The organism is Streptomyces sp. NPDC002018, assembly GCF_042890865.1.
Classification (GTDB): Bacteria; Actinomycetota; Actinomycetes; order Streptomycetales; family Streptomycetaceae; genus Streptomyces.
This window is the reverse complement of the sequence record NZ_JBIASO010000001.1, coordinates 460970-687695: the sequence shown is the minus strand read 5'-3', so window position 1 is coordinate 687695 and position 226726 is coordinate 460970. Positions and strand designations below refer to the sequence as shown.

Here is a 226726-nt window from a genome sequence, read left to right as displayed (position 1 = left end):
CACGCATCGTTGAACCTCCAGCGGAAGACGCCCCAAAGCGGTGCTCCGGGAGATTCGACGAGTACGCCTTCCATGACGAACCATCACCGCGCGACCCCACCGTCGCACTTCGGCACTGGTCCACCCCGGTGAGCCGACACGCCGCGTGAGGGCCGCCCGCCCCGACGGAGACGCAGGTCACCGCCCGTCAGAAGTTTTTATATGCCGATTACTCGGATGGGTCAGCGCGGAGGACGCCGCCACCCGTTCGCCCGTCTCTGATCGCGGGTCCGGCGGACCGCGCTTACCGTGCCAGCAGACGTCCACGAAGGGAGAACTATGGGCAGGAACCATGACGCCCCGGAGTCGAGAATGCGCTCGCCCTGGGGAGTTCTGGCTCTCGTCATGCTCACCGGCATCGCCCTGATACGGAATGGGGTGGACGTATCGCTGGGCCCGCCGCAGCCCGCGTCGGCGGCGGCGCTGGGCCGGCCGGACCCGGCGGCGGCGGCCACGCACACGATCCCGATCGTGAAGCCGATGCCGTACGCCCCGATGTCACGGGTGCGGATCCCGGCCATCAAGGTCGACACCCCGGTCGTGGACGTCGGCCTCGACGCGGAGGGCTGGATCGAGGCACCGCCGCCACGGGACCCCAATCTGGCCGGCTGGTACCAGAACGGTGTGGCGCCGGGCCAGCGGGGCACCTCGGTGGTGGTCGGGCATGTGGACAACCAGGCCGGGCCCGCCGTCTTCTTCGCGCTGGGCTCGCTGGAGAAGGGCCAGCACATCGAGGTGAGCCGGTTCGACGACCGGACCGCGGTGTTCGAGATCTACGGTGTCGAGGTCTTCGCCAAGAACGACTTCCCCGGGGCCCGGGTCTACGGGGACACCGGCCATGCCGAGTTGCGGGTCATCACCTGTGGCGGCGGCTACTCGAAGGCCGGCGGGTACGACGGCAACGTCGTCGTCTTCGCCCGTCTGATCGAGGCCCGCTGACGGGCCTCGGACCCGCGGTGCGACCGCGCCGGACCCGCGGAGGGAAGCAGCCCCGGGACGCATACCGCTCCCGGGGCCGCACGCGGTGCGCGGCGGCCCGTACGGGGTGCCGGTGCCGTGCGGGCCGGGGCTGGGCGGCCGGTACGGGGCGGCCGGTGCTGGAGGCGGCGGCCCGGGGCAGGGCTCACGGGGACGGGAAAGACTGAGGCCGGCCGGCTCACCCGGGCCGGCCGGCCCCTTTCGGTGCGGACATCATCGGTGCGGTCTTCTCATCGGTGCGGTCTTCTCATCGGTCGGGCCGGCTCATCGGTGCGGCACCGCGATGCGGTAGCCGTCCTTCAGCAGCCGGGGCAGATAGAGGCGCAGCGCCGCCACACTCTGCGAGCGGTTGCCGCCCGCGTCGTGCGACAGGACCACGACCCCCGGCCCCGCGCCGTCCACCACCGCGTCGACGATCTTGCTGGTGCCGGGCACGTTCCAGTCGAGGGTGTCGATGGTCCAGGCGAGCGGCTCCATGCCCAGCTCGGCACCGATCTCGAAGGAGTGCTTGTTCCAGGCGCCGTAGGGCGCCCGGTACCAGAGCGGCGGGGTGCCGACGACCTCCTCGATCAGCTCACTGGTCCGCCCCATCTCCTTGCGGATGCTGGACGGACGGAGGGTCGGCACCAGCGGATGGCTCCAGGTGTGGTTGCACACCACATGTCCGTCGTCCGCGATCTCCCGCAGCAGATCGGGGTACTCCTCGACCATCCCGCCGCAGACGAAGAACATCGCCCGTACGTCATAGGTCCGGAGCGTACGCAGGATGCCCGGCGTATAGCGGGGGTCGGGCCCGTCGTCGAAGGTGAGCACCATGCTCCGGCCCAGCTCGGGCAGGGCCAGGAGGGGTTTCTTGCGCACCGGGGGCAAGGCCCTGCGGCCCAGCGGAGCGCTCTCGATCATGGGCTCCAGCCGGTACGCGGAGGGCTTGAGGGGGGCGCTCGCCCTCGCTCCCGCTGCCTCCACCGCGTCCTTGGAGCCCGCCGGTGGGGCCGGGACCACGGGGGGACCGGGCGTCTGGGCCTGTCCCGCGGTGATCATCCGGGCGGCGAGAGCCGCACCGAGGCACGCGGCGACCCGCAGGACGGCACGACGCCCCGGAATCATCTGATCCTTTTTCATGACCAATGGCTCGCACGGCGGATGCTTCCCGTTGCTCAGCAACACCCCTAAGCCGGGGGAAAGCACCCGATGGGATGAGCACCGCTCCGGTCCCGGGCCCCGCGCGCCGACGGGAGCGGAAGTCTCTCACGGATGGCCGGGCGGACGGCAATCGCCGTCAACCGGCCGCCCAGGCCCTCTCCTCATGATCAGCCCTTCCGGGGACACCGCTCGTGGACCGTCCACCGGGAACGGATAGCCTGCGTGCCGTGACCCAGCAGCCAACCAGATTCGAACGCGGTACCGACGGGCCGAAGGTGATCGTCGTCGGCGTGGACGGATCGCAGTCCTCGTTCCGCGCGACCGCGTACGCCGGCGGCCTCGCCAGGCGGCAGAACGCGCTGCTCGCCATCGTCTATGTGCAGCCGGTCCTCGCGGCGGGCGCCGCCCTCGGCGCCCCGGTCGCGGACACGACCGGGGAGATCGCCGAGGGGCTGGTGGAGGAGATCCGCGAGGCGATGGACCGGGTCAAGGATGTCTGGGAGCTCCGCTGGGAGTTCCACACGTTCCACGGGGACCCGTACAACGGCCTGGTCACCGCGGCCGACGAGCTCAAGGCCGACGCCGTGGTGGTGGGCGCCTCCGAGTCGGCGGGACACCGGTTCATCGGCTCGGTGGCGGTACGGCTGGTCAAGGCGGGCCGCTGGCCGGTGACAGTCGTCCCGTGACCGGCGGGCGCCATGGCGCCGTACCCCCCGCGTGAGCGCCGTGGGTGGGCGCCGTACGCCCGCGGACCGCCCGCTCCGCGCACTCCGGCGCACCGCCGCCCCCGCGTGCCCCCACGCCGTCGCGCCGGGCTTCTCAGCGGTCTCCAGGGAGCCTCAGCGGGCCATCGTGAGCCCGTCCGCCGCCGCGCCGCGGCTGAGGACCGCCTCGCTGATGTCCGACTGGATCTCGCGGTAGTCGTCCCGTTCCGGATCCCGTCGTACGGCCTCCGGCAGATTGACCACGCGCAGCGTGTCCAGATCCATCATCTGCGGGATGAACTCGGCCTTCTTGACCTGCCAGCGCCCGCCCTTCGCGGCGGGCGGCGCGAAGGTGAAGCGTCCGATCGAGCCGTGGTTGCCCCGTCCGTCGACCTCGCCGTCGTCGTTGGTCATCGTGCCGGCGATCTGGTCGCCCATCCCGTAGATGATCCAGGTGCCGTTGACCTTCTGGTAGGGCTGCGGCACATGGGCGTGGGTGCCGAGGATCAGATCGATGTCCGGACGGCCGCCGTTGCGGGACGCGGTGAGCTTCTTGCCCAGATCGAGCTGTTCCTCGTCGGGCTCCGTCTGCCACTCGGTGCCCCAGTGCAGGCTGACCACGACGACGTCCGCTCCGGCGCTCCGCGCGGCCCGCGCGTCGGCGATGATCTGGTCCTCGTCGATGAGACCGACCGCCCACGGCTGGTCCTCGGGGAACGGGTAGTCGTTGGTGCCGAAGGTGTACGCGAGCTGGGCGATCTTCGCGCCGCCCGCGTTCAGCAGGGTGGGGCGGATGGCCTCCGCGGCCGAGCGGGCCGAGCCCGCGTGCTTGACGCCCGCCTTGTCGAGGGCGTCGAGCGTACGCCGTACCCCGTCGGCGCCGTCGTCCAGGCTGTGGTTCGAGGCGGTGGAGCAGGAGTCGTAGCCGGTGTCCTTCAGCCCCCGGGCGATCTCCGGCGGGGAGACGAAGGCCGGGTAGCCGCTGTAGAAGCCGCCCTCCTCGCCGTACACGGTCTCCATATGACAGATCGCCACATCCGCGCCGGAGACGACCGGTTTCACGGCGGCCAGCATCGGCGCGAAGTCGTAGCCGTCGTCCTCCGCGTCGGCCTCCCCCTGGGCGATGACGGAGTCGTGCGGAAGGACATCGCCCGTGGCGACCAGGGTGAAGCCGCCCTTCCGGGCGGCGCCGTCCGCCGCGGGCCCGTGGTGCGGCGGACGGTCGTGGGTGGCGGGCCGCTCGGGTCCCGCGCAGGCCGCCGCGGTTCCGAGGAGCACCGCGGCGGCGGCCATCGCTCCCTGTCGCATGCGCTTGGTCATGGCCGTACTCCGTTATTCGGGGATATCGACGCAATGAATCCATATAGTCACATAATTGGATGTCAAGTAACCGTGCCGACAAGGAGGGAGAAAGGGACCGAACGCCCCCGCCGGACCGTTCACCGCACCACTCGTCGCAGTGAGCGACCGCTCGTCGCAGACCTCTGCGTTCCGTCTGTCCCTCGGCGCCGCCATGCGCTCGTATACGGCAGGCGGCAGCACCACCGCAGGACAGCGAACCCGACGGGAAAGGGCGTTCACGATGACCACCGCCACGGCCACGGAGACGACCGACGAGCGGGCGCTGAAGGAGCTTCAGCGCGCACACGGCCCGGCCCTGATGAACTTCCTGCTGGGACTGACCTACGGCGACCGGCAGCGCGCCGAGGACCTGGCCCAGGAGACGCTGGTGCGGGCCTGGCAGCACCCGGAGGCCTTCGAGGGGCCGTTCGAGTCCATGCGGCCCTGGCTGTTCACGGTCGGCCGCAGGCTGGCGATCGACGCCCGCAGGTCACGGATGGCCCGGCCCTGCGAGGTCAGTGACGGGATACTCGCCGCCACGCCCGACCCGGAGGATCTGACGGAGAGCGCGGTCGCGGTGCTCGACGTACGGGAGGCCGTGAAGGCGCTGAGCCAGGACCACCGCGCGGTCCTGGTGCAGATCTACTTCCGGGGGCTGAGCGTCGGCGAGGCCGCACGGGTACTGGGGATTCCCGAGGGCACGGTCAAGTCCCGCTCGTACTACGCGCTACGGGCGCTCAGCCGCTCCCTGCCCGGCTACAGCAGGTCGTCCTCGTCGCAGAGCGCGAGCAGCGACGGCATGCCGGCCACCTCCAGATAGGCCGCCCGGCACAGCTCGCAGCCGGCGAGATGGTCCACGACCCGCCGGTCCTCCCCGGGCGGGAGGGCCCCGAGCACATGGGCGCCGAGCAGCGTGCGCACGTGCGGGTCCCGGGGACCGGGGCGTGGCTCGGGGCACGGCCCGGAGTCCCGGGCGGACGGCGCGCCGGAACCGGCCGTTCCGTCACCGGAGTCCTCCGTTCCGCCGCCGTCCGCGTCACCGCCGGCCACACCCGTCACAATCCGCTCCCGTCCGCCGTCCGATCCTGCCCTTCTGGCCACGCGAGGCGTCCGCCGCCGGTTCAATGCTCCCTGAAGCAGGCTTCGGGGGAAGGAAGGAAGGCGGAAAAGCGATGCGTCCGGAAAGTACCGAAGGGGTAGGCGGTGGCGGTCTGCTGGTGCCGATGGCTTGGATGTACTCCGAGTACATCGCCGACGAGCTGCTGCGCACCGGTGATCTGATGCCGCCCACGACGCTGGAGTACCGGGCCGGCCGGGACGCGCTGGCCCTGACCATTTTTCTCTCCGACGGCCCGGTGGGCGGCCGGCGGTCCCCAGGGGTCGGGGCCCGGATGGACGAGTGGCGCTCGCTGACGGCGTACGGCACGAGCTGGCGCGAGTGGGTCTGCGCACGGCTCGACCGGCTGGAGGCGGCGGCCTTCGAGGCCGGCACCCGCGGCCATGACCCGGATCTGGAGCTGGCGGGCGCCGCCTGGCGCTGGCTGGAGGAGACGGAGCTGCTGGCGGCCGATCTCGACGCCGTGGGTCCGCCGTGCGGGGACCCGTTCACCGCCGCAGGGACCGGGGCGGCCGGGGCGGCGGAGTGCGAGAGGAACGGAGAGGAGGAGGGGCCGCAGGTATGGACACCGGCCTGGCAGCTCGGACTGCCGCTGGGACATCTCGCGATGCATCTGTTCTGACCGGGACGGCCGCGTGCCCGCACGCGCGGGGTGCGCCGGGGCACCGGGCACACCGGCCCGTCGGACACCGCGCCGCCTCCCGCGTCCCACGGGCCCCGGGCGCCTCAGGTGCCCAGGCTGCCTCAGGTGCCCAGGCTGCCTCAGGTGCGTCAGGTGCGTCAGGTGCGTCAGGTGCGTCAGGTGCGTCAGGTGCCGTGTACACCCGCCCGGTACTTGGGTATCCGTACGGTGATCTTCGTTCCGGCGTCCACCCCGGTCTCGATGACCAGCCCGTACTCGTCCCCGTAGACCTGGCGCAGCCGCTCGTCCACATTGAGCAGTCCGATCCCGGTGGACGCGCCGCCCTCGCCGCGCAGGATCCGGCGCAGCCGCTCCGGCTCCATACCGACACCGTCGTCCTCGATCACCACCTCGGCCTCCGCTCCGGCGTCGAGCGCGCTGATGGTGATACGGCTCGTGGTGACGGCTCCTTCGAGACCGTGCTTGACCGCGTTCTCGACGAGCGGCTGAAGACAGAGGAACGGCATCGCGACGGGCAGCACCTCGGGGGCGACCTGGAGGGTGACCGAGAGCCGTTCGCCGAAGCGGGCCCGTACCAGCGCCAGATACTGGTCGATCGAGTGCAGTTCGTCGGCGAGGGTGGTGAAGTCGCCGTGCCTGCGGAACGAGTAGCGGGTGAAGTCGGCGAACTCCAGCAGGAGTTCCCTGGCCCGCTCCGGGTCGGTTCGGACGAACGAGGCGATGGCGGCGAGGGAGTTGAAGATGAAGTGCGGCGAGATCTGGGCGCGCAGCGCCTTGATCTCGGCCTCGATCAGCCGGGTGCGTGAGCGGTCCAGCTCGGCCAGTTCGAGCTGGACGGAGACCCAGCGGGCGACCTCCCCCGCCGCCCTGGCCAGGACGGCCGACTCACGCGGCGCGTAGGCGACCAGGGTGCCGAGCACCCGGTGGTCGACGGTGAGCGGGGCCGCCACCCCCCAGCGCAGCGGGCAGTCGAGGTCGCCGCAGCCGCCGGCGAAGGCCGTGTCACGGCCGCTGTCCAGCAGTCCCCGCACATGGTCCATCACATGCTTGCCGTGGTGCTCGCCCACCCCGTCCCAGGCGAGGACCCGCTCCCGGTCGGTGAGACAGAGCGCGTCGGTGCCGAGCAGGGAGCGGAGTCTGCGGGCCGCCTTGCGCGCGCTCTCCTCGGTGAGCCCGGCCCTGAGCGGCGGGGTGGCGAGCGAGGCGGTGTGCAGGGTCTCGAAGGTGGCGTGCTCCACGGGGGTGCCGACATCGCTGGTCCGCTCGGGGCGCGCGGTGCGCCGGCCGAGGACGAAGCCGCCCGCGAGCAGCAGCGGGCCGAGGACGATCAGTACGGCGAGGGCGGCGCCGCTCATCGGGCCCCTCCCCCAGCGCTCGTACCGCCGGCACCACCGGCATGACCGGCACCGCTCGTACCACCGGCACCGCTCGTACCACCGACACCGCTTGCACCGCCGACACCGCTTGCACCACCGGCACCGTCCGCGCCGTGGACACCGGCCGGACCGCCGCCCACGCTCCCCGGACCGCTCCCCGGACCGCCGCGCGCGCCCGGCATCAGCGCCTCCGGCAGATGGAACCGGGTCATCGCGGCATTGGTCCCGGGCGGTATCCGGCCGCGTGTGGCCAGGGACACCAGGATCATCGCGAGAAAGCCGACCGGCACCGACCAGACCGCGGGCCAGGCGAACAGCGCGTGCGGCCAGCCGGACCGCACCACCCCGCTCACCGTGATCACCGTGGCGGCGAACGCCAGACCGCCGCCGAGCAGCAGCCCGGCGATCACCCCGGGCGGGGTGAGCCGGCGCCACCAGATGCCCAGCACCAGCAGGGGACAGAACGAGGACGCGGAGACCGCGAAGGCCATCCCCACGGAGTCGGCCACGGGCATCCCGCTGACCAGCAGCGAGCCGCCGAGCGGCACGGCCATGGCGAGCGGGGTGGCCAGCCTGAAATGCCGTACGCCACGCGAGGGAAGCACATCCTGGGTGAGGACCCCGGCGACGGCCATGGTCAGCCCGGAGGCGGTGGAGAGGAACGCGGCGAAGGCCCCGCCCGCGACGAGCGCGCCCAGCAGCGCCCCGCCCAGCCCGCCGATCGCGCGCTCCGGCAGCAGCAGCACGGCGGCGTCGGCGTTCACCCCGAGGGGCAGTTCGGGTACGTACAGCCTGCCCAGCGCGCCGTACACGGGCGGCAGCAGATAGAACGCGCCGATCAGCGCCAGCACGAAGACGGTGGTGCGGCGCGCGGCCCGGCCGTTGGGGCTGGTGTAGAAGCGCACCACGACATGGGGCAGCCCCATCGTGCCGAGGAAGGTCGCCACGATCAGTCCGTAGGTCGCGTAGAGCGGATGGTCGGCGCGGCCCGCGACGGCGCTCGTCAGTGCGAGATCGACCCGGGGACGGCCGTCGCCCTGCCAGGCCAGCAGCAGGAAGAGCGCCGGCACGAGCAGCGCGGTCAGCTTGAGCCAGTACTGGAACGCCTGGACGAAGGTGATGCTGCGCATCCCGCCCGCCGCGACCGCGACCACCACGACCAGGGCGACGAGCACCCCGCCGAACCAGTCGGGCGCTCCGGTGAGAATCCTCAGCGTCAGCCCCGCGCCCTGGAGCTGGGGCACCAGATAGAGCCAGCCCGCGCCGACCACGAACACGCTCACCAGCCGGCGCACCGCGCGCGATTCGAGCCGTCCCTCGGCGAAGTCGGGGAGCGTGTACGCCCCGGAGCGGCGCAGCGGCGCGGCGACGAAGACCAGCAGCACCAGATAGCCGGCGGTGTAGCCGACCGGATACCAGAGCATGTCGGGGCCGTGCAGCAGCACCAGGCCCGCGACTCCGAGGAAGGAGGCGGCGGAGAGGTACTCGCCGCTGATCGCGGCGGCGTTGAGCCCGGGACCGACGGTGCGCGAGGCGACATAGAAGTCGGAGGTGGTACGGGAGATCCGCAGCCCGAAGCCGCCGACGAGGACGGTCGCGAGGACCACGACGGCGACGGCCGTCACCGTATAGCTCTGGGTCACGGAAGGGGCCGGCCCTTCACCAGCCGGGCGAAGTCCCGCTCGTTGCGCTCCGCCCGCCGTACGTACCACCAGGCGAGCAGCGTGAGCAGCGGATAGGCGGCGAAGCCGAGCACCACCCAGACCGCCGTCGCGTCCCGCAGCGCGGCGAAGGCCAGCGGCAGGGTGCCGACGACCAGCGCGAGCACGCCGAACGCGGAGAGCCCGGCCCGGAGCTGACTGCGCATCAGGGAGCGGACATAGGCGTCGCCGAGCGCGGTCTGCTCCTCGATCTCCGCCTGGGCGCGGTAGCGGGGCAGCGGCCGCACCCGGCGGGGCTCGCCGGTGACGACCTCGCGCCGGGGCGCGGGCTGCCGGGACTCCCCCGTCATACGCGCTCCTCCCCGTCCGGCCGCGCCGGAGCCGCCCTGTGGCCGCGCCGGAACCGCCCTGTACCCGGGCCCGGAGTGTACGCAGCCGGGCGATCCCGGGGGAAGGGCCTGGTCAGCGCCCGCCCTGTCGCATCAGCAGATCGCGCAGGGCGCGCGCGTGGCGCCGGCTGACGGCCAGCTCCGCGTCACCGACGCGCACGCTCATCGCGCCCGCGTCCAGCCGCAGTTCGTCGATCCGGCCCAGCGCGACCAGATGGCGGCGGTGTATCCGGACGAAGCCACGCGCCCGCCAGCGCTCCTCCAGGGTGGTGAGGGGGATCCGTACGAGATGGCTGCCGCTGTCGGTGTGCAGCCGGGCGTAGTCGCCCTGGGCCTCGGCGTAGGCGATGTCGTCCACGGCGACGAAGCGGATCACCCCGCCGAGTTCCACCGGGATCTGATCGGCGGCGGGAGCCTGCGCGGGGCCGCGCTCGCCCACCAGCTCGGCGACCCGGCGCACGGCCTCGGCGAGCCGCTCCCTGCGCACCGGTTTGAGGACATAGTCGACGGCCTTCAGATCGAAGGCCTGGACGGCGAAGCCCTCGTGGGCGGTGACGAAGACGATCAGCGGCGGTTCGGCGAAGCCCGCCAGCAGCTTGGCGACATCGAGCCCGGTCAGCCCGGCCATATGGATGTCGAGGAAGACGACGTCGACGGCGGCCGGGCCGTCGGGCCCCGCGTCGAGCGCGGCACCGATCCGGCGCAGCGCCTCGGTGGCACTCGTGGCACCCTCGGCGCTGCGGACCCGGGGGTCGGCCCTGAGCAGATAGAGCAGTTCCTCGAGAGCCGGTTCCTCGTCGTCCACGGCCAGTACGCGCAGCATGACGCCGGAGTGTAGGTCCTCGGACACACAATGGCTTCCCCGGCTTGAATGATTCCGCGCTCCGCTGCGTACCAGACGGCATGCGGACCTTGGACCTCCATCGTGATGTCGGCGCCTACACGCTGGGCGTGCTCGACGCCGCGGACGCCTTCCGCTTCGAGGACCACCTCATGGAGTGCCCCCGGTGCACCCTGCTGCTGGCGGACCTCGGCGGTGTGAAGGCGCAGCTCGACGAGTACGCGCGGCGGACCCCCGCCGAGGTGGCGCCGTTCGCCGCCGCGAGCCCGGAGCTGCTGGCCGGGCTGCTGGCGCGCACGGCCGCCGCCCGACGGCGCGGGCGGGGGCGGCGGCTGGTGCTGGTGGCCGCGGCGGCGGTGCTCGTGGTGGGCGGGCCGCTCGCCGTCCTGCGCGCGGCCCCGGGGCCGGATCCGGGCGCGGGAGCGGCCGTACGGTGGACCGCGTCGGACGGGGCGACGGGGACGGCGGCCGTGGTCACCGCCGCGGAGACGGGCTGGGGCACGGATGTGGGCCTGGAGCTGGTGCGGCCGGGCGCCTCCGGCGTCTGCGCCCTGGTCGCGGTGGGGCTGGACGGTTCGCGGGAGACCGTGACGACCTGGGCCGCGCGCCCCGAGGACGGGGCGGCGCTGGTCACCCGGGGCGGGGCGGCGCTGCGCCCCGGCCAGATCGACCACTTCGAGGTGCTGACCGCGGACGGCCGACGGCTGGTGACGATCGGCGGACGGCCGGACCGTACGGAGCGTCCCGCTACTTGAGCAGCCGGGACATCCTGCGGTCGGCGAGCGGTGTGCCGCCGGTCTGGCAGGTGGGGCAGTACTGGAGCGAGGAGTCGCTGAAGGAGACCTCCCGGACGGTGTCCCCGCAGACCGGGCAGGCCTCGCCGGTACGGCCGTGCACCCGCAGTCCGCTCTTCTTCTCCGCCTTGAGCCGCCCGGCGGCCACCCCGCGCGAACGCTCGACGGCCTCGCGCAGGGTGGACCGCAGTGCTTCGTAGAGGAGGGTGATCTCGTCCTCGGAGAGATTCCTGACGGGCTTGAACGGGGACATCTTGGCGGCATGCAGGATCTCGTCGCTGTAGGCGTTGCCGATCCCGGCGATCAGGCGCTGGTCCCGCAGCGCGCCCTTGATCTGCCGCCGTTCACCGGCGAGCAGCCGGGCGAACGCGGCGCGGTCGAAGGAGTCGTCGAGCGGGTCGGGCCCGAGCCGTTCGATGCCCGGCACCTGGGCCGGGTCACGGACGAGATGGACGGCGAGCCGTTTGGTGGTGCCCGCCTCGGTCAGGTCGAATCCGTCTCCCCCGGTGAGCTCGACCCGCAGCGCGAGCGGTCCCTTCCCCGGCCGGGGCGGCTGCGGCGGGAACGAGTCCTTCCAGCGGAGCCAGCCCGCCCGTGCGAGATGGACGGCGAGATGGAGCCCCGTGCCGCCGTCGGCGTCGCCCGCGACGATGTCGAGATACTTGCCGTGACGGGCGACGGCGGTGACGGTGGCGCCCTCCAGGGCGGAGAGCGGTGGATCATAGGTCTTGAGCGCGTTGACCGTCAGGGGCAGGACACGGGCGATCTCCCTGCCCACGAGCTGGTCGTCGAGGAACTCACGCAGCGCTTCGACCTCGGGTACTTCCGGCATGCGTCCAGCGTGCCGCAGTCCCCGTGCGTATGCCCGGTGAGCCGTAGGTCACCGGCGGGCGGGCAGGCCGCGGCCCGTCCGGCTCCGTATCACTCGTCACAGGGGCGCCCCGTGTGGGCCCCACCCGTCGGCAGAAAGGCCCCCACGTGTCCGTGAGCGATCGCCGAGCAGCCGTTCAGTCGGCCCTGGTCCTGGACAGGACCTCGCCGCGGCCCCGCGCCGCCGTCCTGGTGCTGCACGGCGGACGCTCGGAGGGCGAGCGGCCGCCGGGCCGGGTGAACGCGCCGGGGGTACGGATGTGGCCCTTCACCCGGGCGGTACTGCGGGCCACGGACGGATACGACGTGGTGGTCGGCCGGGTGCGCTACCGGTACCAGGGGTGGAACGGCGGGCGCGCCGACGCGGCCCGTGACGCGCGCCGGGCGCTCGACGAGCTGGAGCAGCTCGCGGGGCCGGTCCCGGTGGTGCTCGTCGGACACTCCATGGGGGGCCGGGCCGCCCTGGCCGTGGCGGGACACGACCGGGTGAGCGGGGTGGTGGGGCTCGCCCCCTGGTGCCCGCCGGGCGAACCGGTGGAGCAGCTCGCGGGCCGCCGGGCGGTCCTGCTGCACGGCGGGCGCGACCGGGTGACGGATCCGCGCGAGAGCGTCGCCCTGGCGGCCCGCGCCCGGCGGGCGGGCGCGGAGGCCTGCGCTGTCCTGCTGCCGGGCGGCGATCACGCGATGCTGCGCCGGGCGGGCACCTGGCACCGGCTGGCCACCGGCTCGGTCACCGCGCTGCTGGGCATGGACCCGTATCCCGAGGCGGTACGGCGGGCGCTGGACGGGGACTGACGGGCCCACCCTCCGCGCCGCCGGCCCCGGCGTCCCGCACCGCCCGACCTCCGGCCCCGGCGTCCCTCACCCGCCCGACCACCGGCCCCGGCGCCCCGCACGGCCCGCCTCACAGTCCGTAGACGCGCCGCGCGGTGGCCGCGAACACCTCGTCCCGCTCGTCCTGGCTCAGTCCGTCGGTCACCACCCGGGCCGCGTCGAGCACCTCGCCGTAGGTGCCGGCCAGCCGGCACACGGGCCAGTCGGAGCCGAACATCAGCCGGCCGGGCCCGAAGGCGTCGAGCACGGTGTCCGCGTACGGGCGCAGTCCGTTGGCCGTCCAGGAGTCCCAGTCGGCTTCGGTGATCATGCCGGAGAGTTTGCAGACGGTGTTGGGACGGTCGGCCAGCGCTCTGATGTGTCCGGCCCAGGGTTCGAGCGCGCCCTCCGCGATCGGCGGTTTGCCGAGATGGTCGAGGACGAAGGTGAGATGCGGCAGCAGCTCGGCCGCCTCCGCCGCGGCGGGCAACTGGTGCGGCAGGACGACCAGGTCGTACGCGAGCCCCTCCTCGGCGACGGCCGCCAGACCGCGCTGTACGTCGGGACGCAGCAGCCACCGCGGATCGGGTTCGCCCTGCACCTGGTGGCGTATCCCCACCAGCCGGTCGCCGCCGGGCAGTTCACGCAGTGCGGCGAGGGTGTCGGCGACCCCCGGCGCGGTGAGATCGGTCCAGCCGACGACGCCCGCGACCAGGTCGCTGCCGTGGGCGGCGGCGAGGAACTCGGGGGTCTCCTCGGGGACGCAGACGGTCTGGACGAGCACGGTGGCCGTGACGCCCGCGGCGTGTGCCTCCGGGGCCAGGTCGTCGAGGGTGAAGTTCCGGCGGATCGGGGCCAGCGCGGGGCCGGTGATCCAGTCCTGGTCGCGTACGGACAGATCCCAGATGTGATGGTGGGCGTCGACGGCGTTCAGCGGGGGCATCGGGGGTCACAGCTCCCAGACGACGGGCAGTCCGGCATCGGCGCCGGCCGCGGAGTAGTCGTGCCGGACATCGAGCAGCCCGGCCATTCTGGCCTGCCAGGCGACATTGACGGGGAGCTGGTCCAGCTCGGCGAGCAGACGCGGATAGTCCGCGCACTCCAGCAGGTGGAAGAGATCGGTGCCGCTGCGCCAGATCGTCCAGGAGGTGGCGCCCGCGGCGCGGATCGCGGCGGTGAGTTCGGCGGGCACCTCGCGGTGCGCGGCCTCGTACTCCTCGACACGGTCGGCGCGGACCGTGGTGTGCAGGGCGACCCTCATGACAGCGCTCCGTCCTCGGCCGGCCGTCCCGCGGCCGGCGGCTCCTCGCTCAGCAGTCCCTCGGCGCGCAGTTCGGCCCAGAGGTCGTCGGGGACGGTACGGGCGGCCAGTTCGGCCGCGTCCCGTACCTCCGCCTCTGACCGGGTACCCACCAGCACGCTGGCCACCGCCGGATGGCGCAGGGGGTAGTGCAGCGCCGCGGCGCGCAGCGGGACTCCGTACCGCCGGGTCACGGCGTCCATCCGCAGGGCACGGTCGAGCAGGGCGGGCGGCGCCGCGGTGTAGTCGTAGGTCGCGCCGGGGCGCGGATCGGCGAGCAGCCCGGAGTTGAAGACCCCGCCGACGACGACGCTCCTGCCGCGGGCGGCTGCCTCGGGCAGCAGGTCGGCGAGGGCCGACTGGTCGAGCAGGGTGAAGCGGCCCGCGCACAGGACGACATCGGCGTCGGTGTCGCGGAGGAAGCGGGTGAGCATGGCGGTCTGGTTCATCCCGGCGCCGATGGCACCGACGACGCCTTCGGCGCGCAGCCGTTCCAGCGCCGGATACGCCTGGTGGAAGGCTTCCTCGGCGTGGTCGTCGGGGTCGTGCAGATAGACGATGTCGATCCGGTCGAGACCGAGGCGCGTGAGACTGGCGTCGAGGGAGCGCCGTACGCCGTCGGCGCTGAAGTCCCAGACCCGGCGGTGCGTGGCCGGTACGGCGAAGCCATGGGCCAGATCGTCACCGGCGGGACCGGTCCCCGGGACCGGTTCGAGCAGCCGGCCGGCCTTGGTGGAGAGGGTGTACGCGTCGCGCGGCCGGTCGCGCAGCGCCTCGCCGAGCCGCCGCTCGGAGAGCCCGAGTCCGTAGTGCGGCGCCGTGTCGAAGTACCGGATGCCCGCGTCCCAGGCCGCGTCGACCGCCGCCGTGGCCCGCGCGGGTTCGACCGGGGTGTAGAGATTGCCGATCCCGGCCGCCCCGAAGGACAGTTCCGTCACTCGGACCGCACCGCGTCCGAGCGTGGTGTGCCGCATACCGCCGCCGCCTCCCCATGTGCCGACGCCCACCGTTCTGTCGTCGATCACGACGAATATTCATCGGATGACTGAGTGCCGTCAACACCTCTGGAGCAGCTTTCTGGGGTTCCGCGTGAATGAGCTGTCCGACCTATCGGGCCCCGACCCTATCTGCTCTCGACCCGGAGAAGCTCCTCCAGTTCATCGGTCATCCCGCGCGCCAGCAGATCCAGGTCCGGTACGGCCTTGCCGTCGGCGACCAGTCCCACATGCACCCGCCCGCCGTAGGTCGTCAGCGCCACCGCCAGGGACTGCCCGCGCGCCAGCGGAGCCATCGGATACACCTCGCGCAGCGGGCAGCCGCCCAGCGAGAGCGTGGAGCGCGGCAGCGGCACGCTGGTCACCAGGATGTCGAAGAGCATTCTGGCCGCGCTGCCCGCCAGCGGCGCCCCGAGCCGGTGCGCCAGCGGCGGAAGCTGGTCCGCGAGCACGGCGACCGCGCCCGCGCCGCGCGAGGGCCCGTCGGACTTGTTGCGGAGCATCCCCCGGCGGACGAGGGCCAGCCGGACCCGGGGATCGGCCTCGGCGACCGGCAGCGCGAGCAGATACGCGGAGAGTTTGTTGCCGGCCCCCGGCGGGCTGCCGGGACGGCGCCGGGAGACCGGTACGAGGGCACGCGGGGGCGCGGCGGGCAGCCGCTCGTCCCGTGCGAGCATCCAGCGCCGCAGCGCCCCGGTCACGGTCGCCAGCAGGATGTCGTTGGGGGTGCCGCCCGCCACCCTGCGGATCCGCTGGATGTCCTCCAGATCGAGCACGGCGGTGGCGAGCCTGCGGGTGCCGCTGGATCCCGCCGTCAGCGCGGGCATACCGCGCGGGTCGAGCCTGCTGGCCCGTACGACGGAGGCACCGATGCCGACCGCGCGGCCCAGCTCCTCGATCCGGCCCCTGGCCAGCCCCGCCACCTGCCAGGGACCCGGCAGCCAGGACCGCGGCGGCACCGGTCTGACCCGGCGGGCCCCCGCCGCCCGCTCGTCGGCGATCTGGTCGAAGATGCCCGCGCCGATGGCCACGGCGCGCATGCCGTCGGCGAGGGCGTGGTGCAGTTTCACCAGGACGGCGAAGGGCATGTCACCCGCTCCCGCACTCCGTGCCGTCCGCACCGCCCCGGCCGCCGCCCGCTGCGTCAGCAGATACATCTCCCAGGGCGGCATACCGCGCTCCAGCGGACGTTCCATCAGCACCCCCGCCAGCCGGGCGGCCTGCGCCGCGAACTCCCCCTCGGGCAGCGGCAGCCGCCGTACGTGCCGCCGTACGTCGAAGTCCTTGTCGGCCGCCCAGGCGGCGCCGCCGACCGGGAGCCAGACGTCCCGTACCCGCATCCGCAGCCGGGGAATGGCGGCGGCGCGGGCGGCGAGCAGTTCCAGCAGTCCCGCGCCGCCCGCCGTCCCGGGCGCGGCGGTGAAGACGGCGAGCGCGCCGAGGTGCATGGGGTGGTCGGCGGATTCGAGATGCCAGAAAGCCAGATCGAGAGGTGCCAGCAGCTCGGTGGTCAAGGGGGCCCCAGATCCTAGAAGGCGGGTCACGGCGAGAGAGGCATGGGACATACCTGTCGCTCATGGTCGATTACAGTCAAGTATGATCGCTTCACCCACAGTGAACGAGGCAGGTCCTTCGCTGTGACGGCCGTTCAGGGGGACGGCAGGTCCGGGACGACGAACTCGCACCAGACACATTTGCCGCTGCCGCGCGACTCCACCCCCCAGGCGTCGGAGAGCTGGTCCACCAGCAGCAGCCCGCGGCCCGAGACACCCGACTCGCCCGCGTCGCGGCGGTGCGGCAGGACGCTGGAGCAGTCCTCGGCCTCGATCCGCAGCCGCCGTTCCGCGCCCGACAGCACGCGTACGGTCATGACCGCCCCGTTGTCCGTGTGCAGCAGCGCGTTGGTGATCAGCTCGTCCGCGACCAGCTCGATCTCGTCCGCGCGTTCCCCGGCGCCCCAGGCGGCCGCCGCCGCCCGGATCATGTGCCGCGCGGTGCGCAGCCCCTCCGGATCGTCCCGCTGGACCACCTGCTGGAGGCGGCCGCCGGCCTTCGGCGCACGGGCGCCGCCGCGCCGCAGCAGCAGTACGGCGACATCGTCGGCGCCGCCGCGTTCGTCCACGACCGCGCACAGCCGGTCGGCCAGTATCTGGAGGTCGTGCGGTCCGTCCCTGACCAGCGCGGTCAGCAGCCGCATTCCCTCGTCCAGATCCGCGCCGGGCAGTTCGACCAGACCGTCGGTGTACAGCAGCAGGGTCTGCCCCGGGTCCAGTTCGACGGTCTCGACCGGATAGTCGAGCCGTCCGAAGAACGCCGAGAGCCCCAGGGGCATCCCGCCCGGCACCGGCAGTCTGCGGCAGTGGCCGTCGGCCCGCCTGATCAGCGGATCGACATGACCGGCCCGTACGAGCTGGACCATGCCCGTGGACAGGTCGGCCTCCGCGTAGGTGCAGGTCGCGAACCGGTCGGTGTCCAGTTCATGGAGGAAGACCGAGGCGCGCGCCATCACGGTGGCCGGCGGGTGCCCCTCGGCCGCGTACGCGCGCAGCACGATACGGAGCTGGCCCATCACGGCGGCGGCATGGGTGTCATGGCCCTGGACATCGCCGATGACCGCCCCGACCCGGCCGCCGGGCAGCGGGATGACGTCGTACCAGTCGCCCCCGATGTCCCTGCCCAGCCGCGCCGAGCGGTAGCGGACCGCGATCTCGGCGCCGGGCACGGCGGGGATCCGGCGCGGCAGCATCGCCTGCTGGAGCCCCTCCGCGAGATCGTGCTCCTGCTCGAAGAGGACGGCGCGCTGGAGGCCCTGGGCGATGCTGCTGCTGAGGGCGACGAGCAGATTGCGGTCCTCCGCGGTGAATCCCGCCTTGTCGCGGTAGAGCAGCCCGAGCGCCCCGATGGGCCGCGCCTGCGCGATCAGCGGCAGATAGGCCGCGGCGTTGATGCCGAGCCCGCTGATATGGGGCCAGAGCACCGGATAGGAGTCGGCGAACTCCTTGGCCGACTCGATGAAGCGGGGGGCCAGCGTCCGCAGCACCTCGCTCATCGGGTAGTCCTCGTCGATCCTCGTCATCCGCGTCCCCGGCACATAGGAACCCTCGGGCCCCTCGGCGACCAGACGGATGCGCCCCGACTCCAGCAGGCCCATGACCAGACCGGTGGCGCCGAGGTGTGCGAGGCCGCCGGACTCCTTCAGCACGTCGATGACGTCCTGGACGGTCCTGGCGTGGGCGAGCGCGGCGGCGGTGCCCTCGATGACACTCGTCCGCACCCGGCGCACCGCGGCCAGTTCGACCCGCGCGGCGGAGTCGGCGAGTTCCTGGACGGCGTCGCGGACGATACCGATGACGCGTGTCGCCCGGCCGTCGGTGTCCCGGAGGATGCTGCCCCGGATGTGGGTCCAGCGTGTGGATCCGTCCCGCAGCCGGACCCGGAAGTACGCGCCGTACCCGGTGCTGCCGTCGCTGAGCGCCCGTGACACCACCGCGTCCAGCCGGGCGCTCTCCTCGCGCGGGATCCGGGTCGCGAGGGTGCGGGGCCGGCCGTCGTACTCGTCGGGCCGGAGGCCGAACACCTTCAGGGCGGTCGCGTCCAGGTGCATCAGTCCGCTGTCGAGGTCCCAGTCGAAGGTGCCCATCCCGTTCAGGAAGAGGCTGAGGTCCGGCCGGGCGGGCCAGTCGTCGGCGAGCCGCAGCGGACCCGCTGCCCGTTCAGCCATGTGGACACTCTGTCATCATTTGTCGGATTCTTCGAGTGGTCCCGTCCGTCGTGGACCCGCCCCTCACCTCAGCCCTGAAACGAGATGGGACCGAACAGCAGGCCCTGCATCTGCTGCTCGTCGGAGTTCGTGAACGGCCCGCCGTCGGGGTCCGGGGCGTCGTCCTCGGGCTCGGGAGCGGGCCGCACATCGGGCCGGCTCCGGGGCGGGAGCGGGTGGTTGCCCTGCCCGGACGGCGCGTCGGGGGCCCGGGGCGGAACCGGAGCCTGCCGCGGGCCCCCGGGGATGCCCGACGCGGGCTGCTCCGGAGACTTCACGACATTCGGATCGGTGATGTCGGCGTCGGGCCCGTACGCGGGGATGACCCCGGGCCGCCCGTCGGCCTCGCCCCGGGTGCCGGTCAGCCGTTCGATCCATTCGTTCTTCACCGTGTCCACCAGGATCAGACTGCTGAGGGGCTGGATCGCGCGGTCGATGACGACGACACGCTCGGGCCGGTACCCGCTCCACGGTCCGCCCCGATGGGTCATGGAGCCCTGGGCGACGATCGGCGGCCGCAGCGGGCTGCCGGCGGAGCAGCGCACCCTCGGCAGTCCGCGGTTGTCCACCAGAACGGCGGTGCCCGCCTGGAGCACCGACTGGAACGCGGTGGCGGCTCCGCCCCGGAAGCCGTGGTTCGTCATCCGGATGTCGGCGCGCAGGGAGACGGGGGTGAGACCGCGCAGGAACTCCGCCACGGACTCCTGGCTGACGCGCGCCCCCTCGGCGAAGGCGGCGGTCCTCGGCGCCTCCTCGGTGAGCAACTGGACCTGGCGCTCCACATCGCAACTGGAGGCGGCCTGGATTCCACCGTAGAGACCGGGGGTCGAGCCGGGCAGCGCGCGGGCCGTCCGTCCGCTGCCGTTCTCGTCGTACGAACCGTCCTCCTCCGAGGAGGAGTCGGCCGCGGCGTCACTCCCGGGCGGGAGTACGGCGGTCGACGGGGTGAACGGGTCCGGGCCCTGGTCCGCGACCCGCTGGAAGTACAGCTCGTTGACCTGGGGACCCGACGCGTTCTCGCCGCCGTCGTCCCCGCCGCAGCCTGCCGTGATCAGAATGCCCGCGGTCAGCGCGGCAAGCGTGGCATGCCGACGACGGTTGGGTGAGCGCACCGTGATCTCCCGCCTCTTCCTCCATGGATGTCCTTTTTATGTCTGCCGGATGGTCCGCGCCCCCGCAAGCGGGAACGAGCCGGACGGGCCGGGGACTTGAACACGTTCAAGCGAGGACACGCGGAGACCGGGAGACGTGAACACCTTCACGTCCAGAGGGTGATGGAGGATGTCCGCGCTGGTCAGCCGATCACGGCGGGTGCCGCACCGTCCGCCGCCGCGCGCCGGCCACGCCCCGAAGGGGCAGCAGCACCGCGCCGGATCGCCGCGGGGCCCGAGGAGGCCGAAAGGGTGACTCGGGGGGCGGGACGCACCCCCATGTGACACGTCCCGTACCCCCGGTTCAGGGGGTACGGGACGGACGGTCTCTGTCAGTCGATGCCGGGCAGGATGTGTGGCTCAGCGAGGTCGTCCTCGTACCCGGCCAGCCGGATGGGGGCCGATCTGGCCCACACTTCGAGGTTGCCGATCTTCTGGGGGCCTGGCTTGGGCTTGGCGGCCTTGGCCGGTCTGTCTTCCTGCTTGCTCGGCTTTCGTGTCACCGCGCACTCCTCTGCGTCGTGTAACTCTGGGACAGGGGCAGTTCCGTCGCGGTGGCGCCGTTTGGGGGGACGGGACCGCGGCCTTGGTAGTGGGCCTGTCCCAGCGACGGCCGTGGAGATGGTGTTTCCCGTGCGTGGCCGTCCGTACCTACCAGAGTAACCAGATGAGCGGTTCTCCGCTCTCCCGGGTTCATCTTCCGGTGGTGTTCCGGTCGAACGGCCGACTACCAGTTGGCGGGCGCGTAGTCCTTGAGGAAGCAGCCGTAGAGGTCCTCGCCGGCCTCACCGCGCACGATCGGGTCGTACACCCGGGCCGCGCCGTCGATCAGGTCGAGCGGGGCGTGGAAGCCCTCGTCGGCGAGGCGCATCTTGTCCGGGTGCGGGCGCTCGTCGGTGATCCAGCCGGTGTCGACGGCGGTCATCAGAATGCCGTCGGACTCGAACATCTCCTGCGCGCTGGTGCGGGTGAGCATGTTCAGCGCGGCCTTGGCCATATTGGTGTGCGGATGGCCCGCCCCCTTGTAGCCGCGGCTGAAGACCCCCTCCATGGCGGAGACGTTCACCACATAGGTGCGCCCGGCCCCGGCCGCGGCCATCGCCGGGCGGAGCCTGCTGATGAGGATGAACGGCGCGGTGGAGTTGCAGAGCTGGACTTCGAGCAGCTCGACCGGGTCGACCTCGGAGACCGTCTGCACCCAGCTGTTGGTGTCGTGCAGGTCGGGTACGAGGCCGCCCGCGTCGATCGCCGTACCGGCCTCGATCCTGGCGAGCGTGGCGGAGCCGCCGACCAGGGCCAGTGAGGTGATGTCGGAGGCGGTCAGGGCCTCGGTGCCCGCGGCGGGCAGGACGGCCTGGGCGCCGCTGCCGAACGCGCCGATCACCTGGGAGGCAGGGAGTTCCCCGGCGGGCAGGGGCGCGGACTCGGCGGCGAGGAGTTCGCTGTACGCCTGCGGGGAGCGGCGCACCGTCTGCGCGGCGTTGTTGATCAGGATGTCGAGCGGGCCCTCCGCGGCGACGGAGTCGGCGAGGGCGACGACCTGCGCGGGGTCCCGCAGATCGATACCGACGATCTTGAGCCGGTGGATCCAGTCACCGCTGTCCGGCATCGCCTTGAAGCGGCGGACGGCGTCTCCGGGGAAGCGGGTGGTGATGGTGGTGTGGGCGCCGTCACGCAGCAGCCGCAGCGCGATATACATCCCGATCTTGGCCCGGCCGCCGGTGAGCAGCGCGCGCCGGCCCGTGAGATCCGTACGGGCGTCGCGGCGGGCGCGGTTCTCGGCGGCGCAGCTCTGGCAGAGCTGGTGGTAGAAGGCGTCGACCTCGGTGTAGCGGGCCTTGCAGATGTAGCAGGAGCGGGGGCGCCGGAGTACGCCCGCGATCTCCCCGCTGACCGAGGAGGAGGGCAGCAGCCCCTGCGTCTCGTCGTCGATGCGCTCGGCGGAGCCGGTGGCGGTGGCCTCGGTGACGGCCTTGTCGTGGGCGGTCTTGGCGGCCCTGCGCTCCTGGCGGCGGCGCTGCTTCACGGTCCGGTAGACGCCCGCGGTGGCACGCCGGACCGCGATCGCGTCGGGGTGGTCCACATCCAGCCGGTCGAGCTCGTCGAGCACGCTCAGACAGACGGCCATGCGCTCGGGGTCGATGCCGGGGCCGTACTCCGGGTCTCCGCCCGGCGCGGGAGATCCGCCCTGCGCCGGGATCCCGCCATGGGCGGGGCTCTCGCCGTACGCGGGGCCGTTCTCTGTCACCGTCATCGCCGCTGCCGTTCCTCGATCACTCGTACGCCGGAGTCCCACCGGGGGCGTTCACTGGGGCATTCGCCGGGGGTGTTCCCTGACTTTGCGGGCGTCCCCGCAGGTCAGGAGCATACCGATGGGGTGGGTGTCAACAAAATCCCACCATCTTGTCCGGTGCCGGTGCGCTGACCTGGTCTGCTTGTCCGAGCGCGCCATCCGAGCGCGTCATCCGTTCACGTCAACCGAGCGCGCCATCCGAGCGCGTCATCCGTGCGCGGCGGCCTGGGACTCCGTCTCCGGGACGCGCACGGCGAGGAAGGCCGTCTTCCTGCGGAGCCGGAAACCCAGGGCCTCGTAGAGCCTGATGGCGTTCGTGTTGACGGCCGCCGCGTGCAGGAACGGTGTCTCACCACGGGCGCGGATGTCATGCGCGACGGCCAGGACGAGCCGGGCCGCGAGGCCCTGGCCGCGGAACCGCGGATCGGTGCAGACCGCGCTGATCTCGGACCAGCCCACCGGACGCAGCCGCTCACCGGCCATCGCCACGAGCGCGCCCTCACGGCGGATGCCCAGATAGGTGCCCATCTCGACGGTCCGGGTGAGGAAGGGGCCCGGCTGGGTGCGTTCGACCAGGTCGAGCATCTCGGGCACATCGGCGGGGCCGAGCCGTACGGCCTCCTCGTCCGGGGCCGCGGCCACCCCGGCGTCGACGAGCTGGACCCCGTCGGCGCGGAAGGTGACCTCCCAGCCGGCGGGGGCGGGGCCGGTGTATCCCACGAGCCCGAGGGGTCCGACCGGTCCTGCCAGGGCGGCGGCGTCGGCCCAGTCCTGTTCGCCGGGGTCGTCGGGCAGGGCCAGCCAGAACGCCACCTCGGACGGATAGCGCAGCACCCGGCCGCGGGCTTCGGCGAAGTGCGCGTGCGGTCCGCCGAGCGCGGAGCGTACGGGCTCGTCCAGCGGATGCCGGTGCCGCGATCGCCGCTCGGACGGCGGCGGCGGTTCCTGCCGCGATTCCTGCCGCGGTTCCTGCCGTGATTCCTGGCGCCGCTGGGAATCCGACCGCGCGGGCGGCCGTGGACCGGTGGTCGGCGGGCCCGCCGACCGGGAGGCGGTGGACCGGACGTCCGGGGTCCGGTGCTCCGCGGGGCACGGCACGGAAGGACGGCCGCTCATGCGCCGACCTCGATCACGATCTTGCCCCGCGCATGTCCTTCCTCGACCGCCCGCAGCGCCTCGTCCGCGCGCGCCAGCGGGAAGGTCCGCGTCACGTGCGGCCGCAGCGTCCCGTCCACCGCGAGCTTGGCGACCTCGTCCAGGACGGCGGCGGTACGGGCCCGTACGACGGCCGCGCCGCCCAGCTCGGGCACCGTGCCCTTGTCCGCCGCGCTGAGCAGCTTCGTGCGGTCGCTGAGCAGTTCGGCCGCCTCGCGCAGGGCCGGGCCGCCGACGAGGTCCAGGACCGCGTCGACACCGTCGGGCGCCACGGCCTTCACCCGCTCGGCCAGACCGGGGCCCGGCTCCACATGCACGGCGCCCAGGGACTCGACGAACTCCTTCTTGCCCGCGCTCGACGTACCGAGGACCCGGATGCCGAGACCGCGCGCAATCTGCACGGCGGCCACGCCGACTCCCCCGCCCGCTCCGGTGATCAGCAGGGTGGCGCCGGGCGCCAGATCCGCCTGGCGCAGGGCGTCGTACGCGGTCGCCGCCGCGACCGGGAGGGCGGCCGCGTCCGTGAACGAGAGCGCGTCGGGCTTGTGCGCGGTGACCGCGACGGGGAGCAGGGTGTACTCCGCGTACCCGCCCGTGAGGGTGGAGCCGAAGACCGCGTCGCCCACGGCGAAGCCCTCCACACCCGGGCCGATCTCCTCGACCACGCCCGCGGCCTCGCTGCCGAGGACGGCGGGCAGTTCGGCGGGGGCGGAGCCGGGGCGGCGGTAGCCGTTGCGCAGCTTCCAGTCCACGGGGTTGACGCCCGCCGCGTGGACGGCCACGAGAAGCTGTCCGGGGCCGGGGCTGGGCACCGGCAGCTCGGCGAAGGCCTCCGTCTCCGGACCGCCGTGCCGGGTGAAGACATACGCCGTGGAGGTGGTCTGGGACATGGACTGGACTCCTCGTTCTGACCGATGGCACCGGATGGCCGCCCGGGACAACAGTCTGTCCAAGGCGGATCACCGGACCACTATTCCCGGCCGGGCCCGTCCGGCCCCGGCCGGGGCGGGGCGGGTCATGAGCCGCGCGGACCACCACGGGCCACGCGTACGGAGGTGCGGTCCCGACCGCCGGACACCGCCGGCCGCCGACTGACACCGCCGGCCCCGGCCCGCCCGAGGTGCGGGCGGACCGGGGCCGTCGGTGGGAGGGCGGCGGTGGGGGGACGGCGGTCAGGGGGTGGCGCACTCCATCGACGCCGGGTCGGAGGCGTCGCGGATCAGTGCCTCATGGGCCGCCCTGAGCCGCTCCGCGTCGGGCTTGAGCACCGTGCGGTCATAGGTGAGCAGTCCGTTCAACTCGCCCTCCACATCGGAGATCTGGGTGTAGACCGCGCCGTTGCCGCCCCGGCAGGCGAGCGCCCGGACGTTGTCGAGCTGCGCCAGGTACGCGTCGGTGTAGGCGGCCTGGTCGACCCCGACATAGGTGTGCTGCACCGGCCAGGCGTGGCCGGGCACCGCGAGTCCCAGTCCGCCGTACTCGCCGCTGACCAGTGCGCGTCTGCCGTCGGGCGCGGGCAGTTGCGGGCTCGGATAGCCGTGGGCGTCGGCGATGTCGCCGTTGCCGCCGTCGACCGCGCCGCAGCAGTTGAGGCCGCTCATGTTGTTGACCAGCCGGGTCGGGTCCCAGGCCTTGGCCTGGTCGGCGACGCGTGCCTGGTCGTACTGGCCCCAGCCCTCGTTGAAGGTCACCCACATGATCACCGAGGGGCTGCCGCTGTGCTGGTCGATCATCTCCTTCATCTCGTGTTCGTACTGGGCGCGGGAGGCGGCGTCCGGGGTGATGGTGTTCATCGCCGGCATGTCCTGCCAGACCAGCAGTCCGAGCCGGTCCGCCCAGTAGAACCAGCGGTCGGGTTCGACCTTGATGTGCTTGCGCACGGAGTTGAAGCCGAGCCGCTTGTGTGTTTTCAGGTCGTACGCCAGCGCCTCGTCGGTCGGCGCGGTGTGCAGTCCGTCGGGCCAGAAGCCCTGGTCGAGCGTGGCCATCAGGAAGACCGGCGCACCGTTGAGGACCGTACGCGGTGCCCCGTCGACCGTCTCGACGCCGATCGAGCGCATACCGAAGTAGCTGCCGACCCGGTCCCTGCCCGCCGTCACCTCCAGCCGGTACAGATACGGATCGTCGGGCGACCAGAGCCGCGGATCGCGGACGGGCACCTGGAGGGGTGTGCCGGCGCGGCCCGTGACCGTGCCCACCCGGCGCCCGCCCTCGTACGCGGTGGCCGTGACCGGCACACCGTCCCGTACCCCGCGCACCTCGACGGCGAGCCGCTCCCCCGCCACGTCCGGGGTGAGCCCGAGGGAGTCGACATGGTCGGCCGCGACCGGCTCCATCCACACGGTCTGCCAGATCCCGGAGGACGCGGTGTACCAGATGCCGCTGGGGTCCAGCCGCTGCTTGCCGACGGGCGGGTTCTCGCCGTCCCTGGCGTCGGTCGGGTCGTAGACACCGACGATCAGCTCCTGGGTACGGCCGGGCCTGAGCGCGTCGGTGACATCGGCGCTGAACCGGTCGTAACCGCCCTTGTGCTCGGTGACCTTGGTGCCGTTGACATACACCTCGGCCTTCCAGTCGACGGCGTCGAAGTTGAGTTTCAGCCGCTTGCCGCCGCCGATCTGCCAGTTCGACGGCACGGTGAAGGTCCGGCGGTACCACATCCGGTCCTCGTGCCGTTCGACCCCGGAGAGCTGGGACTCGACGGGGTACGGGACCAGGATCCGTTCGGGCAGTGTCCGGCCGACCGGCGGGAGCTCGCCCGCTTGCGCGGCGGCGAACTGCCACTGTCCGTTGAGGTTCTGCCAGGCGTCCCGGGTCAACTGGGGCCGGGGGTACTCCGGATGGGCGTTCCCGGGACCCACGTCCTCGGCCCAGGGGGTGCTCAGCTGGTGGGTGGAGGTGTTGGGGCCGCTGCTCCAGAAGGCGGCGACGGCCTTGCCCTGCCGCGCCGCGAGTCCGCCGGTCCCGTCGTAGCGGAGATCCGCGGTGCCGCCCCTGCCGACGACCGGTTCCCGCAGGCTCACCAGCAGCCTTCTGTCGTCGGCGGGGTCGCTCCTGACCGTGCCCAGGGGCCAGGCGGCGCCGCCGATGACCGCGCCGAGATGGGCGGCGAGTCCCGCGGGCGGCGGGGCGAGCCGCTGGGCGAAGTCCAGCCGCAGGGTGCGGCCGTCGGGCAGGACGGTGGCGGCGAGGGCGCCGTCGTAGGCGAAGCCGTCGGGCAGCCGGAAGGCGGACCGGGGCACGGGCCGCTTCGTACCGCCGGGCTCGGTCCACGCGAGGTGCAGATTCGAGCCGCCGTAGTGCTCGAAGTACTCCACCTTGATGTCGTGGGACTGACCCGCCGTCAGCTCGACCGCCGGGCCGGTCTGTTCGTTCTCCCAGTCGTCGACCCAGTGGTCGATGGTGAGCCGGCCGTCGACCCAGAGCCGGAAACCGTTGTCGCCGATCATCGAGAAGGTGTGGGCGCCGGTGGTCCGCGGCACGATCTTCCCGGTCCAGCGGACGGTGACATCGTCCGCGCGTCCCGTGGTGGCGCTGAGCCGGGGGTCCAGATCGGCGAAGTCGATGGCCGGGTCGAAGACGGTGGCCTTGAGTTCATGGAAGTCGAAGGCCCCGGGGGCGGACTGGGTGTAGTACTCGCCCTTGAGACCGTGGACCGGGACCGGGTCGTCCACGGCCGAGGCGGCCGGGACCGCGGTGAGTCCCGCGACACCGAGTACGGCGGCGAGCAAGAGGGCCAGTTTTCTCCTGATGCGCACAAGTCCTCCTTGAAGCTGAGGGTGGCGGCTCGTTGCGACGGTCTGTACAACGTTGGAAGGAACGGCAGTTGGCATGACAGCACGCCGTTCCTCCGCTGTCCAGGGTCCTGACCGGGCGGAGATCGGCACCGTATATAACGTTGTACACATTGGGCGGGGGCGATCCCGAGGGACCACCCCGGAGGGGAAGTGCCGATGAACGTCAGCCTCAAGGACGTCGCGGAGCGCGCGGGCGTCTCCATCAAGACCGTGTCGAACGTGGTCAACAACTACCGCCATGTCACCCCGGCGATGCGGGCCCGGGTCCAGCGGGCGATCGACGAGCTGGGCTACCGGCCGAATCTGACGGCACGTCATCTCCGCAAGGGGCGTACGGGCATTCTCGCGCTGGCCGTGCCCGAGCTGGGCAACCCGTACTTCGCCGAACTGGCCGGCGCGGTGATCGATGTGGCCGCCGAGCACGAGTACACCGTGCTGCTCGACCACACCGGGGGCCGCCGCGAGCAGGAGATCCTGGTCAGCCAGGGCTTCCGGGCCCGGGTCATCGACGGGCTGATCCTGAGCCCCATCGAGCTGGAGCCGGAGGATCTGCTCGGCCGTGACCACGACGCGCCGCTGGTGCTGCTCGGTGAGCGGGAGTACGACCTGCCGTACGACCACATCGCGATCGACAATGTCGCGGCGGCCAGGACCGCCGTGCGGCATCTGCTCGGTCTCGGCCGCACCAGGATCGCCTTCCTGGGGGCCCGTACAGACCGGGTCAACGAGCCCTCGCAGCTCCGGCTGCGCGGCTGGCGTACGGAGCTGTCGGCGGCCGGGGTACCGGCGCCGGACTCCCTGGTCGCGCCGACGGGCGGCTGGGACCACGCGGACGGAGCTGCGGCGATGGCGCGGCTGCTGGACTCCGGCGAGCTGCCGGACGCGGTCTTCGCGTACAACGACCTGATCGCCATCGGCGCGATGCGGGTGCTCTCGGAGCGCGGGCTGCGGGTCCCGGAGGACGTCGCGGTGGCCGGTTTCGACGACATCACCGAGGGCCGCTACGGCACGGTCACCCTGACCACGATCTCGCCGGACAAGCAGACCATCGCCCGGCTCGCCGTGCAGTCGGTGGTGGAGCGGCTGCGGGGCGGGGCCGACAGCCGGGAAGCCGGGCCGGCGCGTGCGCTCCGGGCGGATTTCACGCTGGTGGAACGGGAGAGCACCCGCGGCCGGCGGTGACCGGGCCCGGCCTCGCTGGTGCGGCAGGAGGGGTTTACAGCTCTCGTACAACGATGTAAAAACCTTCCGAACGATCTCAACGCACCAACTGACCGTACGAGTTGACCTCCCGTGGGCGCTCAGCGCGCCGGGGCCGCGCCGAGATGGGGTTCCGCCATGAAGTCTTCCGCCGTCCGCCGCACCACGACCACGACCGTTCTCGCCACCGCCCTGACCGCCGCCCTCGCCCTCGGCGGATGCGCGAAGTCCGAGGACGACGCGGCCGGTGACCCGTCCTCGTCCGCCGGGGGCGACTCGGGTCAGGTGGTCGCCACTCCCGCCACCGGGACGGGCGAGAGCTGCACCGTCGAGCAGTTCGGCGGCACGAGGACGGATCTCGCCACCGCGACCGTCGGCTTCTCGCAGTCCGAGAAGGAGGCCAACCCCTTCCGGATCGCCGAGACCGCCTCGATCAGGGCGGAGGCGGAGAGGCGGGGCGTCAAGCTCCTCACCGCCAACGCGCAGACCCAGTTCTCCAAGCAGATCAGCGATGTCCAGGATCTGATCTCCAAGGGCGCGGACCTGCTGGTGATCGCCCCGCTCAACTCCGACGGCTGGGGTCCCGTGCTGCGTGCGGCGGCGGCCAGGAAGATCCCGATCGTGACCGTCGACCGGAAGATCAACGCGACCCCGTGCAAGGACTATGTGAGCTTCATCGGCTCGGACTTCGTCGAACAGGGCGAGCGGGCCGCGGACAGCATGATCGAGGCCACCGGCGGCCGGGGCGAGGTCGCCATCCTGCTCGGCGCCGCGGGGAACAATGTCACCACCGAGCGCACCAAGGGGTTCAAGGACCGGATCGCGGCCGAGGCTCCCGGACTCCGCGTCGTGTTCGAGCAGACCGGTGAGTTCGCCCGGGAGAAGGGCCAGCAGGTCACCGAGCAGCTCATCCAGTCCAACCCGGACATCACCGGGATCTACGCCGAGAACGACGAGATGGGCCTCGGGGCCGTCAACGCCCTGAAGGGCGCGGGCAAGAAGCCGGGTGCCGTCAAGATCGTCACCGTGGACGGTACGCGCAACGCGGTGCGGGGCATCGTGGACGGCTGGATCTCCGGGGTCATCGAGTCCAATCCGCGCTTCGGACCGCTCGCCTTCGAGACCCTCGACGCCTTCACCAAGGGCGAGAAGGTCGCCCAGGAGATCGTCATCCAGGACAGCGCGTACACCGAGGAGAACGCGGCATCCGGTCTGGGCAAGGCCTACTGACATGCTGTCGGTGACCGGGCTGACCAAGACCTTTCCCGGTGCGCGGGCCCTGGACGGGGTGGACCTCGCCGTCCGTCCCGCCGAGGCGCACGCGCTGATCGGGGAGAACGGCGCCGGCAAGTCCACGCTGATCAAGGTGCTCACCGGGGTGTACCGGCCCGACGCGGGCGAGATCGTCCTCCAGGGCCGGCCGGTACGGTTCGCCACCCCGCTGGAGGCACAGCACGCGGGGATCTCCACCATCTACCAGGAGGTCAATCTCGTCCCCCTGATGAGCGTGGCCCGCAATCTCTTCCTCGGCCGCGAGCCCCGCGGCCGGCTGGGGCTGATCGACTTCGGCCGGATGCACCGGGAGGCGGACGAGGCGCTGCGCGCGCTCGGGCTGCGGGTCGACGTGCGCCGGCCGCTGCGCTCGCTCGGGGTCGGTGCCCAGCAGATGGTGGCGCTGGCACGGGCCGTGGCGGCCGACGCGCGGGTGGTCGTCATGGACGAGCCCACCTCCTCGCTCGAACCACGTGAGGTGCGTACCCTGTTCGAGGTGATCAGGACGCTCAAGGAGCGCGGGATCGCGGTCATCTATGTCAGCCACCGGCTGGACGAGCTGTACGAGATCTGTGACACCGTCACCGTGCTGCGCGACGGCAGGCGGGTGCACACGGGACCGCTCGCGGCGCTGGGCCGGCTCGAACTGGTGTCGCTGATGCTGGGCCGGGAGATGGGCGAGGTGCGCGGCAAGGGACGCACCACCTTCACCGGAGGTCATGAGACGGGCGGGGAACCGGTCCTCGAGGCAACGGATCTGACGGTACGTCACTCCCTGCGGGGCGTGTCCGTACAGGTGCGTCCCGGAGAGGTGGTGGGGCTCGGCGGGCTGCTCGGCTCCGGCCGCAGCGAGACCGCCAGGGCCGTCGCCGGGGCGCTGCCGCCCGACTCGGGCCGGGTGCTGGTCGCGGGTGTCCCCGTACGGACCGGATCCACGCCCGCCGCGATCCGGGCGGGCATCAGTCTGCTGCCCGAGGACCGCAAGGCCGAGGGCATCGTGCCCGGACTCTCCGTACGGGAGAACATCGCCCTGGCCGCGCTGCCCGGACTCTCCCGCTTCGGACTGGTGGACGACGCCCGGATCGACCGGGTGGTGGACACCTTTGTGAAACGGCTGCGGATCAAGGCGTCCGGGCCGCACCAGAAGGTGGGTGAGCTGTCCGGGGGCAACCAGCAGAAGGTGCTGCTCGCCCGCTGGCTCGCGATGCGGCCCAGGGTGCTGCTGCTGGACGAGCCCACCCGGGGCATCGATGTCGGCGCCAAGGCCGAGGTGCAGCGGCTGATCGAGGAACTCGCGGCCGAGGGGCTCGGGGTGCTGCTGATCTCGTCCGACATGGAGGAGCTGATCGAGGGCTCCGACCGGGTGGTGGTGCTCAGGGACGGCGCGGTGGTGGCGGAGCTGACCGGGGCCGAGGTGACGGAGGAGCGGCTGCTGCGCGCGATCGCCTCGCGGACGGGAGAGGGCGATGACTGAGCTGACGGCGCCCCGGCGCGCTCCCCTGGACCGGGCACGGACGCTGGCGCTCCTCCAGGAGTACGGCGTCTACGCCGGTGTGGCCGTACTGCTGCTGGCGAACGTCCTGTTCACCCCGCACTTCCTGTCGACGGAGAACTTCCGTACGCAGGCCGTGCAGGTGGCGCCCGTCCTGATCGTGGCGCTGGGCATGGCGCTGGCCATCGGCAGCGAGGGGGTCGATCTCTCGGTCGGCTCGGTGATGGCGCTGTCCACCTCGCTGCTCTCGCTCTATCTCGGCTACGGGCCCTGGATCGCGCTGATCGTCGCGGTCGTCGGCGGGGCCGCCGTCGGTCTCGCCAACGGTTCACTGATCGCGTTCGTCGGGGTGCAGCCCATTGTGGCGACCCTGGCGCTGATGGTCGCGGGGCGCGGACTGGCGCTGGTGCTGCTGCCGCAGCTCAAGGACGTACGGGACCCGGGGATGGCCGCGCTCGGCTCGGGCGATCTCCTCGGTGTCCCCTATCTGGTGCTGATCGCGGCGGCCCTGGCGCTGGCCGTCGGCTTCACCGTACGGCGCACCACGTTCGGCCGGCAGCTCCTCGCGATCGGCGACAGCCGGCCGGCGGCGAAGCTCGCCGGGCTCCCGGTGCGCCGGGTGCTGATCCTGGTCTATGTCTGCGCGGGCGTGCTCGCCGCGATCGCGGGGGTGCTGGCCACGGCCCGGCTCCAGGCGAGCGATCCGACCTCGCTCGGGACGCTGATGGAGCTGTCCGCGATCACCGCCGTGGTGGTCGGCGGCACCCCGCTGAGCGGCGGGCGGATCAGGATCGGCGGCACGGTGGCGGGCGCCGTACTGATCCAGTTGCTGACCGCCACGCTCATCAAGCACGATCTGCCGCCGTCGTGGACGCAGATCGCCCAGGCCGTGGTGATCGTGCTCGCGGTCTACGCGGCACGGGAACGGGGGAAGCGGTGACCACGGTGGAGACCGGCGGCACGGGAAACACAGGAAACACAGGAAACACGGGCAGCACGGGAAACACGGCGAGCACGGGGAGCACGGGGAGCACCGGCACGAGCGGGAAAGGGAGCGCGGGGCCCGCAGGGCCGGGCGGGACCGGCGCGGGCGTGGAGACGGCGGAGCAGCTCGGTGCGAGCCGGGCCGAGCGGCTGAGCGCGCTGGCGCAGCAGCACGGCGCTCTCGTGACACTGGTCCTGGTGGCGCTCGCCGCCTCGATCGGCTTCGACACCTTCGCGACCGGCGACAATCTCGCCAACATGGCGGTCTCCTCGGCGTTCCTCGCCGTGGTCGCCCTCGGGATGACCTTTGTCATCATCACCGGCGGTATCGATCTCTCGGTGGGGTCGCTGTTCGCGCTCGGCGGGGTGCTCGCCGCCTGGGGTTCCCGGTACGGCACGGCTGTGGCGCTGCTGCTGCCGCTCGCGGTCTGCGCGCTGATCGGTCTGGTCAACGGGGTGCTGATCGCACGGGCCCGGCTGGCGCCGTTCATCGTGACCCTGGCCGCGATGCTGCTGGCGCGCGGGGTGCTGCTGTCGGTCACCGACGAGGGCTCCACCACCTATCTGGTGGACGAGACGTCCTTCTTCGCCCGGCTCGGCCAGGACTCCCTGCTGGGGATCGGTGTGCCGGTGTGGATCACGGCGGCGCTCTTCGTGGCGGGCGCGGTCGTGCTGCGCCGCAGCCGGTTCGGCCAGTATGTGTACGCGGTCGGGGGCAACGAGGACGCGGCGGCCCTGATGGGCGCCCCGGTGGCCCGTACCAAAATCGCCGTCTACACCCTGTCCGGGCTCTGCGCGGGACTCGCGGGGGCGCTCAACGCGGCCTGGCTGGTCTCCGGGGTGACGATCCTCGGCGCCGGCCTGGAGCTGGAGGCGATCTCCGCCGTGGTCATCGGCGGCACCCTGCTGACCGGCGGCTTCGGATTCATCAGCGGTTCCCTCGTGGGCGTCCTGCTGCTGAAGGTCATCCAGAACGTCATCAACCAGATCGGCTCGCTCGACTCGGCGTACCAGCAGGTCGTCAGCGGGGCGTTCCTCGCGGTCGTGGTGATCGCCCAGACCTGGCTGGGCCGTCGGCGCCGGATGCTCTGACCGGGGCGGCCCGTCCCGGCGGGGCAGGCCCGTCCCCGCCGGGACGGACCGCGCCCGCCGGGGGGACGGGCCGCGCCCGTCAGGCGACCCGTTGTCCCTTGCCCAGGGCGATGACGCCGTTCTTGGAGACGGTGTACAGCTCCTGGTCACGGCCGGGGTTGACCCCGATCGTCGCGCCGGGCGGGACATCCACGTTCTTGTCGAGGATCGAGCCGCGCACCACCGCCCCGCGGCCGATCCGTACGTTGTCGTGCAGCACGGAACCCTGCACCACCGCGCCCTCGGCCACCACCACCCCCGGTGAGAGCACGGAGCGGGTGACCTGGCCGCGGATGACACAGCCGGGGCCGACGATGGAGTCGCTCGCGATCCCGCCCGCCATGAAGCGCGCGGGCGGCAACTGGCCCGGGTGGGTGTAGATGGGCCAGCGGCGGTTGTCGAGATTGAACGCCGGCTGGTGCGAGATCAGATCCATGTGCGCGTCGTAGTACGAGTCGAGGGTGCCCACATCGCGCCAGTAGCCGTGCTCACGGGGCGTCTCGCCCGGCACATGGTTGTCCTGGAAGTCGTAGACCTGGGCCATCCCCCGCTCGGTGAGCATGGGCAGGATGGAACCGCCCATGTCGTGCACCGAGTTCTCGTCCTCGGCGTCCCGGTACAGCGCGTCGACGAGGACCTTGGTGGTGAAGAGGTAGTTGCCCATCGAGGCGAAGACATGCCCGGGATCGCCCGGCAGCCCCGGCGGATCGGCCGGTTTCTCCAGGAACCGTTCCACCTGGACGCCGTCCGAGGCGGGGGTGATGACCCCGAAGGACGAGGCGTCGGCGCGCGGCACCCTGATCCCGGCGACCGTGACACCCGCGCCGTTCTCGATGTGCTGTCTCAGCATCTGGCGCGGGTCCATCCGGTACACATGATCCGCCCCGAACACCGCGATGTAGTCGGGCTGTTCGTCATGGACGAGATTGAGGGACTGGAGAATGGCGTCCGCGCTGCCCAGATACCAGCGCGGTCCCAGCCGCTGCTGGGCCGGGACGGGGGTCACGTAGTTGCCGAGGAGGCTGGACATCCGCCAGGTGGTGCTGACATGGCGGTCCAGCGAGTGCGACTTGTACTGCGTCAGCACACACATCCGCAGGATGTCGCCGTTCACCAGATTCGACAGGACGAAGTCGACGAGGCGGTACGTACCGCCGAAGGTCACCGCTGGTTTGGCCCGGTCCGCGGTGAGCGGCATCAGGCGCTTGCCCTCACCACCCGCCAGTACGATCCCGAGCACCGAAGGTCCACCACGCATCGCCGCTCCCTCTATTCGGACTTGAGAAGCTCCTGGTACACCTCGTACGTACGGCGGGCGACCTGGTCCCAGCCGAACGCGCCGGTCGCACGCTCCCGGCCCGCCGCACCCATCCGCGCCGCCGCCTCGGGATCGTCGAGCACCCGGTTGAGCGCCTCGGTGAGTCCCGACTCGAAGGCCTCCGGGTGGCGCGCGTCGTACGGTACGAGCAGTCCCGTGGTCCCGTCGTCCACGACCTCGGGAATGCCCCCGACCGCCGAGGCGACCACGGCCGTTCCGCAGGCCATGGCCTCCAGATTGACGATACCGAGCGGCTCGTACACCGACGGGCACACGAACACCGTGGCGTGGGTGAGGAGCTGGACCACCTCGGGGCGCGGCAGCATCTCGGGGATCCAGTGGACACCGTCCCTGGTCCGTCCCAGCTCCTCGACCAGCTCCCGGAACTCCCGGCCGAGTTCCGGGGTGTCCGGGGCGCCCGCGCACAGCACGAGCTGGGCGTCGGGGTCGAGCGCGCGGGCGGCGCGCAGCAGATGCGGAACACCCTTCTGACGGGTGATCCGGCCGACGAAGAGCACGAAGGGCCGCCCGGGGTCGAGACCGATCCGGTCCAGTACGGCGGTGCCGTGGTCGGGGCGGTAGAGGCCGGTGTCGATGCCGTTGTACACGACATGCACCCGGCCGGGGTCCAGCGCGGGATAGCAGGCGAGGATGTCGTCGCGCATACCGCGCGAGACGGCGATCACGGCGTCCGCGCTCTCGAACGCCGTGCGCTCCGCCCAGCTCGACAGGGCATAGCCGCCGCCGAGCTGTTCGGCCTTCCAGGGCCGCAGCGGCTCCAGGGAGTGCGCGGTCACCACATGGGGGATGCCGTGGAGCAGTTTGGCGACATGGCCGGCGAGATTGGCGTACCAGGTGTGGGAGTGCACCAGCTCGCGCCCGTCGAGCGCCGCCGCCATCGACAGATCCACCGAGAAGGTGCGCAGGGCGTCATTGGCGCCGTCGAGTCCGGGGGCCGCCCGGTGGCGGACCACTCCCCCGTCCCGCGCCGGGGCGGTCCGCCCGGCGTCGTCGCCCGCGTCCCAGCAGTGCACGGTGAGATCGGTCAGGGAGCGCAGCTCCCTGGCCAGGAATTCCACATGGACGCCCGCGCCGCCGTAGACGTCCGGCGGATACTCGCGCGTGAGCAGGCCGACTTTCACGCCATCCCCCTACCCTCGCCCGGCGATCGCAGCCCTGTCATGGTCACCCGGATTCGGCCCGGGCGGAAGAGCGCGGCGGCGGCCGGTCGAAGACACAGTCCCCGCAGAGGCCGCCCGCCGGGCAGCGGTAGTAGAGACAGCAACTGCGCCGTCTGAAGGATCCGGCCACGGTGGCACCGGTGGTACGCAGGTCGGGATGGCCGAAAAGCTCCGCCGCCAGAACAGCGGCCCGCTCCGCCGCCTCCGGTCTGCCGTTCCGCTTCGCCCAGCCGCTCAGCTCCCGTACGGCTCCGGCGAGGGCCGAGCCGGCGTTGCCCCACAGCAGCCGGGGTGAGATGCGCCCGTCGCGGCGCAGGGCCTCGGCGAGCGGGACGAGATGGCCGTACTGCACCACCTCACGGACGGCCGCCGCGGTGGCGGGCAGCGCCGGCACCCCGGGCGCGGGCGCGGACGCGGCTCCCGGCGCGGGCACGGACGCGGCCCCGGCCCCGGCCCCGGCCCCGTCCAAGGCCCCGGTCAGAACGAGATCGACCCGGGTCAGAACGAGATCGTCGGGCGAGGTGAGAGAGGGGTCCCAGTACAGCCCGCGCGGGTCCAGCCGCGGGACGGCGTCCGCCAGCACGGCGCCGCCGAGCGCGATCGACCAGAGCCGGGCGGCGAGTCCGAGCTGTGCGACCGAGGCGGCGACCCGGCGCTCGGGAGCCCGCAGCCGGGCCGCGACCCGGTCGACCCGGGCCGTCAGCGGCGCGTGGTCGCGCTCGTACACCTGGGCGAGCGGGACATGCCCGACTCCGGGCGCACCGGTCCGCAGGGCGAAGAATCCGCCCACGGAGCCGATCTCCGCCAACGCCGGGCCACCGAGGCGCCCCGGCCCGGCCGCATGCTCCGGTCCGGAGCCGGCCCCACGGTCCTGACCGGGCGGGCCGGCGCGGTCCTTACGGTCCCCACCGGTCCCGGCGGCACGGTGTTCCTGGTCCACACTGCGTCCTCTCACTCACTCTCCGTGAGTATTCCTCCCCGGTCGCGACGCGCCGCGACCGGGTCCGCCGTGCCCAGGACGCCCCGGCGACGGCCATCCACCCGCCGCTGACCTGGGCGACCCTCCGTGGGAGGACTTCCGGCTCCACCCCGTACTACGACAGCAGTACACAGGATTGACCTCTCCAGGACGACGCCCCGGACACACGGAAGAGAGATCGTGGAAGGCATGAGTGCACTCGCGCTGTCCGTGCTCCTGTCCCTGGTGTCCGCGGTCGCGTACGCGACCGGCGCGATCCTCCAGGAGCGCGTCGCGGCGAACACCCCCGACCGCCCCTACGCGCCCCTGCACCACAGGGCGTGGTGGGCCGCCGTGGTGCTGAACGGTCTGGGCGCGGCCCTCCATGTCGCGGCGCTGGCGTACGGTCCGCTCAGCCTGGTCCAGCCGCTCGGCGCGCTCACCATCGTCTTCGCGCTGCCCATGGCGGCGCTCTTCGTGGGCCGCAGGGCCGGACGCACCGCGTGGCGTGGCGCGATCATGGCGAGTGTGGGTCTGGCGGGGCTGCTCGCGCTGACCTCGGGCACCGACACCCACGCGCTGGGCGGCGAGGAGCGGCTGATCCTGGCGTCGGCCACGCTGGGCGGGCTGGGTGTGCTCTTCCTCGCCGCGCAGACCGTGGGGCGGCCGGCCGTACGGAGCGTGCTGCTGGCCGCGGCGGCGGGTGTCGCGTTCGGTATCGCCTCGGTCTTCACCAAGACCGTCACGGTGGACTGGACCTCGGACACGCCGGCCGTGCAGGTGCCGAGCCTGCTGATCATCGGCGTCTTCGCGCTCGGCGGGCTGCTGCTCTCCCAGGCGTCCTACCGGGGCGCCGGGCTGGCCGCCCCGCTGGCCACGGTGACGGTCGTCAATCCGGTGGTGGCCGCGACCGTGGGCCTGACGCTCTTCGGTGAGGATTTCCGGTACGGCGTCCTCGGTACGGTGCTGGCGCTGGGTTCCGGGGTCGTCGCCGCGGGCGGGCTGATCCTGCTCACCACGGAACGGCTCGGGGCCTCGCGGCCGGGCGGCCCGGGGGCGACGGTGGCCTCCGCGGATCCCTCCGCGCACGCGGGTCACCCGGGCGCCCCCGGGCCTGCCGGGCCGGGGGGCAGCACCGTGGCTCCTGCCCCGGGTCCGTCAGAGCCGGATGCCCGCGGCCCGCAGATAGGCGAGCGGGTCGATGTCGGACCCGTAGTCCGGCCCCGTACGCATCTCGAAGTGGAGATGCGGTCCCGTACTGTTACCGGTCGATCCTGAGCGGGCGATGCGCTGGCCGCCGCCGACCTCCTGGCCCTCCCGCACATTGAGCGCGGACAGATGCGCGTACTGGCTGTACTTGCCGTCGGCGTGCCGGATGACGATCTGATAGCCGTACGAGCCCGCCCAGCCGGCCGAGACCACGCGTCCGGCGGCCACGGCCTTCACCGAGGTGCCGGTGGGGACCGGGAAGTCCACGCCCGTGTGGTACCCGCTGGCCCAGGAGCCCGACTGGCGGTACTGGGTGCCGGTGGAGGCGGAGACGGGGGCGCTGACCGCGCCCGTCCTCGGCTTCTCCGGGCGGGCGGGCGCCTTGGCCTGCTGCTTCTTCTCCGTCTGCGCCGGCTTCTCGGCCCTGGGCTTGTCCGCCTTGGGCTTCTCGGCCTCCTTCGGCTTCGCCGCCGCCTGCTGGGGGCGGGGCTTCGCCGGCTGCTTCTGCTGGACCTCCTGCTTCGGCTTCGCCGCCGGTACGGGCTTCGCCGTCTCCCCGGGCCGCGCGGTGGCGCCGTTCTTCGGGGGCGCCAGCACGTGCAGGACCAGCTTCTGGCCAGGGAAGATCAGATCGGGGTCGGTCCCGATGAGCTGACGGTTCTCCTCGTAAAGCCGCTGCCAGCCGCCCTTGACGGACTCCTCCACGGCGATCCGGGAGAGCGAGTCCCCGCGCGCCACGGTGTAGCCCTCGCGCTGCGTCGGGACGGTGGTGGGCGACACGGGCTTCTTCGGCCCGGCCTTCGGCGGCCCGGTCTTCTCCTGGAGCGGCCCGCTCGTCCTCTCCGCGGCGGCCTTCGGGGCGTTGCCCGAGTCGCGCGTCCGCTCCGGGCTGATGTCCGGCGCGTCACCGCCCCGGGTCAGTCCGGCCTGGACCGAGCAGGCGGGCCAGGCTCCGGGGCCCTGCCCCTTGAGCACCTTCTCCGCGACGGCGATCTGCTCGTCCTTCGTGGCGAGATCGGCACGCGGCGCGTAGTCCCCGCCGCCGTACGCCTCCCAGGTGGACTGGCTGAACTGGAGTCCGCCGAAGTAGCCGTTGCCGGTGTTGATCTGCCAGTTGTTGGTCGACTCGCAGGCGGCGACCTTCTCCCAGACATCCACCGACGCCCCGTGCGCCGACCCCGCGGCGATGAGCGGCAGTGCCATTCCCGCACCGCTCGCCGTAACGGTCAGCGATGCGCGGTTGATACGGCTCGGCTGGTATCTGCGGTGCCGACCGGTTGCGGCCATGACTGGGCTCCCCCACTGGCTGTAGGACACGTCGCAAGCGGACAACTTACGGGCTGGGTACACACCGTGACAAGGCCTCAACTGGCGGCGACAGCGCCCCTGTTCGACCGCGCGGCATCCTGCCCGGTCAGCGCCGTGGCGCCGCCCCGGCCGGCCGTCCCCGTCCGGCCGCCGTGCCCCGTCCGGGCCGCCATTGACAGCGCGGAGACAGTCCGGCGAGGCTGGGACACAGCCATCGGGAGAGCGCTCTCCCAGCCGGGGCGGAGGGGGCGGATATGACCGAGGAAGAGATCGGACATCTGCTGGAGAAGCTCGATCTCCGGCAGAAGGTGCGTCTGCTGACCGGCGCGAGCACCTGGCGCACGCACGCGGAACCGGCCGTCGGACTGCGCGCCCTCACCTTCTCCGACGGTCCCGCCGGGGTGCGCGGCGAGGCCTGGGACGAACGGGACACCTCGCTCGTACTGCCCTCCCCGAGCGCGCTCGGGGCGTCCTGGGACGAGGAACTGGTCCGTGAACTGGGCGGGCTGCTCGCGCGGGAGGCCCGGCGCAAGGGGGTCGACGTCCTGCTCGCCCCGACCCTCAATCTGCACCGGTCGCCGCTGGGCGGGCGCCACTTCGAGTGCTTCTCCGAGGATCCGCTGCTGACCGGCCGTACGGGCGCCGCCCTCGTCCGGGGCGTCCAGGACGGCGGAGTGGCGGCCACAGCCAAGCACTTCGTCGCCAATGACGCGGAGACCGACCGGCTCAGCGTCGATGTGCGGGTCGGCGAACGGACCCTGCGCGAGGTGTACCTCGCGCCTTTCGAGGCCGCCGTCGAAGCGGGCGCCTGGGCGGTGATGTCCGCGTACAACCGGGTCAACGGGGTCACGATGGCCGCGGGACCGCTGCTGGCGGAGCCGCTCAAGAGCGAATGGGGTTTCACGGGACCGGTGATCTCCGACTGGGGCGCGGTCCGCTCGCTGCTCGACACCGCGCGCGCCGCGCAGGACCTGGCGATGCCGGGGCCGGACAGCCCCTGGGCCGACGGGCTGCTCGACGCCGTGGAGAAGGGGCTGGTCCCCGTGGCGGCGATCGACGACAAGGTCCGCAGACTGCTGCGGCTGGCCGACCGGGTGGGCGCGCTGGGCGAACGGCCCGTGGCACGGCGGCCGGTGGCCCCGGAGGCCGGCCCGCGCGGACTGCTGCGCCGTGCCGTCGCGGCGGGGACCGTCCTGCTGCGCAACGAAGGGGAGCTGCTGCCGCTCGACCCGGCGCGGCTGCGCTCCGTCGCGGTCGTCGGGCCCCATGCAACGGCGGTCCGTATCCAGGGCGGGGGCAGCGCGGAGGTGTTCCCCGCCTCCGTGGTCTCGCCGCTGGCCGGTATCACGGCCGCTCTGGAGGGGACGGCCGAGGTGACCTATGCCCCGGGGCTGCCCCCGGGCGCTCTGCCCGCGCCGCTGGAGCGCGGCTGGACCCGTGATCCGCGCGACGGTGAACCGGGCGTGCTCGTACGGCAGTTGGACGCCGGTGGCAAGGAACTGCACGCGGAGCACCGGCTGTCGGGGCGGATCGTGGAGCCCGCCCGGGTGCCGGGGGCGCGGACCGTGGAGATCCGGGCGCTGATCCGGCCGGACCGGGACGGCGAGTGGACGCTGGCGGTCGGCGGCTGGGGACCGCTCTCCCTCTCCGTCGCCGGACGTACGGTACTGACCGGCACCTTCCCGCCGGACTCCGACGATCCGACCCGGGTCCATGTCGCCCCGCCCTACCGGACCGTACGGGTCGGGCTGAGCGCCGGGGCCGAGGTGGAGGTGGTCGCCCGGCGGGGGCTCGACCCCGGCACGGGGGTGGCCACGATCCTGGCGGCCGCCCCGCCGCCGGGCGACCCGGCGGCCGAACTCGCCGCCGCCGTCGCGGCGGCCCGGGACGCCGACACCGCCGTGGTGGTCGTCGGCACCACCGAGGAGAGCGAGTCGGAGGGCCGTGACCGGGACTCGCTCGCCCTGCCGGACGGTCAGGACGCGCTGGTACGGGCCGTGGCGCGGGCCAATCCCCGGACGGTGGTGATCGTCAACGCGGGCGGTCCCGTCACCCTTCCCTGGCGTGCCGAGGTGCCCGCGCTGCTGCTCGCCTGGTTCCCCGGGCAGGAGGCCGGGGACGGTCTGGCCGATGTGCTCCTGGGCCACGCCGAGCCGGGCGGCCGGCTGCCGACGACCTGGGCGGCGGCGCACGAGGACGTCCCCGTACTCCGTACCCGCCCCCAGGAGGGCCGGCTGCGCTACGCCGAGGGACCGTACATCGGCTATCGCGCCTGGCTGAGATCGGACACCCCGCCCGCGTACTGGTTCGGCCATGGCCTGGGCTACACGACCTGGTCGTACCGCGCGCTGGAGGCACCGGCCCGGGTGCGCGCCGGTGAGCCGTTCGAGGTGCGGATACGGCTGCGCAACACGGGCGGGCGGCGCGGACGCGAGGTCGTACAGCTCTATCTGTCCGGCCCCGAGGCTCCCGGCCCCGGTGCTTACGGCCCCGAGGCTCCTGGCCCCGGTGCTCCCCCGGCCGGGGCTCCCGGCGCGGGGCCGGTGGAGGCGTCGCCCCGGGAGCCGTCGGGCGGGCCGCCGTCGCCCCGGGTGCCGTCGCCCGCCGGCCCGGCCGCGCGCAGGCTGGTCGGATACACGGCGGTCGTCGCGGACCCCGGCGAGGAGGTCGTCGCGGTGGTACGGGTGGACGGCCGCGCCCCGGCGCACTGGTCGGAGGTGCGGCACGACTGGGTGTACGCCCCCGGCGACCACACCCTGCACGGCGGGCGTTCCGTCGGGGATCTGCCGCTCGAAGCGACGGTCGGGCTGTCCCAGGCACCGCCCTCGTGACCCCTCGAACGACCACGGAGAGCGCTCTCCACTGATGCTATAAAGGGGGTCATGACGGAAGATCCGCGACCTGCCGGCGCGCCCACCCTGGAGGATGTGGCGCGAGCGGCCGGTGTCTCGCGCGCCACGGTCTCGCGGGTCGTCAACGGGGTGCGCAATGTCGACCCGGTGATACAGGAGTCGGTACGGCAGGCGGTGGCCGCGACCGGTTACACGCCCAACCGCGCGGCACGGTCACTGGTCACCCGGCGCGCCGACTCGATCGCCCTGGTGGTCTCGGGAGCCGGGGACGACACGGACGCGGAACCGGCGGCCGGCCCGGCGCCGGGCTCGAACGGTTCGGCCAACGGCTCGGGCGGCGGCTCCGCCGCCCGGCCGGGCCCGGGGGGCGGGAAGGCCCCGGAGCGGAAGAGGGCCCCGGGAGCAGGGAAGGCCCCGGGAGCAGGGAAGGCCCCGGAGGGCGAGGAGCCGTCCGTCGTGCCCGGGTCCGCACCGGCGGAGGGGGACGGCGAAGGCGGCCCGGAGGGCGCCGGCAGCTCGTTCACCGCACGGGTCTTCGCGGACCCGTTCTTCGGCCGGGTGGTGACGGGAGTCGTCAACTACCTCCGGCCCCGGGGGATGTACCCGGTGCTGATGTTCGCGGAGACCTCCCGCGCCCGCGACGAGGTCGTCTCGTATCTGCGCCAGGGCAGCGCGGACGGCGCGCTCGTCGTGTCGACCCACGCCGAGGATCCGCTGCCCGCGCTGATCACGGAGGCGGGGCTGCCCGCCGTGCTGTACGCGCGACCCGCCCGGCCCGCCCGTATCAGCTATGTGGATCTCGCCCACCAGGACGGCGCCCGGCTGGCCGCCGAGCATCTGCTCGCCCGCGGCTGCCGGCGGATCGCCACGATCACCGGCCCGCTGGACGTGCCCGCGGGCCAGGACCGGCTGGCGGGCTTCCGGGACACGATGGCGCGGCGGGGCCATCCGTACATCCCCATCGCCGAGGGGAGGTTCACCCAGGAGAGCGGGGAGACGGCGATGGAGCGGCTGCTCACCGAGCACCCCGATCTGGACGGGGTGTTCGCGGCGAACGACCTGATGGCGGTGGGTGCCTGCCATGTGCTGCGTGAGCGCGGCAGACGGGTGCCGGAGGATGTCGCCGTGGTCGGCTTCGACGACAGCAGCGCGGCGCTCTCCTGCCGGCCGCCGCTGACCACCATCAGACAGCCGGTGGAGGAGATGGCCGCGGAGATGGCCCGTCTGCTGCTGGACCGGCTCGCCGGATCGGACCGCGCGGTGACTTCGGTGATCTTCGAACCGTCGCTGGTGGTACGCGGTTCGGCCTGACCGGCCACGACCGCGACCACCATCACGACCGCGACCGCAACCGCGGCCACAACCACCTGAACAAAAAGGGCATATCACCCAAAATCAAGAATCACACGGCACTTCGCCGGCCCTCGGGCCGGCGGGCGGATCAGACCGTCGTCTCCCCCGCCGCCGGCGTGGGGGCGGCAACGGGACCGGCGGCGGGGGCGGCGGGGGCGCGGCGCCAGCGCCGGGACGCGGAGACGACCCCCGGATCCGGTTCCGCGGCCGGCCCCGGGACCCGTGGACGGCTGCCGCCGCGCGCCAGGAACGCGGCGAGGGGCAGCGTCGCCGCCCCCACCGTCACCGCGTCCGGGCCGAGATGGCCCAGCTCGATGGTGGTGCGCTCCGCCGCGTGGGTGAGCGCGTACGCCTCCGCGTGGCGCCGGATCGCGGGCAGCAGATGCGGCCCGATCAGCAGCCCCGCCCAGCCGCCGAGCAGGATGCGCTCGGGCAGGAAGAGATTGATCAGATCGGCGACGGCCGCCCCCAGACGCTCGGCGGTGTCGTCGAGGAGGGAGACGGCCAACGGATCGGCCGCGAGGCCTTCCGCGTCGGGGAAGGCCGCTTCGAGCAGCGCCGCCAGGGCGGTCTCGTCGTCCGCGTCGTCCGGGAGCGGTCCGCCCGCCTCGTACCATCGTTCGCGCATCGCCTCCGCCCCGGCGTACGCCTCCAGACAGCCGATGGAGCCGCAGCGGCAGCGGCGTCCGCCCATCTGCACCGTGGTGTGGCCCCATTCGAGCGCGCTGCCGCGGCCGCTCTCCTCGACCAGCGCGCCGCCGTGGATGACGCTCGCGCCGACGCCGGAGCCGATCAGCGCGATCGCGGCCGTACCGGCGCCCCGGCCGCCGCCGAACCACATCTCGGCCTGTCCGAGCGTCTTGGCCCCGTTGTCGATGAACAGCGGCACCTCGGCCGGTACGTCGAGGACCGCGCGCAGCAGCTTCTCGAAGGGCACCGCGGTCCAGCCGATGGTCTGGCCGTGCACCACGGCCCCGCCCTCGCCGCCGCGTTCGATGATCCCGGGGACCCCGATCCCGATGCCGAGGAGCTGCCCCGCGTCGGCCCCGGCGTCGCGCAGCACATCGGTGACGCCGGTGCACACATGGGAGACGATGCGTTCGACGTCGTAGCCGTGCTGGGCCAGCAGTCGGTCGGTCCGGGCCAGTTCGGTGAGGGAGAGATCGAACAGCTCGACGCGGACCCGGGTCTCACCGATGTCGATACCGATGAGCAGTCCGCCGCCGGGGGCGACACGCAGCAGCGTACGGGGGCGCCCGCCGTCCGAGTCGACCACTCCGGCCTCCTCCAGCAGACCCTCGGCGGCGAGTTCGGCAACGACGTTGCTGATGGAACCCGAACTCAGCCCCGTGGCGGAACCCAGCTCCTGGCGGCTCAGCGGACCGTCGAAATACAACCGTTGTACAACCCTGGCACGGTTGTCCCTTCGCAGGTCACGCACTGTCCGTCTGCCGCGCTCTCCCATGGTGCTCCTTCCGTGGACGCAACATACCCCGGTCACAGACCTTGACGCGACCTTCTCTCACCTCTTAAATCACGTCATAAATTAAGTCATGGAGGCCGTTCGACTCTCGAACGCTGCCACCCCCCGGAAAGGGGCCATCCCACATGCGCACCATCAGAGCCGCAGCAGCAGTAGCCATCGTCAGCGCCCTCACCGCCGTCGCCGGCTGCGGTGGCGGTTCCTCCAGCGATGGCGGAAGTAACGAATCACCCAAAACCCTGACGTACTGGGCGTCCAACCAGGGCCCCAACATCGAGGCGGACAAGAAGATACTCACCCCCGAACTCAAGAAGTTCGAGGAGCAGACCGGGATCAAGGTCAAGCTCGAGGTCATCCCGTGGTCCGATCTGCTCAACCGGATCCTCGCCGCCACCACGTCGGGTCAGGGCCCCGACGTGCTGAACATCGGCAACACCTGGTCGGCCTCGCTCCAGGCCACGGGCGCGCTGCTGCCGTGGGACGAGAAGAACTTCGACGCGATCGGCGGCCGGGACCGGTTCGTCGACTCGGCGGTCGCCTCGGCCGGCGCGGAGGGTCAGGACCCCGCCGCCGTGCCGCTGTACTCGCTGGCCTACGCGCTCTACTACAACAAGCAGATGTTCGCGGACGCCGGTATCACGGAGCCCCCGGCCACCTGGGACCAGCTTGTCGCCGACGGCAAGAAGATCTCCAAGGACGGCAAGTGGGGGCTGGGTGCCGAGGGCGGCAACCTGTCCAACAACATCCACCAGGTCTTCGCGCTCGGCAAGCAGCACGGTGTCGACTTCTTCGACAAGGCGGGCAAGCCCACCTTCACCTCCGACGGCGCCGTCGCCGCGGTGAAGCAGTACGTCGACTTCATGGCCAAGGACAAGATCATCGCTCCGGGCAACGCGGAGTACGCCCAGAACCAGTCCCTCCAGGACTTCGCCAAGGGCAAGACGGCCATGGTCCTGTGGCAGGCCGCGGCCTCGACCTTCGCCTCCCAGGGCATGAAGCCCGAGGACTGGGGCGTCGCTCCCGTTCCGGTCCAGTCCGGTACCCCGGGCACCGGCAAGAACCTCAACTCCATGGTCGCCGGCATCAACATCGCGGTGTTCAACAACACCAAGAACGTCGACGGCGCCAAGAAGTTCGTCAAGTTCATGACGAGCGACGAGGAGCAGAAGCTGCTCAACAAGACCTTCGGCGCCATCCCGCCGGTGAAGGCCGCCCAGGAGGACCCGGCGTTCGCCGCGCCCGACCTGAAGGTCCTGCGTGACACGCTGGCCACCAGCGCCGCCCCGCTCCCCCAGGTCGCCAACGAGTCGCAGTTCGAGACGACCGTCGGTACGGCCGTCAAGGACCTGTGGGCCGACGCCGCGGCCGGCAAGCCGGTGACGACCGAATCCGTCAAGGCGGCCCTGACCAAGGCCCAGCAGCAGATGGCACAGTGAGGCTTTCTCCATGACCGCCACCGTGACACCCACCACTGGGCACAAGGCGGGCAAAAAGGAGAAGACGGATAACGGGGGTGCGCGCGGACCACGTCTGCCGCGCATCCCCGACCGGATCCGTCAGGGCGGTCTGCCCTATCTCCTGCTGCTGCCCGCGGTCGTGCTCGAACTGCTCATCCACATCATCCCGATGGTGATCGGGATCTGGGTGAGCTTCCGGCAGCTCACCCAGTTCTTCATCCGGAACTGGGGCAACTCGCCCTCCGCCGGTCTCGACAACTACCGGATCGCCATCGACTTCGATGCGCCGATCGGCCAGGCGCTCCTCCACTCGTTCCTGGTGACCTGCGCCTTCACCGTGCTCTCCGTCGGGCTGTCCTGGCTGTTCGGTGTGGCGGCGGCGATCATGCTCCAGGAGAACTTCCGCGGCCGGAGCGTGCTGCGGACGATCTTCCTCGTCCCGTACGCCCTGCCCGTCTACGCGGCGGTCATCACCTGGGCGTTCATGTTCCAGCACGACAACGGCATCATCAATCACGTCCTGCACGACCAGCTCGGCCTCACCGACCAGCCGTCGTTCTGGCTGATCGGCAACAACAGCTTCATCGCGCTGGTCGTCGTCTCGCTCTGGAAGTCCTGGCCCTTCGCGTTCCTGATGCTGATGGCTGCCCTCCAGAACATCCCGCGTGATCTCTACGAGGCCGCCTCCATCGACGGGGCGGGCATCTGGCAGCAGATCCGCAAGATCACACTGCCCTCGCTGCGCCCGGTCAACCAGGTGCTGGTGCTCGTGCTGTTCCTGTGGACGTTCAACGACTTCAACACGCCCTATGTGCTGTTCGGCAAGTCGGCGCCGGAAGCGGCGGATCTGATCTCGATCCATATCTACCAATCGTCTTTCGTCACCTGGAACTTCGGCTCGGGATCCGCGATGTCCGTCCTGCTGCTGCTCTTCCTGCTGCTCGTCACGGCGGTCTATCTGTTCTTCACCTCACGGGGAAGGAAGGGCTCGGATGCCTAGGCCCAGGTCTCCCATCGCACCGCCGCAGTCGTTCATCTGGACGCGCCGTGTCGTACTGACGCTCCTGGCGGCCTTCGCGCTGCTGCCGGTCTATGTGATGGTCAGCAGCTCGCTCAAGCCGCTCCAGGACGTGTCGGGCAAGTTCCAGTGGTTCCCGACGAACCTCACGGTCCGTCCGTACTTCGACATCTGGAAGACCGTCCCGCTCGCCAAGTACTTCGTGAACTCGCTGATCGTGGCCGGTTCGGCGACCGTGCTCTCCGTGGCGATCGCGGTGTTCGCCGCGTACGCGGTGAGCCGCTACCGCTTCCGCGGCAAGCGCGTCTTCACCGTCACGGTGCTGTCCACCCAGATGTTCCCCGGCATCCTCTTCCTGCTCCCGCTGTTCCTGATCTTCGTGAACATCGGGAACAGCACGGGCGTCGAGCTGTACGGCTCGCGCGGCGGTCTGATCCTCACGTATCTGACGTTCTCGCTGCCGTTCTCCATCTGGATGCTGATCGGGTACTTCGACTCGATCCCCAGGGAGCTGGACGAGGCCGCCATGGTGGACGGCGCGGGACCCATCCGCGCGCTGTTCCAGGTGGTGGTGCCCGCCGCGGTCCCCGGCATCGTCGCCGTCGCCGTCTACGCCTTCATGACGGCCTGGGGCGAGGTCCTCTTCGCCTCCGTCATGACCAACGACACCACCAGGACCCTGGCGGTCGGTCTCCAGGGTTACGCCACCCAGAACGACGTCTACTGGAACCAGATCATGGCCGCCTCGCTGGTCGTCAGCGTGCCCGTGGTCGTCGGGTTCCTTCTTCTCCAGCGCTACCTCGTCGCCGGCCTGACCGCGGGCGCCGTGAAGTGACCCATTCAGAAAGGCAGTCCGTGAACGACCTCAACGCCCTTCCCCACGATTTCACCTGGGGCGTCGCCACCGCCGCGTACCAGATCGAGGGAGCCGTGGCCGAGGACGGCCGTACCCCCTCCATCTGGGACACGTTCTCCCACACCCCGGGCAAGATCGACAACAATGACACCGGCGATGTGGCCTGCGACCACTACCACCGGGTGCCCGAGGACATCGGGCTGATGAAGCAGCTCGGTGTGGACGCGTACCGGTTCTCGATCGCCTGGCCCCGGATCGTGCCCGGCGGCGACGGACCGGTGAACGAGCGCGGGCTCGCGTTCTACGACCGGCTGGTGGACGGTCTGCTGGAGGCCGGCATCACCCCGTTCGCCACGCTCTACCACTGGGACCTGCCGCAGATCCTCCAGGACCGCGGCGGCTGGCCCGCCCGGGACACCGCCGAGCACTTCGCGGCCTACGCCTCCGCCGTGGCCGAGCGGCTCGGCGACCGGGTGAAGGACTGGGCGACCCTCAACGAGCCGCTGTGCTCCTCGTGGATCGGCCACCTCGACGGCACGATGGCGCCCGGACTGACCGATCTCACGGCCGCCGTGCGCACCTCGTTCCATCTCCACCTCGGGCACGGTCTCGCGGTGCAGGCGATCCGCGCGGCCTCCTCCGACGCCCGGGTCGGCATCGTCAACAATCTCAGCCCGATCGAGCCGGCGAGCGACAGCGACGCGGACCGCGCCGCCGCCGTCCGTGCCGACGGTCACACCAACCGCTGGTGGCTGGACCCGATCCACGGCCGCGGCTACCCGCAGGACATGGTCGATCTGTACGGGGTGGACCTGCCCGTGCGCGCCGGCGACCTGGAGACCATCGCGACGCCGCTCGACTGGCTGGGGCTCAACTACTACTTCCGCCAGATCGTCCAGGACGACCCGTCGGGCCCGGCCCCGTTCGCCCGCCAGGTCGAGGTGCCGAACGCCCGCCACACCCACATGGGCTGGGAGGTCCACGCCGACGGTCTGGAGCAGCTCCTGCTCCGCCTGAAGGACGAGTACGGCGCGCAGCGGATCTTCGTCACCGAGAACGGCTCCGCCTTCCCGGACACCGTACGGGCGGACGGCAGCGTCGACGACCCCGAGCGTGCCCGTTATCTGGACGAGCACCTCGCCGCCTGCGCGCGGGCCGTGGCGAAGGGCGCCCCGCTCGCCGGGTACTTCGCCTGGTCGCTGATGGACAACTTCGAGTGGGCGTACGGCTACGACAAGCGCTTCGGTCTGGTCCATGTGGACTACGAGACGCAGCGCCGCACCATCAAGGGCAGCGGCCACCGCTATGCGGAGATCATCCGCGCGATGTCCGACAGGAACCGCGAGGCGGCCTGAGTCCCGGCACGGGCGTGTGACGCCCGGCCCCCGGAACGGAACGACCGGAGCCACCGCCCTGGGGAGGGGGACGGTGGCTCCGGCCGTGCGGGCGGTGGTCCATGGCCGGAGGGAGCCGGTCACGGACCACCGGGGTCCTGTGGGATCAGGTACGGGTCGGCATCGACGGTTCCGTACCGGTCTGGGCGCATACCGAGGCGGCCACCTGGGAGGCGAAGCCCAGCATGCGTGTCACCTGGTCGTGCGAGAGCGCGGCGGCGCCGCCGTCGCGGTGCGCACCGGTGGTGGTCAGCCAGTTGAGGACACCGGACATGAAGGCGTCGCCCGCGCCGATGGTGTTGACCACCTCGACGGGCACCGCGGGCACGGACACCGGCTCCGAGGAGCCGGCATAGCCCGTACTGCCCCGGGCGCCGCGGGTGAGCACCACGAGCCTGCCCTCCGCCGCCAGCCGCCGGCAGGTCTCGTCGGGGTCGGTGCCGGGCCAGAGCCGCACCAGATCCTCGTCGCTCGCCTTGACGACCTGAGCCAGCGCGCACAGCTCGCGCAGCAGCCGGCCGCCCGTCCCGGGGTCGATCGTCCGGTCCTCGCGCACATTGGGGTCCACCACCAGCAGGGTGCGCCCGGCGGCGGCGCGCGCGGTGGCCGCGACGGCCCCGGCGGCCGGTTCGACGACCGCCGCGACACCGCCGGCGTACACCGCCGCGAACCGCTCCACCCGGGCGGAGTGGTCCGGCAGCCGGAAGGTCGCCGTGTCCTGGAGATGGAAGTGGTAGCTGGTGCCGTCCGGGCCGGGGTCGGCGACCGCGAGCGTGGTCGGCAGCTCCGAGCGGGCGCAGAGGCCGAGATCGGTCCCGGCCGAGACCAGCCGCTGTTCGATCATCCGCGCGAAGCCGTCGCCGCCCAGGGCGCCCGCGAACCAGCTCTCCGTGCCGAGCCTGGCGAGTCCCGCCGCGACATTGGCGGGGGCGCCGCCCGGCTCGGCGCGATAGGTCCCCGGCTCCTCCGGCGACGGTACGAGGTCGATGAGCGCCTCCCCCATCACCAGGACGGCGCCAGGACCGGCTGGAAGACCCTCGCTCACGGCTCCACCACGATCTTGCGGCCCTGGCCCGCCTTGAACCGGTCGATCGCCTGCGGGTACTGCTCCAGCGGCAGCCGGTCGCTGATGAAGACCGCGGGGTCGAGCACCCCGGTGGCGAAGAGCGCCGCGGCCCGCTCGTAGCTGTGCAGTACCGCCATGGAGCCGGTGATGGTGATCTCCTGGTTGTAGATGCGGTACGGCTCGATGACCGCGGTGGTCGCGTAGTCGGAGACCCCGAACTGGAGGAACGTGCCGCCCTTGGCGACCCGGCCGATACCGTCCTGGATGGCGGCCGCGTTGCCGGTGGCGTCGATCACGAAGTCCCAGCCGCGCGGCCGGTCGAACTCCTCCGCGGAGGCGGCGGTGGCCGAGCAGCCGAGCTTGCTCGCGGTGGCCAGCCGTTCCGGGTTGATGTCCAGGACGTCGACGGAGGCGGCGCCGGTGCGCTTGGCCAGTTCGAGCATCATGAGTCCCATGGTGCCCGAGCCGTAGATCAGCACCTCGGCGCCGAGCGTGGAGCTGAGCACGTCATAGCCGCGGACCGCGCAGGAGAGCGGCTCGATCAGCGCCGCGTCCCGTACGTCGATGTGGTCGGGCAGCTTGACGCAGTTGGCCACGGGCGCCACGGCGTACTCGGCGGCGCCGCCGGGCTTGCTGACGCCGATCGCGTTCCACCGGTCGCACAGGTTTCCCCGTCCGGCCCGGCAGTAGCGGCACTCGTGGCAGTACAGCGAGGGGTCGACGGCCACCTTGTCGCCCACGGCCAGTTCAGTGACGTCGGAGCCGATTTCCACGATCTCACCGGCGAACTCGTGACCGGGCACGATCGGCAGGGTGGGCGCGAACTCCCCCTGGAGAATGTGCAGATCGGTGCCGCAGAGGCCGCACGCCGCGACGGACACGACCACGTCCCGGGGGCCCGGGGTGGGGTCGGGCACCGTGGTGACGGAGACCTTGCCGACGGCTTCGACGATCGCTGCCCTCATTACTTAACAGCTCCAAGAGAAAGGCCCTGGACCAGCTTGTCCTGGGCGGCGAAACCGGCGGCGAGCACCGGCAGGGAGACGACGACGGACGCCGCGCAGAGCTGGGCGAGGAAGAGGCCCTGGCTGGTGACGAAGCCCGTCAGGAAAACAGGTGCGGTCTGGGCCGTCACCCCGGTGAGCACCCGGGCGAAGAGCAGCTCGTTCCAGCTGAAGATGAAGCAGATCAGCGCCGTGGCCGCGATCCCCGGCGCGGCGACCGGCGCCACCACCCGGGTCAGTACGGTCGGCAGCCGGGCCCCGTCCACCTGCGCGGCCTCGATGATGGAGACCGGGACGTCCGCGAGGAAGGACTGCATCATCCAGACCGCGATCGGCAGATTCATCGAGGTGTAGAGGATGACGAGCAGCCAGATGTTGTCCAGCATGCCGACGTTCTTCGCGAAGAGGTACACGGGCAGCAGACCGGCGACGACCGGCAGCATCTTCGTGGAGAGGAAGAAGAACATCACGTCCGTCCACTTCTCCACCCGCTTGATGGAGAGCGCGTACGCCGCCGGGAGCGCCAGGACGAGCACGAACAGCGTGGAGAACAGGGACGCGGTCAGGGAGTTGATCAGCGGCGGCCAGGGACTGGCGCCGCCGCCCGCCCCGAAGAAGACCCGGTAGCTGTCGAGGGTGAGCCCCGCGCCGAAGGAGGGCGGGTTGGTCGCCGCGTCCGCCTCCGAGTGGAAGGAGGTCAGCAGCATCCAGAGCGCCGGCAGACAGAAGACGACACCGACGATCCAGGCCAGCAGCCCGAGCCCGGCGGAGCGCCGCCTGGCCCGCCGGGCGGCGGGCGCGTACGGGTCGGTCCTGGGCCGTGCGACCGGTGCCGTCTGCGGGGCCGAGAGGGTACTCATGCGCGGTTCGCCTCCTCACTGAAGAGGGACGAGACCACACGCAGGGCGAAGGTCGCGATCACGATCGTGCCGATCACGACGACGACTCCGGCGGCGGAGGCCAGTCCGTACTCGTGAGCCTGGTAGAAGGTCTGGTAGATGGTGTAAGGGAGGTTCGCGGTGCCGAGGCCGCCCGAGGTGAGGGTGAAGACCGCGTCGAAGTTCTGCACGATGTAGATCGAACCGAGCAGGATGCCCAGTTCCAGATAGCGGCGCAGATGCGGCAGCGTCAGATAGCGGAAGGTCTGCCAGGTGGTCGCGCCGTCCAGCTTGGCGGCCTCGATGATCTCGGCGGGCCGGCTCTGGAGCCCGGCCAGCAGGATGAGCATCATGAACGGCGTCCACTGCCAGACGAGGGCCGCCTCGACCGCGATCAGCGGCATGTCGGAGATCCAGTCCGGCTGGGCCGGGCTGCTCACCCCGAAGAGTCCGGTGAACCATGCCCAGGCCCCGTTGAACAGCCCGTACTCCGGGTTGTAGAGCGCGTGCTTCCACAGCAGCGCCGCCGAGACGGGGACCAGCAGGAACGGGGTGATCAGCAGCGTGCGGACGAAGCCCCGGCCGAAGAACTTGCGGTCGAGCAGCAGGGCGAGCAGCAGTCCGAGGACCACGCTGACGATCACCACGCTCGCCGTGAGCAGGACGGTGGTGAACACCGAGTCCCGCAGGCCCGCGTCGGAGAACACGGACCCGTAGTTGGAGAGTCCGGCGAAGCCGCGCTCGTCGGGGGCGAGCGAGTTCCAGTCGAAGAGCGAGATCACCAGCGTCGCCACGAAGGGCAGCTGGGTGACCGCGACCAGGAAGACCAGCGCGGGCAGCAGCGGGGCCCTGGTGGCCCAGGCGCGGGCCCGGCCGGAGGCCCTCCGGCCGGCGCGCCGTGGCGTGCTGGGGCGCGACGCGCCGGCCGGGGAGAGCGGAGGTGTACTGACGGAGGTGCTCACTGCTGCTCCTTGCCGACCTTCTCGGCGAGCGCCTGCGAGGTCTTCAGCGCCTCGGCCACCGACTTCTTGCCCGCGATGGCGGCGCTGATCTCCTGCGAGACCTTGGTGCCCAGGTCGGTGAACTCGGGGATGTCGACGAACTGGATGCCGACGGTCGGCCGGGGCTGGGTGCCCGGGTCACGCGGGTTGGCGCTGGCGATGGCCTGCTTGGTGACCTCGGCGAACGCGGCGGCGTCCTTCAGATAGTCGGGGTTGGCGTAGGTCGAGGCGCGCTTGCCCGCGGGCACATTGGCCCAGCCGATCTTCTCGCCGACGAGGTTCTCGTACTCCTTGCTGGACGCCCAGGAGATGAACTTCCACGCGCTCTCGGTCTTGGTGGAGGCCTTCTGCATGCCCCAGGCCCAGGTGTAGAGCCAGCCCGAGCTCTCCGTCTTGTCCACGGGAGCCGGCACATAGCCGATCTTGCCCTTGACCGGGGATCCCTTCGCCTCCAGCGATCCGGCGCCCGCGGTGGCGTCGTACCACATGGCCGAGTTGCCCTGGGTCATGTTGTTGAGGCACTCGGCGTAGCCGGACTGCGGAGCGCCCGCCTGGCCGTGGTTGCGCACCAGGTCGACATAGAACTGGGTGGCCTTGGTGAACTCGGGCGAGGTGAGCTGCGCCTCCCAGTCCTTGGTGAACCAGGTCCCGCCCATGGTGTTGACGACCGTGGTCAGTGGGGCGATGACCTCGCCCCAGCCGGGCAGTCCGCGCAGACAGATGCCCTTCATGTTCTCCTGCGCGCCGTCCACCTTGGCGGCCAGATCGGCGACCTGCGCCCAGGTGGGCTTGGCGGGCATCGTGAGCTTCTTCGCCGCGAAGACGTCCTTGCGGTACATCAGGAAGGACGACTCGCCGTAGAAGGGCTCGCCGTAGAGCTTGCCGTCCTCGGCGGTCAGCGACTCCTGGAGCGGCTTGAGTATGTCGGCCTGGTCGAAGGCCTTGTCCTTGCCTGCGTACTCGTCGAGGGAGTGCAGCCAGCCGTTCTTCGCGTAGAAGGGCACCTCGAAGTTGCTGATGGTGGCGACGTCGTACTGGCCGGCCTGGTTGGAGAAGTCCTGGGTGATCTTGTCGCGGACGTCGTTCTCGGGCAGGACCGTGAAGTTGACCTTGATTCCGGTCTCCTTCGTGAAGTTGTCCGCGGTGAGCTTCTGCAACTCGACCATCTGCGGGTTGTTCACCATGAGCACATTGAGCGTGTCGTCACCCGCGGAGGAGGTGCCGCCCGCGCCACTGCACCCGGCGAGCAGGGCCACCAGGGCGGCGCTCGCACCCACACGGACACGGATTCCGCCGCGTCCACCGATACGTCGTCGCTGGAGGGGCTGGAGTGGCTGGAGTGGCATGACGTTCTCTCCTGATCGTTCGTTGCGGGAAGATGTGGGGGTGCCGGAGGAACAGGCACCGGGCTGAAGGGGACGGAGGTGTGAGGGGTGTACGGAACGGCTCATGGGTATGGAGTGGCTTGCGGGTGCCCGGAGAAGACGGGTACATGACGGGACGGAACATGATGGAACGGGACGGGTCAGACGCGGATGACCTGCGGTCCCAGGAGCGAGTAGCGCTGGGCCTCGGCCGAGGGCAGTCCCGCGTCCGTGACGATCGATTCGAAGTCACCGACCTCGGCGAAGCGGCAGAAGCTGACCGCGCCGAACTTGGTGTGGATCCCGGCGAAGACCCGGCGGCGCGCGCTCCGCATGGCCTGGGCCTTGACCTCGCTGACCGCGGGGTCGGGGGTGGTGAGGCCGTATTCGCGGGATATGCCGTTCGCTCCGACGTACGCCAGGTCGATGACGAACTCGGAGAGCATCCTGGTGGTCCAGTGGTCGACCGTGGCCATCGTGGAGCCACGGACCCGGCCGCCGAGCAGCAGTACGGCGAACTTCTCCGCGTCGGCGAGCGCGGTCGCCACGGCCAGGGAGGCGGTGACCACCGTCAGCGGCCGGTCCCGGGGCAGCGCCTCGGCGACGAGCTGCGGGGTGAAGCCCTCGTCGACGAAGACCGTTTCCGCGTCACCGAGAAGATCGGCCGCGGCGGCCGCGATCCGCGACTTCTGCGGGACGAGCCGGGTGGTCCGCACCGCGAGGGTGGTCTCGAATCCGGCGCTCTCCACCGGGTAGGCGCCACCGTGGGTACGGCGCACCAGCCCGTGTTCCTCCAGGGCGTGCAGATCGCGCCGGATGGTCTCCTTGGCGACCTGGAGTCTTCCCGCCAGGGCGGTGACCTCCACCGACCCGTCTCGTCGGGCGATCTCCAGGATTTCTCGTCGGCGCTCGTCGGTGTCCACGACCACACACTTCCCTGCTTTGCTGCGGCTCAGCACCCGTTCGGGCTCATGCGTCGTTTGTACAAGCAAGAGACCGGCTGCGACCAGCTTCTTCACAGCATCGACTGTGCCCGTTCATGCCCGTTTCGGGAAGGGGGTTTGCGCTGATCACCCCCGCGACCGGGGTGGCTGTTGCACGGATCACTGCCCGACTGGGGCCCGATCCGTGCCCGTTCGCTGCCCGGTGCGGTACATGCTTTTCCCGCAATCGGAGCCCGCTTGCGCAAGCGGGCTCCGAGTCGGTGCGGCGTTCACGGCCGCGGCCGGGTCAGCTGTAGACGCCGAACTCGTGGAGCGAGTACCCCCAGGCGGTTCCGCGCACGGTGGCGTTGATCCGGACATAGCGCGCGTTTCCGGCTATGTCATGGTCGTCGATTCCTCCGTTGCCGTCCGTCACGGTCCTCACCGTGGCCCAGTTCTGTCCGTCGTCGGAGGTCTGGACGGTGTAGCCCCTGGCGTACGCGGTCTCCCAGGCGAGCTGGACATGCCGGAACGCCGTCTTGCGGCCGAGGTCGACCTGGATCCACTGCGGATCGCTCCAGTCGCTCGCCCACCGGGTCTCGAACGAGCCGTCGACCGCGCTGCCCGCCGGGCACGGGCAGCCGGTGCCGCCCGCCTGCGCCGAGGACGCCGTGGCCGGCCTGCCCTGGGCGAGATTGGTCCCGCCGACCGGCGGCGGCACCACCTTGAACGACTTGGTCTCGATGCCCACATTGCCCTTGCCGTCGGCCGCCTTGACATAGACCTTCCAGACGCCGAGCCGGTCGGGCGCGGTGAGCCGGAAGGTGCCGTTGCCGAGGGCGGTGAAGGGCGTATCGGTCAACTGGCCCGAGTTGTCGATGTACTTGCCGCCGAGGAGGAGCTGGTACGAGAGCGGATCGCCCTCCGGGTCCGTGACCGAGGCGCGGACGGTGAACTCCCGGCCCGCCGGGACCGAGGCGGCCCCGTCGACGGACATCGAGGAGATCACGGGCGGGGTGTTGTCGCGGGAGGTGTCGCCTCCGTACGCCCTCTTCACCGCGTAGTACGAGAGCCGCTTCTGGCCCGCGGGAAGCAGATTGAACCAGACACCGCCGAAGTCGTACTCGGTGCCGTAGTGGAAGAGCGTCGCCCCGAGCGCCACACCCCGGTGGCCGGTGATACAGCCCCACGCCTTGGTGTAGCCGGCCGCCTTCGCCGGGTCGGCGGGCTCGTCGGGCACCCCGTTGGCGTCGTTCGGCACCTCCCACTCACCGGCCGGGCCGCCCTCGGTGACGATGTACGGCTTGGTGTACCCGCCGGCCTGCCAGGTCTGCTGGATGTTGCAGACGTCACCGTAGGAGTTCACCGCGTACAGATCGAGGTCGGGCGCGTTGCGCTGGTAGTAGGGCCAGGCGCCCGTCCACGCGTCGGTCGAGGTCACCGGGTGGTTGGGGTCGACGGCGTGGATCCTCTTCGCGATGTCGTTGACGAAGGCCGTGTACGCGTTGCGCTGCTGCTCCAGCGCGTCACCGCTGTAGCAGTTCTGGAGACCGAGGACGGACTCGTTGCCGACGTTCCACATCAGGACGCCGGGGTGGTCCCTGTAGGTCTCCACCCAGCGGGGGAACTCCGCGAGCATGTCGTTCTTGTACGTGGTGTCCGTCAGATAGTTGACACAGCCACCGCTCCCGGGGCCGCCGCCCGGCTGGAGCCAGAAGCCCGCGATGACCTTGACGCCGTTGGCCGCCGCCGCGTCGAGGAGCGGTCGGCTGCCGGCGTCGGTGCCCCAGGTCCGTACGGTATTGGCGCCCATCGACTTCACGTCGGGCATGTACCGCGCCGCGTCGGCCATGGCGGGACCCCAGGTCAGGCCCTTGACCTGGTACGGGGCGCCGTCGACGGTGAGCTGCCAGGCTCCCTGTGTTCCGGTGACCTTGACGACGCTGCCCGCGGCGTGGGCCGCGGGGGCCGGGAGGGCCACCGCGCAGGCGCCGAGCAGGGCGGCGACGGCGACCGGGACCGCGCGCCGGGCCCTGACCGCTCGTCGCGGGCGGGCGGACGGGGACATGCCCGGCGGGGAGAGGTCAGGCGCCGGCGTGGCCGGCCGGCGCAGGAGCCGGCGCAGAAGGGGTCGGTGCATGGGGGGGTCTCCTCGGGGTGGCGGTGGGGGTGGGAGAGCGCTCTCCCGTAAGGGTGCGGTCCACCCGTACGGGAGAGCGCGGGAGGGGATCAGGGCAGTTCGTAGTTGGCGTTGAGCGCGGCGCCCGCCTCGGGGCGCGTCTGGTCGTACCCACGGGCGTCGCACTGGAGCCCGCCGATGACACAGTGCCGCACCAGGGTGTCGAGCGTGCGGTCGTCCCAGGCGTTGAAGAAGTCGTAGTGGAACGTGTGTCCCACTCCGCTCGCCAGCCTGACCTGCGACATGTCACCGTTGACCGGCCAGGCCATCTTGAACTCGATCATCGGCAGCGCCACCGGGTGCGAGGGAGGGCAGACGTCCTGGTTGGCGCCCTGCGCTCGCGGATAGGCCATGTGGCTCTGGTGATCCGGTGTGTCCAGATACCGTCCGTCCCAGCAACTCGGCGCCTGGAAACGGAGGTTGAGCTGGACATCCGGCCGGGCCGGGCAGGACGCGGGGATCTCCGTGTTCTTGTAGCTGTCCCCGCACTCCCAGCCCTCCACCCAGCCCCGGTGGTTGCGGAACTGGTCGGCGGTCTGGGTCGGACTGCCCACGACGAAGCGCAGGCCCTTGGGGAACGGGCGCACCGAGCGGTAGTCGGTGACGCCCGACTTGTAGTAGATGGTCTGGGGGCCCACCGGCGAGACCGGGGTGTTGCCCTTGAAGAGGGTCGGCATCCAGTACGCGGACCGGTCACCGGGCGCCCTGCACGCGGTGCCGCCGGCGCTCAGCGAAGCCGTGGTGCTGTTCGCGTCGGTCGTGTTGTTGCCCATGAACGTGTGGTCGTGCGACCTGCCCGGCTGCCCCGGGTACACGATCGGGTCGTCCGGCCGGGTGTGGGTGACCGAGCAGTTCGCCTGGAACTCGTGGAAGTAACGCGTCGGGGGGATCTCGGTGGACGGCACGACACCGGTCACGGGGGGATTCGCCGGAATGTATCCGTCCCCGTCGGGGTCGTCGCCGGACGGTACGGGGACGGCCGGGGCCATCCGGTGTCCGGCGTGGGCCGCCTGGGCCCCCGCGGCGGGCGGATCGGCCGCGCGGGGAGTGGCGGTGGCGGTGTCCGGGATCGTGGTCAGCCCGAAAGCCACCAGAGCCAGGGCGGTGGCGACGAGTAACGCGGACACCAGGGCGGTACTGCGGAATCTATCGGCCATGCGGACCTCCATGCCGCTCTTCAGCCGCACCCGTCAGGGGGTGCGGTGGGGGGAAGTGGAGCCGGAAGGTGCACCGCGGAGAGCCGGCCCCGCAGCCGGTGAAAGAGCCGTGATCACTGCGGGAGAGCGCTCTCCAAAGCGCTGTCAGTGTTACGCCGCCGCTGAGAGAGTGTCAATACTTCGTGAACGAACCCCGGTCGACGCACGGTGGACGCGTCTCGCGCTCACGGGGAGAACACGGCACGATGCGACAGGCCCGGAATGCGCGAGACCCGGGCCCGCTTGACGATTGGTGAACGGCCGTGTTCATCCGCACGTACCGCTTCCCGGCGGGACACACCGGTAGCGCACGGCGCATCCGACGGATACCCAGGAGCACACGACATGAGTGGAACTGCCCAGATCGGCGTCACGGGGCTCGCGGTGATGGGCCGCAACCTCGCCCGGAACTTCGCCCGGAACGGCCTCACGGTCGCCGTGCACAACCGCACCGCGTCGAAGACCCGTGCCCTGGTGGAGGAGTTCGGCGACGAGGGCGCCTTCGTCCCCGCGGAGTCGGCGGAGGACTTCGTCGCGGCGCTGGAGCGCCCCCGTCGGCTGATCATCATGGTGAAGGCCGGCGCTCCCACGGACGCGGTGATCGAGGAGTTCGCACCGCTGCTGGAGGAGGGCGACGTCATCATCGACGGCGGCAACGCCCACTTCGCCGACACCCGGCGCCGGGAGAAGGAGCTGCGCGAGCGCGGTATCCACTTCGTCGGTGTCGGCATCTCCGGCGGTGAGGAGGGCGCGCTGCACGGACCGAGCATCATGCCAGGCGGCTCCACCGAGTCGTACGCCTCGCTCGGCCCGCTGCTGGAGCGGATCGCCGCCAAGGCGCCCGACGGCGCGCCCACGGTGGCGCACATCGGCCCCGACGGCGCGGGCCACTTCGTGAAGATGGTGCACAACGGTATCGAGTACGCCGACATGCAGCTCATCGCGGAGGCGTACCACCTGCTGCGGTCCGTCGCGGGCTACTCCCCCGAGAAGATCGCCGAGACCTTCCGGACCTGGAACACCGGCCGGCTCGACTCGTATCTGATCGAGATCACGGCCGAGGTGCTCGCGCATAAGGACGCGGCGACCGGGGAGCCGTTCGTGGACATCGTGACGGACCAGGCCGAGCAGAAGGGCACCGGCCGCTGGACCGTACAGATCGCCCTCGACCTGGGCGTGCCGGTCTCCGGTATCGCCGAGGCGGTCTTCGCCCGCTCGCTCTCCGGCCACGCCGGGCTGCGCGAGGCCTCCCGCTCACTGCCCGGCCCGACGGCGGCACCGCTCGGCGAGGCGGACGCGGCGCGCTTCGCCGACCAGGTCGAGCAGGCGCTGTACGCGTCGAAGATCGTCTCGTACACCCAGGGCTTCCACCAGATCCAGGCGGGCAGCGACGAGTACGACTGGAACATCGACCTCGGTTCGGTCGCCTCGATCTGGCGGGCGGGATGCATCATCCGCGCCGCGTTCCTCGACCGGATCCGTGAGGCCTACGACACGCAGCGCGAGCTGCCGAGCCTCCTGTCCGACAAGCAGTTCGCGGAGGAGATCGGCGCGGCGCAGGAGGACTGGCGCGCGGTGGTCGCCACGGCCGTGCACCAGGGGGTGCCGACGCCGGGCTTCGCCGCGGCGCTCTCGTACTACGACGCGCTGCGCGCCGAGCGGCTGCCCGCCGCGCTCACCCAGGGGCAGCGGGACTTCTTCGGCGCGCACACCTACCGGCGCACGGACCGCGAGGGCTCGTTCCACACCCTCTGGGGCGGCGACCGCTCCGAGGTCCCGGCCGGTCAGTGACCAGGAGGCGGTAGGACCGGCCGGGCCCGGCGCCCGTCGAGGGGCCGCCGGGGTCCCGGCGCGGGTCCGGGTGGGGTCGTGTCAGCCGAGCGGCCCGGGGGCGGGCTCCGGTTCCGGTCCCGGCACGGGGCCGGGACCCGGCGGCGGGCTCGGGATCGGCTCCGGCGTGGGCACGGGCGTGGGGCTCGGCGGAGGCGTCGGGTGCGGCGGCGGGGTGGGCATCGGCGGCGGACCCGGCGGCACGGGATCGGGGCCGGGTCCCGGCGGGGTGGGGTTGGGCGGAACCGGATCGGGGTGAACGGGGTCCGGGTTCGGGCTGGTCATGACCTGGCCTCCAGGGTGCGGGCGTCGTCCGTTCTCACTCTCTCCCGGTGCGCGTGCCCACGCTCGCCGGACCCACGCATGATCCGAGTGGTGCGCGCCGGGCGCGTACGGGCCTCCCGCACGCGAGGTCCCGGGGCGAGACCGTCCCGCGGGCCCCGGCCTCGGAGAACGCCCAGGACGCTCGGACGGGCCCTCACCCCGGCTTCAGGGCGCCGGGCGGGCCGGGTGACGCCCCCGGGGTGGAGATGCCGGGGGTGAGATGCCGGGGGTGAGGTGCCGGGGGTGAGGTGCCGGGGGTGAGGTGCCGGGCAGTCAGATGGCGGCCGCCGCGGCGGCCGCGGCGTTCAGTCCCGGGCGCGGGCTGGAGAAGACCGGAAGACCGCAGGTCGTACGGTCGGCCGCGTCGGCCATCGAGGCCTGCGCCAGGACGACCACATCCGCGCCGGTGATGCCGTCCACCACCGCGGCCACCGCGCTCAGATAGCCGTCCCGGTCGCCCGCCTCGAAGAGTTCCCAGGCGCCCTCGACCAGCACCATGCGCAGATCGACCGGACGCCCCGCCGCCTCCTGGCGGATCAGCGCGGCCGTCGGCTCCAGGGTGCTCTCCAGGGCGGCGACCACGACGACCCGGCCGGCCGCGGCGGCGGCCGCCGCCATCGGCCGGTCGACCCGCAGTACGGGCACACCGAGGGTCGCGCTGGTCTTCTCCGCGACCTCGCCGATGGTCGAGCAGGTGCAGAGCACGGCGGCCGTGCCCTCGGCGACGGCCGCGGCGAGCGCCGACTCGACATCGGCCGCCACGGATTCCGGGCCCTCGGCCCGTGCCCTGGCGAGCAGGGACTCGTCGACGACATGGCGCAGCACGAGTCCGGGGTGGTCCATGTCCCGCAGGGCGTCGAAGACCGGGACGTGGACCGGGGAGGTATGGAGCAGAGTCAGCATGACGCGATGCTAATGCCGTCTCGGGCAATGTTCGCCCGACAGGGCAAAGAGTGACGAAAGGGACAGCCGGAAGGGCGCGAGCGCCGTCAGGCATCCGCCCGCTCGTCGTCCCCCTCGCCGCCCTGACGGGAGTCGAGCGCGGCCTTCAGCCGCTCCGTCGCGGCCCTGGCCACATCGGCCGGGGCCGCCGGTGCCTCGCCGGGATGGCGCTGGGCCCACTGGGCCGCGTACGGGCAGATCGGCACGACGGGCACGCCCTCACGCCCGGCCGTCGCGTACAGCTCCCGTACGAGCGCGCCCGCGATGCCCTTGCCCTCGTGGCCCTCCTCCACCCCGGTGTGCACCGCGACGAGCGCGGCGGGCGACGCTTCCGCGGCCTCCATGGCGAAATAGACGACGGCGCCCACGACCCGGCCGTTCTCGTACGCCTCCAGTCGGCCCCTGGACCGGTTGTCACGGATGACGAGATCTGACATGACGGTGCTCTCTCCCTGGTCGGTGCGGCCGGTTCAGCCCGCGACGGCGTGCGGTGCGCGTACGGTACGGCCGCCCGGCACGGGAGCGGACGCGTCACTGCCCAGCGCGATCACGCGGTTGTCCGTGTCGACATGGACAACCCTCGGGGTGAAGCCGTGTGCCTCGGCGTCGTCCATCTGGGCATAGCTGATGAGGATCACCAGATCCCCGGGGTGCACGAGATGCGCGGCCGCGCCGTTGATCCCGATGACTCCGGAGCCCCGCTCCCCCTCGATGACATACGTCTCCAGCCGGGCGCCGTTGTCGATGTCCACGATGTGCACCAGCTCCCCGGGGAGCAGATCGGCGGCTTCCATCAGCTCGGCGTCCACCGTGACGGAGCCCACGTAGTGGAGATCCGCCTGGGTCACCGTGGCCCGATGAATCTTCGACTTGAAGAGGGTACGCAGCATCGGATTGCTCCTGGATCTAGGCTCCCTGCCTGCGTTTATGCAGGTCAAGTGCGTTCTCCCCACCCTACATCGCGTCGCGTCCCCGGTCAGCTCCCCCCAGGTTCCCGAGGACCGGCGCCGACCCGTCCCGACTTCTCCGAGGCGTCGTCGGACAGGTCCCGTGCCAGGCGGGTCCCGAGAGGCCGCCCCAGCCCGCTCGTTCCCCGGCGGACGCCGGCCGATGCACCCGCTTCCTGCCGGGCCGTCAGCACGCCGGCGGGATTCCTCGCCCGTCCGGCCGGGGAGTCCGACCCGCCGGTGCCTACCCACAGCAGGGTCAGGCTGTGCGTTCCGTGCCGGTCCATACTCGGACCCATGACCAGCAAATCGCAGCTCGGGGACTTCCTTCAGGCGCGGCGCTCCCAGCTCCGTCCCGAAGATGTCGGCGTGCCCACCTACGGGGAGCGCCGGCGTGTGCCGGGGCTTCGGCGCGAGGAGTTGGCGCTGCTGGCGGGGGTGAGCGTCTCCTACTACACCCGGCTGGAGCAGGGGCAGTCACCGAGCGCGTCGCGCGAGGTGCTGGACGCGATCGCCGGGGCTCTGCGGCTGGACGGTTCCGAGCGGCGGTATCTGCACGACCTGGCCCGGGTGGACACCCCTCGCACACGGGGCCGGCGGCCGGCGCCGGAGCGTGTGACGGAGGCGACGGGTCAGTTGCTGGACGTGCTCGGGGACGTTCCCGCGATCGTGCTCGGCCGGCGCGGTGATGTGCTGGCGTGGAACCGCACGGGGCACGCGCTGTTCGCGGGGCACCTGGACCCCGGTTCCCCGGACCTGCCGGCGCGACGTCCCAACATGGCCAGGCTCGTGTTCCTCGACTGTCACACCCGTGACCTGTACGCGGACTGGCCGAGCAAGGCCAGGGCGGTGGTGGGGAATCTGCGCCTGGTGGCGGGCCGGCATCCGCGGGACGCGGCGCTGCACGCGCTGCTGGGTGAACTGAGCGCCAGGAGCACCGAGTTCGCCTCGATGTGGGCCGACCACCGGGTCAGGGCGTGCACCGTCGCCTCCTACGAGATGCGGCACCCGCTGGTCGGCCCGCTCACCGTCGTTCAGCAGACCCTCAGTCACGGGCCGGGCCCGCACGTCGTGGTCGCCACCACGGAGACGGGGTCGCCCTCGCGGGCCGCGCTGGCCCTGCTCGCCCAGGCCATCACCCAGGACACCGCACCGGGGACACCGTCCCGGCCGGCCCTGCGCGGATGAGGTACCGGGCCGGAGCCGGCACCGGCTGACCCCGCGCCACGCCACCGGAGGCTCGGCCGGCACCCGCGCGCACCTGTCCCACCCCGGTACGGCCGACGACCGGCCGCCACCGGAGCCGCTCCGGGGCCGCCCGGCCCCGGAGCACAACCCACCTGTTTCCCCCCCCATGCGTCGGCGTGTCGCTGCCGCGTGCCCGAAAACCAGTGAAGGAACCACGTTCATGAAGCGCTCCACCTCCGCCGTATCGGCGGCCCTCCTCGTCGCGGCCGCTGTCGCGGCTCTCGGTCCGGCTCCGGCGTCGGCCGTCTCCGCCCCGCTGAGCGGCGCGCGGGTCGCCGTGCACTTCGACCTGGCCAAGGGACAGACACCGGAGAACATCGCCCTGGCACCCAACGGCGCCGCGTATGTCACCTTCGCCCAGGGCCGCCAGATCGCCGAGGTCTCCCCCAGGGGCACCACCAGGATCCTGGCCACTCTGCCCAAGCCGGCCGACGGCGGTATCCACACCCCGGCCCTGGGCTTCCCGCTGACCGTCGGCATCGTCCGTGACCACGACGGCACGCTGTACTTCCTGTACGCCACCGGCACCCCCGACCTCACCGGCGTGTGGCGTCTGCGCCCCGGCGGCGAACCGCGGCGGATCGCCGCGCTGCCCGCCGACGGCCTGCCCAACGGTCTGGCGCTGGAGCCGCGTAGCCGCACCCTCTATGTCACCGACTCCGTGCTCGGCACCATCTGGAGCGTGCCCGCCACCGGTGGCACCCCCACCGCCTGGTCCACCGCCCCCGAACTGGCCTCCACCGGATTTCTCGGCGGCAACGGCCTGAAGATCCACAACGGGGCGGTCTGGGCCGGCAACCTCGACAGGGGCACGGTCCTGCGTATCCCCATCCTCCCGGACGGGCGCGCCGGTTCGGTCCGGACCGAGGCCACCGGCCTGCCGGGGATCGACGACTTCGCCTTCACCGGCCGCGGTGACCAGTTGCTGGCCACTCTCAACGGCTCCGGCGAGGTCGCGCTCGTCCAGTCCGACGGCAGCCACTCCACCGTGCTGACCCCGGCCGACGGCCTCCGGAACCCCACGTCCATCGCACTGCGCGGCACCACCGTGTACGTGCTGAGCGCCGCGTATCTCACCGCCGAGGACCCCAATCTGATCCTCGCCCGCCTGAACCGCTGACCAGCACGGACCACACCGCGCCGCCGGGTGCGGATCGTCATGGACCGCGCGGCGCCCCGGACCGGCGACTGTCACGGTCCGTGGACGCACTCCGGCGGCACGGTGACGCCGCACGGCGAGTGCGTGTCAGGCGGACGCCTCTGTCAGCTCCCGCAGCTCCGCCTCCGTGAGCCGGAGGTCCTGGAGGGCGAGGAGCGCGGGCAGTTGGCCGACCGTGCGTGCGGAGGCGATGGGCGCGACCACCGTCGGCTGCCGCGCGAGCCAGGCGAGCGCGACGGTCGCCGGCTCCACACCGTGGGCGGCCGCGGTCTTGCCGAGGGCGGCGATCACCTTGGCGCCGCGCTCGGTCTCCGCGTACCCGCCGGCCAGGCCCGGCCGCGCGCGTGGGCTGTCCACGGCGACGCCGGGGGCGTACTTGCCGGTCAGGAAGCCGGAGGCGAGGGCGAAGTACGGCACGCAGGCGAGTCCGTTGCGCTCCACGACGTCCTGGCGCCCGCCCTCGTACGTGTCACGCGAGACCAGGTTGTAGTGCGGCTGGAGCGCGACATAGCGGGCCAGCCCCTCGCGGTCGGAGAAGGCCAGTGACGCGGAGAGCCGTTCGGGGCTGATGTTGGAGGCCGCGATCGCGCGCACTTTGCCCGCCTTCACCAGACCGTCGAGCGCGGTGATGATGTCTTCGACCGGGACGGATTCGTCGTCGAAGTGGGTGTAGTACAGGTCGATATGATCGGTGCCGAGCCGCCGCAGGGACTCCTCTGCGGCGCCCCTGATGGTTTCGGGCGCGAGACCCCTGAACCGTGGGTGCCGGCCGGCCTTGGTGGCGATGACCATGTCGTCGCGGTTGCCACGGGCCCGGAGCCATGCGCCGATGATGGTCTCGGACTCGCCGCCCTGGTTGCCGGGCGCCGACGCGGTGTACGAGTCGGCGGTGTCGACGAAATTGCCGCCCCCGGCCGCGTAGGCGTCGAGTACGGCGAAGGAGTGCTCCTCGTCGGCGGTCCAGCCGAACACGTTGCCACCGAGACACAGGGGGGAAACGGCGAGGTCGGAGGAGCCGAGGCTGCGAAGACGCGTCATGGGATCTTTCCTTCGGGAGGAGGTGGCCCGCCGACACCGAGGTTATCGCTCCGCGGGCGGCGGAGCGGGGGAGGAACGGAGGAAGGAACGGGGGAGGGCGATGCCGGCCCGACGGCGAGGTGTCCCGGCGCCGCGCGCGGACCGGTGGCCGCACGCGGACCGGTGGCCGCACGCGGACCGGTGGGTGGGGTTCAGGCCAGGCCGGCGCATCTGAGCCAGACGAACTCGCAGGTCGCGGAGGCGCGTTCCAGTTCCTCGCGGGAGATACGGGAGGCCTGGTAGAACGAGCGCTCGATCATCCAGCACAGCGCCGTGGCCATCGCCGCGGACTGGTCCGGCAGGTCGCCGGCGCGCACACCGGCCCGTTCCAGGACGGCGGTGATGGCCTCGATGAAGAGGGCGGCCGTACGGTCCCACAGGGCGCCGACCTCGGGCACGGCGAGCGAGAGGTCGATGGCGGTGCGCATGACGAGTCCGTGCTCGTGCCAGAGGTCCACCGTGCGCGCCATGGCCGTGCCGATGGCGTGACGCGGATCCTCGGCGGTCTGAGCGACCCGGGACTTCTCCCACAGCCGCTCGACCGTGCGGGCCACCAGGGCAGTGACCACTTCCTGTTTGGAGCCGAAGTAGAAGTACAGGGCGCCGCGCGTGAGGCCGGCGCCCGCGGCGATGTCCGCCACCGTCATGGCCTCGTACCCCGTGGAGGTGAGCAGGCGCTCCGCCGCGTCGAGCACGGCCTGTTCTCGCAGATCCCCCTTGCGCGGCGCGGCGGCGCGGCGTCTGGAGGGCCGCGGAGCAGAGGCGTCGTCGGTCGTCATAGGTGCTGTTCCCCGCTGCCCGTCAGGTGGAGGGGATCTGGGCCCCGTCCGGAAAGTCCGTGGTCCTGGACAGTTTCTCCCAGGCGCGGATGTCGTCGTCAACGGCCCGTCGGCCCGCGCCGATCAGCCTCAGCGCATCCGAGCCCAGGACCAGATGGGCGGGCGGCGAGTCCAGAGCGGCGATGTGCACCACGGCTTCGGCCGCCCTGGCCGGATCGCCCAGTTGATGGCCGTCGGCCTTCCGCCGCGCCTCCCGGACCGGTCCGAAGACCTCGTCGTAGTCGGCGATGGAACGCTCCGCACGGATCATCGACCGGCCGGCCCAGTCGGTGCGGAAGGAGCCGGGTTCGATCGCGGTCACATGGATCCCGAAGCCCGACACCTCCTTGCCGAGGGACTCCAGCATCCCTTCCAGGGCGAACTTGCTCGCGCAGTACGCCGACATGCCCGGTACGGCCATCAGCCCGCCCATGGACGTCACCGCCATCAGGTGGCCGCGGCGCCGCTCGCGCAGGAAGGGCAGGGCCGCCTGGAGCGTCGCGGCGGCGCCGAAGACGTTCGTCGCGAACTGGGACCTGACCTCGGACAGCGGGGTCTCCTCGAAGGCCCCCTCCAGGCCGTAGCCGGCGTTCGCGATCACCACATCGAGGGGGCCGACGGTGCTCTCGACGTCCTTGACGACCGAGAACACGGCGTCGTCGTCCGTGACGTCCAGCACCCGGCCATGGGCGCGTCCGGGCCACAGCGCCTCGAAAGAGGCCAGGTCGTCGGGGTTGCGTACGGTGCCCACCACCGTATGGCCGGCCTCCAGGGCTCCCCGGGCGAACGCCCGGCCCAGGCCGCTGCTGACTCCAGTGATCAGCCAGGTCCTCATGGGAATCTCCTCGCTCCGCACGTTGCCCCCGCATCACTAATCTACACCGCGTCGATTTTTATCGTCGTGGCGTCAAGTAAGGAGGGGCGCGGCGCGTGCCGGCTATCGCCGCGCCTTCCAGCTCGCCCAGGCGAGACAGGCGAGGAGCGCGGCGACGGCGAGGTCCTCGGTGGAGGCGCCGTGCTCGTTCGCCGAGGCGAAGAGACCGACGGCGAGCGCGGCGAGGAGCAGGGCGAGGACGGTCCAGAACCTGTGCACGGCGACCCCCGGATACGGTGGCTGCCACCGTATCCGCCCGCCCGACGCCCGGGACCGCGCACGGTCGCGTACGTGCCGTCCGGGCCCCGGCCGCGGGCCCGGTCAGAGGTCCGGCCGCGGGCCCGGGTCCGCTCAGGGGACCGGTCGGGCCGGGGCGTCGAGCGGCGCGCGGAGCGCGGTCCGCCCGTCGCGCCAGGCGGACAGGACATGCCGGCCGAGGCGGTCCTCCAGCAGTTCGGTGGCCCGGATGCCGAAGACGACATCCGGCGCGAGCTCCGGTTCGTCGTCGAGCAGGCCGCCGATGACATCACGGCGGACCACCTGTTCGTGGACGGCGTCGGCCTCGACGTGCTCGTCGTAGAACCGCTCGGCCGCCGGCCCCGCGTCCGTACGGCGCATGGCTTCGGCCAGCCGCCGGGAGCCGGGGGACGAGGTGACCTCGACGGCGGCGAAGTGGCCGACCAGGGCCCCGCGCAGGCTCCGGTGCAGCCCGAGCAGGGACATCAGGTTCACCGTGGCCAGGGCTTCCGCCGGGCCCGTGTCCAGATAGCGGCCGTACGCGGTCCCGAGCCCCAGATCCGCCATCAGGTCCGCGAAGAGCTGGGCGTGGACGTCCTCCGCGCGGCCGGCGCCGAACTCGTCGTACTCGATGGCCACCATGGCGGCCTTGGCCCGGCCGCGCAGCCGGGGGATGACCCAGGCGTGCGGGTCGGCCTCCTTGAGGTGGTAGAGGGAACGCAGGGCCGCGTACTCCCGCAGATGCCGCAGCTCCCCCTCGCGCCGCAGATAGTGGCTCACGCTGTTCCCGTCGTCACCCACCGGTTCGACGAGCAGCGCGGCCAGGGCCTCGTCCACACCGCCCGTCGAGGGCGCGTCCGCGCGCAGCGCCGTGAGGAAACGCTCCTCGGCGGCCCCCCGCAGGCGCAGCAGCTCCGGATCCCACTCGTGGTGGCCGCCGACCCCCGCGAAACCCCGGTAGTGGAGTTCGTACAGCACGTAGAGCGTGAGCTGAAGGTCTTCCCCGTAGGGGTCGGCACGGCCGGTGTCCCGGGCCCCGGGCAGGGGTGTGCCGAGACCGCGGAGTACGTCGATGGCACGGGCGGAGAGTTCACCACGGGGCTCGGGCAGGGCGGGGCCGGCGTACCGGGCGGCGTGCCGGTCGGTAGAAGGTGTGATCACGACGCGGTTCCCTTCCCGTCCGGTCGTCCCGGGCCACCGTGGCCCGGGTGCTCCCGCCCGGCGCGGTCCCGGCCGACGGCCGCGTCGTCCGGGGGGTTCGTACGCCGTCGGTGACTGGTGTCGCACCACGGATAGGCACGGCTGCGGCGGCACGCGCAGATCGCGACGACGAAGCGATCGGAGGAGACGACACTGCCGTCGTCCATGACGACCTCCACCGGCCCCTCCACCAGCACGGGACCGTTCCGGTCGACGGTGACGCGCCGTGGGCGCTCAGAACTTTTCGGCACGGATGGTCACCAGCTCTTCCTTGTCGTCCTCGGGGTCCACCAGTCCGCGTTCCCGCAGCCAGCCCAGCCGCTCCCGCATGACGGGACCGAACGGGACGCGCACGCGGTCGCTGACGACGGCGTGCAGCCCGGCCCGGGACAGGCGTGACAGCGTCTCGGCGGGGTCGCAGAGGCCGGAGTGGACCATGAGCAGAACGCCGCGCGGACGCAGGACCGATGGCACGGCGTCACAGACGCGGTCCACGAACGCCCGGCCGTCATGGCCCGCCTCCCACGCTCGTGCCGCTCCCCGGCGCGGCAGTTCGGCGGTGGGGGCCGGTACATAGGGCGGGTTGCATATCACGGCGTCGAAGGACCGGCCCGGCAGCGCCGCCATCAGATCACCACGGCGCGCCGTCACACGCTGGCGGGCGACCAGGGCGTTAAGACGCGTGGTGAGCACGGCCCGGCGGGAGATGTCGACGGCCGCCACCCGGGCGCCCAGCCGCGCCGCGTACACCGCGAGGGCGCCGCTGCCCGTACAGACGTCCAGCACCTCCGCCCCGGGGCGCAGCCCCTCCCGCCGGAGAGCCTCCGCCAGCAGAAGACTGTCGGACTGCGGTGCGTAGACACCGGGCATCGTGAGAACCCTGCCGAATGCCGGGCCGGGCGGGGACGCGGTGGTGGTCACAGGGCACCTCCTGGCCGGAGCGGCGAGCGCCCGGATCTCCCGGGCGGAGCCGTCCTGCCCTCAGGCTGCCCCCGGCGGAGCCGACGCACCACTTCATCGGTGACAGCGGGTACCGGCCGGTGACGCACCGTACGAGCCGCGCGGACGGGTGCCGGGGCAGGGGGCATGAAAGCTCCTCGGGGTCGGGGCTCACGGCGTACGGGTCATCAGGGCGGCCGGCCGGGAACGCGCCGGCGTCGGGTGACGTCCCACGGTCGGGTTCCTGGTCGGGTTCCTGGGCCGCACCGGCCTCGTCGGGGCCGTCGCGCGCCGTGATCCGACGTGGCGTGTATCCGGTGGGGCGGGAGAGAAACCCGTCGGCGGTCGCGGGATACATCCGTGGGTGAGGCCGTGGGCCGGTCGCCATCGCGACGGGAGCGCCCCTGGCCGGGCGGCCCGGCGGCGGCCCGCCCTCCCGTCCGGCTCCCTATATCGACTGGACGATCACCGCGTAGGCGAGGAAGAACCCCGCGACGAACAGGGAGACGATCAGGATGGCCGCCAGCGGCCCCTTCGACCAGCCCGTGGTCGGGTTGTGCGTCTCCTGGGGCCCGGCTCCCGAGAGGCCTCCCTCGCCCGGCGGGGTCTCTCCGGGAGGCACCTTCCTCTCCGGCGCGGGAGCGGTGGTCACCCGCGGCCCACCACGTGGACCGGGGGCTTTCGGCTCGGGCTCGTTCTGGTGGTCGGTCATGACGACGAGGCCTCCCTTCACGGGACACACGTCGGCCGAGGGCGCCTCCGTCGGAACCGGAGGGCGCGACCGAAGCCCGTTCACTCGGACAACCAGTGCCTTATATCACCCTAAAGTAGGATTCTCTGCTCCACAGAAGGGCCGGGCGGGACCCGGTCGTCCCCGGAGGACTCCCGGGCCCCGGCGGCCCCGTCCGGTGTCGGCCGACCCCGGCCGTCGTCGGCCGCACACCCGTGTTCCGGCCCCGGTGTTCCTGAGGCTCAGGCCTGTGTCCTGCGTACACACTCGGCGACCAGGTCACGCAGGCTCCCCGTACGCGCCATCAGATCGCGTTGTACGCGTGCCCCGCTGCCGCCCTCCAGCACCCGGGCGATCCCCTCCTCGACGAGCGCCAGGTCACCGGCGTCCGCCAGGGCGTCCCGCACCTGCGCGAGCAGCGACCGTACGACCGCTTCGGCCGGCGCGGGCGTCATGGTGAGGGGATGGATCAGCCCGTCCTCCAGCCCCGAGCGGCCGGCCCGCCAGGAGGCGAGCCGCAGCAGGTCGACCCGGTGCGACGCGGGCGCCCGCTCCTCCCGCCACTCGCGCGCGGCCGTCTCGACCAGACCGCGCACCAGGGCGGCGAGCAGGACCGTGGTGGACGCGTCGAGGCATACGTCGGCCACCCTCACCTCGACGGTGGGATAGCGGACCGCGAGCCGGGCCTCGAAATAGGCCATCCCCGGATCGCGCAGCACTCCGGTGGCGACCATGGCCGCCACATGCTCGTGGTATCCGCCCGCGGAGCCGAACATCTCCACCGGACCGGCCGAGGGCCAGCGCCCCCAGACCCGGCTGCGGTAGCTGCTGTAGCCGCTGTCCTGGCCCTGCCAGTACGGGGAGTTGGCGGTCAGCGCGAGCAGTACCGACAGCCATGGCCTGATCCGGTCGAGGACGGCGACGCCCTCCTCGTCCGACTCCACGGACACATGGACATGGCAGCCGCAGGTGAGCTGCTCCTGCGCGGTCAGCCCGAACTCGCGCTCCATCCAGCGGTAGCGCTCGTCATGGGTGAAGGCGGGACCGGCCGGCAGCGGCGAGGTCGCCAGGGCCGCCACGGCCGCCCCCACCCGTCCCGCGTGATCGGCGGCCTGCGCCCGCCAGTCCCGGATCTCCGCCGCCAGCTCCGTCATGTCCGTCTGCGGGTTGGTGGCGAACTCCAGTTGCTGCCGGTGGAGTTCCTTCTGGAACCCGTGTTCCCCTCCCCCGGCGCGGTCGGCCGTCGCCAGTACGGCGGCCGACACGGCGCGCGGCTCCCAGGTGGCCTCGTCCACCAGCAGCAGTTCTTCCTCGACGCCGACGCTGCGCACCGCGGTCTCCTCTCGGGGCATCGCCCCGGACCGATGCGGGGCGAGCGGACTCCGCCCGCTCTCGTGATACGACGTCAGCGCTGTCGGCACAGGTGCCCGGGTGTGGTCCATACACCCCCGGTTGCCCACCCCCATCCACCGGAAACTGGCGCCCGGTCGCGGTGGTGACGGCCACCGGATCCGGGCGCGCGCCCCCCTCTCACCGCTCATGTTCCAGATGCCGTTTGAGCACCACCGGCAGGACCAGCCAGCAGCACGCGAACCACCCCAGCACCACCGCCGCGATGGCCCAGGCGTAACCGCTCTCCAGCGCGACCCGGAGCAGGAGGAGCACCGCGCAGACGATGGCGGCCGCGAGCAGGGCGATACCGGTGGCGATCAGCCGTGCCGCCGTCCGGACGAGCTCGGGTTTGCGCCGATGACCCGCCAGTGTGCGATGGACGGAGACGGGGGCGATCAGCGCCCCGGTCGCCAGTGCCCCGAGCACCACGGTGATCACATAGAGGTCCTTGTCGAACCAGCCCAGCCGCGCGAACCGCGGGGTGAAGGCGACACTGAGGAGGAAGCCGAACAGGATCTGGGCCCCCGTCTGCGCCACCCGCACCTCCTGGAGCATCTCCGCCCACTGGCGGTCCGCGCGTGCCTCCGGGCTCTCGTGGCGCGAGAAGCCGTGGGACCGGTCGTTCTCCTCGGTCCCGTCGCGCCGCGGGTCTCCGTCATCGTCCGCCATGGCCCTCCCCGGGCACCCCCTCGCCGAGATCGACGCGGTCGGACGGCAGGACTTCCGCGTTCATGTTGCGTTCCATCATGCGGAAGGCGGCCCGCGCGAGACCGGGGTGGATATGGGCGACGGCGTCGCTCGCCACGGTCACCGCGATGTGCCGGATATGGGCGTCGAGCGCCGAGTACAGCACACACTGCTCGGTGACCTGCCCGCACAGCACGATCCGGTCCACCCCCTGCTGGGCCAGCAGATACTCCAGGGGCGTCTGGTAGAAGATCGAGTGGCGGGCCTTGACGACGAACAGCGACCTGCCGTCGGGCCGGACGGGCTCGACGAGATCGGCGTGCGGTCCCCGCAGCGCGGAGTCGAGGAGTTCGTCGTGGTGGGAGCGCCAGCGGCCGAAGTTGTCATTGACGTAGATGACATCCAGCCCCTGTTCCCGGGCCCGGCCGAGCAGCCCCCGCATCGCGGGCAGCGCCTCGCGGACCGAGGGGACCAGCACGTCGGCGTCCTCGTGCTCATAGGTGTTGATCATGTCGATCACGACCAGAGCTCTCTTCGGCATGGTGCGACCAGTTCCGTCTCCGACGCGGCGAACAGGGGCGGGCTCGTCCTTCTCCAGCATGAAAGCGGGTGCCCGGCCCGCGTACCACCGGGCGGACGGCAAGTGGCCGCAGCGCGCCCGGCCCCCGCTCACGAGGACGACAGGAAGCCGTCTCCGGGGAGATCGGATCAATGCGCGCACAGGGCGGCGGAATAGTTCTGCGCGGCTACTTGACGGCCTGAAACCTCCGATGTTCACTGCATGTTGCGAACATGTCACCTTGCTGCTTCCTGGATCACCGTGCCGACCAGGTGTTCCACGCCCTCACGCACCCGCACGTCCCCTCTGCCTTCCGGCGCCCCCTCGCCACTCGTGGGAGTGACACTCGATGAGACCCAACCGAATAGTCGTATTCGTCCTCGCTGTCGTCTGTCTGCTGAGCGGTCTCGCCGGTGGCCCGGCGTCCGCGTCCACCACCGACGCCGCGTTCAACAACGCGACCGGCGCGTTGAACGTGGACTACGCGAGCTATCTCTCCAAGCACGACATCGTCTACAACCGGCCCAACACCAACCCCGATCACGGGCTGACCGTCGGCAACGGCCGTATCGGCGCCATGGCGTGGCAGAACAACGGTCTGTCCATGCAGGTGTCCGGGGTCGACACCTCCCAGCAGACCGCGTTCGGCGCGGGGCTGCTCAATCTCGCCACCACCCCGGCGATGGACAGCGGCTACTCCACGTACCAGCAGCGCCTCTCGCTGTACGACGGGACGCTCACCACCAAGTACGACAACAACCGGACCGTCACCGTGATGGGTTCACCGAACTCCGAGGTGATGGGCGTCCATGTCGACGACACACGCACCGGGGTGTCCAGCATCTCGCTGGAGCTGAGCCTGTGGGACGTGAGCCAGCTCGGGAACAGCGGCGACGTGCCCAACCTCGACACCTGGAAGACGGTCTCCACCTACGCGGACTCCACCGGAGCCGGACTGAGCCGCGGCCAGGCCGATCCGCAGAACTTCGGCTACACGCTGGCCGCCACCGTGGAAGGCGCGGCGTACTCCGCGCAGGTCATCGACGGCCGCAAGGTACGGCTGACCATCACACCGTCCAGCAGCTACACGATCTGGTTCACCGCCAGCAGCCGGGTCAACGCCCCCGGCCACAACTCGGTCACCCAGGCCAAGAACGCGCTGAACTCGGTGAAGGGCACGGGATACACGACCACCCTGAACAACTACCGCAACTGGTGGCACGCGTTCTGGGAGAAGTCGTTCGTGCAGTACTCCAACGGGTCCCGTGAAGCGGACTACATGGAGAACATCTACTACCTCAGCACCTATATGATCGCCGCCGGCGGATACGGGAACTACCCCTTCCACTTCATCAACGGCACCTTCCGGGCCACCGGGGACGCCACGAAGTGGAGCAACTCCTACTGGTACTGGAACCAACGGGACGTCTACAACTCGTTCCTGGCCTCCAACCACCCCGATCTGTTCACCGGGTTCAACAAGCTGTACAGCCGCAACTTCGACGCCCTCAAGGCGTACACCCGGACCCGGTACAACGTCGACGGGATCTGGGTGCCGGAGACCATGGGCTGGGACGGCAACGCCCGGGGCACGGTCAACAGCGACTACACCAAGAACATCTGGTCGACCGGCGCCGAAGCCGCGTACAACATGTACCTCCAGGCCAAGTACACCAACGACAACACCTATCTGCGGAACACGGCCTATCCGTTCATGCGTGAGGTCGCCAAGTTCTACGCGGCGAAACTCTCGTACGACAGCGGCACCGGCAAGTACTACGTGGCCACGTCCAACTCGCACGAGACCTACTGGAACGTGCCCAACGCCATCACCGATCTGGCCGCCGTCCGCACCCTGTTCCCGCTGGCCATCCAGACCGGCGCCGACCTGGGGCTGGACGCCGATCTCCGGCCGCAGTGGCAGCGGATCCTGGACAATCTGATCGCGTACCCGTCGGACGCGAACGTGTATCTGCCGCACACTCCCCCGATCGCGCAGACCCGCAACAACGAGAACGTCGCGGCCGAGATCATCTGGCCGTACGACCTCACCGGGATCGGCTATCCCGACCAGCAGAAGGCCATCAACACCTGGAACGCCCGGCCGTTCCCGTACGGCAACGTCTGGGCGAACGACGCGGTCCAGGCGGCCAGGCTCGGCCTCGGGGACCAGACGTTCCAGGGCATGAAGACCATGCTGCGCCAGTACCAGAACCATCCGAACGGCCTCACGGCCAACACCAACGGTGTCTTCGAGTATCTCGGTGTGCATCTGACGGCGACGAACGAGTCGCTGCTCCAGTCGTACAACGACAAGATCCGGGTCTTCCCCGCCGTGCCCTCGGACTCCTCCTTCGTCGGCAAGTTCACCCTGCTGGCCAAGGGCGGGTTCCTCGTCAGCTCGGAGCGCGAGGCGGGCGAGATCAAGTACGTGGGGCTCAAGAGCCAGTACGGCAACAGCACCCGGATCGTGAACCCGTGGGGAACACAGCAGGTCCGGGTCCGCCGGGTCTCCGACAACGCGACGGTACTGACCACCAGCGCCGCCGAGTTCGCGCTCACCACCTCGGCGAACACCGTGTACGTCGTCGAGCGCACCGCCAAGCCGCTCAGCTCGTACACCTCCACCCGGCTGACGGGGACGGCCAACCAGGACGCGAAGTCCCTGGCGGGCACCAACTCCACGCTCGGCCTCGGGTCGACGCCGAACCCGATGGTGAACAACACCGCGGTGACCTACGACAGCAACTGGCACCTCACGACCGGCCGGGGCTACGGCGACTACAACGACGACACCCATCACAGCACCACGGTGGGGGCGACGGCGCAGTACACCTTCACCGGCACCGGGATCCAGTACCTCTCCGAACGCAACGGTGACATGGGGACGGTCGACGTCTATCTGGACAATGTCCTCCAGGCGACGGTGGATCTGCGGATCTCCGGTCCCCGGCAGGCCCAGCAGACCGTCTGGCAGAGATCGGGGCTGTCCCGGGGCTCGCACACCATCAGGATCGTCAACAGAAGCACCTCGGTGGGCATGATCGACGCCTTCCGCATCACCCCGTAGCGGCCCGTTGTGCGCGCCCGTCACTCTCCGGCGGGCGCGCCTTCGCCGTTCCCCCGGGCCACCGCCGCCATGGCCCTGGCCCGCTTGCCGATGACCAGCGCCGCCCCGGCGGCGCTGGCCGCGAAGGCGACGGGGACCATCCACCACTGGTCGAGCCGGTGGCGGGTGACATGGTCCAGCGAGTAACGGCCCGCCCCCATGAGACCGATGGAGGCCGCGGTCCAGCCGAGAACGCCCGGGTACTCGAAGCCGCCCGACTGGGTGAAGAACCCGCTGGGCGCGTGGACGGCCGCCGCCCCCGCCATACCTCCGGCCGCCGCCGCACCGGCCGCCGGGGTGGCCAGCCCCAGGGCCAGCAGCACACCGCCCCCGGTCTCGGCGAGTCCGGAGGCGATCGCGCTCGGCCGGCCGGGCGTGTAGCCCATGGCCTCCATCCCCTGGGCGGTCCCGTCGATCCCGCCGCCGTCGAACCAGCCGAAGAGTTTCTGGGTGCCGTGTGCGGCGAGGACGGCTCCGATGCCGAGCCGCAGGGTGAGCAGTCCGAGGTCGCGTCGGTTCACACAGGTCATGGCGGGCTCCGGAGTACGGGGGCGGATGTGGGGCGTCGGCGTGCGGGGGAACGAGGACGTACGACTCCACTCTCGGCGGTGGGGCACGCGGGAGGTCAGCGTTGCTGGGCCGTACGGGTCGGCCGGACGCGAGAGGCCTTTGTCACGTCACCTTGACGACAAGCGGTGGACCCCGAGGTCGTCGCCGTGCCGCGATCACGCCGGAGGGCGGGGCCCCGCCCTCCGGCGTACCACGGGTGTTACCGGTCGCAGCGCAGGCTCCGCAGGTCGATGGCGTCGGCCATGACCTTCATACCCGCGTCGTTCGGGTGCAGATGGTCCCCGCTGTCGTACGCGGGCAGGATCTTGGCCGGGGCGGCGGGGTCCTTGACGGCCGCGTCGAAGTCGACGACCGCGTCGAACGCGCCGCTGCCGCGGATGAAGGCGTTGACCTCCCGGCGGATCGCCTCGCCGCCCGCGTTCCACTCCCCCCAGCCCTCGTACGGCATGACGGTCGCACCGGCCACACAGACCCCGGCGGCATGGCTCCGGTCGATGATCTGCCGGTATCCGGCGATCAGCTGGGCGGCCGTGGGCGCGGGGGTGGCCTTGATGTCGTTGACGCCTTCGAGCAGGATCACCGTACGCAGGCCGCGCTGTGACAGGACGTCACGGTCCAGCCGTTTCAGGGCGCTCACCCCGGCGCCGTCGGAGAGGACCTTGTTGCCGGAGATCCCCTCGTTGGCGACGCCCTTGAGCACGCTCCCGGGGTCGTTCCGCAGCCGTCCCGCGAGGAAGTCGGGCCAGCGGCGGTTGGTGTCCGCGGTGGAGATGGCGCCGTCGGTGATCGAGTCACCGAGCGCCACGACGGCTCCCGTACCGGGCGGGGCGTCGACCACGACCGCGTCGAGATAGAAGCGGAAACCCGTCTGGCGGGTGTAGGCGGTGGCGGACTCCTCCGCCGCGTGATCACCGGCGGGCGCGATGTAGGAGGTCTGGAGGCCCATCCGGTGGCCGGTGGCCGTGCCGGCCGCGTTCCGCACATACACGCTGATGGCGAGATCGGACTGCGGGCGTACGGTGCCGGGCAGCGGATCGCTGTAGACGGAGCCGCCGGCGGGGACGGTGACGGAGGCGGCGCCCCCGAAGGACAGCGCGCGGTTGGTGCCGGGGGCCACGGCGGCGCCGGAGGCCCGTACCCCGGCGTACGCGCGGCCGAAGGTCACCGGCTGCTCCCCGAAGGCGTTGGAGAGCCGGACCCGCAGACCGCTGCCGCCGGCGCTGGTGCGCACGACGACGCGATGGGTCTGGTCGGCGACGGCGGCGTCCAGCCGGTCGGCGCTGGCGCCCCAGGTGACCACGGGGGTGGTGGCGGCGGGACGGGCCGGGGATCCCGCGGAGGCGGAGGCCGCGGAGGAGGCGTAGGAGGCGGTGGGAACCGCGAGGACAGCGGCGAGAGCGAGGGCGATGACGGCGGTCGCGCGGGGGGCGCGAAGGGGTAACACCGTTCTTTTCATTGCGGGTTGAACCCTCTCGTAGAAATGGTCGTGCCCATGTCATAAAAGGACACGGACAGAAAGCGCTTCCGGTTCGGCGCGCGACGGGTGCGACCGCTCCGGGACCGCGCCACAATGGACGGAGAGAGCACCCATACGGCCAGGTCAACCGGACGGAGGAGGCGCGTCGTGCCGGGAACCAGCGATCGCGAGACCGTGAGGAAACTGCTCGCCACCCACGGCCGTACCTACGCCGGCCAGGCCGGTATCCATCTGCGGAACACCCCCCAGCCGCTCTATCAACTGCTGGTACTGGCAGGGCTGTTGAGCGCCCGTATCCGCAGCGACATCGCGGTGGCGAGTTCCCGCGCGCTCTCGGAAGCGGGCTTCCGCGACGCGCGCCGGATGGCGGACGCCACCTGGCAGGAGCGCGTGGGCGCGCTGGGCCGGGGCGGCTACCGCCGCTACGACGAGCGCACCGCGACCCAGCTCGGCGAGGGCGCCGAGCTGCTGCTCGACAAGTACCACGGCGATCTGCGACGGCTGCGTGACGCGGCGGACGGAGACACCGGCACACTGCGGTCACTGCTGCGGGAGGTGCCCGGACTGGGCCCCGTGGGAGTGGACATCTTCCTCCGCGAGGTCCAGGGGATCTGGCCGGAGGTCGCCCCGTACCTGGACAAGAAGGCGCTCCAGGGCGCGCGCGAGCGCGGACTTCCCGATGAGCCCAAGGCGCTGGCGCGACTGGCCGATCACACCGATCCGGCCGTCTTCGCGGCGGCGATGGTACGCGCCGCGCTCGAAAGGACCGCCCCGAAGGGCGGGACGGACGGCGGCACGAAGGACGCGGCGAAGGACGCGGCGAAGGGCTCACGGGCCGGGACGAAGGCCGGGGGCTGACACCGGAGCACCGGGAGCCGCGTCACGGATGACGTCACGAATGAGGCGCTCCTCCGCCCAAGTCCTCCTGCGGAAAAGCGCCTTCACGCCGGCGGCCCGTGTCGGGTGGCCGCCCGTCAGGTGCCCGGCGGCCGGTTGTCGCGGGGCGGCTCATGCGTACCGAGCTGCTCGTTGATCTTCCGCTGGGCGGTGTCGACCTGCCCCCGGTACTTGTTCCCCGTTTTCCTGTCGAACGCGTCGCCCGCCTTCTCCACCCCCTGGCGGACCGTGCTCTCGTGCCCCTTGATGAGGCCCTTCAGCTTGTCGAGCATCGACATGTCCGTCTCCTCGTTCGGAACGTGTTCCTGTCCACCTTCACCGCTGTCCGGCGATCCCGCATCCGCAGCCGTACGGACCCCGGCAGCGGTACGGACATCGGCCGCCGTTCATCAGCGGGAGTACGCGTACGAGCGCTGCCGGGTGCAGGGGTCCCTCACCGTACCCGTGCCGTCCTCGTCGGGGAGCCCGGCGACGGCCTGGAGCGCGGCGCTGACCAGAGTGACCAGGAGATCGATGTCCGCGCCGGTGTCGAGCCGTACGGTGACCCAGCCGCAGCCGGCCCGCAGCCGAAGGGCGGTGGACCTCTTGAGTGCCGGACGAAGCTTGGCGATCATGGCGTTGGTGAGATGAACATCCGCTTCGTTCTCACCGTGGAAGTGCACTATTTCCTGTGTACCCGTGCGTACGCACGGATCTGTGCCGCAATAGGCCCGGCCACCGCTGAGACCTGGCCATGTCATCAGCCGTTCGCCGGCATGTCTGGCAGCGTTCATGCTCTCAGCGTGCCGTACACCGACCTCCGCGCACAGGGGAAATCAGGAACGAATATGCCTGACTTCCCCTGCCCTTCCTCGCCGGTAGGCCCGCCTCGGACGGGCCTCGGTCCGACGGCTTCTGTTCGTCATGTGTTCAGCGCTCCGTCCGGCGGCCCGTTCACCCCTTCATGATCTCCTCGGCAGGGCGACGGCAGACGTTCCAGGACGAGAAAGGGCCGCCATGGCTGCGAACTCGGTCGATGAGCTGATGGATCTCCTCCACGCGTGCCGGGGCGTCCGGGACACGCGTGAGCGCGGCGGCGACCCCGTCGATCTCCATGACCACGCCCTTCGGACGGCCGCCCTGCTGCGCCGCAGGCACCCCGCGGACAAAGAACTCCAGATCGCCGGTCTGGTCCACGATCTGGGCCATCTGCTGCTGCCCGGTGACGACGCCGGCCACGCGGACCGGGCCGCCGACGCCGTGCGCCCGCTGCTCGGAGTCCGGGTGGCCCGGCTCGTACAGCTCCATGTGCCCGCCAAGCGCTATCTGGCCGCGGTGGAACCGTGGCACACGCTCTCGGAGCGGAGCGCGCGGACCCTGCGGCTCCAGGGCGGGGCGATGAACCGGGCGGAGGTGGAGGCGTTCGTCCTCGACCCGCTGGCCGAGGACGCGCTGCTGCTGCGCCGCGCCGACGACGAGAGCGGGACCGTCGGACCGGACGCGGGGATCATGGAGGACTGGCGGCCGGTCCTCGAATCGGTCGCGGCCGGCCGCCATCACGCCGGCGCGCGTCCCCGGTACCGGTAACGGGGGAACGGGGGGAACGGGGGAACGGGGGAACGGGGCTCCCGCCGAAGACCGCGAACGGTGCGGTGCCCCGGGCCCCACCGGGTGAGGCCCCACCGGGAAGGGCCCCGGAAGGAGCCCCACCGGGGCGTCAGGAAGCCAGAAAACCTAGCCCAGGGTCGCGCTGCCCGAGTCCTTCGCCGTGCCGGGCCGCAGCTCCCGGCGCGCGGTGGAGCCGGTCGGCGGGGTGACCGTCCAGTCGGGGTGGCCGGGCATCCTCGGGGTCTTCGTGCCGTACAGCCACTCGGTGAGGAAGCCGGTCAGATCCTGCCCCGCCGCCTCGGAGGCCACGGCGATGTACTGCTCGGTGGAGGCGCTGGAGTTGCGGTACCGGTCGAGGAAGGTGTGCTCGATACGGCGGAAGACGTCCTCGCCGACCAGCGACCACAGCGCGTACAGGACCAGCACACCACCCGTGTAGCGCTGGCTGTGGAAGAGGGTCGCCGCCGTCGGCGCGGCGACGGGACCCGCGTCCTGGCGCCACTGGTCGCCCCGGGAGTAGACGTCCTTCATCCGGGCTTCCATGGTGGTCAGGCCGAGCGAGTCGGGCCAGCCCCGCTCGTACCGGTACAGCAGCCCGTAGTAGTCCGCGTGACCCTCGTTCATCCACAGATCGGCCCAGGTGGCGGGCGAGACAAGGTTGCCGAACCAGGTGTGGACCAGCTCGTGCATCATGTGCGAGCCGATCAGATTCTCCGTCTGGAGAAGGTAGTTCGGCTTGTAGATGGTGAGGGTCTGGGTCTCCAGACCGGTGAAGTCGAAGGCGTTGGGATCGTCGGTGTTGGCGGGCAGGATGCCGTACGCCTCGAACGGGAACGCGCCCAGCCGCCGCTCCAGCCAGGTGAGCTGACCGGGCGTCAGGGACAGTGCCGGTTCGAGTGCCGCCGCGCGGGCGGTCGGTACGACATCGCGCAGCCGCAGCCCGCTCGGGCCCTGCCGCTCGACCACCTGGTAGTCGCCCACGGTGACCTGGATCAGCTCGGTGGCGAGCGGGTCGCGCGAGCGGTAGGTGACGGTGGTGGTGCCGTTCGCCTTCCTGGTGGAGACCAGCGAGCCGGTCGCGACCGCCGTCAGCCCCTCGGGCGCGGTGACGCGGAAGGTGAAGTCCGCCTTGTCACTGGGGTGGTCGTTGCACGGGAAGATCGTGCGCGCCAGATCCGGCTGCGCGGCCACCGCGAAGCCGTCGGGGGTGGGCACCCAGCCGTTGTAGGGGGCCGCGATCTTGCGCGGGTCCGCGGTGTAGTCGACCCGTACGGTGAACTCCCTCCGGTCCGCCACGGGGGACGGCGGGGTGACGACCAGCTTCTCGGCCTGCTGCTCGAAGACCGCCGTGCGCCCGCCCACCCAGACCGCCCGGACGACGAAGCCGACCGCGTCGAGGGAGAAGCGGGAGAGGTCCTGGGTGGCGCGCGCGGTGACCGTGACACTCGCGTCGACCAGCTTGGTGTCGGCGTGGTAGGTGAAGTCCAGCAGATAGGCGGAGACGCGGTATCCGGTGTTGCCGATCACCGGATAGACGGGGTCGCCGAGGCTGTCCCCGCCCGGGGTCCCACTGCCTCTGTGGTCCCGTCTGTCACGGCCGTCGGCGCTCTGTGCCAGCGCGGCCGGGGAGAGGGTGAGAGCTGCTGCTGTGCCGAGGAGTGCGGCGGCCGGCGCCGTCACTCGGGTGCGGTATCGCATGTGTCTCTTTCGGTTCGTTGCCTGACAGGGTGCGGACCGTAAATGATCACGTCAACTCCCTGGACGTCCACGTGTCATGGCCGGTTCCCGGCATCCCGGCACCGAGCCGCTGGAGCCGGCCCGTCGGCCTGGCGGAGGGCGTCCGGTGCCGCCGTGTCCGTACCGCTCCGCGACGTCATAACGGTCCCCCAGCGGATGCCCGCCTCATTCCGGCGAGATGAATATCGGCATTTTATGTGCCTTACCAGGAGAATCCGCTCTCAGGACTTCATCCGGCGCGCCATGCCCCTTCACGCGCTTCCCCGTACGTCCACGCTCCCTCCACACAGCCCCTCGTGACCGTCCGTCACCTTCCGCGCGCCTCAACCGGTCTTTCGCCGTACACCCTTGACGAGGACACGTCGGCCGGTATGGTCTAGGCCAAGTGGTCGAGACCTTTCCGGATGCAACGCCTTCGACGGTGCGCCCGGAAAGGAATCCGCCACCGCCCTTCGCGCCTCTTGGCCCCCACACTCGAGAGGCCGACCTGCCGTATTCGGATCCCCCACGGTGCGAATACCGCGCAGGAAGACCTGATGTGAAGGAGAACGCATGCACGCGAAAAGGAAAATGGCCGCCGTGCTCGGCGCCGTCGTCGCTCCGGTTCTCGCCGTGAGCCTCCCCGCGAGTTCCGCGAGCGCCCACGGATATATCTCCTCGCCTCCCAGCAGGCAGGCCCAGTGCGCCGCCGGAACCATCAGCTGCGGTGATATCACCTACGAACCGCAGAGCGTGGAGGGGCCCAAGGGACTCACCAGTTGCAGCGGTGGGAACTCACGGTTCTCGGACCTCGACGACGACTCCAAGGGCTGGGCCGTGACGCCCGTCGGCAGCACCACCACCTTCCAGTGGAGGCTGACCGCACGTCACTCCACCAGCACCTGGCAGTACTTCGCCGGCGGACGGCAGATCGCCGAGTTCAACGACAACGGGGCCCAGCCCGGCGCCACGGTCAGCCACCAGGTGAACTTCGGTGGCCTGACGGGGAAGCAGAAGGTCCTGGCGGTGTGGAACGTCGCGGACACCACCAACGCGTTCTACGCCTGCGTCGACGTCAACGTCGGCGGCTGAGGGAAGGGATCCGATGCGTACCCGCCTGCTCGGACTGCTCACCGCGACCGCCTCGGCCGCCGCTCTCTCCCTGTTCGCCCTGGCACCCTCGTCGGTCGCCGGATCGGCGCCGGCCGCCGACTTCGTCGTCAGCGAGAGCCAGTTCAACCAGATGTTCCCGAACCGGAATCCGTTCTACACGTACGGCGGACTGACCGCTGCGCTGAGCGCCTACCCGGGCTTCACGGGCACGGGAAGCGACACCGTGCGCAAGCAGGAGGCCGCGGCCTTCCTGGCGAACGTCAGCCACGAGACCGGCGGTCTGGTCCATGTGGTGGAACAGAACACGGCGAATTACCCGCACTACTGCGACGCGTCACAGCCGTACGGCTGTCCCGCCGGTCAGGCCAAATACTACGGCCGCGGCCCGATCCAGCTGAGCTGGAATTTCAACTACAAGGCCGCGGGTGACGCACTGGGGATCGATCTGCTGAACAATCCCGATCTCGTGCAGAACGATTCCGCCGTGGCCTGGAAGACCGGGCTCTGGTACTGGAACACCCAGAGCGGACCGGGAACCATGACTCCGCACAATGCCATGGTGAACGGCGCGGGATTCGGCGAGACCATTCGCAGTATCAACGGAAGTATCGAATGCAACGGCGGGAACCCCGCCCAGGTGCAGAGCCGGATCGACCGCTACACGAGTTTCAGCCAGATCCTCGGGGTGGGAACGGGCGGCAATCTCGGTTGCTGAGGCGTAGACCGTGACGCACAGCGAGGGCGGTGCCACCGACCGGTGGCACCGCCCTTTCACCTGTGTCCGGCGCGGCGGCCCGGCGGCCCGTCCGGCACGGTCCCGCTGAGCGGCCCGCGCACCCGGTGTGATCTCCGACGGACCCTCCTCCCCCGCGGATGGCACGGCCTCCGGGGGGCATGCCCCTGGGCAGGAACGTCTCCGCGGCGGGGCGCCCGCCCCGCGCGCCGACGGCCCGGGAAAATGGGACGGCGAACCGATCGCAGCAACCGACCTGGAGGAGTGGGCAGATGCCGCACGAACGAGCGGGACAGCCGGCCCGGCCGGAGGATCTCATCGATGTCGCCCGGCTGGTGACCGCGTACTACGCGCTGCGCCCCGACCCGGGCGAGCCGGGTCAGCGCGTCGCGTTCGGGACCTCAGGACACCGCGGCTCGTCCCTCGCCACCGCGTTCAACGAGGATCACATCGCCGCGACCAGCCAGGCGATCTGCGAATACCGGACCGGGCAGGGCACCACCGGGCCGCTCTTCCTCGGCGCCGACACCCACGCGCTGTCCGAACCGGCCCGGGTGACGGCGATCGAGGTCTTCGCCGCCAATGACGTGACCGTGCTGGTCGACAGCGACGACGGCTACACCCCCACCCCGGCGGTGTCGCACGCCATCCTCACGCACAACCGCGGGCGCGCCTCGGGGCTCGCGGACGGTGTGGTGGTCACACCGTCCCACAACCCGCCCGCCGACGGCGGGTTCAAGTACAACCCGCCGAACGGCGGTCCCGCCGGTTCCGAGGCGACCGGCTGGATCCAGGACCGCGCCAACGAGATCATCGCGGGCGGGCTCAAGGACGTACGGCGGATCCCCTACGCCCGTGCCCTGGCCGCGCCGGCCACCGGCCGGTACGACTTCCTCGGCACCTATGTGACGGACCTGCCCGCCGTACTGGACCTGGACGCGGTGCGCGCTGCCGGGGTACGGATCGGGGCGGATCCGCTGGGCGGCGCCTCGGTCGCCTACTGGGGACGGATCGCCGAGCAGCACCGGCTCGATCTGACGGTGGTCAATCCGCTGACCGACCCCACCTGGCGGTTCATGACGCTGGACTGGGACGGCAAGATCCGGATGGACTGCTCGTCGCCGTACGCCATGGCCTCGCTGATCGACCGGCGCGACGAATACCAGATCGCCACGGGCAACGACGCCGACTCCGACCGCCACGGCATCGTCACCCCGGACGCCGGGCTGATGAACCCCAACCACTATCTCGCCACCGCCATCGGCTATCTCTACGCCCACCGGGAGCGGTGGCCCGCCACGGCGGGCATCGGCAAGACCCTGGTGTCGTCCGGGATGATCGACCGGGTCGCCGCGGATCTCGGCCGGAGGCTGGTCGAAGTGCCCGTCGGCTTCAAGTGGTTCGTGACCGGGCTGGCGGACGGGTCGCTGGGCTTCGGCGGGGAGGAGTCGGCCGGGGCGTCCTTCCTGCGGCGCGACGGGTCGGTGTGGACCACCGACAAGGACGGCATCATCCTGGCCCTGCTCGCCTCCGAGATCCTCGCGGTCACCGGCAGGACGCCCTCCGAGCACTACGCCACGCTCACCGGCCGCTTCGGGGCGCCCGCCTACGCCCGTATCGACGCGCCCGCCACCCCCGCGGAGAAGTCCGTCCTGGCCCGGCTCTCGCCCGAGCAGGTGACGGCGGACACCCTCGCGGGCGAACCGGTCACCACGGTGCTCACCGAGGCACCCGGCAACGGCGCGCCCATCGGCGGCATCAAGGTGATCACCGAGAACGCCTGGTTCGCGGCCCGCCCCTCGGGCACCGAGGACGTCTACAAGATCTACGCCGAGTCCTTCCTCGGCACCGACCATCTGGGCCGGGTCCAGGAGGAGGCCAAGGGCGTCGTCTCGGCGGCCCTGGACGGCTGAACCGGAGGACCGTCGTACGATCCCGCCTTCCGGCCGCCGCCCCGTCGCCCCTCCCGCCGCTGTGCGGGGAAGCGGCGCGGCGGCGCGCCGGGCGGCACCAAAAGCGATCCCACCGAAACACGGCCGATAAGGGCCATTCGCGTGATAAATGAGGTGTTTGTGTGAACACCCGGCGTGTCGAGGGAAAGCATGACCATCGGACACCGACACGCGTGCCCGTTCATCGACCGGTCTGACACGACCTGTGTGCTCTCCAGGCCGGGCGAAGGGAGCAACGCAGATGAATGCTGTGCGACGCATCGCCGTTGCCGTGACACTGGCAGCGCTGGCCGGCATATCGGCGCCTTCCGCGTTCGCGGCGGCCGCGGCCCCCGATGACGCGCCTTTCCTGAAGGCGATCCACCAGGGCAACCTGGCGGAGATCCAAGCAGGTGAGGACGCGGGCAAGAACGCCAAGGCCACATGCGTGAAGACGGTCGGCGCCACACTGGTGCGCGACCACAGGAAACTGGACACCGACGTCAAGGCACTGGCGAGGAAACTGGGCGTCTCCCTGCCGAGCGGGCCCTCCCAGGAACAGAAGGAGGCGCTGGCCGCCGTCCAGTCGAAGGCGGGCACGAGCGGTTACGACGGCGCCTGGCTCACCACCGAGGACAAGGGGCACGTGGAGACGATCAAGCTGATCGACCACGAGATCGACTCGGGGAGCAACTCCCAGGTCAAGGCGGCGGCCCGCGCGGCTCGCCCCATCGTGGAGGACCACCTCGACATGATCCGCGACTGCAAGGCCGAGCTGAACCCGAGCTGACCTCGCGGCGCCGTCCGCCCTCGGGCTGAGACCGGCCGCTGTCGCGGCCCCCACGACCGCGACAGCGGCCGGACCACGCCCCCGGCCTGCCGGCGGCGGGACTCCGGCCGGCCCACCATGGCGGGATTCGGGCGGGCCGCCCCGGCGGTCACGCTCCCACCCGGACCACGGCTCGTGCGTACGGGCCGGCCGCCTCTCGGGGAGCGGCCGGCCGCGGGTGGGATGTCACCCCGACGACAAACGCCTCGCGACGCCGGACGTCCTCCGGACGCCGGATGTCCTCCGTCAGGTGCCGGGGGTCCCGTCGGAGCGTCCGCCACGGCCGGACCGTCCACCGCCCGACGGCCGCCGCGCCTCGTCGCCGTGTCCGCCGAGGCCGCCGTGTCCGCCGAGCTGATGTGGTGTCAGCCGCTCCCCGTCGGCCGGGAAGGAGTCCGCGGGCGTCACCTCGCCCTCGGCGTGGGTGGGCCGGGCCGGCCGGGCCGGCTGTTCGGAGGGGAGGGGCGGGGCGGCCCGCCGCTCGCGCAGACGCCCGCCCCACCAGAAGGCGCCGAGGAGGAGGGCCACCACGGCCAGCCCCGCCACCAGTGCCATACCGAAGAGTCCGGCGCCGCTCACCGCGAGATCGGCTGTGCTCCCGTATGTGATCGATGGGTTCATGCACCTCCGCGTACCCACAGGCCGGGACATCACGCGGTCGTCACTGCGGGGGAAGCAGGGGGCCCAGCGGGCCCAGATCCAGATTCAGGTCCTCCATCGTGAGGTCGTAGCGATCGCAGAGTTCGGTCATACGCTCGTGGAGCAGCATCAGGGTCATCCCGATCCGCTCCTCCTGATCCTCCGTCAGATCGCCCTGGTCGACCCGGTGGACGGCTTGGCGCTCCATCAGCTGGCGCAGCAGTTCCACGATGGTCAGCACCAGTCTGACCAGGTCCCGTTCGACGGTGTCCTGGTCGGTGTGCAGCCGCCGGGAGAGGCGCGCGCCCCGGCCCTCCGGGGCCGGGGGATCCTCCGGCCCCGCGAGATCGTCCGGGCCCGTCGGGAGCAGGCGCGCGACGTCGGACACCGCCTCGGTGAGCCCGTCCAGGTCACGGACGACCGGCTGACGGCCGCCGGCCGGCCCGTGGTCGGCCGGCTCGCGGCTGGGCGGCCCGTGGTCGGCCGGCTCACCATCGGCCGGCTCGCGGCCCTGGCTCCGGGGTTCGCGGTTCATGTCGTACTCCCGGTCACCGGTCCGTAGCCGCGGGCCGGGGGTTCCGGGCGGTCCACACGGTCGGCCCGGGTCTCCGGGGTCTCCGGGGTCCGCTGTTCCGCTTCCAGCCGCGCCTGTCGTGTGTGTTCCGCGCGGACGGACACGATCAGAGCCCGCAGGGAGATCCGTACCAGATCGACGTCCGCGATGGAGAGGGTCAGCTCACCGGTCAGCACCACGCCTCCGGTCAGCAGCCGGTCGAGGAGATCGATCAGCGCGATCTGGCGGCCGGCGAGCGGCCGTGTGTCGTACCCGTCGCCCTCGGACCAGGACCGCAGGTCGGCGGAGTGCGTCGGGGGGTGCATACCGTCGGTCACTGGGTGCCCGCCTCCCGTTCCGCCATGCCGTCGTCGTCGCTGACGGCGCCGGTGCCGGTGGCGCCCTCGGTATCGGCGGCGTCCCCCGGGTCGTCCGAGGCGGTGAACGAGTACGGCGCCCATGGTCCGGTGATCTCCACACGGATGCCGTCGAGACCCTCGACAGCGTCTCGGACCCGCTCCTGGAACGCGTGCGCCCTCTCCCTGGGCACGAGATAGGCGTCATTGGCCACGTTGTGGCCCGGTCCGGTGGCCAGCTCTCCCTCCTGGAGGCGGTGCTGGACCCGGTCGACGGCGAGGCCACGGGCGGCGGCGTCCACGCGCAGCACGGCATCGCGTGCGGCCCGCCAGGCGTCCTCGCTCGATGTGCGCTGCTGCCGGCGGCCGCGCAGATAGTCACGGCCGGTGGTGGCCGTGGCGGCGGGTGCCGGCGACCGAGGCGCGGGCCTGGGCGCCGGAGGAGGCACGGCGTACACCTTGACGCCCCACTCCACGCCGTCGGCGAGCCGGTCGAGGAGTCCCGCGAACTCCTCCGAACGCCGGTCCAGCATGTCGCGTACCCGGTCGTCGTCGAGATGGAGAGTGGCCAGCCGCAGGGGGAGCACCGTCGTACGGGCGAAGATCGCCTCCACGACGGAGTGATGCGCGCGGGCCACCGACTCCAGCCAGTCCAGATCCTCCAGCCGCGCCTTCAGCGCGCTCTCCCCGAAGTCCCGCTCGGGGACAGGGCTCACCGCCACGGCCAGCCCCCGCGCGCGCACCAGGCGCACCGGCGCACCGGCCACCCCGCGCAGCCGGCCCAGTTCTTCCTCCAGTCCGGCGTCCGCGCGGGTCACGGCGTAGCTGTAACTCATCTGCGGCGCGCTCATCGCTCACCGCCCCTCCTCCGCCGCCCGGCGCTCCCCTCGCGCGGAACGGCCCGGCGGCCCTCCTCGGCCGGCGGCTCCTCGTCGGGGAACTCCTCGTCCAGGACCGCCGCTTCCTCATCCTCCCGCGAGGCCTCCCGCGAGGCCGCGTCCTCCAGGGCGACGGCCGGACCGTCGACGGCGGCGGGCGACCGCCGGCGCAGGTTCTCCACCTCGGCCCGCAGCCGCCGGTTCTCCTCCGCCAGGGAGGGCCTGCCGCTGTCCTCCCTGGCCCGGGACGAGAGGGACGGATCGTGTTCCCACCAGTCGATGCCCATCTCCTTGGCCTTGTCGACGGAGGCCACGAGCAACCGGAGTTTGATGGTCAGGAGTTCGATGTCGAGCAGGTTGATCTGGATGTCGCCCGCGATGACGATGCCTTTGTCCAGGACCCGTTCGAGGATGTCGGCGAGGTTCGCGGACGATCCCTGTCCGGACCCCTGGCCGTACGGCGACATACTCGGCGCCGGCCTCGGAGCGGGCTGTCGGGCGGAAGTCGGATCCGTCACGGTGCACCAGGCCTCGATCCTGTCAGCTCAGCCGGTTCGGCGTCGTACACTCGTTACTGCGGACCCGGCGGGGGTACGGCACCGGCGCGCGCACGCCGGAGGTCCTCCAGCCGGTCCAGCAACTCGTCCTCACGGCGGTCGAATTCACCTTCGTCGATATGCCCGGCCAGCAACTCCCTCTCCAGCTCGGCGAGCTGGCGCTCGACGGGGGTGGTGTCGTAGGCCTCCTCCTCCGCGGCCTCCAGCAACCGGTTCACCACCCAGCCGGCGCCGCGCACGGGCGCCAGGGGCAGGGTCAGGATCTGGGTCAGCAGGCCCATCGCGGACTCCTCACCTCGTGCGTCCCTCAGGAGAAGCTGTACGGCGGCAGCGGCCCCCGGATACGCACCTCGATCTCCGGGCCGTACCGCTCGGCGAGTTTCTTCCCCGCCTCGACGAACTCCCGTTCACGGTCCCGGTCCACGAGGAACGACACGGCGAGGAAGTGGTCCGCCGTGGCACCGCTCTCCGTCTCGGCACTCGTGTAGGGCCGCAGCGCTTCGACCAGGTCGGCCGTCACGCCGTCCTGCAGCGCCTGGACATCACGGGCGACCAGTTCTCCGAGCGTCATCCGCTCCTCGTACGTGCCGGCACCGCCCCGGGTGGCCTCGTTGAGCCGGCGGATCTCCTCCGACTCCGCCAGCACCCGGCCCAGCAGGATGTCCTCGTCCGCCGCCGCCTTGAGATTGAACTCCGCCCGGCCCTCCAGTTCGGAGAGACGGCGCGTGTACCGCTCGACGTTCTCGTCCAGAGCCGCGCGCACCGCGTCGTCGTCCTCGGCGATCAGACCGAACCGCATGGGCAGGACCGCGCGTTCGGACAGCAGCCTTTCCTGGACGCTGTGATGGGCGCCGAGATCCCTGCGTTTGGCCCGCAGCGTCTCCGGGGCGTCACTGACGACGGCCTTGAGCGGACCTTCGGTGAGGGTCCGCAGCGGAGGTGCCGCTTCTCCCACACCGTGCAGATCGTCCAGCCGCGGCCGGCTCTCGGACGACGTGATGGCGTAGACGTAGACGGACATCGGCTACTCCTCCTCGCGGTGTCTCGCCGGACGCTTCCGCGCGCTCCGGCGCCTCGGTTCCAGCTCCGCCTCCTCGTCGTCCTCCTCGCCCGCGCGCCCTCCCTGGAGGGAGTCCGTGATGGCTTCCACCGCCCCGGTCAGCGCGCCCTTGCTCTTGCCGCGCGCACCGCTCTCGGTGACTTCGCCGACCAGACCCGTCAGCGTGTCGGGGGCTTTGCGCCCGGCTTCCAGATCAAGGCGGTTGCAGGCCTCCGCGAAGCGGAGATACGTGTCGACGCTCGCCACGACGATACGTGCGTCGATCTTGAGAAGCTCGATGCCGACGAGGGATACGCGGACGAACGCGTCGATGACCAGGCCGCGGTCAAGGATCAGCTCCACGACGTCATAGAGGTTTCCGCCGCCGCCTCCTCCGACGGCGGCCTGGCCACTCTGCTGCGGCGCTACAGTCACGACGACTCCCTTCCGTGGTCACGCGGTTACCAGCGATCACCGCGACCGGTCGACCTGGCCGCGTGCGTACCGGTGGCGGCGCTCGTACTCCATGAGCTGACCGTCTTCGTCCAGACGCACCCGGTAGCTGGCCATCACGCTGGTCGTGTCGGGCACCCGGGAGATCTCCAGTACTTCGACGTCGGCCTCCCACCCCTCCTCGGTGCGCTTGACCGCCGACACCGATTCGGGCTGTTTGCCGAGAAGTCCGGCCAGTTGCTCCTTGGCCTCCCGCATCGCCCGGCCCATCGGCAAAGGGCGCGAGGGTTCTCGCTCCTCCTGCTCGTCCCGGACGTGGGCGGCCCGGTCGTGGGACGCCGTTCTCGCGCGCCCCCTGCCGTTCACATCCCGCCGCTCGGCCATATTGTTCCCGCTTCGCGTCCGTGGTGATGGGACCGTGATGGGACCGATGTGCCGGATTTCCAGCACTTATTCCCTTATCAATGAAACACCCGGGATGTGGGACGGGCAACGAGAGCGGTCGGCGGGACCGGGCCGGCCGGCTCCCACGCGCCCCGCCCGTAGCCGCCGTATCCTCGTCCTTACGACCTCAGGAGACCGATATGACCGCTGTACCCGCCGTCGTGCGGAGGGCTCTGGACGCGGCCAACGCCGGGGACACCGAAGCGTTCCTGGACTGCTTCGCGCCCAACGGCGCGGTCGACGACTGGGGCCGGCTCTTCCGTGGACATGACGCGGTGCGGGGGTGGAGCGACAAGGAGTTCATCGGCGTCCGCGTCAGCCTCGACGTGACCGGGGTACGCAGCTCGGCCACCGACAGTGTCACGGTCAGCGCCACCGTGGGCGGCGACGGCTTCAACGGACCGTCCGACTTCACCTTCGTCGTGGTCGACGAACGGCTGTCGCTGATGCGCATCACCGGCTGAGCGGCGCGCAGGTCCCGGGGCCCGAAGGCCGGGCGCGGCGCATCACAGCCGCCTGTCTCATGTCCGCACACGGTGCCGGCGTGAGCGTCCGCACACAGCATCAGGGCCCTTCCTCACGCGAGGAAGGGCCCTGGTGTATTGAGCGCCCGGCAGGCCTTGCACCTGCATTTCCCGCCGGCTGGCGGACGTCTTTCCTTGGACCACAGACGCGTGACCCCGTGTGGTGAACCGGAGTTACATCATGATCATACAGGCTCCGCGGGGGCGGTCCGGTCCCCCCGCGTACTCGCGCCCTGGCGCTGCTGCACCTTGTGATGACCTGACGATCAGAACGACAAGAGCCGTGAAACGGAAGACTGTCACGCGCGGCGCACGGTTCCGTGAGAACCGGGAAGTGAGATCCCTCCCGGCTGCGCGGGAGCAGGGTCGGGGGATGCTCGGGCGGGTCCGGCTCGCGCCCCGGGTCGGAGCACGCGCCGCCTGGGTGTTCGGGTTGGATGTGCCACGTTTACGCCGTGCTCAGCCCCGGCGAGTGCGCTGCGCCAATCGGGCTAATTCCAAGGCCAACTGTGGCCTGGCCGCCGGTCAGTCACTTCAATCGGTGCTACCGACGGTGGGGTGCCCATCCCCTGGCGGGGACCATGAACGGCTTCCGCTGTGATGCGGTTTGCCGTGGTTTTCAGGGCACCCCGGCAGGTGAGCAACCCGGATATTTTCATTTCTCCGGAGTGCGTCAGCCCCCACCTCCTTCACGGAGCCTTGAAAGGGGCGCCATCATGGCACTCGCTCTCGTCCTCACCCCCGCAACCACCACGGCAGGCCAGACCTTCACGGCCACGGCCACGGCCACCCCGGCCGTACTCGGCGAACCGATCACCTTCCAGTACGACGCACAGCCCAATCAGACCGTCAACGCGAACGCGGGCGGTGTGGCGGTCGCCACCTTCACGGCGACCACGACGGGACCGGTGGTGGCCGTCGGCGCCACCAGCGGAACTGCCGTGGCCACGCAGACCGTGACCGCCGCGACGGGCTGTGCGATCACGGTGACGTCGACGCCCGCCAACCCGGCCGCGGGCCAGCCGGTGACCCTCACCACCCACGTCACCTGTAACGGCGTCGAGGTCGACGGTGCGGTGGTGGCGCTCACCACCCCCAACGGCCCCTTCTTCAGCATCACCGCCGGCGGCCTCGGCGCCAGCGTGAACATCGGAGCACTGCCCCTGGGTATCAACCCCATCACGGCCACGGTGGTCGCCTTCACGGGACTCCCCCCCACCTGCCTCTGCATCGGCACCACCGTGACGACGAGCGTCACCGTCGGTTCGACGGCGGCCTGCACGGTCGCGGTGACGTCGTCGCCCGCCACCCCGACCCTGGGCCAGCCGGTGACCCTCACCGCCACCGTCACCTGCGGCGGCGCCCCCGTCGTGGGCGCTGCGGTAGTCATCACCGGCCCCGGCGGCCTCTCCTTCACCGGCACCACCAATGCCTCCGGCCAGGCCACGACGACCACGTCCTCGTTGCCCGCCGGAGCCAACACCATCACGGCCACGGTGAACGCCGTGGGCGGCACCTGCACCTGCGTCAACGTCGTCGCCACCGGGACCGTGACCGTCGGCGCGGCACAGGGCTTCACGGCACGGCCGGCCTGCTACACGCTGAACTTCCCCCCGCTGCCCTGGTCCTTCGCACACACCACGCTCACCGTGACCGGTGCGACTCCGGGAGCGGTGGTCACCTTCCACTCCGACGGAGCCGGGGGCCCCGTGCTGTGCACCGCTGTGGCCGACGTGAACGGCAACGCCAGTTGCCCGGTCAACCTCACCGTCTTCCAGCTGGCGTCCGGTTTCACCGCGACCACCCCCGTGCCCGGAGGGTTCCTCACCTCCTCCAGCACCCTGTCCCCCTGCATCTAAGGCTCCACCGGCTCGCGGCCCGCACACCCGGAAGCGTGCGGTTGCCCGTCTGAAGCGCCGGAGCCTGTCCAGGAAACGACGAGCGACCCGTAGAAGAGCCGTCCCCCGTAACGCAACTACGGGGGACGGCTCGGCTCACCAGGATAGGCCCAGAGGCACCGCGGTGCGCCGAGGCCAGGCCCCCTGGACCCCACGAGGGGACCGGAGCGGACGTCTGTGCCCCGGCCCTTCCAGGTCGCCGCGGGCAACACATCGGTGCCGTGCGGTCCGTCGGCACCGCCGTCAACAGAGCGACAAGAGGAGTACGACATGGGCTGCAATTGCGGCGGAGGCGCCCAACAGACCGTCAACGCCTTCCAGCTGATCCTGCCCGACGGCAGCGTTCGCGTGTACTACACCTGGCAAGAGGCGCATGCCGCCAACCTGCGGGCGGGCGGGGTCGGCACCATCGTCCCCGTGAGTCAGTAACCGACCTCCGCCGACGCGAGAGTGGTTCCGCGGCCCGGGGCGTGGTCCGAACAGCGACTTCGCCGACGCCCTGGGCCCCCGCTCCGCTCGACCGGTCAGCCGGGGCCGCCGCTTCCCGACCGGGAAGGAAGAACGGCCGGCCCCGGCCCCGTTCTGCCGATCTTCTCGGCACACTCACGGTTACGGGACGGACCTCATGACGCTCGTAGAGTTTCTTCTCTCCCTCGGCGCCACGTGCCGCGTCACCAGATTCATCACGAAGGACACGCTCGCGGCGGGCTTTCGCACCTGGATCGCCGATCGCTTCGGCGATGACTCCAAACCCTCTTATCTGGTCAGCTGTAGCTGGTGCACCAGCATCTGGGTGGCTGTCGCCATGACCGCCCTCACGCAAGGGGCCGGCGGAACCTTCGCTCTTCAGCTCACCACCACCGCCTTGACTCTTTCCTATCTCACCGGGCTCGCTTCCCGATGGCTCGACTGAACCTGCTTCCCTCTCCGAGGACGGTCGAGGCAGTGAGCGGCCTGCGGCGGGCGGCGCAGGCCCGAGACCGACAGATCCCGTTCCCGGCGCACCCCCTGTGAGAGGGCCTAGGGTCTTTCGTTTGGATCTGGCTGGATGAGGGAGCGGGGTCTGGTGCCGTGGATCGCGAGGCGAAGGAGGGAGCCCACGCGGAGCGTCGGCTCCGTCCTCCGCCGTCAACGCGGCGAGGCGCGGTGCCGGGGCACGCGAGCCCAGCAAGATCCAAACGAGAGGCCCTAGCTAAGGTGCTTGGCGATCTCCCAGCTTGCCGCCAGCTCGACATCGCCGTTGATCCGTACGTCGACCAGGACCGGGCCGTCCTCGACGGCCAGCGCTCTGTCGATCTCCCCGAGGTCGTCGGGCCCGCGTACGGTGAAGCCCCTGGCGCCGAAGCCGGCCGCCAGTTCCGCGAAGTCCGGTTCCGGCATGTCGGCGTAGCACGGGTTCAGCTTCTTGTGGACCAGATCGTGCTTCTCCTGGCCCACCGCGTTGTCGTTGAAGACCACCACCGTGAGCGGCAGCTTGTGGCGCACGGCCGTCTGGAAGTCGGCGACGTTCATCATGAACGAGGCATCCCCGGTCGCATGGGTGACGCGCTGTCCGGGGCGCGCGAAACAGGCGCCGATCGCCAGGGCCAGACCCTGGCCGATGGCGCCGAAGTCCCAGCCGATCGCCCAGTTCTCCGCGCGCGGCACGGTGAGGATCTTCGCGCAGACCATGGCCGCGTGCCCACCGTCGAGCACCAGGACGCGGTCGTCCTTCGGAAGCGCGTCCTCCAGGTGCCGTACCGCCCGGCGTGGATCCGTCGCGTCCCCGTCGTTGTAGTGCACGGCCGCCGGCTTCCGGTCGTCCTGGAGCCGCTGTACGAGTCCGGCATCGGGCCGGCGCGCGTCCGCCGTCCCGGCGAGCCGGTCCGCCAGAGCCGCGACGGCCGTGCTGGCATCAGCCGTCATCCCGACGGCCACGCGGGCGAACCAGCCGAAGGCGTCCGGCCGGTCGTCGATCTGGATGATCTTCTTCCCGTTCGCCAGGAGTTTGCCGAAGTCGGTCGTCCATTCGTTCAGGCTGGCGCCGACGACCACCATCACATCGCTCTCGGCGAGCGTTTCCACCGTCAGATCCGACCCCAGGCCGCCGCTGACCCCCAGATACAGCGGATAGTCCGCGCAGAGTCCGGCGGCCATGATCGACACTCCCACCGGGGCGCCAAGATGTTCGGCCAGCCTGCGCACCTCCGGCTCGGCTCCGGAGTTCTTCGCACCGAGTCCGCAGAGAATCGACGGACGCCGGGCCGACACGAGCAGTTTGACCGCTTCCTCGACATCCTGGGTACGCGGCGGCTGGAGGGCATTCGGCACATACATCGGCCGGTAGGTCCACCCGGGGTCCGGAATCTCCGACTGCTGGATGTCCTGGGGCAGATTCAGGATGAACGGCCCTTTCCGCACCTTGATCTGACGGAACGCCTCCCCGAGGCAGTAGTCCACGTTGTGCACCGATTCCAGTCGGGCGGTGGCCTCGGTGGTGAGCCGGGCGAGTGCCTGCTGGTCCACCATTCCCTGTGGGTTGTACGGGTCGCGGAGGGAGGCGTGTCCGGCGAGCACCATCAGCGGTGTGCGGTGGAGCCGCGCGGCGACCAGCGAGGTCGTGGCATTGGTGCAGCCGGGTCCTTGGGTGACCGACGCCAGACCGGGCTTGCCGCTGAACCGGGCGTAACCGTCGGCCATACCGACGGCGCCGGCTTCGTGGTGGGCGTGGACGAAGGTCGTGCCGTGCCGTTCGCCCAGATCCACGATCAGATCCTGGTTCGCGTCCCCCATCACGGCGAACAAATGGTCGAGCCCTTCGGCGGCGATCGCGTCGGTGACAGCTTGGAATGCCTTCATCGGAAATTCCCTTCGGGTGCGGCCGGTCATGAACCAACAGGCGCCGATGCTTTCGGCGGAATGGGACGGTGTCGTTCCCCGCGGGCGCTTCACGGTGCGGCCGAACGGGTTTCCCGGCCGTCACAGGAGAGGCAGAGCGTAATCCACCCTCACGCCGCGAATCCTGACGACAGGGCGCGGTGAGTACCGCGATCCCGAGGCGCTACCGATTCGGCGTAACTCCCGCCGGAACAGGTCCCGTATGGCGTACGACTTCTGTTGGTGCGCGCTTTTGTCGCAGCGAAGCCGCAGCGCTCCCGCGCCCGAGACCGCTCCCGCACCGCACCGCGTCGCGTCGCGCCGCGCCGCGCCGAACTGCACCGCACCGCAGCGCAGCGGCACCGTCCGGCTGTCCGGCTGTCCGGCTGTCCGGCCGGATCCGCGGGTCTCCGGGTTTGGCCCTTCCGCGCCGGGACAAAAGAATCCCGGTCGCTGAAACCCCCGGATCAGCCGGTCGCGGCGCTGTCGGCGCCGCCGCCGGTCCGCCGGGCGTGTGCGCAGTCGGCCGCCTCGGCGGGCGCCGGACGCGCGGGGCAGCTTTCTTCGACCGGCCAGGGGGAGCCCGTGACACACACACGCAGCGAGTCGGATCCGCAGGAAACGACCGGAAGGACCGCGGAAGCCGTGGAGACCAGAAGTACCAGAAGTACCAGAAGGCCCGGAGAGGGCACGGAGACCGGAGGGACCAGCGGGCCGCCGCTGCCCCTGGCAGAGCACAAGCAGCGGATGCGCCGCCGTCTGGAGCGGCTGATCGGTATCGCCGCCACGGAAGGCAATTCCCTTCTGCCGCTGCGCAACGGGGACGAGATCTTCCCGGCGATGCTGCGGAGCATCCGAGAGGCCCGGCACACCGTGGACATGATGACCTTCGTGTACTGGCGGGGCGAGATAGCCCGTCAGTTCGCGGAGGCACTGGCCGACCGGGCCCGCAACGGTGTGCGCGTACGGCTGCTGCTCGACGGATTCGGCAGCCGGCTCATCGAGCAGGACCTGCTGGATCTGATGGACCGGGCCGGCGCCGAGGTGAGCTGGTTCCGCAAGCCCCTGCACCTCTCCCCGGCCAAGCAGAACCACCGCTGTCATCGCAAGGTGCTGGTGGTGGACGAATCCGTGGCCTACACCGGCGGGGTGGGCATCGCCGAGGAGTGGTGCGGAGACGCCCGTGACAAGAACGAGTGGCGCGACACCCATGTGCGGGTACAGGGTCCGGCGGTGGATGGCATCGCCGCCGCCTTCGCCCAGAACTGGGCCGAGTGCCACGACGTTCTCTTCGACGGGCACGACCGCTTCACCGGCCATGAGCCGCAGGGCGACGCGGTGGTGCAGGTCGTGCGCGGTTCGGCCAGTTTCGGCTGGCAGGACATGCAGACCCTCATGCGGGTCATGATCGAATCCGCCCAGGACCGCTTCCGTCTGGCCACCGCCTACTTCGCCCCCGACGCCTACTTCGTCGACCTGCTGTGCGCGGCGGCCCGGCGCGGCGTCGAGGTGGAGATCCTGCTCCCCGGTCCCCATACCGACAAGCGGGTCTGCAAACTGGCCGGCCAGCACTACTACGAGGACCTTCTCGCCTGCGGTGTGCGGATCTTCCAGTACCAGCCGACGATGATGCACGCCAAGGTCATCACCGTCGACCAGGTCGCCGCCCTGATCGGATCCACCAACTTCAACCGCCGCTCCCTCGACCACGACGAAGAGGTCATGCTCGCCGTCCTGGACGAGGAGTTCACCGCGACTCTCGACCGGCACTTCGACGAGGACCTGCGGGCCAGCGAGCGGATCGAGAAGGCCCGCTGGAAGCGGCGCTCCGTCACACAGCGGCTGCGGGAGGCGGCCGTCGCCCCCATCCGCCGCTTCCTGTAGCCCGGTTCCCGCCGCCCGTTCCCGTGGCCCGGCTCCTGTCACCCGTTCCTGTGGCCCGTTTCCTGTCGCCTGTCTCCGGTGGCCCCCTCCCGTAGCTCCTCGAACGCCCTGGCGCGGTGCCCGGTGTGACCCCGCGTCACGGCTGCCACCGCCCACCGGACCGTGCCACCGCGGACCACATACCGGCGGCCGGACGGGGCAGACGCCTCATATCCGATCAATCCGAGGGAGTCCGTTCATGGTGGTTGTCGCGATCGTCGCCGTATGTGTCGTCCTGGCCGTACTGGCCTTCTTCGTTCCCCGTCTGTCCCGCCATCCCGAACGCGGCACGCACCGTTCGCTCGGCGCCGGCGCGCGCGTCGGCGGCAAGGCGCCCGGTGTCCTGGGCAGGCTCTTCAGCAAGCCCTTCCACACCAGCTCCCGTGCCGTGGGCCGCAGCGGCTCGGCCGGCCGCCGGGCCCGGGGACGTATGCCCTTCTGATCCTGACCGCGCCGGGACCGGGCCGACAGGCCCGCTCCTCAGGGAAGCCGAGGCCTGCGCGGCCTCGGCGGTCGGCGCAGGCTCCGGTCCTCGACCGTCGAGGCCACGCGCACCACGTACGGGGTACACAGAGCGATGCGGAAGGTGCGGGCGATGCACAACGACGAGGCGGACAGACTGCTGGCCGGGCTGACCGTGGACACCAGCCGACGGGAGCAACCGATCGTGCTGGACGGGACCGGGCGTCCGCTCAGGACCTGGCGGGAGAACCATCCCTACGACCGCAAGGTCGGCCGCAAGGAGTACGAGCGGATCAAACGCGTCCTCCAGATCGAGATGCTCAAGCTCCAGCGCTGGGCCAAGGACACCGGCGCGCGGGTGATCGTCGTCTGTGAGGGGCGCGACGCGGCCGGCAAGGGAGGCACGATCCAGCGCCTCACCGAGCGGCTCAACCCCCGCGGTGCCCGGGTGGTCGCCCTGGACAAGCCCACCGAGCGGGAGACGGGCCAGTGGTACTTCCAGCGGTACATCGCGCATCTGCCGACGGCGGGAGAGATCGTCTTCTTCGACCGCTCCTGGTACAACCGGGCCGGCGTGGAGCGGGTGATGGGCTACTGCTCGAAGGACGAGTACGAGTTGTTCCTCAGCCAGTGTCCGGTCTTCGAGCGGATGCTGGTCGACGACGGCATCGTCCTGGTGAAGTTCTGGTTCTCCGTGTCCCGCTCCGAGCAGCGCACCCGCTTCGCCATCCGGCAGGTCGACCCGGTGCGCCAGTGGAAACTCTCCTCCACCGACCTCGCGTCCCTGGACCACTGGGACGACTACACCGAGGCGAAGGTCGACATGTTCCGCGCCACCGACACCGGCCACGCCCCCTGGACCGTGGTCAAGAGCAACGACAAGCGTCGCGCCCGGCTGGAAACGATGCGCAGTCTCCTCTCGCGCATCGACTACACCAGCAAGGATCCCGAGGCGGTCGGCACCCCGGACCCCCTCGTCGTCGGCGCCGCCGACACCCTTCTCGAACCCGGCGAGGAAGACACCGCGCTCTCCCCCACTCCCCTCTCCCCCGGCGTCCACGGGCCCGGCAACCACCCGGAACCGCCCGATACCGCCTGAGGAAACCTCGTCACCGCCGGCAGGGGCGGGGTTCAGGAGACGGCAGAGCCCCGTCCGGTGACCGGATTCCCGGCCGCGCGGATGAACACCTCGGCGGAGGGGACGGCCGCTCCCCCCGGCCAGGCGAGGAGCAGGTCCGTGTCGGGAAGGTCGGCCACGGGAACGGCGACGACGGTACTGCCCGTACGGTCCGCCGCGCTCTCCCCGACGACCGCGATGAGCTGGCCGACGGCGACGAGATCCACCAGTTCGTCCAGCGCCACGACAGGACAGTCGGCGTCGAAGGTCTCCTCGTCCCGCAGATCCGCGACGGTCACCGTCGCGCGCCCGGCCAGGCGGTGCCCGGCCGGCAGCAGGACGACGGGGGCCTCGACGGCGACTTCCATGGTGTCCAGTCCTGTCAGGTCGTCACTGGCACACAGCAGAGCGACATCGGCTTCCCCGGCGCGAAGCGCCCCGGCCTGGTCCCGGGTGAAGACCATCTCCACCGGTGCGCCGAAGGGCAGCCGGGAGTAGCCGGTGACGAGATCACGCAGGACCCCGGAGCCGGTACCCGGATTGGTCGCGATCCTCAGAGGCGTGGAGCCGTGGGCCCGTTGTGCCGTCGCCACCGCGTGGTCGATGGCGTCGAGCGCCTTCAGCGACTCGGCGAGAAACACCTCGCCGGCCGTGGTGAGGTGCACGCGCCTGCTGGTGCGCTCGAACAGCGGCACCCCCATACGCCGCTCAAGACGGCTGATCGCCCGCGACAGAGGCGGCTGTGAGATGCCCAGCCGCTGCGCCGCCCGGCTGAAGTGCAGCTCCTGCGCGACGGCGACGAAGTAGCTCAGCTCCCGTGTCTCCAGACGATCCATACCCTCAGGGTACTGCTCCATACCCAAGTGATCATGGCTCCCCGGGCATGGCGGTGGTGGAGTGGAACCCGTACAGCCGGTCCGTCGCCGGCGGGTCCGATCCAGGAGAGAGCAGTTCCAGATGAGCGATGAACGGGACGTACAGCAGGTGCTCGCCCGCTATGTGAGAGCGGCCGATCACCGGGACGGACAGGCGCTCGCCGCACTGTTCGAGGCGGAGGGCACGGTCGAGATCTACTACAACAACGCGGGCATCCCCGAGAAGATCGCCGAACTGATCGGCGCGGAGGCGATCGGCGGGGCCGTCGTGGGCATGATGGCGCCGCACCCGCCGCGTGGCTGGAGCCATCACACCACCCATGACCACCTCATCGAGATCGACGGGGACCACGCCACACTGGACGCGCAGTTCGTCGTCTTCAACACCGTCGGCAAGGAGCGGCCCGACGGCGGCTGGCCCGACGGCGCCTCCGGCGCCCAGGGCACGATCACACCCATCGAGAGCGGCTACTACCGCCCCAGGCTGCGCCGTACCGACGGGGAGTGGAAGATCTACCTCCACCGGATCGTCCTCGACCAGCCCATGGCCTTCCCGGGAGCCTGATTCCCGGCTGGGACATCGCGGGTGCGGTCGAACGGGCCGGCCTCGGCGCGCGCGAGTTCGCGCCGGGTGACGAGGTCCTCGGCTGTCTGCGCGGCGAGGTGCGGCGCCGCCGCTGGTGGGTCTGTCCGGCCATCCCGGGATCATCCCGGTCTTCGCCCGGCTCGAGACGGCGGACTTCTCCGCCCTGGGGGGCGCCGACATTCCTCGGCCTCAAGCCTTCGGCTGGGTGAACCGGATGTGGTTGCCGAAGGGGTCGCGGAGGCCGCAGTCGATTCCGTACGGGCGGTCGGTGGGCTCCTCGGTGAACTCGACGCCCAGACCCAGCAGCGTCTCGTACGTCTTGCGGCAGTCGTCCGTGCTGAAGATGAGGTGCCCGCCCATCGCGCCCTTGGTCACCAGCTCGCGGACCTGCCGCGCCGTCTCCTCGGACATCGCGGGCGCGCCCGGCTTCTCCAGCAGGATCTGGCGCTCCGGGTGACTTGGGACACAGACGGTGAGCCAGCGCATGAAGCCCATGTCGATGTCGGCGCCGACCTCCAGACCGAGCTTGCCGACATAGAAGTCGAGGGCCTCGTCCTGGTCGAGGACGTATATCTGCGAGTGCGTGATGGCGTTGAACATGTGTCTCACGCTACGGGGCGGGCCGGACGGAAACTTATCCGAAACTGCTCAGTCGGCGGACGGTACGGGCCGGGCGGGCACAGGCCGGGCGGGCGCAGGCCGGGCGGGCGCAGGCCGGGCGGGCGCAGGCCGGGCGGGCGCAGGCCGGGCGGCAGCGGTAACGGCCGTACGGGCAAGGACAGGCCCTACGGGTACGGGCAGGGGAAGGTCGGCCCGGGGCAGACCGGCCGGGGCAGTGTGGCCAGGGCAGTGCGGACGGTCAGGCGCTCGGCCGCGTCCACGCCATCGTGAAGCACGTCGGTACGCCCGTGGCCACCGCTCCCTTCCGGTAGGTCCTCGGTGACCGGCCGACGATGTCGCGGAAGGTGCGGCTGAACGTTCCCGGGCTGCCGAAGCCGACGTCGAAGCAGATGTCCGTCACACTGCGGTCGGTCTCCCGCAGCAGGAACATCGCACGCTCGACACGGCGGCGCTGGAGATAGCGGTGCGGCGTCTCGCCGAACGTGGCCCGGAAGGTGCGGGAGAAGTGCGCCTGCGACACATGCGCGATCCGGGCCAGGGCCGCGACGTCCAGCGGCTGCGCGTAGGCGCGGTCCATCGCGTCCCGGGCCCGAAGCATGCGGCGGTTGGTCTCCTCTGCGGCGCGGCTCACGGCGCCATCACACCACGGTTCGCCTCCGTCCGTCCTCCGCGCTCAGGCCGGAGGTACCCATGCCCAGGCCGGAGGGCCTACGCCAGGCCGGAGGTGCCTGTGCCCAGGCCGGAGGTGCCCGCACCGGGGCCGGGGGCCGGGCCCGGGGCAGGGAACAGCCGCGCCGGGTCATGCCGCCGCCCGGGAGCGGGTCTCACCCTCCTCCCTCCCGCTCACGTCATGGTGAATGAGCGTCCCCGACCCGGTCAGCGGAACTCCCGTCCCGCCCCGGCGCGCCGCGACGATCTCCGCCGCGATGGACAGGGCGGTCTCCTCGGGGGTGCGGGCGCCGAGGTCGAGGCCGATCGGGGAGCGCAGACGGGCCAGTTCGTCGTCGGTGACACCGACTTCGCGCAGGCGCCGGTCGCGGTCCTCGTGGGTGCGGCGCGAGCCCATCGCGCCGACGAACGCGACCGGCAGCCGCAGGGCCGTCTCCAGCAGGGGAACATCGAACTTGGCGTCATGGGTGAGCACGCACAGGACGGTCCGTCCGTCGGTCGCGGTGCGCCGGAGATAGCGGTGCGGCCAGTCGACCACGAGATCGTCGGCCTCGGGGAAACGGGCGCGGGTGGCGAAGACCGGCCGGGCGTCGCACACGGTCACGTGATACCCGAGGAACTTGCCCACCCGGGCGAGCGCCGTCGCGAAGTCCACGGCGCCGAAGACGATCATCCGGGGCGGCGGCACCCTCGACTCCACGAACAGTGTCACGCCGCCCGTGCAGCGCGAGCCGTCCTCCGCGATCTCGACGGTGCCGGTGCGGCCGGTGTCCAGCAGCGCGCGGGCCTCCGCCGCCGCCGTCCGGTCCAGTTCCGGATGTCCGTCGAGGCTGCCCTCGTACGATCCGTCGGGGCGGACGAGCAGCGCACCGCCGAGCAGTCCGCGCGGGCCCCGGGCCACCCGGGCGAGTGCCGCCGCCTCCCCCCGGTCCGCGGCCGACACCCCCGCCCGGAACACCGGCGCGTCCGCGCGCACCGGTGTGACCAGGACCTCGATGACGCCGCCGCAGGTGAGTCCCACCGCGAAGGCGTCCTCGTCGCTGTATCCGAACCGTTCGCGCACCGTCCGGCCGTCCTGGAGCGCCTGCACGCACAGGTCGTACACCGCCCCTTCCACACACCCGCCGGAGACGGAACCGATGGCCGTGCCGCGACGGTCGACGGCCAGGGCGGCGCCGGGGCCGCGCGGCGCGCTGCCCCCGACGGCCACGACCGTGGCGACGGCGAAGTCCCGGCCCTCCTCGAACCAGCGGTTCAGCTCCTCGGCGATGTCAAGCACTCCCGGCTCCCCCGCCCGCCCGGCGCCGGGCCTCGTCCGCCGCCCGCAGGACGCGGTCCGGACGGATCGGCAGGTCCCGGTGGCGTACGCCGGTCGCGTGCCACACCGCGTTGGCGATCGCGGCGGCGACGCCCACGACGCCGATCTCACCGATGCCCTTGATCCCGACCGGGTCGTCCGGGACGGGATCGTCCACCCAGTCCGCCTCAATGAGCGGCACATCGGCGTGCGCGGCGAAGTGATAGCCCGCCAGGTCGGCGCCGACATGGCCGCCGGAGGCCAGGTCCCTGATCGCCTCCTCATGGAGGGCCATGGACAGCCCCCAGGTCATTCCGCCGATGAACTGGCTGCGGGCGGTGAGCGGATTGACGATGGTGCCCGCGGCGAAGACGCCGAGCAGCCGTCGCACCCGCACCTCACCGGTGGTCACGTCCACGGCGGCCTCGGCGAACTGCGCGCCGAAGGCGTGCCGTTCCTTCTTCGCGAGGGCGCCGACCGCCTCGGTGGTGTTCGACCGGACGGTGATCCCCTCCGGCGGAACGCCGTCTCCCAGGGCCAGTCGCTCCCGCAGTTCGCCCGCCGCGACCATCACCGCCCACGCCCAGGAGCGTGTGCCCATCGAGCCGCCGGCGAACATCGCCGGGCCGAGGTCGCTGTCCGCGATGCGCACCCGGATACGGTCCGTATCCACCTCCAGCGCGTCCGCCGCGACCGAGGTCATCGCGGTCCGTGCCCCGGTCCCTATGTCCGCCGCGTTGATCCGCACGGTGAAGGTTCCGTCCGGCTCCGCGGTCACGGCCGCCGTGGACGGGCCGACTCCCGACGGATACGTGGCCGCCGCCGTTCCGGTCCCGAGCAGCCAGCGCCCCTCACGGCGCCGGCCGGGACGCGGGTCCCGGTCCGCCCAGCCGAACCTGCGGGCGCCCTCCTCGAAGCAGGCGAGCACATTGCGGCTGCTGAACGGCAGCCCGGACACGGGACCCGTCTCGGGTTCGTTGCGTGCGCGCAGCGCGATCGGGTCCACGCCGCACTTCTCGGCCAGTTCGTCGAGGGCGGATTCGAGAGCGAAGGATCCCGGTGCCTCGCCCGGTGCGCGCATCCAGGCCGGGGTCGGCACATCGAGCCGTACGAGCCGGTGCAGGGTGTGGTGTGCGTCGGCGTCGTACATCACGCGCCCCAGCACGGCGCTCGACTCGACGAATTCATGCACGGTCGACGTCAGACTCTGCGCCTGGTGGTCGAACGCCCGCAGCCGGCCGTCGGCGTCGGCGCCGAGCCTGATCCGCTGCGCCGTGGGGCTGCGGAAACCGACGAGGGAGAACATCTGACGGCGGGTCAGCACCACGCGGACCGGGCGGTGCAGGAAGGTCGTGGCCATCACGGCGGCCACTTGGTGCGGGCTCAGCCCCTTCGATCCGAAGCCGCCGCCGACGTGTTCGGACCGCACCCGTACGGAGGCGGGGTCGAGGGAGAAGAGCTGCGCGAGTTCGCCGGCCACCCAGGTGCTGCCCTGGTTGGAGTCCACGACATCGAGCCGGCCGCCGTCCCAGCGGGCCGTCGCCGCGTGCGGCTCCAGCGCGTTGTGGTGCTCCTCCGGTGTGGTGTACTCCTCGTCCACGACGACGGCGGAGTCGCCGAGTCGGGCCTCGACATCGCCTTTCTCCGTCTCGGCCCGGACCAGCGGGTTGTTCTCCGGCGTGTACGCGCCGGGATGTCCGGCGAAGAACGCGACGTCGTGCGGCTCCTGGTCGTAGCGGACCACCAGTGTCTCGGCGGCCTCCCTGGCCTGCTCGGACGTCTCCGCCACGACCAGCGCCACCGGCCAGCCCACGAAGGGCACCCGGTCGTGCTGGAAGAGCCCGAGGACCGGGTTCGGCCGCCCGACCATGCCTATGTAGTCGGTGTCGACGCGCGGCGCGTTCCCGTGGTGCAGCACGGTGAGGACACCGGGCATGGCCAGGACGGGAGCGTCCTCCACGGCGCGGATACGGCCACGGGCCACGGTCGACAGCACCAGCCAGCCGTGGGCGAGCCCGGCGAAGGGTATCTCTCCGGCGTAGCGGGCCGCCCCGGTGACCTTGTCGCGGCCCTCCACCCGGGTACGGGCGGAGCCGACGGCTCCCGTCACGGCGGCGATGCCGGTCGTCGTGGTCGGCGTCGTCATCGGGTCGCCTCCTCGGCGAGTTCGGTCAGCACGGCCACGACGAGGTTGCGCGTCAGGGTCACCTTGTATCCGTTCTCGGGGAGCGGCTCGGCGGCCGCCAGTTCGGCGTCCGCCGCGGCGGCGAACGCCTCCGCGCTCGCCGGGCCGCCGGTCAGCACCCGCTCGGCGGTACGGGCCCGCCACGGCCGGGACGCGACCGCCCCGAACGCGAGGCGCACCTCGCGTACGACACCGTCCTGGACGTCGAGCGCGGCGGCGACCGAGCCGATCGCGAACGCGTACGAGGCGCGCTCGCGCACCTTCCGGTACCGCGCGTGCGCGGCGACCGGGGCCGGCGGCAGTGTGACACCGGTGATCAGCGCGCCGGGCGGGAGGGCGGTCTCGATGTGCGGGGTGTCGCCGACGGGCGGATAGAACTGGGCGATCGGCGACTCGCCCGGCCCGTCCGCCGTTTCGTAGGAGATGACGGCGTCGAAGGCGGCGAGCGCGACCGCCATGTCCGAGGGATGGGTGGCGACACAGTGCGCGGAGGCGCCGAGGATCGCGTGGTTGTGGTGTTCGCCCGTGAGCGCGGGACAACCGCTGCCGGGGGCCCGCTTGTTGCACGGTTTGCTGAGGTCGGTGAAGTAGCCGCAGCGGGTCCGCTGGAGCAGGTTCCCGCCGACCGTGGCCATATTGCGCAGTTGTCCTGAGGCGCCGGCCAGGACGGCCTGGGCCAGCCCCGGATAGTGCCGTCGTACGTCGGGGTGGGCCGCGAGATCGCTGTTGGTGACGGTCGCGCCGATGCGCAGTCCGGCGTCATGACTGAACTCGATCCCGTCGAGGGGAAGTTCACGTACGTCGATGAGCAGCGCGGGCCTTTCCACACCGGCCTTCATCAGATCGACGAGGTTGGTTCCGCCGCCGAGTAAACGGGCGTCGGGTTCCGTGCTGAGCAGGGCGACCGCTCCGGAGATGTCGAGGGCGCGTGCGTAGCCGAATTCCCTCATGCCGCCACCTCCTTGACCTCGGACTCCGCCGCTTCCGCCGTCGTCCCCGCCGCCTCGGCCGCCCGCGCGACCGCCTGCACGATCGACACATAGGCGCCGCAGCGGCACAGGTTGCCGCTCATCCGCTCGCGGATCTCTTCGGGGGTCAGCGCGGGCACTCCCGCTTCGGGCCGGACGTCCTCGGTCACGGCGCTCGGCCAGCCCGCCGCGTGTTCCTCGATCACCGCGAGGGCCGAACAGATCTGCCCCGGTGTGCAGTAACCGCACTGATAGCCGTCCAGGTCGATGAAGGCCTGCTGCACCGGATGGAGCCGCTCACCGTCGGCCACGCCTTCGATGGTGGTGATGGCACGGCCCTCGGCCGCGACCGCGAGCTGAAGGCAGGAAACGGCCCGGCGCCCATCGAGCAGCACCGTACAGGCACCGCATTGGCCCTGGTCACAGCCCTTTTTGGTACCGGTCAGATCGAGATGCTCGCGCAGGGCGTCGAGCAGGGTGGTGCGATGGTCGACGGGCAGCGTGTACTTCTCGCCATTGATGTACAGAGTGATGGCGCTGGATGTCGACAGGGCCATGATCAGCCTTCTTTCGCATTGCGGATGCGCGTCGGACGAGACGATCCCGGCAGATGGTCCGGGACGAGATCCGGGAGGTGGGGGGATGTGGGTGAAGGAACCAGCGACAATGGGCACCGGTCGGCCGCACTGGCCGGTTCCGCCGCTACGGTGGACCTAAGCGGACAACTGTCCATTAGCCGTCGAACTTACTGGACAGCTGTCCGGTTAGCAAGGCCGGGCCTGGCCGTGATTCCGGAAGGAGGACGAGTGCCGGAGGAGAAGAGCGCGACTCTGCGCTCGGACGCGCAACGGAATCGCGAGCGCATCCTGGACGTCGCGCTGGACGAGCTGACGCGGGCCGCGGACGCTCCACTGAGCGTGATCGCGAAGAAGGCGGGCGTCGGGCAGGGCACGTTCTACCGCAACTTCCCCAACCGGGAGGCCCTCGTCCTGGAGGTCTACCGCTACGAGATGCAGCAGGTCAACGACACCGCTGCCCAGTTGCTCCGGACCCGCGCGCCCGACCGGGCCCTGAGGGAGTGGATGGACCGCCTGGCCCAGTACGCCATGGCCAAGGCCGGTCTGGCCGACGCGCTGCGCAAGACCACCAGCGAGCTCGGCGGACTGGCCCAGCTCGGCCACGGCCCGGTGCTCCAGGCGGTCGCGCTCCTGCTGAACGCGAACCAGGAGGCCGGCACCATCCGTCCGGGACTGACCCCCGACGATTTCGTGCTCGCCATCGCCGGACTCTGGCAGCTCGACCCGCGCGGCGACTGGCAGCCGCGCGCGACGCGGCTGCTGGACCTCGTGATGGACGGACTGAGGGCGGGGGCGCCCGGAGCGGACGGTCCCCCGGCGGACGGGCCGGGGGACGGACGGACCTGAGCCGGGCGGCCCCGGGACGGACGGACCCGGTGGGAACGGCCTCGGGACGGACGGCTCCGGTGGGGAAGGGTGTCCGGCTAGATCAGTTCGCGCTCCCGTGTCTCCGGGAGCGCCCGTACGCACAGCAGCGAGACCACGGCCATCGCGCTGACGTACCAGCCCACCGACGCCGAGCCGAAGGCGGACTGGAGACGCGGCACGACCAGGGGCGAGACCGCGCCGCCCAGGACGCCGCCCAGGTTGTACGCGAGCGAGGCGCCGGAGTAGCGGACGCGGGCGGGGAACAGCTCCGGCAGATACGCGCCCATCGGGCCGGACGTCACGCCCACACAGAACAGCGCGCCGCCCATGGCCACCGCCATCACCACCGGGTGCCGGGTGTCGAGCAGCGGGAAGAACACCAGGGCCCAGACCGCGGCCAGTCCGCAGCCTGTCAGCACCAGTGTGCGCCGGCCGGCCGTGTCGGAGCGGGTGGCCGCGAGCCAGATGGCGATCGCGAGGAAGAAGCAGGCGACCAGGGACAGCGCCAGCATCGTATTGCGCGGCACACCCAGGGATGTCGTGGTGTACGACAGGCCGTAGGTCATCGACGCGTAGAAGAGGGTGTAGACGACGGCCATGGCGCCGGCGCCGAGCAGCAGTTCGCGTGGATGGCACCGGAGGAGTTCCGCCACGGGCGCCCTGCTCGCCGTCCGTTCCGCCACTGACCGCGCGAAGACCGGGGTCTCGCTGATCTTCAGCCGTACGACCAGTCCGACGGCGACCAGCAGGAAGGACAGCAGGAACGGGACGCGCCATCCCCAGCTCGCGAAGGCCGCCTCGTCGAGCGACGCGGACATCAGCCAGAAGACGCCGGTGGCGGCGGAGAAGCCGACGGGCGGGCCGAGTTGGGGGAACGCCGCGTACAGCCCGCGCCGCCCTTGGGGTGCGTGCTCCACCGCGAGGAGCACCGCGCCGCCCCATTCGCCGCCGATCCCGATTCCCTGGAGGAAGCGGAGCAGGACGAGCAGCAGAGGTGCCCAGGCCCCCAGGGTGGCGTAGCCGGGCAGCAGTCCCACCAGCGCCGTGGACAGACCCATCAGCAGCAGTGAGGCGACCAGGACGGACTTGCGGCCGACGCGGTCGCCGAAATGGCCGAAGACGATTGACCCGATCGGGCGAGCCAGAAACGCCACCGCGTACGTGGAGAACGACGCGAGCATGGCGTTGAGGGGGGACAGGTTGGGGAAGAAGACGTCGTCGAGGACCAGCGCCGCCGCCATGCCGTAGATGAAGAAGTCGTAGAGCTCGATGGTGTTGCCGATGAAGCTCGCCACGGCCACCCGGAGCGGACTCTCCTGGGTTCGGGTACCGGCCGCGGCGGGCTCTGTGGACGTGGAGGACAGAGTGTCGTCGATCACACAGAAACTGTCACGGTCGGTGACCGGGGCGGTCAACGGCGCACGTTGAGCACGCTCCGAAATCGCCGCGCTACCGACTGTTATCAGCCGTGCGGTCAGCTGTGTGGGTCACGGGTACGCGTGTGCGCGGTCACGGGCACGCGGTCACCGGTACTCGGCCTCAGCCGCCGCGCAGGAACTGGAGAAGCTCGGCGTTGACCTTGTCCTGAAGTGTGGCGGTGAGGCCATGAGGTGCGCCAGGGTAGTAGACCTCTTTTGCCCCACGAACGAGCTGAGCCGTTTTGACGGCGGAATCCTGCACGGGAACGATCTGATCGTCTTCGCCGTGGAGCACCAGCGTAGGGACATCGAATTTCTTGAGATCCTCCGTGAAATCCGTCTCCGAGAACGCCTTGATGCTTTCGTAGGAGTTCTTGAGGCCGGACTGCATGCTCCAGAGCCAGAACTGGTCGAGTATGCCCTGCGAAACCTGGGCACCGTCCCTGTTCGCCCCGTAGAACTGAACCGCCAGGTCCTTGTAGAACTGTGACCGGTCCTGGCTGACACCCGCGCGCAGGTCATCGAAGACCTTGATCGGAAGACCTTCGGGGTTGGCCTCCGACTGGAGCATGACCGGAGGAACTGCCGCGATCAGGACGGCCCTTGCCACCCGGCTCGTACCGTAGGTGCCGATGTAACGCGCCACTTCCCCGCCACCGGTCGAGTGTCCGACGAGGGTCGCGTCCCTCAGGTCGAGCGCCTCGATGACGTCCGCCAGATCGCCGGCGTAACCGTCCATGTCGTTGCCGCTCGAAGTCTGACCCGACCGGCCGTGCCCGCGGCGATCGTGCGCGACCGTGCGGAAACCGTTTTGCGCGAGAAAGAGCATCTGCCCGTCCCACGCGTCCGAACTCAGCGGCCACCCGTGCGAGAAGGTGACGACCGGGCCCTCGCCCCAATCCTTGTAGTAGAGTTCGGTCCCGTCTTTCGCTGTGATGATGCCCATTTTCTCGACTCCTCCAATGGACTTTCGAGGTTCGAGGGCGAAGCAAACGATCCCCCAATAACCAATCCCCCCAAACCATCGTATGTCCGTCCCAGTCGCTCGCCACTCAGCCTCTGCCACCACCGCACAGCGACGGCGGACACCGCGTGATCAGCCGGCGGTCGCCCTGCGGGCGGTCACCAGCGCGAAGCTGAGGAATCGGCCGCCGTCCGCCGTGAGCATGTCGATCACAGGCTGGTTCGACGCCCGACCGTCCGGCTTGTGCTCGGCGCACGCCCGGCTCCACAGCAGCCAGTCCCGCCAGGCATCGGGCTGAAGCCGTGCGGAGGTCACCGTCACCAGTTCGGTGATCTCCCACTGGAAGCGCCACCACTGCGCCGTGTGCCAGGCGATCGCCTCCCAGCCGACCACCTTCTTGATGTGGGCGGGAATCGCCCCCAGCTCACGGACTTCGCGGGTCATCGCGGGTGTGGCCACGCCCAGTTGCCCACCCGGGCGCAGAAACCGCACCAGGTACGGCAGATAGCTGTCCGCCGTGCCGAAGTACTCGAACGCGTCGACACTGACGACGGCGTCGAAACTCTCCTGCTCGAACGGCAGGGCGTGGGCCTCCGCCCGCACGGCCTCCACCCGGTCGCCGACACCGGCTTCGGCGAAGACGGCGGCTGCCTCGTCCGCGTTGATCCACCAGTCGGCCGCGACGACCTCGACGCCGAACTCGCGGGCGAGGAACACCGAGGTCGCACCCCTGCCGGAACCGAGGTCGAGCACCCGCATCCCGGGGCGCAGATCGAGGTCCCGGGCAAGGTCCTCCAGCAGCCACAAAGGGTTCGGTCCCATATCCAGCCCGAGCAGCCAGGCCGGGTCGTAGCGGGACGAGCGCGGGTAGCGGTCCGGACGCACCAGGTCATCCAAAGCAGTCACGACCCCCGAGCCAATCGCATCGCGGCCGCCCGTACAACCGATTTCGGGGGTCACCGAAGCTTCGCGGGACGCGTCATTCCCTGCCCGGTGGAAGGGCCGCAATCGGGTACACGGGCGGCATGGCATCGAAGAAGAGCGTCTCCCTCACCCCGCGGGCCGTACGCCAGCTGCGCCGCACCCGCTGCTTCTACGCGGTGGGCGCGGCCCTGTGGGCGGTGGGAGCCGCGGGTGGGGCGGCCGAGGATCCGGGGGGCCGGCAGATGTGGGTGTCCCTGGTGTTCCTGGCGGTCTTCGCCGGCCTGCTGGTCCTGGCATCCGTGTGGCTGTGGCGGCACCACACCGATGTGCAGGGCAGGACCGCACACCACAGCCGACAGGCCAGGCCGGCTCCCACCGCCCGCCGCGGGAGCCACACCGAGGCCCCCGCCGGCTGACACTCGCCGACGCACGCACCGAAGGAGCCGTTGTGACCACCTATGTCATCACCGTGCCGGGCACGTTCGTGCACGGCATCACCGACACCCAGCGGTCCGATGTGAAGCACACGCTGCGCCCGAAGGATCCGAAGAACACGAACCTGGGTGAGAGTGAGGAGCTGGAGCTCCTGACGATCGAGGACGACGGCGCCGCCTTCTCCGTCCGCCTGGAGGTGGAAGCCACCGATCGGGCGGATGCCGAGGCAGAGGCCGTACGCCTTGTCGCGGCCGCGCTGCGGGACAGCGGCCTCACGCGGGCGGACGCGCCGTTGGGGCCGGCCGTGGTCACCGGCATCGACCGGGAGTTCTGAACCCGGGGCAGGTCCGGGCCTCCGCCCGCTCTCCAGCCGGCCTCGCGACATCGCGCGGACTCCATCTGCCTGCCGGCGCGAAAGCGGGGCACACGTGCTTCATCGGATTGAAAGGATTTCCACCATGCTCGGTATTGTCGCAGCGGTCTTGTTCTTCATCGCGTTTCTCATCAACGCCACCGAGATCAGCACCAACCAGGTTTTCTCCTCGGGGAATATCATGCTGCTCGGCCTGACGGCGCTGGCTCTGCACATAGCGGGAATCGGAGCGGGCTGGGCCCGTCGACGCTGACCGGCTTCGGCAAAGAGGGGCCGGTGGCGCGTGGGATGCCGCTGGCCAGACAGGCTCTTCGCATGACGTCGGCTCTCAGGACCTGGTTGTGGTCCTGAGAGCCGACATCGTTGTCGTCGTACTCCCGGTACTCCCGTCCCACACGGGACCACCTTCACAAGGCACAAGGGGCTCAGGGGAAACGACTCCCCGCCTCGCCGGCTCGGAGGAGCCTCAGTCGAGACAGAACTCGTTGCCCTCGATGTCCTGCATCACGATGCACGAGTCATGGCCGTCATACAGCAGTCGCACGCGTACCGCGCCGAGCGCGGTCAGGCGTGTGCACTCGGCTTCGAGTCTGGCGAGGCGCTCTTCACCCACGAGCCCGGTGCCGACCCGCACGTCGAGGTGCACCCGATTCTTGACGACCTTGCCTTCGGGAACGCGTTGGAAGAACAGTCGCGGGCCCACACCCGAGGGATCACCGCAGGCGAACCATGAACCCTGATCCTCAGGAAACCGGGAGCGGTTGAATTCGCCCCACGTGGCGAACCCCTTCGGTGGCGGCGATACGACGTACCCCAACACCTCGCACCAGAAGCGAGCGACACGCTCAGGTTCCGCGCAGTCGAAGGTGACTTGGAACTGCTTGATCGATGACACAGGCGCACCATACAGGGGGGCTCTCCCACCTGGCACCGGTGTGAGCGAGCGGGCTTTGCGTCGTGGGAGATCCGGTCGGCGAGCGCCGCGTCGCCCTGGGGATGGTGGTGCTACGGGCGCGGGAGATCGTCATCCAGCAGCACGCGCTGGATCTCGTCCGGCCGCGAACTCATGGACCAGGCGGTGCAAGCGGTAGTGGCCGGGGGCGGGCTCCTGGAGGAGATTGGCGTCGGCGAGGCTCTCCAGGAGCGTCTCGGCCTCGCGGGGTGTGATGCCGGCGAGGAGTGCGGCGGCCTGACCGTCGATGTCACATCCTTGGCGCCGCCCGAGGAGGCCCAGCATCCGTTGCTGGGGGGCGGACAGGCGTACGTACGAGAGCTGGAGGGACCGGGCGACGCCATAGGCGCCGAGGGGATCGCCCGAGGCCAGGCTCTCCGCCAGATGGCTCAAGTCCCAGCCCGGACGGGCGCGCAGCCGGGCGCCGGCGAGTGTGAGAGCCAGCGGCAGTCCGCCGCAGTGCCGGACGACCGACTCGACCAGCTGGACCGGCTCGGCTTCGACGCGGCGCGGACCGACGACGGCCCTGAACAGCTGGGTGGCCTCGTCCCGCGCCAGGACGTCCAGCGTCAGCAGTCGCGCGTGGTCCAGACGGGCCAGTCGGCGACGGCTGGTGACGATGACCCGGCTGCCGGGCGCGTCCGGCAGCAGCGGCCGGACCTGTTCCTCGTCGGCGGCGTCGTCCAGCACCAGCAGGATCCGCCGGTCCCGCGTCAGGCCCCGGAACAGCGCCGCGCGAGCGCCCTCGGTCGACGGCAGTCCAGGGCCGGAAACGCCGAGCGACCGCAGGACGAGCTCCAGCGCGGTCGCCGGCTCCACCGGGGGTTCGGGCTGGGCGAATCCCCGGAGGTCGACAAAGAGCTGCCCGTCCGGGAAGCGGGGAGCGAGCTGATGGGCGAGACGCACCGCGAAGGCGGTCTTGCCCACGCCCGCCATCCCGTCCACGACACAGACCCGCGCGCCGGCCATCGCGTGGGTCGCCTGGCGGGTCTCGGTGGCGGGCAGGTCACGCAGTTGGCTCAGCTGCTTCTGACGGCCGACGAAGTGGCAGGTTTCCAGGGGAAGTTCGGCGGGGACGAGGCTGGTCGCCGCCGTGATCGTGGAGCGCGGGGGCAGGTCCAGCGCCGGGTCGCTGGTGAGGATCTGCCGGTGCAGGGACCGGAGTTCCGGCCCGACGGCGATACCCAGTTCGTTCCGCAGCCGTTCGCCGACCTGCTGGAACGCGTCGAGTGCTTCGGCCTGCCGCCCCTGCCGGTAGAGCGCCAGCATCAGTTGCGCCCAGAAGCGCTCCCGCCACGGGCACGCCCGTACCACGTCCTGGAGTTCGGCGATCACCTCACGGTGCGCCCCGCGTGCCAGATCGAGGTGGATGCGCTGCTCCAGCGCGCTGTGGCGGCGCTCGGTGAGACCCGGGACGAAGTCGCGGTGCAGGGAGTCGGAGGGCACGTTCGACAGGGCGGGCCCGCTCCACAGGCCCAGCGCCTCGCGCAGCAGCGCGCTCTCCCGTCCCTGGTCGCCTTCGGCGGCCATGCGCTGGGCCGTCGCCAGCGTGCTGTGGAAACGCAGCAGGTCCAGCTGGGATTCGTCGACGGTCACCAGATAGCCGCCCGAAAGGGTCCGGATCGGCTCCGACCGCTCGTCGGGAGACTGGCGCAGGACCCGGCGCAATCGCATGACGTACGAGCGCAGCGTGGTGTGAGCGCCCGTGGGAGGGTTCTCACCCCACAGGTGTGCGACCAATTCGTCCGCCGAAACCATCTGATTGGCCTGGAGGAGCAGCGAGGCCAGCAAGATCCGTAACTTCGCGGCCGGTACGGGAACGTCCCTTCCGCCGTGCAGTACACGCAGCGGCCCGAGTAATCGGTACTTCGGGCTTTCCGCCTGTTTTGCCACCTCGCGCCCCCATCTCGCGTCCCGTCGAAGCATCGCTGTGGTCACCGCGTACAGCGCGGAGCGGGCATCCCGCAATGGGCGTTCCGGCGGCTTCCATGGTGCCAGGCACACGCGCCACCGTCCAGCCACGCAGGCGCCACAACCACCTGAGAGTCTTCCTGGGTTCAGTGATCGCCGTTCGGTGCAAGTCCGTTTGCGGCCATACCCGGACCGCAATGGCGACTTGGCCGGGAGTCGTTGCAAGTACTTCTGAAAACATGGCGCACGAATCGAAGGGGGGAACGCGTGTACGACTCATTCGCGCTGGTCGAGGAGATATCCGGCTGGCTCTCGAAACCGGCCGACGAAGTGGACCGGGAATTCACGGGAAAGGAACGCGACAGAATACTGGCGGCGGTCAATGAGCTGAACGACGAAGCGCTGTCCGGAGATCCGGAGAGCTTCTATCACCAGCAGCTCCTGCTGTCCCGCCTCCATCATCTGATCCTGCGGATTCCGGATGCCCCGACGGCGGAGGGCTCGCTCGCGGTCCACGAGGTGACCGGGCTGCTGGAGCGGGCGACGCTGCGCGGCGAGGAACGTCAGATGGACGCCGCCCTGCTGGCGGACCTGCCGTCCGACCCCGGTCAGTTCCTGTCCTGGCTCAAGGAACAGGCCCGGCAGCACCGTGTCTTCAAGCATCCGTACTACATGGACTTCATCCGCAACCACGCCACCGAGGCGGATGTGCGCACCTACATGATCCAGGAGTCCGTGGTCGACGGCCGGTTCGACGACCTGCTGGCGTTGATGCAGGTGGGGACGAGCGGCCCGGCGAAGATGGAGATCGCGGCCAACTTCTGGGACGAGATGGGGAACGGAAAGCCCGCGGAGGTCCACACCCATCTCTTCAACCAGATCTTCGACGTGTTCAAGGTTTCCGAGAAGGAACTGGAGGAGTCACTGACCGGCACCGCCCTCCTGAGCGGAAATCTCGCGGTGCTGCTCAGCCGGTATCGGTACCGGTACCCGGAGGCCGTCGGTTTCCTGGGCATGACCGAATGGCTGGTACCGGACCGTTTCGTACAGGTGGTGAGCGCGTGGGAGCGCCTTGGTCTGCCGGACGTGGGAATCGTCTATCACCGGCTGCACATCACCGTCGACTCCCAGCACGCGGCGGGCTGGTTCCACAACATCGTGAAGCCGTCGGCGCCCTCGGAATTCATGCGGCTGGGTATCGCCCGCGGGGCACTGTGGCGGCTCAACAGCTCGGCGCGCTATCTCGACGAGCGGCTGGCCGAGGTGTCGGAACGCTTTTCCGGTGAGAAGGCGGAGCACCGCGCCGTCGCGCGTTGAGGTGCCGACCGGACCAGACCGAAATCCTTCGGTAGTTCCACCGGAACTCCGGAAGTCCTGGATGTCACGCACTCCCGGAATCCCCGGAATCCTCGGAATCGCCGGAATCCTCTGGAAAGCCCCTCGGAACAAGCCTCATGGAAGGAAGAGTGGTCCTTATGCCACTGACTGCCCAGCGTTTTTCGGTCATCGAGATCCCGGCGGTCCAGCAGAGCGTGCTGGACAGCTACGACAACTGCCCGGTCGACGAGTACATGGGCAACGGCACCCGGTACAAGCGGTTCTCGCAGTACCGCATGAGCCACACGGAGGACGCCGGCTGGACCTTCGCGCTCCTGCCGCACCGGGATTACACCACATACAAGAAGTTCAACAATGTCGCCGGTGGTATTCGCCGGGGCTACCTGCCGATCGAGGTGGACTTCACACCGCTCATCCGGGCCGGCGCCGAGGGCTTTCCCCTGGACACCCAGGACGACTGGCAGATCAATGTGCACCAGAACCGCACCCGGGCGACCGGCGAGAAGTCCGGTCCGCTGACCCCGGAGGGCGTGCACCACGACGGGCACGAGTTCGTCATGATCGCTGTCCTGCGGCGCAACAACGTCGGCGGCGGCCTGACCCGGCTGTGGGAGCCCGGCGCGGAGGAGCCGTTCTGGAACGGGACCCTGGAGGCCGGGCAGGCCGTGCTGCTGGACGACCGGGCCATCGCCCACGACGTCACCGATGTGCTCTCGGCCGACGGTGGTCCCGGGCACCGCGACATCGTCATCGTCGCCTTCTCCCGCTGGAGTGAGAAGTGGTACGGCGACGACCACGACGAGGCTGCCCTGACCGACGCGCCCGAGCCGTCGGCGATGTAGGCGGAGCACGGGTCCGGACCGCTCGGCGCGGTACTCCTCAGGGTCGTACCGCGCCCGGGTCCGGACCGCCCGGACCGGACCCCTTGGACCGGACCGCCCGAGGCCGCACCGCCCCGGGGCCGCACCGCCCGGACCGGACCGCCCGGGGCCGCACCGCCCGGGGCCTCACACCGCACGACCGCCACACGTCGGTGTACGGCCCGCACGGTCGGGCGACAGCCGGCCGGACACCGTCACGACTCCCGGAAGCAGGTGGCACGTGCACGACTTCGTGAAGTACCAGGCCCTGGGCAACGACTACCTGGTCGTCGATCCCCTGCGGATCGACCTGCTCGGCCTGCCGTCCACACCCCGGGCCGCGCGGCTGCTGTGCGACCGGCACTTCGGCGTGGGCGCCGACGGGGTGCTGCTGGGACCGGTCGGCCCCGTGCGGGCCGGTGAGCCGGTCGTGCTGCGCATCTTCAACTCCGACGGCACCGTCTGCGGCAAGAGCGCCAACGGACTGCGCATCTTCGCGCTCCACCTGTCCCAGTACCACCAGGGGGGACAGGAGTTCGTCATCCGTACCCTCGCCGGTGACACCTCGGTGCGGATCGAGGACCTCGACGCGGGCATCGTACGGGCGGACCTGGGGCGGCCCAGCTTCGAGGCCGCCGACGTTCCCGCTCCGGAGCTGACGGGACAGGTCCTCGACCGGCCGCTGGAGGTGGCCGGTCGACAGTTCAGGGTGAGCTGTCTGAACAACGGCAACCCGCACACCGTCGTCCCGCTGCCCGAGGTGTCCGCCGCGTTCGCACGGGAGTGGGGCCCCCTGATCGCGGGCCATCCGGCCTTCCCCGAACGCACGAACGTGCAGTTCATGCGGGTTCTCGACCGCGAGACGGTGGAGATCGAGATCTGGGAGCGCGGCGCCGGCTACACCCTGGCCTCCGGAAGCAGCGCCTGCGCCTCGGTCAGCGTGGCCCATGCTCTGGGCCTGGTCGACCGCACGGTACGGGTGCTCATGCCCGGTGGAGCCGTGGAGACGGCCATCGACGCCGAGGGCGGGGTCACCCTGTCCGGCCCCGTCGAGCAGGTGGCGGCGGGGACCCTCGCACCACGGTTCCGCGCCGGTCTCGGCGTGCCCGCCGTGCCGGACGGGGAGCCCGGCAGGACGGCCGCGGGTGTCGCGGCGGGCCACGGGAGCGCGGCATGACGCCCGCCGGCACCGGAACCCTGGCGAAGCCGGCCTACTCCATAGCCCGTTGGACGTTCGTCGACTCGGCGGGCCGCTATGACATCGACCTCGGCAACAGCTACGTGCCGAGCCGTGTCCTGTCCGACCTGACAGCCCCCGCCGACCTCAGGCTCGACTACGGCACCGACCGGGGCACGTTGGAGCTGCGCCGCCGGATCGCCGGGCTGTACGGCGGGCGGCCCGAGTCGGTCACGGTCACGCACGGCGCGCAGGAGGCGCTGTTCCTGCTGTTCGACGTGCTGCTGCGGCCCGGCGACCAGGTGATCGCGTTCAACCCCGGCTGGCAGCCGCTCCTGGACCTGCCGCCCCGGCACGGCGCGCGGGTGACGGTCCTGCCGTACGGGCCGGACCTGGCCGTCGACGCCGCCGCCGTGGCCGCCGCGGCCGGTGACCAGTTGCGGCTGATCGCGCTGAACTCGCCCTGCAATCCCACCGGCCGGCGGGTCGGCGAGCGGGAAGTGCGCGCGCTGGCCGCCCTGGTGGCCGAGCGGGACGCCTATCTGCTGGTCGACGAGGAGTACGCGATCGACCTGTCACGCTCCCCGGCCGTCGGCCAGGACCGGGTGATCTCGGTCTCCGGCCTGTCCAAGACGTACGGCCTGCCGGGCCTGCGCACCGGCTGGATGTACGGCGCGCCGGAGGTCGCGGAGGCGTGCGCGGAACGGAAGTTCCTCACCTCGATCGCCAACTCCGTGCTGTGCGAGGCCCTGGCCTGCTCGGCGCTGGACCGCCACGAGGACTACGTACGGGAGTACCACCGGCTGTGCGCCCCGGGCCTGCGGCTCGTGGAGGAGTGGGCGGCCCGCCACCCGGACGCCGTGCACCTGGTGCCGCCGGACGGCACGCCCTTCGGATGGATACAACTGCTCACCGGCGAGGATTCGTTGACGCTGTGCCGCCGGGCGCTGGAGGTCGGCCTGCTGCTGACCCCCGGGGAGACCATGGGCTCGGCGGAAGGCTTCCGGCTCGGCTTCGCCCGGGATGCCGACACGGTGAGGGAGGGTCTGCGGCGGCTCGACACCGTACTGCTCCCGGACACCGGACCGCTGCCGGACACGGGACGGCTCCCGGACACGGAACCGCTGCCGGACGGGCCGTCGTCCGGCCCGTCCGGTGAGTGAGGGCGCTCCCCCGGTCGTGCGGGCGCTCCCCCGTTCCCTGGTCGGGGCGCTCCGCCCCGGTCAGGGCTTCACGGGCTGCCCGGCCTCCGCCTCCTCGGCCCGTCGCGGCTCGTCCCCCGTCTCCGGCGGCGCCGTCGGCGCCGAGGGCGCCGGACGCGGTGCCGCGGTGCGGGTGAGCAGCACACCACTGACGATCAGCAGCGCGCCCACCACAGTGTTCCATCCCAGCGACTCCTTGAGGAAGAACACCCCGACGATCGCCGCCCACAGCGGGGTCAGATACGCGACCGTGGAGGCGACCGTCGAACCGACGGCACGGATGACCGACAGGTTCCACATGTAGGCGAGCCCCGTGCCCACGGCACCGAGCACCACCATGGCGGCCATCGGGCCCACTCCGCCCCAGTGCGGCGCGCCCCCCAGCAGCGGTGCGAACAGGGCGAGTTCGATGGCGCCCCAGGTGACCTGGATGGCGGTGAGGGTGATCGCGGGTATGTCTCCGCCGGACAGGAACCTGCGGGTGTAGGTGTAGCCGAGCCCGTACGAGGCGGTGGCGACCAGACAGATCAGACTCCCCTTCATCAGTGAGTCCTGGCCGCCGGACCACACACCGAGCACCACCAGGGCGCCGCACAGGCCGGTGCCGATGCCGATCAGCCGGCGGAGGGTCGGCTTCTCGTCCGGAAGCATGACCAGCACCCAGACCAGTGTGAACAGGGGGATGGTGGAGTTCCACACTCCGGCCGTGACCGAGCTGATGTGCTGCTCGCCCCAGGCGAACAGGGTGAAGGGGAGGGCGTTGAGCACCGTGCCCACCACCAGGGCGTGGCCCCAGACGCGCCGGTCGCGCGGCACACCGAGGCGTCGTACCAGCACCAGGGCCCACAGCACCAGGGCCCCGAAGAAGCAGCGCCAGAAGGCGACCCAGCCGGGTTCGATCCCGGCTTCGACACCGATCTTGATGAGTGCGAAGCCGGACCCCCAGATCATGGAACAGATGAGGAACTGGGGTACCCACGCCTTGGCGGGCGTGGTGGTCAACGCGTCTACGGAGCTGGGCACTCTGGGTCCTTTCGGGTTTCCGGGTATGCCGAGGGGCGGAACTGGGTTCCCGCTCACGACACTTCGGCGCTGTGCGCCACCGCGGCGGCGGCGAAGGCACGCACCAGGGCGTGGGGGCGAGAGGTGTCGTCGGCCAGTTCGGGCTGGAACAGGGTGGACAGAAAGAACCGGTGCCCCGGCAGTTCGGCCATCCGGGGGTGCCCGTCGTCGTCGTGACCGGTGAAGCGCAGCCCGTGGTCGCTCAGCGTGCCCTCGTACCGGGGGTCCGGAGCGTGGGTGCACTGGTAGCGCTCCACGGTGGTACGGGCGCCGAGCGCCGCCTCGGCCAGTGAGCCGGGCTCGACATGGACGGTCGCCTCGTGGCCCGCGAGGCCGTGCGGCAGCGGGACGATCAGCGGAAGCGCGCCACCGGGGGAGTTCTCCGCGTGCGACGCGTCGTCCATCGCGCAGACATGGCGGGCGAACTCCAGGAGGACGTGCGGGAATCCGCCGCAGGTCGCCAGCAACGGGATGTTCCGTTCACGCGCGGTGCGCACCGCGGTCAGCGCTCCCGCCTCGCTCCGGTACGGGCTGCCCGGCACCAGCCAGACACCGTCGAACCCGGCCAGTTCCCGGGCGTCGCCGACCTGCGCGGTCGACACCCAGTAGGCGTCCACCAGCAGCCGTTCGCGGCGCCAGAGCGCTTCGAGCACGGGCGCGTAACGGGTGTGCGCGGGCACCCCCGCGGACCGCTCGCCGACGAGCGCGATCCGGGCGGGCCGTACGCCCGACGGATGTGTGCCCGAGGGGTGTGTGCCCGAGGGGTCCGGGCCGGCTTGAGGAGGCGGGGCGATGGTGGTGGGCACGCCGGAATCGTCCAGTGGATGCGAGAAAAGCGCAAACGATCGCTTCTTATTCCTTGATAAGGGATGCTGATGTGATGGATCCGCGACTGCTCCAGACGTTCTCGTCCGTCATCACGCACGGCTCCTTCTCCGGCGCCGCCCGGGAGCTGGGCTATACGCAGTCCGCGGTGTCCCAGCAGATAGCGGCACTGGAAGGGGAGTTGGGCGTCGAGCTGGTCCGCCGGCGGCCGGTCGGCCCGACAGAGGCAGGTGCGCGGCTGCTGGAACACACCGCCCCGATCCTGCTGCGCATCAACGCGGCCCGCGCGGAGGTCCAGCGCATGAAGGGCGGCCCCACCGGTCGACTGACCGTCGGCGTATGCCCGTTGGCGGCCACGGCGGACGCGCTGCGGATCGTCGGCGAGGCGGCCCGGCGGGCCGGGGTGTACGAGTTCACCGTGCGTACGCTGCACCGGCAGGCGGTCGCCGAGGGCGTTGCCACCGGCGCGCTGGATCTGGGCCTGGCCGACGGCTTCGCCCTGCCCGACGACCCGCTGCGACTGCCCCGGGTGGCCGGGCTGCGCTCCGTACCGGTCCACCGCGAGGCAGTGGTCGTGGCCCTGCCGCCCTCTCACCCGCTGGCACACCGAACGGGTCTGCGGCTGGCGGATCTGGTGGAGGCCCGCTGGATCGACGCACCGGGCGTGAGCGCCCCCCTGCCGGACCTCCGCGCCGCGCTCGGCGACGGGTCGCGACTGCGGGTGGCCCTGCGCTACGACGGTCTCGACGTACGCACGTACACCGAACTCCTCGCCGGCGGCCAGGGTCTGGGCCTGCTCCCGCGCTTCGCCCTCACCGGCCGCCGGGACCTGCTCGGAGTCCCCCTGACGGCCCCGGAACTCTCCCACCGCGTCGAAGCCCTGCGCCTCGCGGGCGGCCCCCCGGTGGTGGACGACCTGGTGGCCGCGCTCACGGAGGGGGCGGGCGCGGCGGGGCGGTAGAGCCGGGGTGCGTACACGGGGGCCCGGGACGGCTCAGGGCCCTCTCCGGCCGCGACCGGCACTCCCCCTTCCAGGGCGTCCCGGCCTGCTCACCAGCCGTGTGGGAGCGGTGAAGCGGACGGGCGCCTGGAAGCGCGCCTTGCGCGCGGCGCGGCGGAAGGCGGCCAGGACGGCGGGGCCGGCAAGCGTGACGCAGAGGAAGTTGGTGACGGCGCGGCCGGTGTCCCGGCCGAGGGAGGTGGCCAGGCCGAAGGCGAGGTAAGGGGTCCAGCAGTTGAGGGCGTGAGGCGTCCGGGGCGACTACGCCGTGCGGCTCGTCCATGGGGCGGCAGGCAGCGTGGGTCTGGGCACCGACGGCGGGGCGATGTTCCCATGCCCATCCGCTCAGGTGCCCAGAACGCGGTCCAGGGCTGCCTGCCCTGGAGCAGGGCCCCGGCCCGCCCCGTCCACTGCCCGCCGTGCCTCGGCCACCACTTCGGGATCAGTGACGAAGTGGGTGTCCTGCTCGGCCGACGCGCCCCCAGTGCCGAGCGGCACCCAGCGGCCTCCCCGCGGGGTCAGCGCCCTGGTCTTGGCGGAGAGGTGGACGGCGGAGGCTCCGGCCGAGGTCAGGGCCGGGATGTCGGCGGGGCGAACCCCGCCGCCGGCCATCACCTGCACCCCGGGTGCGGCGGAGGCCATCGCGGCGATCGTCTCCCGCCCCTCGGCCGCGGTGGGGGCGCCGCCCGAGGTGAGGACCCGGGTAAGGCCGAGCGAGGGCAGCAGTGCGGCGGTGGCCACCGGGTCGGCGGACTGGTCGATGGCGCGGTGCAGTGTGATGTCCACCGGGCGGCCCGAGGCGCGGGCCGCTTCGACGAGCCGGGCGACCGCCACGGTGTCCAGGGCTCCGTCGGCGGTCAGCGCGCCGATCACCACGCCACAGGCGCCGGAGGCGATGACGGACCGCACCTCGGCGGCCATCAGCGTGATTTCCTCCGCGGCGTGGACGAAGTCGCCGGGTCGGCACCTGACCAGCACGTGCACCGGCAGCCCCTCCCGGGCAACTGCCTCCACCAGGGCTGCGGACGGGGTCAGGCCGCCCAGCTCCAGGGCGGCACAGAGCTCGACCCGGTCGGCGCCGTTCTCCCGGGCGGTGCGGGCGCCGGCCGGTGAGGTGACGGCGATTTCCAGGGCGGGTCGTGCGGTCACTCGTCGTCCCCGCTGAGGGGCTGGTCGGAGGCGGGGATGAGGCGTGCCGACAGGTCCGGGTCGGTCATCTCGCGGTCGAAGGGGAACATCGGGCGGCGGATACGGTGGTGGCCCAGGCGTACCAGATCCTGGTCCACACCGCCGGGGGTGAGCGCCATTTTCCAGCCGACCGACATGTCGAAGAGCTCGGGCTCCAGATAGCCGATCTTCACGATCACGATGTCGGCGCCGCGCGGGTCGAGGTCCAGGCCGGTGAAGTCGTGCTCGTGGTGGTAGGGCTTGCGGAGCTTGGTGAGGATCACGTACACGCTGCCGACACGGATGACGACCTCGGTCTCGGCGTCGCGGTCGTCGTGCCGGACGGCGTGCACCACACCGGTCAGGGTGACCGGGCCCGCGTGCCGGTCGTCCACCTCGGCACCGGCGGTGACCGTGACGGTGGCGCCGGCACCGGCAGCGACGGCAGTCGCGACGGCGACCGGTCCTGGCACCGAGGCATAGATGACGGTCGGGCCGTCGTCCTTTTGGAACTCCGGGCGGGCCAGCAGCCGGGTCAGGCCCCAGGTCACGTCACCGGCGCCGCCGGCGGTCGGATTGTCCCCGGTGTCGCTGATGAAGTACGGGCGCAGGTCACCGGCCAGGGCCTCGTCCAGAATGCCGTCGAAGGTGCCGGTGGGGGCGACGAAGTCGAAGTCGTCGCGGGCCTTCCAGAAGCCCTGGGCCAGGCGTTCGGCACCGGCCGACACGGCGGCCCGGTCGGTGCCGGTCACCACCACCACGGCGCGGTTGCGCGGTTCGTCGGCCCAGGCGTAGCCGACCCATATCGCGGCGTCGATCACGCCGTCCACGGCCTCGGTCTCGGCCACGGCCGCGTACACGCTCCTGGCCGGCTCGATCCGGGTGGAGGTCTGCTCGCCGGCCAGCAACACCGGCACCGGCACCCAGGCCTTGACCGGGCGGGGCGCGCCGGAGACCAGCAGGTCCACCAGGTTGCGGACGGCCCGCTCCTTGGTCTCCATGTGGTCCTCGTGCGGGGCCATCCGGTAGCAGGTGATCAGGTCGCTGCCGTGGACGAGTTCGCGGGAGACGTTGCCGTGCAGGTCCATCGAGGTGGAGATGATCACGTCGGGGCCGACGGTGGCGCGGATACGTTCCAGGAGCACCGCCTCGGCGTCGTCGATGCCCTCCACGGTCATGGCGCCGTGGATGTCGTACCAGAGGCCGTCCGGCTGGGGCAGCGCGGCGAGCCGCTCGATCAGCTCGTCGGTCAGCTCGGCCCAGGCGTCGGCGGTGACGGTGCCGCCCGGCAGCGACTTGCCGACCAGGGCGCCGTGCCAGTCGGCTGCCTCGCGCAGTTCCTCGCCGGGGGCAAGGAAGGGGTAGCGGTCCAGCACGTCGGCGCCGCGCGAGGGGTGGAAGGCGGGGGCCCGGGTGCGAGCGGGAGAGAAGGTGGACGACTCGATGCCGAGTCCGGCGATGGCGATGACCGGGCGGGCCGCGGCGGTGCGGGAGTGCGGCATGGCTCCTCGTAGCTCGTAGGGAGTGGGGCTTCAGGCGTCGGGCGTCAGGGCGTCAGCCGTGGCGGGGCGCGGGGGCGCGGAACCGGTCGGTGGCCGGTTCCGCGCCGCCGACCCCGCGCAGGGCATGGGCCATGGCGCGTTGCAGGGCGAACTGTCCGGCGCCGACCAGTCCCGCGTCGGCGCCCAGGCTGGCCCGCTCGATGGTGAGGTGTTCGGTGACCAGCGGGTGGCAGCTCTCGTAGAGCTGGCTGCGCACAGCGGCGACGAACGGCTCCAAGGTGGAGAGGATGCCGCCGAGGTAGACGGCGTCCGGGTTGAAGAAGTTGACGTTGGCCGCGAGCACTTGGCCGAGGTAGTCGCCGGCCCTGCGAACCGCGCGCGTGGCCTCCGGGTCGGCGTCGACGGCCAGCCGCACCACGTCCTCCGGGCGGCTGACGTCGACCCCGCGCTCGCGCAGGATGCGGACCAGGGCGGCGCCGGACGCCACGGTTTCCAGGCAGCCGGTGTTGCCGCAGGAGCAGGGGATGTCGCCGCCGCCGCCGATCCGGATGTGGGTGATGTCACCGGCCGCGCCGGTGGCGCCCCGGTAGAGATGTCCGTCGACCATGACGCCGGCGCCGATGGCGGAGCCGATCTTCACCATGATCGTCTTCCGGAACTCGGCGGGCCGTACGGTGTGCTCGCCGACCGCCATGCAGTTGGCGTCGTTGTCCACGGCGGCCGGGACGCCGAAGCGTTCCTCCAGCCAGGCGGTGACGGGAAACCGGTTCCAGCCCGGCATCCGGGACGGCATGACAGCGGAGCCCGACACGATGTCCACCGGTCCGGGCAGCGAGAGCCCGACCCCGCGCAGTCGGTCCCGTCCGCGCTGCTCGGCCAGCGCCTCCAGGGTCTCGGCGAGCCGGGGCAGGGCCGCCTCGGGACCGTCGGCGATCAGGAAGGGGACGGTCGAGACATCGGTCAGGCCGCCGCCGGGCAGCACGACACCGATCCTGGCGTGCCGGCCGCCGAGGTCGGCGGCGACGGCGAACTCGTCGTCGCTTCCCAGTCTCAGCACTTTGCGAGGGCGCCCGCCGGTGGAGGACTGGGTGCCCTCCTCGGCGATCAGCCCGCGCTCCACCAGCTGGGCCACGCTGAGGGAGATGGTGGAGGCGGAGACGCCGAGCAGTCCGGCGAGTTCGGCGCGCGACGAGGCCTGGCCCGATGCGACGAGTTCCAGGACCCGCACGGCGAGAGCCGAGGTGCCTTTCGCCGCCTTGCCATCCCAAGCACTTATTCCAGTCATGTAAGAAGTAACTTCCGCAACGGTGTGTATGGCGACGACAGTATGCCCGCGCTTCATGCAAGGGAAGAGTCCGGTGAAGAAAGCGAACCGTCCACGAAATCCCTCAAATCAATCCAAATGCACCCACGAAAGAGGGCCGATCGAGGCAAGAAAACTTTCTTCGAACTCGAAGTAACTTACTTGTTACTAATTCTTGCTTTGTTTCTCAGGCGTGTCCGGCGTTAGCTGTCGTGAACGCAGTGCCGGTCCTGCGGCACCCGCCCCGGTCTCTGGGACGCATGCGGGCCCTTTCACTCTGAGGAGAATCATGTTCCCTGGTCACACGGCGAACAGCCGCCGCTGGGCCCTCGTCGCGGGCGCCGCTGCCACCGCGTGCGCTCTGCTGACCGGCTGTTCCGGCGGCGGTACCTCGTCGTCCGGCTCCGGCTCGTCGGACACCATCAACTACGCGCTGCCGGCGAACTTCACGCCGAATTGGATACTCCCGGTCGGCACTGCCGCGCACCTGAACACCAACAACTCCTCCATATCCCAGTCCCTTTGGGAGCCGCTGATCGCCTATGACGGCTCCACCGGCACGGTCGGCTGGAACAAGAAGAACTCACTGGCCACCGCCGCCGAATTCGCCGAGGACGGCAAGAGCGTCAGCATCACGCTCGGCGACCGGCACTGGAGCGACGGCAAGCAGATCACTTCCCGGGACATGGAGTTCTGGTTCAACCTCGTCAAGGCAAACAAGGCCGAATGGGCCAGCTACAGCCCGGGCAAGGCGCCGGACAACTGGACCTCGCTGAAGGTCGTCGACCCGACGCACTTCACGATCACCTTCGACCAGGCGTACAACCAGCAGTGGATGCTCGCCAACCAGCTCAGCATGATCCGCGTGATGCCTCAGCACGTCTGGGACAAGACCAGCGACTCGGGCACCGTGTCGGACCTCGACCGCACCCCCGCGGGCGCCAAGAAGGTCTGGACATACCTGAACGACTCCGCCAAGAAGATTTCCGGCTACGCGACCGACCCGCTCTGGAAGACGGTCAGCGGCCCGTACACCATCAAGTCGTTCTCCACGGCCGGCAAGGTCGTGCTGACCGCCAACGCCAAGTACGACGGCGGCGGCAAGGCCGGCATCAAGAACGTGAACCTGCTGCCGTTCACCACCACGGACGCCGAGGAGAACGCGCTCCGGGCGGGCACGGTCGACTACGGCTACATCAACGCCACCAACCTCAGCCAGAAGTCGTCGTTCGCCGCCAAGGGCTACACGGTGAAGCCGTGGTCCGGCTGGGCCATCACATACATGCCCTACAACTTCAACAACCCCACTATGGGCCCGGTCTTCAAGCAGCTCTACGCCCGCCAGGCGATCCAGATGTCGGTGGATCAGGCCACGCTCTCCAAGGTCGTCTTCAACGGCACCGCGGTCCCGACCTACGGTCCGATCCCGCAGGGCCAGAGCTCGTCCTTCGTCTCGCCGGAGCAGAAGAACAACCCGTACCCCTTCTCCACCGCCAAGGCGAAGCAGCTTCTGAGCGACCACGGCTGGACCGAGCAGGACGGCACCATGGTGTGCACCGCGCCGGGCACCGGCGACAACCAGTGCGGCGCCGACGTGGACAAGGGCACGAAGTTCCAGATGCAGGTGCTCTCGCAGTCCGGTTCGACCGTGACCGACAACATGATGAGTGCCCTGCAGTCGTCGTTCGCCAAGAGCGGCATCGGCTTCACCATCAAGACCGCCCCGGTCAACTCGGTCCTCGCGCAGTCCGGCCAGTGCAAGCCCGACGACGCGGGCTGCACGTGGCAGTTGTCGTTCTTCGGCACCGCCGGCAGCTGGTACTTCCCCGCCTACCCGAGCGGTGACGCACTCTTCGCCACCGGCGGCGGCTCCAACTTCGGCAACTACTCCAACCCCGCGGTGGACAAGCTGATCACCGAGACCACCACCTCCTCCTCCGACGAGGCGGTGCAGAAGTACAGCGCGGCCCTGGCCGAGGACCTCCCGGTCATCTGGCTGCCGGAGCCGGACTACCAGGTCTCCGTGGTCAAGAACGGCCTGGGCGGCTTCGCCCAGGACTCGCTCGCCAACTTCCACCCGGCCATGTGGAAGTGGACCACCGGGTGAGCCCGGCCTGTGACCACGCGCAGCACTGAGCCGAAGCGACCGGAAAGCACATGACCACTTCCACGTACCTGTTCCGACGGGCCCTCCAGGCCGTCGCGGTGATCGTCATCGTGACGATCGTGGTCTTCTGTCTGCTGCACGCCCTGCCCGGGGGTCCCGCTCGCGGGATCCTCGGCCCGCAGGCCACAGCGCAGCAGATCGCGTCCTTCAACCACGAGCAAGGCCTCGACAAGCCACTGCCCGTGCAGTACCTCTACTACCTCAACCAACTGCTGCACGGCGACCTGGGAACCTCGTACACGCTCAATGAGCCGGTCTCCCAGCTCATCACCGAGCGGTTGCCCAAGACCCTGGTGCTCACCGCCCTGTCGGCGGTCGTCGGCCTCCTGCTGGCTGTCCCGCTGGGCATGTGGCAGGCCGTCCGGCGCAACAGGCCGGTCGACTACGTCATCACCACGCTGAGCTTCATCGCCTACTCCACACCCGTGTACTTCCTCGGGCTGATCCTGGTGCTGGTGTTCAGCCAGGTGCTGCCGTGGTTCCCGTCGCAGGCCCCGCAGGGGGACACGCTCGCCCAGGTGTTCGCCGATCCGCAGGCGCTGGTGCTGCCGGTCGTCGCCGGTGCCGCCTCGATGATCGCGGTGTTCAGCCGCTACATGCGGGCGGCCACCCTGGAGAACCTGTCCGAGGACTACGTCAGGACGGCGCGGGCCGGCGGCTCCCGCTCCCGCGCCATCCTGTGGCGGCATGTGTTCCGCAACTCGCTGACGCCGGTGATCGCCATGCTCGGCTATTACGTGCCGGTGCTGTTCGGCGGCGCCCTGGTGGTCGAACAGCTCTTCAACTACCCCGGCATGGGCCTGCTCTTCTGGACCGCCGCGCAGTCCTCCGACTACCCGGTGCTGCTGGGCTGTGTGCTGGTCATCGCGATCGCCACCGTGGCCGGCACGCTGCTCGCCGACATCGTCCAGCGGCTCATCGACCCCCGAGTGAAGGCAGGCCGGGCATGAGCGCCCTCATCCAGCCGGACCAGATGCCCGGCAAGGCCACCGCCGCCACCGCCGCCACCGCGGCGTCCGGCTCCCGGCTCGCCGTCCGGCGCTTCCTGCGCAACCGGCTCGCCGTGGTCGGGCTCGGCGTCGTGGTCTTCTTCTTCCTGTTCTGCTTCGTCGGTCCGCTGGTGTACTCCACCGACCAGACCCACACGATGCTCGAACAGGTCAACCTCGCCCCCAGCGGCTCGCACTGGCTCGGCACCGACGCGGTCGGCCACGACGAGCTGGGCCGGCTGATGTACGGCGGGAAGGTGTCACTGATCGTCGGCCTCGCCGCGGGCATCCTGGCCACCGTGATCGGCACCCTGTGGGGCGCCGCCGCCGGCTACGCGGGCGGCTGGATCGACGCGGTCATGATGCGGATCGTGGACGCGGGGATCGCCATCCCGGCGCTCTTCATCCTTCTGGTGGTCTCCGCCATCACCACCCCGGGCCCGACCGGACTGATTGTCATCCTGGGCGTCGTCTCCTGGCTGATGCCGTCCCGGCTGATCAGGGCCGAGACGCTCACCCTGAAGAACCGCGACTACGTCCTGACCCTGCGGGCCATCGGCGGAACGCACGCCCGTGCGATCACCCGGCACATCCTGCCGAACTCGGTCTCGACCATCATCGTCGCGGCCACCTTCCAGATCGCCGACGCCATCCTGCTCGTCGCGTACGTCTCCTACCTGGGCCTGGGCGTCCAGCCACCGGCCACCGACTGGGGCGGCATGCTCTCGGCCGGTCTCACCGCTGCCTACTCCGGCTACTGGTGGCTCATCCTGCCGCCCGGCCTGGCCATCATCCTGGTGGTGTGGGCGTTCAACGCGATCGGGGACGGACTCCGCGACGCATTCGACGTGAGGGGACGCGGATGACCGCCGCCCAGGGCTCCGCCGCCCCGCAGGCCGGGCCCATTCTCGAACTCGACGACCTCGGGGTCGTCTTCACCACCGAGACCGGCGACGTGCCGGCCGTCCGGGGTGTCTCGCTGCACGTCCGCCCCGGCGAGACGCTCGCCCTGGTCGGCGAGTCGGGCTCCGGCAAGTCCACGATCGCGCTGGCCGCGATGGGCCTGCTGGACGGCAACGCCCGTGCCACCGGCAGTGCCACCATCGCCGGCCATCAGATGGTCGGTGCCCGTGAGGCTGACCTGGCCGCGCTGCGCGGCCGGACCGTCACCATGGTGTTCCAGGAGCCGGCCACCGCGCTGGACCCGCTGACCCGGATCGGCAGGCAGATCGCCGAGGTGATCCGCAACCACCGTGAGGTGTCCGGCAAGGACGCCGCCGCCGAGGCCGTCGGACTCCTCCGCAAGGTCGGCATCCCCGAGCCGGAGAAGCGGGCCGGCGCCTACCCCTTCCAGCTCTCCGGCGGACAGCGCCAGCGCGTGGTCATCGCCATGGCCATCGCGAACGACCCCACCCTGCTGATCGCCGACGAGCCGACCACCGCGCTGGACGTCACGGTGCAGGCCGAGATCCTCGACCTGCTGCGCCGCCTCGCCGTCGAGACCGGCACCGGCGTCCTGCTGGTCACCCACAACATGGGCGTGGTCGCGGACTTCGCCGACCGGGTCGCCGTGATGTACGACGGCGAGATCGTGGAGACCGGTCCGGTCGAGGACGTGCTGCTCCGCCCGTCCCACGACTACACCAAGCGGCTGCTGGCCGCGGTGCCCCGGCTGTCGGTCGCCGAGGCGGGCCCGCCGGTACCGTCGCCCGCCGCCACCCGCCCGGACACCGAGCCGGTCGTCGAACTCCGCGACGTCTCGGTGGTGTTCGGCCGTGGCAAGGGTGCCGTACGGGCTCTGGACGAGGTGTCGCTCACCGTCCACGCCGGGGAAACCCTGGGCCTGGTGGGCGAGTCGGGCTCCGGCAAGTCCACCGCCTCCCGGGTCGCGCTCGGTCTGATCCGGCCGGACTCCGGCACCGCCTCGCTGTTCGGCACCGACCTGGCGCGCACCCGGTCCCGGACCCGGCGGGCGCTGCGGGCCGGTATCGGCGTGGTACTCCAGGACCCGGTGGCCTCGCTGGATGCCCGTATGACGGTCGGCGAGTGCATCGCCGAGCCGCTCAGGGTGCACGGCCGCGGGCTCTCCGCCAAGGACCGCCAGGCCAAGGTCGCCGCCGTCCTCGAACGGGTCCGGCTGTCGCGCGATCTCGCCCGGCGTGCCCCCCGGGAGCTGTCCGGCGGTCAGCGCCAACGGGTCAGCCTGGCCCGCGCCCTGGTCCTGGAGCCCCGGCTGCTGGTCGCCGACGAGCCCACCAGCGCGCTCGACGTGAGCGTGCAGGAGGCGGTGCTCGAAGTGATCTCCGAACTCCAGGACGAGCTGGGCTTCGCCTGTCTCTTCGTCTCCCACGACCTCGCCGTCGTACAGCACTTCGCCCAGCGCGTCGTGGTGATGCGGGCCGGCCGGATCGAGGAACAGGGCGCCACCGGCGCGACCCTGCTGCACCCGGAGACCGACTACACCCGCCGTTTGCTGGCCGCCGTGCCGGTACCCGACCCGGTGATCCAACGCGGCCGCAGAGCCGAACGCCTGGCCACCCTCGCGGCCGACCGGACGGAGGCCCAGGGGTGAGTTCCCACGACCGTACGCTCTTCGCCGGAGTGGACATCGGCGGCACCACCACCCAAGTGGTGCTCTGCGGCGAGGACTTGACCGTGCTGGACCGCGCCGAGGTGGCGACCCCGGCGACCGACGGCGGCCGGGCCATGATCGGCGCGGCCATGGGCGCGCTGGCCCCGCTGCTGAAGCGCACCCCCGGCCGCCTCGCCGGCTGCGGGGTCGGCGCGGCCGGCGTGGTGGACTCCGCCACCGGCCGCATCCTGGTGGCCAGCGACTCCTTCACCGGCTGGGCCGACTTCGCGGTGACGGACGCCGTCGAGAAGGCCCTGGGCGTCCCGGCCTTCCTGGACAACGACGTCAACGCCTTCCTCTACGGGGAGGTGTCCGGCGGCGCCGTACGCGGCGAGTCGGACGTCCTCGGGATGACACTGGGCACCGGGGTCGGCGGCGCGCTGTGGACCGGCGGCGCCCTGTTCACCGGGCCGCACGGCGCGGCCGGCGAGATCGGGCACATCCCCGGCTTCGGCGATCTGCTCTGCTCGTGCGGCGGCCGGGGCCATCTGGAGACCCTGGCCTCCGGCCGCTCCATCGGCGCTCGTTACGCGGACCGCACCGGCCGCCGGCTGACCGCCCGCGAGATCGCCGAGGCCGCCGGCCACGGTGACCAGGACGCCCTCGCGGTGTACCGGGCCGCCGGAGCCGGGATCGCCCGGGCGATCGTCATGACGGCGGGCATCGTGGACATCACCACGGTGGTGGTCGGCGGCGGGGTCAGCCGCGCCTGGCCCCTGCTGGAACCCCTCGTCATGGCATCGCTGGCCGCCGACCCGCCGGTCAGCGGCCACCCGGTCCGGCTGGTCAGGGCAGCCCTGGCCACCGATGCGGTACCGGTCGGCGCTGCGGCACGGGCCCGGCGGGAGCTGACGGCGAACGTCGGGATCTGAGGAAGCCGCCCCGCCTCCCGACAAGTGGTGCACGAGCTTCTGGCCTGCGCATCACGGGCTCACCGACGCGCAAGCACAAGCCCGCGGGGCCCGCGCGAGCCTGCCGGACCGACTGGTCCCCAGGAAAGACGGAAAGGCGGTATCGGATTTCTCCGATACCGCCTGCGACCTGCGTAAACGCTGGTCGGGACGACAGGATTTGAACCTGCGACCCCTTGACCCCCAGTCAAGTGCGCTACCAAGCTGCGCCACGTCCCGGTGTCCGGTTCCGGGAGGAATATCCCCCGGGCGACCTCGCAGGACAACATTACCCCACTCCGTGCGGCGGGAAGACTCACTCCGGCCGGGCGACAATCGGGGTATGACGGAGAACGGCCGGGACCGGGACAGCGAGGGACGGGCGCGCAACGCGCGGCCGCGTGACGGGTTGGGGCGTCCGCTGCCGTACGGGGCGCCGGGGGTCGAGCGGCAGCCCGAGGGGGTTGTCCGTACGCCGGAGGAGACCGTCCGGGAAGCTCAGCTCCTGCTGGACGCGGGCAAGCCGTTCCACGCGCACGAGGTGTTCGAGGACGCGTGGAAGTCCGGCCCCGAGGACGAACGCGCGCTGTGGCGGGGACTCGCCCAGCTGGCCGTCGGGCTGACACACGCGGCGCGCGGCAATACGGCGGGCGGGGCCCGGCTGCTGCTGCGCGGCGCGGGCGGTATCGCCGCCTACCCCTCCCCGTACGGTATCGACATCCCCGGGCTGACCGCGTGGGCACGGGAGCTGGCCGGGCGGGTGGCCGAGCACGGTCCGGTGGACGCGGGCGACGAGGCACCACGGCTGACCGGGATCACTCGCTGAGCAGAATGACTTCCAGGGTGCGCGGGCCGTGGACCCCCTCGACCCGGTCGAGTTCGATGTCACTGGTGGCGGAGGGGCCCGAGATCCAGGTCAGCGGGCGGGTCGGGTCCAGGCGCGGCATGGCCTGCGGTACGGACCCGACGACCTGGTCGGCGGTCCTCACCACACAGATGTGATGGTCGGGCACGAGCGTGATGCGGCGTCGCCCCTGGTCCGGGGCCGCGTCGAGGACGAGTGTGCCGGTCTCGGCGATGGCCAGGGCGCAGCCGGTGACGACGCTGTCGACCGCGTCGAGTTCCCCGGCCGTGGCGTCGATGTCGTCCTCGACCCGGGTGATGTCCACGGGCGTCGCGGAGAGCCAGGACGGCGGGAGCAGCGGGGGTACGAGGACCGTACGGGCACCTCGTGCGGCCAGCAGACGTGCGATCAGCCCGGGGAGTTCCTCGGTGTCCGTACGGTGGACGATCGCGCGGTAGTCCGCGAGGTTCTCGGCGAGCAGGTCGACGATCCGGCCGTCAGGAGTGTGCGTGTCCAGATAGTCGCGAACGGCCTCGGGGGCGTCGGGGGCCTCCGCGACCGCCGTACGGATACGGGCGAGGATCCGCTCCCGCGAGCCGGCACCGGTGTTCATGTCCCACTGTCCTTACGGTCGTTGGCGACACCGTTGCCGTTGCCGTCGGTACCGCCGTCGCGATTGCCGCTGCTGCCGGTACTGCTCTCGCCGCTGCCGTCGGCGGTGTGGCCGGCCGTACGGGCGGCGCTCCCGCGCCCGTCGGCGCGGTTCTTCTTCCACCACGCGCGGAACGACTCGGGCGGGAGCTTCGGCAGATCGCGGGTGTCCGTCCACGCGCCGGCGCCCGGCAGTCGCGACGGATGGAGCCGGCGGGTCTTCGACGCGGCCGTCTCCCCCGCCGCCATGACCCGGGGATGGTCGAACACCCACCCCGCCGCCTTCATCGCGGCCTTCTCCAGCCGGTGTCCCTTGCCGCCCTGGTCCGCCACCCGCTCCCGCAGATGGACCAGGACCTCCGGGATGTCGATGGCGACGGGACACACGTCGTAACACGCCCCGCAGAGCGAGGAGGCGTACGGCAGCGAGGCATCGATCTCGCTCCCGATGCCCCGGAGCTGGGGGCTCAGGATCGCCCCGATCGGCCCCGGGTAGACCGAGCCGTACGCGTGCCCGCCGGCCCGCTCGTACACCGGGCAGACATTGAGACAGGCCGAGCAGCGGATGCAGCGCAGCGCCTGACGGCCGACCTCGTCGGCGAGCGTCTCCGTGCGGCCGTTGTCCAGCAGCACCAGATGGAAGATGCGCGGGCCGTCGGCGTCATGGGTGCCGGTCCACATGCTGGTGTACGGGTTCATCCGCTCGGCGGTCGAGGACCGCGGCAGCGTCTGGAGGAAGACCTCCAGATCACGCCAGGTCGGCACGACCTTCTCGATGCCCACCACGGAGATCAGCGTCTCGGGCAGCGTCAGGCACATCCGGCCGTTGCCCTCCGACTCGAAGACGACGAGCGTCCCGGTCTCGGCGACCATGAAGTTCGCCCCGGAGATGCCGACCTTGGCGCGCAGGAACTTCTCCCGCAGATGGAGCCGCGCCGCCTCCGCGAGTTCGCCGGGGGTGTCGGAGAGTCCCTCGGGAGCCGCCCGGCCCCAGGCGGCCATGCGGTCACGGAAGATGTCCCGGATCTCGGCGCGGTTCTTGTGAATCGCCGGGACCAGTATGTGGGAGGGACGGTCGTCGCCGAGCTGCACGATCAGTTCGGCCAGGTCGGTCTCGTACGCGGAGATCCCCTCGGCCTCCAGCGCCTCGTTGAGCCCGATCTCCTGGGTGGCCATCGACTTGACCTTGACGACCTCCGACTCACCGGTGGCCTTCACCAGGTCCGCCACGATCCGGTTCGCCTCGGCCGCGTCGGCCGCCCAGTGCACCACCCCGCCCGCCGCCGTGACCGACTCCTCCAGCTGTACGAGATAACGGTCGAGATGGCGCAGCGTATGGTCCTTGATCTGTTTGCCGGCCTCGCGCAGCCGCCCCCAGTCGTCCAGCTCCGCGACGGCCTTGGCCCGCTTGTCCCGGATGGTGTGGGTGGCGTGGCGCAGATTCGCCCGCAGTGTCTCGTTGCCCACGGCCTCCTTGGCCGCGGCCGGGAATGCCGGCATCCCCAGATACGTACCGCTCATGACCAGGGCTCCTCTTCCGTCGACGCCAGGATCTCCGCGAGGTGCACGGCGCGCAGCGGGGCGTCCTCCCGGCTCACGATCCCGTCGAGATGCATCAGACAGGAGTTGTCCGCGCCGCAGAGCACTCCCGCCCCGGTGGACACGGCGTTACGCACCTTGTCCTGGCCCATGGCGGCCGAAACATCGGAGTTCTTCACGGCGAACGTACCACCGAATCCACAGCACTCGTCCGCGCCGGGCAGCTCGCGCAGCTCCAGCCCCTTCACCGCCTCCAGCAGTCTTCGCGGCCGCTCGCCGAGCCCCAGCAGGCGCAGGCCGTGGCAGGACGGATGGTAGGTGACGGTATGCGGGAAGTACGCCCCGACGTCCGTCACCCCGACCACGTCGACCAGGAACTCCGTCAGCTCGTAGGTCCGCCCGGCGAGGGCCGTGGCGGCCGTGTCACCGAACGCCGGATAGTGCCGGCGGACCATGGCCGCGCAGGATCCGGAGGGGGTCACCACATAGTCGTACCCCTCGAAGGCCCGTGCGGTCCGCCGTACCAGGGGCTCGGTCTCGCGCCGGTAGCCGGTGTTGTACTGGGGCTGGCCGCAGCAGCTCTGCGTCTCGGGAAAGTCGACTTCGACGCCCAGCCGTTCGAGGAGCCGTACGGTCGCGATCCCGGTGGACGGATAGACGGCGTCATTGACACAGGTGACGAAGAGGGCGGCACGCATGGGCGGAGCATATGCGGTGCGCGGCGATACGCGTAAGACCCTCGAAGTGCATGATGAACCCTCAGACATCCGATGAGTGGATACCCTCCCTTCCCATCCTCGGCCCGTCCTACCCTCGACGCGGAGCGCGCGGCCCCGGGGCGGGGGCCGGGGCGGGCGGGGCGGGCGGCGTACGGCAGACTCGACGTGGTGAGAAAGATCTATGTCATCGGTATCGGAGCGGGCGACCCGGACCAGCTCACCGTGCAGGCGGTCCGAGCGCTCAACAGGACGGATGTCTTCTTCCTCCTCGACAAGGGCGAGGCGAAGTCCGATCTCATCGGTCTGCGGCACGAGATCCTGCGCCGGCATGTCGAGGGGGACGGCTACCGGCTGGTGGAGGCCACCGATCCGCGGCGCGAGGCCGCGGCCGACGGCGCCGCGTATCCGGGCACCGTCGACGACTGGCGAAGCCGGCGGGCCGCCCTCTACGAACGCATGATCACCGAGGAGTTGGACGCGGGGCCGGACGGCGATCGGACCGGCGCGTTCCTGGTCTGGGGCGACCCCTCCCTCTACGACTCGACGCTCGGCATCCTGGAAGAGGTCCTGGCACGCGGCACGGTCGAGTTCGCGTACGAGGTGATCCCGGGCATCAGCAGTGTCTCCGCGCTGGCCGCCCGGCACCGGCTCGGACTGAACCGGGTGGGCGGGCCGGTGCAGATCACCACGGGCCGACGGCTCGCCGGGGGATGGCCGGAGGGCGTGGACGACGTGGTCGTGATGCTCGACGCGCAGCAGTCCTTCCGGCACCATCTGGCCGCCGATCCGGTCATCCACTGGGGCGCCTATGTGGGGACGCCGGACGAGATCCTGGTCTCCGGGCGGCTCTCTGAGGTGGCCGGCCGGATCGAGGAGCTGCGCGCGGCGGCCCGGGAGCGCAAGGGCTGGATCATGGACACCTATCTGCTGCGCCGGGACCGGACCCCCGCCCCGGACCAGGGCCATGACCAGGACCAGGACCAGGACCCAGCCTCCGGCTGAGAACCCGACCGGGTTCGGGGCCGGGACCGGACAGGGGGATCCCCGGCGGAGAGGGGGCGAGAAGTGAAACGTTCAAACCTCCGCCGCCCCCTCCGTCCCTCCGTCCCTCCGTCCCTCCGTCTCTTCGCCGTCAGCTCCGCCCCACGAATTCCCAGTCGCCCTGCGCCGCGCGGTACACCACGAAGCCCGGCTCCGTACGCAGATACTCGGCGCCGCCCGGTGCCCGCACGTCCTCGCGGCGCGACGCCGGCACATGGACCTCGGCGGTCGCGCCGACCGGCACCCGCACCGTGAGCCGCAGATCCCGGCCTATCTCCGACCACGCGGCCGAGGCCGTCCCCCGGACCGTACGGATCGAGGTCCGCGCCCAGGTGACCCCGGTCCGTCCGTCGGGCCGTACGGTGAAGGTGCGGTAGCCCGCGTCCCCGGGGCGCAGCCCCGCCACGTTCTCGTACAGCCACTGGACGACCGTGCCCTGGAAGTAGTGGTCGCGCGAGCGTGAGTCGAGCGGCCACATCTCCCACATGGTGTCGGCGCCGTGGTCGAACCAGTAGCCCCAGCTCGGGTACGTACGCTGGGTGGCGACGGCATGGGCGACATCGGGGCGGCCGTGGGCACACAGGACACGGAGCAGCACGCTCGTGCCCAGCGCCCCGGTGTTGAGATGGTTCCCCCGGGCGGCGATGTCCGCGACGAGGCTGTCGAGGACCGTGGCCCGCGCGCCGCCCGGGACCAGCCCGAAGGCGAGCGGCAGCGCGTTGGAGGTCTGCCGGTACCCGGGGTCCTTCGCGGTCCTGTAGTGGCCGGACGAGGTGTCGAGGAAGGCGGCGTTGAACGCGGCCCGCAGTCCGTCCGCCGCCGCACGGTAGCGCCCTGCGTCCTCGTCATGGCCCAGCAGCTCCCCCAGTTCGGCGGTCTGCGTGAGCGCGCGGTGCAGATACGCGGTCGCCGTGAGCCGGGTGTCCTCGGGCGGGTTTCCGCCGTAGCCGGGCGGCAGGTAGTCGCCGAGCGCGGTGATCGCGAGACCGTCCACCAGCCGGTCCAGCTCCCAGTCCAGATAGCGGGTCAGCGCGGGCCAGTGCTCGCGCGCCACCCGGTCGTCGCCGTAGATCCGGTACATCTCCCGCACCAGGAAGGGATATACGGTCGTCCACTCCGGCGAGGGCCCGAGGTCGCCGTAGCCCCAGCCGCCGCTGGGGACGATCACCGGTAGCTGACCGTCCTGGTTCTGGCTGTCCGCCAGGTCTCCGAGCCACTTCCCCAGAAAGCGGTGCACGCCGAAGGCATAGGTCATGACGGGCGCGCCGAGCTGTGCGTCGCCGGTCCAGCCGTTCTTCTCGTACATGGGGGTGTCGGTGGGTATGCCGTGCAGATTGTTGAGCAGGGTGCGGCGCATCGCCCGGTCGAGCTGCTCGTAGAACGGCTCGGAGCAGTGGAAGTCGCTGACCTCGTCCACCTTCGTATGGACGACCCGCCCCCGTATGTCGCCGGGGCGCGGGCGCTCGGGCAGCCCCTCGACCTGGACGTAGCGGAAGCCCTTGTACGAGAACGAGGGCTCCCACACCTCGGTCCCGCCGCCCGCGCAGATGTATTCGTCGCGCTGGAACCGGCCCGGCACATGTCCGGTCTCCGCGTGCACGGTGCCGTCGTCCTTGAGCTTCTCGCCGTGGACGAGCCGGACGGTGGTGCCCGCCGGGGCCCGTACGGTCAGTCGGCTCCACCCCGCGGTCGTACGGCCCATGTCGACGACATACACACCAGGGCGCGGTTCGCCGATCGCGGTGGGGGTGAGGGTCTCGATGACCTCGATGGGGTCGAGCGGCTGGGCGCGCAGTGTGCCCCTGGGGGCGGGCTGCGCGCTCGGACGGCGCCACGCGCTGTCGTCGAAGCCGGGGCGGGTCCAGCCCTCGGGGGCCAGCCGGGCGTCGTAGGTCTCGCCCGCGTAGAGGGAGTTGGTCCGGGTGGGGCCCTCGGTGATACGCCAGTCGGGGTCGGAGACGACGGTGGTCCGGGAGCCGTCGGGGTGTTCGATCTCCAGTCGGCAGAGCAGCCGGGGTTCGCCGTGCCAGGGCGGCCGGTGCCAGTTCCAGACATTGGGGGTCGTCATCCCGTAGAAGCCCCGGCCGAGGGTCACCCCGAGGGCGTTGTCGCCACGCCGCACAAGGCCGGTCACGTCGTGCACCGCGTACAGCACCGTCTCGTCGTAGTCGGTGAAGGCGGGGTCGAGCACCTGGCTGCCGACGCGCTTCCCGTTCAGCTCCGCCACGTAGTAGGCGAGTCCGCTGATGTAGAGCCGGGCCCGGCCGACCGGGCGGCGGACGGTGAACTCCCGGCGCAGCAGCGGGGCGGGCGCCTCGGGCGTGGCGAACGAGACGCCTGTGCCCCACGGTCCCTGCCCGTACGGGGCGAGGACGGCCGCCCCGGTCCAGCCGCTGTCGTCGAAGTCCGGTCGTTCCCAGCCCGGTTGCTCCGTCCCGGCGGTGCGCCAGTCGGCGCCGGTGACGAGCTGGTGGTTCGTGCCGTCGGCGGTCTCGACGAGCAGCCGGACCAGCAGACCCGCCGGATTGACGGAGACGTCGCCGCGGTTGGTGGCGCGGGCGGCGAGGAGGAGCCGGCCGTCGGCCGCGGACCGTACGGCCTCGGTGACATCGGCCATCAGACCGGTGCGCCAGCCGTCCACCTGCTCGGGTGCGTGCAGGACCTGACGGCCGTTGAGATGGAGGGTGAAGTCGTCGTCGGCGGTGGCGAGAAGGGTCGCGCGCACGAGGTCGGCGGCCGGCAGGGTGAGGGCGCCTCGGAACCACCGCGGTCCGACCGGGGCGTCGCCGGTGGTCGCTCCCGGGGCCCAGATCCAGGACGCGCCGTCGGGGCCCGGCGGCACGGCGGCGGGATCGGCCCCTATCCAGTGCGCGTGCCACTCCTCGTTGCCGAGCGCGGTCTCCCACCAGCCGGCGGGGCTCCAGGGGGACGCGTGTCCGTCGGCGTCCCAGACCCGGACCTGCCAGTGGGTGCGGGTACGGGGCGGCAGCGGCGGGCCCGCGTACGGGACGGCGACACCGCGGTCGGACTCCACCCGGCCGGTGTCCCAGAGGAGTCCTCGGCCGGCCGCGAGATCACGCGGGTCGGCCGCGGTCCGTATCTGGTACGCGCTCTGCCGCGCGCCCCGCCCGATGGCTCCGCCCGCGTCCGCGCCGCGCCCGGTGCCCGCGCCGCCGTCCGTACCCCGCCCGGTGCCCGCTCCGCCGCCCGTACCCCGCCCGGTGCCCGCTCCGCCGCCCGTACCCCGCCCGGTGCCCGCTCCGCCGCCCGTACCCCGCCCGCCGCCGGGGAGACCGTCCTGCCGCTCGCCGTCGCCGTCGCCCCCGAGTTCCCAGGACAGGATCGGGGCCGTGACATCGGTGCCGAGCAGCCGCTCGGCGTACTCGACCGTGGTGCGCACGACACGGAGCCGGCCGCCCCCGGCCCCCTTCCCCGCCGTGCGCGCGGCGGTGGCCGGCGACCGGGTCCCGGCGGTGGCCGGGGAGGCCGCGGCCAGGCCCGTGATGCCCGCTCCCGCGCCCATCACGGAGGTGTGCAGCAGACCTCTGCGTGTCCAGCCCATTCCCATCGCGGCCCTCCCGATTGAAACGTTTCACATCCTGGCTCAAGCATCGTAGGGCCGACCGTGAGCACCGAACAAGAGGGGTGCGCGGGGCCGGTGGGAGGCGAGCGCCGGACCTCGGACCGGCCGCCCCACGGCCTGCTCCCGGCGCCCGGCCGTCGCCTCCTTGCGCGCGGCGCGGCCCCCCGTACAGCCGGGCGGGACCGGCGAGTTGGGGTGAACCTTCCGCTATGCCCCACTCCACGCACGCTCTTGGGTCGAGGATTTTTACTTCCGCCTTCAAAAATTGCGCAGATTCATAGACTTCCTGCGGTCCCGCTTCTAGCCTTTTCGCGTCCGCAGAGTCCCCACGAGCCGCAAGGACGTATGTCTGTGACACTCCCCCCAACCCCAAGAAGCCGCTTGCTCCGGCGCGGTCTGTCCGCTTCCCTGTCCCTCGCACTCGCCGTGGCCGGGACGGCCGCGGCGGTGGTGCTCTCCACCGCGCCCGACGCCCAGGCGGCGGCGGTCCCCGCGCCCTCGCCGCTCGATGTCCAGGGGCGCGGCGCGTCCGTGCCGTTCAAGGAGCAGGAGGCGGAGTACGCCGCCACCAACGGCACCCTGATCGGCCCCAACCGCCTCTACGGCACGCTGCCCTCGGAAGCCTCCGGACGGCAGGCCGTGACGCTCGACGCGGTCGGTGAGTACGTCGAGTTCACCCTCACCGCACCGGCGAACGCGATGTCGTTCCGGTACTCGCTGCCCGACAACGCCGCGGGCACCGGCCGGGACGCCTCGATCGATCTGCGGGTCAACGGCAACTCCCTCAAGAGCGTGCCGGTGACCTCCAAGTACGGCTGGTACTACGGCGGTTACCCCTTCAACAACAACCCCGGCGACACCAACCCGCACCACTTCTACGACGAGACCCGGACCATGTTCGGATCGACCCTGGCGGCCGGTACGAAGGTCAGGCTCCAGGTCTCCTCGACCGCCGCGTCACCGACGTTCACCATCGACCTCGCGGACTTCGAGCAGGTCGGCGCGCCGATCGGCAAGCCCTCCGGCGCGCTCGACGTCGTCACCGATTTCGGCGCGGACCCGAGCGGCGCCGCCGACTCCACCGCCAAGATCCAGGCGGCGGTCGACGCGGGCCGTACCCAGGGCAGGGAGGTCTACATTCCGCAGGGCACCTTCCAGGTGCGCGACCACATCATCGTCGACAAGGTGACACTGCGCGGCGCGGGCCCCTGGTACAGCGTGCTGACCGGACGGGACCCGGTCAACCGCAGCAAGGCCGTCGGTGTGTACGGCAAGTACGCCAACGCGGGCGGCAGCAGCAATGTCACCCTCAGGGACTTCGCCATCATGGGCGACATCCGTGAGCGCGTGGACAACGACCAGGTGAACGCCATCGGTGGTGCGATGTCGGACTCGGTCGTCGACAACGTCTGGATGCAGCACACCAAGTGCGGCGCCTGGATGGACGGCCCGATGAACAACTTCACCATCAAGAACAGCCGGATCCTGGACCAGACCGCCGACGGCGTCAACTTCCACATGGGCGTCACCAACTCGACGGTCACCAACACCTTTGTGCGCAACACCGGTGACGACGGTCTGGCCATGTGGGCGGAGGCCGTGCCGAACGTGAACAACAAGTTCACGTTCAACACCGTGATCCTGCCGATCCTGGCGAACAACATCGTCACCTACGGCGGCCGGGACATCACCATCTCCGACAACGTCATGTCGGACACGATCACCAACGGCGGCGGGCTGCACATCGCCAACCGCTATCCGGGGGTCAACTCCGGTCAGGGCACGGCGGTTTCCGGGGTCACCACCGCCGCGCGCAACACCCTGATCCGGGCCGGCAACAACGACTACAACTGGCGCTTCGGCGTCGGCGCGATCTGGTTCAGCGGTCTCAACGAGCCGATCAACGCCACCATCAACATCAGTGACAGCGAGGTCCTGGACAGCTCCTACGCCGCGATCCATCTGATCGAGGGCGCGACGAACGGGCTGCGCTTCAACAACATCAGGATCGACGGCGCGGGCACCTACGCACTCCAGATCCAGGCACCGGGCACGGCCTCGTTCACCAATGTGACAGCCACCCATATCGCCCAGTCCAACCCGATCCACAACTGTGTCGGCAGCGGCTTCCAGATCACCCAGGGCGCCGGCAACTCGGGCTGGTACGCCAACCCGCCCGCCTGCACCGGCAACTGGCCCGACCCGGTGTGGACCAACGGCGGTGTGCCGGGCGGTCCCGGCAACCCGCCGACCACCCCGCCCACCACTCCCCCGACCACGCCTCCCACGACCCCGCCGGCGGACACGGGCAATCTCGCCCAGGGCCGCCCGGTCACCGAGACGGGACACGCGGACGTGTACGGCGCGGGCAACGCGGTCGACGGCAACGTCAACAGCTACTGGGAGAGCACCAACAACGCCTTCCCGCAGTCGGTCACGGTGGACCTCGGTGCCGCGAAGGCGGTCAAGCGCGTGGTCCTGAAGCTTCCTCCGGCGTCCGCGTGGGCGACCCGCACCCAGACGCTCAGTGTGCTGGGGAGCACCACCGGCACGTACAACACACTGAAGGCCTCGGCGAACTACACCTTCAACCCGTCCAGCGGCAACACCGCGACGATCAGTCTGGACGGCACGCAGGTGCGCTATCTGCGGCTGACGTTCACGGGCAACACCGGCTGGCCGGCCGCCCAGCTCTCCGAACTGGAGGCCTACACCAGCTAGAGCCTCTCGGACGCACACGGAACGCCCGGCCGGGGATGTCCCCGGCCGGGCGTTTCCGCGTACGGCAGGCGTTTCCGCGTACGGAAGACGGTCCCGTGTCCGGCGGGCCCCCGGGTGCGGGAGCCCGCCGGACACGGGAGTGATCACCGGTTCGTCGGGCAGTCCACGTCGAGCAGCAGGATCGGGCGCTTGGCGTCAAGATCGACGTATGCGATGAAGGACGCGGATTTTCCGCTGGTCCAGCGGGTGGTCACCGTCGCCCAGCCCACGCGCGCCGACTGTGCCGTGCTGACCGGGCCGATCCCGATGGACTGCGGTGTGTTCTGGGCACAGAGCAGCGGGTCGAAGCCCTTGCTCTCGGCCACCTTCTTCGCGAGCTGCGGGGAGATGCCGTACTTGCGGGCGAACGCGCCGGGCCCGCGCCGGTCGTAGAAGGTCCGCAGGAAGGTGCGGATCTCCACGGCCGTGTAGCGGCCCTTGGAATCGACGGCCGTCGCGGCCGAAGCGGACGTGGGGGCGGAGGCGGAAGCGGGAGCGGAGACGCCGGAGGCGGGGGCCGCCACGGCGGGAACGACGGTGGAGAGGGCGAGTCCGAGGGCCGCGGCACAGCCGGCCACGGCCAGGGTGGTACGCCGTACGGAACGCCGTGCCGGACTCTGTACGGAACTCTGTGCGGGTGTGGTGGTGCGGAACATAGGAGATACCCCGTCTTTCGTGCACGGCCCGTCTGCCGCGCCGGTCATTGCATGAGACAGGGCACCGGAGGCCGACGGGGTGGTCCGCCACGCCGCTGTTTCCATTTCACGACATTCGAGTGTTCCTCAAGGATGTGATGGCCGGTCATATCCTCACCCGAATGGCCGACAGATGTCCGGCGACTGACCGTCAGCCGGTGCGTACCGCTCACCGGGCACGTTCCATCGGGCGGTCCTACACTCGCCTATCAAGGCCCACTCCCGGGTCCTCCGTGGGATTCGACTGATGAGCAGCACGCCGAACCCCTCGCGAACAGGAGGCGTAATGACAGCCACCAGTACGAAGCGTCGCGGCTACCGAGAGGGGCTCGGCGGTGAACTTCTCGCGGAATTCCTGGGAACATTCGTACTGATCCTGCTCGGCTGCGGATCGGTCGCCGTCGCCGTCGCCGGTCTGCCCGGATCGGGACGCCAGTCCGTCCCGTTCGACGCCGCGAACTGGCTGATCATCTCCTTCGGCTGGGGCTTCGGGGTGGTTTTCGGCGTGTATGTCGCCGGCGGTGTCAGCGGGGCGCATCTCAATCCCGCGGTGACGCTCGCGTTCGCCGTACGCAGGGGTTTCGCCTGGAAGAAGGTCCTGCCCTACTGGGGCGCACAGCTTGTGGGGGCCTTCCTCAGTGCCGCCATGGTCTGCGGTATGTACAGCTGGGCCATCAACGCGTTCAACAGCAAGGCCGGGCTCACCCGGGACGAGTCGCTCTCCACCTTTTCGATTTTCGCCACCTTTCCGGCCGAGTACTTCGGTAATTCCTGGTGGGGGCCGCTGCTGGACCAGATCATCGGTACCGGTTTTCTCGTGCTGCTCATCTTCGCGCTCATCGATCTGCGCAACACCGCTCCCGCCGCCAATCTCGGCCCCTTTCTGACCGGCCTGGTGGTGGTGGCGATCGGGCTCAGCATCGGCACGAACGCCGGATACGCGATCAACCCGGCCCGTGACTTCGGCCCGCGGCTGTGGACGTACATCATGGGCTGGGGAGACATCGCCATTCCGGGAACATTCCAGTGGTTCAGCCATTACATGTGGATTCCCATTGTGGGCCCGCTGATCGGAGCGCTCGTCGGAGCCTTCGTCTACGACCTGTTCATCGGACAGGTGCTCCAGGCACGCCGGGGGATCGACGAGGGACGGGAAGGCGGCAGAGCCGGGGACGCCGAGCCGACCGCCAACCTTTAACCGGCGGCCGGGGCGGCCGTGCCCGGCACCTCGTAGGTGTCGAGGCGTCCGCACATACCGAACCTGCCGTGCGCCGCCGGAAGCCGGGTGTGCAGCCGGGCCTCGGCGAGATGGGAGGCGTCGCCCGCGTCGAGCCGGTCGAGCTGGACACCGGTCTGCCGGGCGGCCTCCGCCGCGCCCGCCTCCCAGCGCTCGCGCCACCGTGCCACCCGGGGCCGTACGAGCGCGGCGGCGGCCCGCTGGAAATCGAGCAGGGGCCGGGTGTCACCGGCCTCCCACGCCGTACGCAGCACCGTGAAGCCCTCGACGGCGAGATCGCGCCGCCGGCGCGCGACGGCGGCCTGCCCGGCCTCGGACGCCTCCGCGGCGTCGGGGATACGGACGGCCCGCGCATAGGTCTCCGGGTCCGTCAGATACTCCGGCGGAAGGGTGAGCACCGCGTCCCCGGCCTCCGGAAGGCCGTTGTTCTGCATCAGGACCACGATGCGCAGTCCGTCCTCGTTGACCAGCCGGTGGATGGTGCCCGGTGTGAACCAGACGAGGGCGCCGGGTGCCAGGGGGGTGACGTCGAAGCCCACCGGGGCGAGCGTCTGGACGGCTCCCCGCCCCGCTGTCACCACGTACCCCTCGGCGCAGGTGAGATGAAGGTGCGGGGTGCCGCCGCGCACTCCGTCGGCGGCCTCCCAGTCGTACACCTGGAGATGCGATACGGCGACGGCTCCGGGCAGGCCCGCGAAGCCCGCCGCCGAGGTCGTCGTGTCCGCCGCCCGGGGCGCCTGTGTTCCCATCAGTTCCTCGCCTTCACCGTCGGGGCCCAGGAGCCGCCCGTTCCCACGAGGACCACGAGTCCCACCAGTCCGACCAGTCCGACCAGTCCCACGAGGACGACCGCACAGCAAGCGCTTTCTGCAAGGAACGTAGGGTCACCGCACCACGCTGTCAACGGTGCGGCCCGGGTGACGGACCCGGCTCCCGGGTGCGCGGTGGCCGCCGTGCTACGCCCACGGCCGCAGCCGCACCCGCACGGTCTCCCCCTCGATGGCGAGGAGTGTCACGAGGACGCCTTCCGCGCGCAGGGTCGTCCCCTCACCGGCCCTCCCCCGGCATCCGTCGTTGTCGCTCGCCACGCGGATGTCCCCGGGTCCGGACGCTCCGCACCTCCGGGAGCCGGGCAGCTTCCAGCGGGCGCCCCTCGCGTCCACGGCGGTGATCTCGAAACGGCCGGCGTGGTCCCGCCCGCCGAAGCGGATCGCGTCCCCCGCGGTCAGCTCCACCTCGCAGTCCGTGTCCCCGCAGCCGCCCGTGGGGGGCGGAGAGGCGGTCGGAGCGGACGGCGCCGGTCCGGCCTCGCCGGTCCTCGACGCTCCCAGACCGTCCTCGACGCACCCCGCCAGTATCAGCGCCCCCGCCACCAGGGCACCGAGCAGCACCCCGCGCCCGTTGGTGCCCACACCACGTAATCCGCGCATACGACTCCTTCCTCCCCGGAAGGATGCGCGGCACCGCGGCAGTGAAAACGCCGGGCCTCGTCAGGATGGATGTTCGAGCTTCAGGCCGGATGTTCGGGATCCGTCGTGTCGAACAGATCGAACACGGCCTGGACGCGCTTGCCGACCGGGACCCGTTCGGCGACCAGCCGGTCGCTCACCGCCGCGACGATCTCCATACCGTGTCCGCCCACCCTGCCGGGATCCCGCTCGTAGCGGCGCGGCAGGGTCGAGCTGCTGTCGTACACCGTGACGGCCACCCGTCGGTCCGTGCCCTCCAGCTCCAGCACATAAGGGCCATGGCTGTGCCGCTCGGCGTTGGTGACCAGTTCGTTGACGACCAGCAGTACATCGCCCACACGTCTGTCGCCGAGGACGGCACACCACTCCGCCTCGAGCTGCTGGAGGAAGCGCGCGGCGAATCGCCGGGCGTCGGCCGCGGCGCCCGGCGAGCCCAGGAATTCCCTTGCCCGGCGCAGTGGCTGCGCGGGGTCCGCGAGGGACGCGAAAGCCGTACCGATAACGGTCTGTCCGTTCATACGCTCATACACTCCTGCCCGCGCATCGAGAGGGCGATGCGGGGGACCCCCTTCTCCGCTCTCCCTTGTGCCCCCGTATCCGAACGGTATGCCTCCCTATTTTCCGTGACGGCGATCACATCCGTTCCCGTCCGCTCCCGCCCGTTCGCCTCTTTCGCGATAGGGAGGAAAGGGCGTATTCAGCACACCTATTCACGCTCCGGGGGAAACATGCGATGCTCACCGACGGCACATTGGGCACACTCAAGGATGTGCACGGATCGGCGGGAAACACAGCCGCGTACGGGGGTGCGGGGATGACTACGGTGGACGACGGAGCGGAGAGCGCCGTCTCGGGAGCGCTCATGTGGCAGGACGGGCTCCCGTCGGGCGCGGCGGAAGCCCGCGCGATGGCCTGCTCGCTGCTGGAACGGTTCGAGCCGAAGGTGCCCGAGCGGACGGCGGGCGATGTGCTGCTGGTGGTGTCGGAGCTGGTCACCAACGCGGTACGGCACGCGGGCGGGGTGACGGGCTTCCGGGTCTCCGCCTGCGCCGGAGAGGTCGAGATAGCCGTACGGGACGCGAGTCCGCTGCTGCCCGTGGGCCGGGAGCACGGGCAGGACTGGCTGCCCGGCGGCTACGGCTGGCCACTGGTGCAACGGCTGGCGGAGGTCACGGTGACCGTGCTCGGGGACGGCGGGAAACTCATCAGGGCGCTGGTCCGCCACTGACCGCGGCCGGGCGGGCGGTCCGGTCCGGTCCGGTCCGGTCCATCGCCCGTCCCCCTCCCGAGGTCGTCGACCCCGCTCCGCTCGCCTTCCTCAAGGCCCGAGACCTCCTCAAGGCCTGGCCTCCTCAGGGCCTGGCCTCCTCAGGGCTTGAGCAGGGAGCGCGCGCGGGCGGCGCGTACGGCGGCGGTGAGACCCTCGATGTCGTACGCGCCGTGGTGGCGCCGTCCGTTGACGAAGAAGGTCGGGGTGCCCGAGACCCCGCTCATATCGGCCGTCTCGACATCCTCGGCGATCCGGGCCGCACCCTTGTGGGAGCGCAGATCCCGGTGGAACCGGTCGGTGTCCAGCCCGATCTCCTCGGCGTAGCGCAGCAGGTCGGCGGGGCGCAGATCGCCCTGGTGGTCGAGCAGGAGATCGTGCATCTCCCAGAAGGCGCACTGCGCGGCGGCCGCCTCCGCCGCCTCCGCCGCGAGCTGTGCGTTGGGGTGGACATCGGTGAGCGGAAGATGGCGCCAGACGTACCGGACGTCCCCGGAGTCCGCGAGCAGTTCACGGATGACGGGCTCGGCGAGACCGCAGTACGGGCATTCGAAATCGCCGTACTCGACGACGGTCACCGGCGCCTCCCTCGGACCGCGGATATGGTCACGGTCCGGGTCCACGGGGGCCGTCAGATCCACGATGGACTCCCCCGTGCCGAACAGGGCGTTGATCCGTTTGCGCCTGGGCAGTGCCCAGATCACCCGGGTGACCACCCAGGTCGCGGCGGAGGAGCAGAGCACCGCGGCGAGAATGCCGACCTTCGCCTGCTCCAGCCGGGCGCCGTCGAAGGCGAGGGCGGCGATCAGCAGCGAGACGGTGAAGCCGACCCCCGCGATGGTGCCGCCGGCGGCGGTGGCGCCCCAGCCGACGGGCGGACGCAGCCGCCCCCGGCTCAGGGCCGTGGTCAGCCGTGCGGCGCCGAGGATGCCGAGGGGCTTGCCGAGCAGATAGGCGAACAGGATGCCCAGGGTGACCGGCGAGCCGAAGGCGTCCACCAGCAGGTCGCCGCTGAGGGTGATACCGGCGTTGGCGAGGGCGAAGACCGGCACGATCACATAGCTCGTCCAGGGGTGGAACATCCGCTGGAGCCGCTCGTTGGGTGAGATGGCCGAGGCCAGCCCGGCCCGTACCGAACGCTCCATCTCCGGTGTGGGCTGCTCGCGGAAGAGCCGGAACAGCCCGGTCGCCCGCTCCAGATCGCTGCGCGCCGCCGGATAAGCGTAGGTCAGCAGGCCCATGGCGAGGCCGGCGACGATCGGGTCCACACCCGATTCCAGCAGGGCCACCCACAGGACCACGGCGAGCACTCCGTACACCGCGCCCCGGCGCACCCCCGCGGCCCGCACCAGCAGGATCACTCCGAACACCGCCAGGGCGACGACCAGCGCGACGATGTCGACATGGCCGCTGTAGGCGATCGCGATGACGCCGAGCGCCACGAAGTCGTCCACGACGGCGACGGTCAGGATGAAGGTCCGCAGGCCCTGGGGCAGCCGGGTGCCGAAGACGGCGAGGATGCCCAGCGCGAACGCCGTGTCGGTGGACATGGCGGCGCCCCAGCCGTGCATCGACGGTTCGCCGGCGGTGAAGGCGAGATAGATCGCGACCGGTACGACCATGCCGCTGACGCCGGCGATCAGGGGGAGGGCGACCCGTCTGCGCTCGCGCAGTTCACCCATGTCGAACTCGCGGCGCGCCTCCAGACCCACGACGAAGAAGAACAGCGTCATCAGTCCGCTGTTCACCCATTCGCGCAGTCCGAGGGTGATTCCGGTGGAGCCGGCACGGACCGAGAGGTCCGTCGCCCAGAACGCGGCGTACGTACCCGGCCCGGTGTTGGCCCACACGAGGGCGGCCACCGCCGCGGCCAGCAGCACGGCGGCGCTGCCGGTCTCCGTGCGCAGGAAGTCACGGAGAGGGGTCCGCAGCTCGTCGCCGTATGTGGTCTGGCCGGATAGGCGCGGGCTCGCCGGGTCGACAGTCACCTGGCCATTCTGCGTCGCCCCGTACCGTCGGCGCCCGGCGGCGCCCGGCGGGCGCCGTCGTCCTGGCAGGACCGCGGATCAGCCCGCCCGACGGGTGCGCCGGGACCGGTGCGCCCGGGACGGCACCCCCGCCACCGGCGTGCCCGTGCGGCTCAGGTGCCCGTGCGGCTCAGGTGCCCGTGCGGCTCAGGCGGACTTCTCGCGCCGCTCGCGCGCGCCGCGCGGTACGAGGGTCGGATTGACGTTGTCGAGCACGGTGGCGCGGTCGACCACGACCCGGGCGACATCGTCCCGGCTCGGGACCTCGTACATCACGTTCAGCAGGACCTCTTCGAGGATCGTGCGGGCCGCACGGGCGCCGGTGCGGCGCAGCAGCGCCTGTTCCGCGATGGCGGCGACGGCGTCCTCGGTGAACTCCAGCTCCACCCCGTCGAGGTCGAAGAGCTTCTGGTACTGCTTGAGCAGCGCGTTGCGCGGCTCGGTGAGGATCCGTGTCAACGCCGTACGGTCCAGCGGCTGCACGGTCGCCAGCTTGGGGAGGCGGCCGACTAATTCCGGGATCAGCCCGAACTTCAGCAGGTCCTCGGGCAGCACCTCACCGAAGGCGTTCCGTCCCTCCCGCTCCTCCTTGGTGCGCAGGGACGCGCCGAAGCCGATGCCCTTGCGTTCGACACGCCGCTCGACGATCTGCTCCAGTCCGGCGAAGGCACCGCCGACGATGAACAGCACATTGCCCGTGTCGATCTGGAGGAACTCCTGCTGCGCGTGCTTGCGGCCGCCCTGCGGCGGCACACTGGCGACCGTGCCCTCCAGTATCTTCAGCAGCGCCTGCTGGACTCCCTCGCCGGAGACATCACGGGTGATCGACGGGTTCTCGCTCTTCCGGGCGACCTTGTCGATCTCGTCGATGTAGATGATCCCGGTCTCGGCCTTGCCGATGTCGTAGTCGGCCGCCTGGATCAGCTTGAGCAGGATGTTCTCGACGTCCTCGCCCACATAGCCGGCCTCCGTGAGCGCGGTGGCGTCGGCGATCGCGAACGGGACGTCGAGCATCCGGGCGAGGGTCTGCACGAGATAGGTCTTGCCGCAGCCGGTGGGGCCGATCAGCAGGATGTTGGACTTGCCGAGTTCGACATGGCCCTCGTCGGTGCCGTGCCGCCCGCTCCGCTCCGTCAGCGAGCGGATGCGCTTGTAGTGGTTGTAGACCGCCACCGCGAGGGTGCGCTTGGCGCTCTCCTGCCCGATGACGTACTGCCCCAGGAAGTCGAAGATCTCCCGTGGTTTCGGCAGGTCGGGCAGCGCGTCGCCGGAGGGCCCGCCGAGGTCCTCCGCGATCAGCTCGTTGCAGAGCCCCACGCATTCGTCACAGATGCAGACCGGGCTCGGACCCGCGATGAGCTTCTGGACCTGCTTCTGGTTCTTCCCGCAGAACGTGCACTTCAGCAGGGTGCCGCCGTCGCCGATGCCTGCCACGCGGAAATGTCTCCTCAAGCGTTGTACGGGAAGCGCTGTACGGGCCGGCCCGGGGCCGGGCTCCGGATGCTTCGACCATATGACGTGAACATCTGAATGGTCACGGTATCTTGAACCGCGACGGACAGCAACGCGGGGACGTGTGAGGACGATGGGCCGGCTCAGCAGGGCACAGGCGCAGGAGCGCAACCGCGCCAGGGTGCTGGCCGCGGCCAGGAGTGAGTTCGCCGAGCACGGCTTCCGGGACGCCAAGGTGGACGGCATCGCCCAGCGCGCCGGGCTCACCCGCGGCGCCGTCTACTCCAACTTCCCCGGCAAGAGAGCACTTTACTTCGCGGTGCTGGCCGAGCTCGCGGAGCGTGCCCCGGAGCCGCCCCATCCGGAGCCCGGCCGTACCGCGCGGGAGGCGCTCGGCGCGCTCGCCCGCGCCTGGGTGGCCGGACTGCCGCTCGCGGACGTCGGCGAGCAGCACGGTATGGCGCGGCTCGGTATGTATCTCCTGCCCGAAGTGCTCGCCGAGGAGCGGACCCGGCGGCCGTTCGCGCAGCTCATGAAGGTCGACGCGATCCTGCTCGGGCTCGCCCTGGAGGGGCTGCGGCCGGCCGGCGCGCCGGCCGGAAGTCTGGTGCGGGTCGCCGAGGCGGTGCTCACGACCCTGCACGGCGCGCACCAGCTGGCCGCCGCCGCGCCGGGGTTCGTCGAGCCCTTCAATGTGGTCAGCGCCTGCGAGCAGCTCGCGGCTCTCGATCTCCACGACTGGTGGTCTCCCACGCATGTGATCACACAGGTGCGGGAGACCGACGCACCGTGGTCGCCGCCGCACGCGCTGGACGCGGTGCGCGGTGAGCCCGCCCTGCTCCGGGGCGACGGTGTGGTGGCCGTCCTCGGACTGCACCGGCTGGAAGCGGTCGAGGAGGCGGTACGGGCCGCTCCGCCGGGAACCCGGATCACCGCGGCCGTGGTCACCGGGGATCCCGACGAGCTGGCGCCGCTGGCGCGGCTGGCCGTCGCCGAGCTCTGCCGTTGTCTGCGCCAGGCGTTCCCGCCCTCGGCGTGGCCGCGCGTCCAGGTGGTGTTCGACGAGTCGGGCGCCCTCGCCGCGGCGGCCGGTCTGCCCGCCGTGGGCGACGGGACCGAGGCGGCCGTCCGTATCGAGGCGGACAGGATCGTCGCGTGCGCCGACGGCCGGGGCGCGTGCCACGCGATCACCTCGGCCCTGGCGAGCGCCCCCGCGCCCAGCGCCCCCGGGCCCGTCGGCCGTACCCGTACCGGGCCCACCGGGCGGACGGGCCTCGGCTGATCTCAGGACGGCCTCGTCCGCTCGTCCCGAGTCCACGCGCGTCCGGTCGTCCCGAGTCCGCGCAGGTCCGCTCGTCCCGAGTCCGCGCACGTCCGGTCGTGCCGAGCTCCGCGCACGTGCGGTCTTCCCGAGGTCCGCGCGGTCCGGGCCGGCCCGTACGCGCGTGTCAGCCCAGGGCGAGGCGTCCGCCGGACACTTCCAGGACCACTCCGGTGATGTAGCTGGAGCGGCGGGAGGCGAGGAAGACGACCGCCTCCGCCACTTCCTCGGGCTCCGCGACCCGCCCCATGGCCGTGGTCGCCTCGATCCTCTTGAAGGTGGCGGCGTCCATGTCGTCGGTGCCCGGGGTCCGGGTGGGGCCGGGTGCCACCGCGTTCACCCGTACGCCCTGGGCGGCGTACTCGGCGGCCCAGATCTCGGTGAGCTGTTCCAGTGCCGCCTTGGACGCGGAGTACATGCCGGTCCCCGTGGTGACCTCGGAGGCGGCCAGGGTGCTGACGTTCACGATGGATCCGTGGCCGCGCCTGACCATGCCGGGGGCCAGCGAACGCACCAGCAGATAGGGGGCCTTGGTGTTGAGGTCCATGTGCAGGTCGAACAGTTCGTCCGTCATCTCCGAGGTGGGCAGGAACTTGTAGACACCGGCGTTGTTGACCAGGATGTCGACCGCGCCCGATTCCGCGGCCAGGCGCAGTACGTCGTCACTGTCGGCGAGGTCGGCCGGGACGAAGCGCGCCCTCCCGCCCGCGGCCTCGATATGGGCGACGACCTCGGCGCCGCGCCGGGCGTCGCGGCCGTGCACGATCACCTCGGCGCCCTCCTGTGCGAGCTGGACGGCCACGGCACGGCCGATGCCCGCGGTGGCGCCGGTGACGAGGGCGGTCTGCCCGGACATCTCCATGTCGTTCCCCTCGGGAGAGGAGCAGGGCGCACGGCCCGGCTCGAACGTGGGTCCTCGCTCTCCAGGATGGTGTCCGCGCGGGCATCACGCCTGTGGAGTGCCGCCGTCGAGGTCCGCGAGGCCGGCGGCACGGGCGAGCAGGTCCACCAGCATGGGCGCGGTGAGCAGGCCGGTGAAGGTGTTGCGCTGGCTCGGGTGGTAGCTGCCCAGGACATGCAGCTCCCTCCCGCCGCCGGTACGGGCCAGGGTCAGATGCGTCCCATGGCCGAACGCGGGCCGGGGGCGCGGCACCCGCCATCCCGTCTCGCCGAGGACGGGCAGCAGCGACTGCCAGGCGAAGGCGCCCAGCGCGACCACCGTACGCAGCCGCGGACCGAGGAGTTCCAGCTCGGCCGAGAGCCATGGCCGGCAGGTCTTCCGCTCCGAAGGGGTGGGCCTGTTGTCCGGCGGGGCGCAGTGGACCGGCGCGGTGACCCGTACTCCGCGCAGTTCCAGACCGTCTCCCCGATGCGTCGCCCGCGGCTGGGAGGCGAGCCCCACGGTGTGCAGCGCGGCCACGAGGAAGTCGCCGGAGGAGTCTCCGGTGAACATACGGCCGGTACGGTTTCCGCCGTGCGCGGCCGGCGCCAGTCCGACGAGCAGCAGCGTGGCGTCCGCGGGGCCGAAGCCCGCCACCGGCTTTCCCCAGTACTCCCAGTCGCGGTACGCCGCTCGTCCGGTCGCGGCGACCTGCTCCCGCCACGCCACCAGCCGTGGGCAGGCCCGGCACCGGGTGATCCGGGTGTCCAGTTCGCCGAGTGCGCCGGAACGCGCCGCCTGGTAGGCGGGAAACGCGTCGTCGTCGGTACGCGGTGGCGGACCTGCCGCCCCGGGGTCGCCCATCCCACCACGCTACCGCGCACCCTGGAAAACCCGGTGCCCCGCCGGCGCCGGGTTCACTGCACGATGCCGGCGACACCGCTCCGTCGGGGGCACGCCCTTCCTCGCTGGACGTCCCGTAGAAGCCTGCCGCTCAAGGCATTCACCTAGCCGGTTAGTTCACAAGCAGACGGATCAGCCAGGCCGGACTTGGCATTTCGTAGCACCGAAGCTTACGACTAACCGGGTAGTTGACATCTGACGCCACCCCCGCTTCAATTTAACTATCCGGTTGGTCGACAGAGCGACCGGGCAAGCCCCGAGAGGGGCGCGTGCCACGGCGTGGTTCGTGGGCCCGCGCGTTTCCGGCTGCTACGGCTCCTCCGGCCGAGGCACCGCATGCCTCGGTCATGCCACCGAACGACCAGTCACCCGAAAGGACTCCCCATGAACTCCACCACCCGCGCCTCCGCTCCCCGTTGGACGCCGGACGCGATCCCCGGCCAGCACGGCCGCACCGCCCTGATCACGGGCGGCAACAGCGGCATCGGCCTGGAGACCGCCCGTGTGCTCGCCCGCCACGGCGCCCGCGTGATCCTGGCGGGACGCAGTCAGGAGAAGCTGGACGAAGCCGCCACGGAACTCCGCAGCGGGCAGCCGGACGCGGAGGTCGCGACGGCGGTCCTCGATCTCGGCAGCCTCGCCTCCGTGCGGCAGGCGAGCAGGCGCCTGGCCGAAGCGGAGACCATCGACCTGCTGTTCAACAACGCGGGCGTGATGAACATCCCCGAACGCCGCACCACCAGCGACGGGTTCGAGCTGACCTTCGGCACCAACCACCTCGGGCACTTCGCCCTCACCGCCGGACTGATGCCGGCCCTGCGCCGCTCACCGGCCGCGCGGATCGTCACCGTCAGCGCGATCGCCGCGACCTGGCGCATGGGACACCTGGAAGACCTGATGAGCGAGCGGCGCTACGGAGCGATGAGCGCGTACGCCAAGTCCAAGCGCGCCAATGTCGTCTTCACCCAGGAACTCTCCCGCCGCCTGGCCGCCACCGGAATCAAGGCCCTCGTGGTCCACCCCGGCTCCGCCATGACGAACCTCCAGCGCCACAGCCAGGGTGCGCTGTCGAAGCTGGTCGTCGCCCTCACCTCGCGCACGGTGATGGGCTCGCCGGAAGGGGCGGCCTGGCCCTCGTTGTACGCCGCCACCAGCCCCGACGCCCACAGCGGCCAATTCATCGCACCGGCCGGCCGTGACCAGACCTCGGGGACCCCCAAGCCCGTCCCGCTGCCGCGTGCCGCCGACGATCCCGCCGAGGGCGCCTTCCTGTGGACCGAGAGCGAACGCCTCACCGGCATCCACTTCCCCACTGACCTCACACCCCCGCGCTGACCGTCCCCAGGGGGCCGTGAAGTACGGCACAGTCCGTGAGCGGACCATGTCCTCCGTACGGACTCCGACGCGCGGGCAACGGCCCACCCCTGGCGGCCGATCCGGGTACGTCCGCCGACGGACCGGCGGCGCGCCGTCGCAAGGGCCGCCCCGGGGTTGCTTAGGTGACCCTTCCCTGGCGCGCCGAGGCTCTGGTAGAGGTAGGAGAGTTCCGTCGGCACATCGGAAGTCTCGTCATGGACCAGGACAGCACCACCGGCCTCACCCCCTTCACGATCGACCTGACCTTCGAGGAAGCCCGGCGAAGGGCCGAGGTCATGGCCGCGCTCGGTCCCGACTGGGACCCGGTGGCCACGCTCCGGACCCAGGAGGAGGCGTACGCGCTCCTCTACTCGGGGCTGGACGGCGAGCAGCGGCGCACCTATGACCTGCTGGTGGCGGCCGGGGTGCTGCCGAGGGAGAAGCCGGGCCGTGCGACTGCCCATTGATCCACGGGCGGACCTCGCCCGCCGCGCCTGGGTGGCCTGTCCTGTCTGCGACGACGCGCGCCACTGCGCGGCGTGCGCGGACCGCCGCAACTGCGCCGAGCACTGGCGCTATCTGATCTCCAACGACGGACCGGTCGTCCATGTCCAGTGCCCGCGATGCGCGCATCTGTGGTCACTGGACACCCGCCCCGGCGTCACCCGCCGGGGCGCCGCCCCCTGCCCCTGAACCCGCGCCTGCGCGGCAGCCGCGCCCAGCGGCGCCTCGGCAGGCTCGGGGCCACACCGAGCGGGCCCGGGGTTCAGCGCAGATCGGCCCGCGGCACGGGGGTGTCGTCGAGGAAGCCGCCCGACTGACGCTGCCACAGCTTCGCGTAGGCGCCGTCCGTCGCGAGCAGTTGCTGGTGCGTGCCCTGCTCGATGATCCGCCCGCGGTCCAGGACCACGAGCCGGTCCATGGTGGCGACCGTGCTCAGCCGGTGCGCCACCACGAGCGCCGTCCGCCCCTCCATGAGCCGCCACAGCGCGTCCTGGACGAGGGTCTCGCTCTCGGAGTCCAGGGCGCTGGTCGCCTCGTCGAGCAGCAGGATCGGCGCGTCACGCAGGATCGCCCTGGCGAGGGCGACCCGCTGGCGCTGTCCGCCGGACAGCTTGACACCGCGCTCGCCGACCATGGTGTCGAAGCCGTCCGGCAGCGCGTCGGCGAACTCCGTGACGTGCGCCGCCTCGGCCGCGCGGCGGATCTCGGCGTCCGTGGCGTCCGGCCGGGCGAACGCGATGTTGTCCCGCAGCGTGCGGTGGAACATCGCCGGGTCCTGGGGTACGTAGGCGATCAGGCCGCGCACATCGGCCTGGCGCATCCGGCTGATGTCCTGCCCGCCGATCAGGATCCGGCCGGCGTCGATGTCCGTCATCCGCAGCAGCAGCCGGCTGAGCGTGGTCTTGCCGCCGCCGGACCGGCCGACGAGGCCGATCTTCGTCCCGCTGCGCACGGCCAGGTCGAGGCCCTCGAAGAGGGGCTCAGCCCCCGCGTGGGCGAAGGTCACCTGCTCGAAGCGGACATCGGCGCCCCGGGACAGCAGCGGTTCCGGCGACTCCGGGTCGAGCACGGTCGCCGGAGTCAGCAGCAGTTCGGTGAACTGCGCGGCCTCCGTCATCGAGCTCTCCAGACGGCGGTAGATCTGGTTGAACTCGAACATGATCCGTGTCGCGTTGCTGTAGTACGTGAAGGCGAGAACGACCGCCTCCACCCCGTTGCCACCGCCGACGAGAGCGACCGCGAGCAGCAGGCCCATCGCGTTGGTCAGCACGGACATCGGCGCGACCAGCGTGTCGATGCGCAGATTGCCGTAGTCCCACGCACGCAACGTGAGCCGACGCGACTCCGCGACGCGGGACTGGTGCTCGGCGGCCTCGCGGTCCTCTGCGGCGAACGCCCGCACCGTGTCCATGTTCATCAGGCTGTCGGCGACATGGCCCGACACCCGGGCGATCGCCTCCTCACGCTGGTCGACCAGCGCCTGGCGGCGCCGGATGAGGGGCATCACACACAGCCCCGTCAGCGCGATCATCGCCAGGAGCCCGACGACGAGCAGCGGTTCGTAGTGCCACAGCACGACCGACCCGAACACCAGCGGTACGAGACTGCCCACGACCGAGAACGTCAGGGTGTGGACGAACTCCTCGAAGCGGGAGGCGAAGCTCAGGACCCGTTTGGTCAGCGACCCGGCGAAGTTGTCGTGGAAGAACGCGGCGTCCTTGGCGAACAGTTCGTCCATGCCGATCACATACAGGTGCTCGATACCGAGGGCGTCGAGGCGGTTCAGGAAGTGCAGGCCGATACGCCACAGCGTCTCCGCGAGGAGCAGCACACCGGCGAAGCCGAGGACATAGGGCAGCATCGCGCCGAAAGTGGTGTCGGCGTCGTCGGCGATGCGGCCGACGAGCTTCGCCACCACCAGGGGCGCGAGGTAGTTGATACCGATGTTGCCCAGCGCCGGCAACAGCATCGCGGGTGCCGTCAGCCGCCGGAGCCTGGCCAACTCCCGTCCGTAGTAACGAAGTGCGAGGAGTACCGGGCCCCTGCCCGGCGCCTTGCGCGACTCAGTCGATCCCATACCAACCCTGTGTGGTCGTGCGGCAGCCCGCCACGTGCTTCTGCGGGGAGAAGCCGTCGCCTCACTGGCCGCGCGGAGCTTCAGTTCGAGTGAGTGCCCCCGTTGGGGCCGTCCCGGGACGGGCGGGGCACGGCGGCCGAGCCCCCGCGCGGCTCGTGGCGACGCATGCCCGCGAGTACGGGGAGGCCAGGCCAGGACCCCGAGTGTCCCGCGGCGGCGTCCGCGCGGTCCACGCGTTTTTCCCGGCCGGCGACAGGCCGGCGACAGGCCGACGACAGCCTCGCGTACGGGCAAGGACCTGCCCGCGGCCCCCGCCGACGCCGGCCCGCCCCCGGACGCCCCCTGCCGGACCGGCTGGTCCCCTGTGGTCCCCGGAACAGCGGAAAGGCGGTACCGGATTTCTCCGATACCGCCTGCGACCTGCGAAAACGCTGGTCGGGACGACAGGATTTGAACCTGCGACCCCTTGACCCCCAGTCAAGTGCGCTACCAAGCTGCGCCACGTCCCGGTGCGGGTCTGACCTGGGGTTTCCCCTGGCCGAACGCGCATGAGAACAATACCGCACTCGGCACGGTGGTCACGAACCGCTTTCCGCGGGTCCCCCACGGGTCCGCCGGGGCCTTGACCTCAAGTGTGGTTGACGTCGCAGGCTCGGCCGTATGACGAAGACAGCTCCGCATTCCGCGTCCGTGCGCCCGCCGGGCCACCCGGCCGGTTACCAGGACCTGACCCGACTGCTGGGTCTGATGACGGGCGACGAGAAGCACGGACCCGCCGCGACCTCCACGCTGGACGCCCTCTGGGTGCTGTACGACCGGGTGCTGCGGGTGTCCCCGGAGACCGCCGGGGCGCCGGAGCGCGACCGCCTCCTGCTCTCCAAGGGGCACGGGCCGATGGCGTACTACGCCGTCCTCTGCGCCAAGGGGTTCCTCGCCGAGGACCTGCTGCCGGGCTTCGGCTCGTACGACTCGCCCCTCGGCCACCACCCCGACCGGACGCTGCTGCCCGGGGTCGAGATCGGCAGCGGCTCGCTCGGGCACGGGCTGCCCCTCGCCGTGGGCAGCGCGCTCGGGCTCCGGGCGCAGGGGCTCACCGAGTCCCGCGTCTGGGTGCTGATCGGTGACGCCGAACTCGACGAGGGCAGCAATCACGAGGCGATCGCCTACGCGGGACCCGCCGGGCTCGAACAGCTCCACACGCTGGTGATCGACAACGCCTCGGCGAGTCTCGGCTGGCCCGGTGGGATCGCCTCCCGGTTCGAGGCGGCCGGCTGGTCGGCCGAGACCGTCGACGGACGGGACCACGAGGCGATGTACGCCGCCTTCACCGCCCCGCACCCGGGCCGGCCACGCGCGGTCGTGGCCCGTGTCGAGCCCAAGTCCTGACCGCGGACCGGCGCACCGGACCGCGGGCCGACGCATCCGATCACCTCTTCAGGCATCGACAGGGGAATTTCCATGGACACCATGCGGGACCGTTTCATCACCACCACCTCCGAACTGCTGGACGAGGATCCACGGCTCGCGCTGGTCCTGGCGGAGATCAGCCGGGACGGCTTCCTCGCGGCGGAGCGCCGCCACCCCGACCGGGTCATCAATGTCGGGATCCGTGAACAGCTTCTGGTCGGGGTGGGCGGCGGGCTCGCCCTCACCGGGCTCCGCCCCATCGTGCACACCTTCGCCAGCTTTCTCGTCGAGCGCCCCTTCGAGCAGGTGAAGCTGGACTTCGGCCATCAGGGGGTGGGCGGGGTACTGGTGAGCGCGGGAGCCTCGTACGACTGGCCCGCGGGCGGGTTCACCCATATGTCGCCGGGCGATGTCGCGCTGATGGACACGCTGGACGACTGGACGGTGCAGGTGCCGGGCCACCCGGACGAGGCCGAGGCCCTGCTGCGGCGGGCCGCGGCCGGGGACGACCGGGTGTACCTCAGGCTCTCGCTCCAGAGCAACGACCGGGCGCGGCCGGTGACCGGTCCGGGCTTCGCGACCGTACGGGAGGGGCGCGACGGGATCGTGATCGCCGTCGGGCCCATGCTGGACGGCGTGCTGGCGGCGACGGAGGGCCTGGACACGACGGTGCTGTACGCGACGACCGTGCGCCCCTTCGACGGGGAGTCGCTGCGCCGGGCCGTCGCGGGCGGGACCGCGGCGGATGTCGTGCTCGTCGAGCCGTATCTCGCGGGAACCTCCACGGCCGCGGCGAACGACGCCCTGTCCGCCACCGCTCACCGGGTGCTCGGCCTCGGGGTGGCGCGCCGCGAACTGCGGCGCTACGGCGGGATGGACGAGCATCTGGCCGGGCACGGTCTCGACCCGGAGTCCCTGCGGGGGCGGATCTCCGCGTTCCTGGCGCGCTGACCTTGCCCGTACGGGGCACCCTGGACTGGACGCCGCCCACCCGCCGGGTCCAGCTCCCGGCCGTACCCCCGGAGCCCCCCATGACCGCCAGCGGTGATCTGCTCATCGACGCCTTCGGCCGTATCCGTGAGACCGTCCACGAAGCGGTCGACGGCCTCTCCCCCGACGAGCTGGCGGTCCGGCTGGACGACGGGGCCAACTCGATCGCCTGGCTCGTCTGGCACCTCACCCGGATCCAGGACGACCACATCGCCGACGCGGCCGGTCTGGAGCAGGTGTGGACCGCGCGGGAGTGGTCGGCACGGTTCGCGCTGCCCCTCCCGCGGGGGGCGACCGGTTACGGCCACTCCCCCAAGGACGTGGCCGCGCTCGGCGGGGTCTCCGCGGAGCTGCTCACGGGCTACCACGACGCCGTCCACGACCAGACGGTCGGCTTCATCCGTACGGTGAAGGACGCCGGTCTCCAGCGGGTCGTGGACGACGCGTGGGTCCCGCCCGTCACGCTGGGTGTCCGGCTGGTCAGCGTGATCTCCGACGACCTCCAGCACGCCGGGCAGGCCGCCTTCGTCAGGGGCTGGCTGGAACGGCCGTAGTCAGGGGAGCGGGAGGGGGCGTGGGAGCGGGCGTGCGAGCGGAGACGGGAGCGGGGCAGGGGTCCGGCGCGGTACGGGGTGCGGTGGCCGGCAGATAGGTGAGCAGTTGCCGGGCGGCCGGGCCGGTGCGCTGGTCGTCGGGGAGCGCGGCCGAGACCTCCCAGAGATGGTCGCCGGCGCCGGCCAGCGGCACGGTGCACAGGGCGGCGGCCTGTTCCTTGCGGGCGATCGGGCGGGGCACCACCGCGATCCCCAGACCGTGGCCGACCAGCTCGATCAGGCTGTGCACATCGTTGACCTCCAGCGCCACGCGCCGTTCGGTACGGGCGGCGGCGAAGGCCCGGTCGGTGAGACCGCGGGCGCCCCAGTCCTCGTGGAAGTCCACGAACACCTCGTCGCCCAGCTCCGCCCAGTCCGCCTCGGCCGCTCCCGCCAGCGGATGGCCGGGGTGGCAGAGCAGCACCATCGGCTCGCTGGCCAGGGGGACCAGCCGGACGTCCTCGGGGACGGTCCCGGACACGGCGACGAAGGCCAGATCGAGCCGCCCGGCTGCCACGTCCTCCACCAGGGAGGCGGAACCGGCCTGCCGCAGCCGTACCTCGACCTCGGGATGCTCGGCCCTGAACCGCGCGAGCAGTCCGGGGACATGCACCCCGGTGACACACTGCTCGGTCCCCACCGACAGCGTGCCGCGCAGCAGTCCCTGGACCGCCGCGACCGCCTCCTTGCCGGCGCGCACGCTGGCGAGCGCGCGCGACGCCTCCACCAGCAGCGCCCGGCCGGCCCCGGTCAGTTCGACCCTGCGGGTGGAGCGTACGAAGAGCCGGGCGCCCAGCTCGCGTTCCAGGGCCCGTACGGACGCGGAGAGGCCCGACTGGGACACCATGAGGCGCTGGGCCGCCCTGGTGAAGTGGCGCTCCTCCGCGACGGCGACGAAATATTCGAGGTGGCGCAGTTCCATGGGGACCCAGCCTAATTGAGAACCCCAGTCGCTCAATGCGTTCGGTTTCTTCTATTGGACGCCCGGCGCGACAGCGGCAAAGCTGGAGGGGACCCCCGCCGGAACCGGCGGGTCCGCAGCAGGAAGGGTGCACTCCACCATGAAGACTCGCCGCATCGGAACCGTCGAGGTCAGCGCGATCGGTCTGGGCGGTATGCCGATGTCGATCGAGGGACGGCCCGACGAGGCCCGCTCCCTCGCCACCATCCGCGCGGCACTGGACGCCGGGGTGACCCTGATCGACACGGCGGATGCGTACCACATCCACGCCGACGAGGTCGGCCACAACGAGTCCCTGATCGCCAAGGCCCTGGCATCGCACGAGCGCGGCTCCGAGGTGCTCGTGGCCACCAAGGGCGGCCATCTCCGTCCCGGCGACGGCTCCTGGACGCTCGACGGCTCCCCCGAGTACCTCAGGGCGGCCTGCGAGGCATCGCTCAAGCGCCTCGGCGTGGAGGCGATCGGGCTGTACCAGTTCCACCGGCCGGACCCGAAGGTGCCGTACGAGGAGTCCGTCGGCGCCGTGCGTGACCTCCTCGACGAGGGCAAGATCCAGCAGGCCGGTGTCTCCAACGCCGACCCGGACCAGATCAGGTCGGCCCAGGAGATCCTCGGCGGCCGGCTGGTCTCCGTGCAGAACCAGTTCTCGCCGGCGTTCCGCTCCAGCGAGCCGGAGCTGGAGCTGTGCACGGAGCTGGGTATCGCGTTCCTGCCGTGGAGCCCGTTCGGCGGGATCAAGAGCGCCGGTGAACTGGGCTCCGCGCACGGCGCGTTCGCGCGGATCGCCGAGGCGCACGGGGTGAGCCCGCAGCAGGTGTGTCTCGCCTGGATGCTGGCCAAGTCGCCCGTGGTGGTGCCGATCCCGGGTTCCAGCCGTCCGGAGACCATCCGTGACTCGGTCGGCGCGGCGGACCTCGTGCTCGACGCCGCCGAGGTGGCGGAGCTGGACGCGGCCTGACGCCCCCGCGGCCGCGGGGGCGTCACGGCGCTGAGGCGCTGAGGGGCTGAGCGACGGCACTCCCGTCGGGACACCCGGGGCCCGCGCCGGGAACGTACGGCCCTTCCCGGCCGGTGCCGGGATACTCGGCCGACACCGGGACTCCCGGCCCCGCCGGCGCCCAGGGCCACGTACGGCCGGCCCACTGCCGGCCACCCACCACGCACCGCGCACCGCGCACCGCTCCATCCGACCCGTCCGGGCACCGCCCGGACGGGTCGCCCGCGTTCCCGGACCGATCGCCCGCTTCCCGACGGACCGTCAGCGTCTCGACGGGCCGTCAGCGTCTCGACGGGCCGGTGCCGGACAGGCAGGGGCACCGGCGTACGGCACGAGCCCACGGCCGCGATCCCGCTCCCGGCGACCGCCGCCCCGCCGCCCCGCCGCAGCGGGCTCTTCCGACCCATTGACCCCCTGTGACACCGGAACCTACGCTGTGTGACGCACTCCAGAAAGCGCTTTCTAACCCGCAGCCGGCTCTACAGCACCGGGAGCGCCCATGAGAACGCCCATCCGAACCGCCTCACCCTTCCTTGTGATCACCGCGTTGCTGGCGCTCGTCCTCGGACTCGGGCTGGCCTCGCCGCCCCGCGCCGACGCGGCGCCGTTCCGCGTTCTGGTCTTCTCCAAGGTCACCAACTTCGAGCACGATTCGATCCCGGCCGGGATCGAGGCCGTCGAACAGCTCGGCAGCGAGAACGGATTCGAGGTCGAGGCCACCAGTGACGCCACGGCCTTCACCGAGGAGAATCTCGCCCGCTTCCAGGCGATCGTCTTCAACAACACCAACTCCACCCCGGAGAGCGGCGATCTGCTCGACGCCGCACAGCGCGCCGCGCTCCAGTCGTTCGTCCGCGGGGGTGGCGGCTGGGTCGGTCTGCACGCCGCCTCCGCGAGCGAGCGCGACTGGGACTGGTACGAGGGGCTGGTCGGCGCGATCTTCGACAAGCACCCCGCCGTCCAGACGGGCCGGGTGAAGGTGCTCGATCCCGCGCACCCCTCCACCCAGGGGCTGCCACAGCTCTGGGAGCGTTCGGAGGAGTGGTACAACTGGCGCGTCAACCCGACCGGCAAGGTGCACACACTCGCCCAGATCAAGGTGAACGACGGGATCGACGGCCTGGACGAAGGCGTCGACCACCCGTGGTCCTGGTGCCAGAACTACGACGGCGGACGCTCCTGGTTCACCGCGGGCGGGCATGCCGCGTCCGCCTTCCAGGAGGACGCCTTCCGCAAGCATCTGCTCGGCGGCATCCAGTGGGCCGCGGGCAACAAACCCGGGGACTGCACCGCCACCAAGACCGGCGCCTTCCAGCGCACCGCGCTGGCCACCAGCGATCTCGCCGACCCCTTTGAGCTGGCCGTCGCCCCTGACCGCCGGGTCTTCTTCATCCAGCGCACCGGCAAACTCAAGGTGATCGACCAGCGGACCCTCCAGGTCTCGACCGCGCTGGACTTCGCGTACACGCCGGAGATGACGAGCCAGTCCGACGGACTGCTCGGTCTCACCCTGGACCCGGACTTCGCGGAGAACAACTGGCTCTATCTCCTGCACTCCGACAAGATCGAGAAACGGCTCAACCTGTCCCGCTTCACGGTCACCGGGAACACCGTCGACCCGGCCTCGGAGAAGCGGCTGCTGACCGTGCCGACCCTGCGCGGCGAGGGCCGGGCCAACTCGCACATGGCGGGCTCGATCACCTTCGACAAGAACGGTGATCTGTATGTCGCGACCGGCGACAACACCGATCCCTTCGCCTCCGACGGCTTCACCCCGATCGACGAGCGCGAGGGACGCCGTGCCTGGGACGCCCAGACCACGGCCGGCAACACGAACGATCTGCGCGGCAAGGTCCTGCGCATCACACCCGAGGACGACGGCACCTACTCCGTCCCCGAGGGCAACCTCTTCGCGCCGGGCACCGAGCGGACCCGCCCCGAGATCTACGCGATGGGCATGCGCAACCCGTTCCGCATCACCACCGATCCGCTGAGCGGCGCGCTGCTGGTGGGCGACTACGGGCCCGACGCGCGGGAGGCGGTCGCCGACCGGGGCCCGGAGGGCACGGTCGAGTACAACCGCATCACCGAGCCGGGCAACTACGGCTGGCCGTACTGCACCGGGGACAACACCCCGTTCAACGACTACGACTTCGCCACCGGCACCTCGGGCGCGAAGTTCGACTGCGCGAACCTGGTCAACGACTCGCCGAACAACACGGGTCTGCGGGAGCTGCCGGCGGCCAAGCCCGCGACGGTCTGGTACGCCTACTCCGCCTCGCCGGACTTCCCCGAGCTGGGCACGGGCGGCGGCGGACCGATGGGCGGTCCGGTCTACGACTACGACCCGGCGAACACCTATCCGTCCAAGTTCCCCGAGTACTTCGAGGGGAAGTGGCTCAACTACGAGCTGACCAGGACCTGGTTCAAGACGTTCTCGTTCCACGAGCGGGACCAGACGTTCACGGATCCGCGCTTCGCCCCGGTCAAGGCGGGCGATCTCCACTCCATCAACGGTGTCTTCGGTGACATGAGCTGGAACCAGCCCTTCGACGCGGACTTCGGTCCCGACGGGGCGCTGTACGTCATCGACTTCGGGCTCGGCAGCGGCACCGGCCGCGGCGGCAGCAACGAAGGCTCGGGCATCTACCGGATCGACTACGTCGGGGACGGACGGCTGCCCGACGCCAGCACGGCGGCGAGCCCGGACAGCGGCCCCGCCCCGCTGACGGTGGCCTTCTCCAGCGAGGGCTCGGGCCTGCCGGGCGGCGAACCGGTGACCTACGCCTGGGACTTCGACGGCGACGGGACCACCGACTCCACCCAGGCGAACCCCTCCCATGTCTACCGTGACAAGGGCCGGTTCACAGCCCGGCTGACCGTCACCGGACCCGGCGGGCTGACCGCGCTCTCCGTCCGGGAGATCACGGTCGGCAACACCCGGCCCGTGGTCACCATCCAGCAGCCGCCCAACGGCGGGATCTTCAGCTTCGGCGACACCATCCCGTTCACCGTGAAGGTCAAGGACCGCGAGGACGGCAAGACCGGTGAGGGCGAGACGATCGACTGCTCGCGGGTGGTCGTCCAGTCCCAGCTCGGCCATGACAGCCATCTCCATCCGCTGGACAACTACACGGGCTGCGCCGGGGAGATCGTCACCGACGCCGGGGACAGCCACGGCCCGGGGCAGAATCTCTACTACGGCATCACCGCGCAGTACGAGGACAAGGGCGCCCCGGGCGTGCCCGCGCTGACGGGCTCGTCGTCGCTGACGCTGCGGACCGCCTTCCGCGAGGCGGAGCACCGTACCGCGACCGGTGGCGCGCACGACGGCGCCGTGACCGGCGACCGCGCGGACGCCTCCGGCGGCAAGCGGCTCACGGAGATCGAGGACGGCGACTGGATCTCGTTCGATCCGGTCAATCTCAAGGGGATCTCCTCGGTCGCGGTCGGCGCGGCCTCGGGCGGGCTCGGCGGGGACATCGAGTTCCGCAACGGCTCACCGACCGGACCGCTGCTGGGCAAGGTGACGATCCCGAACACCGGCGGCTGGGGCAATGTCGTCTCCCCCACCACCACGCTCAAGAGTCCCGGCGGTTCGGTGAAGCTGTACGCGGTCTTCACCAACCCCGCCTGGTCGGCGGAGAAGCCGGATCTCCTCGCGGTCGACTGGCTGCATTTCAACGGCCGCGGGGTCGAGAAGAAACCGGCCACGACGGTGAAGGTCAAGGCGACACCGGCCTCGGGAGGCACACCCCTGGCGGTGCGGCTCAGCAGCACGGTGAAGCCGCTGTCCGGGCGCACGGTCGCCTCGTACCACTGGGACTTCGGCGACAACGTCAGGGGCTCGGGTACGGAGGGGCCGACCGCGGCCCACACGTACTCCAGGCCGGGCACGTACACGGCGCATCTCACCGTCACCGACGACAAGGGTGATACGACCACCGGCGCGGTCCGGATCGACGCGGGCCCCGCGGCCTGAGAGGAGAGCGACCATGAGCAGCACCCGAAGAGCGTTCCTGGGCAAGGCGGTCGGACTGGCCGCGCTGGGCGTGGGTACGGGGGTGGCCTCGGCGACCTCCGCCAACGCCGCCGCTTCCGCCACGGCCGGTGCCGCCGGACGCTGCCGGACGCGGCGCATACCGCCGTCCGGGATCGGTATGCACCTCTACACCATGCGCACCCCGCTCGCGACGGACTTCAGGGGCACGCTGGAGCGGCTGGCGGAGATCGGTTACGCGACGGTCGGCGTCAGCGGCAGACACGGCCACAGCGCGGCCGGCATCCGGCGGATGCTGGACGAGACCCGGCTCAAGGCCGTGCTCGAACATGTCGCCTACACCACGGTCGCGGGCAGCGGACTGCCCCAGGCGATCGAGGACGTCCGCACCCTGGGCGGACAGTGGGTGGTGGTGCCGAGCCTGCCGGAGGGAATGCACTCACCGGCCGGATACCGGGAGGCGGCACGGCAGTTCAACGCGGCGGGGCGCGTCGCCCGGAAGTCCGGGCTCAAGGTGCTCTTCCACAACCATGACGCCGACCACACCGTGATCGACGGTGAGAGTCTCTACGGCATCCTGCTCAAGGAGACCGATCCCGAACTGGTCGGGTTCGAGCTGGATGTGTACTGGGCGGCGAAGGGCGGGGACGATCCGCGCCGGCTCTTCGTGAGGCACCGCGACCGGTTCCCGGCGCTGCATGTGAAGGACATGGCGCCGAACGGGGACTTCGAGGATGTCGGCTCGGGGGTGCTGGACTTCCCCGCGATGTTCGACACGGCGCGCAGCGGTGGTGTGCGGCAGTGGCTGGTGGAGCATGACGCGCCGGCCGATCCGTTCGCGTCCGCGCTCACCAGTTACCGGTATCTGTCGCGGCTGCGGTACTGAGCGGTCACGGCACGGTACGACCGGTCCCGGCCGCCGTCCCGCGGTGGCCGGGACCGCGGTCGTGCGGTCGCGGCCGTGTGCGGTGTGCGGTTCGCGGTGCGCGGTGCGCAGTCGAGCGGTGTGCGGTGTGCGGTGTGCGGTCGCAGGGTCACGGTCGTGCGACCGCGGGGGAACGGTCGCGGTGGAGCGGTCGCGCGGCCGGGGCGTCACAGCGGGACGGGAACGCCCGGACGCGTCGTCACACCGTGGCGGGTACCTCCGCCACCGGTGTGGTTCCGTGGCGGGCCGCGCCCAGGTCCTTGTAGAAGAAGGTGGTGGCGCGGAGCGTCCCTCCCGGGTCGGCGGCATGACCGGGGACCACTCCGATCACCGTCCAGCCCGCGGAGCGGTAGAGCGTCTCGGCGGGGCTGCCGGTCTCGGTGTCGAGCAGCAGCAGGGTCACACCCGCGCCGGCGGCGGCCTCCTCCGCCGCGGTGAGCAGGGCGCGGCCCAGTCCCCCGCCCCGCGCGTCGCGCCGCACCATCAGCTTGACGATCTCGGCGCGGTGGCGGGCGTTGGGCTTCTCCGCGAACGCCACCGTCACCGTCCCGACGACCCGCGCGCCGTCGCGGACGACACGGACGGAGAGCCGCCCCTCCCGTACCGCCGGGGCCCGGTCCCGCCACCACCGCGCCGCCGTCGCGCGGTCCAGCGGATGGAGAAAACCGATGGAGGCGCCGCCCGCCACCGTGTCGAGCATCAGATCCGCCAGCGCGTCGGCGGTGTCGAGCAGTTCGGCGGCGGAGAGCCGCACCACCTCAGGACCGCCCGGCCGTCCGGTGCTCATGGCCGGACCACCACGACGGCGTACCGGACGGGGCCGGGCCCCGGGCAGCGGAAGCGGGTGGGACCCCACAGCCGTGTCCGCAGACAGTCGCCCGCGTCCAGGGTGTGCACATCGCGTCCCGATGTGAACTCGACCGACCCTTCCAGCACCCAGATGTGCTGCTCCATGCCGGGGACCGGGGGCCGTTCGTACGACACGTCCGCGCCCGGCCGCAGGGTCCCCTCGACGACTTCGGCGCGCAGCCCCGACTGCGGCGGCGAGACCGAGCGGCGGACGAAACCGGAGGTGGTGTCCCGCCATACGGTCTGGTCGGCGGCCCTGACGAGCCGCGCCGGCTCCGTCTCCACCTCGCTCAGCAACTGCGACATGGTCCGCCCGTACACCGCGCACAGCCGGCCGAGCGTCGACGCCGTGGGGCTGATCTCGCCGCGCTCGGCACGCGACAGGGTGGACCGGCTCACCCCGCTGCGCCGGGCCAGCTCGTCGAGCGACCAGCCGTGCTCGCCGCGCAGCTCCGCGAGGCGGGCGGCGAGCAGCTCGTCGACAGGGTCGGTGCCGGGAGCGGCGCCGGAACCGACGCCGGTGCCAAGGCCGGTGCCGGTGCTGGTTCCGGTCCCCCCGGTGCTGGTCCCCGTCCCCGGGGTGTGCTCCCCCGTTGCGTTCTCTCTCACATATGGAACGGTATCCCATATCAGAGACGCACGCCCAGGGCCTCCGGCGGTTCAGTCCTGGGCAGGGCCTCCGGTTCAGTCCTGGGCCGAGGCGGCACCCAGCAGCCCCCGGATATGTCCGGCCGCCTCGCGGAACTCGGGCCGTCCCAGCGTCTGCGTGTAGTCGCGTTCCGGCTCCAGCCCGACCTCGATGATCTCGGTGACCGTGCCGGGGCGCGGGCTCATCACCACCACCCTGTCGGCGAGATAGACGGCCTCCGAGATGGAGTGGGTCACCAGCAGCACGGTGGTGCCGGTCTCGCGCCAGATCCGGTTCAGCTCCATGTTCATCTGTTCGCGGGTGAGGGCGTCGAGCGCGCCGAACGGCTCGTCCATCAGCAGGACGGGCGGCTCGTGCAGCAGCGCGCGGCAGAGTGCGACGCGCTGCTGCATCCCGCCGGACAGCTCGTGCGGATACGCGTCCTCGAAGCCGGTGAGCCCGGTCATCGCGATCAGTTCGTCCGCCCGCGCACGGGCTTTCGCACCCGGCATCCCGCGCATCTCGGCCTGGAGGAGGATATTGCGCCGGGCCGTGCGCCACTCCAGCAGCGCGGCCCGCTGGAACACATAGCCGATGTCGTGCCGGGGCCCGCCGACCTGGTCCCCGTGCAGCCGTACGGCGCCCGAGGAGGCCTGGAGCAGACCGGCGACCAGTTTGAGAAGGGTCGACTTGCCGCAGCCGGAGGGGCCGACGATGGCGACGAACTCCCCCGGCGTCACATCGAGCGAGACCCCGTGCAGGGCGGTCACATCGCGCTTCTTCGTGCGGAAGCGCACGGCCACGTCCTCAAGACCGACGGCCGCGACCCTCCCGCCTTCGGCCGCCGTTCCCCCCGTGCCCGCCGCGCCCGGCCCGGCCGGGGTGCCGCCCCCGGGCCCGGCCGTCTTCCGTAGCGTCATGTCCCCGGCCATGGTCATCCCTTCAGCGCCGTGCCGCTGTCCCAGTACTCCGCGACCGGCTTCGGGCTCTTCACCAGATCGGCCTCGGCGAAGACATCGATGGTCTGCTGCCAGTCGCTCTCGGTGTTGACCCCGGGCGCCTTGTCCCGCGTCGCGTCGGTGTGCAGCAGCGTGAGCGTCGTCCTGAACTGCTCCGCGAGCACACTCTCCGGCGGCAGTTGCTCCGACGCGCCCCGCATCGCCGCGACAGCCGGCCCCGGCGCCTTCTCGGCCGCGGCCCAGGACTCGCTGACGGCCCGCACCATGCGCCCGGCCAGTTCGCCCCTGCCGGAGAGGATCTCGCGGCCCGCGATCAGGCCGTTGGAGTAGAAGTTGAGGCCGTGCTCCGAGAAGCGCAGATAGGAGACCTGCTTCTTGGCCTTGTCCTGCATGGTCGGGCCCTGGTCACTGGCGTAGCCGAGGAGCGCGTCCGTCTTGCCCGAGATCACCGCGGCGATCTTGCCCGCCGGGTCGGTGTTCTGGACGCTGACGTCGGACTCCTTCAGACCGTTCTTCTCCAGGAAGATCGGAAAGGTCTTGCTGAGCGCGTCCCCGGCCGTGCCCGCGATGGTCTTGCCCCTGAGATCGGCGGGGGTCCGGACCCCCTGGCTCTCGAAGAACTGCACGGAGGAAGGCGTGGTCTGGAGGAACACACCGAGGCTCTTCACGGCGACGCCCTGGTCCACCCCGCTGAGCACGGCGGGTGTGTCGGCCCAGCCGAAGTCGGTCTGCCCCGCGCCGGTGGCCTGAACGGTCTTCTGCGAGCCCTGGCCGGCCCGGATCGTCAGATCGATGCCGTGCTTCTCGAAGATCTTCCGCTGCTTGCCGTAGTAGAACGGCGCGTGTTCGCCGTACGGATACCAGTTGAGGGTCAGCGTCACCTTGTCGAGCTTCTTGCCCGATTCGCTGGTGCTGGTGCCCGAGCCGTCCTCACCGCAGGCGGTGGCGACCAGGAGCAGCGGTACGAGGCCGATCAGGAGTCTGCGCGCATGCATGGCTGGCCCTTCCCGGAGCGGGGTCGAGTCGTGGGTGCCGACTGGTTCGTGCCGACTGGTTCGTGCCGGTTGCTTCGTGCCGGATCGTGTGGTGCCGGTCGTCTTCCTGTTCGTGCTGGTCGGTATCGGTATCGGTATCGGTGCCGGTGAGCGGGTGACGCGGCGCCGGCCGGTGGACGGTGGGGCGCCCGGTCGGGCGCCGGTCAGTAGGCGGTGGTGACATGGGTCTCGCGACGGCTGGCGTGCCAGGGCAGCAGCAGCTTCTCGGCGATCTCCACCAGGACGAAGAGGACCACGCCGATCAGGGACATGACGAGCAGTCCCGCGAAGAGCATCGGGGTGTCGAGGTTGCCGTTCGCCTGGAGGATCACATAGCCGAGCCCTTCGTTGGCCCCCACGAACTCACCCACGACCGCGCCGGTCACCGCGAGTGTCACCGCGACCTTCAGCCCGGAGAAGAGATGAGGCAGCGAGGCGGGGAAGCGGATCTTGGCGAAGGTCTGCCAGGGCTTCGCGCCCATGGTCGCGGAGAGCTGGAGCATCTCCGGGTCGACCGCCTTCAGCCCGGTGACCATCGAGATCACCACGGGGAAGAAGGCGATGAGCACGGCGATCAGGATCTTCGGTGTGATGCCGAAACCGAGCCACACCACGAACAGCGGGGCGATGGCGATCTTCGGCACGACCTGGGCGAACAGCAGGATCGGATAGAGGGTCTTCTCGACGGTCGACGAGTACACCATCACCACGGCGGCGACCACCCCGACCACCACGGCGATCGCGAAGCCCAGCAGCGTCTCATAGGTCGTCACCCAGGTGTGCTGCCAGAGATAGCCCGCCTTGCCCGTGAGCACCTCCAGCGTCTCGCCCGGCGAGGGAACGAGATACGGCTCGACCAGCTCGGCCGCGGCGACGGCCCACCACACGGCGAAACACGCGGCCAGCAGCACGACGGGCCGCCAGCCCGCCTCCACCGCCCGGCCGAACCGCTCACCCGTGCCCGGTCCGGTACGCTCCGCGACGCCCGCCACATCCTTGGCCGGTGCCGGTACGACGCTCTGGCTCACAGTGAACTCCTCGGGAGATCCGGGTAGTTGCAAGAGCGGTGCTCCCCGACAAGCGCTTTCAGAAAGCGCTTTCTGGTAGGGTGATCGCCACGCTAATGACTGCCCGTCCGCACGGTCAATAGGTCGTCCCGAAGTTTCGGGGGCCGTCATGGGCCCCACCGCCGCCACCGCCACCGCGACCTGGGGGTCGAGTTGAGTGAGTTGAGTGAACGGGAAGCACAGGCCCATGTGACGCTGGACGCCGTCGCCCGCCGCGCGGGTGTGTCCCTGGCGACCGCGTCCAGGGCGCTGAACGGCACGGCGCGGGTCCGCGAGGAGCTGCGGCAGCGGGTGCGTGCCGCGGCCGATGTGCTCGGATACATTCCCAACGCCCATGCCCAGGCCCTCGCGAGTGCCTCCAGCAACACCGTCGGTGTGATCTGCCACGATGTGGGCGATCCGTACTTCGCGGCGATCGCGGGCGGGGTGATGCGGGCCGCCGCCGAGCAGGACGTCCTGGTCATGCTCGCCAGCACCTTCCGTGAACCGGCCAAGGAGATCGCGTATGTCTCCATGCTGCGCGCCCAGCGGGCCCGCGCGATTCTGCTGATCGGCTCGGGCTTCCAGGACCCCTCCTGGGAACGGAGACTGGGTGCCGAACTGGCACCGTACATCCGCGCGGGCGGCCGGGTCGCCGTCGTCAGCCGGCACCGCAGTCTGCGCACCGACGCCGTGCTGCCCGAGAACCGCGCCGGGGCCGCCGATCTCGCCCGCGCCCTGCTGGGGCTGGGGCACAGGGAGTTCGCCGTACTCAGCGGCCCGCGTGAACTCACCACGGTCGCCGACCGGTTGGCCGGGTTCAGGGAAGGGCTCATGGAGGCGGGGATCACCCTCGGGGCGGGATCCGTGGTGCACGGCGCCTTCACCCGCGAGGGCGGCTACGCGGCCGCGCGGGAACTGCTCGTACGGTCCGCCCGCTCGGCCCGTCCCACCTGTGTCTTCGCGGTGACCGATGTGATGGCGGTGGGGGCGCTGGCCGCCTTCCGGGAGGCGGGGATACGGGTTCCCGAGGACCTCTCGCTCGCCGGCTTCGACGACATACCGCTCGTACGGGAGCTGACTCCCCCGCTCACGACGGTCGCCCTGCCGCTCACCGCGATGGGCGAGGGTGTGATCTCACTGGCGCTGCGCGAGCCACGCGGGACACGCTCGCGGGTGCTGCGGGTCGGCGGCGAGGTCGTCCTGCGCGCGAGCACCGCGCCGCCGCCGTCCCCCGTCGGCCCGCCGTACGGGGAGAGCCGCTGACACCGCTGCCGACCGGCCCGTTGACGGGCCGTCAGGCGGCTCCCCCGAAACTCCTCGCCCGAAACGGCTCACCCGACACCCCCTCACCAGATGATCAGCCCGTCCTCCCTGCGCCGGATCCGCGTCATCAGCTCCGCCGCGAACGACTTGATGGTGTCCAGGCCCGAACGCCCCCAGCGCCGCGGCTCGGTGTCGGCCACGCAGACGGTGCCCAGGGCCAGACCCGTACGGTCGATGAGGGGCGCCCCCAGATAGGAGCGGATACCGATCTCGTCGACGAGCGCGTTCGCGGCGAAGCGCGGGAAGTCCCGTACGTCCTCCAGCACCAGCGCCTTGCGCCGCACCACCACATACGGGCAGTAGCCCAGGTCCCTCGCCATGAACCGCCCCTCCCCCGCGCGGGACGGGGCGTGCAGTCCGGCGAAGAACTGGCATTCCTCGCCGAGGAAGTTGACCATCGCGTACGGAGCGCCGGTCAACTGCGCCAGCTCCCGCGCGAAGGCGTCGAAGGCCGGCTCGGGACGCTCACCGAGACCGAGCGCGCGCAGCCGCGCCACCCGCTCGGGCGCCTCCCGGTCGACAGGGGTGAGGAGCAGACGTCCGATCGGGTCGTACGTCATGCCCGTGCTCCGTGCTTCGTCTTCATATGGGTGCTCCGAGGGGTGTCCGTGTCATTCGACCGGTACCGGGGACGGTGACGGTGACGAGGTGATGAGATGTTGAACGAGCGTGACCAGGGTCTGGATACCGGAGCTGGCGATTCTGGCGTCGCAGAGCACGATCGGCACCTCGGGTCTGAGGTCCATGGCGGCCCGCACCTCCTCCGCCCCGTAGCGGTAGGAGCCGTCGAACTCGTTGACGGCCACCACGAATCCGATGCCCCGCTGCTCGAAGAAGTCCACCGCGGAGAAGGAGTAGTCCAGCCGCCGGGTGTCGGCCAGCACGATCGCGCCCAGCGCGCCGCGCGACAGCTCGTCCCACATGAACCAGAAGCGCTCCTGGCCGGGTGTGCCGAAGAGATAGAGCACATGCCGCTCGTCCAGCGTTATCCGGCCGAAGTCCATGGCGACCGTGGTCGCCGTCTTGGTCTCGACGCCCGTCAGATCGTCGGTCGCCGCGCTGACCTGGGTCAGCAGCTCCTCCGTACTCAGCGGCGCGATCTCACTGACCGCTCCCACGAAGGTCGTCTTGCCCACCCCGAAACCGCCGGCGACGAGAATCTTCAGCGCGGTCGGAAAGGGGTGGGCGAAGGCTCCGGGGAGGGTCTCAGAGCTGTCGTCGTAGACCATCGAGCACTGCCTCCAGCAGGAAACGGTCGGTGGGGTTCTCGAAGCTGTCGGGGGGTCGTGCGGTGATAGCCCCGCAGTCCACCAGATCGGAGAGCAGGATCTTGGTGACCGTCGCGGGGAGCCCCAGATGGGCGGCGACCTCCGCCACCGAGGTCACTCCCCGGCAGAGCCCCACGGCCTGGGCGTGCTCCGGGCCGAGATGCGCCGGGGCCACCGTGCCCGTGGCCCTCACGAGTGTCAGCAGATCGAGTGATGTCGTCGGCCGGGTACGGCCCCCGCTGACGGTGTACGGGCGGATGAGCCGGCCCGCCGCGCCGTCGAGCAGGGGCCCGTCCTTCGGGACCGGCACGGTCAGCGCCCCGGGGCGCCCGGCACGGAACCGGCCGTCTGCCGCGGCGGGGTGACCAGATACGGCCGTACGCTCTTGACCAGCATGGCCATCTCGTAACCGAGTACCGCGGCGTCCGCCTCGCGTCCCGCCAGCACGGCGAGACAGGTTCCCGAGCCCGCCGTGGAGACGAAGAGCAGCGTGGAGTCGAGTTCCACCACGACCTGACGGACCTCGCCGCCGTCCCCGAAGCGCACCCCCGCGCTACGGCCCAGGGAGTACAGACCGGAGGCGAGGGCGGCCATGTGGTCTGCGCTGTCGGAGTCCATCCCGTGCATGGATCTCACCAGGCCGTCGGAGGAGAGCAGCACCGCGCTGCGGGTGTACGGGACACGCTGGACCAGACCGCTCATCAGCCAGTCGAGGTCCGAGTCATGGCCGGTCGGCACATCGCTCACCATGGTGCATCTACTCCTTGGAGGTGGTGTCGTGGCGCCGCGGTTCCGGCGGTCCCGAGGGCGGCTGCGCCAAGGGGTCCGTCGCCGGAGCACCCGGCCGCGGGGACCGCGGATCGGAGGGGTCGGCGGGCAGTGGATCGGACCGGCCGGCAGGGGGCGGTGCCGGCTCCTCGACGGGCAGCGGGCCGGGCAGGGGTACGGACTCGGCTCCCGGCCCCAGGGCGGGCTGTTCCGCGGAGCGCGCCAGGGGCTGGGCCTCGGCGAGGCCGATGCCCCGCCGGAAGGCCGCCATCAGCCCGGGGTCGTGGAGCGCGGGCTCGGCGGCGGGCGGGGGTGGAGGACCGTCCCGTAGCTGGGGGACCAGATGTTCCTGGCCACGGCGCTTGGGCAGTTGGGGCCTGCTCACGGTGGTGCGGAGCGCGCCGTCGTCGAGCGGCTCGACGAGCGGGCGGGCGGGCGTCGCCTCCGCGGGGGCGGGGGCCCGCCGCCGGCCGTGGCGGGCCCCGGGACGCGCGGCGGCGGGCGTGGGACGGTCGGTCCGCGCCCCGCGCACGGGCAGAGGAGCGGGCCCGGCGGACGCCCCGGGGCCGCCGGGCCCGGGAGGTACGGCGGGCATGGACTGCGCCGTGGACATGGACCGCGCGGCGGGGGTGGACCGCGCGACGGGTCCGGCGGACGGTCCGGCTCCGGCGGGCGGTGCCGATCCGTCGGGCGGTGCCGATCCGTCGGGTGCGACCGGTGCGGCCGGTGCGGCGGGGGGCCGAGGCGGCGCCCCGTGCGGCCGCTGCGGCGACCGTCGCTCGGGCTGCTGGTGTGGCCGGGGCTGGGGCGGCCGGGGCTGGGGCGGCACCGGTGCGTACTGCGGCGGTACGGACACACCGGGGGGCGCGGGCGGATGACCGTCCGGCTCCGTCGGGTCCGCGCCGAGGAGCGCCTGCGGCAGGACCAGCACGGCCTGGACACCACCGTAGATATTGGACTGGAGCCGCACCGCGATCCCATGTCTGCGCGCCAGCGCCGAGACGACGAAGAGCCCGATCCGTCCGTCCTGGAGAAGATGCGCGACATTGACCTGGTCGGGGTGGGCGAGCAGGGCGTTCATCTTCGATTGCTCGCCGGGCGGCATCCCGAGGCCCCGGTCCTCCACCTCGACGGCCAGCCCGGCCGTCACATGCTGTGCGCGCAGGAGCACTTGGGTGTGCGGGGACGAGAACAGCGTGGCGTTCTCGACCAGTTCGGCCAGGAGATGGATGACATCGGCGACGGCGTGGCCGCGCAGGGCGCCGTCGATCGGCGGCACCAGCTTGACCCGTGGGTACTGCTCCACCTCGGCGATGGCCGAGCGCAGTACCTCGGTCATGATGACCGGTTTGCTCCACTGGCGCCGGGAGACGGCCCCGCCGAGGACGGCGAGGTTCTCCGCGTGGCGGCGGATACGGGTCGCGAGATGGTCGACATGGAAGAGGCCCTTGAGCAGCTCGGGGTCCTCGACCTGGTTCTCCAGCTCGTCGATGAGCTGGATCTCGCGATGGACCAGCGACTGGAGCCGCCGGGCCAGATTGACGAAGACCTCGACCTTCTGTTCGTTGCCGACGCTGCTGGAGAGTCTTGACGCCTGCACGACCGCGGTCACCGCCGCCTCCCGCGACCGGCTCATCTCCTCCGCCAGCAGGTCGAGTTCATCCCCTGCCGGCGTCTCGGCCGAGGACGGGGACAAGGACGCGGCTGGGGACGAAGACGGAGACGAGGCCGAGGCCGGAGACGGGGCCGGGGGCGGAGTACGGCGCTCGGGAAGGCGTTCGCCGCGTCTGAGCTGCTCGACGACCGTACGGAGGTCGGCCTGCCCGCGCACGCTGGACCGGTGCAGCGCCTCGCAGCGGTCGACGATGGACTTGGCGGTACGTTCCGCCCCCAGCGCAGCCGCGCCGATGGCGGCGAAGGCGAGCAGCGCGGTGCCGACCAGGGCCGTCCAGATCTCGGCGGTCGGTTCGGCCGCGGCCGAGCGGAGGACGACCACCACGGCCGCGGCGCCGCTCAGTGCGGCGACTATCGCCGGGAGGACGGCCGTGCGCAGGAGTTGAGGGCGTATGCGGACGTCGGACGGCAGCGGTCGCTGCCGTCGCCTGGCCGCCGCTGACAGTGAGCGGGCACCCGGCCGGCCGTGCCGCCCGCCTTCACGGCGCTCCGGCCGCGCGACGGGTGCGCGAAGTTGAGACATCAGTGTCCTCGGTACGTGGGGCCCCAGGAACCGGCGTCGTGCCGGCGTTCCGGCGGTGGAGCAGCGGGGAGCCGACGTATGCCGCAAGCTTTCCGTTGATCACCGGCCACACACGGTAGTCGCCAGGCGTTCGTCCGTGGTGGACAGTTGACCAACTGCCCACAGAGCATCCCGCTCCGGTATGAGCCGTCGTACATCAGCGCGAAATACGCATACGGCCCGGCATGGACGCCGGGCCGGATCCCCAGGGGGCACATACGAAAAAATGACGGGTGATCAGGTCACGCCGGTGATCGGCGCGTCACGCGGACGGGAGGATCACGGAGCGCGTGAGATGGCGCGGGTGGTCCGGATCGAGGCCGCGCTTCTGCGCCAGGGCGAGGGCGAGCCGCTGGATCCGCACCAGTTCGGCCAGCGGGTCGAGCCGGCCCGCCACCCACAGTCCGCCGGTCGCCCTCACCTGCTCCGCCAGCCCCTCGGGGGCGGGCCCGAGCGCCCAGGTGGCCGTTCCCGAGGTCGTGACACTGATCGGACCGTGGCGGTACTCCATCGCCGGATACGCCTCGGTCCAGGCGAGCGACGCCTCCCGCATCTTGAGCGCGCCCTCCTCCGCGAGCCCGACCGACCAGCCCCGGCCGAGGAAGGTGAACTGCGTGCAGGCGGTGATGCCTTCGGGAAGCGGATCCGTGAGCGCCGTCTCCGCGTCCGCGACCACGGCATCGGTGTGCAGCCCGAGATGGGCGCGGAGGAGGGTGAGGGCCGTGGTGGCGAACCGCGTCTGGACGACGGACCGTTCGTCCGCGAAGTCGAGGACGACCAGATCGTCGGCCGCCGAGCGCACCGGAGTGGCCGGGTCCGCCGTGATCGCGGTCGTACGGGCCGTACCGCGCACCTCCGCGAGCAGCCGCAGCACTTCGGTCGTCGTACCGGAGCGGGTCAGCGCGACGATCCGGTCGTAACGACGGCGGGCGGGAAACTCCGAGGCGGCGAAGGCGTCGGTCTCGCCCAGCCCCGCGTCCTCGCGGAGCGAGGCGTAGGCACGGGCCATGAACAAGGAGGTGCCGCAGCCGATCACGGCCGTGCGCTCACCGGCCCGGGGCAGCCGCTCACGCACCTCGTCCACCAGCGCGGCGGCCCGGCGCCAGCACTCGGGCTGCCCGGCCAGTTCCGTCTGCACATAGGTCATGCGACGCTCCCCCTTCACCGCCGACGGGACTTTCTGATGTCTTCTGCATGCTAGGGGACCCTTGCGAGCAGCAACAAGCAGTCATCGCTCGGATACGATCAGATCGATCGAGTCGGGGGGAGAGTGCGGTGAATCGCCACGAGCGGCATACGACCCTGCTGGAGCTGCTGGCCGAGCGCCATCGGCTGGACGTGGACTCCGTCGCCGCCGAGCTGGGGGTGTCCGTGGCGACCGTGCGCCGCGATCTCGACCATCTCGCCGAGCAGCGGCTGCTGACGCGTACGCGGGGCGGAGCGGTCGCCCACTCCGTCTCGTACGAGCTGCCCCTGCGGTACAGGGCGGTGCGGCACGCCTCGGAGAAGGAGCGCATCGCACGGGCGGCGGCGGCGATGGCCCGGCGCGGCATGGTGGTCGGCCTGAACGGCGGGACCACGACCTCGGAGGTGGCCAGGGCCCTCGCCACCCGCGCGGATCTGCGGGGCACTCCCGACGATCCCGCGCTCACGATCGTCACCAACGCGCTGGACATCGCCCATGAGCTGGCGGTACGGCCCCATATCAAGATCGTCACCACGGGCGGCGTCGCGATGCCGCACTCCTATGAACTGGTCGGACCGCTGGCCCGGCACATTCTGGGCGAGGTCAGCCTGGACATCGCCTTCCTCGGTGTGGACGCCGTGGACGCGGAATCGGGCGCCGGGGCGCACAACGAGCACGAGGCGAGCGTCAACGCGCTGCTCGCCGCGCGGGCCGAGCGGGTCGTCGTCGTGGCGGACAGCTCGAAGCTGGGCACCCGTGCCTTCGCCCGGATCTGTCCGGTGGAGGACATCGGGACACTGATCACGGACGCCGGCGCCCCGGAACGGAGTGCGCGGTTCGAGGAACGCGGAGTGTCCGTGGTCCAGGTCTGACCGTGGTCCGGGTCTGACGACCCGGACCACACGACCGCACGACCGCACCACAGGACGCAGGACCACACCGCAGGACCGCACCACAGGACCGGGGCGCGAAAGCCTCGGAGCCCGGCTCCGGAATCACTCCGGGATTACGCGGAGGACGCCTTCTCGGCCGTCTCCCCCGGCTTTCCCCCGCCCCCCGCCGCGGTGGTGGCGTCCTGCCCCGCGAGACCGGTGACGACCAGGGGCCAGCCGCCCGGGGGGACGGCGGCCACGGGCCGCCACCACGGCGCGGTGGGGATGTCCTCACGGCCGGGTTCGAAGGGCTGGCCGGGGCGCGGCAGCGCGATCCGGGCGCCCGCCTCGACGGCGGCCTCGATCGTGCCCTCACCGGGCTCGGCCCAGGGGTGCGGAGCGAGATTGAACGTGCCCCAGTGGATCGGCAGCATGACGCCTGTCGGCCGGTCGCCCTGGAGATCGAGATGGGCGCGCATCCCCTCGGCCGGGGTCATATGGATGTCCGGCCAGTACTCGCTGTAGGCACCGATCTGGATCATGGTGGCGTCGAACGGGCCGTGCTCCGCGCCGATGTCCCGGAAGCCGTCGAAGTAGCCGGTGTCCCCGCTGTGGTAGATCCGGTGCTCGGGTCCCGCCACGGCCCAGGAGGCCCAGAGCGTGTGCTGCTGGTTACGGAGACCGCGGCCGCAGAAGTGCCGCGCCGGAGTCGCGGTGAGCCGGATGCCGGCGACCTCCGTGGACTCGTTCCAGTCGAGTTCGCGCAGGCGGGACGCGGGCACCCCCCAGCGCTCCAGATGGGCGCCGACCCCGAGCGGTACGGCGAAGACCGTGTCCGTGGTGGCGAGGGCCCGGATGGTCGGCAGATCGAGATGGTCGTAGTGGTCGTGGGAGATCACGACGACATCGACGGAACCGAGCGAGGTGAGCGGTACGGGAACCGGGTGCAGCCGCTTGGGACCCACGAAGCCGAACGGTGAACATCGCTCGCCCCACACGGGATCGAACAGCACCCTGCGGCCGTCGATCTCGGCGAGCACGCTCGAATGGCCCATCCAGGTGAGCCGCAGTCCACTGGCCGGGGGCACGGCCAGATCCGCGAGGGTGGTGGAGTGCACCGGAATGGTGCCCGTGGGAGCCCGCCGTGCCCGCGCTTCCTTCTGGAAGTAGATCTTCGCGAACTCCAGACCCGAGCCCGACGGTCTGGTCCTGGCACCCACCGGGTTCCGGAACACCCCGTCGGCGAAGTTGGGCGAGCGGTGGATCCGCTCGAGCCTCGCTCCTGCCGAGTCGGCCCCGAAGGCCGCGGGTCGCAGCGAGCGCAGCCGGGAGCGCAACGAAGGGGTGGAACCAGCGGCTGTCACAGCACCTCCTGGAGGTTCGGTGTTGTCCCATTATGTCCGGGCGCGTTTCTCTGTGCGGGGCGAACGGATCGGAAACACTTCCGCCCACCGCACGGCCCTACAACGTCGTCGGTGCCCCCAGGATTCCCGTTCAGACCCTCAAGTCGGCCCGAGTCGAACCCAGAAGGGACCGGGAAGCGGCCTGCGGAGGCGGCCCGGCCCACGGCTGACCGACGGGCCGGACGCCTCGACGGGGAGGATCACCACCTCGATACTGACCAGTGATTCAGTTGCGCGTTCGAAGTGGTCGGAGCGGTTCGAGCGGTACGAGCGGTACGGGTGGGTGGTACCGGTGAGACGCCACGACAGCCCCCGCGGCTCGATAGGGTGACCCGTGTGGCGAGAGTGCGGCTGAGTGTGTCGGAACGGCGCGAGGAACTGCTCCGTGCCGCCGTCGGACAGATCGAGGCCCGGGGCGTCGCGGCAGTGCGGATCTCCGATGTCGCCGCCGTCCTCGGGGTCAGCAGCGCGCTGGTGCTCTACCACTTCTCGACGAAGGAGAAGCTGGTCGCGGCGGCCTTCGCGCATGCCGCGCAGGGTGAGCTGGCCCGGCTGCGCGCACTGCTCGGCCGACGCGCCCCCGCGCTGGAGCGGGTGCACGACGCGGTCCGCTGGTACGCCCCGACGGGCGGGGCGAAGGGCTGGCGGCTGTGGATCGAGGGATGGGCCGCGGCGCTGCGCGAGCCCGCGCTGCGTGAGCCGGCCCGCGCTCTGGACCAGCAGTGGAAGGCGGCTCTCGCCGAGGTCGTCGCCGAGGGAACGGCGGCGGGCGAATTCGTCTGCGCGGACCCGGTGTCGGCGGCCGGGCGGCTGACGGCCATGCTGGACGGACTGGCGGTTCAGATGACGTCGTACGCGGGTTCACTGCCGCCCGCCACCATGCTGGAGTGGGCGGACGAGGCGCTCGCCCGCGAACTGGGCATCGACCGCGCGGCGCTCGGCAGGCCCGGAGAGTAGAACGGCGGCCCCACCGGGGCCGCCGGACATCCGGAACCGGACAGGAAGACGGAAGACTGTGGCACAGCAGCAGAGCGGTCCGACCGATCAGCTCGGTCACGATGTGCTGGTCGTCGGGGGCAGCGGGGTGGACACCGTCGTCCGGGTCGACTCACTGCCGGTCCCCCTCGCCGATTCGGTCGGGGTCGGACCGATCCGTGAATGGCCCGGCCACACCGGCGGCAATGTGGCCCTCGGCTGCCGGGCGCTCGGACTGGACGTCAAATTCCTCGACTTCATCGGGGACGACTGGACGGGCGGTCAGATCCGCGCGCGGCTCGCGGAGGGCGGAGTCGACTTCGAGGCGCTGATCTCCCCGGCGGGCACCCGGCGCGCGGTCAACCTCGTGGAGCGGACAGGCCGCCGCATGTCGTTCTACGACGGCCGGGACCCCGCCGATCTCCGTATGCCGCGTGACTTCTATCTGCCCCACCTCCGCCGTGCCCGCCATGTCCATCTGTCGATCACCAACTTCGCCCGCTTCCTCTTCGACGACATCGAGGCGCTCGGTGTCCCCGTCTCGACCGATCTGCACGACTGGGACGGACTCGCCGACCACCACAGGGAGTTCGCCCTCCGCTCCGACCTGGTGTTCCTGAGCGCGGCCGGGGCCGGTGAGCGGATCGCCACGGTGATGCGGGAGATCCTGCGCGAGGGCCGGGCCGAGGCCGTGATCGCGACGGCGGGCGCGGGCGGCTCGTATCTGATGAGCCGTGAGGGCAGCCGTACCCCGCGGCCCGTCCCGGCGACCCTTCCGCCCGCGCCCGTGGTGGACTCCAACGGTGCGGGGGACGCGTATGTCTGCGGGTTCCTCTACGGCCGGCTGGCCGGGCTGGACCTCGAAGCCTGCGCCCGGCTCGGTGCGGTGGCCGGTGCCTACGCCTGTACGGGCGGGGGCAACGCGGCGCTGATCGGCCCGGACGCGCTCGTCCCCGGCAGCCTCCGCCCGGCCACGAGCTGAGGGCCTGCTGACTGCCTGGTGATTGCCCGCGGACCGGGGGCGCCCGCCGTTCAGGTCTGGCGCACCGGCTCGTACTCCTCCGTCTCCAGTCCGAAGGTCCAGGCGACCCCCTGCTTCGCGGTCCTCGTCGTGGGCGGCACACGCAGCCAGTACGTGCGGTACGTACCGTCCGGCTCCGGCGTGGAGTTGACCACTTCCACCATCGCGATGTCCTCGTCGCCGTCGAGCGGGATCCGCCACAGCACCCCGGTCCCGTCCCGGTGGACGGGCTGCGCCTCCGACTCGCTCAGATAGCGGTCGTAGCCGTAGTACTCCAGCATCACGCGGCGCAGCTCGGCGTTGGCCTCGTCCCGGATCCGCCGGGGAGTCAGGGACACCAGCTCGGTCAGGAACTCGGCCGGGACCGGCATCCCGCGCCAGGCGTACAGCGCGAAGCCGTCGGGGTAGGCGAGCGCGGGGCCGTCGCCGCGGTCGAGCCGGCCCGCCTCGTCACGGTGGAGCTCGGTGGGACGCTCGCACACCACCACCGCGCGTTCGTACGGCCACCACCAGCCGGCGTGCCGCGCCACCTCCGCGAGCCCCTCCAGGCGTTCGCTGTGCCCGTCGAAGGCCGCGAGCCAGGCCGCGTCGTGCTGCCCCAGCACCGCGTCGAGCAGCACCATTCGGATCCGGGCCGCCTCGGCGGGCCGGTCGGCGAGCGCCTCCACCACACCGGTCCTTATCCGCTCGGCGAGCCCCCGGCCGGTGTCCCAGAGCCGCGCGCCGGTGGCGTTCCAGTGCTCGGCCCAGCCGGCCGGTCCCAACGCGTCGTGCACCCTGCGCCGTTCCTCGGCCCAGGGGTGGGTGCGCACCCTGTCGCGCACGGACCGGCCCGCGTCGTCCAGTGCCCCCGCCAGCTCCGCGCCGGCCAGCGGCGATCCGGCCCAGATGATCCGCTCCGGCTCCGCCAGGCCCGCCCTGCGGTAGGCGAGCCGCACTCCGCGCTCGGCGGCCGGCCGGTCCGATTCCCCCGTCGCCGCCGCCACGGCCCGCCACTTGTCCATGTCACTCATGTCTGAAGCCCGTCCCCTGTCGTCCCTGTCCACACTTCTCCGCGCGCGGCCACGCCCGCGGGCCCGGCCGCCGGTCGCTCAGTCCGCGACGATCCGCACCGCGCCCGGCAGGTACTCACGCTGGCGCACCACCCGGAACCACCCCTTGGGCAGCGGTATCGCCGCGTGCTCCTCGTGCACCACCCGTCCTCCGTCCGGGAGATGGAGATACACCGCCCCGGCCGTGTCGCTCGTCGCCCGGATCAGGCGGCCGGGCCCGGCCACCGCGTGGGCATGGCCCGTGACCTCGCCGAGCGCCAGGACCAGCCGGCCCCGCGCGTCCCTCGGCTCCCCGGACACCCGCGACGCGTCCAGGAGATACGACGGCACCGTCTCCTCCGCGACGGGCGCGATGAGCACGTCTCCCTGCCGGTACATGGCTCTCCCCTCCACCGGCGGCGCCGAGTGCGCCGAACCTGTGAACGACGCTAAGGGCAGGGTCTGACAATCGGCCCCGGGCCGGGGTGTTGTCAGTGGCGCTTGGTAGAACTGCTCCACATCAGCCGATCCGTGCCACCGCTGTCTGGAGCTTGTCCCATGACCATTTCGAGCCACTTGCAGGAGCTGAACGGCCTGCCCGCGTTCGACTTCCCGGCCGCCACCGCGAAGGCGGAGCTCCCGGCTCCCGGCTCCGTGGCCTGGCGGATCTCGGTCGATTCGTACGAGGCCGAGGAGGAGTGGGAGGAGGCGTTCGCCCGCTTCCTCGCGGCCGTGGACACCACACAGGTCACCACACTGATCGTCGGCTCCTGGAGCGATGCCTATGACAGCGGCCCGGACTCACTGATCGCGGCGATCGTCGCGGAGCGCGAGCGGCTGCCCGCGCTGCGCTCGCTCTTCCTCGGGGACATCACCTTCCACGAGTGCGAGATCTCCTGGATCAACCAGGGTCTGGTGACCCCGCTGCTCGACGCCTTCCCCGAACTGCTGGAGTTCGGTGTCCGGGGCGGTCAGGGGCTCCGCTTCCCCGCCGTCCGGCACGAACGGCTGCGTTCGCTCACCGTCGAGACGGGCGGGCTCGACGCCGCCGTGGTGCGGGCCGTGGGCGCGAGTGAGCTGCCCGCGCTGGAGCACCTCGATCTCTGGCTCGGCGTCAGCGACTACGGCGCGACGACCGAGGTGGCGGATCTGGCGCCGGTCCTGGCGGGGTCGCGCCTGCCGAAGCTGCGCTCTCTCGCCCTGCGCAACAGCGAGATCCAGGACGAGATCGCGATCGCGCTGGCCGGTGCCCCGGTCGTCGCCGGTCTGGAGATCCTCGATCTCTCGATGGGCACCCTCGGTGACGAGGGCGTGGAGGCCCTGCTCTCGGGTCAGCCGCTCACCCATCTCAAGAAGCTCGATCTGCACCACAACTATGTGAGCGAGGCGCTGCGCGAGCGCGTTCTCGCCACGCTCGGCGCGGCCGGCGTGGAGGTCGACCTGGACGAGGGCGGGGAAACGGACGACGACGAGGACGACGACAACGTCCGCTACACCGCCGTCGCGGAGTGATCCGATGTCATCGTCCCCGCGCCTGACCGTCGTCGGCAATCCCGGCAACCGCCGCGTCAGCCTGTTCCAGGACGCCGTGCGGGCGGCGGGGCTGCCCGCCGCCCGGGTCGTGCCCTGGCTCGAAGTACTTCGCGGCGAGGCCCGGTTCGGGTCCGGCGAGACCGTACGGATCGATTCCCCCGGCGAGGACGCCGAGGTGGAGCGACTGCTGCGCGACACGGACGATCCCACCCGTGTCGAGGGCACCGGCCGCTGGTACGCCCGGTTCACGGCCGCCGCGCGCGAGCTGGGGCGGGCCGCCTCCGCCGCCGGGGCCGAGCTGCTCGACGACCCGGACGAGCTGGCGGTCCTCTTCGACAAGCGGCTCTGCCACGGGGTGCTGGACGCGGCGGGGGTGGCGCTCCCGGCGTCGCCCACCTCGGGCCCCGGCGGCCCGGCCGTCTCCGGCTGGGACGACGTACGGTCCCTGATGGCGGCGGCGGGACTGCGCCGGGCGTTCGTCAAGCCGGCCCACGGGTCGTCGGCGTCCGGGGTGCTCGCCGTCGAGACGGCGGGCCCGGAACGGGTACGGGCCATTACCTCCGTCGAGCGCGACGGCGCGGGGCGGCTGTACAACTCGCTGCGGGTGCGCCGCTATACGACCGAGCGCGAGGTGGCGGCGATCGTGGACACCCTCGCGCCCGACGGACTGCATATCGAGCAGTGGGTGCCCAAGGCCGCGCAGGGGGGCCGGTCGGCCGATCTGCGGGTGGTCGTCGTCGCGGGCCGCGCCACCCACGCGGTCCTGCGCACCAGCACCTCCCCCATGACCAATCTCCATCTCGGCGGGCTCCGGGGCGATCTCGACGCGGCCCGTGCCGCGATCGAGGCGGCGGGCGGAAGCTGGGCCGCGGCCCTCGCGGTCTGCGAAGAGGCCGCCGGCTGTTTTCCCCGCACCCACTGTGTGGGCGTCGATCTGCTGCCGGCCCGGGGCTGGCGCCGGTTCGCCGTCTGCGAGGTCAACGCCTTCGGCGATCTGCTGCCCGGTCTCACGGGCCTGCCCGGCCGGGGCGCGGAGGGGCTGGACACCTACGCGGCCCAGCTCGCGGCCCTGCCGGGGCGTGTGACACGCGGGGACCACCGAGGGACGACCGCGCCGGCATCCGGGACAGGCCTCAGATGACCACCACGACACCGGACATGAACGAGGTGGTCGGGCGGGACGATCTGCTGCTCGTCACCCTCGACACCCTGCGCTTCGATGTGGCCGAGGAGCTCGCGGCGGCCGGCCGTATCCCCCATCTCGCCCGTCATCTCCCGGGCGGGCGCTGGGAGAAGCGGCATGCGCCCGGCAGCTTCACCTATGCCTCGCACCAGGCGATCTTCGCCGGGTTCCTGCCCACGCCCGCCGTGCCCGGCACCCATCCCCGGCTGTTCGCCGCCCGCTTCGGGGGCAGTGAGACCACGGCCGGGCGGACCTTCGTCTACGACACCCCGGATCTGGTCTCGGGTCTGGCGGCGGCCGGCTACCGCACGGTCTGCGTGGGCGGGGTCGGCTTCTTCAACCGGCGGGGCGCGCTCGGCTCGGTCCTGCCCGGACTGTTCCAGGAGAGCCACTGGGAGCCGGAGTTCGGTGTGACAGCGCCGGCGTCCTTCGAGGCCCAGATCGCCCGTGCGGAGCGGACCGTCGCCGGTCTCGACCGCGAGCGGCGGCTCTTCCTCTTCGTCAATGTGTCCGCGCTGCACCAGCCCAACTGGTTCCATCTGCCCGGTGCCACCCGGGAGTCGGGCGACTCCCGGGCCACGCACGCCGCCGCTCTCGAATATGTCGACCGGCACATCGGCCGGCTGTTCGCCGTCGCGAGCAGCCGCCGCCGCTGCTTCACCATCGTCTGTTCCGACCATGGCACCACGTACGGCGACGACGGATTCACCGGACACCGGCTCGGCCACGAGGCCGTCTGGACCGTGCCGTACGCCCATTTCTTCCTGGAGCACGGGGACCGCCCATGAGCACCACGACCACCGGCACCACCGGCACCACCGCCACCACACCCTCACCCTCACCCTCACCCTCACCCTCACCCACACCCACACCCACACCCACCGCGACTGTCGGCGCCGTCGCGCCGCGCCCGTACGAGAGTTACGTCTACGCCTATCCGCACAAGACGGCCTACCGTCCGCTGCCCGACCGCCCCGCGCTGCGCGAGCTGTGGGCCGGCGAGCGCAAGGACGCCCTCTCCCTCTATCTGCACATCCCGTTCTGCGAGGTCCGCTGCGGCTTCTGCAATCTCTTCACCCGTATCGGGGCGCCCGGTGAGCTGACGACGCGCTATCTCGACGCGCTCGACCGGCAGGCGACCGCCGTGCGCGACGCCCTCGCCGGGCCGGGCCAGGACGGCGCGGGTCCCGTGCGGTTCGCCGCCGCCGCCTTCGGCGGGGGTACGCCCACCTTCCTCGACGCCGGTGAGCTGGACCGGCTGTGCGACATCGCCGAACGGCGGATGGGCGCCGACCTGCGGGCCGTTCCGCTCTCCGTGGAGACCTCCCCGGCCACGGCGACCGCCGACCGGCTGGCCGTGCTCGCCGACCGCGGCGCCACCCGGCTGAGCATCGGTGTCCAGAGCTTTGTCGACGCGGAGGCGAGGGCCGCCGTGCGGCCGCAGCGGCGCGCCGAGGTCGAGGCCGCGCTCGGCCGTATCCGCGACGCCCGGATCCCGGTGCTCAATATCGATCTGATCTACGGTATCGACGGCCAGACGGAGCGGACCTGGAGCCACTCCCTGGACGCCGCGCTCGCCTGGCTGCCCGAGGAGCTGTATCTCTATCCCCTCTATGTACGGCCGCTCACCGGTCTCGGCAGACTGGGCGCGGGCAGCGACGCCGCCTGGGACGCCCAGCGCCTGCGGCTCTACCGGCAGGGCAGGGACCGGCTGCTCGCCGAGGGGTACGAGCAGGTGTCCCTGCGGATGTTCCGCCGTCCGGACGGCGACACGGGCGCACCGCCGCGGGGAGCGGACGACTACGCCTGCCAGACCGACGGCATGATCGGCCTCGGCTGCGGGGCCCGCTCGTACACCTCGGGGCTCCACTACTCCTTCGACTACGCCGTCGACATGCGCGAGATACGGACCATCATCGACGCCTATACGGCGACGGAGGACTTCTCCCGCGCGGAGGTCGGCCGCCGGGTCGACGGGGACGAGCCACGCCGTCGCCATCTGCTCCAGTCGCTCCTCCAGGCGCGGGGCATGGAGGTGGCCGGCTACCGCGAGCGGTTCGGCTCGGCGCCGGCCGAGGACTTCCCGGCCGAGCTGGCCCGGTTCGCGGCCCTCGGCTGGCTGGACCAGAACGCCGGCCCCGGGCTGCTGCGTCTGTCGCCCGAGGGACTCGCGTACTCGGACGCCCTGGGTCCCGCGCTCTTCTCCCCCTCCGTACGGGCCGCGATGGCCGCGTACGAGGCGAAGTGAGCCCCATGGACCTGACGATCCTGTACCGCGGCCCGCTCTCCTCCTGCGACTACGACTGTCCGTACTGCCCGTTCGCCAAGCGGCGGGACAGCCGTGAGCAGCTCCGCGCCGACCGGGACGCGCTGGAGCGGTTCGCCGCCTGGGTGTCGGCGCAGCGCGACGACCGGCTGTCGGTGCTGTTCACGCCCTGGGGCGAGGCGCTGGTCCGCTCCTGGTACCGGCGGACGCTCAGCGAGCTGTCACGGCTGCCGCACGTCCGGCGGGTGGCCGTCCAGACCAATCTGAGCTGCCGCACCGACTGGCTGGCCGACGCCGATCCGGAGAAGCTGGCGCTGTGGTGCACGTACCACCCGGGGCAGACGCCGTACGACCGTTTCCTCGCCAAGTGCCATGAGCTCGCGGACCGCTCCATCCGCTTCAGCGTGGGTGTCGTCGGCCTCCCCGGGCATCTCGGACAGGCCCGCCGGCTGCGCGCCGAGCTGCCCGCCCCCGTCTATCTCTGGATCAACGCGGCGGAGGGGCACGGCTATACGGACGAGGAGGCCGCCCGCTGGACGGAACTGGATCCCCTCTTCCCGTACAGCCGCCGGCCGCACCGCTCGGCCGGGCTGCCCTGCCGTACGGGTGAGTCGGTGATCTCGGTGGACGGTGAGGGGACCGTGCGGCGCTGCCACTTCGTCCGCGCGGAGCTGGGCAATCTCTACGACGGTTCCTACCGGGAGGCACTCGCGCCGCGGCCCTGCCCACTGGCGGTGTGCGACTGCCATATCGGCTATGTGCATCTGGAGTCGCTGCCGCTGTACGACGTCTTCGCGGGCGGAGTGCTGGAGCGGATCCCGAGGGTCCGCGATCCGCTGCGGGACGGTCCGGCCGGGCGGGCCGCCGAGGGGGGCGGCGCGGGCGCCGGTCCGGTCCTCGTACCGCTCGGCGCTCCCGGCGTACCACTCGGCGCTCCCGGCGCCGTCCGGCGGACGGGCCTCGTCGCGGAGGCGCGGCCGGAGGCGCGGCCGGAGCCGTAGGCCCTGTGCCGGGCAGGGCGCCGTCCGCCGCGCGGGCGGACGGGATCTGTCGCGGAGGGCCTGGGCCGCCCCGGCCTCACCGGTGCAGGGGCAGCAGGTCGGGGCGCTTCGCCACGACATGGTCTCCGGAGGATGCCCCGCGCAGCCTGCGCCCGATCCAGGGCACCAGATACTCACGGGCCCAGTTGATGTCGTCGCGCCGCACCTCGAAGCTGCCGCGCGGTGGCTGGGGCGGCCAGACCTGGTCGGGGTCGGCGGGCACATCGAGGCCGAGCACCTGCGCGGCGCGCAGCGCGACCCGGGTGTGGCCCTCGGGGGAGAGATGGAGCCGGTCGCCGTCCCAGGCCCGCCTGTCCTGGACGGACTTGAGGGACCAGAGATCGAGCACGGGGCAGTCGTAGCGGTCGGCGATGGCCCGCACATGGGCGGTGTAGGTCGCGATCCTGCCGCGCAGATGGCGCAGTACGGGGACGCCCCGGGTGTCGAAGCCCGTGGTCACCATGACCGTGCCGACCGCCCCGGTGAGATCGGCGACGGCCCGCTCGAAGCGCTCGGCGACATCGTCGGGGTCGGTGCCTGGCCGGATGATGTCATTGCCGCCGGCGCAGAACGTCACCAGATCGGGGGCGAGTCGCTTGGCGCGGGGTATCTGCTCGGTGACGATCTGGTCGAGGAGCCGGCCGCGTACGGCGAGATTCGCGTAGCGGAAGTCCCCGTGCACGGTGTCCGCCGGGGCACCGGGGACGGCCGTCGCGCCAGGCACCGGACCGGTGGGCCGGTCGGCCCGTCCATCGGCCAGCCGGTCGGCGAGCAGAACCGCGAGCCGGTCCGCCCAGCCGACATAGTGTCCATCGGGTCCCGGATCGCCCACGCCCTCCGTGAAGCTGTCACCGATCGCCGTGTACGACCCGAATACGCCTCTTCTTCTTGATCTCGAATCGTCTGCCACAAGAGCACATCTTTCACCCGCAGATGTGACCTACGCGACCGTAAGGAAGGGTTGACGAGGGGTGAGATATGCCATCGGTCAATTTTCGACCAAGCGGGAATATGCCCCACGTTCTCCGCCCGGCACGGAAGCGCCGGGCGGAGACGGAGTACCGGGACAACGGCGGTGTACGCCTCAGATGTTGACGCCGTGGTCGCGGAGATAGGCCAGCGGGTCGATGTCCGAGCCGTACTCCGGTCCGGTGCGGATCTCGAAGTGCAGGTGCGGACCGGTGGTGTTGCCGGTGGAGCCGGAGAGGCCGAGCTGCTGGCCCTCGCTGACGCTCTCGCCCTCGGAGACGGAGAGGGAGGACAGATGCGCGTACTGCGAGTAGTGGCCGTCGCTGTGCTGGATGACGACCTGGTTGCCGTACGAGCCGCCCCAGCCCGCCGTCACGACCGTGCCGTCGGCCACCGCCTTCACCACGGTGCCCGAGGGCGCCGCGAAGTCCACACCCGTGTGGTAGCCGCTGGCCCAACTGCTGCCGGAGGCGTGGTACGGGGTGCTGGTGCGGATGCCGTCGACGGGCAGCGTGAAGCCGGCGGAGCCGCTCTCGGCCGGCGCCTCGGTCGCCTCGTCCGTCGGCTGGGGCGCGGGGTCGGCCGTGGCCGGCGTGGTGGTGGATCCGCCCGAGGAGCTGGAGGGCTTGGCCGGGGGCTTGGAGTGGCCCTTGCCCGCGCCCTTCCCGTGGATGGTCAGCTCCAGTCCGGGGTGGATGAGTGAGGGGTTGGAGCCGACGGCCTCGCGGTTGTCCTTGTACAGCCTTTCCCAGCCGCCGCGGACATGCTGCTTGACGGCGATCCTGGACAGGGAGTCGCCCGCGACCACGGTGTAGGTCCGCGTCTTGTGGGCACCCTTCTTCGCGACGGCCTTCTTGGCGCCGGCCTGCTCCCCGCCGAGCTGTTGCTGGGAGACGGCCTCGGGCGCGGCGGCGGGCGCGGCCTTCTCGGCGGCGTGCGCGCCGGTGGCGCCGATGAGCGGAAGCGCGATGGCGGCTCCACCGGTGCCGGCGGCGATGAATCCGCGCGATACCGAGCTGGACTTGGGACGGCAGTGTTTACCCTTCGCGGGCATGGCGAATTCCTCTCCGGCGCCTGCGAGGTGAGCTGTCGGGTTCGGACTGGAGATGCCCGGTCGCACATGCTGAGCGACTTCACCCCGAGCCGTCCGGATTTCCGGGACGGCGTACTACCTGGGTCCCCCGCTCCTGCCACGCGTTGCTGGTCGGATACGAATTCCGAGCGGCGGCAGGATTCGGCGTTCCGCTCGGATTGAGGGTGAACGTAGGCCCAGTGGCACTACCGGTACAAGCGATCCTTTTCCGTCGACAAGGCGCACTCGCATTTAACCCGGGTTTACCGGTCACCCTGCGTGGATAACGGACTCCGAACTCCGCGCCGGACAGGGAATTCGAATACATGGCATCGCCACGGAACGTCACGGATATGATCCTGGTCACGGCCGGGAGACCAACTCGGTCATGACCGGGGCAGGTTATGAGGAATGGCTCAATACGGACAGATGCACCGTTGAGTGCTATTCAACCGCGATAAATGTCCGAATAGTCCCATCGGATTCCCGTCATCCGAACGAATTACTCCCCGAACAGGTGTCGTAGGGTCAGAGGTCGACAGCGTCGGCGAGCCGCGCCGACGGCAGACACGGAGGAGCAGGCCGTGACGCAGCAGGTCCCGTCGACAGAGCCCGAACTGGCCGGCGTGCGCAACTTCCGTGATGTCGGAGGACTGCCCACCACGGACGGCAGGCGGGTGCGGCCGGGCAGGCTCTTCCGCAGCGGCCATCTCGCCAGTGCCACCGCCGCCGACGCGGCCTTTCTCGCGTCCCTCGGACTGCACACGATCTTCGACTTCCGCAATGCGGCCGATCTCAAGCTCGACGGCGCGGACGTGGAGCTGCCCGGCGTACGCCATGTGAACATCCCGCTCACCGACCCGGCCGACGGCGCCGAGTTCTGGCAGATGGTCAGGGGCGGCGATCTGGACCAGCTCCGCTCGCTCCTCGCGGACGGCCGGGCGGCGACCCGGATGACCGACTCGTACCGCGCGATCATCAGGGAACGCACCGCCGAGCACAGCCGTGTCCTGCACTCCCTCGCCGAGGACAGCACCCCGGCGCTCATGCACTGCGCGGCGGGCAAGGACCGGGCCGGTCTCTCGATCGCGGTGGCCCTGCTCGCGGTCGGGGTGGAGCCCGGGGCGATCGAGGCGGACTATCTGAAGTCGAACGACCCGCACCGCCGCTATGTGGTCCGGCGCAGCGACAACTCGCCCTCCGGTACGTCCACCGAGGTGATGGACCTCCTCAGCCCGCTCTTCGACGCGCGTGCCGAGTATCTGGCGGCGGCCTTCGAGACCATCGGGAAGACCTGGGGCAGCACCGACGCCTATCTGACCGAAGGTCTCGGACTCGCCCCCGAGACCCGCGAGCGGCTGCGCGCCCGCCTCCTCGACTGACACGTTCCGCGGTCCTGAACAGCCGTTCGGCCAGCGCGTTTCGCGGTCCTCGACCGCCGTTCGCCGCGGTGGCGTGGTTGGGACATGTCTCAACCACGCCACCGCGAAGCAGTGACAGCCCCTCCGGCGCTACCAGATTCTGTCCAACAGCGCGTGACAGCGGAGTAGAACGAAGGGGCTGGACAGATGAGACGTATCCGCCTGACGGCGGCGGTATCCATAGCCTTGCTGATGACCGTGGGTGCTGTGGGGCCGGTTTCCGCCCGTCCCTCCGCCCAGGACACGGCGCCCGCCGGGCCCGCCGGATCCCCCGGATCCCCCGGGTCCGCCGCGGCGGGCACCCCGGTGACGGTGCGGCTGATCACCGGTGACCGGGTGACGCTCAGCACGGGCCCGGACGGAAAGCGCTCGGCCTCGGTCCTGCCCGGTCCCGGCCGCAACGGCATCCTCTTCCGGACCGCCGAGCAGGACGGCCGGCTGACCGTACTGCCGTCCGACGTCATGGACCTGGTCTCCGCGGGAACGCTGGACCGGGAACTGTTCGATGTGACCGCGCTGGTCTCCCAGGGCTACGACGAGGCGCACACCGACGCGCTGCCCCTGATCGTCGCCCAGCCCGCCGGGGCACGGGCCGCCGAGACCCTGCGCTCCCTGTCCGGGTTCCAGGAGGACTCCGCACCCTCACGGCAGTTGGCGAGCATCGGCGCCCGCTCACTGCGGGTCCCCGCCGACGATCTCGGCGGATTCTGGAAGACGCTCGCCCCCGCCGGGGACGCGAGGGGCACCAGCGCTCTCCGGGTCACCCCCAAGGTCTGGCTGGACGGCAAGGTGAACGCCGTCCTGGACCGCAGTACGGGACAGATCAACGCCCCCGCCGCCTGGGCCGCCGGCTACCGGGGCCAGGGGGTCAAGGTCGCCGTCCTCGACACCGGCGCCGACACGACGCACCCCGATCTGGCCGGCCGGGTCGTCGGGTCCAAGGACTTCTCCGGCAGCGGCGGGACCGAGGACGTCTTCGGCCACGGCACCCATGTCGCCTCCACCGTGGGCGGCAGCGGCGCCGCGTCCGGCGGCACCCGCAAGGGCGTCGCCCCGGACTCCGGCCTGCTGATCGGCAAGGTGCTCGGCAACGACGGTTACGGCACCGAGTCGCAGGTCATCGCGGGCATGGAGTGGGCCGCGGCCGAGGGCGCCAAGGTCATCAACATGAGTCTGGGCTCCGACGCCCCGACCGACGGCACCGACCCCATGAGCCACGCGCTGGACGAGATCACCGCGGCCAGCGGCGCCCTGTTCGTCGTGGCGGCGGGCAACACCGGGGAGATGGGGGACCGTACGGTCGGCTCCCCCGGCGCGGCGGACGCGGCGCTCACGGTCGGCGCCGTCGACCGTGACGACTCGCTCGCCCCGTTCTCCAGCCGCGGCCCCCGTCTCGGCGACGGCGCGGTGAAGCCCGATGTCACCGCGCCCGGCGTCGGTATCGTCGCCGCCCGCGCCACCGGGACGACCATGGGCGACCCCGTCGACCCGTACTACGTGGCGGCGTCCGGCACGTCGATGGCCACCCCGCATGTGGCGGGCGCCGCGGCTCTGCTCGCCCAGCAGCACCCGGACTGGCGCGCGGACCGTCTCAAGGACGCCCTGGTCAGCACCGCGCGTACGGTGCCCGGCCAGCAGCCGGCCCAGCAGGGCGGCGGCCGGATCGATCTGGCGGCGGCCGCGCTCGGCCCGCTCACCGCGACCGGCACGGTCGCCCTGGGACCCTTCCAGGCGGGCACGAGCGCCGCGAAGGCCCAGGCCGACGGCTCAGGAACCGCCACCGTCCGCTACACCAACACCTCCGCCACCAGGCTCTCGCTCCGGCTGACGGCCCAACTCGCCACCACCGGCGGGCGCGCGCTCCGCAGCGGCGCGCTCCGGCTCGGCACGGACGCGGTGGAGATCGCCCCCGGCGCCACCGCCGAGGTTCCGCTGAGCGCCGACCCGTCCCTGGCCGAACGCGGTGACTACTACGGCTATGTCACCGCCACCCCCGCCGCCGGCGGAGCGGCCGTGCACACCACCGTCAGCTTTGTCGTCGACGGCCCGGTGCACCGGCTCACCGTCAACACCTTCGACCTGCACGGCAAGCGGATCGAGGCGCTGCCGACGATCTGGGGACCGGACGGCTTCGTCGACTACACCAGCCTCTCGCCGGCCGTCGCCGAGGTGGAGGAGGGGACGTACCAGCTCAGCCACGCGACGATCGACGACGCCGAGGACGGGCAGGAACTGCGCCAGGTCGTCCTGCCCGAGGTGAAGGTCACCAAGGACATGTCCGTCACCCTGGACGAGCGCCGGACCACCCCCGTGGAGATCCGCACCCCCCGTCCCGCCGAACAGCGCGGCATCGTCAGCTACCAGACCTACCGCCGGATCGACGGACACAGCCTCACCCAGGGTGTGATGTTCTTCGACATCGCCCGGCGCGTCTACGTCAGTCCCACCGCGCCCGTCACCGAGGGAACCTTCGAGTTCGCCTCGCGCTGGCAGCTCGTGGCCCCGCTGATCGAGACGGAGGTCTCCGGCACGAGGACCGGCCTCAACCCCTACTACATGCCGTCCTCACCGCTGTTCAGCGCCAAGGGCGTACGGCTGACCGCGGTGGACGCCGGTACGGTCGCCTCACCCGACCTCCGTCCCTCCCGGGTGCGCGGCAAGCTCGCCGTCGTCCGTGACGACGGGGGCAGTGAGTGGGACCTCGCGCAGGCGGCGGCGAAGGCCGGCGCCGAGGGAATCCTCCTGGTGTTCCCGTCCCGCTACCCGTGGACCCGCTGGAATCCGGTGGGAGAGCGCTACGCCGTGCCGGTCGTCCGGGTGAGCGAGACCGGAGGCACCGCGCTGCTGGCCCGTATCCAGCGGCACACCGCGACGGTCGGGATCTCCGGCACCGCCGAGAGCCCGTATCTCTACGACGTGATGCAGGTGTCCTCGGGGCGGATCCCCCAGCAGGTGGTGCACACCGTCTCGGACCGCAACAGCGCCCAGGTGCGCACCACCTACGCGGACAACGGCGGCGCGCCGTGGGCCAGTGAGCAGCGGTTCGGCTGGCGTCCGTACCAGGACACCGCCTGGAACCAGTACACCCGTTTCGTCCCGACGGGTCATGAACGCACCGAGTACGTCAGCTCCGGAGACACCCTCTGGCAGCATGTCGTCAACCACACGACGACGTTCGACGTCGACGCGCCCCTGGCGTCCGGCATGAAGGACTCACCGCGCGCCTACCGGGCGGGCGAGCGCGGCGACGAACGCTGGTTCGGCGCCGTGGTGCGGCCCGCGGCCCCCGAGGGCGCCGGGCTGGTCTCCACCCGCTCCGGCGATGTACTGGCGCTGCGGATCCCCGAGTTCACCGACTCCGAGGCGGACCACTGGTCGCGCACGGTCACGGGTGGCGGCGGTATCGGCACCTCGGGCACGGGCACGGGCGCGGCGGCCGGCGCGGGGACCGGGGGCGAAGCGGTCGAGGGCGACACCGGTTCGGCCGCGCTGTACCGCGACGGCAGGAAGGTCGGCGAGGCCGACGGCGCCTGGGGCGACTTCGAGGTCGCGCCGGGGAAGGGCGACTTCCGGCTCGATCTGTCGACCGCGCGGGTCTCCGGCGAGTGGGCGTTCGGCACCCGGACCGCCACCTCGTGGTCCTTCCGCTCGGACACCACCGCCGAGAGGAAGCCGCTCCCGCTGCTGCAACTGGACTACGACGTGCGCGCCGACGCGTACAACACGGTCAAGGGCGGCCGTACCCACGACATCGGCCTCACGGTGCGCGGCCAGGAGGGTCTGCCCGCGCCGAGCGGACTCACCGTACGGGTCGACGCCTCCTACGACGACGGAAGGACCTGGCGGAAGGCGGCACGGGTCGGCGAGCGGGGGCAGAACGGCTTCACCGCCACCCTCGACCGGCCGGCCAAGCAGCGGGGCGACGCCTATGTGACCCTGCGGGTGACCGCCACCGACCGGGCGGGCAACAGCGTCCGGCAGACCGTCGAGCGCGCCTACCTGCTGCGCGGATAGCGACGGCGCGGAGAGTGGGGACGCGCCGGTCCTGACGGCCGGTACGCCGGTTCAGGAAGGCCGGTACGCCGGTCCTGGCGGGCCGGTACGGAGGTGGGGCGGCGGGTGCGCGGGCCGGTGGACCGGCCGACGCACCCGCCGCCCCGCCTCCGTTGCCCCGGGGTGCCGCCCGCCCCGGGGCAACGGCCCGACCTGCCCGTTCCCTCCCGTGCCGTACCCCGTACCCGTACCGCGAGGCCCGTGCGACCAGGGCGTATAGTGCGCTGGTCGCATCGAGGCCCCGCTTCCGGCGGGTCCCGGTGCGTGGGTTTCCCGGTACGCCCGTCCGTCGCCCCGCACGCCGACGGCAGGCGACGGACATCCGTGCGACGGCGCACGGGACACCGTCGGGAGGCCCGGACGGTACGGACGCGGCGGCGCGCGGACCCCCGGGGACACGGGGCGGTCCGTGGAGAAGGGGAACACCATGCTGGAGCCGGCGGGCCTCACCCCGGCGGAGGAGACCGTCTACCGACTGCTCGTGACGGTGACCGCGGCCTCGGCGGAGGAGATCGCCGGCCACTGCGGTCTGACTCCGGGAGACACCGAACGCGTCCTGGCGGCGCTCACCGCCAAGGGCCTGGTCAGCGCGACGGACCGGGCGCCGCGCGGTTTCGCCGCCACTCCCCCGGATGTCGCCCTGCTGCCGCACCTCCAGCGCAATTCCGACGCCCTGGACAAGGCACGCACGGCGGTCACGGATCTGCTGGAGACCTACCGGCGCACCAGGCGCCGCCAGGACCCCGACCAGCTCATCGAAGTGATCACCGGGGCGGAGGCCCTGCGCCAGCATCTGCGCCAGATCCAGGACAACACCCGCCACGAGATGCTGTGGTTCTGCAAGGCGCAGTACGTGGCGATGCCGTCGGGCAGCAATCGCGCGGAGTTCGACGCCCTCGCCCGGGGAGTGCGCTACCGGGTCCTGTACGAGCAGGCGTTCTTCGACGATCCTGGGGCCGTCGACAATGTGGTGGAGGGCGTGCGCGCGGGTGAGATCGCCCGTGCCGTACCGCATCTCCCGCTGCGGCTGGCCGTCGCCGACCGCGCCATCGCGATCTGCCCCCTGGTGCCGGGCGGCCCGTCCGGCAGCTCCGAGGAGCCCACCACGGCGCTGGTGCGCGGCAGCAGTCTGCTGGAGGCGCTGGTCGCGCTGTTCGAGCGCTACTGGGAGGACGCGGTACCGCTGGACGTCAGCGCCTCGGGAACGGTCTCCGGAACGGACGGGAGCGCCCCCGGCCATGTGCTCTCGACAACGGACAGACAGTTGCTGTCGCTGCTGGTGGCGGGGGTCGCGGACAAGGCCATAGCCAGTCAGATGGGCCTCAGCAGACGTACCGTGCAGCGGCACATCCAGGGGATGATGACGCTCGCCGGGGCGACGACACGGATGCAGTTGGCATGGCAGGCGGCCCGCCGGGGCTGGATGTAGCCCGCGCCCGGCCGCCGTCCGCTACTGCTGCCCGCCGAGGTGGAAGAGCAGATAGAGGAAGCCCGCGAAGAGATGCCCGGCCACCAGATAGGCGAAGAGCCGTATGACCAGCCCCCGGGGGAACGAGGTCTCGTGGTCCGCGACGGGCTCCGGCGGCCGGTCCTCCGGTCCTGCCGGGACCTGCACCGGGTTCTCCGACTCCGACATGGTGACGGTCCTCTCTGACGGGGTGACGCGCTGACGGGCGTACGGGTTCGGGGGCTTACGGATTTGCCGGTTTGCGGTTCGGCGGCTTACGGGCTTGGCGGCTTACGCACGGCCCGACGGAGCGAGGGGCTGTCGCGGCCCGCGCAGCTGACCGGTCCACAGGCCAGCCAGGTCAGCCACGATGGGGCCCGCCGCCGAGACACAGCTCGGCGGCGGGGCTCTGGAGCAGGGTGTGGACGAAGAGCAGCTCGGTCCCCTCGGGCCCGGCCGCCGCGATCCGGTGCGGGGTGAGCGAGTCGAAGTGCGCGCTGTCCCCGGGGCCGAGCACATGCGTGGTGTCCCCGAGACCCAGCCGCAGCCGGCCTTCGAGAACGTAGAGCCACTCCTCGCCCGCGTGCACACGGACCAGGTCGCCCTGTGCTCCGTACGGCACCCGGACCCGCAGCGGCTGCATGGCCCGGCCCGAACTCCCCGCCTGGTGGTACGTCCAGCCGCCGGCCTCGACGGGCTCCGCGCGGCCGGCCCGGACGATGGGATCGCGCTCCGGCGGTACCTCCCCGAGCAGGTCGGAGACGGTCGTACCGTAGATACGGGCCAGACTGAGCAGCATGGGCAGGGAGGGCTGCCGCTGTCCGGTCTCCAGCCGGGAGAGATGGGCGGGTGAGAGCCCGGCCCGCCGGGCCACGGTCTCCAGGGTGAGCCGGCGGCCGCGGCGCAGTTCACGCAGGCGCGGCGCCACATCGGGGAATCCCTCGGGCAGCTCGTCGGCCGCCTCTCCGGCAGGAGGTGTGCTCATGCCTCCATTGCGCCAGGAATTTTCCTCAGGGGCAAATTTATTGCCCCTGAGGCAAACGGCCTGGACCCGCGCCTACCGGTTGGCGACCGCCTGCTTCACCAGTGTCCTGCCGAAGTCCCACATCAGTCCGCCGCCGCCGTGGGCGTCGTCCATCACCGCCGTGAAGGCCTCCACAAAACGGTCGACCTCCGGCTCACCGATGGTCAGCGGCGGAATCAGCTTGATCACTTCGAGATGGTCGCCGGAGACCTGGGTGAGGATGCGGTGCTTCTGGAGCAGCGGTACGACCACCATCTGCGCGAACAGCCCCTTACGGGCCGCCTGGAGCATCGTCCACCGGCCGCGCAGCTTGATCGAGTCGGGCCGGCCGAACTCGATGCCGATCATCAGCCCTCGGCCCCGTACCTCGTACAGCAGCTCGTAGCGGTCGACCAGCGCGGCCAGCCGGGACCGGAGCAGATCGCCGGTCGCGCGCGCGTTGGCGACGATCCCCTCGTCCTCCATCACCGACAGCACGGCCAGACCCGCCGCCATGGCCTGGGCGTTGGAGCCGAAGCTCGCCGAGTGGACCAGCACCCGGTCCATCGAGGAGTAGACCTTCTTGAAGATCCAGTCCTTGCCGAGGGTGGCACCGACGGGCACGTAGCCGCCGGAGAGCGCCTTCGCCACACAGACAAGATCCGGCTCGACGCCCTCCTCGTGCTGGTACGCGTAGAAGTCGCCGGTCCTTCCGAGGCCGGTCTGCACCTCGTCGACGATGAGCAGGGCCTTGTGCCGGCGCAGCAGCTCCTGCGCCGCCCGCAGGAAACCGCGCGGCGCCGCGTGCACCCCCTTGCCCTGGATGGGCTCGACCACGAAGCCGGCCACATCGCCGCGCCTCAGCTCCCGCTCCAGCGCGTCGAGATCGCCGAGCGGAATCGCGGTGTCGGGCAGCAGCGGCGCGAATCCGTCCCGGAAGCCGTCCTCTCCGTTGACCGACAGCGAACCGGTGGTCAGTCCGTGGAAGGCGTGCGCGCAGTAGAGGACCCTGGGCTTCCCGGTCGCGTACCGGGCGAACTTCAGCGCCGTCTCGACCGCTTCCGTACCGCTGTTGCCGAAGAACACCCGGTCCAGATGCGGGCTGTGGGCGAGCAGCTTCTCGGCGAGCAGTCCGGGCAGCGGCTGGCAGTCGAACCGGGTGAGATCGGCGAGCGAGGCGTCGAGGACATCGTGCAGCGCCTTGCGGACGACAGGATGGTGCCGGCCGAGCCCCATCACCCCGAAGCCCGCGAGCATGTCCAGATAGTCGTTGCCCTCCTCGTCCCAGAAGTAGGCGCCCTCGGCCCGCTCGTACACCCGGTCGAAGCCGATCGTGTGCAGCATGCGCGGGAGCTGGTGGTTGAGATGTCTGCTGTGCAGCTCGTAGCGCTCGGCGCCGCGCTCGGCGAGCAGCCGTGGCAGGTCGAAACCCTTGGGCTCGGTCATTCCTTGCTCTCCTTGCGTACTCGGACAGGTCCCTCGTCCGGCCACGCCGGCCCCGGGCCCTGCCGAGGCAGTACGGGGGCGAGGGCGGCGCTGATCCGTCCCGCGATCTCCACCGGAGTGAGGCCGGGGACACCCGCGCCCACCGGCTCCTGGGGGAAACGCGCCACGGTCGGGGCTTCGTCCGCGGCGACGGCCTCGCGGAGCTGCTCCGCGAGGCCGTCGCCGCGATCCGCGGTCACGGCACACACGGGAGGACGGACATGCCCCCATCCCGTTCTGGGAGGGCCCGTCGGTCCCGGTGATCCCGGCCCGGTCGAGAACGAAGGTGACCGGGGATTCGCCGCGAAACACGACACACCGCCAGGGGCCGGGCCGGCGGCTCGGGGAGCCCCCATGAGACCGGCTCTCCAGCGGTCATGATGGGGTCACCGCGTCCCGGCGACCGTCTCACGGGCCGCGCGCAGGGACTCCTTGAGGGAGCCCATGGTGGCCAGTACGGCGGTCGGCTCATAGCCGCAGTGCGCCATGCAGTTGGCGCAGCGGGGGTCCTTGCCCCGGCCGTACTTGTCCCAGTCGGTCTCCTCGATGAGCTGACGGTAGGTCGGCACATAGCCGTCGCTCATCAGATAGCAGGGGCGCTGCCAGCCGAAGAGGGAGTAGTTGGGGATGGCCCAGGCCGTGCACGGGAAGTCGGCCCTGCCTTCGAGGAAGTCCAGGAAGAGCGGCGAGTGGTTGAGGCGCCAGCGGGCCCGGTTCCCGCCGGAGAACGCCTTCTTGAACAGCTCGCGGGTCTGCTCGACACCGAGGAAGTGCTCCTGGTCGGGAGCCTTCTCGTAGGCGTAGGCGGGCGAGATCATCATCTCGTCCACCTTCAGCTCGTCATTGAGGAAGTTGAGCACCTCGATCACGGTCTGCGGGGTGTCGGTGTTGAAGAACGTGGAATTGGTGGTCACCCGGAAGCCGCGCCGCTTGGCCTCCTTGATGGCCGCCACCGCCTCGTCGAACACCCCTTCCTTGGCGACGGACTCGTCGTGCCGCTCCCGCAGACCGTCGATGTGCACGGCGAAGGCGAAGTACGGCGAGGGGGTGAATTTCTCGATCTTCTTGCGCAGCAGCATCGCGTTGGTGCAGAGGAAGACATACTTCCGCTTGGCCACGAGCTGCCGCACGATCTCGTCGATCTGCGGGTGCATCAGCGGCTCACCGCCGGCGATGGAGACCATGGGCGCCCCGGACTCCAGCACCGCCCCGACGGCCTGGGCAACGGGCATACGCTGCTTCAGGACGCCCGCCGGATGCTGGATCTTGCCGCAGCCCTCACATTTCAGATTGCAGGCGAAGAGGGGTTCCAGCTCGACGATGAGAGGAAACTTCTCACGCTTGCGGAGCTTCTGTTCGAAGAGGTACGTCCCGACCCTGATGGTCTGACGGAGCGGCATGGCCATCTAGCTCACCTCCTGGGGAGCAGCAAAGAACGGTGCCATTCATGGAAAGCTGGAAGGACGGCACGGAGTACACGGAAGGCCGATATTCCTCCGCGCACGGTGCCGATACGGACGAGCTCGTGCTCCGGGGCATCCACGACCACCCGCACGGCCGCAACCGGACGGGGCCCGGCTCGCAGAGCCGCGCGGAGGGTCGCGGCGGACTCCATGTCCACCGCGATCGCCCCCGTAGCGCGCAACGCGGCCCGTTCCTGTCCCCGGACCACATGGTCGGAGCCGGTCAGCGGACCGGCGTGGACCGTACGGCCGGGCAGGGCCCGGGTCAGCGCCTCGACGAGCAGCCCGGCGCCCGTACAGGGCGTCGGGCCGTGCGGGTCCCGGGTCTCGTCGGCGACGATCAGATCCCCGGGGTGCATCCCCGGGGTGAGCCCGGCACAGAATCCTGACGCGATGACGGCCGCGTCCCTGTTCCCGGTCTCTCCGAGCGCGCGCGCCACGGCGCGCTCGGCGTTCTTGGGTCCCATACCCGTACGCAGGACGGTCACCGGTCCCGCGGCGTCACCGTGACCGCTCCCGCGCAGCGCGAAGCGCTCGATACCGAGCGCGCAGGCGATCAGCAGCGGTGGCGGGCCGGCCGGCCCGGAGGACCGGCCCATCAGCCCCCCTTGCGGTCGCCCGCACGGGCGGCGAGGGGTTCGCCGTGGAGGTACCGGCCGAGGGCCGTCAGCGGGAAAACCTGCCGGTAGAGGTGGTAGTTGATGGAGAAGTCCCAGGGGAAACCGGTACCGGTGAAGTACGGCTCGTCCCAGGAACCGTCCTCGCGCTGGGTCTCGGCCAGCCAGGCGATGCCCCGCTCGACGGCCTTGCTCTCCCGCTCCCCCGCCGCGAGCAGCGCGAGCAGCGCCCAGGCGGTCTGGGAGGCGGTGGTGGCGCCGCGTCCGATCCACTCCGTGTCGTGGTACGAGCGCAGATCCTCGCCCCAGCCGCCGTCCGCGTTCTGCACGGATTCGAGCCAGCTCACGGCCCGGCGGATCGCGGGATGGGAGGCGGGCAGCCCGGCCGCGGTCAGAGCGGGCACCACCGAGCCGGTACCATAGATGTAGTTGACGCCCCAGCGTCCGAACCAGGCGCCGTTGGTCTCCTGTTCGGCGAGGAGCCATTCGATTCCCCGCCGGGTGCGCGGATGGTGGCTCTTCCCCTCGTACGCGAGCATCTCGACGACATGCGCGGTCACATCGGCGGACGGCGGGTCGATGACCTCGCCGAAGTCGCAGAAGGGCAGCCGGTTGGGGAACGGGCTGGTGTTGTCGGCGTCGAAGGCGCCCCAGGCCCCGTTCCTGGACTGCATGCCCAGATTCCACCGGGTGCCCCGCTCGATGGCGGCGTCGATCCGCTCCGGCTCGGGGTGTCTGACCCGGCGCAGGGCGAGGATGACCTCGGCGGTGTCGTCGATGTCGGGGTAGTTGTCGTTGTGGAACTCGAACGCCCAGCCGCCCGGGGCGAGTCCGGCCCGGTTCACCGACCAGTCACCGGGGCGCAGGATCTGCTCACCGACCATCCAGTCCGCGGCCTTCACCAGGGCCGGATGGTCCGGTCCCACGCCCGCGTCGGCGAGCGCGATGGTGGCCAGACAGGTGTCCCAGACCGGCGACTGACAGGCCTCGATCATCCGGGCGCCGTCCTCGCGCCAGACGGCGAACCGGTCGAGCGATTCCAGTCCGGCGCGCATCACGGGGTGGTCGAGGTCGTATCCGAGCAGATGCAGGGCGATCACGGAGTAGACGGCGGGCGGCTGGATCCCGCCCCAGCAGCCGTCGTTCTCCTGCCGCTCGATGATCCAGCGGGCCGCCGCGTTCATCGCGCCGCGGCGCAGTCTGCGCGGGGCGAACCGGTGGTAGACGTGCAGGGCCTTGTCGAGGCGCTGGAAGGCACCGTCCCAACTGGCCGCCGGGGCGATCGCCTGGGGGGGGTTGGGACGGGCCGGGTCGGTGTGCAGCTCGTCGAGGGGGAAGGGAGCGGGCCGTACGGGCCGCTTCGCCGAGACGATGGTCAGCGGCACGATGGTCTGCCGGGCCCAGCAGCCGAAGTCGTAGATGTTGAGCGGGAACCACTTGGGCAGGTAGATCATCTCGGGGGGCAGCTCGGGCAGGTCGTCCCACTTCCACCAGCCGAACAGGGCCAGCCAGATACGGGTGAAGACCCTGCTCCGGGCGATTCCGCCCTGGTCGCGGACCCATTGGGAGGCGCGTGCCATATGGGGTTCTTCGGGACGGTCCCCGGCCAGCCGCAGTGCGACATAGGCCTCGATGGTGGCGGAGAGTTCGCCGGGGCCGCCGTAGAAGGTGGCCCACGTACCGTCCGCCCGCTGCTCACCGCGGATGAAGAGCGCCGCGGCGTCGGTGGTACGGGTGTCCTGGACACCGAGGAACTGCCGTAGCAGCAGATCCTCCGCGTCCATCGTCACATTGGTCTCCAGGTCGCCCTTCCACCAGCCTTGGGCGTCCTGCTTGCCGAGCAGATACTCGACGGATCGTGCGGTGGCCCGCTCGGCGGCGGCCGTGAGGCCGCCGGCCGCGGCGGGGGTGGTGGTCGTTCGATGCGGTCCGCTGGCCGAGGTTGCGTGGGGGCCCATGGCCCCGGTGCTTCCGTCGGTCGTCGCTGTCATGGCTTCCCCTTCGTGCAGTGGTGAGCTTCTGCTGTGCTGGGGTCTCCGTCGTCCGGCGCCCTTCGGGCTGTGGACGGCGACTGCGGTCATATGGGAATAGTGATCATCTCTTTCGTACGACGACGAAGTCCGCGAGCGCGATGAGCTGCGCCCTGACCTTGGCTGGCATATCGACACCATCGAGGGCTTCGATGGCGACGGCGTGCTGCCGTCGGGCCTCCTGCGAGGTCCACTCCCGGCCGCCCGCCTCCTCGATCAACGCCGCCCTGGTCGCGAACTCTTCCTCGGAGAAGGTCTCGAAATCATTGCTTTTGGCGTCGGCGGCGAGCAGTTGACCGAGGCGCACCGAGGCGGGGCCGCCCCCGGCGAGCGCGGCGACGACCGGCAGGGACTTCTTGCGCTGGCGCAGATCGCTCCAGGTCTGCTTGCCGGTCGCCTCGGGGTCGCCCCAGATGCCGAGCAGATCGTCCACGGCCTGGAAGGCCAGGCCGAGATGGTAGCCGTACGCCTCCAGCGTGTCGGCCGTACGGTCGTCGGCGCCGCCGAGGACCGCGCCGATGGAGACGGCGCAGGCGAGCAGGGCACCGGTCTTGTTGCCCTCCATCTCCAGACACTCCTCGACGGTGACCCGTTCGCGGTGCTCGTAGGAGATGTCCTGCGCCTGACCGTCGATCAGCTTGCGGGTGGCGGTGGTCAGCCGGCGGGTCGCGCGGCCCGCCTCCGGGGTGCCGATCTCCAGCAGGACCTCATTGGCGAGGGCGAAGAGGGCGTCGCCGACGAGGATCGCCTGCGCGGGGCCGTGCGCCTTCCATACGGTGTCGCGGTGGCGGCGCTGCTCGTCACCGTCCATCAGATCGTCGTGCAGCAGCGAGAAGTTGTGGACGAGTTCGACGGCGACCGCGCCGGGGATGCCCAGTTCGGGCGCGGCGCCCGCGGCCTCGGCGGAGAGCAGCGCCAGCGCCGGACGTACGGCCTTGCCGCCGTCGCCGTCGGCGGGCCGGCCCTCGGCGTCGATCCAGCCGAAGTGATAGGCGGCGACAGCGTCCATCGGCGTGGCGAGCCGGCCGACGGCGGCGCGCAGCACCGGAGCGGACAGACTCCGTCCCCGCTCCAGCATCGCGTGGACGTCCGCGGTGTCGACAGCCGGATTCCCCGGGGGCACGGTCGGCACGGTCTCTCCTCTTGTTCCAGTACTCGTTGGTGCGGTACTCGGGCTCATGCCGCCTCCCGCAAAGGGTGTTCATGGCGGCGGCCGAGCTGGGCGAGGGCGGCGCCGGCCGCGCTGAAGCCGCTGCGTACGGCGCCCTCCATGGTGGCGGGCCAGCCGGTGGCGGTCCACGCGCCGGCCAGGAAGAGACCGGGGGCGCGGGTACGGGCCGCGGGACGGAGTCTGCCCACACCGGGCGTGGGCGCGAACGTCGCGGTCCGCTCCCTGGTGACGAAGAAGTCCTTCACCCCGGCTCCGCGCGCCGCGGGGAGCAGTCGCTCCAGTTCGGGGAGGTAGCGTGCGCGCAGCTCCGCCACCGGCGTGTCGATCTCGTCCTCGGCGGCGGACTGGGAGACCGCCAGATACTGGCCGTCGGTGAGTCCGGAGGCGTCGGTGCGGTCGAAGACCCACTGGACGGGGCTGCCCAGCGCGGCGAAGAAGGGGCGGCGCAGCACCTTGCGGTCGTACACGACATGGACGTTGAGGATCGGGGCGTTGCCGATGTCGAGCAGCCGGTCGGGATCGTCCAGCGCGCCCTGGGGCAGCAGTCCGTGGGCCTCACGCTGGGGTACGGCGAGGACGACCGCGTCCGCGTCGAGCCGCTCGCCGTCCGCGTCGACCTGCCAGCCGCCGTCCGCGGCGCGGGTCACCGCCCCGACGCGGGTGCGCAGTTCGGTCCGTACGCCGGCGGAGTCGAGGGCCTTGCGGGCCAGCGTGTCGTGCAGATCGCCCAGCGGGACACGCGCCCAGCCGATGTCGGCGGCGCCCGGCTCGGAGAGCAGTCCGGTCTTGAAGACCATCGCGGCCAGCCCCATGGAGGCGTGCGGCGCGGTGGCGTTGAGGGTCGCCACGCCGACCAGGTCCCAGAGGGCCTCGATGGTCCGGTCCGACTGTCCGTGCCGGCCCAGCCAGGTGGCGAAGTCGATGCCGTCCAGGGCGGGATCGGCGGGGTCGAGCCGCTTGAGGGCGAGCGCGGCACGCCCGACGGAGGCACGCTCGGCGAGCGAGAGATGCGGATACGCCGCGAGTCCCGCGGCGAGGTGCAGCGGTACGGGCAGCGCGTTGCGGCGCAGCCGTCCCAGCCTCGGCCCCCGGGAACCGCCCACATCGAGCACGGGCACGTCCAGCCGGGGCTGGAGCGGGGCGAGCGCGGCGCCGTCCACCCGGTCGAGGAACCACTGGTACGCGGTGCAGCAGCGCAGATACACATGCTGGCCGTTGTCGACGGTGAGATCGCCGCGGCGGAAGGAGAAGGCGAGACCTCCGAGCCGCGGGCGCCCCTCGATCAGGGTCACCCGTACTCCGGCGTCGGCGAGCTGGAGCGCCGCGGTGGTACCGGCGAGCCCCGCCCCCACCACCACCGCGTGGTGAGGCCGCATGTCATCCGCTGTGCTCACGCGTGTCCCCCTCCGGCTGTCGCAGTCAGGGACGCGTCATTCCGGCGCCGGGTTGCGCGAGCCGGGGACGGATGTGCGGCGCGGGGGCGGGGCCGGGCGGTGCGCCGCATCAGCCGCGCCTCCTGACGGTCTGGCGCGAGATGGTCCGGGCGTCGAGGCCGGAGAGTCCGCGTACGGCGACATACGCCTTCTCGTGTCCGGGCAGCGAGACCCGGCCGCGCAGTACGGCCTCCGGATCGCGCTCGATACGGTCGAGCAGCCTGCGGTAGATGCCCGCCATGGCCGCGACACAGGCGCCGCTGCGCCGGTCGAGCAGGGGCAGCAGCCGGTAGCCCTCGGCGAACAGGGCGCGGGCGCGGCGGACCTCGAAGTGCACCAGACCGGTGAAGTCGGAGCCGGCGGGCGGGGCCGCGCTGTGGAAACCGGCGGAGCAGCCGAACTTGTCGAGATCGTCGGAGGGCAGATACGTACGGCCGTTGGCCGCGTCCTCCCGCAGGTCCCGGAGGATGTTCGTGAGCTGGAGCGCGAGTCCCAGGGTGTCGGCGTACTCGGCGGCGCGCTCCGCTCCCGGCGCGTCGGGGCCGGGGCCGAACACGCCGAGCGACACCCGGCCGATGGCACCCGCGACACACCGGCAGTAGACCTTGAGGTCGTCCCAGGTCTCGTAGGTGTCGCCCCGTACGTCCATCAGGACACCGTCGATCAGCTCGTCCAGGCCGCCGAGCGGGACCGGGAAGCGGCGGGCCGTGTCCGCGACGGCGACGGCGACGGGGTCGGTGTCGTCCTCGGCCACCTCGCCGGCCCTGACTCTGCTCAGCAGGACACGTGTCTCTTCGAGCCGTCTCTGCTTGGCCTCGGGCGCGAGCGTGCCGTCGCCGATGTCGTCGACACGCCGCGCGAACGCGTACATCGCGGACATGGCCTGGCGTTTCTCGGTCGGCAGCAGTCTGATGCCGTAGGCGAAGTTGCGGGCCTGCTGCCCGGTGACGGCCTCGCAGTAGCTGTAGGCCGCCAGTACCGGCGCGGACATGGGTGTCTGTCCCTCCACGTTCCGGCTCACCCCTCTCTGTGCGCTCTTCGCAAGACAGCTCCCACTTCACGCAGCAGACGCGGTGTGGTGGGTTTGGGCGGTCCGGGGAGCACATCGTGCCCGGCGGCCGCGATCGAAGCGAGGGCGGCACGCCCTCCGGCCACAAATCCCGCGAGCAGCAGCCTGAGCCTGCCGTGGACGCTTCCCACCAGCGGGGTGCCTTCGTCCAGCAGCCGCCGTGCGCGTTCCGCTTCGTACGCGACAAGGGAACGCACCGACGCGTTCCCGGTGGGCGCGGCCAGATCGGCCTCGGAGACACGGAAGCGCTTCATGTCCTCGGCGGGCAGATAGATCCGGTCCCGGCCGAGGTCCTCGGTGACGTCCTGGAGATGCTCGATGATCTGGAGCGCGGTGCAGACGGCGTCGGAGAGCCGGACCCGCTCGGGGCCGGCGGTCCCGGTGATCTGGAGGACGAGCCGGCCGACGGGGTTGGCGGACAGCTCGCAGTAGGCGAGGAGGTCGTCGTAGGTCTCGTACCGCCGCACCTGCTGGTCCTGGCGGTTCGCCCCGATGAGCCCGAGGAACGGCTCGGGGGTGAGGGCGCGGCTGCGTACGGTCGGGATCAGAGCGCGCAGCAGGGGGTGGCCAGGACGGGGACCCGCGGGGTCGAAGACCCGCAGCAGATCCGTCTCGAACGCGTCGAGCAGGGCCGGCCGGTCGTCGGCCGCCTCGGGGGCGACCCCGAGATGGCGGGCGTCGGCGCCGCCGGGGGCGAGATCGCCGTCACCGATGTCGTCGACGAGCCGGGCGAAGCCGTAGACGGCCATCAGATCGTCACGCCAGGCCCGGGGCAGGAAGAAGGGAGCCACCGGAAAGTTCTCGTCGGTGGCTTTGTCGAGTGTGGAGCGTGCGGTGGCGTCGGAGCGCGCCTGGGGAGCATCCATCACTGCCGGCTGCCCGGCACGGAGACGGCGGAACCCTCACAGAGCTGGAGATTTCCCGTCATTGCCGTCATATCTCCCGTTCTACACTGCTGACCCAATACATCCCATTTCGGACACGCCGCCCGTCCTTCCGAGTAAAGAAGGCCGCTGCCTCGCGGACAGGGTGGTCAGCGGGTATCGCCCCACTTGCCGCGAATTCAGCACCAGCACAGCTTACGTTGTACAACTGGGAGGACCACTCCGGGGTGTTGCGCGCATTACAAGAACGCTGCGATGCGGGCCAACCTTCCCTGAAGGCAGGTGACTTGACCGTTCCTTGAGGATCAGTGGCCGGTTTCCGCCCCCGGTGAGCGGCCGCCCGCGCGCGAGAAGGCCTCCGCCGGATCGATCCGGCGGAGGCCTCGGCCGAGCGGTCGGACTACTTGCCCGTCTCCTTCTCGTACGCCTTGATGACCTCGTCCGTCGGGCCGTCCATCAGCAGCTCGCCCTTCTCCAGCCAGAGCACACGGTCACAGGTGTCCCTGATCGACTTGTTGCTGTGGCTGACGAGGAAGACCGTGCCGGCCTCCTTGCGCAGTTCACGGATGCGCTGCTCGGAACGGATCTGGAACTTGCGGTCACCGGTGGCGAGCGCCTCGTCGATCATCAGGACGTCGTGGTCCTTGGCGGCGGCGATGGAGAACCGGAGCCTGGCGGCCATGCCGGAGGAGTAGGTCCGCATCGGGAGGGTGATGAAATCGCCCTTCTCGTTGATGCCGGAGAAGTCGACGATGCCCTGGTACCGCTCCCGGATCTGCTCGCGCGTCATGCCCATGGCCAGCCCGCCGAGGATCACATTGCGCTCCCCGGTCAGGTCGTTCATCAGCGCCGCGTTCACACCGAGCAGCGAGGGCTGGCCGTCGGTGTAGACCTTGCCGCTCTCCGTGGGCAGCAGCCCCGCGATGGCGCGCAGCAGCGTCGACTTGCCGGACCCGTTGGTGCCGATCAGACCGATCGCCTCGCCGCGGTAGGCGGTGAAGGAGACTCCTCGTACGGCGTGGACCTTGCGGACTCCCCGCGACTCCCCCTTGTCGCGGCGGAGTATGCGGCTGAGCGCCGCGGTGGCACTGCCCTTCCCGCCGCCCCCGCCGTTGACGCGGTACACGATGTGCACCTCGTCGGCGATGACGGTGGGGATACGTCCCTGCTTGTTGTCGTCAGCCACGCCCGTACCGTTCCTCAGCCTTCCAGAAGTACACGAAGCCGACGACACCCAGCAGCACGGCCCACGCCAGCGCCGCGAGCCAGACGTGCGCGGGGAGGTTCGACGAGCCGTACCCGTCGATCAGCGCGAACCTGACGAGATCCATGTAGACGGCGGCGGGGTTGTACTGGAGGACGTCCGCGATCCAGGCCGGCCTGTCCTTGAGCATCACCGGGATGGAGAACATCACGCCCGACGCGTACATCCAGGTACGCATCACGAACGGCATGAGCTGGGCGAGGTCGGGGGTCTTGCTGCCCAGCCGCGCCATGATCAGGGCGAGACCGGTGTTGAAGAGGAACTGGAGCACCAGCGCGGGGACCACGAGCAGCCAGCTCAGCCGGGGATAGCTGCCGAAGGCAACCGCCACCGCGACCAGGACGATCATCGAGTACAGAAGCTGCTGGAGCTGCTGGAGCGAGAAGGAGATCGGCAGCGAGGCCCGGGGGAAGTGCAGGGCCCTTACGAGCCCCAGGTTGCCGGAGATCGCGCGGACACCCGCCATCACCGAACTCTGGGTGAAGGTGAACACGAACACGCCGGTGACCAGGAACGGGACGAACACCTCCTGCGGGATGCCCTTCCTGGTTCCCAGGATCAGACCGAAGATCAAGTAGTAGACCAGGGCGTTCAGCAGGGGGGTCGCCACCTGCCAGAGCTGGCCGAGCTTGGCCTGGCTGTACTGGGCCGTGAGCTTCGCCTGGGAGAAGGCCAGGATGAAATGACGCCGGCCCCAGAGCTGCCGGACGTAGTCGCCCAGGCCGGGCCGGGCACCGCTCACCGACAGGCCGTACTTGGCGGCGAGCTCCGCCGAGGTCAGACCGTCGTCGGACGACGGCGGGGCGCTCACGGCGATCGCGCCCTCTTGGGTTGTGTCACTCACAAGTTGAAACTTTCGTCTTCAAGATGCGCAGCCGGACGGGCACAAGCACGGACGGCCGGGCCCCGGGAGTAGGAGTAGCCCCGATGCTCTCAGATCCGAAGCTTGTCAGATGACAGGCGGTCGGCCCAGCCGGGTCAGCCGCCACACCGTACGCCACTTCATGGGACGGCGCGGTCCGCAGGGGGTCGCCCAGCCCTCCCGGAACCCGCCGAACCAGGCCTTCAGCGCCGTGGTCGAGGGGCGCCGGAGCAGGGTGACCAGCAGCCACACCCCGAGATAGAGCGGCACGAAAGGGGCGGGCAGATTCCGGCGGGCGAGCCAGACCCGGTTACGGGCCACCATACGGTGGTACACCGCGTGCCGGGAGGGCGGTGTCGTCGGATGGCTGAGCACCATGTCCGCGCGGTAGTCGATCATCCAGCCCGCGTCCAGGGCCCGCCAGGCGAGATCCGTCTCCTCGTGCGCGTAGAAGAAACCGCCGGGCAGCGGCCCCACCTCCGCCAGGACCTTGGTCCGCACGGCGTTGGCCCCGCCGAGGAAGGTGGTCACCCGGGACGACCGCAGCGGGTCCGAGGCGCGCAGCCGCGGGACATGGCGGCGCTGGGTGAGCCCCGTCTCGGGATCGGCGATCCGGAAGCTGATGATGCCGAGCACCGGATCGGCCGCGAAGGCCTCGCGGATCAGCTCCGCGGTGTCGGTCCTGGGGAGCCGGCCGTCGTCGTCGAGGAAGAGCAGGGCGTCCACGCCGGAGCCGGCGGGCCCGAAGGCCTCGATACCCACGTTGCGGCCGCCCGGGACACCGAGATTCTCGGGCAGCTCGACCGTCCGTACCCCGTCGGGAACGTCACCCACCGGGGCGCCGTTCCCGACCACGACGATCTCGACCGGATCGCCCTGCTGCCGTGCGACCGACTCCAGCAGCGCACGCAGCTCGGCGGGGCGGTCACCCATCGTGATGATCACCGCGCCGAGCCGCATGTCGCTCACCTCAGCCTGCTCGACGCCAGGATCGAGACGAGGTGCAGCACGGTCTGGACGACGGCGATACCGGCGAGGACCGCGATTCCGAGCCGGGTGAAGAACAGATCGCCCCGGACGGCGTCGAGGACGGCCACCACCAGGATGAAGAGGCTGGCCTCGATACCGCCGACGAGCCGGTGGAACTTGAGCATGGCCGCGGCCCTGCGGGCCAGCGCCAGACCCGAGGAGCGGGGTACGGACGCCTCGTCCTTGACGGCGGGCAGACCGCTGCGCTGCCTGGCCACGTCGACCAGATCGGTCTCGGCCTTGATCAGGATCGCGCCGAGCGCGGCGAGCGTGCCGAGGAAGGCCCACAGCCAGTTGGTGGCCGCGCCGTTCTGGTGGAAGACGTCCGCGCCGCGCACCCCGAAGCCGATCAGCAGAGCGGCCTCACAGAGGTAGTGGCCGATCCGGTCCAGATAGACCCCGGTGATGGACGTCTGCTTGCGCCAGCGCGCCACCTCGCCGTCGACACAGTCGAGCAGCAGATAGATCTGGAACAGGACCGCCGCGAGGATCGCGCCGGGAAGTCCCGGCAGGAGCAGCGCGGCGCCCCCCGCGATCCCCACGACCACCATGAGATAGGTGAGCTGGTTGGGCGTTATCCGGGTGTTCACCAGGTACGGGTCGATGTGCAGCGAGATCTCCCGCATGTACAGTCGCCCGGCCCAGTGCTCTCCGCTGCGCCGGTCCTTCACTCCCTCCGGGTGAACGACCGGTCGGAGTTCAGCTACTGATGGTCTTGGCATAGTCGGCGTACGCGTCCCTGATCTTGTCGGTGGACAGGTCGAGGTGTTCCAGGATGGTGAAGCGGCCGGGACGGGTCTGCGGCGCGTAGGCGACGGCCTGTACGAACTCCTCGGGGGAGAAGCCGATCTCCTCGGGCAGTACGGGCAGCCCGTGCCGGTGCAGTACCTCGGTGAAGAGCTGTGACTCCTCGTGGGCGCCGCGCAGGAACATCGCGAAGGCGGCCCCGAGGCCGACCTGCTCGCCGTGGAGCGCGCGGCGCGCGGGGTGGAGCAGGTCGAACGCGTGGCTGATCTCGTGGCAGGCGCCGGACGAGGGCCGGGTGTCGCCGCTGATCGACATGGCGATACCGGTGAGCACCAGGGCCTCGGCGAGCACCGTGAGGAACTCGTCGTCGCCCGCGCCGCCGGGGTGGCGCAGCACGGCCTCACCCGCGGTACGGGCCATGGCGGAGGCGAGTCCGTCGACCGGCTCGCCGTTGATCCCGTGCGACAGCTCCCAGTCCGCGATGGCGGAGATGTTGGAGACCGCGTCACCGATGCCCGAGCGGATGAAGCGGACCGGGGCGTCACGGATCACATCGAGGTCGACGACGATCGCGATGGGCGTGGGCACCCCGTAGGAGCCCCGGCCGTTGTCGTTGTCCAGGGTGGACACCGGCGAGCAGAGCCCGTCGTGCGCGAGGTTGGTGGCGACGGCGACCAGGGGCAGGCCCACCCGGGCCGCCGCGTACTTCGCCACGTCGATGATCTTGCCGCCGCCGAGGCCGACCACCGCGTCGTACCGCTTGCCCTTGATGCCGTCGGCGAGCCGGACGGCGGAGTCGATGGTGCCGTCGGCCACCAGATACCAGTCGGCGTCGGGCAGCACCGGCTCCAGCCGGGCGCGCAGCGTCTGCCCCGAGCCACCGCTGACCCCGATGGCGACCCGGCCCGAGCTGGAGATCCGCTGGTCGGCGAGGAGACCGGCGAGATCGTCCAGGGCGCCGGGCCTGATGTCGACGACGACCGGGGACGGGATGAGCCGGGTCAGTACTGGCACGCGATCTCACGGCCCTTCGCGAGGTCGTCGTGGTTGTCGATCTCGACCCACGGGATGTCCCCGATGGGGGCCACGTCGAGGGTGAAGCCCCGGTTCACCAGCTCCTGGTAGCCGTCCTCGTAGTAGAGGTCGGGATCCCGTTCGAAGGTGGTCCGCAGGGCGTCGGCGAGATCGGCGGCGGCCTCGGGCTCGATCAGCGTGACCCCGATGTACTCGCCGGTGGCGGTGGCCGGGTCCATCAGCTTGGTGATCCGGCGTACGCCCTTGGCGCCGTCCGTGATGACCTTCATCTCCTCGTCGGCGAGGCGCTTGACCGTGTCGAGGGCGAGGATGATCCGCCGGTCCCCGCCGCGCGCGGCGAGCAGGGTCTTCTCGACGGAGACCGGGTGGACGGTGTCCCCGTTGGCGAGGATCACACCGCGCGTCAGGATGTCCCGGGCACACCAGAGGGAGTAGGCGTTGTTCCACTCCTCGGCCTTGTCGTTGTCGACGAGGGTCAGCGCGATGCCGTACTTCCTCTCCAGGGCCGCCCGGCGCTCGTAGACGGCCTCCTTGCGGTAGCCGACCACGATCGCGGCCTCGGTCAGACCGACCTCGGCGAAGTTGCCCAGGGTCAGATCGAGGACCGTGGTGGTCCCCTCCCCCGCCGGGTCCACGGGCACGAGGGCCTTCGGAAGCGTGTCGGTGTAGGGGCGCAGACGCCGTCCGGCACCGGCGGCCAGTACGAGGCCGATCATGCGGTTTCTCCTTCGTCATGTACGGCGGGGGCTCCGGAGGACACCCAGAACCGGATGGACTCCAGGAGCACGACCAGCGCCACGACGGCCGCGAGCACCGTCAGGGCCAGGGGGAAACCGGAGTGCCGGGTCACCAGGACGGCCGCGAGCACGGTGACGGCCAGCGTGCGGCCCTCGTGCCCGCCGACCGCCCGGACGAGCCATCCGGGCGGCGCGCCGCTGCCGCCGCGGATGCGGTACACCGTGTCGTAGTGATGGTAGGCGACGGCCGCCACCAGCCCGAAAGCCGCGGGCAACGCCCCGTTCACCTCGGAGCGGGCGGCGAGCACCAGGACGGTGCCGTACTCGGCGGCCCGGAACACCGGCGGGACCAGCCAGTCCAGCGCGCCGCCCAGCGGGCGGGCGACGGCGAGGCCCGAGGTCAGGACGTACAGCAGGGCCGCGAGGACCGGCCAGGGGCCGTCGAGGGGCGCGAAGGAGGCGGTGGCGACGACCGCGGCCCCGCCGATGAACGCGATCACGAACGGCAGCGGGCCGGGGAGCCGGCGGGCCGGGCGCCTCAGCAGCGCGGCGGTGCCCGTGGCGAGCGGACCCGAGTCGGCGAGGTCGGCGAGGGCCTGGGTGGCGTGTGCGCCGCGGACGGCCTTGCGGGTCACCGAGCGCAGGACACGGCCGGCGGTGGTGTAGCAGGCGGCGAAGGCACAGCCGGCGAGCAGTGCGTAGAAGACGGTCCTGGGGGTGGTCAGGGCGGTCAGTACGGCGATCATCGCCCAGCGCTCACCGATGGGCAGCACGATCATCCGGCGCGCCCACACCGTCCAGCCGACCCGGTCGAGCCTGCTGGAGAGGGCGGCGGTGGGGGAGCCCGGCCCGGCCGCCGCGGTGGCACCGGCGGCGCTCGGGACCGTAGCGCCGGAGTTCGCCTCGTTGAAGGAGAAGTCGACGACATGCCGGCAGGTCTGGAGGACCATCGCGCCCAGTGCGAGCGCCCACACGTCGTCGCCGCCCCGGGCGGCGCCGAGCGCGAGGCCCGCGTAGTAGGCGTACTCCTTGGCGCGGTCGAAGGTGGCGTCCAGCCAGGCGCCCATCGTGGAGTACTGGAGCGAGTAGCGGGCGAGCTGCCCGTCGGTGCAGTCCAGTACGAATGAGAGGAGCAGCAGCGCGCCGGCGGCCACGTAGCCGCCCCGGGTGCCGGTGGCCGCGCAGGCCGCCGCGATCAGGGCGGTGAGGAGGGACGCGGTGGTGACCTGGTTGGGGGTCAGTCCGCGGCGGGCGCACCAGCGGGCGAGATACCGGGAGTACGGGCTGACGGCGAAGGTGGTGAAGAAGCCGTCGCGCGCCTTCACGGCGGAGCGCAGCCGTACGGCCTCGTCGTCCACGGCCGCAACCGCGGTCTCGGCCCGCTCCCGGGCGTCCTGGTCGGCCGGTACGGCCGCGACGAGCGACCCCAGTTCGGGACGGTGGACGCCGGTGCCCCGGGTGTCGAGCGCGGTGGCGACCCGGTCGGCGAAGGACTCCCGGGCGGCGGTGACGGTGGCACCGGTCCCCGGAGGTCCGGCCGCGCCGGCCGGTGTCCCGGGTCCTTCGGCCGTGACGGCCGCCATGGCGCCCAGCAGCGCGGCGCGGGCCTCGGGCTGGGCGGTGAGCGCCCCGGGCACGGCGGCGGCGGGGAAGCGCGGGTCGGTGAGGGCCAGGCGCAGCGCGTGGACATGGCCGACGAAACGGGAGTCGACGAGGGCGACCCGCTCGGCCGCGGGGGCCGCGGCGAGAAGGCCGTGGGCCTCCTCCGTGCCCGGCGCGGTCCGTACGTCGTACCCCAGCGACCTCAGATGGCCTTCGAGCGGCGATCCGGGGACCGGGGGACCGGTGAGGATGGCGGTCGGCAGACGAACTCACTCCTTGGCGCTGACAGGGCTGGGTGCGCGGCGATGGGACCCGGGATCCGGGTGGCGGCACGTCGGCAGAGAGGCTATCGGATGAACGGAAGGCTGAGTTCACCGCCCGTTTACGCTCCGGACGCCGGGGTCTGAGCGGGCGGCGGCCCGGACGATGATCATCATTGACGATGCCCCGCCCCCGGGACAAACGACGATCTGCGCCCGGAGGGCACCCTTTAGGGTGGCGGGCATGACGTGGCTGATCACAGGTGGAGCGGGTTATATCGGGGCACATGTGGCACGGTCGATGACCGCGGCGGGAGAGCGGGTCGTCGTGCTCGACGATCTCTCCACCGGTGTTCCCGAGCGGCTTCCCGCCGGGATCCCGCTGGTGCGGGGCTCTTTGCTGGACCGCGCGCTGGTCGACCGTACGCTCGCCGCGCACCAGGTCACGGGTGTGGTGCATCTCGCGGCGAAGAAGCAGGTCGGGGAGTCCGTCGAGCGGCCGCTGACCTATTACAGGGAGAATCTGCACGGGCTCACGGTGCTGCTCGACGGTGTCGTCGCCGCGGGCGTGCGCCGTTTCCTGTTCTCCTCCTCCGCGGCCGTGTACGGAGTGCCGGATGTGGAGTTGATCACGGAGCGGACCCCGGCCGTGCCGATCAGTCCGTACGGCGAGACCAAACTCGCCGGCGAGTGGCTGGTCCGGGCGGCGGGCCGGGCGCACGGGATCGCCACCGCCTGTCTCCGTTACTTCAATGTGGCGGGTGCGGCCGAGCCCGAACTGTCGGACACCGGGGTGTTCAACATCATCCCGATGTTCTTCGACCGGATCAGCCGGGGCGAGGCGCCCCGGATCTTCGGCGCCGACTATCCGACACCGGACGGCACCTGCATCCGGGACTACATCCATGTGGCGGATCTCGCCGAGGCCCATCTCGCCGCCGCCCGCATGCTGTCCGGCCAGGAGGGCGCGGGCGATCTCACGGTCAATATCGGCCGCGGCGAGGGCGTCTCGGTCCGTGAGCTGGCCGGGCTGGTGGCCGAGGTCACCGGCCACCGGGCCGACCCGGTGATCGGGGCCCGGCGCCCCGGCGATGCCGCGAAGGCCGTCGCCTCGGTCGGGCTGATCGCCGGGACACTGGGCTGGACGGCGAGCCGCGGGGTACGCGAGATGGTCGAATCGGCCTGGGAGGGCTGGCTGCTGCACCACCCGGCGGCGCCGGTCGGCTGACGGTGGCACTGCTCTGACCTGCGATCATTTCCGCAGGTCAGAGCATATGACAACGGTGTTCACTGCCGTGTTGCCGCATACCCCCCGCCCGTAGTTCACTGACCAGGTCGACAGATCGCACAGACGACCGGAAGGCGGTTCCATGGGGGCAGGGCACGACCACGGGCACAGCCACGGCGCGCCTCAGGGGGGCACCGCGACCGCCGCGTACCGGGGGCGGCTGCGCATCGCGCTGTCGATCACCCTCTCCGTGATGGTCGTGGAGATCATCGGCGGTATCGCGGCCGACTCCCTCGCCCTGTTCGCCGACGCGGCGCACATGGCGACGGACGGGGTGGGCCTGGGGATGGCGCTGCTGGCGATCCACTTCGCCGGCCGGCCCGCGGACGCGAACCGCACCTTCGGTTTCGCGCGGGCCGAGATCCTCGCCGCGCTGGCCAACTGTCTGCTGCTGCTCGGTGTCGGCGCCTTCCTGGTGTACGAGGCCGTCGAGCGCTTCGTCACGCCGCCCGAGACCAGGGGCGGGCTGACGGTCGTCTTCGCCCTGATCGGTATGGTCGCCAATCTGGTCTCCCTCTCGCTGCTGATGCGAGGCCAGAAGGAGAGCCTCAATGTGCGCGGGGCGTATCTGGAGGTGCTGGCGGACACGCTCGGCTCGCTCGCGGTGCTGATCTCGGCCGGTGTCATCCTGGCCACCGGATGGCAGCCGGCGGACCCGATCGCGGGTCTGCTGATCGGGCTCATGATCGTTCCGCGTACGGTGAAGCTGCTGCGGGAGACCTTGAACGTCCTGCTGGAGGCCGCGCCCAAGGATGTGGACATGACCGAGGTACGGGCACATATGCTCGGACTGCCGGGCGTGGCCGACGTACATGACCTCCATGTCTGGACCATCACCTCCGGTATGCCGGTGCTCTCGGCCCATGTGGTGGTGGACCAGGACGCGCTGGACGCGGTGGGCCACGAGAAGATGCTTCATGACCTGCAGGGATGCCTCGGGCATCACTTCGACGTCGAGCACTGCACCTTCCAGCTCGAACCGCGGGGGCATGCCGAGCACGAGGCGAAGCTCTGTCACTGACGTACTGTCACTGACACCCCCGGGGGCCTGGGAGAACGGACATGCCCACGCTCGCGAAGTGCGGACACGGGGCTTTTGTGCGGCAGACTTGGGGGCTGAGGCCCGAAGCGAAGGATGGTTATGCCGACCACACCAGTCAGTACGGCGAGCGACTCGTCGAACGGCGTTCAGGAAACGATCATGCTGGAGCTGGTCGACGAGAACGGCAATACCATCGGCACCGCCGAGAAGCTTTCGGCCCATGAGGCGCCCGGCCTGCTGCACCGGGCGTTCTCCGTCTTCCTCTTCGACGAGCAGGGACGGCTGCTGATCCAGCGCCGCGCGCTGGGCAAGTACCACTCCCCCGGTGTCTGGTCGAACACCTGCTGCGGACATCCCTACCCGGGCGAGGCGCCGTTCACGGCGGCGGCCCGCCGCACGCACGAGGAACTGGGTATCTCGCCCTCGCTGCTCGCCCAGGCCGGAACGGTCCGCTACAACCACCCGGACCCGGCGTCGGGGCTGGTGGAGCAGGAGTACAACCACCTCTTCGTCGGGATGGCGCAGTCCGCGCTGCGGCCCGATCCCGACGAGGTCGGCGAGACGGCCTATGTCACCCCGGCGGAGCTGGCGGGACGGCATGACCGGGACACGTTCTCGGCATGGTTCATGACCGTGCTGGACTCGGCACGCCCGGCGATCCGAGAGCTCACAGGGCCTGCCGGGGGCTGGTGACGCCCCCGCCCGCCGGTGCCCCGCCGACCGGGGCCAGGAACGGCAGCGTCGCCCAGATGATCTTCCCGCCGCCGGCGGTGTGCTCGACGGCGCAGCTACCGCCGGCCTCGCGGGTGATCTCCCGTACGAGCAGCAGTCCGCGCCCGCCCGTCTGGGCGTGATCGGTCTCCAGGGCCTTGGGCCGGTACGGATGGTTGTCCTCGACCGCGACCCGGACCCACTCCGCGCCGATGGCGACCTCGACACCGATCTCGGGCGAGAGCAGGGCCGCGTGCCGTACGGAGTTGGTGACCAGCTCGGAGACGATGAGCAGCAGCGCCTGCACGACCGTGCCCCTGACCGGTACGCGCTGCCGTACGAGCAGGTCGCGCACCGCGTGCCTGGCCCGCGGTACGGAGGCGTCGACGGCCGGGGCGGTGAAGCGCCAGACCCCCTCGTACGACAGCGGCCGGGCCGGAACACTCCCGCGGCTCTCCATCCTTGCGGCACCCACCCTTGATTCGACCGGTGGCTCGACCGGTGTCGTCGTCCATCAGATACCGAGTGTTGGGAAAGAGCTGGTCCATACCGGGCCACTGAGCAGAAGTCAGCCGTAATTGGCAGACGATGACCGCATGCGAACGAGCGGACAGCGATGGTGATCGGACTCGATCGCCCGTCAGCGCTCCAGAAGCGGTCGGAAGGACACCCGAGGGAGGAGCGCGCCCCGTCGGGGATAGCATCCGGCGCATGGAGCCGCACCTGCCGCACACCGTCTCCGACGGCATCGCGACCGTCGTGATCCACCACCCCGCCAAGCGCAACGCGATGACGGCGTCGATGTGGCGTGAACTGCCGCCGCTGCTCGGACGGCTGGCGGAGGATCCCGACGTACACGTGCTGGTGCTGACCGGCGAGGGAGCGACGTTCTGCGCGGGCGCCGACATCTCCTCACTGCGCGAACCTCCTCGGACCCGGGCGGCCGGGGAGCCCGGCGAGGAGCGCGGGCAGGAGTCCGGGGAGCCCGGCGAGGCGTTCTCCGGGGCCGACGACGACCCACGGTCGCTGGCCGTACGGGCCGAGGAGGCGCTGGCCGCCTTCCCCGGGCCGACACTCGCGGCCGTCCGCGGCCACTGCGTGGGCGGCGGCTGCCAGCTCGCCGCGGCCTGCGATCTGCGGTTCGCGGAGGAGGGCGCCCTGTTCGGGGTGACCCCGGCACGGCTCGGGATCGTCTATCCGGAGTCGTCCACCCGGCGGCTGGTCTCGCTGGTGGGACCCTCGACCGCCACGTACCTGCTGTTCTCGGCGGAGTTGATCGGTACGGAGCGCGCGCTGCGCACCGGACTGGTGGACGAGGTGCTGCCGGCCGGGGAACTGGGCCGACGCGTGGCGGAGTTCGCCCGGATCCTGGTCTCCCGCTCACGGCTGACCCAGGCGGCGGCCAAGGAGTTCGTCTCCGGCCGCACCGGCCGCCCTTCCCTCTCCGGGCAGAGCGACCGTACGGCGTACTGGACGGAGCGGGCACGTGCCAGCGGGGAGACCGCGGAGGGGGTCGCCGCGTTCCTGGAGCGCCGGGAGCCGCGCTTCGGCCGGAGCGCTCGCATATGAGCCCGCGCGCTCCCCGACGGCACCGGTCCCGGCGGAGGGCGCG

The 226726-nt window shown here is 71.2% G+C and carries 208 protein-coding genes, 2 tRNA genes, 2 pseudogenes and 1 riboswitch (1 of these 213 only partly in view); of the genes and pseudogenes, 81 read left to right on the top strand and 131 right to left on the bottom strand.

What is annotated here, in order from left to right:
* A protein-coding gene (locus ACFYYH_RS03005; protein WP_388545015.1) for a hypothetical protein crosses the window boundary here: on the bottom strand, nucleotides 1–7 show its 5' end (the start). It extends 479 nt beyond the left edge of the window; the window shows 7 of its 486 coding nt (coding positions 1–7); its start codon is at nucleotides 5–7; its stop codon lies beyond the left edge, outside the window.
* Between the two features lie 311 nt (nucleotides 8–318).
* Between ACFYYH_RS03005 and ACFYYH_RS03000 the strand changes: the two genes are divergently transcribed.
* A complete protein-coding gene (locus tag ACFYYH_RS03000; RefSeq protein ID WP_388545012.1) occupies nucleotides 319–978 on the top strand; it encodes a class F sortase in 660 nt (219 codons plus the stop codon).
* A 303-nt stretch (nucleotides 979–1281) separates the two neighbouring features.
* Here the strand turns inward: ACFYYH_RS03000 and ACFYYH_RS02995 are convergent, their stop codons facing one another.
* A complete protein-coding gene (locus ACFYYH_RS02995; RefSeq protein ID WP_388545010.1) occupies nucleotides 1282–2139 on the bottom strand; it encodes a polysaccharide deacetylase family protein in 858 nt (285 codons plus the stop codon).
* A gap of 248 nt (nucleotides 2140–2387) precedes the next feature.
* Here ACFYYH_RS02995 and ACFYYH_RS02990 point away from each other — a divergent pair, with 248 nt between their 5' ends.
* Entirely contained in the window at nucleotides 2388–2846 is a 459-nt protein-coding gene (locus ACFYYH_RS02990) for a universal stress protein (RefSeq protein ID WP_388545007.1), read from the top strand.
* A 153-nt stretch (nucleotides 2847–2999) separates the two neighbouring features.
* Here ACFYYH_RS02990 and ACFYYH_RS02985 read toward each other — a convergent pair whose 3' ends face one another.
* Entirely contained in the window at nucleotides 3000–4184 is a 1185-nt protein-coding gene (locus ACFYYH_RS02985; RefSeq protein WP_388545005.1) for a CapA family protein, read from the bottom strand.
* Nucleotides 4185–4446: 262 nt separating this feature from the next.
* Between ACFYYH_RS02985 and ACFYYH_RS02980 the strand changes: the two genes are divergently transcribed.
* Nucleotides 4447–5025, top strand: coding sequence for a sigma-70 family RNA polymerase sigma factor (locus tag ACFYYH_RS02980; protein ID WP_388545003.1), 579 nt, complete (start codon nucleotides 4447–4449; stop codon nucleotides 5023–5025).
* Here the strand turns inward: ACFYYH_RS02980 and ACFYYH_RS02975 are convergent.
* Nucleotides 4962–5126 carry a zf-HC2 domain-containing protein gene (locus ACFYYH_RS02975; protein ID WP_388545000.1) on the bottom strand — a complete coding sequence of 55 codons (165 nt, stop codon included), beginning with the start codon at nucleotides 5124–5126 and terminating at the stop codon, nucleotides 4962–4964. The genes ACFYYH_RS02980 and ACFYYH_RS02975 overlap by 64 nt on opposite strands.
* 251 nt (nucleotides 5127–5377) lie before the next feature.
* Between ACFYYH_RS02975 and ACFYYH_RS02970 the strand changes: the two genes are divergently transcribed.
* Complete coding sequence (locus ACFYYH_RS02970) at nucleotides 5378–5944, top strand: hypothetical protein (protein ID WP_388544998.1); 567 nt, start codon at nucleotides 5378–5380, stop codon at nucleotides 5942–5944.
* 185 nt (nucleotides 5945–6129) lie between these two features.
* On the opposite strand, the gene ACFYYH_RS02965 is transcribed toward ACFYYH_RS02970, so the two are convergent.
* From ACFYYH_RS02965 to ACFYYH_RS02950, 4 genes are all read right to left on the bottom strand, one after another.
* Entirely contained in the window at nucleotides 6130–7320 is a 1191-nt protein-coding gene (locus ACFYYH_RS02965) for a sensor histidine kinase (protein WP_388544996.1), read from the bottom strand.
* A complete protein-coding gene (locus ACFYYH_RS02960) occupies nucleotides 7317–8984 on the bottom strand; it encodes a cation acetate symporter (protein WP_388544993.1) in 1668 nt (555 codons plus the stop codon). The genes ACFYYH_RS02965 and ACFYYH_RS02960 overlap by 4 nt, the downstream gene beginning before the upstream one ends.
* Nucleotides 8981–9289 (bottom strand): hypothetical protein, encoded by a 309-nt coding sequence (locus ACFYYH_RS02955; protein WP_388545329.1) that lies wholly within the window; start codon nucleotides 9287–9289, stop codon nucleotides 8981–8983. The genes ACFYYH_RS02960 and ACFYYH_RS02955 overlap by 4 nt, the downstream gene beginning before the upstream one ends.
* A gap of 175 nt (nucleotides 9290–9464) precedes the next feature.
* The gene (locus ACFYYH_RS02950) at nucleotides 9465–10214 is read right to left on the bottom strand and encodes a LytR/AlgR family response regulator transcription factor (RefSeq protein ID WP_388544991.1); all 750 of its coding nucleotides are present in this window, start codon (nucleotides 10212–10214) and stop codon (nucleotides 9465–9467) included.
* A gap of 80 nt (nucleotides 10215–10294) precedes the next feature.
* Here ACFYYH_RS02950 and ACFYYH_RS02945 point away from each other — a divergent pair, with 80 nt between their 5' ends.
* Entirely contained in the window at nucleotides 10295–10987 is a 693-nt protein-coding gene (locus ACFYYH_RS02945) for a zf-HC2 domain-containing protein (RefSeq protein WP_388544988.1), read from the top strand.
* Here ACFYYH_RS02945 and ACFYYH_RS02940 read toward each other — a convergent pair.
* Nucleotides 10980–11858 (bottom strand): Fpg/Nei family DNA glycosylase, encoded by an 879-nt coding sequence (locus ACFYYH_RS02940; protein ID WP_388544987.1) that lies wholly within the window; start codon nucleotides 11856–11858, stop codon nucleotides 10980–10982. The genes ACFYYH_RS02945 and ACFYYH_RS02940 overlap by 8 nt on opposite strands.
* Before the next feature lie 152 nt (nucleotides 11859–12010).
* Between ACFYYH_RS02940 and ACFYYH_RS02935 the strand changes: the two genes are divergently transcribed.
* Nucleotides 12011–12691, top strand: coding sequence for an alpha/beta hydrolase (locus ACFYYH_RS02935; protein ID WP_388544984.1), 681 nt, complete (start codon nucleotides 12011–12013; stop codon nucleotides 12689–12691).
* A gap of 109 nt (nucleotides 12692–12800) precedes the next feature.
* Here the strand turns inward: ACFYYH_RS02935 and ACFYYH_RS02930 are convergent, their stop codons facing one another.
* The 11 genes from ACFYYH_RS02930 to ACFYYH_RS02880 form a co-directional block, all read right to left on the bottom strand.
* Nucleotides 12801–13652 (bottom strand): amidohydrolase family protein, encoded by an 852-nt coding sequence (locus ACFYYH_RS02930; protein WP_388544981.1) that lies wholly within the window; start codon nucleotides 13650–13652, stop codon nucleotides 12801–12803.
* Between the two features lie 6 nt (nucleotides 13653–13658).
* Nucleotides 13659–13970: an L-rhamnose mutarotase gene (locus ACFYYH_RS02925; RefSeq protein WP_388544979.1), complete on the bottom strand. Its 312-nt coding sequence runs from the start codon at nucleotides 13968–13970 to the stop codon at nucleotides 13659–13661.
* Nucleotides 13967–14983 (bottom strand): aldo/keto reductase, encoded by a 1017-nt coding sequence (locus tag ACFYYH_RS02920; protein WP_388545326.1) that lies wholly within the window; start codon nucleotides 14981–14983, stop codon nucleotides 13967–13969. Before ACFYYH_RS02920 ends, ACFYYH_RS02925 begins: the two co-directional genes overlap by 4 nt.
* 149 nt (nucleotides 14984–15132) lie before the next feature.
* Complete coding sequence (locus tag ACFYYH_RS02915) at nucleotides 15133–16518, bottom strand: wax ester/triacylglycerol synthase family O-acyltransferase (protein WP_388544976.1); 1386 nt, start codon at nucleotides 16516–16518, stop codon at nucleotides 15133–15135.
* A 134-nt stretch (nucleotides 16519–16652) separates the two neighbouring features.
* A complete protein-coding gene (locus ACFYYH_RS02910) occupies nucleotides 16653–18725 on the bottom strand; it encodes a SpoIIE family protein phosphatase (RefSeq protein ID WP_388544973.1) in 2073 nt (690 codons plus the stop codon).
* 68 nt (nucleotides 18726–18793) lie between these two features.
* On the bottom strand, nucleotides 18794–19876 hold the full coding sequence (locus ACFYYH_RS02905) for a DUF6777 domain-containing protein (protein ID WP_388544971.1): 1083 nt from the start codon (nucleotides 19874–19876) through the stop codon (nucleotides 18794–18796).
* A gap of 371 nt (nucleotides 19877–20247) precedes the next feature.
* Complete coding sequence (locus tag ACFYYH_RS02900) at nucleotides 20248–20418, bottom strand: hypothetical protein (protein ID WP_388544969.1); 171 nt, start codon at nucleotides 20416–20418, stop codon at nucleotides 20248–20250.
* A gap of 224 nt (nucleotides 20419–20642) precedes the next feature.
* Complete coding sequence (locus ACFYYH_RS02895) at nucleotides 20643–22169, bottom strand: SDR family NAD(P)-dependent oxidoreductase (protein ID WP_388544966.1); 1527 nt, start codon at nucleotides 22167–22169, stop codon at nucleotides 20643–20645.
* 246 nt (nucleotides 22170–22415) lie between these two features.
* Nucleotides 22416–23108, bottom strand: a complete 693-nt coding sequence (locus ACFYYH_RS02890) for a GNAT family N-acetyltransferase (RefSeq protein WP_388545324.1) — start codon at nucleotides 23106–23108, stop codon at nucleotides 22416–22418.
* Between the two features lie 212 nt (nucleotides 23109–23320).
* Entirely contained in the window at nucleotides 23321–24253 is a 933-nt protein-coding gene (locus ACFYYH_RS02885; protein ID WP_388544963.1) for an NADP-dependent oxidoreductase, read from the bottom strand.
* Between the two features lie 282 nt (nucleotides 24254–24535).
* The gene (locus ACFYYH_RS02880; protein ID WP_388544960.1) at nucleotides 24536–27196 is read right to left on the bottom strand and encodes a PA14 domain-containing protein; all 2661 of its coding nucleotides are present in this window, start codon (nucleotides 27194–27196) and stop codon (nucleotides 24536–24538) included.
* A 120-nt stretch (nucleotides 27197–27316) separates the two neighbouring features.
* On the opposite strand from ACFYYH_RS02880, the gene ACFYYH_RS02875 reads away from it, so the two are divergent.
* From ACFYYH_RS02875 to ACFYYH_RS02855, 5 genes are all read left to right on the top strand, one after another.
* On the top strand, nucleotides 27317–28342 hold the full coding sequence (locus tag ACFYYH_RS02875; protein ID WP_388544958.1) for a LacI family DNA-binding transcriptional regulator: 1026 nt from the start codon (nucleotides 27317–27319) through the stop codon (nucleotides 28340–28342).
* Nucleotides 28343–28498: 156 nt separating this feature from the next.
* Nucleotides 28499–29590, top strand: a complete 1092-nt coding sequence (locus ACFYYH_RS02870; RefSeq protein ID WP_388544955.1) for an ABC transporter substrate-binding protein — start codon at nucleotides 28499–28501, stop codon at nucleotides 29588–29590.
* A gap of 1 nt (nucleotide 29591) precedes the next feature.
* Nucleotides 29592–31106 carry a sugar ABC transporter ATP-binding protein gene (locus ACFYYH_RS02865; RefSeq protein WP_388544952.1) on the top strand — a complete coding sequence of 505 codons (1515 nt, stop codon included), beginning with the start codon at nucleotides 29592–29594 and terminating at the stop codon, nucleotides 31104–31106.
* Entirely contained in the window at nucleotides 31099–32064 is a 966-nt protein-coding gene (locus tag ACFYYH_RS02860; protein ID WP_388544950.1) for an ABC transporter permease, read from the top strand. Before ACFYYH_RS02865 ends, ACFYYH_RS02860 begins: the two co-directional genes overlap by 8 nt.
* Nucleotides 32065–32216: 152 nt before the next feature.
* A complete protein-coding gene (locus tag ACFYYH_RS02855; protein WP_388544948.1) occupies nucleotides 32217–33200 on the top strand; it encodes an ABC transporter permease in 984 nt (327 codons plus the stop codon).
* 79 nt (nucleotides 33201–33279) lie between these two features.
* On the opposite strand, the gene glgC is transcribed toward ACFYYH_RS02855, so the two are convergent.
* Genes glgC through ACFYYH_RS02840 form a run of 3 tightly spaced genes read right to left on the bottom strand, consistent with a single transcriptional unit; the run spans nucleotide 33280 to nucleotide 36537 of the window.
* On the bottom strand, nucleotides 33280–34497 hold the full coding sequence (glgC, locus tag ACFYYH_RS02850; protein WP_388544945.1) for a glucose-1-phosphate adenylyltransferase: 1218 nt from the start codon (nucleotides 34495–34497) through the stop codon (nucleotides 33280–33282).
* A gap of 11 nt (nucleotides 34498–34508) precedes the next feature.
* On the bottom strand, nucleotides 34509–35699 hold the full coding sequence (gene glgA / locus ACFYYH_RS02845) for a glycogen synthase (protein WP_388544942.1): 1191 nt from the start codon (nucleotides 35697–35699) through the stop codon (nucleotides 34509–34511).
* Nucleotides 35700–35742: 43 nt separating this feature from the next.
* The gene (locus ACFYYH_RS02840) at nucleotides 35743–36537 is read right to left on the bottom strand and encodes a (2Fe-2S)-binding protein (protein ID WP_388545322.1); all 795 of its coding nucleotides are present in this window, start codon (nucleotides 36535–36537) and stop codon (nucleotides 35743–35745) included.
* Between the two features lie 369 nt (nucleotides 36538–36906).
* Here ACFYYH_RS02840 and ACFYYH_RS02835 point away from each other — a divergent pair, with 369 nt between their 5' ends.
* The gene (locus ACFYYH_RS02835) at nucleotides 36907–37974 is read left to right on the top strand and encodes a DMT family transporter (RefSeq protein ID WP_388544939.1); all 1068 of its coding nucleotides are present in this window, start codon (nucleotides 36907–36909) and stop codon (nucleotides 37972–37974) included.
* Here ACFYYH_RS02835 and ACFYYH_RS02830 read toward each other — a convergent pair.
* Entirely contained in the window at nucleotides 37855–39192 is a 1338-nt protein-coding gene (locus ACFYYH_RS02830; protein WP_388544937.1) for a transglycosylase family protein, read from the bottom strand. The two genes, ACFYYH_RS02835 and ACFYYH_RS02830, sit on opposite strands and share 120 nt — an antisense overlap.
* A 275-nt stretch (nucleotides 39193–39467) precedes the next feature.
* Between ACFYYH_RS02830 and ACFYYH_RS02825 the strand changes: the two genes are divergently transcribed.
* Together ACFYYH_RS02825 and ACFYYH_RS02820 are read left to right on the top strand one after the other, a co-directional pair.
* A complete protein-coding gene (locus ACFYYH_RS02825) occupies nucleotides 39468–42044 on the top strand; it encodes a glycoside hydrolase family 3 C-terminal domain-containing protein (RefSeq protein ID WP_388544934.1) in 2577 nt (858 codons plus the stop codon).
* 51 nt (nucleotides 42045–42095) lie between these two features.
* Nucleotides 42096–43376: a LacI family DNA-binding transcriptional regulator gene (locus ACFYYH_RS02820; protein ID WP_388544932.1), complete on the top strand. Its 1281-nt coding sequence runs from the start codon at nucleotides 42096–42098 to the stop codon at nucleotides 43374–43376.
* Nucleotides 43377–43506: 130 nt separating this feature from the next.
* Here the strand turns inward: ACFYYH_RS02820 and ACFYYH_RS02815 are convergent, their stop codons facing one another.
* Nucleotides 43507–44883, bottom strand: coding sequence for an ROK family protein (locus ACFYYH_RS02815; RefSeq protein WP_388544930.1), 1377 nt, complete (start codon nucleotides 44881–44883; stop codon nucleotides 43507–43509).
* A 143-nt stretch (nucleotides 44884–45026) separates the two neighbouring features.
* Between ACFYYH_RS02815 and ACFYYH_RS02810 the strand changes: the two genes are divergently transcribed.
* The 4 genes from ACFYYH_RS02810 to ACFYYH_RS02795 are packed head-to-tail and all read left to right on the top strand — an operon-like array spanning nucleotide 45027 to nucleotide 49587.
* A complete protein-coding gene (locus ACFYYH_RS02810) occupies nucleotides 45027–46337 on the top strand; it encodes an extracellular solute-binding protein (protein WP_388544928.1) in 1311 nt (436 codons plus the stop codon).
* A 10-nt stretch (nucleotides 46338–46347) separates the two neighbouring features.
* Nucleotides 46348–47358: a carbohydrate ABC transporter permease gene (locus tag ACFYYH_RS02805; RefSeq protein ID WP_388544925.1), complete on the top strand. Its 1011-nt coding sequence runs from the start codon at nucleotides 46348–46350 to the stop codon at nucleotides 47356–47358.
* Nucleotides 47351–48211: a carbohydrate ABC transporter permease gene (locus tag ACFYYH_RS02800; RefSeq protein ID WP_388544923.1), complete on the top strand. Its 861-nt coding sequence runs from the start codon at nucleotides 47351–47353 to the stop codon at nucleotides 48209–48211. The genes ACFYYH_RS02805 and ACFYYH_RS02800 overlap by 8 nt, the downstream gene beginning before the upstream one ends.
* Before the next feature lie 20 nt (nucleotides 48212–48231).
* Entirely contained in the window at nucleotides 48232–49587 is a 1356-nt protein-coding gene (locus tag ACFYYH_RS02795; protein WP_388544921.1) for a GH1 family beta-glucosidase, read from the top strand.
* A gap of 145 nt (nucleotides 49588–49732) precedes the next feature.
* On the opposite strand, the gene ACFYYH_RS02790 is transcribed toward ACFYYH_RS02795, so the two are convergent.
* The 8 genes from ACFYYH_RS02790 to ACFYYH_RS02755 all read right to left on the bottom strand — a co-directional run bounded on the left by ACFYYH_RS02790 (nucleotide 49733) and on the right by ACFYYH_RS02755 (nucleotide 59198).
* Nucleotides 49733–50671 carry a PfkB family carbohydrate kinase gene (locus ACFYYH_RS02790; RefSeq protein ID WP_388544919.1) on the bottom strand — a complete coding sequence of 313 codons (939 nt, stop codon included), beginning with the start codon at nucleotides 50669–50671 and terminating at the stop codon, nucleotides 49733–49735.
* Complete coding sequence (locus ACFYYH_RS02785; protein ID WP_388544916.1) at nucleotides 50668–51657, bottom strand: zinc-dependent alcohol dehydrogenase family protein; 990 nt, start codon at nucleotides 51655–51657, stop codon at nucleotides 50668–50670. Before ACFYYH_RS02785 ends, ACFYYH_RS02790 begins: the two co-directional genes overlap by 4 nt.
* On the bottom strand, nucleotides 51657–52556 hold the full coding sequence (locus ACFYYH_RS02780) for a carbohydrate ABC transporter permease (protein WP_388544913.1): 900 nt from the start codon (nucleotides 52554–52556) through the stop codon (nucleotides 51657–51659). Before ACFYYH_RS02780 ends, ACFYYH_RS02785 begins: the two co-directional genes overlap by 1 nt.
* On the bottom strand, nucleotides 52553–53536 hold the full coding sequence (locus ACFYYH_RS02775) for a carbohydrate ABC transporter permease (protein ID WP_388544911.1): 984 nt from the start codon (nucleotides 53534–53536) through the stop codon (nucleotides 52553–52555). Before ACFYYH_RS02775 ends, ACFYYH_RS02780 begins: the two co-directional genes overlap by 4 nt.
* Nucleotides 53533–54921 (bottom strand): ABC transporter substrate-binding protein, encoded by a 1389-nt coding sequence (locus ACFYYH_RS02770; RefSeq protein ID WP_388544909.1) that lies wholly within the window; start codon nucleotides 54919–54921, stop codon nucleotides 53533–53535. The genes ACFYYH_RS02775 and ACFYYH_RS02770 overlap by 4 nt, the downstream gene beginning before the upstream one ends.
* A gap of 179 nt (nucleotides 54922–55100) precedes the next feature.
* Complete coding sequence (locus tag ACFYYH_RS02765; protein WP_388544907.1) at nucleotides 55101–55862, bottom strand: DeoR/GlpR family DNA-binding transcription regulator; 762 nt, start codon at nucleotides 55860–55862, stop codon at nucleotides 55101–55103.
* A 307-nt stretch (nucleotides 55863–56169) separates the two neighbouring features.
* A complete protein-coding gene (locus tag ACFYYH_RS02760) occupies nucleotides 56170–57930 on the bottom strand; it encodes a discoidin domain-containing protein (protein WP_388545319.1) in 1761 nt (586 codons plus the stop codon).
* 161 nt (nucleotides 57931–58091) lie between these two features.
* Nucleotides 58092–59198, bottom strand: a complete 1107-nt coding sequence (locus ACFYYH_RS02755; RefSeq protein ID WP_388544905.1) for a DUF1996 domain-containing protein — start codon at nucleotides 59196–59198, stop codon at nucleotides 58092–58094.
* Nucleotides 59199–59582: 384 nt separating this feature from the next.
* Between ACFYYH_RS02755 and gndA the strand changes: the two genes are divergently transcribed.
* Nucleotides 59583–61028, top strand: a complete 1446-nt coding sequence (gene gndA, locus ACFYYH_RS02750; RefSeq protein WP_388544902.1) for an NADP-dependent phosphogluconate dehydrogenase — start codon at nucleotides 59583–59585, stop codon at nucleotides 61026–61028.
* A gap of 636 nt (nucleotides 61029–61664) precedes the next feature.
* On the opposite strand, the gene ACFYYH_RS02745 is transcribed toward gndA, so the two are convergent.
* From ACFYYH_RS02745 to panD, 3 genes are all read right to left on the bottom strand, one after another.
* Nucleotides 61665–62294 (bottom strand): aspartate/glutamate racemase family protein, encoded by a 630-nt coding sequence (locus tag ACFYYH_RS02745; RefSeq protein WP_388544900.1) that lies wholly within the window; start codon nucleotides 62292–62294, stop codon nucleotides 61665–61667.
* 86 nt (nucleotides 62295–62380) lie between these two features.
* Entirely contained in the window at nucleotides 62381–62770 is a 390-nt protein-coding gene (locus tag ACFYYH_RS02740; protein WP_388544898.1) for a GNAT family N-acetyltransferase, read from the bottom strand.
* 33 nt (nucleotides 62771–62803) lie between these two features.
* The gene (gene panD, locus ACFYYH_RS02735; protein WP_388544895.1) at nucleotides 62804–63223 is read right to left on the bottom strand and encodes an aspartate 1-decarboxylase; all 420 of its coding nucleotides are present in this window, start codon (nucleotides 63221–63223) and stop codon (nucleotides 62804–62806) included.
* A 354-nt stretch (nucleotides 63224–63577) separates the two neighbouring features.
* Here panD and ACFYYH_RS02730 point away from each other — a divergent pair, with 354 nt between their 5' ends.
* Both ACFYYH_RS02730 and ACFYYH_RS02725 read left to right on the top strand, forming a co-directional pair.
* Nucleotides 63578–64468 carry a helix-turn-helix domain-containing protein gene (locus tag ACFYYH_RS02730; protein ID WP_388544893.1) on the top strand — a complete coding sequence of 297 codons (891 nt, stop codon included), beginning with the start codon at nucleotides 63578–63580 and terminating at the stop codon, nucleotides 64466–64468.
* Between the two features lie 220 nt (nucleotides 64469–64688).
* Nucleotides 64689–65648: an SMP-30/gluconolactonase/LRE family protein gene (locus ACFYYH_RS02725; protein WP_388544890.1), complete on the top strand. Its 960-nt coding sequence runs from the start codon at nucleotides 64689–64691 to the stop codon at nucleotides 65646–65648.
* A 126-nt stretch (nucleotides 65649–65774) separates the two neighbouring features.
* Here the strand turns inward: ACFYYH_RS02725 and ACFYYH_RS02720 are convergent, their stop codons facing one another.
* The 11 genes from ACFYYH_RS02720 to ACFYYH_RS02670 all read right to left on the bottom strand — a co-directional run bounded on the left by ACFYYH_RS02720 (nucleotide 65775) and on the right by ACFYYH_RS02670 (nucleotide 74182).
* The gene (locus tag ACFYYH_RS02720; protein WP_388544887.1) at nucleotides 65775–66725 is read right to left on the bottom strand and encodes an aldo/keto reductase; all 951 of its coding nucleotides are present in this window, start codon (nucleotides 66723–66725) and stop codon (nucleotides 65775–65777) included.
* 191 nt (nucleotides 66726–66916) lie between these two features.
* The gene (locus ACFYYH_RS02715) at nucleotides 66917–67543 is read right to left on the bottom strand and encodes a TetR/AcrR family transcriptional regulator (protein ID WP_388544884.1); all 627 of its coding nucleotides are present in this window, start codon (nucleotides 67541–67543) and stop codon (nucleotides 66917–66919) included.
* A gap of 22 nt (nucleotides 67544–67565) precedes the next feature.
* Nucleotides 67566–68417, bottom strand: a complete 852-nt coding sequence (locus tag ACFYYH_RS02710; RefSeq protein ID WP_388544881.1) for an oxidoreductase — start codon at nucleotides 68415–68417, stop codon at nucleotides 67566–67568.
* Between the two features lie 102 nt (nucleotides 68418–68519).
* The gene (locus ACFYYH_RS02705) at nucleotides 68520–68675 is read right to left on the bottom strand and encodes a hypothetical protein (RefSeq protein ID WP_388544878.1); all 156 of its coding nucleotides are present in this window, start codon (nucleotides 68673–68675) and stop codon (nucleotides 68520–68522) included.
* Between the two features lie 132 nt (nucleotides 68676–68807).
* On the bottom strand, nucleotides 68808–69851 hold the full coding sequence (locus tag ACFYYH_RS02700) for an iron-containing redox enzyme family protein (RefSeq protein WP_388545317.1): 1044 nt from the start codon (nucleotides 69849–69851) through the stop codon (nucleotides 68808–68810).
* Nucleotides 69851–70144: a CDGSH iron-sulfur domain-containing protein gene (locus ACFYYH_RS02695; protein WP_388544875.1), complete on the bottom strand. Its 294-nt coding sequence runs from the start codon at nucleotides 70142–70144 to the stop codon at nucleotides 69851–69853. Before ACFYYH_RS02695 ends, ACFYYH_RS02700 begins: the two co-directional genes overlap by 1 nt.
* Complete coding sequence (locus tag ACFYYH_RS02690; protein ID WP_388545315.1) at nucleotides 70128–70763, bottom strand: HemK2/MTQ2 family protein methyltransferase; 636 nt, start codon at nucleotides 70761–70763, stop codon at nucleotides 70128–70130. Before ACFYYH_RS02690 ends, ACFYYH_RS02695 begins: the two co-directional genes overlap by 17 nt.
* 517 nt (nucleotides 70764–71280) lie before the next feature.
* Nucleotides 71281–71544 (bottom strand): DUF6480 family protein, encoded by a 264-nt coding sequence (locus ACFYYH_RS02685; RefSeq protein WP_388544872.1) that lies wholly within the window; start codon nucleotides 71542–71544, stop codon nucleotides 71281–71283.
* A 260-nt stretch (nucleotides 71545–71804) separates the two neighbouring features.
* A complete protein-coding gene (locus tag ACFYYH_RS02680; protein WP_388544869.1) occupies nucleotides 71805–72914 on the bottom strand; it encodes a glutamate--cysteine ligase in 1110 nt (369 codons plus the stop codon).
* Nucleotides 72915–73092: 178 nt separating this feature from the next.
* Complete coding sequence (locus ACFYYH_RS02675; RefSeq protein WP_388544868.1) at nucleotides 73093–73623, bottom strand: DUF6328 family protein; 531 nt, start codon at nucleotides 73621–73623, stop codon at nucleotides 73093–73095.
* Nucleotides 73610–74182 (bottom strand): cysteine hydrolase family protein, encoded by a 573-nt coding sequence (locus ACFYYH_RS02670; protein ID WP_388544865.1) that lies wholly within the window; start codon nucleotides 74180–74182, stop codon nucleotides 73610–73612. Before ACFYYH_RS02670 ends, ACFYYH_RS02675 begins: the two co-directional genes overlap by 14 nt.
* A 367-nt stretch (nucleotides 74183–74549) precedes the next feature.
* Between ACFYYH_RS02670 and ACFYYH_RS02665 the strand changes: the two genes are divergently transcribed.
* A complete protein-coding gene (locus ACFYYH_RS02665; RefSeq protein ID WP_388544863.1) occupies nucleotides 74550–77270 on the top strand; it encodes a carbohydrate-binding protein in 2721 nt (906 codons plus the stop codon).
* Nucleotides 77271–77290: 20 nt separating this feature from the next.
* On the opposite strand, the gene ACFYYH_RS02660 is transcribed toward ACFYYH_RS02665, so the two are convergent.
* Nucleotides 77291–77839, bottom strand: coding sequence for a DoxX family protein (locus ACFYYH_RS02660; protein WP_388544861.1), 549 nt, complete (start codon nucleotides 77837–77839; stop codon nucleotides 77291–77293).
* Nucleotides 77840–78078: 239 nt separating this feature from the next.
* Nucleotides 78079–79335: an SGNH/GDSL hydrolase family protein gene (locus ACFYYH_RS02655; RefSeq protein WP_388544858.1), complete on the bottom strand. Its 1257-nt coding sequence runs from the start codon at nucleotides 79333–79335 to the stop codon at nucleotides 78079–78081.
* 168 nt (nucleotides 79336–79503) lie between these two features.
* On the opposite strand from ACFYYH_RS02655, the gene ACFYYH_RS02650 reads away from it, so the two are divergent.
* The gene (locus ACFYYH_RS02650) at nucleotides 79504–80214 is read left to right on the top strand and encodes an endonuclease (RefSeq protein ID WP_388544855.1); all 711 of its coding nucleotides are present in this window, start codon (nucleotides 79504–79506) and stop codon (nucleotides 80212–80214) included.
* 116 nt (nucleotides 80215–80330) lie between these two features.
* Here ACFYYH_RS02650 and ACFYYH_RS02645 read toward each other — a convergent pair whose 3' ends face one another.
* The gene (locus ACFYYH_RS02645) at nucleotides 80331–80531 is read right to left on the bottom strand and encodes an antitoxin (RefSeq protein ID WP_388544852.1); all 201 of its coding nucleotides are present in this window, start codon (nucleotides 80529–80531) and stop codon (nucleotides 80331–80333) included.
* A 111-nt stretch (nucleotides 80532–80642) separates the two neighbouring features.
* Complete coding sequence (locus ACFYYH_RS02640) at nucleotides 80643–81026, bottom strand: luciferase family protein (protein WP_388544849.1); 384 nt, start codon at nucleotides 81024–81026, stop codon at nucleotides 80643–80645.
* 223 nt (nucleotides 81027–81249) lie between these two features.
* Between ACFYYH_RS02640 and ACFYYH_RS02635 the strand changes: the two genes are divergently transcribed.
* Nucleotides 81250–81819 (top strand): metal-dependent phosphohydrolase, encoded by a 570-nt coding sequence (locus ACFYYH_RS02635; protein ID WP_388544846.1) that lies wholly within the window; start codon nucleotides 81250–81252, stop codon nucleotides 81817–81819.
* A 147-nt stretch (nucleotides 81820–81966) separates the two neighbouring features.
* Here the strand turns inward: ACFYYH_RS02635 and ACFYYH_RS02630 are convergent, their stop codons facing one another.
* Nucleotides 81967–83538, bottom strand: coding sequence for a M1 family metallopeptidase (locus tag ACFYYH_RS02630; RefSeq protein WP_388544844.1), 1572 nt, complete (start codon nucleotides 83536–83538; stop codon nucleotides 81967–81969).
* A gap of 591 nt (nucleotides 83539–84129) precedes the next feature.
* Between ACFYYH_RS02630 and ACFYYH_RS02625 the strand changes: the two genes are divergently transcribed.
* From ACFYYH_RS02625 to ACFYYH_RS02610, 4 genes are all read left to right on the top strand, one after another.
* Entirely contained in the window at nucleotides 84130–84648 is a 519-nt protein-coding gene (locus tag ACFYYH_RS02625) for a lytic polysaccharide monooxygenase auxiliary activity family 9 protein (protein WP_388544843.1), read from the top strand.
* Between the two features lie 13 nt (nucleotides 84649–84661).
* Nucleotides 84662–85384: a chitinase gene (locus ACFYYH_RS02620; RefSeq protein WP_388544840.1), complete on the top strand. Its 723-nt coding sequence runs from the start codon at nucleotides 84662–84664 to the stop codon at nucleotides 85382–85384.
* A 290-nt stretch (nucleotides 85385–85674) separates the two neighbouring features.
* Complete coding sequence (gene pgm, locus ACFYYH_RS02615; protein ID WP_388544838.1) at nucleotides 85675–87315, top strand: phosphoglucomutase (alpha-D-glucose-1,6-bisphosphate-dependent); 1641 nt, start codon at nucleotides 85675–85677, stop codon at nucleotides 87313–87315.
* Between the two features lie 280 nt (nucleotides 87316–87595).
* Nucleotides 87596–88123 carry a DUF4142 domain-containing protein gene (locus ACFYYH_RS02610; RefSeq protein WP_388544835.1) on the top strand — a complete coding sequence of 176 codons (528 nt, stop codon included), beginning with the start codon at nucleotides 87596–87598 and terminating at the stop codon, nucleotides 88121–88123.
* Nucleotides 88124–88408: 285 nt separating this feature from the next.
* On the opposite strand, the gene ACFYYH_RS02605 is transcribed toward ACFYYH_RS02610, so the two are convergent.
* From ACFYYH_RS02605 to ACFYYH_RS02565, 9 genes are all read right to left on the bottom strand, one after another.
* Nucleotides 88409–88783, bottom strand: a complete 375-nt coding sequence (locus ACFYYH_RS02605) for a DUF6479 family protein (protein WP_388544833.1) — start codon at nucleotides 88781–88783, stop codon at nucleotides 88409–88411.
* Between the two features lie 40 nt (nucleotides 88784–88823).
* Entirely contained in the window at nucleotides 88824–89336 is a 513-nt protein-coding gene (locus ACFYYH_RS02600; RefSeq protein WP_388544831.1) for a gas vesicle protein K, read from the bottom strand.
* Entirely contained in the window at nucleotides 89333–89680 is a 348-nt protein-coding gene (locus ACFYYH_RS02595; protein WP_388545312.1) for a gas vesicle protein, read from the bottom strand. The genes ACFYYH_RS02600 and ACFYYH_RS02595 overlap by 4 nt, the downstream gene beginning before the upstream one ends.
* A gap of 8 nt (nucleotides 89681–89688) precedes the next feature.
* Nucleotides 89689–90561: a GvpL/GvpF family gas vesicle protein gene (locus ACFYYH_RS02590; RefSeq protein ID WP_388544829.1), complete on the bottom strand. Its 873-nt coding sequence runs from the start codon at nucleotides 90559–90561 to the stop codon at nucleotides 89689–89691.
* A complete protein-coding gene (locus ACFYYH_RS02585) occupies nucleotides 90558–91055 on the bottom strand; it encodes a gas vesicle protein (RefSeq protein WP_388544826.1) in 498 nt (165 codons plus the stop codon). Before ACFYYH_RS02585 ends, ACFYYH_RS02590 begins: the two co-directional genes overlap by 4 nt.
* 104 nt (nucleotides 91056–91159) lie before the next feature.
* Nucleotides 91160–91426, bottom strand: a complete 267-nt coding sequence (locus ACFYYH_RS02580; RefSeq protein ID WP_388544823.1) for a gas vesicle protein GvpG — start codon at nucleotides 91424–91426, stop codon at nucleotides 91160–91162.
* A 26-nt stretch (nucleotides 91427–91452) separates the two neighbouring features.
* Nucleotides 91453–92166, bottom strand: coding sequence for a GvpL/GvpF family gas vesicle protein (locus ACFYYH_RS02575; RefSeq protein ID WP_388544821.1), 714 nt, complete (start codon nucleotides 92164–92166; stop codon nucleotides 91453–91455).
* Between the two features lie 3 nt (nucleotides 92167–92169).
* Nucleotides 92170–92619 (bottom strand): gas vesicle structural protein GvpA, encoded by a 450-nt coding sequence (locus ACFYYH_RS02570; RefSeq protein WP_388544819.1) that lies wholly within the window; start codon nucleotides 92617–92619, stop codon nucleotides 92170–92172.
* Nucleotides 92620–92655: 36 nt separating this feature from the next.
* The gene (locus ACFYYH_RS02565; protein WP_388545310.1) at nucleotides 92656–92907 is read right to left on the bottom strand and encodes a gas vesicle protein; all 252 of its coding nucleotides are present in this window, start codon (nucleotides 92905–92907) and stop codon (nucleotides 92656–92658) included.
* Nucleotides 92908–93221: 314 nt separating this feature from the next.
* Here ACFYYH_RS02565 and ACFYYH_RS02560 point away from each other — a divergent pair, with 314 nt between their 5' ends.
* The 4 genes from ACFYYH_RS02560 (at nucleotide 93222) to ACFYYH_RS02545 (ending at nucleotide 96416) form a co-directional block, all read left to right on the top strand.
* Entirely contained in the window at nucleotides 93222–93545 is a 324-nt protein-coding gene (locus ACFYYH_RS02560; RefSeq protein ID WP_388544816.1) for a nuclear transport factor 2 family protein, read from the top strand.
* Between the two features lie 776 nt (nucleotides 93546–94321).
* Nucleotides 94322–95464 (top strand): hypothetical protein, encoded by a 1143-nt coding sequence (locus tag ACFYYH_RS02555; protein ID WP_388544813.1) that lies wholly within the window; start codon nucleotides 94322–94324, stop codon nucleotides 95462–95464.
* Nucleotides 95465–95773: 309 nt separating this feature from the next.
* On the top strand, nucleotides 95774–95932 hold the full coding sequence (locus ACFYYH_RS02550) for a hypothetical protein (RefSeq protein WP_388544811.1): 159 nt from the start codon (nucleotides 95774–95776) through the stop codon (nucleotides 95930–95932).
* A gap of 196 nt (nucleotides 95933–96128) precedes the next feature.
* Nucleotides 96129–96416, top strand: coding sequence for a hypothetical protein (locus tag ACFYYH_RS02545; protein WP_388544808.1), 288 nt, complete (start codon nucleotides 96129–96131; stop codon nucleotides 96414–96416).
* Nucleotides 96417–96691: 275 nt separating this feature from the next.
* Here ACFYYH_RS02545 and ACFYYH_RS02540 read toward each other — a convergent pair whose 3' ends face one another.
* Nucleotides 96692–98341, bottom strand: coding sequence for a thiamine pyrophosphate-binding protein (locus tag ACFYYH_RS02540; protein ID WP_388544806.1), 1650 nt, complete (start codon nucleotides 98339–98341; stop codon nucleotides 96692–96694).
* Nucleotides 98342–99106: 765 nt separating this feature from the next.
* Here ACFYYH_RS02540 and ACFYYH_RS02535 point away from each other — a divergent pair.
* The 3 genes from ACFYYH_RS02535 (at nucleotide 99107) to ppk2 (ending at nucleotide 101843) form a co-directional block, all read left to right on the top strand.
* Complete coding sequence (locus ACFYYH_RS02535) at nucleotides 99107–100243, top strand: phosphatidylserine/phosphatidylglycerophosphate/cardiolipin synthase family protein (RefSeq protein ID WP_388545308.1); 1137 nt, start codon at nucleotides 99107–99109, stop codon at nucleotides 100241–100243.
* A gap of 238 nt (nucleotides 100244–100481) precedes the next feature.
* Complete coding sequence (locus ACFYYH_RS02530) at nucleotides 100482–100724, top strand: DUF6411 family protein (RefSeq protein WP_388544804.1); 243 nt, start codon at nucleotides 100482–100484, stop codon at nucleotides 100722–100724.
* A gap of 153 nt (nucleotides 100725–100877) precedes the next feature.
* The gene (gene ppk2 / locus ACFYYH_RS02525) at nucleotides 100878–101843 is read left to right on the top strand and encodes a polyphosphate kinase 2 (RefSeq protein ID WP_388544801.1); all 966 of its coding nucleotides are present in this window, start codon (nucleotides 100878–100880) and stop codon (nucleotides 101841–101843) included.
* A 32-nt stretch (nucleotides 101844–101875) separates the two neighbouring features.
* Here ppk2 and ACFYYH_RS02520 read toward each other — a convergent pair whose 3' ends face one another.
* Nucleotides 101876–102697 carry a LysR family transcriptional regulator gene (locus tag ACFYYH_RS02520; protein ID WP_388544799.1) on the bottom strand — a complete coding sequence of 274 codons (822 nt, stop codon included), beginning with the start codon at nucleotides 102695–102697 and terminating at the stop codon, nucleotides 101876–101878.
* 121 nt (nucleotides 102698–102818) lie between these two features.
* Between ACFYYH_RS02520 and ACFYYH_RS02515 the strand changes: the two genes are divergently transcribed.
* Nucleotides 102819–103301: a nuclear transport factor 2 family protein gene (locus ACFYYH_RS02515; RefSeq protein WP_388544797.1), complete on the top strand. Its 483-nt coding sequence runs from the start codon at nucleotides 102819–102821 to the stop codon at nucleotides 103299–103301.
* A gap of 210 nt (nucleotides 103302–103511) precedes the next feature.
* Here the strand turns inward: ACFYYH_RS02515 and ACFYYH_RS02510 are convergent, their stop codons facing one another.
* The 6 genes from ACFYYH_RS02510 to ACFYYH_RS02485 form a co-directional block, all read right to left on the bottom strand.
* Entirely contained in the window at nucleotides 103512–103922 is a 411-nt protein-coding gene (locus tag ACFYYH_RS02510) for a VOC family protein (protein ID WP_388544795.1), read from the bottom strand.
* A 259-nt stretch (nucleotides 103923–104181) separates the two neighbouring features.
* Nucleotides 104182–104574, bottom strand: coding sequence for a helix-turn-helix domain-containing protein (locus ACFYYH_RS02505; RefSeq protein ID WP_388544792.1), 393 nt, complete (start codon nucleotides 104572–104574; stop codon nucleotides 104182–104184).
* Nucleotides 104575–104742: 168 nt separating this feature from the next.
* Nucleotides 104743–105891, bottom strand: coding sequence for an XdhC family protein (locus ACFYYH_RS02500; RefSeq protein WP_388544790.1), 1149 nt, complete (start codon nucleotides 105889–105891; stop codon nucleotides 104743–104745).
* Entirely contained in the window at nucleotides 105884–108055 is a 2172-nt protein-coding gene (locus tag ACFYYH_RS02495) for a xanthine dehydrogenase family protein molybdopterin-binding subunit (RefSeq protein WP_388544788.1), read from the bottom strand. The genes ACFYYH_RS02500 and ACFYYH_RS02495 overlap by 8 nt, the downstream gene beginning before the upstream one ends.
* On the bottom strand, nucleotides 108052–109044 hold the full coding sequence (locus ACFYYH_RS02490) for an FAD binding domain-containing protein (protein ID WP_388544786.1): 993 nt from the start codon (nucleotides 109042–109044) through the stop codon (nucleotides 108052–108054). Before ACFYYH_RS02490 ends, ACFYYH_RS02495 begins: the two co-directional genes overlap by 4 nt.
* Nucleotides 109041–109619, bottom strand: coding sequence for a 2Fe-2S iron-sulfur cluster-binding protein (locus tag ACFYYH_RS02485; RefSeq protein WP_388544784.1), 579 nt, complete (start codon nucleotides 109617–109619; stop codon nucleotides 109041–109043). Before ACFYYH_RS02485 ends, ACFYYH_RS02490 begins: the two co-directional genes overlap by 4 nt.
* A gap of 249 nt (nucleotides 109620–109868) precedes the next feature.
* Between ACFYYH_RS02485 and ACFYYH_RS02480 the strand changes: the two genes are divergently transcribed.
* The gene (locus tag ACFYYH_RS02480; RefSeq protein WP_388544782.1) at nucleotides 109869–110486 is read left to right on the top strand and encodes a TetR/AcrR family transcriptional regulator; all 618 of its coding nucleotides are present in this window, start codon (nucleotides 109869–109871) and stop codon (nucleotides 110484–110486) included.
* 77 nt (nucleotides 110487–110563) lie between these two features.
* Here the strand turns inward: ACFYYH_RS02480 and ACFYYH_RS02475 are convergent, their stop codons facing one another.
* From ACFYYH_RS02475 to ACFYYH_RS02465, 3 genes are all read right to left on the bottom strand, one after another.
* Nucleotides 110564–111883, bottom strand: a complete 1320-nt coding sequence (locus tag ACFYYH_RS02475; RefSeq protein ID WP_388545305.1) for an MFS transporter — start codon at nucleotides 111881–111883, stop codon at nucleotides 110564–110566.
* A gap of 163 nt (nucleotides 111884–112046) precedes the next feature.
* The gene (locus tag ACFYYH_RS02470; RefSeq protein WP_388544780.1) at nucleotides 112047–112871 is read right to left on the bottom strand and encodes an alpha/beta fold hydrolase; all 825 of its coding nucleotides are present in this window, start codon (nucleotides 112869–112871) and stop codon (nucleotides 112047–112049) included.
* 150 nt (nucleotides 112872–113021) lie between these two features.
* The gene (locus tag ACFYYH_RS02465; protein WP_388544778.1) at nucleotides 113022–113795 is read right to left on the bottom strand and encodes an SAM-dependent methyltransferase; all 774 of its coding nucleotides are present in this window, start codon (nucleotides 113793–113795) and stop codon (nucleotides 113022–113024) included.
* Between the two features lie 119 nt (nucleotides 113796–113914).
* On the opposite strand from ACFYYH_RS02465, the gene ACFYYH_RS02460 reads away from it, so the two are divergent.
* The 3 genes from ACFYYH_RS02460 (at nucleotide 113915) to ACFYYH_RS02450 (ending at nucleotide 114874) form a co-directional block, all read left to right on the top strand.
* The gene (locus ACFYYH_RS02460; RefSeq protein WP_388544775.1) at nucleotides 113915–114229 is read left to right on the top strand and encodes a hypothetical protein; all 315 of its coding nucleotides are present in this window, start codon (nucleotides 113915–113917) and stop codon (nucleotides 114227–114229) included.
* Between the two features lie 32 nt (nucleotides 114230–114261).
* On the top strand, nucleotides 114262–114582 hold the full coding sequence (locus tag ACFYYH_RS02455; protein ID WP_388544773.1) for a hypothetical protein: 321 nt from the start codon (nucleotides 114262–114264) through the stop codon (nucleotides 114580–114582).
* Between the two features lie 124 nt (nucleotides 114583–114706).
* Nucleotides 114707–114874: a hypothetical protein gene (locus ACFYYH_RS02450; RefSeq protein ID WP_388544770.1), complete on the top strand. Its 168-nt coding sequence runs from the start codon at nucleotides 114707–114709 to the stop codon at nucleotides 114872–114874.
* Between the two features lie 213 nt (nucleotides 114875–115087).
* Here the strand turns inward: ACFYYH_RS02450 and ACFYYH_RS02445 are convergent, their stop codons facing one another.
* Nucleotides 115088–115516 (bottom strand): VOC family protein, encoded by a 429-nt coding sequence (locus tag ACFYYH_RS02445; protein WP_388544767.1) that lies wholly within the window; start codon nucleotides 115514–115516, stop codon nucleotides 115088–115090.
* A gap of 129 nt (nucleotides 115517–115645) precedes the next feature.
* Nucleotides 115646–117466 (bottom strand): BTAD domain-containing putative transcriptional regulator, encoded by a 1821-nt coding sequence (locus tag ACFYYH_RS02440; protein ID WP_388544765.1) that lies wholly within the window; start codon nucleotides 117464–117466, stop codon nucleotides 115646–115648.
* A 285-nt stretch (nucleotides 117467–117751) separates the two neighbouring features.
* On the opposite strand from ACFYYH_RS02440, the gene ACFYYH_RS02435 reads away from it, so the two are divergent.
* The 4 genes from ACFYYH_RS02435 to ACFYYH_RS02420 all read left to right on the top strand — a co-directional run bounded on the left by ACFYYH_RS02435 (nucleotide 117752) and on the right by ACFYYH_RS02420 (nucleotide 122022).
* Nucleotides 117752–118801, top strand: coding sequence for an iron-containing redox enzyme family protein (locus tag ACFYYH_RS02435; RefSeq protein ID WP_388544762.1), 1050 nt, complete (start codon nucleotides 117752–117754; stop codon nucleotides 118799–118801).
* A 158-nt stretch (nucleotides 118802–118959) separates the two neighbouring features.
* A complete protein-coding gene (locus ACFYYH_RS02430; RefSeq protein ID WP_388544759.1) occupies nucleotides 118960–119664 on the top strand; it encodes a 2OG-Fe dioxygenase family protein in 705 nt (234 codons plus the stop codon).
* Nucleotides 119665–119923: 259 nt separating this feature from the next.
* Nucleotides 119924–120859 carry a diaminopimelate epimerase gene (dapF, locus tag ACFYYH_RS02425; RefSeq protein WP_388544757.1) on the top strand — a complete coding sequence of 312 codons (936 nt, stop codon included), beginning with the start codon at nucleotides 119924–119926 and terminating at the stop codon, nucleotides 120857–120859.
* Nucleotides 120856–122022, top strand: a complete 1167-nt coding sequence (locus ACFYYH_RS02420; protein WP_388544755.1) for a pyridoxal phosphate-dependent aminotransferase — start codon at nucleotides 120856–120858, stop codon at nucleotides 122020–122022. The genes dapF and ACFYYH_RS02420 overlap by 4 nt, the downstream gene beginning before the upstream one ends.
* Before the next feature lie 60 nt (nucleotides 122023–122082).
* Here ACFYYH_RS02420 and ACFYYH_RS02415 read toward each other — a convergent pair whose 3' ends face one another.
* Nucleotides 122083–123084 carry a DMT family transporter gene (locus ACFYYH_RS02415; protein ID WP_388544753.1) on the bottom strand — a complete coding sequence of 334 codons (1002 nt, stop codon included), beginning with the start codon at nucleotides 123082–123084 and terminating at the stop codon, nucleotides 122083–122085.
* 53 nt (nucleotides 123085–123137) lie between these two features.
* Nucleotides 123138–123929: a hypothetical protein gene (locus ACFYYH_RS02410; protein WP_388544750.1), complete on the bottom strand. Its 792-nt coding sequence runs from the start codon at nucleotides 123927–123929 to the stop codon at nucleotides 123138–123140.
* Between the two features lie 74 nt (nucleotides 123930–124003).
* On the opposite strand from ACFYYH_RS02410, the gene ACFYYH_RS02405 reads away from it, so the two are divergent.
* Nucleotides 124004–124909 (top strand): LysR family transcriptional regulator, encoded by a 906-nt coding sequence (locus tag ACFYYH_RS02405; protein WP_388544747.1) that lies wholly within the window; start codon nucleotides 124004–124006, stop codon nucleotides 124907–124909.
* 33 nt (nucleotides 124910–124942) lie between these two features.
* Here the strand turns inward: ACFYYH_RS02405 and ACFYYH_RS02400 are convergent.
* The 4 genes and pseudogenes from ACFYYH_RS02400 to ACFYYH_RS02385 form a co-directional block, all read right to left on the bottom strand.
* Nucleotides 124943–125179 (bottom strand): annotated as a pseudogene (locus ACFYYH_RS02400) (ECF transporter S component); the annotation flags it as partial.
* Between the two features lie 114 nt (nucleotides 125180–125293).
* Nucleotides 125294–126097 (bottom strand): copper homeostasis protein CutC, encoded by an 804-nt coding sequence (locus ACFYYH_RS02395; RefSeq protein WP_388544744.1) that lies wholly within the window; start codon nucleotides 126095–126097, stop codon nucleotides 125294–125296.
* A complete protein-coding gene (locus tag ACFYYH_RS02390; RefSeq protein ID WP_388544742.1) occupies nucleotides 126094–127617 on the bottom strand; it encodes a M81 family metallopeptidase in 1524 nt (507 codons plus the stop codon). The genes ACFYYH_RS02395 and ACFYYH_RS02390 overlap by 4 nt, the downstream gene beginning before the upstream one ends.
* A gap of 52 nt (nucleotides 127618–127669) precedes the next feature.
* Nucleotides 127670–128902, bottom strand: a complete 1233-nt coding sequence (locus ACFYYH_RS02385; protein WP_388544740.1) for an ROK family protein — start codon at nucleotides 128900–128902, stop codon at nucleotides 127670–127672.
* 307 nt (nucleotides 128903–129209) lie between these two features.
* On the opposite strand from ACFYYH_RS02385, the gene ACFYYH_RS02380 reads away from it, so the two are divergent.
* Genes ACFYYH_RS02380 through ACFYYH_RS02360 form a run of 5 tightly spaced genes read left to right on the top strand, consistent with a single transcriptional unit; the run spans nucleotide 129210 to nucleotide 135580 of the window.
* A complete protein-coding gene (locus ACFYYH_RS02380; RefSeq protein ID WP_388544738.1) occupies nucleotides 129210–131027 on the top strand; it encodes a peptide ABC transporter substrate-binding protein in 1818 nt (605 codons plus the stop codon).
* A 50-nt stretch (nucleotides 131028–131077) separates the two neighbouring features.
* On the top strand, nucleotides 131078–132037 hold the full coding sequence (locus ACFYYH_RS02375; protein WP_388544735.1) for an ABC transporter permease: 960 nt from the start codon (nucleotides 131078–131080) through the stop codon (nucleotides 132035–132037).
* Nucleotides 132034–132942 (top strand): ABC transporter permease, encoded by a 909-nt coding sequence (locus ACFYYH_RS02370; protein WP_388544733.1) that lies wholly within the window; start codon nucleotides 132034–132036, stop codon nucleotides 132940–132942. Before ACFYYH_RS02375 ends, ACFYYH_RS02370 begins: the two co-directional genes overlap by 4 nt.
* Nucleotides 132939–134648, top strand: coding sequence for a dipeptide ABC transporter ATP-binding protein (locus tag ACFYYH_RS02365; protein ID WP_388544730.1), 1710 nt, complete (start codon nucleotides 132939–132941; stop codon nucleotides 134646–134648). Before ACFYYH_RS02370 ends, ACFYYH_RS02365 begins: the two co-directional genes overlap by 4 nt.
* Complete coding sequence (locus ACFYYH_RS02360) at nucleotides 134645–135580, top strand: ROK family protein (protein ID WP_388544727.1); 936 nt, start codon at nucleotides 134645–134647, stop codon at nucleotides 135578–135580. Before ACFYYH_RS02365 ends, ACFYYH_RS02360 begins: the two co-directional genes overlap by 4 nt.
* 181 nt (nucleotides 135581–135761) lie before the next feature.
* Here the strand turns inward: ACFYYH_RS02360 and ACFYYH_RS02355 are convergent.
* Nucleotides 135762–135838: transfer RNA gene (locus tag ACFYYH_RS02355), tRNA-Pro, on the bottom strand.
* 103 nt (nucleotides 135839–135941) lie between these two features.
* Between ACFYYH_RS02355 and ACFYYH_RS02350 the strand changes: the two genes are divergently transcribed.
* Nucleotides 135942–136424 (top strand): DUF309 domain-containing protein, encoded by a 483-nt coding sequence (locus ACFYYH_RS02350; protein ID WP_388544724.1) that lies wholly within the window; start codon nucleotides 135942–135944, stop codon nucleotides 136422–136424.
* On the opposite strand, the gene ACFYYH_RS02345 is transcribed toward ACFYYH_RS02350, so the two are convergent.
* The 3 genes from ACFYYH_RS02345 to ACFYYH_RS02335 are packed head-to-tail and all read right to left on the bottom strand — an operon-like array spanning nucleotide 136414 to nucleotide 139330.
* Nucleotides 136414–137055: a lactate utilization protein C gene (locus ACFYYH_RS02345; protein ID WP_388544721.1), complete on the bottom strand. Its 642-nt coding sequence runs from the start codon at nucleotides 137053–137055 to the stop codon at nucleotides 136414–136416. The two genes, ACFYYH_RS02350 and ACFYYH_RS02345, sit on opposite strands and share 11 nt — an antisense overlap.
* A complete protein-coding gene (locus ACFYYH_RS02340; protein ID WP_388544719.1) occupies nucleotides 137052–138614 on the bottom strand; it encodes a LutB/LldF family L-lactate oxidation iron-sulfur protein in 1563 nt (520 codons plus the stop codon). Before ACFYYH_RS02340 ends, ACFYYH_RS02345 begins: the two co-directional genes overlap by 4 nt.
* The gene (locus tag ACFYYH_RS02335; RefSeq protein ID WP_388544716.1) at nucleotides 138611–139330 is read right to left on the bottom strand and encodes a (Fe-S)-binding protein; all 720 of its coding nucleotides are present in this window, start codon (nucleotides 139328–139330) and stop codon (nucleotides 138611–138613) included. The genes ACFYYH_RS02340 and ACFYYH_RS02335 overlap by 4 nt, the downstream gene beginning before the upstream one ends.
* A gap of 189 nt (nucleotides 139331–139519) precedes the next feature.
* Here ACFYYH_RS02335 and cobF point away from each other — a divergent pair, with 189 nt between their 5' ends.
* Nucleotides 139520–140353, top strand: coding sequence for a precorrin-6A synthase (deacetylating) (gene cobF / locus ACFYYH_RS02330; RefSeq protein ID WP_388544713.1), 834 nt, complete (start codon nucleotides 139520–139522; stop codon nucleotides 140351–140353).
* Between the two features lie 130 nt (nucleotides 140354–140483).
* Here cobF and ACFYYH_RS02325 read toward each other — a convergent pair whose 3' ends face one another.
* Nucleotides 140484–143960 (bottom strand): family 78 glycoside hydrolase catalytic domain, encoded by a 3477-nt coding sequence (locus ACFYYH_RS02325; RefSeq protein WP_388544712.1) that lies wholly within the window; start codon nucleotides 143958–143960, stop codon nucleotides 140484–140486.
* Nucleotides 143961–144320: 360 nt separating this feature from the next.
* Between ACFYYH_RS02325 and ACFYYH_RS02320 the strand changes: the two genes are divergently transcribed.
* The gene (locus tag ACFYYH_RS02320; protein WP_388544710.1) at nucleotides 144321–146696 is read left to right on the top strand and encodes a discoidin domain-containing protein; all 2376 of its coding nucleotides are present in this window, start codon (nucleotides 144321–144323) and stop codon (nucleotides 146694–146696) included.
* 143 nt (nucleotides 146697–146839) lie between these two features.
* On the opposite strand, the gene ACFYYH_RS02315 is transcribed toward ACFYYH_RS02320, so the two are convergent.
* Entirely contained in the window at nucleotides 146840–147391 is a 552-nt protein-coding gene (locus ACFYYH_RS02315) for a hypothetical protein (protein WP_388544708.1), read from the bottom strand.
* 325 nt (nucleotides 147392–147716) lie between these two features.
* Between ACFYYH_RS02315 and ACFYYH_RS02310 the strand changes: the two genes are divergently transcribed.
* The gene (locus tag ACFYYH_RS02310; RefSeq protein ID WP_388544706.1) at nucleotides 147717–148628 is read left to right on the top strand and encodes an MIP/aquaporin family protein; all 912 of its coding nucleotides are present in this window, start codon (nucleotides 147717–147719) and stop codon (nucleotides 148626–148628) included.
* Here the strand turns inward: ACFYYH_RS02310 and ACFYYH_RS02305 are convergent.
* The 3 genes from ACFYYH_RS02305 to ACFYYH_RS02295 form a co-directional block, all read right to left on the bottom strand.
* Complete coding sequence (locus ACFYYH_RS02305; RefSeq protein ID WP_388544703.1) at nucleotides 148625–149416, bottom strand: cupin domain-containing protein; 792 nt, start codon at nucleotides 149414–149416, stop codon at nucleotides 148625–148627. The two genes, ACFYYH_RS02310 and ACFYYH_RS02305, sit on opposite strands and share 4 nt — an antisense overlap.
* A gap of 207 nt (nucleotides 149417–149623) precedes the next feature.
* Entirely contained in the window at nucleotides 149624–150097 is a 474-nt protein-coding gene (locus tag ACFYYH_RS02300; RefSeq protein WP_388544701.1) for a hypothetical protein, read from the bottom strand.
* Between the two features lie 80 nt (nucleotides 150098–150177).
* Nucleotides 150178–150654, bottom strand: coding sequence for an ATP-binding protein (locus tag ACFYYH_RS02295; protein ID WP_388544699.1), 477 nt, complete (start codon nucleotides 150652–150654; stop codon nucleotides 150178–150180).
* A 296-nt stretch (nucleotides 150655–150950) separates the two neighbouring features.
* Between ACFYYH_RS02295 and ACFYYH_RS02290 the strand changes: the two genes are divergently transcribed.
* On the top strand, nucleotides 150951–151364 hold the full coding sequence (locus ACFYYH_RS02290; protein ID WP_388544697.1) for an ATP-binding protein: 414 nt from the start codon (nucleotides 150951–150953) through the stop codon (nucleotides 151362–151364).
* A 140-nt stretch (nucleotides 151365–151504) separates the two neighbouring features.
* Here the strand turns inward: ACFYYH_RS02290 and nhaA are convergent, their stop codons facing one another.
* Entirely contained in the window at nucleotides 151505–153391 is a 1887-nt protein-coding gene (gene nhaA / locus ACFYYH_RS02285) for a Na+/H+ antiporter NhaA (protein WP_388544694.1), read from the bottom strand.
* Between the two features lie 186 nt (nucleotides 153392–153577).
* Nucleotides 153578–154864: an ATP-dependent Clp protease ATP-binding subunit ClpX gene (gene clpX / locus ACFYYH_RS02280; RefSeq protein WP_388544691.1), complete on the bottom strand. Its 1287-nt coding sequence runs from the start codon at nucleotides 154862–154864 to the stop codon at nucleotides 153578–153580.
* Between the two features lie 151 nt (nucleotides 154865–155015).
* On the opposite strand from clpX, the gene ACFYYH_RS02275 reads away from it, so the two are divergent.
* Entirely contained in the window at nucleotides 155016–156164 is a 1149-nt protein-coding gene (locus ACFYYH_RS02275; RefSeq protein WP_388545302.1) for a TetR/AcrR family transcriptional regulator, read from the top strand.
* A gap of 166 nt (nucleotides 156165–156330) precedes the next feature.
* Here ACFYYH_RS02275 and ACFYYH_RS02270 read toward each other — a convergent pair whose 3' ends face one another.
* Complete coding sequence (locus ACFYYH_RS02270) at nucleotides 156331–157065, bottom strand: SDR family NAD(P)-dependent oxidoreductase (RefSeq protein ID WP_388544689.1); 735 nt, start codon at nucleotides 157063–157065, stop codon at nucleotides 156331–156333.
* Between the two features lie 84 nt (nucleotides 157066–157149).
* On the bottom strand, nucleotides 157150–157947 hold the full coding sequence (locus ACFYYH_RS02265) for a uracil-DNA glycosylase (protein WP_388544687.1): 798 nt from the start codon (nucleotides 157945–157947) through the stop codon (nucleotides 157150–157152).
* Between the two features lie 423 nt (nucleotides 157948–158370).
* On the opposite strand from ACFYYH_RS02265, the gene ACFYYH_RS02260 reads away from it, so the two are divergent.
* The 3 genes from ACFYYH_RS02260 to ACFYYH_RS02250 all read left to right on the top strand — a co-directional run bounded on the left by ACFYYH_RS02260 (nucleotide 158371) and on the right by ACFYYH_RS02250 (nucleotide 160035).
* A complete protein-coding gene (locus ACFYYH_RS02260) occupies nucleotides 158371–159321 on the top strand; it encodes an oxidoreductase (protein WP_388544684.1) in 951 nt (316 codons plus the stop codon).
* Between the two features lie 236 nt (nucleotides 159322–159557).
* Nucleotides 159558–159809 carry a DUF6400 family protein gene (locus ACFYYH_RS02255; protein ID WP_388544681.1) on the top strand — a complete coding sequence of 84 codons (252 nt, stop codon included), beginning with the start codon at nucleotides 159558–159560 and terminating at the stop codon, nucleotides 159807–159809.
* Nucleotides 159793–160035 carry a hypothetical protein gene (locus ACFYYH_RS02250; RefSeq protein ID WP_388544679.1) on the top strand — a complete coding sequence of 81 codons (243 nt, stop codon included), beginning with the start codon at nucleotides 159793–159795 and terminating at the stop codon, nucleotides 160033–160035. The genes ACFYYH_RS02255 and ACFYYH_RS02250 overlap by 17 nt, the downstream gene beginning before the upstream one ends.
* 73 nt (nucleotides 160036–160108) lie before the next feature.
* Here the strand turns inward: ACFYYH_RS02250 and ACFYYH_RS02245 are convergent, their stop codons facing one another.
* Both ACFYYH_RS02245 and ACFYYH_RS02240 read right to left on the bottom strand, forming a co-directional pair.
* A complete protein-coding gene (locus tag ACFYYH_RS02245; RefSeq protein ID WP_388544678.1) occupies nucleotides 160109–161923 on the bottom strand; it encodes an ABC transporter ATP-binding protein in 1815 nt (604 codons plus the stop codon).
* A 432-nt stretch (nucleotides 161924–162355) separates the two neighbouring features.
* Nucleotides 162356–162432: transfer RNA gene (locus tag ACFYYH_RS02240), tRNA-Pro, on the bottom strand.
* Nucleotides 162433–162583: 151 nt separating this feature from the next.
* Between ACFYYH_RS02240 and ACFYYH_RS02235 the strand changes: the two genes are divergently transcribed.
* From ACFYYH_RS02235 to ACFYYH_RS02225, 3 genes are all read left to right on the top strand, one after another.
* Nucleotides 162584–163309, top strand: coding sequence for a transketolase (locus tag ACFYYH_RS02235; RefSeq protein WP_388544676.1), 726 nt, complete (start codon nucleotides 162584–162586; stop codon nucleotides 163307–163309).
* 72 nt (nucleotides 163310–163381) lie between these two features.
* Complete coding sequence (locus ACFYYH_RS02230; RefSeq protein ID WP_388544674.1) at nucleotides 163382–164281, top strand: transketolase family protein; 900 nt, start codon at nucleotides 163382–163384, stop codon at nucleotides 164279–164281.
* Nucleotides 164282–164361: 80 nt separating this feature from the next.
* A complete protein-coding gene (locus tag ACFYYH_RS02225; RefSeq protein WP_388544672.1) occupies nucleotides 164362–164874 on the top strand; it encodes a DUF664 domain-containing protein in 513 nt (170 codons plus the stop codon).
* Here ACFYYH_RS02225 and ACFYYH_RS02220 read toward each other — a convergent pair.
* Nucleotides 164849–165835 carry a LysR family transcriptional regulator gene (locus ACFYYH_RS02220; protein ID WP_388544671.1) on the bottom strand — a complete coding sequence of 329 codons (987 nt, stop codon included), beginning with the start codon at nucleotides 165833–165835 and terminating at the stop codon, nucleotides 164849–164851. The two genes, ACFYYH_RS02225 and ACFYYH_RS02220, sit on opposite strands and share 26 nt — an antisense overlap.
* Before the next feature lie 139 nt (nucleotides 165836–165974).
* On the opposite strand from ACFYYH_RS02220, the gene ACFYYH_RS02215 reads away from it, so the two are divergent.
* From ACFYYH_RS02215 to ACFYYH_RS02205, 3 genes are all read left to right on the top strand, one after another.
* Nucleotides 165975–166832 carry an aldo/keto reductase gene (locus ACFYYH_RS02215; protein ID WP_388544669.1) on the top strand — a complete coding sequence of 286 codons (858 nt, stop codon included), beginning with the start codon at nucleotides 165975–165977 and terminating at the stop codon, nucleotides 166830–166832.
* A 538-nt stretch (nucleotides 166833–167370) separates the two neighbouring features.
* Nucleotides 167371–170853 (top strand): ThuA domain-containing protein, encoded by a 3483-nt coding sequence (locus ACFYYH_RS02210; RefSeq protein ID WP_388544667.1) that lies wholly within the window; start codon nucleotides 167371–167373, stop codon nucleotides 170851–170853.
* A 178-nt stretch (nucleotides 170854–171031) separates the two neighbouring features.
* On the top strand, nucleotides 171032–171757 hold the full coding sequence (locus ACFYYH_RS02205; protein ID WP_388545299.1) for a sugar phosphate isomerase/epimerase family protein: 726 nt from the start codon (nucleotides 171032–171034) through the stop codon (nucleotides 171755–171757).
* A gap of 238 nt (nucleotides 171758–171995) precedes the next feature.
* Here the strand turns inward: ACFYYH_RS02205 and ACFYYH_RS02200 are convergent, their stop codons facing one another.
* The 5 genes from ACFYYH_RS02200 to ACFYYH_RS02180 form a co-directional block, all read right to left on the bottom strand.
* Entirely contained in the window at nucleotides 171996–172583 is a 588-nt protein-coding gene (locus ACFYYH_RS02200; RefSeq protein WP_388544665.1) for a GNAT family N-acetyltransferase, read from the bottom strand.
* Nucleotides 172580–173119: a helix-turn-helix domain-containing protein gene (locus ACFYYH_RS02195; RefSeq protein WP_388545297.1), complete on the bottom strand. Its 540-nt coding sequence runs from the start codon at nucleotides 173117–173119 to the stop codon at nucleotides 172580–172582. The genes ACFYYH_RS02200 and ACFYYH_RS02195 overlap by 4 nt, the downstream gene beginning before the upstream one ends.
* A 210-nt stretch (nucleotides 173120–173329) precedes the next feature.
* Nucleotides 173330–174193, bottom strand: coding sequence for an ABC transporter ATP-binding protein (locus ACFYYH_RS02190; protein WP_388544663.1), 864 nt, complete (start codon nucleotides 174191–174193; stop codon nucleotides 173330–173332).
* Between the two features lie 14 nt (nucleotides 174194–174207).
* On the bottom strand, nucleotides 174208–175227 hold the full coding sequence (locus tag ACFYYH_RS02185; protein WP_388544661.1) for an ABC transporter substrate-binding protein: 1020 nt from the start codon (nucleotides 175225–175227) through the stop codon (nucleotides 174208–174210).
* 203 nt (nucleotides 175228–175430) lie between these two features.
* Nucleotides 175431–176294: an ABC transporter permease gene (locus ACFYYH_RS02180; protein WP_388544658.1), complete on the bottom strand. Its 864-nt coding sequence runs from the start codon at nucleotides 176292–176294 to the stop codon at nucleotides 175431–175433.
* 228 nt (nucleotides 176295–176522) lie between these two features.
* Between ACFYYH_RS02180 and ACFYYH_RS02175 the strand changes: the two genes are divergently transcribed.
* A complete protein-coding gene (locus ACFYYH_RS02175) occupies nucleotides 176523–177578 on the top strand; it encodes a LacI family DNA-binding transcriptional regulator (RefSeq protein WP_388545294.1) in 1056 nt (351 codons plus the stop codon).
* Between the two features lie 83 nt (nucleotides 177579–177661).
* On the opposite strand, the gene ACFYYH_RS02170 is transcribed toward ACFYYH_RS02175, so the two are convergent.
* The 6 genes from ACFYYH_RS02170 to ACFYYH_RS02145 all read right to left on the bottom strand — a co-directional run bounded on the left by ACFYYH_RS02170 (nucleotide 177662) and on the right by ACFYYH_RS02145 (nucleotide 183057).
* Entirely contained in the window at nucleotides 177662–178198 is a 537-nt protein-coding gene (locus tag ACFYYH_RS02170; protein ID WP_388544655.1) for a GAF domain-containing protein, read from the bottom strand.
* A gap of 51 nt (nucleotides 178199–178249) precedes the next feature.
* Nucleotides 178250–178867 (bottom strand): ATP/GTP-binding protein, encoded by a 618-nt coding sequence (locus ACFYYH_RS02165; protein ID WP_388544652.1) that lies wholly within the window; start codon nucleotides 178865–178867, stop codon nucleotides 178250–178252.
* Nucleotides 178845–179216: a DUF742 domain-containing protein gene (locus tag ACFYYH_RS02160; RefSeq protein WP_388544651.1), complete on the bottom strand. Its 372-nt coding sequence runs from the start codon at nucleotides 179214–179216 to the stop codon at nucleotides 178845–178847. The genes ACFYYH_RS02165 and ACFYYH_RS02160 overlap by 23 nt, the downstream gene beginning before the upstream one ends.
* Nucleotides 179217–179218: 2 nt before the next feature.
* Entirely contained in the window at nucleotides 179219–179656 is a 438-nt protein-coding gene (locus tag ACFYYH_RS02155) for a roadblock/LC7 domain-containing protein (protein ID WP_388544649.1), read from the bottom strand.
* A 7-nt stretch (nucleotides 179657–179663) separates the two neighbouring features.
* Entirely contained in the window at nucleotides 179664–181871 is a 2208-nt protein-coding gene (locus ACFYYH_RS02150) for an ATP-binding protein (RefSeq protein WP_388544646.1), read from the bottom strand.
* Nucleotides 181872–182172: 301 nt separating this feature from the next.
* The gene (locus ACFYYH_RS02145; protein WP_388544645.1) at nucleotides 182173–183057 is read right to left on the bottom strand and encodes an SIS domain-containing protein; all 885 of its coding nucleotides are present in this window, start codon (nucleotides 183055–183057) and stop codon (nucleotides 182173–182175) included.
* Nucleotides 183058–183185: 128 nt separating this feature from the next.
* On the opposite strand from ACFYYH_RS02145, the gene ACFYYH_RS02140 reads away from it, so the two are divergent.
* Entirely contained in the window at nucleotides 183186–183968 is a 783-nt protein-coding gene (locus ACFYYH_RS02140) for a DeoR/GlpR family DNA-binding transcription regulator (protein WP_388544642.1), read from the top strand.
* 134 nt (nucleotides 183969–184102) lie between these two features.
* On the opposite strand, the gene ACFYYH_RS02135 is transcribed toward ACFYYH_RS02140, so the two are convergent.
* Nucleotides 184103–185332, bottom strand: coding sequence for an MBL fold metallo-hydrolase (locus ACFYYH_RS02135; protein WP_388544639.1), 1230 nt, complete (start codon nucleotides 185330–185332; stop codon nucleotides 184103–184105).
* A 375-nt stretch (nucleotides 185333–185707) separates the two neighbouring features.
* Between ACFYYH_RS02135 and ACFYYH_RS02130 the strand changes: the two genes are divergently transcribed.
* Together ACFYYH_RS02130 and ACFYYH_RS02125 are read left to right on the top strand one after the other, a co-directional pair.
* Entirely contained in the window at nucleotides 185708–186328 is a 621-nt protein-coding gene (locus ACFYYH_RS02130) for a TetR/AcrR family transcriptional regulator (RefSeq protein WP_388544636.1), read from the top strand.
* Between the two features lie 106 nt (nucleotides 186329–186434).
* Nucleotides 186435–187328 carry a carbohydrate kinase family protein gene (locus ACFYYH_RS02125; protein ID WP_388545290.1) on the top strand — a complete coding sequence of 298 codons (894 nt, stop codon included), beginning with the start codon at nucleotides 186435–186437 and terminating at the stop codon, nucleotides 187326–187328.
* A gap of 50 nt (nucleotides 187329–187378) precedes the next feature.
* Here the strand turns inward: ACFYYH_RS02125 and ACFYYH_RS02120 are convergent, their stop codons facing one another.
* Both ACFYYH_RS02120 and ACFYYH_RS02115 read right to left on the bottom strand, forming a co-directional pair.
* Nucleotides 187379–188380: a DUF6745 domain-containing protein gene (locus ACFYYH_RS02120; RefSeq protein WP_388544634.1), complete on the bottom strand. Its 1002-nt coding sequence runs from the start codon at nucleotides 188378–188380 to the stop codon at nucleotides 187379–187381.
* Between the two features lie 78 nt (nucleotides 188381–188458).
* Nucleotides 188459–188797 carry a hypothetical protein gene (locus tag ACFYYH_RS02115; protein ID WP_388544631.1) on the bottom strand — a complete coding sequence of 113 codons (339 nt, stop codon included), beginning with the start codon at nucleotides 188795–188797 and terminating at the stop codon, nucleotides 188459–188461.
* A 159-nt stretch (nucleotides 188798–188956) separates the two neighbouring features.
* On the opposite strand from ACFYYH_RS02115, the gene ACFYYH_RS02110 reads away from it, so the two are divergent.
* Genes ACFYYH_RS02110 through ACFYYH_RS02090 form a run of 5 tightly spaced genes read left to right on the top strand, consistent with a single transcriptional unit; the run spans nucleotide 188957 to nucleotide 194381 of the window.
* Nucleotides 188957–189910 carry an STM4015 family protein gene (locus ACFYYH_RS02110; protein ID WP_388544629.1) on the top strand — a complete coding sequence of 318 codons (954 nt, stop codon included), beginning with the start codon at nucleotides 188957–188959 and terminating at the stop codon, nucleotides 189908–189910.
* Nucleotides 189911–189914: 4 nt separating this feature from the next.
* Nucleotides 189915–191072, top strand: a complete 1158-nt coding sequence (locus ACFYYH_RS02105; RefSeq protein ID WP_388544626.1) for an STM4014 family protein — start codon at nucleotides 189915–189917, stop codon at nucleotides 191070–191072.
* Between the two features lie 17 nt (nucleotides 191073–191089).
* The gene (locus tag ACFYYH_RS02100; protein WP_388545287.1) at nucleotides 191090–191902 is read left to right on the top strand and encodes an STM4013/SEN3800 family hydrolase; all 813 of its coding nucleotides are present in this window, start codon (nucleotides 191090–191092) and stop codon (nucleotides 191900–191902) included.
* Entirely contained in the window at nucleotides 191899–193362 is a 1464-nt protein-coding gene (locus ACFYYH_RS02095; protein ID WP_388544623.1) for an STM4012 family radical SAM protein, read from the top strand. Before ACFYYH_RS02100 ends, ACFYYH_RS02095 begins: the two co-directional genes overlap by 4 nt.
* Nucleotides 193363–193367: 5 nt before the next feature.
* Nucleotides 193368–194381 (top strand): STM4011 family radical SAM protein, encoded by a 1014-nt coding sequence (locus tag ACFYYH_RS02090; protein ID WP_388544621.1) that lies wholly within the window; start codon nucleotides 193368–193370, stop codon nucleotides 194379–194381.
* Nucleotides 194382–194457: 76 nt separating this feature from the next.
* On the opposite strand, the gene ACFYYH_RS02085 is transcribed toward ACFYYH_RS02090, so the two are convergent.
* Both ACFYYH_RS02085 and ACFYYH_RS02080 read right to left on the bottom strand, forming a co-directional pair.
* Complete coding sequence (locus ACFYYH_RS02085; RefSeq protein WP_388544618.1) at nucleotides 194458–195330, bottom strand: SGNH/GDSL hydrolase family protein; 873 nt, start codon at nucleotides 195328–195330, stop codon at nucleotides 194458–194460.
* Nucleotides 195331–195504: 174 nt separating this feature from the next.
* Nucleotides 195505–196443 (bottom strand): peptidoglycan DD-metalloendopeptidase family protein, encoded by a 939-nt coding sequence (locus ACFYYH_RS02080; RefSeq protein WP_388544616.1) that lies wholly within the window; start codon nucleotides 196441–196443, stop codon nucleotides 195505–195507.
* A 4-nt stretch (nucleotides 196444–196447) separates the two neighbouring features.
* Nucleotides 196448–196639, bottom strand: a riboswitch (cyclic di-AMP (ydaO/yuaA leader).
* A 406-nt stretch (nucleotides 196640–197045) separates the two neighbouring features.
* Between ACFYYH_RS02080 and ACFYYH_RS02075 the strand changes: the two genes are divergently transcribed.
* From ACFYYH_RS02075 to ACFYYH_RS02065, 3 genes are all read left to right on the top strand, one after another.
* Nucleotides 197046–197843, top strand: coding sequence for a tyrosine-protein phosphatase (locus ACFYYH_RS02075; protein WP_388544613.1), 798 nt, complete (start codon nucleotides 197046–197048; stop codon nucleotides 197841–197843).
* Between the two features lie 186 nt (nucleotides 197844–198029).
* A complete protein-coding gene (locus ACFYYH_RS02070) occupies nucleotides 198030–201896 on the top strand; it encodes a S8 family serine peptidase (protein WP_388544610.1) in 3867 nt (1288 codons plus the stop codon).
* 466 nt (nucleotides 201897–202362) lie between these two features.
* A complete protein-coding gene (locus ACFYYH_RS02065; protein WP_388544607.1) occupies nucleotides 202363–203364 on the top strand; it encodes a LuxR C-terminal-related transcriptional regulator in 1002 nt (333 codons plus the stop codon).
* Nucleotides 203365–203385: 21 nt separating this feature from the next.
* Here the strand turns inward: ACFYYH_RS02065 and ACFYYH_RS02060 are convergent, their stop codons facing one another.
* The 18 genes and pseudogenes from ACFYYH_RS02060 to ACFYYH_RS01975 all read right to left on the bottom strand — a co-directional run bounded on the left by ACFYYH_RS02060 (nucleotide 203386) and on the right by ACFYYH_RS01975 (nucleotide 222076).
* Nucleotides 203386–203571: a DUF6126 family protein gene (locus ACFYYH_RS02060; protein ID WP_388544604.1), complete on the bottom strand. Its 186-nt coding sequence runs from the start codon at nucleotides 203569–203571 to the stop codon at nucleotides 203386–203388.
* A gap of 172 nt (nucleotides 203572–203743) precedes the next feature.
* Nucleotides 203744–204367 carry a helix-turn-helix domain-containing protein gene (locus tag ACFYYH_RS02055; protein ID WP_388544601.1) on the bottom strand — a complete coding sequence of 208 codons (624 nt, stop codon included), beginning with the start codon at nucleotides 204365–204367 and terminating at the stop codon, nucleotides 203744–203746.
* 72 nt (nucleotides 204368–204439) lie between these two features.
* Nucleotides 204440–205831 carry an aspartate aminotransferase family protein gene (locus tag ACFYYH_RS02050; RefSeq protein ID WP_388544598.1) on the bottom strand — a complete coding sequence of 464 codons (1392 nt, stop codon included), beginning with the start codon at nucleotides 205829–205831 and terminating at the stop codon, nucleotides 204440–204442.
* A pseudogene (locus ACFYYH_RS02045) lies at nucleotides 205828–206161 on the bottom strand (hypothetical protein); the annotation flags it as partial. The gene ACFYYH_RS02050 and the pseudogene ACFYYH_RS02045, both read right to left, overlap by 4 nt.
* A 95-nt stretch (nucleotides 206162–206256) precedes the next feature.
* The gene (gene hpnH / locus ACFYYH_RS02040; RefSeq protein WP_388544595.1) at nucleotides 206257–207276 is read right to left on the bottom strand and encodes an adenosyl-hopene transferase HpnH; all 1020 of its coding nucleotides are present in this window, start codon (nucleotides 207274–207276) and stop codon (nucleotides 206257–206259) included.
* Between the two features lie 5 nt (nucleotides 207277–207281).
* Nucleotides 207282–207932 (bottom strand): 1-hydroxy-2-methyl-2-butenyl 4-diphosphate reductase, encoded by a 651-nt coding sequence (locus ACFYYH_RS02035; protein WP_388544592.1) that lies wholly within the window; start codon nucleotides 207930–207932, stop codon nucleotides 207282–207284.
* Entirely contained in the window at nucleotides 207932–209941 is a 2010-nt protein-coding gene (gene shc, locus ACFYYH_RS02030; RefSeq protein WP_388544589.1) for a squalene--hopene cyclase, read from the bottom strand. The genes ACFYYH_RS02035 and shc overlap by 1 nt, the downstream gene beginning before the upstream one ends.
* 103 nt (nucleotides 209942–210044) lie before the next feature.
* Complete coding sequence (locus ACFYYH_RS02025) at nucleotides 210045–211103, bottom strand: polyprenyl synthetase family protein (RefSeq protein ID WP_388545285.1); 1059 nt, start codon at nucleotides 211101–211103, stop codon at nucleotides 210045–210047.
* Nucleotides 211104–211156: 53 nt separating this feature from the next.
* Complete coding sequence (hpnE, locus tag ACFYYH_RS02020; RefSeq protein ID WP_388545283.1) at nucleotides 211157–212527, bottom strand: hydroxysqualene dehydroxylase HpnE; 1371 nt, start codon at nucleotides 212525–212527, stop codon at nucleotides 211157–211159.
* 127 nt (nucleotides 212528–212654) lie between these two features.
* Nucleotides 212655–213605: a presqualene diphosphate synthase HpnD gene (gene hpnD, locus ACFYYH_RS02015; protein WP_388544586.1), complete on the bottom strand. Its 951-nt coding sequence runs from the start codon at nucleotides 213603–213605 to the stop codon at nucleotides 212655–212657.
* Nucleotides 213602–214519 carry a squalene synthase HpnC gene (hpnC, locus tag ACFYYH_RS02010; protein ID WP_388544583.1) on the bottom strand — a complete coding sequence of 306 codons (918 nt, stop codon included), beginning with the start codon at nucleotides 214517–214519 and terminating at the stop codon, nucleotides 213602–213604. The genes hpnD and hpnC overlap by 4 nt, the downstream gene beginning before the upstream one ends.
* Nucleotides 214520–214937: 418 nt before the next feature.
* The gene (locus tag ACFYYH_RS02005; RefSeq protein WP_388544580.1) at nucleotides 214938–215723 is read right to left on the bottom strand and encodes an ABC transporter ATP-binding protein; all 786 of its coding nucleotides are present in this window, start codon (nucleotides 215721–215723) and stop codon (nucleotides 214938–214940) included.
* On the bottom strand, nucleotides 215716–216645 hold the full coding sequence (locus ACFYYH_RS02000) for an ABC transporter permease (RefSeq protein WP_388544577.1): 930 nt from the start codon (nucleotides 216643–216645) through the stop codon (nucleotides 215716–215718). The genes ACFYYH_RS02005 and ACFYYH_RS02000 overlap by 8 nt, the downstream gene beginning before the upstream one ends.
* 105 nt (nucleotides 216646–216750) lie before the next feature.
* Complete coding sequence (locus ACFYYH_RS01995) at nucleotides 216751–217623, bottom strand: glycosyltransferase family 2 protein (RefSeq protein ID WP_388545280.1); 873 nt, start codon at nucleotides 217621–217623, stop codon at nucleotides 216751–216753.
* 5 nt (nucleotides 217624–217628) lie between these two features.
* Nucleotides 217629–218414: a CDP-alcohol phosphatidyltransferase family protein gene (locus ACFYYH_RS01990; RefSeq protein ID WP_388544575.1), complete on the bottom strand. Its 786-nt coding sequence runs from the start codon at nucleotides 218412–218414 to the stop codon at nucleotides 217629–217631.
* Nucleotides 218392–219453, bottom strand: a complete 1062-nt coding sequence (locus ACFYYH_RS01985) for an iron-containing alcohol dehydrogenase family protein (protein WP_388544572.1) — start codon at nucleotides 219451–219453, stop codon at nucleotides 218392–218394. Before ACFYYH_RS01985 ends, ACFYYH_RS01990 begins: the two co-directional genes overlap by 23 nt.
* Entirely contained in the window at nucleotides 219441–220190 is a 750-nt protein-coding gene (locus tag ACFYYH_RS01980) for a sugar phosphate nucleotidyltransferase (protein ID WP_388544570.1), read from the bottom strand. The genes ACFYYH_RS01985 and ACFYYH_RS01980 overlap by 13 nt, the downstream gene beginning before the upstream one ends.
* The gene (locus tag ACFYYH_RS01975) at nucleotides 220187–222076 is read right to left on the bottom strand and encodes a DUF5941 domain-containing protein (RefSeq protein WP_388545278.1); all 1890 of its coding nucleotides are present in this window, start codon (nucleotides 222074–222076) and stop codon (nucleotides 220187–220189) included. The genes ACFYYH_RS01980 and ACFYYH_RS01975 overlap by 4 nt, the downstream gene beginning before the upstream one ends.
* 241 nt (nucleotides 222077–222317) lie before the next feature.
* Here ACFYYH_RS01975 and galE point away from each other — a divergent pair, with 241 nt between their 5' ends.
* The 3 genes from galE (at nucleotide 222318) to idi (ending at nucleotide 225096) form a co-directional block, all read left to right on the top strand.
* The gene (galE, locus tag ACFYYH_RS01970) at nucleotides 222318–223301 is read left to right on the top strand and encodes a UDP-glucose 4-epimerase GalE (RefSeq protein ID WP_388544567.1); all 984 of its coding nucleotides are present in this window, start codon (nucleotides 222318–222320) and stop codon (nucleotides 223299–223301) included.
* Nucleotides 223302–223443: 142 nt separating this feature from the next.
* Nucleotides 223444–224382, top strand: a complete 939-nt coding sequence (locus ACFYYH_RS01965; protein WP_388544565.1) for a cation diffusion facilitator family transporter — start codon at nucleotides 223444–223446, stop codon at nucleotides 224380–224382.
* A gap of 120 nt (nucleotides 224383–224502) precedes the next feature.
* Entirely contained in the window at nucleotides 224503–225096 is a 594-nt protein-coding gene (idi, locus tag ACFYYH_RS01960; RefSeq protein ID WP_388544562.1) for an isopentenyl-diphosphate Delta-isomerase, read from the top strand.
* On the opposite strand, the gene ACFYYH_RS01955 is transcribed toward idi, so the two are convergent.
* A complete protein-coding gene (locus tag ACFYYH_RS01955; RefSeq protein WP_388544559.1) occupies nucleotides 225071–225574 on the bottom strand; it encodes an ATP-binding protein in 504 nt (167 codons plus the stop codon). The two genes, idi and ACFYYH_RS01955, sit on opposite strands and share 26 nt — an antisense overlap.
* Nucleotides 225575–225825: 251 nt before the next feature.
* Between ACFYYH_RS01955 and ACFYYH_RS01950 the strand changes: the two genes are divergently transcribed.
* Nucleotides 225826–226683: an enoyl-CoA hydratase/isomerase family protein gene (locus tag ACFYYH_RS01950; RefSeq protein WP_388544557.1), complete on the top strand. Its 858-nt coding sequence runs from the start codon at nucleotides 225826–225828 to the stop codon at nucleotides 226681–226683.
* Nucleotides 226684–226726 lie beyond the last annotated feature (43 nt).

Coding starts and splice junctions, on each gene's coding strand:
- ACFYYH_RS02715 (WP_388544884.1), bottom strand. CDS start 67,543: ATGACGACCGACGACGCCTCTGCTCCGCGGCCCTCCAGACGCCGCGCC.
- ACFYYH_RS02585 (WP_388544826.1), bottom strand. CDS start 91,055: ATGTCGCCGTACGGCCAGGGGTCCGGACAGGGATCGTCCGCGAACCTC.
- ppk2 (WP_388544801.1), top strand. CDS start 100,878: ATGCACAACGACGAGGCGGACAGACTGCTGGCCGGGCTGACCGTGGAC.
- ACFYYH_RS02520 (WP_388544799.1), bottom strand. CDS start 102,697: ATGGATCGTCTGGAGACACGGGAGCTGAGCTACTTCGTCGCCGTCGCG.
- ACFYYH_RS02080 (WP_388544616.1), bottom strand. CDS start 196,443: ATGCCCGCGAAGGGTAAACACTGCCGTCCCAAGTCCAGCTCGGTATCG.
- ACFYYH_RS02385 (WP_388544740.1), bottom strand. CDS start 128,902: ATGACTGGAATAAGTGCTTGGGATGGCAAGGCGGCGAAAGGCACCTCG.
- ACFYYH_RS02965 (WP_388544996.1), bottom strand. CDS start 7,320: ATGAGCGGCGCCGCCCTCGCCGTACTGATCGTCCTCGGCCCGCTGCTG.
- ACFYYH_RS02390 (WP_388544742.1), bottom strand. CDS start 127,617: ATGCCGCACTCCCGCACCGCCGCGGCCCGCCCGGTCATCGCCATCGCC.
- ACFYYH_RS02980 (WP_388545003.1), top strand. CDS start 4,447: ATGACCACCGCCACGGCCACGGAGACGACCGACGAGCGGGCGCTGAAG.
- ACFYYH_RS02730 (WP_388544893.1), top strand. CDS start 63,578: ATGACCAGCAAATCGCAGCTCGGGGACTTCCTTCAGGCGCGGCGCTCC.
- ACFYYH_RS02100 (WP_388545287.1), top strand. CDS start 191,090: ATGAACGAGGTGGTCGGGCGGGACGATCTGCTGCTCGTCACCCTCGAC.
- ACFYYH_RS02120 (WP_388544634.1), bottom strand. CDS start 188,380: ATGAGTGACATGGACAAGTGGCGGGCCGTGGCGGCGGCGACGGGGGAA.
- ACFYYH_RS02820 (WP_388544932.1), top strand. CDS start 42,096: ATGACGGAAGATCCGCGACCTGCCGGCGCGCCCACCCTGGAGGATGTG.
- ACFYYH_RS02940 (WP_388544987.1), bottom strand. CDS start 11,858: ATGCCGGAAGTACCCGAGGTCGAAGCGCTGCGTGAGTTCCTCGACGAC.
- ACFYYH_RS02470 (WP_388544780.1), bottom strand. CDS start 112,871: ATGGGCATCATCACAGCGAAAGACGGGACCGAACTCTACTACAAGGAT.
- pgm (WP_388544838.1), top strand. CDS start 85,675: ATGCCGCACGAACGAGCGGGACAGCCGGCCCGGCCGGAGGATCTCATC.
- ACFYYH_RS02560 (WP_388544816.1), top strand. CDS start 93,222: ATGACCGCTGTACCCGCCGTCGTGCGGAGGGCTCTGGACGCGGCCAAC.
- ACFYYH_RS02115 (WP_388544631.1), bottom strand. CDS start 188,797: ATGTACCGGCAGGGAGACGTGCTCATCGCGCCCGTCGCGGAGGAGACG.
- ACFYYH_RS02785 (WP_388544916.1), bottom strand. CDS start 51,657: ATGAGGGCAGCGATCGTCGAAGCCGTCGGCAAGGTCTCCGTCACCACG.
- ACFYYH_RS02895 (WP_388544966.1), bottom strand. CDS start 22,169: ATGACGGTGACAGAGAACGGCCCCGCGTACGGCGAGAGCCCCGCCCAT.
- ACFYYH_RS02860 (WP_388544950.1), top strand. CDS start 31,099: ATGACTGAGCTGACGGCGCCCCGGCGCGCTCCCCTGGACCGGGCACGG.
- ACFYYH_RS02590 (WP_388544829.1), bottom strand. CDS start 90,561: ATGAGCGCGCCGCAGATGAGTTACAGCTACGCCGTGACCCGCGCGGAC.
- ACFYYH_RS02835 (WP_388544939.1), top strand. CDS start 36,907: ATGAGTGCACTCGCGCTGTCCGTGCTCCTGTCCCTGGTGTCCGCGGTC.
- ACFYYH_RS02755 (WP_388544905.1), bottom strand. CDS start 59,198: ATGGCCGATAGATTCCGCAGTACCGCCCTGGTGTCCGCGTTACTCGTC.
- ACFYYH_RS02810 (WP_388544928.1), top strand. CDS start 45,027: ATGCGCACCATCAGAGCCGCAGCAGCAGTAGCCATCGTCAGCGCCCTC.
- ACFYYH_RS02565 (WP_388545310.1), bottom strand. CDS start 92,907: ATGGGCCGGGCGATGCGGGAGGCCAAGGAGCAACTGGCCGGACTTCTC.
- ACFYYH_RS02640 (WP_388544849.1), bottom strand. CDS start 81,026: ATGAACGCTGCCAGACATGCCGGCGAACGGCTGATGACATGGCCAGGT.
- ACFYYH_RS02805 (WP_388544925.1), top strand. CDS start 46,348: ATGACCGCCACCGTGACACCCACCACTGGGCACAAGGCGGGCAAAAAG.
- hpnH (WP_388544595.1), bottom strand. CDS start 207,276: ATGGCCATGCCGCTCCGTCAGACCATCAGGGTCGGGACGTACCTCTTC.
- ACFYYH_RS02870 (WP_388544955.1), top strand. CDS start 28,499: ATGAAGTCTTCCGCCGTCCGCCGCACCACGACCACGACCGTTCTCGCC.
- ACFYYH_RS02745 (WP_388544900.1), bottom strand. CDS start 62,294: ATGCTGACTCTGCTCCATACCTCCCCGGTCCACGTCCCGGTCTTCGAC.
- ACFYYH_RS02610 (WP_388544835.1), top strand. CDS start 87,596: ATGAATGCTGTGCGACGCATCGCCGTTGCCGTGACACTGGCAGCGCTG.
- ACFYYH_RS02535 (WP_388545308.1), top strand. CDS start 99,107: ATGCGCCGCCGTCTGGAGCGGCTGATCGGTATCGCCGCCACGGAAGGC.
- ACFYYH_RS02110 (WP_388544629.1), top strand. CDS start 188,957: ATGACCATTTCGAGCCACTTGCAGGAGCTGAACGGCCTGCCCGCGTTC.
- ACFYYH_RS02405 (WP_388544747.1), top strand. CDS start 124,004: ATGGATCCGCGACTGCTCCAGACGTTCTCGTCCGTCATCACGCACGGC.
- hpnC (WP_388544583.1), bottom strand. CDS start 214,519: ATGGATGCTCCCCAGGCGCGCTCCGACGCCACCGCACGCTCCACACTC.
- ACFYYH_RS02800 (WP_388544923.1), top strand. CDS start 47,351: ATGCCTAGGCCCAGGTCTCCCATCGCACCGCCGCAGTCGTTCATCTGG.
- ACFYYH_RS02770 (WP_388544909.1), bottom strand. CDS start 54,921: ATGCCACTCCAGCCACTCCAGCCCCTCCAGCGACGACGTATCGGTGGA.
- ACFYYH_RS02720 (WP_388544887.1), bottom strand. CDS start 66,725: ATGACGCGTCTTCGCAGCCTCGGCTCCTCCGACCTCGCCGTTTCCCCC.
- ACFYYH_RS02825 (WP_388544934.1), top strand. CDS start 39,468: ATGACCGAGGAAGAGATCGGACATCTGCTGGAGAAGCTCGATCTCCGG.
- ACFYYH_RS02575 (WP_388544821.1), bottom strand. CDS start 92,166: ATGTCCGTCTACGTCTACGCCATCACGTCGTCCGAGAGCCGGCCGCGG.
- ACFYYH_RS01980 (WP_388544570.1), bottom strand. CDS start 220,190: ATGATCGGCCTCGTACTGGCCGCCGGTGCCGGACGGCGTCTGCGCCCC.
- ACFYYH_RS02185 (WP_388544661.1), bottom strand. CDS start 175,227: ATGCATGCGCGCAGACTCCTGATCGGCCTCGTACCGCTGCTCCTGGTC.
- ACFYYH_RS02925 (WP_388544979.1), bottom strand. CDS start 13,970: ATGAGGGTCGCCCTGCACACCACGGTCCGCGCCGACCGTGTCGAGGAG.
- gndA (WP_388544902.1), top strand. CDS start 59,583: ATGAGTGGAACTGCCCAGATCGGCGTCACGGGGCTCGCGGTGATGGGC.
- ACFYYH_RS02510 (WP_388544795.1), bottom strand. CDS start 103,922: ATGTTCAACGCCATCACGCACTCGCAGATATACGTCCTCGACCAGGAC.
- ACFYYH_RS02295 (WP_388544699.1), bottom strand. CDS start 150,654: ATGAACGGACAGACCGTTATCGGTACGGCTTTCGCGTCCCTCGCGGAC.
- ACFYYH_RS02235 (WP_388544676.1), top strand. CDS start 162,584: ATGACGAAGACAGCTCCGCATTCCGCGTCCGTGCGCCCGCCGGGCCAC.
- ACFYYH_RS01955 (WP_388544559.1), bottom strand. CDS start 225,574: ATGGAGAGCCGCGGGAGTGTTCCGGCCCGGCCGCTGTCGTACGAGGGG.
- ACFYYH_RS02365 (WP_388544730.1), top strand. CDS start 132,939: ATGACCGCCGCCCAGGGCTCCGCCGCCCCGCAGGCCGGGCCCATTCTC.
- ACFYYH_RS02665 (WP_388544863.1), top strand. CDS start 74,550: ATGAGACCCAACCGAATAGTCGTATTCGTCCTCGCTGTCGTCTGTCTG.
- ACFYYH_RS02070 (WP_388544610.1), top strand. CDS start 198,030: ATGAGACGTATCCGCCTGACGGCGGCGGTATCCATAGCCTTGCTGATG.
- ACFYYH_RS02050 (WP_388544598.1), bottom strand. CDS start 205,831: ATGACCGAGCCCAAGGGTTTCGACCTGCCACGGCTGCTCGCCGAGCGC.
- ACFYYH_RS02580 (WP_388544823.1), bottom strand. CDS start 91,426: ATGGGCCTGCTGACCCAGATCCTGACCCTGCCCCTGGCGCCCGTGCGC.
- idi (WP_388544562.1), top strand. CDS start 224,503: ATGCCGACCACACCAGTCAGTACGGCGAGCGACTCGTCGAACGGCGTT.
- ACFYYH_RS02275 (WP_388545302.1), top strand. CDS start 155,016: ATGGGCCGGCTCAGCAGGGCACAGGCGCAGGAGCGCAACCGCGCCAGG.
- ACFYYH_RS02660 (WP_388544861.1), bottom strand. CDS start 77,839: ATGACCTGTGTGAACCGACGCGACCTCGGACTGCTCACCCTGCGGCTC.
- ACFYYH_RS02320 (WP_388544710.1), top strand. CDS start 144,321: ATGTCTGTGACACTCCCCCCAACCCCAAGAAGCCGCTTGCTCCGGCGC.
- ACFYYH_RS02655 (WP_388544858.1), bottom strand. CDS start 79,335: ATGAAAAGAACGGTGTTACCCCTTCGCGCCCCCCGCGCGACCGCCGTC.
- ACFYYH_RS02995 (WP_388545010.1), bottom strand. CDS start 2,139: ATGAAAAAGGATCAGATGATTCCGGGGCGTCGTGCCGTCCTGCGGGTC.
- ACFYYH_RS02265 (WP_388544687.1), bottom strand. CDS start 157,947: ATGGGCGACCCCGGGGCGGCAGGTCCGCCACCGCGTACCGACGACGAC.
- ACFYYH_RS02150 (WP_388544646.1), bottom strand. CDS start 181,871: ATGTCTCAACTTCGCGCACCCGTCGCGCGGCCGGAGCGCCGTGAAGGC.
- ACFYYH_RS02095 (WP_388544623.1), top strand. CDS start 191,899: ATGAGCACCACGACCACCGGCACCACCGGCACCACCGCCACCACACCC.
- ACFYYH_RS02090 (WP_388544621.1), top strand. CDS start 193,368: ATGGACCTGACGATCCTGTACCGCGGCCCGCTCTCCTCCTGCGACTAC.
- ACFYYH_RS02970 (WP_388544998.1), top strand. CDS start 5,378: ATGCGTCCGGAAAGTACCGAAGGGGTAGGCGGTGGCGGTCTGCTGGTG.
- ACFYYH_RS02875 (WP_388544958.1), top strand. CDS start 27,317: ATGAACGTCAGCCTCAAGGACGTCGCGGAGCGCGCGGGCGTCTCCATC.
- ACFYYH_RS02550 (WP_388544811.1), top strand. CDS start 95,774: ATGGGCTGCAATTGCGGCGGAGGCGCCCAACAGACCGTCAACGCCTTC.
- glgC (WP_388544945.1), bottom strand. CDS start 34,497: ATGCGTGGTGGACCTTCGGTGCTCGGGATCGTACTGGCGGGTGGTGAG.
- ACFYYH_RS02945 (WP_388544988.1), top strand. CDS start 10,295: ATGCGGACCTTGGACCTCCATCGTGATGTCGGCGCCTACACGCTGGGC.
- ACFYYH_RS02350 (WP_388544724.1), top strand. CDS start 135,942: ATGACGGAGAACGGCCGGGACCGGGACAGCGAGGGACGGGCGCGCAAC.
- ACFYYH_RS02215 (WP_388544669.1), top strand. CDS start 165,975: ATGAAGACTCGCCGCATCGGAACCGTCGAGGTCAGCGCGATCGGTCTG.
- ACFYYH_RS02630 (WP_388544844.1), bottom strand. CDS start 83,538: ATGCGATACCGCACCCGAGTGACGGCGCCGGCCGCCGCACTCCTCGGC.
- ACFYYH_RS02920 (WP_388545326.1), bottom strand. CDS start 14,983: ATGCGGCACACCACGCTCGGACGCGGTGCGGTCCGAGTGACGGAACTG.
- ACFYYH_RS02625 (WP_388544843.1), top strand. CDS start 84,130: ATGCACGCGAAAAGGAAAATGGCCGCCGTGCTCGGCGCCGTCGTCGCT.
- ACFYYH_RS02245 (WP_388544678.1), bottom strand. CDS start 161,923: ATGGGATCGACTGAGTCGCGCAAGGCGCCGGGCAGGGGCCCGGTACTC.
- ACFYYH_RS02680 (WP_388544869.1), bottom strand. CDS start 72,914: ATGCCCCGAGAGGAGACCGCGGTGCGCAGCGTCGGCGTCGAGGAAGAA.
- ACFYYH_RS02270 (WP_388544689.1), bottom strand. CDS start 157,065: ATGGAGATGTCCGGGCAGACCGCCCTCGTCACCGGCGCCACCGCGGGC.
- ACFYYH_RS02205 (WP_388545299.1), top strand. CDS start 171,032: ATGCACCTCTACACCATGCGCACCCCGCTCGCGACGGACTTCAGGGGC.
- ACFYYH_RS02950 (WP_388544991.1), bottom strand. CDS start 10,214: ATGCTGCGCGTACTGGCCGTGGACGACGAGGAACCGGCTCTCGAGGAA.
- ACFYYH_RS02635 (WP_388544846.1), top strand. CDS start 81,250: ATGGCTGCGAACTCGGTCGATGAGCTGATGGATCTCCTCCACGCGTGC.
- ACFYYH_RS02375 (WP_388544735.1), top strand. CDS start 131,078: ATGACCACTTCCACGTACCTGTTCCGACGGGCCCTCCAGGCCGTCGCG.
- ACFYYH_RS02880 (WP_388544960.1), bottom strand. CDS start 27,196: ATGCCAACTGCCGTTCCTTCCAACGTTGTACAGACCGTCGCAACGAGC.
- ACFYYH_RS01950 (WP_388544557.1), top strand. CDS start 225,826: ATGGAGCCGCACCTGCCGCACACCGTCTCCGACGGCATCGCGACCGTC.
- ACFYYH_RS02230 (WP_388544674.1), top strand. CDS start 163,382: ATGGACACCATGCGGGACCGTTTCATCACCACCACCTCCGAACTGCTG.
- ACFYYH_RS02310 (WP_388544706.1), top strand. CDS start 147,717: ATGACAGCCACCAGTACGAAGCGTCGCGGCTACCGAGAGGGGCTCGGC.
- ACFYYH_RS02595 (WP_388545312.1), bottom strand. CDS start 89,680: ATGCACCCCCCGACGCACTCCGCCGACCTGCGGTCCTGGTCCGAGGGC.
- hpnE (WP_388545283.1), bottom strand. CDS start 212,527: ATGCGGCCTCACCACGCGGTGGTGGTGGGGGCGGGGCTCGCCGGTACC.
- ACFYYH_RS02325 (WP_388544712.1), bottom strand. CDS start 143,960: ATGGGAATGGGCTGGACACGCAGAGGTCTGCTGCACACCTCCGTGATG.
- ACFYYH_RS01965 (WP_388544565.1), top strand. CDS start 223,444: ATGGGGGCAGGGCACGACCACGGGCACAGCCACGGCGCGCCTCAGGGG.
- ACFYYH_RS02035 (WP_388544592.1), bottom strand. CDS start 207,932: ATGGGCCGGTCCTCCGGGCCGGCCGGCCCGCCACCGCTGCTGATCGCC.
- ACFYYH_RS02490 (WP_388544786.1), bottom strand. CDS start 109,044: ATGAGGGAATTCGGCTACGCACGCGCCCTCGACATCTCCGGAGCGGTC.
- ACFYYH_RS02600 (WP_388544831.1), bottom strand. CDS start 89,336: ATGAACCGCGAACCCCGGAGCCAGGGCCGCGAGCCGGCCGATGGTGAG.
- ACFYYH_RS02065 (WP_388544607.1), top strand. CDS start 202,363: ATGCTGGAGCCGGCGGGCCTCACCCCGGCGGAGGAGACCGTCTACCGA.
- ACFYYH_RS02645 (WP_388544852.1), bottom strand. CDS start 80,531: ATGTCGATGCTCGACAAGCTGAAGGGCCTCATCAAGGGGCACGAGAGC.
- ACFYYH_RS02530 (WP_388544804.1), top strand. CDS start 100,482: ATGGTGGTTGTCGCGATCGTCGCCGTATGTGTCGTCCTGGCCGTACTG.
- ACFYYH_RS02190 (WP_388544663.1), bottom strand. CDS start 174,193: ATGACGCTACGGAAGACGGCCGGGCCCGGGGGCGGCACCCCGGCCGGG.
- ACFYYH_RS02055 (WP_388544601.1), bottom strand. CDS start 204,367: ATGAGCACACCTCCTGCCGGAGAGGCGGCCGACGAGCTGCCCGAGGGA.
- ACFYYH_RS02170 (WP_388544655.1), bottom strand. CDS start 178,198: ATGACGTACGACCCGATCGGACGTCTGCTCCTCACCCCTGTCGACCGG.
- ACFYYH_RS02300 (WP_388544701.1), bottom strand. CDS start 150,097: ATGCGCGGATTACGTGGTGTGGGCACCAACGGGCGCGGGGTGCTGCTC.
- ACFYYH_RS02060 (WP_388544604.1), bottom strand. CDS start 203,571: ATGTCGGAGTCGGAGAACCCGGTGCAGGTCCCGGCAGGACCGGAGGAC.
- ACFYYH_RS02780 (WP_388544913.1), bottom strand. CDS start 52,556: ATGAGTACCCTCTCGGCCCCGCAGACGGCACCGGTCGCACGGCCCAGG.
- ACFYYH_RS02155 (WP_388544649.1), bottom strand. CDS start 179,656: ATGGTGAGCGATGTGCCGACCGGCCATGACTCGGACCTCGACTGGCTG.
- ACFYYH_RS02420 (WP_388544755.1), top strand. CDS start 120,856: ATGACGCCCGCCGGCACCGGAACCCTGGCGAAGCCGGCCTACTCCATA.
- ACFYYH_RS02670 (WP_388544865.1), bottom strand. CDS start 74,182: ATGCCGAAGAGAGCTCTGGTCGTGATCGACATGATCAACACCTATGAG.
- ACFYYH_RS02555 (WP_388544813.1), top strand. CDS start 94,322: ATGGCACTCGCTCTCGTCCTCACCCCCGCAACCACCACGGCAGGCCAG.
- ACFYYH_RS02450 (WP_388544770.1), top strand. CDS start 114,707: ATGCTCGGTATTGTCGCAGCGGTCTTGTTCTTCATCGCGTTTCTCATC.
- ACFYYH_RS02495 (WP_388544788.1), bottom strand. CDS start 108,055: ATGACGACGCCGACCACGACGACCGGCATCGCCGCCGTGACGGGAGCC.
- ACFYYH_RS01990 (WP_388544575.1), bottom strand. CDS start 218,414: ATGCCAAGACCATCAGTAGCTGAACTCCGACCGGTCGTTCACCCGGAG.
- ACFYYH_RS02220 (WP_388544671.1), bottom strand. CDS start 165,835: ATGGAACTGCGCCACCTCGAATATTTCGTCGCCGTCGCGGAGGAGCGC.
- ACFYYH_RS02830 (WP_388544937.1), bottom strand. CDS start 39,192: ATGGCCGCAACCGGTCGGCACCGCAGATACCAGCCGAGCCGTATCAAC.
- ACFYYH_RS02255 (WP_388544681.1), top strand. CDS start 159,558: ATGGACCAGGACAGCACCACCGGCCTCACCCCCTTCACGATCGACCTG.
- ACFYYH_RS02165 (WP_388544652.1), bottom strand. CDS start 178,867: ATGGTCTACGACGACAGCTCTGAGACCCTCCCCGGAGCCTTCGCCCAC.
- ACFYYH_RS02740 (WP_388544898.1), bottom strand. CDS start 62,770: ATGTCAGATCTCGTCATCCGTGACAACCGGTCCAGGGGCCGACTGGAG.
- ACFYYH_RS02815 (WP_388544930.1), bottom strand. CDS start 44,883: ATGGGAGAGCGCGGCAGACGGACAGTGCGTGACCTGCGAAGGGACAAC.
- ACFYYH_RS02605 (WP_388544833.1), bottom strand. CDS start 88,783: ATGAACCCATCGATCACATACGGGAGCACAGCCGATCTCGCGGTGAGC.
- ACFYYH_RS02540 (WP_388544806.1), bottom strand. CDS start 98,341: ATGAAGGCATTCCAAGCTGTCACCGACGCGATCGCCGCCGAAGGGCTC.
- ACFYYH_RS02145 (WP_388544645.1), bottom strand. CDS start 183,057: ATGACCTATGTGCAGACGGAACTGGCCGGGCAGCCCGAGTGCTGGCGC.
- ACFYYH_RS02910 (WP_388544973.1), bottom strand. CDS start 18,725: ATGGCTGAACGGGCAGCGGGTCCGCTGCGGCTCGCCGACGACTGGCCC.
- ACFYYH_RS02685 (WP_388544872.1), bottom strand. CDS start 71,544: ATGACCGACCACCAGAACGAGCCCGAGCCGAAAGCCCCCGGTCCACGT.
- galE (WP_388544567.1), top strand. CDS start 222,318: ATGACGTGGCTGATCACAGGTGGAGCGGGTTATATCGGGGCACATGTG.
- ACFYYH_RS02225 (WP_388544672.1), top strand. CDS start 164,362: ATGACCGCCAGCGGTGATCTGCTCATCGACGCCTTCGGCCGTATCCGT.
- shc (WP_388544589.1), bottom strand. CDS start 209,941: ATGACAGCGACGACCGACGGAAGCACCGGGGCCATGGGCCCCCACGCA.
- ACFYYH_RS02675 (WP_388544868.1), bottom strand. CDS start 73,623: ATGGCGGACGATGACGGAGACCCGCGGCGCGACGGGACCGAGGAGAAC.
- ACFYYH_RS02315 (WP_388544708.1), bottom strand. CDS start 147,391: ATGTTCCGCACCACCACACCCGCACAGAGTTCCGTACAGAGTCCGGCA.
- ACFYYH_RS02545 (WP_388544808.1), top strand. CDS start 96,129: ATGACGCTCGTAGAGTTTCTTCTCTCCCTCGGCGCCACGTGCCGCGTC.
- ACFYYH_RS02340 (WP_388544719.1), bottom strand. CDS start 138,614: ATGAGCGGTACGTATCTGGGGATGCCGGCATTCCCGGCCGCGGCCAAG.
- ACFYYH_RS02710 (WP_388544881.1), bottom strand. CDS start 68,417: ATGAGGACCTGGCTGATCACTGGAGTCAGCAGCGGCCTGGGCCGGGCG.
- ACFYYH_RS02345 (WP_388544721.1), bottom strand. CDS start 137,055: ATGAACACCGGTGCCGGCTCGCGGGAGCGGATCCTCGCCCGTATCCGT.
- ACFYYH_RS02460 (WP_388544775.1), top strand. CDS start 113,915: ATGGCATCGAAGAAGAGCGTCTCCCTCACCCCGCGGGCCGTACGCCAG.
- ACFYYH_RS02930 (WP_388544981.1), bottom strand. CDS start 13,652: ATGCCCCCGCTGAACGCCGTCGACGCCCACCATCACATCTGGGATCTG.
- ACFYYH_RS02430 (WP_388544759.1), top strand. CDS start 118,960: ATGCCACTGACTGCCCAGCGTTTTTCGGTCATCGAGATCCCGGCGGTC.
- ACFYYH_RS02725 (WP_388544890.1), top strand. CDS start 64,689: ATGAAGCGCTCCACCTCCGCCGTATCGGCGGCCCTCCTCGTCGCGGCC.
- ACFYYH_RS02335 (WP_388544716.1), bottom strand. CDS start 139,330: ATGCGTGCCGCCCTCTTCGTCACCTGTGTCAATGACGCCGTCTATCCG.
- ACFYYH_RS02515 (WP_388544797.1), top strand. CDS start 102,819: ATGAGCGATGAACGGGACGTACAGCAGGTGCTCGCCCGCTATGTGAGA.
- ACFYYH_RS02885 (WP_388544963.1), bottom strand. CDS start 24,253: ATGTCCCAGACCACCTCCACGGCGTATGTCTTCACCCGGCACGGCGGT.
- ACFYYH_RS01995 (WP_388545280.1), bottom strand. CDS start 217,623: ATGCGGCTCGGCGCGGTGATCATCACGATGGGTGACCGCCCCGCCGAG.
- ACFYYH_RS02290 (WP_388544697.1), top strand. CDS start 150,951: ATGACTACGGTGGACGACGGAGCGGAGAGCGCCGTCTCGGGAGCGCTC.
- ACFYYH_RS02210 (WP_388544667.1), top strand. CDS start 167,371: ATGAGAACGCCCATCCGAACCGCCTCACCCTTCCTTGTGATCACCGCG.
- ACFYYH_RS02105 (WP_388544626.1), top strand. CDS start 189,915: ATGTCATCGTCCCCGCGCCTGACCGTCGTCGGCAATCCCGGCAACCGC.
- ACFYYH_RS03000 (WP_388545012.1), top strand. CDS start 319: ATGGGCAGGAACCATGACGCCCCGGAGTCGAGAATGCGCTCGCCCTGG.
- ACFYYH_RS02200 (WP_388544665.1), bottom strand. CDS start 172,583: ATGAGCACCGGACGGCCGGGCGGTCCTGAGGTGGTGCGGCTCTCCGCC.
- ACFYYH_RS02620 (WP_388544840.1), top strand. CDS start 84,662: ATGCGTACCCGCCTGCTCGGACTGCTCACCGCGACCGCCTCGGCCGCC.
- ACFYYH_RS02260 (WP_388544684.1), top strand. CDS start 158,371: ATGAACTCCACCACCCGCGCCTCCGCTCCCCGTTGGACGCCGGACGCG.
- ACFYYH_RS02380 (WP_388544738.1), top strand. CDS start 129,210: ATGTTCCCTGGTCACACGGCGAACAGCCGCCGCTGGGCCCTCGTCGCG.
- ACFYYH_RS02690 (WP_388545315.1), bottom strand. CDS start 70,763: ATGCCCGGTGTCTACGCACCGCAGTCCGACAGTCTTCTGCTGGCGGAG.
- ACFYYH_RS02760 (WP_388545319.1), bottom strand. CDS start 57,930: ATGTCCCCGTCCGCCCGCCCGCGACGAGCGGTCAGGGCCCGGCGCGCG.
- ACFYYH_RS02985 (WP_388545005.1), bottom strand. CDS start 4,184: ATGACCAAGCGCATGCGACAGGGAGCGATGGCCGCCGCCGCGGTGCTC.
- panD (WP_388544895.1), bottom strand. CDS start 63,223: ATGCTGCGTACCCTCTTCAAGTCGAAGATTCATCGGGCCACGGTGACC.
- ACFYYH_RS02305 (WP_388544703.1), bottom strand. CDS start 149,416: ATGGGAACACAGGCGCCCCGGGCGGCGGACACGACGACCTCGGCGGCG.
- ACFYYH_RS02370 (WP_388544733.1), top strand. CDS start 132,034: ATGAGCGCCCTCATCCAGCCGGACCAGATGCCCGGCAAGGCCACCGCC.
- ACFYYH_RS02865 (WP_388544952.1), top strand. CDS start 29,592: ATGCTGTCGGTGACCGGGCTGACCAAGACCTTTCCCGGTGCGCGGGCC.
- ACFYYH_RS02485 (WP_388544784.1), bottom strand. CDS start 109,619: ATGGCCCTGTCGACATCCAGCGCCATCACTCTGTACATCAATGGCGAG.